This window comes from Salinicola socius, assembly GCF_001937195.1.
In the GTDB taxonomy this organism is placed as follows: domain Bacteria; phylum Pseudomonadota; class Gammaproteobacteria; order Pseudomonadales; family Halomonadaceae; genus Salinicola; species Salinicola socius.
Genome location: NZ_MSDO01000019.1, coordinates 1 through 166,171, shown reverse-complemented (window position 1 = coordinate 166,171; position 166,171 = coordinate 1). Strand labels below are relative to the sequence as shown.

Annotated in this window: 151 protein-coding genes, 2 other RNA genes and 1 pseudogene; 97 read left to right on the top strand and 57 right to left on the bottom strand. The window is 62.0% G+C overall.

From position 1 onward, the window contains the following. The 9 genes from BTW07_RS13150 to BTW07_RS13115 form a co-directional block, all read left to right on the top strand. Positions 1-608: DUF2345 domain-containing protein (locus BTW07_RS13150; protein ID WP_144076905.1), on the top strand; the 608-nt coding region annotated here is incomplete at its 5' end. Positions 609-619: 11 nt separating this feature from the next. Beyond that, positions 620-1,492: a DUF4123 domain-containing protein gene (locus BTW07_RS13145; protein ID WP_158025881.1), complete on the top strand. Its 873-nt coding sequence runs from the start codon at positions 620-622 to the stop codon at positions 1,490-1,492. A gap of 1 nt (position 1,493) precedes the next feature. Then, entirely contained in the window at positions 1,494-5,006 is a 3,513-nt protein-coding gene (locus BTW07_RS13140; protein ID WP_075570621.1) for a T6SS effector BTH_I2691 family protein, read from the top strand. Next, positions 4,999-5,853, top strand: coding sequence for a tetratricopeptide repeat protein (locus tag BTW07_RS13135; RefSeq protein WP_075570620.1), 855 nt, complete (start codon positions 4,999-5,001; stop codon positions 5,851-5,853). Before BTW07_RS13140 ends, BTW07_RS13135 begins: the two co-directional genes overlap by 8 nt. A gap of 326 nt (positions 5,854-6,179) precedes the next feature. Then, positions 6,180-6,317: a hypothetical protein gene (locus tag BTW07_RS19855; protein WP_158025880.1), complete on the top strand. Its 138-nt coding sequence runs from the start codon at positions 6,180-6,182 to the stop codon at positions 6,315-6,317. A gap of 20 nt (positions 6,318-6,337) precedes the next feature. Then, positions 6,338-7,075: a hypothetical protein gene (locus tag BTW07_RS13130; protein ID WP_075570619.1), complete on the top strand. Its 738-nt coding sequence runs from the start codon at positions 6,338-6,340 to the stop codon at positions 7,073-7,075. Positions 7,076-7,091: 16 nt separating this feature from the next. Then, on the top strand, positions 7,092-7,940 hold the full coding sequence (locus tag BTW07_RS13125; protein ID WP_075570618.1) for a tetratricopeptide repeat protein: 849 nt from the start codon (positions 7,092-7,094) through the stop codon (positions 7,938-7,940). Next, positions 7,900-9,300: a hypothetical protein gene (locus BTW07_RS13120; RefSeq protein ID WP_075570617.1), complete on the top strand. Its 1,401-nt coding sequence runs from the start codon at positions 7,900-7,902 to the stop codon at positions 9,298-9,300. Before BTW07_RS13125 ends, BTW07_RS13120 begins: the two co-directional genes overlap by 41 nt. Continuing rightward, positions 9,297-10,148 carry a tetratricopeptide repeat protein gene (locus BTW07_RS13115; protein ID WP_075570616.1) on the top strand — a complete coding sequence of 284 codons (852 nt, stop codon included), beginning with the start codon at positions 9,297-9,299 and terminating at the stop codon, positions 10,146-10,148. The genes BTW07_RS13120 and BTW07_RS13115 overlap by 4 nt, the downstream gene beginning before the upstream one ends. Positions 10,149-10,278: 130 nt before the next feature. On the opposite strand, the gene gatB is transcribed toward BTW07_RS13115, so the two are convergent. The 3 genes from gatB to gatC all read right to left on the bottom strand — a co-directional run bounded on the left by gatB (position 10,279) and on the right by gatC (position 13,672). Then, positions 10,279-11,745, bottom strand: coding sequence for an Asp-tRNA(Asn)/Glu-tRNA(Gln) amidotransferase subunit GatB (gene gatB / locus BTW07_RS13110; RefSeq protein WP_075570615.1), 1,467 nt, complete (start codon positions 11,743-11,745; stop codon positions 10,279-10,281). Beyond that, positions 11,745-13,202, bottom strand: a complete 1,458-nt coding sequence (gene gatA / locus BTW07_RS13105; RefSeq protein ID WP_075570614.1) for an Asp-tRNA(Asn)/Glu-tRNA(Gln) amidotransferase subunit GatA — start codon at positions 13,200-13,202, stop codon at positions 11,745-11,747. Before gatA ends, gatB begins: the two co-directional genes overlap by 1 nt. 179 nt (positions 13,203-13,381) lie before the next feature. Then, complete coding sequence (gatC, locus tag BTW07_RS13100; RefSeq protein WP_075570613.1) at positions 13,382-13,672, bottom strand: Asp-tRNA(Asn)/Glu-tRNA(Gln) amidotransferase subunit GatC; 291 nt, start codon at positions 13,670-13,672, stop codon at positions 13,382-13,384. Positions 13,673-13,948: 276 nt separating this feature from the next. On the opposite strand from gatC, the gene BTW07_RS13095 reads away from it, so the two are divergent. From BTW07_RS13095 to tldD, 7 genes are all read left to right on the top strand, one after another. Further along, complete coding sequence (locus BTW07_RS13095; RefSeq protein WP_075570612.1) at positions 13,949-14,986, top strand: rod shape-determining protein; 1,038 nt, start codon at positions 13,949-13,951, stop codon at positions 14,984-14,986. A 57-nt stretch (positions 14,987-15,043) separates the two neighbouring features. After that, positions 15,044-16,015 carry a rod shape-determining protein MreC gene (gene mreC / locus BTW07_RS13090; RefSeq protein WP_279626536.1) on the top strand — a complete coding sequence of 324 codons (972 nt, stop codon included), beginning with the start codon at positions 15,044-15,046 and terminating at the stop codon, positions 16,013-16,015. A 2-nt stretch (positions 16,016-16,017) separates the two neighbouring features. Next, entirely contained in the window at positions 16,018-16,497 is a 480-nt protein-coding gene (gene mreD / locus BTW07_RS13085) for a rod shape-determining protein MreD (RefSeq protein WP_075570610.1), read from the top strand. Positions 16,498-16,605: 108 nt separating this feature from the next. Further along, positions 16,606-17,241, top strand: a complete 636-nt coding sequence (locus BTW07_RS13080) for a Maf family protein (protein ID WP_075570609.1) — start codon at positions 16,606-16,608, stop codon at positions 17,239-17,241. A gap of 117 nt (positions 17,242-17,358) precedes the next feature. Beyond that, the gene (rng, locus tag BTW07_RS13075) at positions 17,359-18,822 is read left to right on the top strand and encodes a ribonuclease G (protein ID WP_075570608.1); all 1,464 of its coding nucleotides are present in this window, start codon (positions 17,359-17,361) and stop codon (positions 18,820-18,822) included. 4 nt (positions 18,823-18,826) lie between these two features. Further along, entirely contained in the window at positions 18,827-22,801 is a 3,975-nt protein-coding gene (locus BTW07_RS13070) for a YhdP family phospholipid transporter (RefSeq protein ID WP_075570607.1), read from the top strand. A gap of 11 nt (positions 22,802-22,812) precedes the next feature. Next, the gene (gene tldD / locus BTW07_RS13065; protein ID WP_075570639.1) at positions 22,813-24,267 is read left to right on the top strand and encodes a metalloprotease TldD; all 1,455 of its coding nucleotides are present in this window, start codon (positions 22,813-22,815) and stop codon (positions 24,265-24,267) included. Between the two features lie 51 nt (positions 24,268-24,318). On the opposite strand, the gene yjgA is transcribed toward tldD, so the two are convergent. After that, on the bottom strand, positions 24,319-24,810 hold the full coding sequence (gene yjgA / locus BTW07_RS13060) for a ribosome biogenesis factor YjgA (protein ID WP_083941849.1): 492 nt from the start codon (positions 24,808-24,810) through the stop codon (positions 24,319-24,321). Between the two features lie 231 nt (positions 24,811-25,041). Here yjgA and pmbA point away from each other — a divergent pair, with 231 nt between their 5' ends. Next, on the top strand, positions 25,042-26,382 hold the full coding sequence (gene pmbA, locus BTW07_RS13055) for a metalloprotease PmbA (RefSeq protein ID WP_075570606.1): 1,341 nt from the start codon (positions 25,042-25,044) through the stop codon (positions 26,380-26,382). 106 nt (positions 26,383-26,488) lie between these two features. Here pmbA and BTW07_RS13050 read toward each other — a convergent pair whose 3' ends face one another. The 11 genes from BTW07_RS13050 to BTW07_RS13000 all read right to left on the bottom strand — a co-directional run bounded on the left by BTW07_RS13050 (position 26,489) and on the right by BTW07_RS13000 (position 35,384). Beyond that, positions 26,489-26,878 carry an acyl-CoA thioesterase gene (locus BTW07_RS13050; protein ID WP_075570605.1) on the bottom strand — a complete coding sequence of 130 codons (390 nt, stop codon included), beginning with the start codon at positions 26,876-26,878 and terminating at the stop codon, positions 26,489-26,491. A gap of 58 nt (positions 26,879-26,936) precedes the next feature. After that, positions 26,937-28,292 (bottom strand): magnesium transporter, encoded by a 1,356-nt coding sequence (gene mgtE / locus BTW07_RS13045; protein WP_075570604.1) that lies wholly within the window; start codon positions 28,290-28,292, stop codon positions 26,937-26,939. 112 nt (positions 28,293-28,404) lie between these two features. Beyond that, complete coding sequence (locus BTW07_RS13040) at positions 28,405-28,674, bottom strand: HPr family phosphocarrier protein (protein WP_075570603.1); 270 nt, start codon at positions 28,672-28,674, stop codon at positions 28,405-28,407. Further along, positions 28,661-29,617: an RNase adapter RapZ gene (rapZ, locus tag BTW07_RS13035; RefSeq protein ID WP_075570602.1), complete on the bottom strand. Its 957-nt coding sequence runs from the start codon at positions 29,615-29,617 to the stop codon at positions 28,661-28,663. Before rapZ ends, BTW07_RS13040 begins: the two co-directional genes overlap by 14 nt. Before the next feature lie 18 nt (positions 29,618-29,635). Next, the gene (gene ptsN / locus BTW07_RS13030) at positions 29,636-30,115 is read right to left on the bottom strand and encodes a PTS IIA-like nitrogen regulatory protein PtsN (RefSeq protein WP_075570637.1); all 480 of its coding nucleotides are present in this window, start codon (positions 30,113-30,115) and stop codon (positions 29,636-29,638) included. Between the two features lie 9 nt (positions 30,116-30,124). Continuing rightward, complete coding sequence (hpf, locus tag BTW07_RS13025) at positions 30,125-30,433, bottom strand: ribosome hibernation-promoting factor, HPF/YfiA family (RefSeq protein ID WP_075570601.1); 309 nt, start codon at positions 30,431-30,433, stop codon at positions 30,125-30,127. A gap of 140 nt (positions 30,434-30,573) precedes the next feature. Then, positions 30,574-32,007 carry an RNA polymerase factor sigma-54 gene (locus BTW07_RS13020; protein ID WP_075570600.1) on the bottom strand — a complete coding sequence of 478 codons (1,434 nt, stop codon included), beginning with the start codon at positions 32,005-32,007 and terminating at the stop codon, positions 30,574-30,576. Between the two features lie 151 nt (positions 32,008-32,158). Next, positions 32,159-32,884, bottom strand: coding sequence for an LPS export ABC transporter ATP-binding protein (gene lptB / locus BTW07_RS13015; RefSeq protein ID WP_075570599.1), 726 nt, complete (start codon positions 32,882-32,884; stop codon positions 32,159-32,161). A 152-nt stretch (positions 32,885-33,036) separates the two neighbouring features. Then, positions 33,037-33,576 carry a lipopolysaccharide transport periplasmic protein LptA gene (lptA, locus tag BTW07_RS13010; protein ID WP_075570598.1) on the bottom strand — a complete coding sequence of 180 codons (540 nt, stop codon included), beginning with the start codon at positions 33,574-33,576 and terminating at the stop codon, positions 33,037-33,039. Next, complete coding sequence (gene lptC, locus BTW07_RS13005; protein WP_075570597.1) at positions 33,573-34,184, bottom strand: LPS export ABC transporter periplasmic protein LptC; 612 nt, start codon at positions 34,182-34,184, stop codon at positions 33,573-33,575. The genes lptA and lptC overlap by 4 nt, the downstream gene beginning before the upstream one ends. 189 nt (positions 34,185-34,373) lie before the next feature. Beyond that, complete coding sequence (locus BTW07_RS13000) at positions 34,374-35,384, bottom strand: KpsF/GutQ family sugar-phosphate isomerase (protein ID WP_075570596.1); 1,011 nt, start codon at positions 35,382-35,384, stop codon at positions 34,374-34,376. A 200-nt stretch (positions 35,385-35,584) separates the two neighbouring features. Here BTW07_RS13000 and BTW07_RS12995 point away from each other — a divergent pair, with 200 nt between their 5' ends. The 9 genes from BTW07_RS12995 to hisD all read left to right on the top strand — a co-directional run bounded on the left by BTW07_RS12995 (position 35,585) and on the right by hisD (position 42,572). Next, entirely contained in the window at positions 35,585-36,400 is an 816-nt protein-coding gene (locus BTW07_RS12995; protein ID WP_075570595.1) for an ATP-binding cassette domain-containing protein, read from the top strand. After that, positions 36,397-37,179, top strand: coding sequence for a lipid asymmetry maintenance ABC transporter permease subunit MlaE (mlaE, locus tag BTW07_RS12990; RefSeq protein WP_075570594.1), 783 nt, complete (start codon positions 36,397-36,399; stop codon positions 37,177-37,179). The genes BTW07_RS12995 and mlaE overlap by 4 nt, the downstream gene beginning before the upstream one ends. Further along, positions 37,176-37,637: an outer membrane lipid asymmetry maintenance protein MlaD gene (gene mlaD / locus BTW07_RS12985; protein ID WP_075570593.1), complete on the top strand. Its 462-nt coding sequence runs from the start codon at positions 37,176-37,178 to the stop codon at positions 37,635-37,637. Before mlaE ends, mlaD begins: the two co-directional genes overlap by 4 nt. Before the next feature lie 101 nt (positions 37,638-37,738). Further along, a complete protein-coding gene (locus BTW07_RS12980; RefSeq protein WP_075570636.1) occupies positions 37,739-38,383 on the top strand; it encodes an MlaC/ttg2D family ABC transporter substrate-binding protein in 645 nt (214 codons plus the stop codon). Next, on the top strand, positions 38,380-38,754 hold the full coding sequence (locus tag BTW07_RS12975; protein WP_075570592.1) for an STAS domain-containing protein: 375 nt from the start codon (positions 38,380-38,382) through the stop codon (positions 38,752-38,754). Before BTW07_RS12980 ends, BTW07_RS12975 begins: the two co-directional genes overlap by 4 nt. Positions 38,755-38,895: 141 nt before the next feature. Next, positions 38,896-39,150, top strand: a complete 255-nt coding sequence (locus BTW07_RS12970) for a BolA family protein (RefSeq protein ID WP_075570591.1) — start codon at positions 38,896-38,898, stop codon at positions 39,148-39,150. 56 nt (positions 39,151-39,206) lie between these two features. Then, complete coding sequence (gene murA / locus BTW07_RS12965; protein WP_075570590.1) at positions 39,207-40,469, top strand: UDP-N-acetylglucosamine 1-carboxyvinyltransferase; 1,263 nt, start codon at positions 39,207-39,209, stop codon at positions 40,467-40,469. Between the two features lie 15 nt (positions 40,470-40,484). After that, positions 40,485-41,129 carry an ATP phosphoribosyltransferase gene (gene hisG, locus BTW07_RS12960; protein ID WP_075570589.1) on the top strand — a complete coding sequence of 215 codons (645 nt, stop codon included), beginning with the start codon at positions 40,485-40,487 and terminating at the stop codon, positions 41,127-41,129. 132 nt (positions 41,130-41,261) lie between these two features. After that, positions 41,262-42,572: a histidinol dehydrogenase gene (hisD, locus tag BTW07_RS12955; protein ID WP_075570588.1), complete on the top strand. Its 1,311-nt coding sequence runs from the start codon at positions 41,262-41,264 to the stop codon at positions 42,570-42,572. A gap of 71 nt (positions 42,573-42,643) precedes the next feature. Here hisD and BTW07_RS12950 read toward each other — a convergent pair whose 3' ends face one another. After that, positions 42,644-43,954 (bottom strand): Do family serine endopeptidase, encoded by a 1,311-nt coding sequence (locus tag BTW07_RS12950; protein WP_083941847.1) that lies wholly within the window; start codon positions 43,952-43,954, stop codon positions 42,644-42,646. 162 nt (positions 43,955-44,116) lie between these two features. Between BTW07_RS12950 and BTW07_RS12945 the strand changes: the two genes are divergently transcribed. Beyond that, positions 44,117-44,875, top strand: coding sequence for a Nif3-like dinuclear metal center hexameric protein (locus BTW07_RS12945; RefSeq protein WP_075570587.1), 759 nt, complete (start codon positions 44,117-44,119; stop codon positions 44,873-44,875). Between the two features lie 79 nt (positions 44,876-44,954). On the opposite strand, the gene BTW07_RS12940 is transcribed toward BTW07_RS12945, so the two are convergent. After that, the gene (locus tag BTW07_RS12940; protein WP_075570586.1) at positions 44,955-45,407 is read right to left on the bottom strand and encodes a Z-ring associated ZapG family protein; all 453 of its coding nucleotides are present in this window, start codon (positions 45,405-45,407) and stop codon (positions 44,955-44,957) included. 201 nt (positions 45,408-45,608) lie between these two features. Here BTW07_RS12940 and zapE point away from each other — a divergent pair, with 201 nt between their 5' ends. The 5 genes from zapE to BTW07_RS12915 all read left to right on the top strand — a co-directional run bounded on the left by zapE (position 45,609) and on the right by BTW07_RS12915 (position 49,218). Next, a complete protein-coding gene (gene zapE / locus BTW07_RS12935) occupies positions 45,609-46,790 on the top strand; it encodes a cell division protein ZapE (protein ID WP_075570585.1) in 1,182 nt (393 codons plus the stop codon). Between the two features lie 273 nt (positions 46,791-47,063). Continuing rightward, complete coding sequence (rplM, locus tag BTW07_RS12930; protein WP_075570584.1) at positions 47,064-47,492, top strand: 50S ribosomal protein L13; 429 nt, start codon at positions 47,064-47,066, stop codon at positions 47,490-47,492. Between the two features lie 11 nt (positions 47,493-47,503). Beyond that, positions 47,504-47,893 carry a 30S ribosomal protein S9 gene (gene rpsI, locus BTW07_RS12925; RefSeq protein ID WP_075570583.1) on the top strand — a complete coding sequence of 130 codons (390 nt, stop codon included), beginning with the start codon at positions 47,504-47,506 and terminating at the stop codon, positions 47,891-47,893. A gap of 164 nt (positions 47,894-48,057) precedes the next feature. After that, on the top strand, positions 48,058-48,684 hold the full coding sequence (locus BTW07_RS12920; RefSeq protein WP_075570582.1) for a glutathione S-transferase N-terminal domain-containing protein: 627 nt from the start codon (positions 48,058-48,060) through the stop codon (positions 48,682-48,684). A gap of 36 nt (positions 48,685-48,720) precedes the next feature. Continuing rightward, entirely contained in the window at positions 48,721-49,218 is a 498-nt protein-coding gene (locus BTW07_RS12915) for a ClpXP protease specificity-enhancing factor (protein WP_075570581.1), read from the top strand. 165 nt (positions 49,219-49,383) lie between these two features. Here BTW07_RS12915 and BTW07_RS12910 read toward each other — a convergent pair whose 3' ends face one another. The 4 genes from BTW07_RS12910 to BTW07_RS12895 are packed head-to-tail and all read right to left on the bottom strand — an operon-like array spanning position 49,384 to position 52,828. After that, positions 49,384-49,941, bottom strand: a complete 558-nt coding sequence (locus BTW07_RS12910; protein WP_075570580.1) for a BON domain-containing protein — start codon at positions 49,939-49,941, stop codon at positions 49,384-49,386. A gap of 5 nt (positions 49,942-49,946) precedes the next feature. Then, positions 49,947-50,540, bottom strand: coding sequence for a phosphoheptose isomerase (locus BTW07_RS12905; protein ID WP_075570579.1), 594 nt, complete (start codon positions 50,538-50,540; stop codon positions 49,947-49,949). 22 nt (positions 50,541-50,562) lie between these two features. Continuing rightward, complete coding sequence (locus BTW07_RS12900) at positions 50,563-50,967, bottom strand: YraN family protein (RefSeq protein WP_075570578.1); 405 nt, start codon at positions 50,965-50,967, stop codon at positions 50,563-50,565. Continuing rightward, entirely contained in the window at positions 50,951-52,828 is a 1,878-nt protein-coding gene (locus BTW07_RS12895; protein ID WP_075570577.1) for a penicillin-binding protein activator, read from the bottom strand. The genes BTW07_RS12900 and BTW07_RS12895 overlap by 17 nt, the downstream gene beginning before the upstream one ends. Positions 52,829-53,142: 314 nt before the next feature. On the opposite strand from BTW07_RS12895, the gene rsmI reads away from it, so the two are divergent. The 16 genes from rsmI to lpxC all read left to right on the top strand — a co-directional run bounded on the left by rsmI (position 53,143) and on the right by lpxC (position 71,342). Further along, positions 53,143-53,997 carry a 16S rRNA (cytidine(1402)-2'-O)-methyltransferase gene (gene rsmI / locus BTW07_RS12885; protein WP_075570575.1) on the top strand — a complete coding sequence of 285 codons (855 nt, stop codon included), beginning with the start codon at positions 53,143-53,145 and terminating at the stop codon, positions 53,995-53,997. A gap of 164 nt (positions 53,998-54,161) precedes the next feature. Beyond that, positions 54,162-54,512, top strand: an RNA gene (rnpB, locus tag BTW07_RS12880) — RNase P RNA component class A. A 31-nt stretch (positions 54,513-54,543) separates the two neighbouring features. Then, positions 54,544-55,545 (top strand): 16S rRNA (cytosine(1402)-N(4))-methyltransferase RsmH, encoded by a 1,002-nt coding sequence (gene rsmH, locus BTW07_RS12875; protein WP_075570574.1) that lies wholly within the window; start codon positions 54,544-54,546, stop codon positions 55,543-55,545. A gap of 8 nt (positions 55,546-55,553) precedes the next feature. Then, entirely contained in the window at positions 55,554-55,883 is a 330-nt protein-coding gene (ftsL, locus tag BTW07_RS12870) for a cell division protein FtsL (RefSeq protein ID WP_075570573.1), read from the top strand. Beyond that, a complete protein-coding gene (locus BTW07_RS12865) occupies positions 55,880-57,610 on the top strand; it encodes a peptidoglycan D,D-transpeptidase FtsI family protein (protein ID WP_075570572.1) in 1,731 nt (576 codons plus the stop codon). Before ftsL ends, BTW07_RS12865 begins: the two co-directional genes overlap by 4 nt. Beyond that, complete coding sequence (locus tag BTW07_RS12860) at positions 57,607-59,139, top strand: UDP-N-acetylmuramoyl-L-alanyl-D-glutamate--2,6-diaminopimelate ligase (protein ID WP_075570571.1); 1,533 nt, start codon at positions 57,607-57,609, stop codon at positions 59,137-59,139. Before BTW07_RS12865 ends, BTW07_RS12860 begins: the two co-directional genes overlap by 4 nt. Then, complete coding sequence (locus BTW07_RS12855) at positions 59,136-60,491, top strand: UDP-N-acetylmuramoyl-tripeptide--D-alanyl-D-alanine ligase (protein WP_075570570.1); 1,356 nt, start codon at positions 59,136-59,138, stop codon at positions 60,489-60,491. Before BTW07_RS12860 ends, BTW07_RS12855 begins: the two co-directional genes overlap by 4 nt. Before the next feature lie 9 nt (positions 60,492-60,500). Beyond that, a complete protein-coding gene (gene mraY / locus BTW07_RS12850; protein WP_075570569.1) occupies positions 60,501-61,583 on the top strand; it encodes a phospho-N-acetylmuramoyl-pentapeptide-transferase in 1,083 nt (360 codons plus the stop codon). Between the two features lie 4 nt (positions 61,584-61,587). Next, the gene (gene murD, locus BTW07_RS12845) at positions 61,588-63,000 is read left to right on the top strand and encodes a UDP-N-acetylmuramoyl-L-alanine--D-glutamate ligase (protein ID WP_083941843.1); all 1,413 of its coding nucleotides are present in this window, start codon (positions 61,588-61,590) and stop codon (positions 62,998-63,000) included. Further along, on the top strand, positions 62,994-64,211 hold the full coding sequence (ftsW, locus tag BTW07_RS12840; RefSeq protein ID WP_232823869.1) for a putative lipid II flippase FtsW: 1,218 nt from the start codon (positions 62,994-62,996) through the stop codon (positions 64,209-64,211). The genes murD and ftsW overlap by 7 nt, the downstream gene beginning before the upstream one ends. Further along, positions 64,208-65,293: an undecaprenyldiphospho-muramoylpentapeptide beta-N-acetylglucosaminyltransferase gene (gene murG, locus BTW07_RS12835; protein WP_075570568.1), complete on the top strand. Its 1,086-nt coding sequence runs from the start codon at positions 64,208-64,210 to the stop codon at positions 65,291-65,293. Before ftsW ends, murG begins: the two co-directional genes overlap by 4 nt. Positions 65,294-65,327: 34 nt before the next feature. Then, entirely contained in the window at positions 65,328-66,737 is a 1,410-nt protein-coding gene (gene murC, locus BTW07_RS12830; RefSeq protein ID WP_232823877.1) for a UDP-N-acetylmuramate--L-alanine ligase, read from the top strand. Between the two features lie 55 nt (positions 66,738-66,792). After that, positions 66,793-67,512: a cell division protein FtsQ/DivIB gene (locus BTW07_RS12825; protein WP_075570566.1), complete on the top strand. Its 720-nt coding sequence runs from the start codon at positions 66,793-66,795 to the stop codon at positions 67,510-67,512. A gap of 336 nt (positions 67,513-67,848) precedes the next feature. Beyond that, positions 67,849-69,120: a cell division protein FtsA gene (ftsA, locus tag BTW07_RS12820; protein WP_075570565.1), complete on the top strand. Its 1,272-nt coding sequence runs from the start codon at positions 67,849-67,851 to the stop codon at positions 69,118-69,120. A 30-nt stretch (positions 69,121-69,150) separates the two neighbouring features. Then, positions 69,151-70,320: a cell division protein FtsZ gene (gene ftsZ / locus BTW07_RS12815; RefSeq protein ID WP_075570564.1), complete on the top strand. Its 1,170-nt coding sequence runs from the start codon at positions 69,151-69,153 to the stop codon at positions 70,318-70,320. A gap of 110 nt (positions 70,321-70,430) precedes the next feature. After that, entirely contained in the window at positions 70,431-71,342 is a 912-nt protein-coding gene (gene lpxC / locus BTW07_RS12810; RefSeq protein WP_075570563.1) for a UDP-3-O-acyl-N-acetylglucosamine deacetylase, read from the top strand. A 145-nt stretch (positions 71,343-71,487) separates the two neighbouring features. On the opposite strand, the gene BTW07_RS12805 is transcribed toward lpxC, so the two are convergent. Next, positions 71,488-71,973 carry a DUF721 domain-containing protein gene (locus BTW07_RS12805; RefSeq protein ID WP_075570562.1) on the bottom strand — a complete coding sequence of 162 codons (486 nt, stop codon included), beginning with the start codon at positions 71,971-71,973 and terminating at the stop codon, positions 71,488-71,490. Between the two features lie 62 nt (positions 71,974-72,035). Here BTW07_RS12805 and BTW07_RS20180 point away from each other — a divergent pair, with 62 nt between their 5' ends. The 4 genes from BTW07_RS20180 to BTW07_RS12785 all read left to right on the top strand — a co-directional run bounded on the left by BTW07_RS20180 (position 72,036) and on the right by BTW07_RS12785 (position 77,677). Continuing rightward, entirely contained in the window at positions 72,036-72,380 is a 345-nt protein-coding gene (locus BTW07_RS20180) for a hypothetical protein (RefSeq protein ID WP_075570561.1), read from the top strand. 99 nt (positions 72,381-72,479) lie between these two features. Next, positions 72,480-75,227, top strand: a complete 2,748-nt coding sequence (secA, locus tag BTW07_RS12795) for a preprotein translocase subunit SecA (protein WP_075570560.1) — start codon at positions 72,480-72,482, stop codon at positions 75,225-75,227. A gap of 48 nt (positions 75,228-75,275) precedes the next feature. After that, positions 75,276-76,484 carry a bifunctional glutamate N-acetyltransferase/amino-acid acetyltransferase ArgJ gene (gene argJ / locus BTW07_RS12790; RefSeq protein ID WP_075570559.1) on the top strand — a complete coding sequence of 403 codons (1,209 nt, stop codon included), beginning with the start codon at positions 75,276-75,278 and terminating at the stop codon, positions 76,482-76,484. A gap of 236 nt (positions 76,485-76,720) precedes the next feature. Further along, positions 76,721-77,677: a Nudix family hydrolase gene (locus BTW07_RS12785; RefSeq protein ID WP_075570558.1), complete on the top strand. Its 957-nt coding sequence runs from the start codon at positions 76,721-76,723 to the stop codon at positions 77,675-77,677. 119 nt (positions 77,678-77,796) lie between these two features. Here BTW07_RS12785 and yacG read toward each other — a convergent pair whose 3' ends face one another. From yacG to pilB, 5 genes are all read right to left on the bottom strand, one after another. Next, entirely contained in the window at positions 77,797-78,069 is a 273-nt protein-coding gene (gene yacG / locus BTW07_RS12780) for a DNA gyrase inhibitor YacG (RefSeq protein WP_083941841.1), read from the bottom strand. 93 nt (positions 78,070-78,162) lie between these two features. Then, on the bottom strand, positions 78,163-78,816 hold the full coding sequence (coaE, locus tag BTW07_RS12775) for a dephospho-CoA kinase (protein WP_075570557.1): 654 nt from the start codon (positions 78,814-78,816) through the stop codon (positions 78,163-78,165). Further along, entirely contained in the window at positions 78,813-79,691 is an 879-nt protein-coding gene (locus BTW07_RS12770; protein WP_075570632.1) for a prepilin peptidase, read from the bottom strand. The genes coaE and BTW07_RS12770 overlap by 4 nt, the downstream gene beginning before the upstream one ends. A gap of 193 nt (positions 79,692-79,884) precedes the next feature. Beyond that, the gene (locus BTW07_RS12765) at positions 79,885-81,138 is read right to left on the bottom strand and encodes a type II secretion system F family protein (protein WP_075570556.1); all 1,254 of its coding nucleotides are present in this window, start codon (positions 81,136-81,138) and stop codon (positions 79,885-79,887) included. Between the two features lie 65 nt (positions 81,139-81,203). After that, the gene (gene pilB, locus BTW07_RS12760; protein ID WP_075570631.1) at positions 81,204-82,931 is read right to left on the bottom strand and encodes a type IV-A pilus assembly ATPase PilB; all 1,728 of its coding nucleotides are present in this window, start codon (positions 82,929-82,931) and stop codon (positions 81,204-81,206) included. 364 nt (positions 82,932-83,295) lie between these two features. Between pilB and BTW07_RS20330 the strand changes: the two are divergent. Together BTW07_RS20330 and BTW07_RS12755 are read left to right on the top strand one after the other, a co-directional pair. Next, positions 83,296-83,455 (top strand): annotated as a pseudogene (locus BTW07_RS20330) (prepilin-type N-terminal cleavage/methylation domain-containing protein); the annotation flags it as partial. Then, positions 83,452-83,775, top strand: a complete 324-nt coding sequence (locus BTW07_RS12755) for a pilin (protein ID WP_425272035.1) — start codon at positions 83,452-83,454, stop codon at positions 83,773-83,775. The pseudogene BTW07_RS20330 and the gene BTW07_RS12755, both read left to right, overlap by 4 nt. Positions 83,776-83,824: 49 nt before the next feature. Here the strand turns inward: BTW07_RS12755 and BTW07_RS12750 are convergent, their stop codons facing one another. Then, positions 83,825-84,109 carry a hypothetical protein gene (locus BTW07_RS12750; RefSeq protein WP_075570555.1) on the bottom strand — a complete coding sequence of 95 codons (285 nt, stop codon included), beginning with the start codon at positions 84,107-84,109 and terminating at the stop codon, positions 83,825-83,827. A gap of 358 nt (positions 84,110-84,467) precedes the next feature. On the opposite strand from BTW07_RS12750, the gene BTW07_RS12745 reads away from it, so the two are divergent. After that, positions 84,468-85,919: a TrkH family potassium uptake protein gene (locus BTW07_RS12745; protein ID WP_244158364.1), complete on the top strand. Its 1,452-nt coding sequence runs from the start codon at positions 84,468-84,470 to the stop codon at positions 85,917-85,919. A gap of 210 nt (positions 85,920-86,129) precedes the next feature. Here BTW07_RS12745 and BTW07_RS12740 read toward each other — a convergent pair whose 3' ends face one another. After that, entirely contained in the window at positions 86,130-87,371 is a 1,242-nt protein-coding gene (locus tag BTW07_RS12740) for a 1-acyl-sn-glycerol-3-phosphate acyltransferase (protein WP_083941839.1), read from the bottom strand. After that, a complete protein-coding gene (locus BTW07_RS12735; protein ID WP_075570553.1) occupies positions 87,368-88,294 on the bottom strand; it encodes a recombination-associated protein RdgC in 927 nt (308 codons plus the stop codon). The genes BTW07_RS12740 and BTW07_RS12735 overlap by 4 nt, the downstream gene beginning before the upstream one ends. Before the next feature lie 164 nt (positions 88,295-88,458). Here BTW07_RS12735 and BTW07_RS12730 point away from each other — a divergent pair, with 164 nt between their 5' ends. The 7 genes from BTW07_RS12730 (at position 88,459) to rpsA (ending at position 99,000) form a co-directional block, all read left to right on the top strand. Continuing rightward, positions 88,459-88,890: an acyl-CoA thioesterase gene (locus BTW07_RS12730; RefSeq protein ID WP_075570552.1), complete on the top strand. Its 432-nt coding sequence runs from the start codon at positions 88,459-88,461 to the stop codon at positions 88,888-88,890. A 162-nt stretch (positions 88,891-89,052) separates the two neighbouring features. Then, the gene (gyrA, locus tag BTW07_RS12725; RefSeq protein ID WP_075570551.1) at positions 89,053-91,836 is read left to right on the top strand and encodes a DNA gyrase subunit A; all 2,784 of its coding nucleotides are present in this window, start codon (positions 89,053-89,055) and stop codon (positions 91,834-91,836) included. A gap of 93 nt (positions 91,837-91,929) precedes the next feature. Then, complete coding sequence (gene serC / locus BTW07_RS12720) at positions 91,930-93,027, top strand: 3-phosphoserine/phosphohydroxythreonine transaminase (RefSeq protein WP_075570550.1); 1,098 nt, start codon at positions 91,930-91,932, stop codon at positions 93,025-93,027. A gap of 34 nt (positions 93,028-93,061) precedes the next feature. After that, complete coding sequence (gene pheA / locus BTW07_RS12715; RefSeq protein ID WP_075570549.1) at positions 93,062-94,162, top strand: prephenate dehydratase; 1,101 nt, start codon at positions 93,062-93,064, stop codon at positions 94,160-94,162. A 1-nt stretch (position 94,163) separates the two neighbouring features. Next, entirely contained in the window at positions 94,164-96,401 is a 2,238-nt protein-coding gene (locus BTW07_RS12710; protein WP_075570548.1) for a bifunctional prephenate dehydrogenase/3-phosphoshikimate 1-carboxyvinyltransferase, read from the top strand. Further along, entirely contained in the window at positions 96,398-97,078 is a 681-nt protein-coding gene (cmk, locus tag BTW07_RS12705; protein WP_075570547.1) for a (d)CMP kinase, read from the top strand. Before BTW07_RS12710 ends, cmk begins: the two co-directional genes overlap by 4 nt. A gap of 239 nt (positions 97,079-97,317) precedes the next feature. After that, on the top strand, positions 97,318-99,000 hold the full coding sequence (gene rpsA, locus BTW07_RS12700; RefSeq protein WP_075570546.1) for a 30S ribosomal protein S1: 1,683 nt from the start codon (positions 97,318-97,320) through the stop codon (positions 98,998-99,000). Positions 99,001-99,159: 159 nt separating this feature from the next. On the opposite strand, the gene BTW07_RS12695 is transcribed toward rpsA, so the two are convergent. From BTW07_RS12695 to BTW07_RS12670, 6 genes are all read right to left on the bottom strand, one after another. Next, the gene (locus tag BTW07_RS12695; RefSeq protein ID WP_232823872.1) at positions 99,160-99,591 is read right to left on the bottom strand and encodes a hypothetical protein; all 432 of its coding nucleotides are present in this window, start codon (positions 99,589-99,591) and stop codon (positions 99,160-99,162) included. A 43-nt stretch (positions 99,592-99,634) separates the two neighbouring features. After that, complete coding sequence (locus tag BTW07_RS12690; RefSeq protein WP_075570545.1) at positions 99,635-100,363, bottom strand: RNA methyltransferase; 729 nt, start codon at positions 100,361-100,363, stop codon at positions 99,635-99,637. A gap of 164 nt (positions 100,364-100,527) precedes the next feature. Then, positions 100,528-102,171 (bottom strand): chaperonin GroEL, encoded by a 1,644-nt coding sequence (groL, locus tag BTW07_RS12685; RefSeq protein WP_075570544.1) that lies wholly within the window; start codon positions 102,169-102,171, stop codon positions 100,528-100,530. A gap of 59 nt (positions 102,172-102,230) precedes the next feature. Then, positions 102,231-102,524 (bottom strand): co-chaperone GroES, encoded by a 294-nt coding sequence (locus BTW07_RS12680; protein ID WP_071232843.1) that lies wholly within the window; start codon positions 102,522-102,524, stop codon positions 102,231-102,233. A gap of 199 nt (positions 102,525-102,723) precedes the next feature. After that, complete coding sequence (locus tag BTW07_RS12675; RefSeq protein ID WP_075570543.1) at positions 102,724-103,218, bottom strand: FxsA family protein; 495 nt, start codon at positions 103,216-103,218, stop codon at positions 102,724-102,726. Positions 103,219-103,321: 103 nt separating this feature from the next. Further along, positions 103,322-103,585: a ComEA family DNA-binding protein gene (locus BTW07_RS12670; RefSeq protein WP_075570542.1), complete on the bottom strand. Its 264-nt coding sequence runs from the start codon at positions 103,583-103,585 to the stop codon at positions 103,322-103,324. Between the two features lie 232 nt (positions 103,586-103,817). Between BTW07_RS12670 and pyrF the strand changes: the two genes are divergently transcribed. After that, positions 103,818-104,525 (top strand): orotidine-5'-phosphate decarboxylase, encoded by a 708-nt coding sequence (gene pyrF / locus BTW07_RS12665; protein WP_075570541.1) that lies wholly within the window; start codon positions 103,818-103,820, stop codon positions 104,523-104,525. Here pyrF and lapB read toward each other — a convergent pair whose 3' ends face one another. From lapB to BTW07_RS12650, 3 genes are all read right to left on the bottom strand, one after another. Next, complete coding sequence (gene lapB, locus BTW07_RS12660) at positions 104,526-105,713, bottom strand: lipopolysaccharide assembly protein LapB (protein WP_075570540.1); 1,188 nt, start codon at positions 105,711-105,713, stop codon at positions 104,526-104,528. Next, positions 105,714-106,019 carry a LapA family protein gene (locus tag BTW07_RS12655; RefSeq protein WP_075570539.1) on the bottom strand — a complete coding sequence of 102 codons (306 nt, stop codon included), beginning with the start codon at positions 106,017-106,019 and terminating at the stop codon, positions 105,714-105,716. Positions 106,020-106,116: 97 nt separating this feature from the next. Further along, positions 106,117-106,440, bottom strand: coding sequence for an integration host factor subunit beta (locus BTW07_RS12650; RefSeq protein ID WP_279626537.1), 324 nt, complete (start codon positions 106,438-106,440; stop codon positions 106,117-106,119). Positions 106,441-106,621: 181 nt separating this feature from the next. Between BTW07_RS12650 and BTW07_RS12645 the strand changes: the two genes are divergently transcribed. The 3 genes from BTW07_RS12645 to BTW07_RS12635 are packed head-to-tail and all read left to right on the top strand — an operon-like array spanning position 106,622 to position 107,478. Beyond that, positions 106,622-106,906 carry an FAD assembly factor SdhE gene (locus BTW07_RS12645; RefSeq protein WP_075570537.1) on the top strand — a complete coding sequence of 95 codons (285 nt, stop codon included), beginning with the start codon at positions 106,622-106,624 and terminating at the stop codon, positions 106,904-106,906. Continuing rightward, a complete protein-coding gene (locus tag BTW07_RS12640; RefSeq protein WP_075570536.1) occupies positions 106,866-107,282 on the top strand; it encodes a hypothetical protein in 417 nt (138 codons plus the stop codon). Before BTW07_RS12645 ends, BTW07_RS12640 begins: the two co-directional genes overlap by 41 nt. Positions 107,283-107,292: 10 nt before the next feature. Next, positions 107,293-107,478, top strand: coding sequence for a tautomerase family protein (locus BTW07_RS12635; protein ID WP_075570535.1), 186 nt, complete (start codon positions 107,293-107,295; stop codon positions 107,476-107,478). A gap of 157 nt (positions 107,479-107,635) precedes the next feature. Here the strand turns inward: BTW07_RS12635 and BTW07_RS12630 are convergent, their stop codons facing one another. From BTW07_RS12630 to BTW07_RS12615, 4 genes are all read right to left on the bottom strand, one after another. Beyond that, complete coding sequence (locus BTW07_RS12630) at positions 107,636-107,872, bottom strand: ElaB/YgaM/YqjD family protein (RefSeq protein WP_075570534.1); 237 nt, start codon at positions 107,870-107,872, stop codon at positions 107,636-107,638. A 69-nt stretch (positions 107,873-107,941) separates the two neighbouring features. Then, positions 107,942-108,292: a glycine zipper domain-containing protein gene (locus tag BTW07_RS12625; protein WP_075570533.1), complete on the bottom strand. Its 351-nt coding sequence runs from the start codon at positions 108,290-108,292 to the stop codon at positions 107,942-107,944. A 273-nt stretch (positions 108,293-108,565) separates the two neighbouring features. After that, positions 108,566-111,700, bottom strand: coding sequence for an efflux RND transporter permease subunit (locus BTW07_RS12620; RefSeq protein ID WP_075570532.1), 3,135 nt, complete (start codon positions 111,698-111,700; stop codon positions 108,566-108,568). After that, positions 111,700-112,803: an efflux RND transporter periplasmic adaptor subunit gene (locus tag BTW07_RS12615; protein WP_075570531.1), complete on the bottom strand. Its 1,104-nt coding sequence runs from the start codon at positions 112,801-112,803 to the stop codon at positions 111,700-111,702. Before BTW07_RS12615 ends, BTW07_RS12620 begins: the two co-directional genes overlap by 1 nt. Before the next feature lie 324 nt (positions 112,804-113,127). On the opposite strand from BTW07_RS12615, the gene BTW07_RS12610 reads away from it, so the two are divergent. Continuing rightward, positions 113,128-114,309: a BaiN/RdsA family NAD(P)/FAD-dependent oxidoreductase gene (locus BTW07_RS12610; protein ID WP_075570530.1), complete on the top strand. Its 1,182-nt coding sequence runs from the start codon at positions 113,128-113,130 to the stop codon at positions 114,307-114,309. A gap of 61 nt (positions 114,310-114,370) precedes the next feature. Here the strand turns inward: BTW07_RS12610 and BTW07_RS12605 are convergent, their stop codons facing one another. The 4 genes from BTW07_RS12605 to BTW07_RS12590 form a co-directional block, all read right to left on the bottom strand. Then, positions 114,371-114,670, bottom strand: a complete 300-nt coding sequence (locus BTW07_RS12605) for a YqjK-like family protein (protein WP_075570529.1) — start codon at positions 114,668-114,670, stop codon at positions 114,371-114,373. After that, positions 114,663-115,043 carry a phage holin family protein gene (locus BTW07_RS12600; RefSeq protein WP_075570528.1) on the bottom strand — a complete coding sequence of 127 codons (381 nt, stop codon included), beginning with the start codon at positions 115,041-115,043 and terminating at the stop codon, positions 114,663-114,665. The genes BTW07_RS12605 and BTW07_RS12600 overlap by 8 nt, the downstream gene beginning before the upstream one ends. Continuing rightward, complete coding sequence (locus BTW07_RS12595) at positions 115,043-115,384, bottom strand: ElaB/YgaM/YqjD family protein (RefSeq protein ID WP_083941837.1); 342 nt, start codon at positions 115,382-115,384, stop codon at positions 115,043-115,045. Before BTW07_RS12595 ends, BTW07_RS12600 begins: the two co-directional genes overlap by 1 nt. Positions 115,385-115,459: 75 nt before the next feature. Further along, complete coding sequence (locus BTW07_RS12590) at positions 115,460-116,380, bottom strand: phospholipase A (RefSeq protein WP_083941835.1); 921 nt, start codon at positions 116,378-116,380, stop codon at positions 115,460-115,462. A gap of 448 nt (positions 116,381-116,828) precedes the next feature. Between BTW07_RS12590 and mscK the strand changes: the two genes are divergently transcribed. Then, the gene (gene mscK, locus BTW07_RS12585; RefSeq protein WP_232823873.1) at positions 116,829-120,236 is read left to right on the top strand and encodes a mechanosensitive channel MscK; all 3,408 of its coding nucleotides are present in this window, start codon (positions 116,829-116,831) and stop codon (positions 120,234-120,236) included. A 29-nt stretch (positions 120,237-120,265) separates the two neighbouring features. On the opposite strand, the gene BTW07_RS12580 is transcribed toward mscK, so the two are convergent. The 4 genes from BTW07_RS12580 to BTW07_RS12565 are packed head-to-tail and all read right to left on the bottom strand — an operon-like array spanning position 120,266 to position 124,236. Then, positions 120,266-121,015, bottom strand: a complete 750-nt coding sequence (locus BTW07_RS12580) for a TlyA family RNA methyltransferase (protein WP_075570526.1) — start codon at positions 121,013-121,015, stop codon at positions 120,266-120,268. Positions 121,016-121,022: 7 nt separating this feature from the next. Next, positions 121,023-122,174: an ABC transporter substrate-binding protein gene (locus tag BTW07_RS12575; protein WP_075570525.1), complete on the bottom strand. Its 1,152-nt coding sequence runs from the start codon at positions 122,172-122,174 to the stop codon at positions 121,023-121,025. Further along, positions 122,174-123,568, bottom strand: a complete 1,395-nt coding sequence (locus tag BTW07_RS12570) for a sensor histidine kinase (protein WP_232823874.1) — start codon at positions 123,566-123,568, stop codon at positions 122,174-122,176. The genes BTW07_RS12575 and BTW07_RS12570 overlap by 1 nt, the downstream gene beginning before the upstream one ends. After that, entirely contained in the window at positions 123,565-124,236 is a 672-nt protein-coding gene (locus BTW07_RS12565; protein WP_075570524.1) for a response regulator transcription factor, read from the bottom strand. Before BTW07_RS12565 ends, BTW07_RS12570 begins: the two co-directional genes overlap by 4 nt. A 301-nt stretch (positions 124,237-124,537) precedes the next feature. Between BTW07_RS12565 and BTW07_RS12560 the strand changes: the two genes are divergently transcribed. From BTW07_RS12560 to BTW07_RS12515, 10 genes are all read left to right on the top strand, one after another. Then, positions 124,538-125,524 carry a Bug family tripartite tricarboxylate transporter substrate binding protein gene (locus tag BTW07_RS12560; protein ID WP_075570523.1) on the top strand — a complete coding sequence of 329 codons (987 nt, stop codon included), beginning with the start codon at positions 124,538-124,540 and terminating at the stop codon, positions 125,522-125,524. After that, on the top strand, positions 125,521-125,967 hold the full coding sequence (locus BTW07_RS12555) for a tripartite tricarboxylate transporter TctB family protein (RefSeq protein ID WP_075570522.1): 447 nt from the start codon (positions 125,521-125,523) through the stop codon (positions 125,965-125,967). Before BTW07_RS12560 ends, BTW07_RS12555 begins: the two co-directional genes overlap by 4 nt. Beyond that, positions 125,967-127,484: a tripartite tricarboxylate transporter permease gene (locus BTW07_RS12550; RefSeq protein WP_075570521.1), complete on the top strand. Its 1,518-nt coding sequence runs from the start codon at positions 125,967-125,969 to the stop codon at positions 127,482-127,484. The genes BTW07_RS12555 and BTW07_RS12550 overlap by 1 nt, the downstream gene beginning before the upstream one ends. Before the next feature lie 302 nt (positions 127,485-127,786). Beyond that, positions 127,787-127,883, top strand: an RNA gene (gene ffs / locus BTW07_RS12545) — signal recognition particle sRNA small type. A gap of 267 nt (positions 127,884-128,150) precedes the next feature. After that, positions 128,151-130,403, top strand: a complete 2,253-nt coding sequence (gene dnaX, locus BTW07_RS12540; RefSeq protein WP_075570520.1) for a DNA polymerase III subunit gamma/tau — start codon at positions 128,151-128,153, stop codon at positions 130,401-130,403. A gap of 236 nt (positions 130,404-130,639) precedes the next feature. Next, on the top strand, positions 130,640-130,966 hold the full coding sequence (locus tag BTW07_RS12535; RefSeq protein WP_075570519.1) for a YbaB/EbfC family nucleoid-associated protein: 327 nt from the start codon (positions 130,640-130,642) through the stop codon (positions 130,964-130,966). Further along, on the top strand, positions 130,966-131,571 hold the full coding sequence (gene recR / locus BTW07_RS12530; protein WP_075570518.1) for a recombination mediator RecR: 606 nt from the start codon (positions 130,966-130,968) through the stop codon (positions 131,569-131,571). The genes BTW07_RS12535 and recR overlap by 1 nt, the downstream gene beginning before the upstream one ends. A gap of 92 nt (positions 131,572-131,663) precedes the next feature. Then, positions 131,664-132,788, top strand: a complete 1,125-nt coding sequence (locus tag BTW07_RS12525; protein ID WP_075570517.1) for a ribonuclease D — start codon at positions 131,664-131,666, stop codon at positions 132,786-132,788. Further along, a complete protein-coding gene (locus BTW07_RS12520; RefSeq protein ID WP_075570516.1) occupies positions 132,785-133,075 on the top strand; it encodes a YcgL domain-containing protein in 291 nt (96 codons plus the stop codon). The genes BTW07_RS12525 and BTW07_RS12520 overlap by 4 nt, the downstream gene beginning before the upstream one ends. A gap of 77 nt (positions 133,076-133,152) precedes the next feature. Beyond that, positions 133,153-133,608: a YcgN family cysteine cluster protein gene (locus tag BTW07_RS12515; protein ID WP_075570515.1), complete on the top strand. Its 456-nt coding sequence runs from the start codon at positions 133,153-133,155 to the stop codon at positions 133,606-133,608. A gap of 59 nt (positions 133,609-133,667) precedes the next feature. Here the strand turns inward: BTW07_RS12515 and BTW07_RS12510 are convergent, their stop codons facing one another. Then, entirely contained in the window at positions 133,668-135,734 is a 2,067-nt protein-coding gene (locus BTW07_RS12510) for a S9 family peptidase (RefSeq protein ID WP_075570514.1), read from the bottom strand. 218 nt (positions 135,735-135,952) lie between these two features. On the opposite strand from BTW07_RS12510, the gene BTW07_RS12505 reads away from it, so the two are divergent. The 14 genes from BTW07_RS12505 (at position 135,953) to BTW07_RS12440 (ending at position 154,843) form a co-directional block, all read left to right on the top strand. Further along, positions 135,953-136,456, top strand: coding sequence for a hypothetical protein (locus BTW07_RS12505; protein WP_075570513.1), 504 nt, complete (start codon positions 135,953-135,955; stop codon positions 136,454-136,456). 91 nt (positions 136,457-136,547) lie between these two features. Beyond that, a complete protein-coding gene (locus BTW07_RS12500; protein ID WP_075570512.1) occupies positions 136,548-138,344 on the top strand; it encodes a VWA domain-containing protein in 1,797 nt (598 codons plus the stop codon). Positions 138,345-138,473: 129 nt separating this feature from the next. After that, a complete protein-coding gene (locus tag BTW07_RS12495) occupies positions 138,474-140,210 on the top strand; it encodes an AMP-binding protein (RefSeq protein WP_075570511.1) in 1,737 nt (578 codons plus the stop codon). Between the two features lie 98 nt (positions 140,211-140,308). Beyond that, on the top strand, positions 140,309-144,346 hold the full coding sequence (gene hrpA / locus BTW07_RS12490) for an ATP-dependent RNA helicase HrpA (protein WP_075570625.1): 4,038 nt from the start codon (positions 140,309-140,311) through the stop codon (positions 144,344-144,346). Positions 144,347-144,430: 84 nt separating this feature from the next. Continuing rightward, positions 144,431-145,561, top strand: coding sequence for a beta-ketoacyl-ACP synthase III (locus BTW07_RS12485; RefSeq protein WP_075570510.1), 1,131 nt, complete (start codon positions 144,431-144,433; stop codon positions 145,559-145,561). After that, entirely contained in the window at positions 145,561-146,307 is a 747-nt protein-coding gene (locus BTW07_RS12480) for an MlaA family lipoprotein (protein ID WP_075570509.1), read from the top strand. The genes BTW07_RS12485 and BTW07_RS12480 overlap by 1 nt, the downstream gene beginning before the upstream one ends. Before the next feature lie 16 nt (positions 146,308-146,323). Next, positions 146,324-147,463: a PP2C family protein-serine/threonine phosphatase gene (locus tag BTW07_RS12475; RefSeq protein WP_075570624.1), complete on the top strand. Its 1,140-nt coding sequence runs from the start codon at positions 146,324-146,326 to the stop codon at positions 147,461-147,463. Continuing rightward, positions 147,456-147,962, top strand: a complete 507-nt coding sequence (locus BTW07_RS12470) for an STAS domain-containing protein (protein WP_075570508.1) — start codon at positions 147,456-147,458, stop codon at positions 147,960-147,962. The genes BTW07_RS12475 and BTW07_RS12470 overlap by 8 nt, the downstream gene beginning before the upstream one ends. A 255-nt stretch (positions 147,963-148,217) precedes the next feature. Beyond that, positions 148,218-149,432, top strand: a complete 1,215-nt coding sequence (locus BTW07_RS12465) for a Bcr/CflA family multidrug efflux MFS transporter (protein ID WP_075570507.1) — start codon at positions 148,218-148,220, stop codon at positions 149,430-149,432. A gap of 324 nt (positions 149,433-149,756) precedes the next feature. Continuing rightward, the gene (gene pstS, locus BTW07_RS12460) at positions 149,757-150,800 is read left to right on the top strand and encodes a phosphate ABC transporter substrate-binding protein PstS (protein WP_075570506.1); all 1,044 of its coding nucleotides are present in this window, start codon (positions 149,757-149,759) and stop codon (positions 150,798-150,800) included. A 106-nt stretch (positions 150,801-150,906) separates the two neighbouring features. Beyond that, the gene (gene pstC / locus BTW07_RS12455; RefSeq protein ID WP_075570505.1) at positions 150,907-151,845 is read left to right on the top strand and encodes a phosphate ABC transporter permease subunit PstC; all 939 of its coding nucleotides are present in this window, start codon (positions 150,907-150,909) and stop codon (positions 151,843-151,845) included. A gap of 16 nt (positions 151,846-151,861) precedes the next feature. Continuing rightward, positions 151,862-152,713 (top strand): phosphate ABC transporter permease PstA, encoded by an 852-nt coding sequence (gene pstA / locus BTW07_RS12450; protein ID WP_075570504.1) that lies wholly within the window; start codon positions 151,862-151,864, stop codon positions 152,711-152,713. A 20-nt stretch (positions 152,714-152,733) separates the two neighbouring features. Then, positions 152,734-153,558 carry a phosphate ABC transporter ATP-binding protein PstB gene (gene pstB / locus BTW07_RS12445; RefSeq protein ID WP_083941829.1) on the top strand — a complete coding sequence of 275 codons (825 nt, stop codon included), beginning with the start codon at positions 152,734-152,736 and terminating at the stop codon, positions 153,556-153,558. Between the two features lie 178 nt (positions 153,559-153,736). Then, on the top strand, positions 153,737-154,843 hold the full coding sequence (locus BTW07_RS12440; protein WP_075570503.1) for an AI-2E family transporter: 1,107 nt from the start codon (positions 153,737-153,739) through the stop codon (positions 154,841-154,843). Between the two features lie 142 nt (positions 154,844-154,985). Here BTW07_RS12440 and trxA read toward each other — a convergent pair whose 3' ends face one another. Beyond that, complete coding sequence (gene trxA / locus BTW07_RS12435; RefSeq protein ID WP_075570502.1) at positions 154,986-155,309, bottom strand: thioredoxin; 324 nt, start codon at positions 155,307-155,309, stop codon at positions 154,986-154,988. Between the two features lie 239 nt (positions 155,310-155,548). On the opposite strand from trxA, the gene cysB reads away from it, so the two are divergent. Next, complete coding sequence (gene cysB, locus BTW07_RS12430; RefSeq protein ID WP_075570501.1) at positions 155,549-156,517, top strand: HTH-type transcriptional regulator CysB; 969 nt, start codon at positions 155,549-155,551, stop codon at positions 156,515-156,517. A gap of 91 nt (positions 156,518-156,608) precedes the next feature. On the opposite strand, the gene BTW07_RS12425 is transcribed toward cysB, so the two are convergent. The 4 genes from BTW07_RS12425 to pabB all read right to left on the bottom strand — a co-directional run bounded on the left by BTW07_RS12425 (position 156,609) and on the right by pabB (position 160,749). Continuing rightward, on the bottom strand, positions 156,609-157,229 hold the full coding sequence (locus tag BTW07_RS12425) for a phosphoadenosine phosphosulfate reductase domain-containing protein (RefSeq protein WP_075570500.1): 621 nt from the start codon (positions 157,227-157,229) through the stop codon (positions 156,609-156,611). A gap of 181 nt (positions 157,230-157,410) precedes the next feature. After that, positions 157,411-158,193, bottom strand: a complete 783-nt coding sequence (locus tag BTW07_RS12420) for an ABC transporter ATP-binding protein (protein ID WP_075570499.1) — start codon at positions 158,191-158,193, stop codon at positions 157,411-157,413. Next, positions 158,190-159,269: a FecCD family ABC transporter permease gene (locus BTW07_RS12415; RefSeq protein WP_075570498.1), complete on the bottom strand. Its 1,080-nt coding sequence runs from the start codon at positions 159,267-159,269 to the stop codon at positions 158,190-158,192. Before BTW07_RS12415 ends, BTW07_RS12420 begins: the two co-directional genes overlap by 4 nt. A gap of 52 nt (positions 159,270-159,321) precedes the next feature. After that, a complete protein-coding gene (gene pabB / locus BTW07_RS12410; RefSeq protein WP_075570497.1) occupies positions 159,322-160,749 on the bottom strand; it encodes an aminodeoxychorismate synthase component I in 1,428 nt (475 codons plus the stop codon). Between the two features lie 457 nt (positions 160,750-161,206). On the opposite strand from pabB, the gene BTW07_RS12405 reads away from it, so the two are divergent. The 4 genes from BTW07_RS12405 (at position 161,207) to BTW07_RS12390 (ending at position 165,543) form a co-directional block, all read left to right on the top strand. Next, positions 161,207-161,953, top strand: a complete 747-nt coding sequence (locus BTW07_RS12405) for a GntR family transcriptional regulator (RefSeq protein WP_075570496.1) — start codon at positions 161,207-161,209, stop codon at positions 161,951-161,953. After that, the gene (gene prpB / locus BTW07_RS12400; protein WP_075570495.1) at positions 161,950-162,834 is read left to right on the top strand and encodes a methylisocitrate lyase; all 885 of its coding nucleotides are present in this window, start codon (positions 161,950-161,952) and stop codon (positions 162,832-162,834) included. The genes BTW07_RS12405 and prpB overlap by 4 nt, the downstream gene beginning before the upstream one ends. A 37-nt stretch (positions 162,835-162,871) precedes the next feature. Beyond that, positions 162,872-163,993, top strand: coding sequence for a bifunctional 2-methylcitrate synthase/citrate synthase (prpC, locus tag BTW07_RS12395; RefSeq protein WP_075570494.1), 1,122 nt, complete (start codon positions 162,872-162,874; stop codon positions 163,991-163,993). Between the two features lie 65 nt (positions 163,994-164,058). Next, complete coding sequence (locus tag BTW07_RS12390) at positions 164,059-165,543, top strand: bifunctional 2-methylcitrate dehydratase/aconitate hydratase (RefSeq protein ID WP_075570493.1); 1,485 nt, start codon at positions 164,059-164,061, stop codon at positions 165,541-165,543. Positions 165,544-166,171 lie beyond the last annotated feature (628 nt).

The following is a 166,171-nucleotide window of genomic DNA, read 5'->3' as shown; positions in this document are numbered from 1 at the left end:
ATTCACAAGGTCAGGCCAAGCAGGACAGCGCCAGTGGCGCCAGCGACAGTGGCGGCCGGGGCGAAGCGGCGCGGATGAAAGCCCCCTGGCTGCACATGGCCTCGCCGGCCGGCATCACCCTGAGCACGCCGGAATCGACCCACCTGGCCCAGGGCCGGTCGCTGAGTGTCTCCAGCGGTGAAGACGTCAATATCGCCACCGGCAAGCGCCTGGTCGCCTCGATCTCCGAGAAGCTGTCGCTGTTCGTGCAGAAAGCCGGGATCAAGTTGTTCGCGGCCCGGGGCAAGGTGGAGATCCAGGCGCAGTCGGACAATCTGGAAGCCACCGCGCGGCGGGATCTCGGCGTCACCTCAACGGAAGACAAGATCGACTTCGCCGCCGCCGAGGAGATTCTGCTGGTCAGCGGCGGCGCCTACGTGCGTATCAAGGGCGGCAATATCGAGCTGCATGCGCCGGGCAAGGTTACCGTCAAGGGCGCGACGAAGAGTTTTGGGGGCCCGGCGAGTCTGAACGCGTCCATGCCCGAGCTGCCGGAGGGGGAAGACGTGCTCTGTGCCAGCAAGAGTCAGGCTGCGGCAAGCAGCGGCGACGGTAGCGTGGAAAGCTAGCGATGGACAGCATGAGCGACGAGGCATGGATGACCGAAGCCAGCGAGGCCGCCAGGGAAGGGCGTCTGTACCGCCTGGTGGACCCTTCGGAGGCGCCCGATTGGGTGCTGAGCGACGAGGCGCGCCAGCAGGCGACGCTGATTCGTCACCCGTTGCTGGCCCAGACCCCGGCCCAGCGTCTCTATCTCGAACGGATAGGCCAACACCGCGCCGCGGCGCTGGCTTCGCAACTGGAGCGGCAGCGTGCCGAGCGTGGCGCTGGCCTGCTCGGGCCTGTGCCGCTCTGCGGCTGGCTGATCTCGCGCCATGCGAGCACCAGCATCGCCACTTACCTCAGTCGACAGCTCAAGCAGACGCCTGAAGGGAAGCCTGCCCTGCTGCGCTTCTACGATCCTAGGGTGCTGGAACATCTGCCGCGGATCCTCGAGCCCTGGCAGCTCTCGGCGCTTTTGGGTCCCATCGACCGCTGGGCCTATCTCGACACTGAGCTGCATCTGCGCTGTCTCGATCCGCACGGGGAGGTGCGCCGGCTTGGTGGCCTGAAACTAAGCGCCGAGCAGTGGCATGCCATTCAGCGTATCGGCCAGATCAACCGCTGCCGGGAACTCTATCGCACGCTCCCTGGCTCGGCGGGCCTGTCGAAAGCCCCCGCGGAAAGCGTCGACGCCTTGCTCGTCGCCGCGCACCGCGCCGGTCTGCGGGACCGACCCGACGTGGCCACCTTCGTCCTTCACGGGCTGACCACGCGGATCGATTTTCATCGCCACCCGATCATGCAGGCGCTGCTGGGCCGCCTGGGCGGACGGTTGAATTACATTGGATTGTCGAATCAGCTTTCCGACGCTGACTGGGAAGCGATATCGGACATGGGGGAGATGACATAGTATGACGGCACCATCTCAAGTGAGCGCTCACGCAGCGGAAAATGAGACGGCGGGCCAGGAAAGCGGGCGCTGCCAGTTCTGTGAACGCAAGGGACTACCGATCCTTCCCGTGCGCTATGCCGTGTGTCAGCGTAACGGCCGCAACGGCGATATTCCGGAGCTCGATCCCTCGAGAATCCAGGAGTTCACCGACATCCTGCTGGACAAGACTCTGGTCGGCGGCGAAGAGCAGGGTAGAAGCGTGCCCGACGAGGTCAAGGCGGAGATTACCCAGAGCACCGGCGGCCAGGTCAACAAATACATTCTGCGCCAGCTGCGTCAGGGGTATCTCTACTTCTACGATCAGGACAACCCCAACGGCCAGCACTGGTACGCCTACGCGATCACCAGCGACGGTAAGTACTATCAGTTCCCCGTGCTACAGCCGCCCGCGTTGAACGACATCAAGTTCCCCGATCGCTGCAAGACCAATCCCGGCGATGTCCTGGACGCCTCCCTCGTTACCCTGCCGTTTCCCGAGGACTCGGGCACGCTCTACTACGCATTCAGCGAGCACCCCTGGCCCGAAGCCCATATCCGCATGATCGGGAAAAACGCGGATTGGCGTAACGCCCACATGCAGCAGGTGAATATTCCGGGTTGGGTCGGTGGGCAGCAACAGCCGTTCGCCTTCGGTACGGATGAGTTGGAAAAAGTCGCCGAATACAGCGCGGCGGCAGAGAGCCTGGACGAACAGTTCTGGTCCAGCGGCCCAGCGCGACCGCTATATAAACCCCGCGAGCTCAGGGGCGCCATGCAGCGCCGGCTCGACCACGCCGGCAGTGAATACCAGGGCAAGGGGCTCATTCTCGCGGTCAAGGACGAGATCGGCATCATCGATGAGTTGAACGCCTATCGGCATCAGGCGTTGGCCAGCGTCGAAGAGTTCTTCTACAACAAGGAGGAAGAGGACGACGAGGCGCAGATACACAATGTGCGTCGTCGCAAGCTGCTCTGCATGCAGGCCATCGATGCCTTCAAGAAGAACTTCGCGCGTAACTACGTGGCGAGTCAGGAGCAGTCACTGAGTGACAAAATCGATAAGGCGCGTGCCGAGCGGGATGCCTTTCAGGAGGAGGAGTATTCCCGAGAAAACGCCTCTCCTCGAGAGCGCGCCCAGCACCAGCGGCGTCTAGGTCAGTTGAATCGGGCCGTGCGCGAAGCTGAGACGGAAAAGGACGACTTTCTGCGTGATCAGCAGCGCGAAGCTGAGGAGCTGCGTGGAGAGAGACAGCGGCTCACAGAGCGGATAGCGCAACTGGAGCAAGAGCAGGCTGAACTCGATCGCCGGGTGGCTAGCAGTGATCCGGCGATCGCCAGACAAGCCGAAATGCAACGGCAGACTCCTTTTCTAGAAAACGAGCTTCAGCACAAGCGGTTTCTGCTCCAAAATCTTAAATCCGAAGCCCAGCGAGCGGCGGATAGGCACGCCGACCAGCTCGATGAGCTTTACGACTCTGATGCTCTCGACCGCTTCAAAGCCGATTACGAAGAGAATACGGCACATTGTCAGAGTCTGGCCGCCGTATTCGACGATGACTATGCCATCTGGGCAAGGCATGGTTTACCCGCCGTGATTGGCCGTTACAGCCAATCCGACTACTGGACCGGGCTGGGGCTCAGTGGTCTGATAGGCAATGCACTGCGTGGCGGCATCATGTCGCCTTCCAGTGGTGGCTTATGGAAGCTGTTGGCCGACGATCTCGAGTCGAGTGAGTCGCCGCTACTCGCGGCGCTCTTTGCCAATGACGCCGAAATGATCGCGCAGGCCCGGGAGCGTTTAGGTAGCTTGCCCGCTGGGTCACAGCTATCGGCGCAGACGCTAAAGTCCTGGGGGGAGCGCTTTCAGCAGGTACGTGAACGCACGCAAAAGCCTGACGGGCGCGCGCCGACAAGCGATCAGATCATCAACCGCTGGCGCCCGATACAGGATCTACTGGCAACGACGATCGGCAACTCGATTGCCTCGCTGGTACTGTACCGAGCCGCTGGTGTGCCCGCGCCGGACTATAAGCCGGCGCTCTCGCAGTTCGTGCGTTATCACCAGCTGGCCTTCATGGCCGATCCGCAAGCACTGGACGGCGAGCAGCCGGCGCCCACCATGGTCGAGCGGGAGGTCAAGCTCTCCGAGCTTCACCAATGGCTCCAAGCGGTCTCGAAAGCCAGCTCCGACCAGAAAAATCAGGGAGCGGATACCAGCCAGGCGCTGAAGTCCCTGGACGGCATGGTTGGCAACTTCTCCGCCCCGATGGCCGACAGCAGCAGAACGGTACGCATCACCTTGCCTGCCTACGTGGATATCGAGGCGGTGACGCAAGAGCGTGGGGAACAGATCGTGCTGCCGGAAAGCTACACGCCGGAGGATGAGCTGCAGCGCCGTAGTGATCTCGCGCAGAACGCCCGGGATGTCGGGAACACCCTGCTCAGTGCCAAGAAGGGAGGCGGGCAGATCGCCGGTGCCTGTTTGGTCTTGTGGAGCCTTATCGTCTCACTGCAGGAGGGCGCCTTCATCAATGAAGAAGAGGGTGCCGATTGGAGCAAAATCATCGGCTCTGGCGTCAGCGTCGCGAGTGGCGCAATGGCGGGGATCGAGGGCTACCATAAGATTCGAATGGCGAGTCTTGGCCTGTCGACGGAAGGCTCGGCGATCAGCGGTGCCAAATGGGCATTCCTTGGCGACGTGCTGGGGACGGCAGGCGGCTTGATCTCCATCTGGGATGGCATGAAAAAGCTGACGGAAGCCAGCGAGGCCAGCAAGACAGGTCAGAGTCTTAGCGGCCATTATGGAATGATCGTCGGGGGCGTCGGGGCTATGGCCGGTATAGCCTCGATCATCGTGATCGGCGCGAGCATCAGCTTTGGCATGGGGATCGTCGCGGGTCTGTTCATCGGCATCATAACGTTGCTGGTCGGCTACTGGTTCGTGGCCATGGTGTCTCCGGCGGTGCAGATGTGGGTGAACCGCAGCATTCTCGGTAAGCCATCGGAACGAGAAAATATGCAGGTCCTGCCGTTCGACGATATGGCGTCGGAGCAAAGCTCGCTGGAGATGGTGTTTCAGGGGGTATTGGTGCAGCTGTCTTGGAGAGAGGTGAATCATCTTGGGCCAGGGCCTAGTGTAGACAGAGAAGTAGAGTTGAAATTAAGTTTTCCTCGGTTGAATAGGTTCGAGGTTGCGTTTTCTCTTTTTTGTGCTGATGGTAATAGAGAGCTGTATAGTCATAAGCTTGTTAAGCTTGCCGATGCCAGAGCTCCTGTGGTAGATAGAGAGACCGCTGATATTGATTTTGAAGAGGGGGTTGATGGGCGCCCTGTTATTACGTCTAGTGAAAAGGAGTACTCTTTGGAGGTGAACAGGATTTTTGCTAAAGATCTTCTTGCCGATGAAGTTGTTCTGGACGTGAGTTTTAATTCCTCTCGCACTGTCGGGGCGAATGTTCACGATGTTTTCAAAATGGAGTTTGATAGTGTTTAAAAAGCATTTTTTCTTTCTTGTGTTTTTGTTGTTTGTTCCGCTAACTGCTGTTGGTGAGGTTCTGTTTCCCGATCCAACTGGTGATAGCTTGAATGCTGCTTATTCAAAAACTAGTAGGGTCGAGCTTGAAAATCAGGTTGAAGAGGGGGTGCCATCGGCTGAATATATGATGGGGATGATATATCTGAGTGGAGATGCGGCTTGGGGCGTTCAACCTGATTATAAAAAAGCTTTTTCTTTGTTCCATCGTGCCTGGTGCGATGATGTTTTTGATGCTGGCTACGCACTTTCCACGATGTATTACAAAGGGTTGGGTGTAGATAAAGATCTTGCCAAGGTTCGAGATTTTGTCTTGAAGTCCGGAGAAAATGGTTACATAAAATCGCAAAGAACTCTCGGGCTTGCTTACAAAGGGGATGTGTTGCAGAGTGTGTTCGATAAAGATATTGAGAAATCTATTTTTTGGTTTGAAAAGGCTGCGGTAAATGGAGATCAACTTTCAGCTGCTAATCTCTCTATAATTTATGGTGGCGATGGTGTTCCGCGAGATGAAAAAAAGTCTTTCGAGTGGAAGAAGAGGGCCGCTACAGCTAAATATGGCAACTCTCAATTTGTGCAGTTTTTAAAGTTGGCGGAGTTTTATGAAAAAGGTGTTGGTACTGATAAAGACCTAGTGCAAGCCTATAAGTATTACGGCCTTAGCGGATCTGCCGGTGTGGAAGGAAAACAGCGCGTTGCCAAGGAAATGACCCAAGAGCAGATCGACGAAGCTCTTCGTCAGTCCAAGGAATGGCAGAAAGAGAACAATGTTCAGGTGGGCGGTGGTTTTATTCGTCGTGCCAATTGATGTTGTTTTTTAATGGCTTGTAGTGTGTGTCTCTAGTATTAATGCCCATGGCACAGTCCATGGGTTTTTATTGAATATCTTTGCTCTGGTAGAAGAAAACGGTGTTGTTGTGACGACGACTGTCCATGCTTCGGGCTCGGCCCGGCAGTCATTGGGTGCCAGGCTTAGAATGGTGCGACTAGAGGTATCCGACCGATACAAACAGCGGTGCCGACTGGAACCGGTTGTTTAGTTCAGGTGTCGGTTTACCTAGCGCAGGCATGGGCGCTGCCGAGGGGTATCCGGCGATTCGAGTTGCCAGCATGGGCCCCGGTACCGAAGGGGCGTTGAGCAGAATCATTAACGGCGATACCTGGAAACTCGGGAACGGTCTGCTGAGTGTGGCAAGCGGTATGCTCTCGATCTGGGACGGCATGCGCAAGTTGACCGAGTCAGCGCGAGCCAGGCGCTGGGGCAGACGCTGAGTGCCGACAATCAGAAGATCATGGGTGGCTTCGGGGTCGTCAGTGGTATCAGCACCATCCTGGTGATCGGTTTCGGGGTGACGGCGGGCTTGGTCGTGGGGCTCTTCTTCGGGATTCTGACGCTACTGCTGGGTGTCTGGGTGGTAACGCTGGTAGCGCCCTCGGTGCAGATGTGGGTCGACCGCAGCCTGGTTGGATTCCACACCAGCCAGGTGGAAAAATTCGAGGATCTCGTCTCGGAGAAAAGTTCGCTGGAGATGGTGTTTCAGGGCGTGGTGGTGGAGCTATCGTGGGAGCCTGCTGCGCCTGATCCGACGAACTATATTGAATCTGATCCCTCTGGGGTCATGGGGTTTAGTATCGATTCAGAGGCACAACAATTAGAAGAGGAACGTGTTGAAGATTTGGTGCGGATCTACCTAAGGGTTAGGGTGCCGAAGTTGGGAGCTATTGGTCTTGTTCTGAGACTTACGCCACATGATGTGCCCGGAACGATTTTTGATTGGTCCTATCAAAAGACTCGAGAAAGCAATCTGCTAGTGTCTGCTGAGGCCTCGGGAGAAGGGTATGGTACGACTCAAGAGCTTGAAAGCCAACCCAAGTTTTCGCTTAAAAATAAAGCTTATGAGGCAGAGTGGTCCCATGTGTACGAAAAAAGAGTTCTAACTCATATGGCGGATCTTGCGATAGGCTTCAGGTCCACTAATACGCAGTCTATTAAAAGCGATACTTTGACTCTGGATATGGAGAGTCAGTAATTCGACGTGGGGTTTTATGATGAAATTTCTTGTTTTTTTAATGGTGCTTTTTTCCGGTTTTGTCCAAGCGGATATTCTTTTTCAGGATCCGACTGGCAAGAGTTTAAACACCGCGATAAACAGTCTTTCGAAAGAGGAGGTTAAGGGCTGGTCTCGACCTGGCTCCGGGCGCGAGGAGTTTTTTTTGGGGCTTTTTTATATAAGAGGAGCGCCAGAGTTTTCGATCCAAAAAGATTGCAAGAAATCCATCGATTTTTTGCGGTCGGCTTGGGGCGAGGGTGTGGCTGATGCCGGGTATACATTGGCGACCATGTATTATAATGGTATTTGCACAGCCAAAGATGTCAGCAAAGCTAGAGATTTAGCAACGCAGACGGCGCAAGAGGGATATGTTCTTGCGCAGCGCATGTTAGGTATGGCGTATGTGGGGAAGAAATGGCAGAATTTATATTCTTACGACGTTGAAAAAGGTATCTGCTGGTTTGCTAAAGCAGGGAACGCCGGAGATCGAGAGTCCGCTGCACAGCTTGCGCTCATGTATAATAGAGGTGTTGGGGTAGTCAAGGACGACAAGAAATATTTTTTCTGGTTAAAAAAAGCAGTCTTTAATAAGTTTGAGGAAGGTAATAGGCTTGGCTTTCCCGCATTGGCAGAAAGTTATGAGAGTGGGAAAGGTACTGAAAAAAATTTGGTCAAGGCATACAAGTATTTTGATCTGAGTGGTACCGCTGGTGTGAAAGGGAAAAAACGTATCGCCAAGGAGATGACCCAAGAGCAGATCGACGAAGCTCTTCGTCAATCCAAAAAATGGCAGGAAGAACACAATGTTCAGGTTGGTGGTGGTTTTATTCGTCGCGCCAATTGAGATTGTTGTTTTGCCAAGATTGTGGCGTGTGACTTTAGAATTAAGACCCATGGCGTTGGCCATGGGTTTTGTTTATTGGAATCTCTCCGCCCCGATGGCAAGTAGCGACAGAACGGTACGCATTGCCTTGCCGGTCTACGTGGATATCAAAGCGGTGACGGGGGAGAGTGGCGAACCCCTCTCCCTGCCAGACAGCTATACGCCGGAGGATGAACAGCAGCGCCTGGGTGATCTGGCGCAGAATGCCCGGGATATCGGCAATACCCTGCTCAGCGCCCATAAGGGCAGTGGCCAGGTTGCCGGTGCCTGCCTGGTGCTATGGAGCCTGATCGTCTCCTGGCAAGAAGGCGCCTTCGTGGACGATGAGGAGGGCGCCGACTGGAGCAAGATCATTGGCTCTGGCGTCAGCGTGGCGAGCCTGGGCCTGTCCACGGAAGGCTCGATCATCAGCGGTATCAAATGGGCCTTTGTTGGCGATGTACTGGGCGCCGCGGGTGGCATGATCTCGATCTGGGATGGCCTGAAGAAGTTGACGGAAGCCAGCGAGGCCAGCAAGACAGGCCAGAGTGTTACCGGCCACTATGGCATGATCGTCGGCGGGGTTGGGGTTATCGCCGGTATTGCCTCGATCGTCGTGATCAGCGCGAGCACGGGTGTCGGGCTCGTCGTGGGCGTGTTTTTTGGGATTTTGACGCTACTGCTGGGTTATACATTTGTGGCCATGGTATCCCCGGCGGTTCAGATGTGGGTGAACCGCAGTATTCTCGGTAAGCCATCGGAACGAGAAGATATGCAGGTTCTGCCATTCGACGATATGGCGTCGGAGCAAAGCTCGCTGGAGATGGTGTTTCAGGGGCTGGTGGTGGAGCTATCTTGGGAGCCCGCGGCGCCTGATCCGAAGAAGTATCTCGACTCTGATTCTTCTGGGTTTTTGGGATTTAGTGTCGATTCAGATGCACGCGACGCGGAAGAAAAACGTGTTTCGGATTTAGTGAGGATTAACCTTAAGGTTCGGGTGCCGAAGTTGGATAAGATCGAGTTGGCGCTTCAGCTTACACCGCACAATAGCCCAGAAACGATTGTCGGATGGACCTATCAAAAAAACAGGGGTAGGGAGGCGTTAACCGCCGGATCCAGTCGAGGCTCACTTCCCGGCGGTGAATTGGAAAATCGTCCAACATTCGCGCTAAAAGATAATGCCTACGTAGCAGAATGGTCGCAAGTATACGCGAAAAACGTATTGACCCAATTGGTCGACCTCACGATCGACTTCAAATCTTCGGACACCCAGTCGTTCAGCCAGGACCTCTTGGCTATGAGAATTGAAGAACCAGAAAGCGAGCGGGAGACAGCTGAATGAAACGCTTGATTTTTATGATGGTGCTGTATCTATCCAGCAGCGCTGCACAGGCGGGAATACTATTCCAAGACCCAACGGGCAAAGCGCTCAACGCAGCGTTCGACAGCCTTTCGGAGAAGCAAGTCAAAAATGTCACGCCTCCGGATGTCAGCAAGAAGCAATATCTATTAGGGCTTCTTTATTTGAATGGTGACAAGGAATTTGATGTCGAACAGAATTGCCAAAAAGCCGTTGAGTTATTAACGGACGCCTGGGATGCGGACATTGCCGATGCTGGTCATGCTCTGGCCACCATGTATTACCATGGTGTCTGTGCGGACAAGAATATTGACAAGGCGAGAGAGCTAGCGACTCAAGCGGCGGAAGAAGGCTATATCCTTGCGCAACGCATGCTGGGCATGGCCTATGTAGGCGCGAAATGGGAAGAGCTCTATACATATAATATAGGAAAAGGAATATTCTGGCTAAGTAAGGCGGGTAACGCTGGCGATAGGCAGGCTGCAGCACATCTTGCTGGAATGTATGATAGTGGTGACGGTGTGCCCAAAAATGAAAAAAAATACTTTGGATGGTTAAAAAAGGCCGTCTTTACCAAGTTCGAAAAAAGAAATATAGCTGGTTTTCCAGCACTAGCTAATTGCTATGAAAACGGCAACGGTACCGATGTGGATCTTGTCAAAGCATACAAGTATTACGATTTGAGCGGCTCCGCTGGTGTTGAAGGCAAGCAACGCATTGCCAAGGAAATGACCCAAGAGCAGATCGACGAAGCCATTCGCCAATCGCAGGAATGGCAGAAAGAGCACAACGTCCAAGTCGGAGGCGGTTTTATTCGTCGCGCCAACTGATACTGAGCTTCCAGCGGAAAAGTAGAGGCCAATGTCGTTGTCGATTGTTGGCCAGCGATCAAAAACCCATGGCATTGGCCATGGGTTTTTTGTTTCCAATTCATCAATTCCAGTCAGCTCACATGCGGTCTCAAGCCTCGTCCAGCTTCTGCTTGAGCAGGCCATTGACCTGCTGTGGGTTGGCGGTACCGCGAGAGGCTTTCATCACCTGGCCGACGAAGTAGCCGATCATCTTGCCGCGTTTCTCCGGGTCGGCGTCGCGGTACTGGGCGACCTGCACCGGGCTGTCCGCGATGACCTGGTCGATCATCGCTTCGATGGCCCCGGTATCGGTCACCTGCTTGAGGCCGCGGGTGTCGATGATCTCGTCGGCGCTCGCACCTTCGTTGTTCCACAGCGCGGCGAAGACCTGCTTGGCAGCCTTGCCGTTGATGGTGTCGTCGAGTACACGCTGGATCAGGCCGCCAAGTTGCTCTGGCGTCACCGGGCTGTTGGCGATGTCGATGTTCTCGCGATTGAGGTGCGCAGAGAGTTCGCCCTGAACCCAGTTGGCGGCTTGCTTGGCATCGCCGCAGACGGCCAGCACGGCTTCGAAATATTCGGCCGTGGGGCGCGTCGCGGAGAGCACGCCGGCGTCGTAGACGGAGAGGCCGAGGCTGGTCTCGAAGCGGTTGCGCTTCTGGGTGGGCAGCTCCGGCAGCGTCGAACGCTGGTGCTCGATGTAGGCGCTATCGAGCATCACCGGCAGCAGGTCGGGGCAGGGGAAGTAACGGTAGTCGTTGGCTTCTTCCTTGGTCCGCATGCTGCGGGTTTCGTCCTGGTCCGGGTCGTAGAGCCGGGTTTCCTGAACGACCTTGCCACCGTCTTCGATCAGCTCGATCTGGCGTTCGACCTCGAATTCGATCGCCCGTTCGACGAAGCGGAAGGAGTTGACGTTCTTGATCTCGGCGCGGGTGCCCAGCGTCTCCTGGCCCTTGGGGCGCACGGAAACGTTGACGTCGCAGCGCAGAGAGCCTTCCGCCATGTTGCCGTCGGAGATACGCAGATAAGTGACGATGGCGTGAATCGCACGGATATAGGCGACCGCTTCCTTGGCCGAGCGCATGTCGGGTTCGGAGACGATTTCCAGCAGCGGGGTACCGGCACGGTTGAGATCGATACCGCTCATGCCGTGGCCCCTGCTGTTGGAAAAGAGCTCGTGCAGCGACTTGCCGGCATCTTCTTCCAGGTGCGCGTGATGGATGCGCACGCGCTTGCGCACGTCGTCGTCCAGCACGAGCTCGACTTCACCCTTGCCGACGATGGGCTGGGCCATCTGGCTGGTCTGGTAGCCCTTGGGCAGGTCTGGATAGAAGTAGTTCTTGCGCTCGAACAGCGAGGTCTCGGGAATCTCGGCGTCGATGGCCAGGCCGAACTGCACGGCCATCGCCACGGCACCTTCATTGAGTACCGGCAGCACGCCCGGCAGGCCCAGGTCGATGGCGCAGGCCTGAGTGTTGGGCTCGGCGCCGAAGGCGGTAGAGGCACCGGAGAAGATCTTGGACTGGGTCGCGAGCTGGACGTGGACTTCCAACCCGATAACGGTTTCCCACTGCATTAGGTTGTCTCCTGGTCGCTCGGGTGCCGACGATGCCAATCCGTCGCCTGTTGGAACTGGTGCGCCACGTTGAGCAGCTGGCTCTCGGCGAAGTGCTTGCCGAGAATCTGAAGGCCGATCGGGCGTTTGCCAGCAAAGCCGGCGGGGACGCTGATACCGGGAATACCGGCCAGGTTGATGGCGATGGTGTAGATATCCTGCAGGTACATCGAGACCGGGTCTTTCTTGGCGCCGAGATCGAACGCCGGCGTGGGTGCGGCCGGGCCCATCAGCACGTCGACTTCCTCGAAGGCGTCCATGAAGTCCTGACGGATCAGGCGCCGAACCTGCTGTGCCTTGCGGTAGTAGGCGTCGAAGAAGCCTTCCGACAAGGTGTGAGTGCCGATCAGAATGCGGCGCTTGACCTCGTCGCCGAAGCCCTCGGCGCGGCTGCGCTTGTAGAGGTCTTCGAGATCGACTGGGTTCTCACAGCGGTGGCCGAAGCGCACGCCGTCGTAGCGAGAGAGATTCGAGGAGGCTTCCGCCGGGGCGATGACGTAATAGGCCGGTACCGCCAGATGGGTATGCGGCAGGCTGACCTCACAGACTTTGGCTCCGAGCGATTCGTAAACCTTGATGGCGTCGCGAATGGCGCTTTCGACTTCCGCGTCGAGGCCATCACCGAAGTACTCCTTGGGCAGGCCGATCTTGAGGCCGGCCAGCGGCGTATCCAGTTCGGCGAGATAGTCCGGCACTACGCGGGCGACGCTGGTGGAGTCGCGCAGGTCATGCCCGGCGATGGCGCCGAGCAGGTGGGCGCAGTCTTCCGCGCTTCGGGCCATCGGACCGCCCTGATCGAGGCTCGACGCAAATGCGATCATGCCGTAGCGGGAGACCCGGCCGTAGGTCGGCTTGAGCCCGGTGATGCCACAGAAGGCGGCCGGCTGGCGAATCGAGCCGCCGGTGTCGGTGCCAAGCGCCGCAGGGGCGAACCCGGCCGCGACCGCGGCGGCGCTGCCGCCGGAAGAACCGCCGGGGACGGCGGTACGATCCCACGGGTTCTTCACCGGGCCGTAGAAGCTGTTTTCATTCGACGAGCCCATGGCGAACTCGTCCATGTTGGTCTTGCCGAGGCTGATCATGCCGGCAGCTTCCAGCTTCTCGACCACCGTGGCGTTGTAGGGCGCCTGGAAGTTGTCGAGCATCTTCGAGCCACAGCTGGTACGAATGCCCTGGGTGCAGAAGATGTCCTTGATCGCCAGCGGCAGGCCGGCGAGCGGCCGTGACTCGCCCTTCGCACGGGCCTGGTCGGCGGCGTCGGCAGCGCTGAGCGCCCGATCTCGGGTGATGGAAATGAAGCTGTTGATGTCGCCATCCAGGCGCTCGATACGGTCGAGCAGGCTGCTGGTCAGCTCTCGGCTGGAAAAGTCGCCGGCCTTGAGGCCCTTGGCGAGTTCCGTGAGCGTCATATGATGCATGGGGTCGCGGTTCCCTGAGTCAAATCGCTGTGCGCGAGGGCTGCCATCGGTTTGTCGTGGCGCCACATCGCAAAATCGGTACCGAACGGATTCGGCGCTAGTACGCATCAGGCGAATTCATCTGCTGAATTCAGTCATTCATGGGTTCGAACGCACTGTTCTTGCCATCAACATCGAACTTATTCGACGACGCGCGGTACCAGATAGAGGCCTTCGGCCGTTTCCGGCGCGCAGGCCTGGAAGGTTTCACGCTGGTTGGTTTCGGTCACTTCGTCGGCGCGCAGACGCTGAGTGGCGTCGAGCGGATGCGACAGGGGCGCCACGCCGTCGGTGTTCACGGCTTGCAGACGGTCGACCATTTCCAGAATCTGGGTCAGGTCGTCGACATAACCGGCCGCTTCGGCGTCGCTGTTGAGGCCCAGGCGAGCCAGATGCGCTGCGCGCAGTACGTCCGCGTGTTCGATTGCCATGTGTTGAGGGTCCTGTAATGGGGACGTCGCGTCGTGGATTGCCGAGACGTCGCTTCGTTGAGTGTCGAAACGTCGTGTCATAGAAGTTGCGGTTTCTGAAACGCTCGTCGCGCAAACTTCGCGAAGGTTCGTCACTTGAATTCGTCATCCCGATAAATGGAGGAAACATTATCATAATCACGGCTCATCTGGCAGGCTCGAGCTTGCTGCTTTACCCCCACGGTGATACCGTTTGCGTCCGCACAGGGTTCCGGTCTGGACTAGGTAAAAGTTTCCATGTTTAAACGTTTACGGGGGCTGTTCTCGAGCGATCTGTCGATCGATCTGGGAACCGCCAACACACTGATTTACGTCCGCGGTCGCGGTATCGTCCTGGACGAACCCTCCGTAGTGGCGATTCGCCAATCCGGCAACATGCGCAGTGTTGCGGCCGTCGGTCTCGACGCCAAACGGATGCTGGGGCGCACGCCCGGTAACATTACCGCCATCCGTCCGATGAAGGATGGCGTGATTGCTGATTTCACCGTTACCGAGCAGATGCTGCAGCACTTCATTCGCAAAGTTCATCAAAGCACGTTTTTGACGCCCAGCCCGCGTGTGCTGGTCTGCGTTCCCTGCATGTCCACGCAGGTCGAGCGCCGTGCGATCAAGGAATCCGCCGAAGGCGCCGGGGCGCGCGATGTCTACCTGATCGAGGAGCCGATGGCTGCCGCGATCGGGGCTGGCCTTCCGGTCGAGGAAGCGCAGGGGTCGATGGTCGTCGATATCGGTGGTGGTACGACCGAGATCGCGATCATCTCGCTCAACGGGGTGGTCTATTCCGAATCCGTGCGCGTGGGCGGTGACCGCTTCGACGAGGCGATCACTTCTTATGTGCGCCGCCACTACGGCAGCCTCATCGGCGAAGCCACCGCGGAGCGGATCAAGGAAGAGGTCGGGTGTGCCTATCCGGGCGGCGAACTGCGCGAGATCGACGTGCGTGGCCGTAACCTGGCCGAGGGCATCCCGCGCAGCTTTACCCTCAATTCCCACGAGATTCTCGATGCGCTGCAGGAGCCGCTGGCGTCGATCGTCTCCGCGGTCAAGAGCGCGCTGGAGCAGTCTCCGCCGGAGCTCGCTTCCGATATCGCCGAACGTGGCCTGGTGCTGACCGGTGGCGGGGCATTGCTACGGGACATCGACAAGCTGATCGCCGAGGAAACCGGCCTGCCGGTGATCATCGCCGAGGATCCGCTGACCTGCGTGGCACGTGGCGGCGGCAAGGCGCTCGAGATGATCGATCAGCATACCTTCGAGTTGCTCTCCAGCGATTGAGGCCGGCCGTGACGGATAATGCCGCCGCGCGGCGTCTTCCGTCCTCGGTAGGTGGGAGTGAGGCCTATCAAACCGCTGTTTTCCTACGGTCCGATCCCCACGTACCGCATGCTGTTGTGTGCGGTACTGGCGTTCGGGCTGATGTTTGCCGAACACCGCTTCAGCGCGGTGGAGACGGCACGTTCTCATTTGACCTCGGTCGTTGCCCCCATTCAGTGGCTGGTATCGCTGCCGAGTGAAGGTGTGCGCTGGAGTGCCATGGCGATCTCCGATCAGCAGGCGCTGATCGATGAGAATGGCCGCCTGCGTGAGCAACTGCTGACGCTCTCCAATCGCGTGCAGCGGATGGCGAGTCTGACCGCAGAGAACATTCATCTGCGCGAGCTTCTGAACGCGCCCAATCCTGCCGACGTGCCCTATATCACGGCAGAGCTGCTATCGCTGGATTCCGACCCGTTTACCCAACAGATGGTGATCAATCGCGGTCGGCGCGATAGCGTCTATATCGGCCAGCCGGTCATGGATGCGTCGGGTCTGATCGGTCAGGTGGTTTCGGTCTCCGCCTATACCAGCCGGGTGCTGATGGTGGCCGACGCCAACCATGCCGTGCCGGTAGAGATCAATCGCAACGGCTTGCGCTTCATCGCCCAGGGCACGGGTCAACTGGATACGCTCAACATTCCCAGCGTACCGGCCACCGCGGACATTCGTGAAGGCGATCTGCTGGTGACATCCGGGCTGGGTGGACGCTTCCCGCAGGGCTATCCGGTGGCTCGAGTCGACGAGGTCAAACGTGAATCGAGTCAGGCATTCATGGAAGTCTCGGCCGAGCCGATTTCCCAGCCCGAGCGTTCGCGCTATTTCCTGCTGCTGTTTCCCCCCGAGCGTCCCGAGGAAAATCTGAGTGGGCCGGAGCGCATGGCACGGCAGGTGGTATGGCCGGGCGATCCGGCACATCCCGATGCCCATCGCATCAGCGAAGAGGCGTTGACGGCGGCGCTTGAGCTGCAGTCGGCGGAACAGGAGTAGACATGGGTCCGTTCGGTTATCTCTTCGTCTGGTTCACGCTACTGCTGGCGTTCTGTCTGCAGGTGATGCCGCTGCCGGATGCCTGGCTGGTGTGGCGGCCGGACTGGCTGGGCGTACTGCTGGCCTACTGGTGCGTTGCCACGCCGCAGCGCGTGGGGGTGCTTCACGGCTTCGTGCTGGGGCTGATGCTCGACCTGATCGAGGGGGCGCCGCTGGGGCAGAATGCGCTGGTACTCTCGCTGCTGGCCTATCTCTTTCTGCTGCTTTACCAGCGCTTCCGCGTCTACTCGATCTGGCAACAGGCGGTGCTGGTCTTCATTCTGCTGGGCATTGCGCAACTGGTGGAACAGTGGCTTCGCACGATCTACGGGCCGATCTCCCTGAGCCTCGAATTTCTGCTGCCCGCACTGATCGGGTCTCTATTGTGGCCGTGGCTCTTCACCATGATGCAGGCGGTGCGTCGCAGGCTGGGAATCGGCTAAGCCCGGCCTAACGTCCCGTTCGCGCGCGCTTCGACAGGCTCGCTTCTCCTCCGGTCCACGGTTCGATATCGCCGGCCGACAACTCAACATCCGCTCACAGGGTTCACGATGTCTTGCCACGCTCATCCCGATCGCGATTCCAATCCCGTGCTGCGTCTGGCATCGGCCTCGCCGCGCCGGCGTGAGCTGCTCGCGTCGATCGGCGTGGCGGTGGAGGTCGCGCCTGCGGACATCGACGAGTCGCCGCGTAAGGGGGAATCGCCCGAGCAGTTCGTCTCCCGGTTGGCTCGCGAGAAGGCCAAGGCCGGCCACATCGGTAGTGCGTTGCCGACTCTGGGGGCGGATACCGTGGTGGTCTGCGGCGACGTCGTATTCGGCAAGCCCAGGGACGAAACGCATGCCCGCGAGATGCTGACGGCGCTATCCGGACGAGCGCATCGCGTACTCTCGGCCGTGGCGGTGATCGGCGCTGGCGGGATGCGTGAGTGCCTGGTGGCGACTCAGGTTGTCATGCGTCGAATCGAGGAGGCGGAGATGGCCGCCTATTGGGCAACCAAGGAGCCGGTCGACAAGGCCGGCGGTTACGCGATACAGGGCTGCGCCGCCATCTTCATCGAGCGCCTGGAGGGAAGCTACTCCGCGGTGGTCGGCTTGCCGCTGAACGAGACGGCATCGCTGCTACGGGCCCACGGCGTCGCGCTCTGGGATGGCGCGTTGAACGATGTCGCCTCTGACGCCCGCTGAGCCTGCGCCTTAGGAGAGACCGATCGCCTGTGCCATAATTGTTGCGCGGCCAACCCCGCCCGCCCCGGTAAGGGATGTCGCCGGCGTGCTCGACCAATCTGCAACAAGGATGCCCGCATGAGCGGTGAGGTACTGATCAATCTGACGCCGATGGAGACCCGGGTTGCCGTGGTGGAAAACGGTGTGCTGCAGGAAGCCTTCATCGAACGCAGCCGGCGTCGTGGCATCGTCGGCAATATCTACAAGGGCAAGGTGGTACGCGTTTTACCGGGCATGCAGGCCGCGTTCATCGACATCGGGCTCGAGCGAGCGGCGTTCATTCATGTCAACGAAGTGCTGCCTCCCGATTCGCCGCACGAAGAGCCGGCTTCGATCAGTCATCTGCTCCATGCCGGACAGGCACTGGTGGTGCAGGCTACCAAGGACCCCATCGGGTCCAAGGGCGCGCGGTTGACGACCCATCTCTCCATTCCTTCCCGCTATCTCGTCTACATGCCGGACTCGCCTCACGTCGGCGTTTCGCAACGGATCGAGGATGATGCCGAGCGCGAGCGCCTGAAAGCGCTGGTCGAGAGCGGCAGGATTGCCTTGCCGGACAAGGATTGCGGCGGTTTCATCATTCGCACGGCGGCGGAAGGCGTCGGCCAGGAGGAGCTGTTCGCCGACATGGTCTTTCTGCAGCGGCTGTGGCAGAAAATCGCCGAGCGCCGTGTCACCGCGGAGATCGCGACGCCGATCTACGATGATCTCCCGCTGTTCATCCGCACCCTGCGCGACGTGATGCGCGATCAGATCGAGAAGGTGCGCATCGACTCCCGCGAGAACTACTTCAAGCTCAAGGAGTTCGCCCGGGAGTTCATGCCGACGATGGAGTCGCGGATCGAGTATTACCCCGGCGAGCGGCCGATCTTCGATCTCTACAGCGTCGAGGACGAAATCCAGAAGGCGCTGGGGCGCAAGGTGCAACTGAAGTCCGGCGGCTATCTGGTCATCGATCAGACCGAAGCGATGACCACCATCGACGTCAATACCGGTGGTTACGTCGGGCACCGCAACCTCGAAGAGACCATCTTCAAGACCAATCTCGAAGCCGCGACCGCCATCGCACGCCAACTCCGGCTGCGCAATCTCGGTGGCATCATCATCATCGATTTCATCGACATGGAAGAGCTGGAGCATCAGCGTCAGGTGCTGCGCGTGCTCGAGAAATCGCTGGAGCGGGATCACGCCAAGAACAAGCTGACCGGCGTCACCGAACTGGGGCTGGTGCAACTGACGCGCAAGCGCACGCGCGAGAGCCTGGAGCAGACCCTGTGCGAGCCTTGCCCGACCTGCCTTGGACGAGGATCGCTGAAGACGCCGGAGACGGTCTGCTACGAAATCTTCCGCGAGATTCTGCGTGAAGAGCGGGCCTATGCGCCGGAAACCTACATGGTGCTGGCATCGCAGTCCGTGGTCGACCGACTGCTGGACGAAGAGTCCGCCGCCGTGGCCGATCTCGAGTCCTTCATCGGCAAGACCATTCGTTTTCAGGTCGAGGCCCACTATTCCCAGGAACAGTACGACATCGTACTGATGTGAGCCGATGAGTCGTCTGCAAAACTCTCGTTTGCGTGTGACGGGGCGCTGGCTACTGACGCTGGTCGCCCTCGTTGCCATCGTCATCGCCGTTCTCGTCAGCGGCGTCCGGCTGGCTGCATGGCAGATCGACCGGCTGAGTCCGTGGCTTGTCTCGACGCTGGAGAGCCAGCTGGACGCGCAGGCAGGGCTCGGCCATGTGTCGCTCGCGGTTCACCGCTGGAACCCCCACCTGGCGCTGGATGATCTCCGCCTGACGAGTCGCGGCGGACAGCCGCTGCTCAGTGTCGACCACGCCGCTGGGCGCCTCGAGACGCTGGCGAGCTGGCGCCTCGGTGCGCCGGTCATTCGGGGCGGCGACATCGAGGGCATGACCCTTCATCTCTATCAGCGGGACGACGGCCAGTGGGCCTGGCCGGATGGCGCCGGTAGCCGCTGGTTTGGCGGCCCCGAGGATTCGACGTCGTCGCGACAATTGCCCGGTGTCGATGACTGGTTGCAGATGCTGATGCGACAGCAGGCGCAGCTCGAGGATGTCACACTGGTGCTGCATGGCCAGCGCGAGCAGGCGCGGGTTTCGATATCGCAACTGACGTTGGCCAGCCGTGATGGCGAGGCGTCGATTCAGGCAAAGCTGACCGCCGGAAGCCACAACGCCGGCCAGCTGCACGTGACGATCCAGCGTGATGACCCACAGCACGATGCCGCTGGTGATGCCGGTCACCCCGAGGCCCGCTTCGTCGGCGAGCTCGATCTGGCTGCACTGTCACCGTCGCTGGCCGCAGCGAGTTCGGGCTGGCCCAAGGCGCTGGGCGAGATCGAGGGACAGGCTTCGGTGGCAGGAGCGTGGCGTGATGGCGGGTTGCGGCGTGGCCGACTGTCACTGGATATCCCCCGTTTGCAGGTCAATGACACGGCGAACGAGGTTTCCGAGACGCTGACGAACCTGGGGTTCGATGCAGGGCTGGATCGCGACGCCAGCGGTCGCTGGCAGGCCTGGGTGAATGATCTGCGGCTATCTCATGACGGACTGTCGGTCATCGACTGGCCGCAACAGCTGCAGGGGCAGTCCACCGATAGCGGCTGGTGGCTGCGCAGCGCGCCTTTCGATCTGGCCGGCGTGACCGATTATCTCCGCTATCTGCCGCTGCCGTTCGAACTGTCCCAGACGCTGATCCAGCTCGATCCACGCGGTCATGTCGCGGGTCTGGAAGTCGGACGGGATCACGGAGAGTGGTACGCGCAAAGCGCCCTGGAGAACGCTTCGGTGACGGCCTGGAACGAGATTCCCGGCGGCGGTCCTGTCGATGCCTGGGTCTCCTATCGCGGTCGCGGCGGTACGGTGACCTTCTCAGGGGGCGAGGGAACCGAATTCTCGATTCCCACCGTCTACGCCGACCCGCTGGATCTCTCTCACGCCAGTGGTCAGGTCGACTTCGCATTGACGCAGCAGGGCGCGGTGCTCAGTGGCGAGAATCTCGAAGCCGGGTGGCGAGGTGCCAGCGCCGAAGGGCGATTCGGTCTGACGCTCTACGATGCCTCGGACAAACCCGGCACTTTCATGCTCGATCTCGATTTCGCCGATGCCGATGCGCGAAACTCCCGCCTGCTGTCGTGGTTACCCACCCGCGTGATCGATGACGCGCAGCTGCGTGAGTGGTTCGGCGGCGACATCGGCGGCATCGTCAAGCAGGGCAAGCTGGGGCTTTCGGTCACCCTGAGCGACAAGGAGGCGCCCGAGGGCCAGATGTTCGTCAATCCGGACGACTACTTCACGCTGTCGCTGAACGTGGCCGACGGACGTCTTCAGTACGCCCCGGACTGGCCGGCGCTGGAGCGGGTCTATGGCCATCTGCAGATGCAGAACATGGATCTCGATGCCGAGATCGATCATGCCACCAGCCACGATCTCACCACTCGAGACGCCACGGTCAAGCTGGCCGACAAGCAGTTGACCGTCGATGGCGATATCAGCGGCAGCACCGCCGGCGTGCTGGATTTTCTCGCCCACGCCCCGCTGGAGACCATGAGCGAGACCTTCGGGCTGTGGCAGAGCGAGGGAAGCGTCGACGCCAAATTGCACCTCGACATGCCGATGGATGAGGAGAGCGATGCCGAGACCGATATGAAAGTCGATGTTCAGGGCCAGGTCGATGCGAGATCGCTGACCTTCCCCGAGCTGAAGCTGACGCTCGATGACATAGACGGTGGTCTGCATTATCGCCGCGAACGAGGCGAGGACTACGTCAATGGCGACCTCGACGCGCGCGCCTTCGATGGGCAGACGAAGGCACACTTCAACGTCGGTGGCTATCAGCGTGGCGCCAGCGGTATCGCACTGGAGGGGCAGGTGCAGGGAAGCGGTCTACTGGAATGGGCGGGTGTTTCCGGTGTCGACGGTCTCCTCGATGGTTCGTTTCCCTATCAAGCCAGCATGAATTTCGACGATCAGAACAACGTCAGCCTGACCCTGCGCAGCGAACTGCAGGGATTGGGCGTATCGCTGCCACCGCCATTCGGCAAGGCGCCGGATGCCAGGGAGCCGCTGGCGATCGATGCCGATATCGCTGCCGGTACGGGGGCGGTGACATTGGCTGACTGGGGCCATGCGCGCTGGCGCACGATCGAGGATCAGGCCCAGGGGCAGGTGTGGCTGGAAGGCTGGCCGGGTGAGCCGGCCGCCTGGCCCAGCAAGCCGGGTTGGTATGTATTGTGGCGCCCCAACCGGCTGGATACGCAGCGTTGGGTGCAGGCGTTGACCCAGCTCAAGTCTAGCGATTCGACGTCGACGCCTCGAAGCGATGTCGAGACCACGCTGGAAGACGATGTCGTCGACCCGAACGCGCTGCCTGTGAAAGACGGCGGAGGGCTCAAGCGAATCGCGCTGTCGACGCCGTGCATTCTGGTGGATGGCCGCTGTCTCGGTGGCCTGCAGGCCGATGTCGCGCCGCTCTCCAACGGCTGGCGTCTCTCTCTCGACGGTGAGATTGCCGCCGGCCAGGCGAGCTGGCAGCCACAGGACGAGATGCCGATCGACGTCGATCTGACACGACTCAATCTGGATGCGTTGACGCCGGACGAAAAGGACGAGAAAGGACAGGGCGAGGCCGCAAGCCTGATGGAGCAGATCGAAACCGCGCCCCATCCGATTGCACTGCCTTCGGGGCTTGCCAAGGTGCCGGCGGGGCAGCTGCGTGTTGCCGAGTTCGAGCGCAAGGGCGAGCGGTTCGGCCCGCTGGAAGCCACCTGGCACGCTGACGATCGGCATCTCACCGTCGCTCCGTTGACGCTGTCGCTGGGTGAGTTGGATCTCGCGGGGTCCCTCGACTGGGAGGCCTCCGGAAGCGCCAGCCTGAGTCGGGCCCAGATGAAAGTCAGTGGCGGTGATGTCGGTAGTGCGTTTCGTGTGCTGGGCCAGCAGGTCCCGATCACCAGCGACAATGTCACAGCCGATGCGCAGCTCTCCTGGCCGGGTGCGCCGTGGCAGTTTGCCCTGCCGCTATCGACGGGACGGGTTCAGGCGACGCTGGGGAAAGGGCGATTGCGCCAGATTCATTCATCGGGGGCCAAGCTGGTGGGGCTTTTCAATCTCGACAATATCCTGCGCCGCCTGCAGCTGGACTTCTCCGACGTGACCAGCGGCGGGACCTCTTTCAATCGCCTCAACGGCAGCGCTACCCTGTACAACGGGCGGCTGCAGACCGAAGGACCGATCGTGATCGACGGCACCGCGACGCGCTTCACCCTGGCCGGCAGTGTCGATCTCAACCGTCAGACGATGGATCAGCGGCTCGGGATCACCGTTCCCGTCAGTCAGAACCTGCCGTTGGTCGCGATCATGGCCGGGGCGCCCCAGGTCGGCGTGGGTCTATTCGTGTTCGACCAGCTGTTCGGCCGCTGGCTGGATCGTGCCACACAGATTTACTATCGCATCGAGGGCCCCTGGTCCTCGCCGAACATCAACTTGGAAAGTGCCCAATGACTCAGAGCCCGATGAGACAAACGAGTGATGACGCCTTGAAACAGGCGTCGACGCTGTTGCTGGCCCCCGGGGGGCTGGACGTGGATTCGCTGGATGTCGGTCTGGGCCACGCCATGGGCGCCGGCATCGATTACGCCGATCTCTTTTTCCAGCGTACCTGGCACGAGATGTGGGTGCTGGAGGACGGGGAGGTCAAGGACGCCAGTTACAGCATCGATGGCGGTGTCGGGGTGCGCTCGCTCTCCGGCGAGAAGACCGGCTTCGCCTATTCCAGCCAGATCAGCCAGGACGCGCTGCTGGATACCGGCCGCACCGCTTCCGGTATTGCTCGCAGTGGGGAGCGGCGCAAGGCCGCGCCGATCCAGCTCGCGGCGGCGACGTCTCGCTATCAGGGCGTCGATCCGCTGAGCGGACTGAGCGCGGAGGACAAGATCGCCATGCTCAAGCAGGCGGATCGCGTGGCGCGGGCGGCGGATCCTGCCGTGACCCAGGTCAGCGCGTCGTTGACCGGCGTCCATGAGGTGGTGCTGGTGTGTGCCAGTGACGGCACGCTCGCGGCCGACATTCGTCCGCTGGTGCGTTTCAATGTCAATGTGATCGTGGCAAAAGAGGGACGGCGCGAGCGCGGCAGCGCCGGCGGGGGCGGTCGTTATTCCATGGAGCGGCTGCGTGACGAGAACGTGGCCGATGTCTATGCCAAGGAAGCCGTGCGCCAGGCGCTGGTCAATGTAGACGCGGTTGCCGCCCCGGCCGGCCAGATGCCGGTGGTGCTGGCCAATGGCTGGCCGGGCATCCTGCTGCATGAGGCGGTGGGTCATGGCCTCGAGGGTGACTTCAACCGCAAGGGGAGCTCCTCCTTCGCCGGCCGACTGGGTGAAAAGGTCGCCGCCAAGGGGGTCACGGTGGTCGACGACGCGACGCTTGCCGATTGCCGCGGATCGCTCAGTATCGACGACGAGGGAACGCCGGGCCAGTACACGCCGTTGATCGAGGACGGAATCCTGACCGGCTACATGCAGGACAAGCTCAATGCCAGGCTGATGGGCATGAAGCCCACCGGCAACGCGCGCCGTGAATCCTATGCGCACGTCACCATGCCGCGAATGACCAATACCTACATGCTGGCGGGAAGGGACGATCCGGAAGAGATCGTCAAAAGCGTCAAGCGTGGCCTCTATGCGGTCAGTTTCGGTGGCGGCCAGGTGGATATCACGTCCGGCAAGTTCGTATTCTCGGCTTCCGAGGCGTATCTGATCGAGGACGGCCGGATCACGGCGCCGGTCAAGGGGGCCACGCTGATCGGCAATGGTCCCGAGGCGATGTCGCATGTCTCGATGATCGGCAACGACATGGCGCTGGATAGTGGCATCGGGATCTGCGGCAAGGAAGGGCAGGGCGTGCCGGTCGGCGTGGGCCAGCCGACACTGAAGCTGGACGAGATCACGGTCGGTGGTACCGCATCCTGACGCCGACGAGCCTGTCCTTCGGCCGCGCCGCACCCATCCGGTGCGGGCGGCTCAAAGCCCGGCGGTGTCGCGGATCAGCTGGAACAGTTTGCGCGAACTGGCGGGTGGCTTGCCGCGCTGCTTCTCGCTGCGCGCGTTGCGAATCAGCTGGCGCAGGGCTTGGCGATCGACCTGGGGATGCGCATCGATGAACGGCTCCAGCGCGTCGTCATCGTCGATCAGCCGATCGCGTTGCTGTTCGAGGCGGTGGAAAGCGGCATTGCGCTGGACATGTTCCTGGTCGATCTCCTCGAAGGCGGCACGAATCGCCTCGCGATCTTCCTTGCGCATGACCTTGCCGACATACTGCATGTGGCGGCGGCGCCCTTCGTGGGAGCGAACTCGGCCGGTTTCCTCGACAGCCTCGCGCATCTCGTCGGACAGTGGCAGCCGGGCACGGACGGCGGAGTCAAGCGCGATGATACGCTCGCCTAGTGCCTGCAGCTCCTGCATCTCTCGTTTGAGCTGGCTTCTACTGGGAGGCGCGTCGTCCTCGAAAGTCATCTCGTTATCCGATTTTCTACCCATGTTTCTGACCAAAGCGACGAATGAGGGCAGCAGTATATCAGTGCGATTCGTCTCGCCAACGCCTGTTGTCCCTTTGGCGTGCGACCGATGGTCCACGGCATCGATGATCCGCGCTGTCAGTGGGCCGATCTTTGCCATCGAGCCGCACGGCTCAGGTGTTTATATTCCAAGTTCTTATGTTCGAGTTTCATGAATCAGGAGTCTGAGATGAGCCAAGCCTTCAATGCCGAGGCGCAGCAGTCGCGTCTCGAAGAGCGTGCCAGCATGGCGCTGGAACTCGCCAAGAGACTGGGTGCGGACGCCTGCGAGGTCGGCGCCAGCGTCGACCAGGGGTTGGGTGTGAGCGTGAGACTCGGCGAAACCGAGACCGTGGAACTGTCCCGCGATCAGGGCATCGCGGTTACGGTCTACGTGGGCAATCGCAAAGGCAATGCGTCCTCGTCCGACGCCGGCGATGCGTCCATACGCGCAGTGGTCGAGAAGGCGATCTCGATTGCGCGTTATACCGGTGAGGATCAAGCGTCGGGACTCGCCGATGCTGCGCTCATGGCCACCGACCAGCCGGACCTGGATGTCCATCATCCGTGGGCGCTGAGCACCGACGAGGCGATCGAACTGGCACTGCGCTGCGAGAGCGCGGGGCGTGAGCGGTCGGGTATCACCAACTCCGAAGGAGCGAGCCTGTCCTCCTCGGAAGTGGTCACGGTCTATGCCAACAGCCATGGCTTCCTGGGTAGCAAGCGAGGCACGCGCCACTCGCTCTCCTGTCTGCTGATCGGAGGAAGCGGTGATGCCATGCAGCGCGATCATGACTTCACCACCGCTCGCAAGGCCAGTGACCTGGCGAGTCCGGAATCGGTGGGTATCAGCGCCGCGGAACGGACCCTGAGTCGCCTGGGCGGGCAGCGCCCCAAAACCGGGCGGCTGCCGGTCCTGCTGGCGCCGGACATGGCGCGCGGACTGGTCGGCAACCTGCTCAACAGCATTGCCGGGGGGGCGCTCTACCGCGAGTCTTCGTTTCTCTGCGACCAGCTGGGCGAAACGCTGTTCCCCGAGTGGTTCTCGCTCGGCGAGCACCCGCGGGAGATGGGTGGCATGGCGAGTGCTGCGTTCGACAGTGATGGCGTGGCCACGCGTGACAACGTGTTCATCGAGCGGGGCAGGCTGGCGAGTTACATGCTGGCGGCTTACAGTGCCCGCCGGCTGGGACTGCAGACCACCGGCAACGCTGGCGGTGCGCGTAACGTCCGCATCCAGGCACCGACGGTCTCGCTGGAGAGCCTGATGCAGCAGATGGGCACCGGCATCATGGTGACCGAAATGATGGGGCAGGGGCTCAATCCGGTTACCGGTGACTATTCGCGGGGCGCGGCAGGCTTCTGGATCGAGAATGGCCGGATCTCTCATCCGGTAGAGGAGTTCACGGTGGCGGGCAATCTGCGCGAGATGTTCGCCGGTCTGCAGGGCGTGGGCGACGATGTCGACCGTCGCGGAAGTGTTCAGACCGGAAGCTGGCTGCTCGATTCGATGACTATCGCGGGGCAGTAAGCGCGATCAGGAGCGAGAACGAGAGCCAGCGACAGTCGCCAGTCGTCGCTGGCTCTCCCGTTGCCAGTGTCGGCGTGCGGCGCTTCCGGATTCCGCGCCTTCGGCTTCAGCCGTCGAGCCGATCCCTGATATAGGTGATCTCGGTGCGACCATGCGGCGCCGGGGTGCCGTCCTCACCGAGATTCACGAATACCATCCTGTCGATGGTGAGGATGCTCTTGCGCGTGATCTTGTTGCGCACGTGGCACTCCAGCGTGATCGAGGTGTTGCCGAAATGAGTGGCGGTGATGCCGAGTTCGATGATGTCGCCCTGGCGGGCACTGGAGACGAAGTTGATCTCGGAGATGTACTTGGTCACCACCTGGGCGTTGCCCAACTGAATGATGGCGTAGATCGCCGCTTCTTCATCGATCCAGCGCAGCAGACTCCCGCCGAACAGCGAACCGTTGGGATTGAGGTCTTCGGGCTTGATCCATTTGCGGGTGTGGAAGTTCATGTGAGGTTCCTCGCTGACCAGAGCTGCTTGAAGGGGCGCTGAAGGGGGCGATGTCCCGCTACAGATAGAAGACCGTCGCCAGCCCCAGAAAGGCGACGAAACCGACCACGTCGGTAATCGTTGTCAGCAGGACGCCGCCGGACAGCGCCGGATCGATCTTGAATTTCTTGAGCATGACCGGAATCAGGGTGCCGGCCAGCGTCGCCACGGTGAGGTTGATGACCATCGCCATGGCAATGATCTGGCCTAGCCGGATATCGTCGAAGCGGAAGACGGACATGGTGCCGACGACCACCGCCCAGATCAGGCCGTTGGTCATGCCGACGAGCAGCTCGCGGACCAGTAGCCAGCGGACATTGGCGCCGGAAACGTGCCCGAGCGCGATCCCGCGAATCAGCACGGTCAGGGTCTGTGAACCGGCGATGCCGCCCATGCTGGAGACGATCGGCATCAGTACTGCGAGTGCCGCGATCTGCTGAATGGTGTCTTCGAAGAAACCGATGGCGATGGAGACGATGGTAGCCGCGATCAGATTGATGCCGAGCCAGAACGCGCGGCGACGGCTGGTCTTGAGCGCTGGCGCAAAAGTGTCTTCGTCCTCGTCGAGACCCGCCATGCTCATGACCTGGTGCTCGGCGTCCTCGCGAATGACGTCGACTACGTCATCGATAGTGATTCGGCCGAGCAGCTTGCCGTCGATACCGACCACCGGCGCCGATATCAGATCGTGCTTCTGGAACAGTGTCGCGACATCACTATCCGAGGCGGTGGCCTGGATCGCGTGGAAATCGGTCTCCATCACCTCGCGCACCAGCACCGAGATATCCGAGACCAGCAGCCGGTTGAGCGACAGGATGCCGATCAATTCATCGCGTCGAGTGACGACCAGCAGGGTATCGGTAGCATCCGGCAGTCTTTCGTGACGGCGCAGGTAACGCAGGACGACATCCAGCGTGATGTCCGGGCGGATGGTGATCGCGTCCGGGTTCATCAGGCCGCCGGCGGTGTCCTCCGGGTAGGAGAGAACCGCTTCGACCCGCTGACGCTCCTGCGCCTCCATCGACTGGAGGACTTCCTGGATGACCTTGTTGGGTAACTGCTGCAGCAGGTCGGCGAGGTCGTCGACGTCGAGGCCTTCGGTTGCCGCCAGCAGCTGTTCCGCGTCCATGCGGTTGAGGAATTCGATCTGGACGTCGTCACCCAGATACTGCAGCACGTCACCGTGCAGCTCGGGATCCAGCAAGCCCCACAGGATCTCACGCTCTTTGGGTGGCGAGGACTCGAGCAGGTGAGCGACGTCCACCGGTGCCAGACCACGGTTGAGCATGCGCCGCGCTTGATCCAGCGCGCCGCTCTCCAGCGCTTCGTTGAGCTTGGCCAGCCGGGGCTGCAGCTTTTCCGGATTGTTGCTCATCCTGAACGGTCATCCTTGAACGACTGGCGATAGGCCGAACATTCTACCATCGTCGGAGGAAATGACGAGGATGGAAAACGCTGTTCACGAACGATGCCGATGGCTGTGAGCGTCACTCGTCCTCGTGGAAACGCGCTTCGAACAGGCCGACGATCGCATCCATGGCAGCGTCGGCATCGTCGCCTTCGGTCACCACGGTCAACTCGGTGCCGCAAGGCGCGGCGAGCATCAGAAGGGACATGACATTGGCGGCATCGGCCTGGCGTTCGCGATGGTGGACGGCAACGCGAACGGCGAAGGGTTGGCAGCATTGAACCAACTTGGTGGCCGCGCGGGCATGTAGCCCGCGGCGATTGGTCAGGCGAAGTTCACGTGTCGGCATCGCGCTTGGGGGATCCTGCGTTTTGTAGTGGTGCATCCTGCAACGCTGTCTCTCGCGGCCTCGATGCTGGCGAGAGGGCGGTCTGGATACCGAGTTCGCGATGACGAAGTCGGATGTCCGCGGATTCGTGATGAAAGTGGCGAGCCAGGCGCTCGATCAGGTAGACCGAACGATGCTGACCGCCGGTGCAACCGATGGCCACCGTCAGATAGCTGCGGTGGCTGGCCAGATAGGCCGGCAACCAGCGATCCAGCCAGGCATGGATATCACCGGCCATGGCGTGGACGTCGGAATAGGACTCGAGGAATTCGACGATCTGGGGATCGCGGCCATCGAAGGCGCGCAAGCCCGGGTCCCAGAACGGATTGGGCAGGCAGCGGGCGTCGAACACCATGTCGGCGTCCAGCGGAACGCCTCGCTTGAAGCCGAAGGATTCGAAGGTCAATGTCAGACGACCGCCGGTATGCCGCGCGACCTGCTCGCCGATTCGCGCACGCAGGTCATGCACCGAGAGTCCTTGAGTGTCGATCACCAGGTCGGCCATGCGGCGAATCGGTGCCAGGTACTCCTGTTCGTGATCGATCGCTTCGGCCAGCGTCATGTCGTTGCCGCGAGTCAGCGGATGACGACGGCGGGTGGCCGAGTAGCGCTCCAGCAGGATCTTGGCATCGGCGGTGAGATAGACGACCTGAGTGTCGATTCCGCGTTCCCGTACCGCGTCCAGCAATACGGGGAAGCGCTCGAGCGCTTCCGGCAGGTTCCGTGCATCGATGCTGACTGCCACGTTAGGGCGCGTTGGCGGCGCGCTGCGAAGTTCATCGATCAGTGGCGCCAGCAGGTTGGCGGGAAGATTGTCGATGGCGTAGTAGCCAAGATCCTCCAGTGCCTGCAGGGCGATCGACTTGCCCGAGCCGGAGCGACCGCTGATGATGACCAGTTGCATGCGTAATGTGTCCCGATGTCAGCCGTCGTCGCTGGGCTGGTGATGACGAATGGCCTCGCGCAGGGCCTCGTGCAGCGCCTGCTGTGATTCGGCGTGGCGCAGCTGCTGCCTGACGCTGCTCTGATTCATGATGCCGGCGACCTCTGCCAGCAATGAAAGATGCGTGTCGTCCGCTTCTTCCGGGACCAGCAGCACGAATACCAGATCCACCGGTTCGCCATCGATCGCATCGAAGTCGATGGCATCTTCCAGGCGCATGAATCCCGCGATCGGCACCTTGCAGTGCGGGCTGCGGGCATGGGGAATGGCAACGCCGTTGCCGATCCCCGTGCTGCCCAGTCGCTCGCGACCGATCAGGCGGCTGAAGACTTCCTGGCTATCCAGGCTGGGTGTGTTTTGGGCGACGAAGGTGCTGAAGAATTCCAGCAGACGTTTTTTGCTGCCCCCCGTGACCCCGTAAAGGGTGCGTTCGGGGGGCAGGATCTTTTCCAGTGTCATCATCAGGCGTTAACGGGCGCCGGCGCCTTGGGCGCGGGCTTGTGCCTTCTCTTTGTGTTTGACCAGTTGGCGGTCGAGTTTGTCGGCGAGCGAATCGATGGCGGCATACATGTCGGTATCGCTGGCGTCGGCGTGTAGATCGGCGCCGGCGGCATGCAAGGTCCCGGCGGCCTGTTGGCGCTCCTTCTCCACACTCAGGGTAACCTGGACATTGGTGATGTTGTCGTAGTGACGCTCCAAACGAACGAGTTTTTCTCCGACGTAGTCTCGGAGGGCATCGGTCAGGTCGACATGGTGGCCGGTAACGTTCACTTGCATGACACACTCCTGTTGCGGCAGATGGCACTTCTGATTGTAACCCTTTTCAGGGCACTGCAAAGGCATCGTGATGGATCGGGATCGGATTGGCGAGTGCCAATCGATGCGTCTCGCCGAATCGGCGTGACGATAGTATGACGTCAGGACAGGCGTTTGCGTTCACTCGACGAGGGAATGCCCATCGCTTCCCGGTATTTGGCCACGGTGCGCCGGGCGACGCAGATATCGGACTGGGCGAGCAGTTCCACCAGCTTGCTGTCGGATAGTGGTTTCCTGGGGGGCTCTTCGCCGATGAACTTCTTGATCCGGGCGCGGATCGCGGTACTCGAATGGCTGTCGCCGTCACCGCGCTGGCCGCCAACCTGGCTCGAGAAGAAATACTTGAGCTCGAATACGCCGCGCGGGGTGTGGATATACTTTTGCGTCGTGACACGGGAGATCGTCGACTCGTGCATGTCGACGCTGCCGGCGATGTCGGCCAGAATCAGCGGTCTCATCGCTTCTTCTCCGCGATCGAGAAAGTCGATCTGGCGCGCCATGATCTCCCTGCCGACACGCAGCAGCGTATCGTTGCGGCTGGACAGGCTCTTGAGCAACCAGCGGGCCTCCTGCAGATGCTGGCGCAGGAAGGTGTTGTCGTCGCTCTTGTCGGCCCGTTTGATCAGCGCAGCGTAGTCGGGCTGGATACGCAGCCGGGGCAAGGCTTCGGCGTTGAGCTCGATCCGCCAGCCTGCCGGAGAGGGCGTGGCGACGAGATCGGGAATCACGTAATCGTCGCGACGGATATCGAAGCCCTGACCGGGCCGAGGGTCCAGCGTGCGAATCAGTTTGATGACACGGTCGAGCTCGTCGTCCTCGAGTCGCAGGCGTCGTTTGAGCAGCCGCCGATCATCGCCGGCCAGCGCTTCGAGGAATTGTCGCACCAGGCGTTTGGCTTGCGGTAGCAGCGGGGTGTCGCCATCCAGCGTGCCCAGCTGTAGCAGCAGACATTCACGCAGATCGCGGGCACCGACACCGGTGGGGTCGAACTGCTGCAGTCGCATCAGCATGTGTTCGAGATCGGCCGTGCTGATGCTGTCGCTGCGCTGGGCGCGGAGACTGATCGTCAGCTCGTCGAGCGAACCGATGAAGTAGCCGTCGTCATTGATCGCGTCGATCAGGCACTCACCCAGCTCCCGCTCGCGGTCATCGAAATCGCCCATCGCCAGTTGCCACAGCAGATGGTCGTGGAGCCCGACGGCGGCGGCGTTGCGATCGAAATCTGGTGCGTCTTCGCTGCCGCTACCGTTGCCCAGCGCGCCGGCGGTAGCGTCCTGGTAGGTGTCGCTCCAGTCGCTGTCGAGCGTCAATTCGTCGGGGATATCGGTGGCCCACTCGTCCTCCTGGGTCTCCGAACTCTCGAGTTCCTCATACGGCTCCTCCAGCTCCAGCATCGGATTGGACTCGAGCGCTTGCTGAATCTCCTGGCATAGATCGAGCGTCGACAGCTGAAGCAGTTGAATCGCCTGCTGAAGCTGAGGCGTCATGGTCAACTGGGTGCCGACTCTAAGTTGCAGCGAGGGCTTCATGGACATGGGAGAAGGGGCGTCACGATCAACGAGAGAAACGTTACGTTACTGGTTGATTTAACGACATGCAACGTTTTATGCAATATACATGCCACCCATGGCGGGGTGGATGACTCCAGCCACCGGTGGCATGCCGTACGAGAGCAAGGATGGCGGACTATAAGCGGAATTCGTGACCCAGGTAGACGTCGCGAACGCGCTGGTTGTCGAGGATCGCTTCCGGGCGGCCCTCGGCGATGATCTGGCCGTCGCCGACGATATAGGCGTTGTCGCAGATGTCCAGCGTCTCCCGCACGTTGTGATCGGTGATCAGAACGCCGATTTCGCGGTCACGGAGTTGGCGAATGATGCTCTTGATATCGCCGACCGAGATCGGGTCGACACCCGCGAAGGGTTCATCGAGCAGCACGAAGGCCGGCTCCGTGGCCAGCGCGCGCGCGATCTCGACGCGTCGACGCTCGCCACCGGATAGGCTCATCCCGAGATTGTCACGAATATGCTCGATGTGAAAGTCGCCGAGAAGCCGCTCGAGCTGGGCGCGTCGTCCGGCACGATCCAGGTCCTTGCGGGTCTCGAGGATCGCCATGATGTTATCGGCGACGCTCAGTTTGCGGAAGATCGAGGCTTCCTGCGGCAGATAACCGATCCCGGCCTGAGCGCGGTCGTGCATCGGGGCGCGGCTGAGGTCCCGCTCGTCGATATGGACGCTGCCGGCATCGGCCTTGACCAGGCCGACGATCATGTAGAACGACGTTGTCTTGCCCGCGCCATTGGGGCCGAGGAGCCCAACGATGCTGCCCTGGCGAAGAGTCAGGCTGAAATCATGGACGACGCGACGTCCCTTGTAGCTCTTGGCCAGATTGGTGGCCGTTAGCGTTTTCATGGTTACGATCCTTGTGGCAGCGCGACGCAACGTGATCCGGGGCCGGTAGTCATCACCGGCGTCGGTCCCGAATCGGCGCTCAATTCATGGCTGGAACGGTGACTTGGCCGATGGCTCGAGAAGATTGCGCGAACGATTGACTGTCAGGGCGGCTATTGAGACGACGGAGAGGCGTCACGTGGCGTCAACGTCATGCGGACGCGACCGTCACTGTTGCCATCGCTATCCTGGCTGGCCCGGGCCTGGATGCGGCGCGAATCGAGATAGTATTCGACGTAGGCGCCGTCGAACGTGTCCCCGGCCTGGTGCAGCTCGGCATTGCCGATCAGCTCCACGCGACGCTCCGCGGCATGATAGACGACGGTGTCGCCCCAACCCTTGACCAGATCCTCGTCGGGCGCCGGCTTCTGCTCGAGGTAGGCGCGTTCTCCGCCACCGCCCTTGGCGGTGACCTGGCTGACCTGGCCGTTGGCGCCCCGCTGGATGTCGACGCGGGCGGCTTTCAGGTTCATGCTGCCTTGCCGCATGTCGACGTCGCCGGTATAGACAGCGGTGCCCTGACGGTCGTCGATCTCGAGCTGATCGGCGGCGATCTCGATCGCCGCACTGGCATCGCTTTCCAGAGCGACGGCCGGAAGGCTGGAGAAGCCCAGTGCGGTCAGCACCAGAATTTGCCCGAGTTCTCGCCTCATGATCCTTGATCCTTGGGTTGCTGTGACTGAGGTTGCTGTGGCAGGTGACCCTGCACGTTGTCGGTCAGACGCATACGGTCTTCGTTGATCCAGGCGTCGAAGCGATCGCCGCGCATGCTCTGGCTATGCTGACGTAACACGGAGGTGGTGTCACTCCAGGCATGGGCTTCACGATTATCGTAATGCAGCGTCCGGGTTTCCAGGCTCCAGGCCTGCTCCGGCTGTACGAGGCGCGCATTGCCTTGCAGCGTCAACTGCTCGCCGCTTCGACTCATCCGCCCGGTGTCGCTGGTGACCTGCCATTGGCGCTGCTGGTCGTCGGTCAGATAGCCGTGGGGCTTTTCGGTGCGAATGATGTCGTCGGATGGCGTATGCACCAGTCGCGGAGTTTCCAGACGTTGATAGGCGCGACCCTGCTGGTCGAAGCGGGTCATGCTGGCGTCTTCGAGGTAGTAGTCCGGCTCGCCGGTCGTGTTGCCGATCGTGGGCTGTTTCTGGTCTTCCCCGCGTTGATCCAGATAGGTCAGGCCACCGCCCAGCGTCAGCAGCAACGCCAGCAGACCGAGGCGCCGCCACCAGGGAGACTGAAATCTGGCTGTCTTGGCCACGGTTGCTCCTTGTCTTGGTAAAAAACTTGATCGAAGAGCTCCGGTTGGAACCTTCTGATCAAAATAACGAATGGATTTCCGGGACGAACCGGCTGACTCCGACTCGGTCGGGCCATTCTCCTCTCGATTTTCCGAACGACGATGCGGTCCGTCGCGTCGATCGCGCCAGGCCACCGCGCTGTCGGATTGTCAGATGACGCCACTTCTCAGCAGGTCGTGCATGTGTAGCGCGCCAACGGGAATGCCGTTCTCGACCACCGCCAGCGCGGTGATGCGGTTATCCTCCATGATCCGGACTGCTTCAGCGGCCAGCATGTCCGGTGCCGCCGTCTTGCCGCCGCGCGTCATGACGTCATCGACGCGAAGCAGGGTGAAATCGCCACGCTGGTCGAGCGTGCGCCGCAGGTCTCCGTCGGTATAGACCCCGGCCAGCATTCCGCGTTCATCGACCACGCAGGTGAATCCCATGCCCTTGAGCGTCATCTCGAGCAGTGCCTCTCGCAACGGGCTTCCGGTGGCCACGCTGGGGAGCCGGCTGCCGTCGTGCATGAGGTCGGCAACACGCAACAGCAAGCGTTTGCCGAGCGTGCCGCCCGGATGGGACAGCGCGAAGTCCTCGGCGCTGAAGCCGCGCGCCTCGAGCAGAGCCAGCGCCAAGGCGTCGCTCATGGCGAGGGCGGCGGTGGTGGAAGAGGTTGGCGCCAGATCGTGAGGGCAGGCTTCCCGGGAAACGCCGACATCGATATGCACGTCGCTATAACGTGCCAGCGTCGACCCCGGCCGGCCGGTCAGGCTGACCAGTGGGGCGCCGAGACGCTTGAACAGCGGGAGCAGGCCTGTGATCTCCTGGGTTTCCCCGGAGTTCGACAGGGCGATCACCACATCGTCGCCGGTGATCATGCCGAGATCGCCGTGGCTGGCCTCGCCGGGATGTACATAGAACGCCGGCGAGCCGGTGCTGGCCAGGGTCGCGGCCATCTTGCGGGCGATGTGGCCCGACTTGCCCATGCCCGTCACGATGAGGCGCCCTCGGCAAGCGAGCAGCAGCCGACAGGCGGCATCGAAACGCGCGTCGAGTTTGGTGACGAGTTCGCCGATAGCCTGCTGTTCCAGCGTCAGCGTACGCCTGGCGCTGGCACGAAAGTCCAGCGTGGCGGGTTCGCTCAGGGTCTCGGCGGTGGCGGTTCGGGGATCGGTCATGGCATGAACGTCAGTCGTGAAATTGAGGGCGCCAGGCGATCTCGGGTTGGCGCAATACGTGAGAGTATACCTTTGATCGTTTCCCGATTCGTCCCTTGTGCGGCAGCGAGCGTGGTCGTCCGGTGGCGACTGCTGGTCGCTACCGCCAAGGTTAGGATACAATGTTCGATAATTGATCTCACAAGGTTGGTGGATGCTGCATGGATGACCCGATTATGGTCGAGGTCAAGGATCTGCACTTTTCCCGCGGCAATACCGATATTTTTCGCGGTGTCGACCTGCAGATTCCGCTCGGCAAGATTACTGCCATCATGGGGCCTAGCGGGACCGGCAAGACGACGCTGCTGAAGTTGATCGGTGGTCAGCTGATACCGGACCGTGGCCAGGTGCTGATCGATGGTCAGGACGTACACCAGCTGTCGCGGCGCTCGCTTTTCAAGCTGCGTCGTCGCATGGGCATGCTGTTCCAGAGTGGCGCCCTGTTCTCGGACCTGGACGTGTTCGAGAACGTCGCGTTCCCGCTCCGCGTGCATACCGAATTGCCGAACGCCATGGTGCGCGACATCGTGCTGATGAAGCTTCAGGCGGTCGGGTTGCGCGGTGCGCGACATCTGATGCCATCGGAGCTCTCAGGCGGCATGGCCCGACGCGTGGCGCTTGCGCGCGCGGTGGCGCTGGATCCGGAACTGGTGCTCTACGATGAGCCCTTCGTCGGCCAGGACCCGATTTCGATGGGCGTGCTGGTGCAGTTGATCAAGAAGGTCAATCAGGCGCTCGGGCTGACCGCGGTGATGGTGTCCCACGACATCAAGGAGACATTGTCGATCGCAGACTATGTCTACATCATCGCCGACGGCCAGGTCATGGCCCACGGCACGCCGCGTACGCTCGACGTGAACGACGATGCGCACGTCAGGCAGTTCGTGCATGGCGAGCCCGACGGGCCGGTGCCATTTCACTATCCCGCGCCGGACTTCTACGATGACATTCTGGCGCCGGCGGGGCAGTTTTCATGATGCGACATATCGCGACGCTAGGGCGCGCAACGCTCGATATCGTGAGCTCGATCGGCAGGGCGGGGCTGTTCCTGTTTCAGTCGATCTTCTGCCTGCCGTCCCGCGAGGGGTTCCATCTGTGGATTCGCCAGATGCATTTCGTCGGGGTGATGTCGGGGGCGATCGTACTGGTGTCGGGGCTATTCATCGGCATGGTGCTGGCGTTGCAGGGCTTCACCATTCTGGTGAGTTTTGGTGCCGACGAGGCGTTGGGACAGATGGTGGCGTTGTCGCTGGTTCGCGAGCTCGCCCCGGTGGTCGCCGCATTGCTGTTCGCCGGGCGCGCAGGCTCGGCGCTGACCGCCGAAATCGGTCTGATGAAAGCGACCGAACAGCTCACCAGCATGGAAATGATCGGCGTCGACCCGTTGCGGCGCATCGTCGCCCCCCGGCTGTGGGCGGGCTTCGTCTCGTTGCCCATCCTGACGGTGATGTTCGGCGTGGTCGGTATCTGGGGCGGGTACCTGGTGGGCGTCGACTGGCTTGGCGTCTACCAGGGTTCCTACTGGAGCAATATGCAGGATAGCGTCGACTTCGTCGGCGATGTGCTCAATGGCATGATCAAGAGCCTGGTGTTCGGTCTGGTCGTGACCTGGATCGCGGTGTTTCAGGGCTATGATCTGATTCCCACCTCGGAAGGTATTTCGCGCGCGACCACCCGGACGGTGGTATACGCCTCGCTGGCGGTATTGGGCCTCGATTTCGTGCTCACCGCGTTGATGTTTGGAGACCTCGGATGAAGCGCAACAACTGGTTGGAACTGGGCGTCGGCATGTTCATGCTGGCAGGTATTCTGGGGCTGGTGTTCCTGGGTCTGCGCGTCAGTGGCCTGGGCGTGGGTGTACCCAACGACACTTTCACGTTGACTGCCAACTTCGCCAATATCGGCGGGCTGCGACCCCAGGCCAAGGTAACCATGTCCGGCGTGCGCATCGGCAAGGTGACCGATATCGAGCTCGATCCGAAGTGGTTCGACGCCAAGGTCACCATGCAACTGGACTCGGCATACGACGGCAAGCTTTCCAACGACAGTACGGCGGCGATACTCACCGCCGGGCTGCTGGGCGAGCAGTACATCGGGCTGACCGTGGGCGGTGCGCCGGATATGCTGCATGACGGCGACGTCATCCACGACACCCAGCAGGCGCTGGTGCTGGAGGAGCTCATCCAGCAGTTCGTGTCGAATATGGCCAAGTGAGCCCGGCCGGCTCAGCTCAAGGCAAGTTGATCACAGACAAGGAGTCGATGATGAAAATGACTTTCGCGCGGCATGCCCGCACTGCCAAACGTGATACCGGAATGCGGGGCGCCTGGATGGCGGCCCTGGCGCTCGTCGCGATGTGTCTGGCGAGCGTGGCTCCTGTGGCCCAGGCGCAGCAGTCTCCGACCCAGGTCATCCAGCAGAGCGTGGATTCGCTGATGTCCGAGCTGGAAGGCAAGAAGGGCTACTACGCCCAGCACGAGGGCGAGCTTGCCAAGCTGGTGGATACCAACATGGCGGAAGTTGCCGACTTCCGCTACATCGGTGCCAGCGTGATGGGCCGTTACTTCCGTGGTGCCACGCCGGAGCAGCGTTCCAAGTTCGTCAATGTGTTCCGCAAGACCCTGATCGATACCTATGCCAGAGGCCTGGTGACGTTCGACTATCAGACGCTTCGCGTGAAGGAGAACGAAAACGCGGGACGCTATGACGATCAGGCGTCGGTGCCCATGGAGGTCGTCTCCACCAATGGGAAAACCTACCCGGTCGATTTTACGCTGCGTCAGAGTGACGGGCAGTGGAAGGTCATCAACGTCATCGTCAACGGTATCAACCTGGGGCTGACGTTCCGCAATCAGTTCGATCAGTCGATGCGCGACAACAATCGTGACATCGATGCCGTGATCGACAACTGGGCGCCGGAAGTCGGCACCGATGAACTCGAGAAGGGCAGCGACGCGTGACGCTACTGCTCGAACGCGATGATGCCACGCTGGAAATCGTCGATGGTCATGTGCTGACGATTCGCGGCGAGGCAGACTTCGACAGTGCCGGCCCGCTTGCCCAGGCGGGTCGACACTGGCTGGCGGAGCAGCCGCCGCAGACCGAGGTCTCCTTCGATCTGACCGGCATTCAGGTTGCCAGCAGTGCAGTGCTGAGCGTGTTGCTGGTGTGGGTGCGCAGCGTGCAGCACCACTCGCTGAGCCTGCAGCGTGTATCGCTGTCGCTGGCGCTGAAGCGGCTGATGGATATCACCGAACTGGCGCCGCTGCTGCCGGCCGTCGAGACGACCTGCGTCGAATCTGAGTCGGCCACGGCGTCGATCGAGCGCTAGTTCCCCGTCGTCGGCCTCGTCCGATCGACAGCTTGCGACGTTTTTGCATGCCGCCAAGATCGCCAAGACGGGGCGCTTTCCGCTACCATGTGGCGCTTTCCCTGCGCATTCTGCGCAGTCGTCACAAGGGAGCCTGATTCCATGCAACCCAGCGATGTCAAAAGCCGCCTCGAAAGCCAGCTCGACGGCTGTGAATTCCATATTCAGGGTGAAGGCTGCAACTTCCAGGTGATCGCCGTGGGAGAGGTCTTCGGCGGCATGAGCCCGGTCAAGCGCCAGCAGCTGATTTACGGCGCGCTGTCGGGTGAAATCGCCTCGGGCGCACTGCACGCCATCACCATCAAGACTTATACCCCCTCACAGTGGGAAACGGCGCCGGAGAATGTCAGCGCCTGATCCTCGTCCTGCGCCTTTCAGGCCGGTCATCTTTCTCGATTCTATAGCGAACCTTCATGGACAAGCTGATCATCACCGGTAACGGGCCGCTCGACGGCGAGGTCTGGGCCAGCGGCGCGAAGAATTCCGCCCTGCCGATCCTGGCGGCGACGCTGCTCGCCGACGAGCCCGTCACCATCGGCAATCTGCCACATCTTCAGGACATCACCACGACGCTGGAACTGCTCGGCCGGATGGGCATCGAGCCGGTCATGGGCGAGAAAATGAGCATCCAGATCGACGGCTCGCAGGTGCGTGACTGTCATGCGCCCTACGAACTGGTCAAGAAGATGCGGGCCTCGATTCTGGTGCTCGGCCCGCTGCTGGCGCACTTCGGTACCGCCGACGTGTCGCTGCCGGGCGGTTGCGCCATCGGCTCCCGGCCGGTCGATCTGCATATCCGCGGACTCGAGGCGATGGGTGCCGAAATCACCGTCGAGGGCGGCTACATTCGCGCCCGCGTCGATGGTCGACTCAAGGGCGCCACGATCTTTTTCGACACCGTCACCGTCACCGGTACCGAGAATCTGCTGATGGCCGCCACGCTGGCCGACGGTACGACGGTACTGGAAAATGCCGCCCGCGAGCCGGAAGTGGTCGACCTGGCCGAATGCCTGATCGCCATGGGCGCCGATATCCGCGGACAGGGCACCGATACCATCACCATCGAGGGTGTCGAGCGTCTTCACGGTTGCCACTATGACGTAATGCCGGATCGTATCGAAACCGGCACCTTTCTCGTCGCCGCCGCCGCGACCGGTGGGCGGGTCCGGGTGCGCAAGACGCGTGCCGACATTCTCGAGGCGGTGCTCGCCAAGCTCGAGGAAGCCGGGGGGACCATTACTACCGGTGAGGATTGGATCGAGCTCGACATGGGCGGGCGCCGGCCCAAGGCCGTCAACCTGCGTACGGCTCCGTATCCGGCGTTTCCCACCGACATGCAGGCGCAGTTCGTGGCGTTGAATGCGGTCGCCGAGGGCACCGGTACGGTCGTCGAGACCATCTTCGAAAACCGTTTCATGCATGTGCAGGAGCTCAACCGCATGGGTGCCCACATTGCGCTCGAGGGCAACACGGCAGTGGTGACCGGCGTCGAGAAGCTGTCGGGTGCGCCGGTGATGGCGACGGATCTGCGAGCGTCGGCGAGCCTGGTCATTGCCGCGATGCTGGCGCAGGGGGAGACGATGGTCGACAGGATCTATCACATCGACCGCGGTTACGAGTGCATCGAAGAGAAATTGCAGCTACTGGGTGCGCGCATTCGTCGCGTGCCGGGTTAAGTGACGGCTGATGACATGAGCAATCAACTGATCCTGGCCCTGTCAAAGGGCCGTATCCTCGAAGAGACCCTGCCGTTACTGGCGGATGCCGGTATCACGCCGGCAGACGATTTCGGCAGGAGTCGCAAGCTGCTGTTCGATACCAACCTGCCCGATGTCAAACTGGTCGTCATTCGCGCGGTGGACGTGCCGACCTACGTCCAGCTGGGTGCAGCCGATCTGGGCGTTGCGGGCAAGGACGTCCTGCTGGAGCATGGCGCCGAAGGGCTCTATGAACCGCTCGATCTCGGCATCTCTCGCTGTCGTCTGATGACGGCCGGTATCGTGGGCGCACAGCCAGCGCATGCCAAGCGACGAGTCGCGACGAAGTTCGTCAACGTGGCACGCCGTTACTATGCAGAGCAGGGCATCCAGGCCGAGGTGATCAAGCTGTACGGGGCGATGGAGCTGGCGCCGTTGATGAACCTGGCAGATGAGATCGTCGATATCGTGGATACCGGCAATACCCTGCGGGCCAATGGCATGGAGCCTCGCGAATTGATCGAGAACATCAGTACCCGCCTGGTGGTCAACAAGGCATCGATGACGATGAAGCACGAGCGGCTGAGGCCGCTGATCGAACGCCTGCGCCAGGCCGTGACGGCGCGTCTTCCGGCCTGAGTGATGCCGACATCGAGGCGTGTGGAGTGCACGCCTCCGGTTTCGGTCAGGTGCTGGAGTAGCGTTCATGACGGAAAGGCGTTTCTATTGCCTGCCGATGGCCGGGGTCGGTCGAACCTGGAGAATGCTTGAATGAGTCAAATGACTACCATTGCCCGCCTCGCCACGCGGGACACTGATTTCGACACCCGTCTCGCGTCACTGCTGGCCTGGGAAGGGGTTTCCGATCACGAGATCGGTTCCCGGGTGGCGGAGATCATTGCCGCCGTTCGTCAGCGCGGCGATGACGCCGTGATCGAGTACACCAATCGCTTCGATCGTCTCTCCGCGACCGCCATGTCGGAGTTGACGATCGGGGCCGAGCGGCTCGAAGCGGCGTTCGCGAACGTGCCGACGGAACAGCGCGAGGCGCTGCAGCACGCTGCCGAGCGCATCCGGCTCTATCACGAGCGCCAGAAGCCGGAGTCCTGGCAGTACAGCGAACCCGACGGGACCGTGCTGGGGCAGAAGGTGACGGCGCTCGACCGGGTCGGTATCTACGTGCCCGGTGGCAAGGCTGCTTATCCGTCTTCCGTATTGATGAACGCCGTGCCGGCCCACGTGGCCGGTGTCCGCGAGATCGTGATGGTGGTGCCGACCCCGGATGGCATCGTCAATGAGCTGGTGCTGGCCGCGGCGCACCTTGCCGGTGTCGATCGGGTTTTCGCGCTGGGCGGCGCTCAGGCCGTGGCCGCGTTGGCCTACGGGACCCAGAGCGTGCCCCGGGTCGACAAGATCGTCGGTCCGGGCAATATCTATGTCGCCACGGCCAAGCGAGCGGTGTTCGGGCAGGTCGGTATCGACATGATTGCGGGGCCCTCCGAGATCCTGGTCGTTTCCGACGGCGGCACCGATCCGGACTGGCTGGCGATGGATCTGTTTTCCCAGGCCGAGCACGATGAAGACGCCCAGGCCATTCTCGTCAGTTGGGACGCGGAACATCTGGCGGCGGTTGAGGCATCCATCGAGCGGCTGCTGCCGACTCTGGAGCGCGAGGCGATCGTTCGCGAATCGCTGGCGCGGCGCGGCGCGCTGATCCTCTGTGAAGGGCCCGAGCAGGCGGTCGAGCTGATCAACCGCATCGCCCCGGAGCACCTGGAGCTTTCCGTGGAAGCACCGCAGGCGATGGCGGAGGGCGTACGTCACGCCGGCGCCATTTTCATGGGGCGCTATACCGCCGAGGTGCTGGGCGACTACTGTGCCGGTCCCAATCACGTGCTGCCGACCTCGGGCACTGCGCGTTTCTCGTCGCCGCTGGGCGTCTACGATTTCCAGAAGCGCTCTTCGCTGATCCAGTGCTCGCCGGAAGGCGCCGACACGCTGGGGCGGACCGCCTCGGTGCTGGCGCGAGGGGAGTCGCTGACCGCCCATGCCCGCTCGGCCGAGAACCGCCTGAAACGTTGATCATCCAGCACGAAGCGAGATTGCCGCCTCCTCTTTGGGGCGGCGATTTCGTTTATGGCTGGTGGTCGCCGCTACGGATCGGTGCCGGCGCTGGTGGCACCATCATCGCCATCGCCATCGCCATCGCCATCGCCATCGGCCTCTGCGTCAGGCGCTGGTGCGCCCGGATCGTCGGCTCCCGGCGCGGTTCCCGCTTCCGGTGCGGGGTCCGTTTGTTGGGGCGAGCTATCGGCGGCTTCGGCTGGCTGCGGGCGCTCGCCGACATTCAGCGTCACCTCGCGTTTTTCGCCGCCTCGCACGATCGTCAGCGGCAGCTGGGTACCGGGCGGTATCTCGGCGATGTCGACCTGGGTTTCCCGCGGATCGAGGATCGGTTTGCCGTCGATCGCCAGCAGGATGTCGCCGGGGCGCAGCCCTGCTTCGTCACCGGGCCCGTCGGGGACGACGTTGGCGACAATCACCCCGCTCAGTGTCTTGAGACCGAACGACGATGCCAGATCCGGGGTCATCTGCTGCGCGTCGATGCCCAGCCAGCCACGGATGACCCGTCCCTGTGTCACGATGTCTTCCAGGATGTCGCGCGCCAGGTTGGCGGGAATCGCGAACCCGATGCCTTGGGAACCGCCGGAGCGGGAGAAGATCGCGGTGTTGATGCCGATCAGCGAGCCGTTGGCATCCACCAGGGCGCCGCCCGAGTTGCCCGGATTGATGGCAGCATCGGTCTGGATGAAATCTTCATACCGGCTCAAGCCGAGATGGTCTCGCCCGGTGGCGCTGATGATGCCCATGGTCACGGTCTGGCCGACGCCGAACGGATTGCCGATCGCCAGCGTGACGTCGCCGATGGCGATATCTTCCGAGTCGCTCAACTTGATGACCGGCAGATTGTCCATATCGATCTTGAGCACTGCCAGATCACTGTCGGGGTCGGTGCCGATCACCCGAGCGATGGCTTCGCGGCCATCCCGCAGCGCGACCTGAATCTGATCGGCGTCGCTGATGACGTGGTTGTTGGTCAGGATATAACCCTCTTCGCTGACCACCACCCCGGATCCGAGGCTCGACAGCATGCGCTGGCGCTGTGGCATGTTCTTGCCGTAGAACTGCCGAAAGAAGGGGTCCGACATCAAGGGGTGCTGGCTGGTGTCGACGACGCGAGAAGAGTAGACGTTGACTACCGCAGGGGCGGCACGATTGACCGCTTGGGAGTAGCTGACCGGCCCTTCGTGACGATTCAGCGCCGGCGCGTCGATCACCTCGGGTGCGGTCTCTCTGCCGGATGGCTCGCGACCCAGCAGTGACGGGAACGTGTAGAGCAACACGACCGCGAGCAGAATGCCGCAGAGGGCGGGCCACAGGTAGGCGGCTAGGTGGCGACGCATGGGCTGGGTCCTTAGACTGGAATTCGGACGATTTCGCGACATTCGATGACGCTACATATTCAGGGGTCGCATGCCCATTCCGATCGTCCGATGAGGAGGTGGCGTGATGGCGATACGTGGCCTAAGTGTAACATTCAGCAATGCTTTTGGCTGGGAGCCAACATGATTTCGCGGCAGACGCTACAAGAGGCGATCGATACGGAGCTGCGTATCGACGCGTTCAAGGATTACACGATCAATGGACTGCAGGTCGAGGGGCGGGAGTCGATCGGTCGGGTCATGACCGGGGTCACGGCTTGCCAGGCATTGCTCGACGAAGCGGTGGCCTGGGAAGCCGATGCGGTGCTGGTGCACCACGGCTATTTCTGGAAGAACGAGCCGGTCAGCGTGACGGGGATGAAGCGGCGCCGGTTTGCCACCCTGTTGCACCACGATCTCAATCTGCTCGCCTATCACTTGCCGCTGGACGCGCACATCTCGCTGGGCAACAACGCCTTGCTGGGCCGGCGCCTGGGGTTCAGTGCGGAGCGCTGTCTCGACGGTGAGCTCGGGCAGGGCTTGCTGTGGATGGGGCAGCCGGATACCTCGCTCGATAGCCAGGCGCTGGCTGCACGCGTCGAACGGGCGCTGGGTCGCGTGCCGACGTTGATCGAGGGACATGCCGGCGTCGTCCATAGCGTCGCCTGGTGTACCGGTGGCGCTCAGGACATGTTGCCGATGGCGGCCGAGGCGGGCGCCGATGCGTTCATCTCCGGCGAGATTTCCGAGCGCACCACGCACATGGCACGCGAGATGGGCATCACCTATCTGGCAGCGGGACATCACGCCACCGAGCGTGACGGTATTGAGGCCTTGGGCGAATGGCTGAAAGCGCGTTTTGGCATCGAGCATCGCTTCGTGGATATCGACAACCCGGCATGAGGCGTTTCCCGCAGACCCGTCGTTAGCCCGGTTCGGCCGGGGACGGGTCGTGAGGAACTGAACGGCGAGACAGTCGTTGTCAGTAGCGGGGGGGTTGCAGCGTGCCGTCCTGTTGTTCGGCCGTCTTGCGTTGGCGAATGCCGTAATCCTCGGCCAGCGTGCCGCCCGTACCATCGGCGTAGTCACGCGGGACCTGTGGCGCGTCGACCTCTTCGCTCTCGTCCTGGTTGCCGTGCAGTCGGCGTTTGAGCTTGAGATCGTCGACCAGCTTGTCGGCACCGTGGATGAGATGCTGCTCGAGATCATGGCTCTGGCGCTGAATGCTGGAGGCCAGATCGGCGACCTTGGCGAAATGATCGTTGAGGGCATCCTTGACCTGATTGAGCTCCAGCTCGGTCTCTGCCAGGCGCTGGCGCACTTTCTGATTGCGGGCCACATTGGCGTTCAGCAGGTGATAACAAAGGGCGCCGATACCGATGCCCGCCAGAAAGCAGGCGATTGCCAGAATCCAGTCGATATTGCTTTCGTTCACATTGCGCTCCTTGTTGTCGTGACTGGCACGACCTGTCTCTTTGCCCGGTGCACAAGATCGCTACGTAAGATCAGTGCGGGGCCATTATATCGACCCGTTCGGTTACCGGGTCAAACCTTCCTTGTCTGGTTGCCGCTGTCAAGACTTTCGTCGGAGGGTATAATGCCGCCACCTGTTTCGACATGAGGTCACGATACCGCCATGAGTTCTCCCCAGTCCGCGACGTCACATCCGCATGCCATGACGCCGATGTCACGCTACCGCGCCGATCTCGAGCGCGATGACTTCAGTCACGACGCCGCGCAGGAGAACGCCGTCAAACATCTGCAGCGCCTGTACGACGATCTTCAGCGAACGCCCGCACCCAAGCCGTCCGCCACCGTCTCCGGCGAGTCTGCGCTCTCGAAAGTTGCGGGTCTTTTCGGCAAGCGCAAGGCCGCGGAGCCCGAGGCGCCCGGCAAACCGCAGGTCATGGGGCTCTATTTCTGGGGCGGCGTGGGGCGCGGCAAGACCTACCTGGTCGACGTGTTCTACGAGTCGTTGCCGTTCGATCGCAAGATGCGCACGCATTTCAACCGTTTCATGCAACGTGTGCATCGTGAACTCGAGGCGCACAAGGGTGAGAAGAATCCGTTGACGCAGATCGCGGCCACGTTCGCCGCCGAGGCGCGGGTCATCTGCTTCGACGAGTTCTACGTCAAGGACATCACCGATGCGATGATCCTGGGCAACCTCATGGAGGCACTTTTCGCCCAGGGCGTGGTGCTGGTGGCGACTTCCAATATCGTTCCCGACGATCTCTACAAGGATGGCCTGCAGCGGACCCGGTTCCTGCCGGCGATCGATCTGCTCAAGCGCCACTGCGAGGTGGTCAACGTCGATTCCGGCGTGGATTATCGCCTGCGGGCTCTCGAGCAGGTCGAGATATTTCACTCGCCGCTCGATGCCGAGGCCGAGCAGCTGCTGGCGAAAAGCTTTCGCTCGGTGGCCGGCAACGAGGGAAAAGAGAATGCACCTTTGACGATCAACCATCGTGAGCTGAAAGCCCGTCGGCTGCATGAAGGCGTCGTCTGGTTCGACTTCAAGATGCTCTGTGACGGGCCGCGCAGTCAGAACGACTACATCGAGCTGTCGCGGGAATTTCACACGGTGTTGGTGTCCAGTGTGCCAAGGATGGGCGCAGGCACCGACGATCAGGCCCGGCGCTTCATCAGCATGGTCGATGAATTCTACGACCGTGCGGTCAAGTTGCTGCTCTCCGCGGAGACCGAGGTCGAGTCGCTTTACACGGGCGGGAACCTCGGTTTCGAATTCGAGCGGACGTTGTCTCGTCTGCAGGAGATGCAGTCCCGCGATTACCTGGCGCTGGCGCACAAGCCCTGAAGTCCGGGGTGCGTTCCGCAATGCTTGAGAATGAAAGAGGGAGCGACAACAGCAGGTGGCGAGAAGCGGGGCCGGCGCGAAGATCGTCTCTACAGATCGCAAGTCGATCTTTCGCCGTCCCAAAGGCTCGTGTACAATGCGCGCTCTTCGCACCGTTACCGACCGAACGGCAGCTGCCCCGCAGCTCGCTCCGGACGAGTAACCCAAGAAAAATAGGGATGGCCGAGAAGCGTTCGCTTCGACGCCCAAATACGTTTATTTGGTGAAACACTCATGAAGACGTTCAGTGCCAAGCCGCATACCGTGCAGCGCGATTGGTATGTCGTTGATGCATCGGGCAAGACGCTCGGTCGTCTGGCGACAGAAATCGCACGCCGCTTGCGCGGCAAACACAAGCCGGAATACACCCCGCACGTCGACACCGGCGACTACATCGTCGTGGTCAACGCCGAGAAGGTGCACGTGACCGGTAACAAGGCGCAAGCCAAGACTTATTACCGTCACACCGGTTACCCGGGTGGTCTGCGCACCATGTCGTTCGAGAAGTTGATCGACCACGCGCCGGAGCGAGTCATCGAAGGCGCCGTCAAGGGCATGCTGCCTAAAGGTCCGCTGGGTCGTGCCATGCACGCCAAGCTCAAGGTGTATGCCGGTACCGAGCATCCGCACGCCGCGCAGCAGCCGCAAGAACTGAACATCTGAGGGTAACCGTCATGGCACAACAGTATTACGGCACCGGGCGTCGCAAGACTTCTACCGCTCGCGTGTTTCTCAAGCCGGGCTCCGGCAAGATCACCGTCAACGATCGTGAACTGGGTGAGTTCTTCGGCCGCGTTACCGCACAGATGGTCGTGCGCCAGCCGCTGGAACTGACCGAAACGACTGGCCAGTTCGACGTCGTCGTCACGGTCAAGGGTGGCGGCGGCTCCTCTCAGGCCGGCGCGATTCGTCACGGTATCACCCGCGCGCTGATGGTTTACAACGAAGACCTGCGTCGTCCGCTGCGTGCAGCCGGCTACGTGACCCGCGATGCTCGTGAAGTCGAGCGTAAGAAAGTGGGTCTGCGCAAAGCTCGTCGTCGTCCGCAGTTCTCCAAGCGCTGATCTTTCGGGATCACCTCTGCGCTCAACGCCCGACTTATCAGTCGGGCGTTTTGTCGTTGGGATATGGCGGGTGAGCCATCGAGCTCTCCATGGTCATGGTGAGGCCCCGGTCGGGTTGCCCGCCGTGTTACCATTGGTCGTTGAATTAATTCGAGGAAAGTTTCATGGGTGTAGTGGCCAAGCGATCGTCGATGATCTTTTACTCAGGCAGTGAGGATCATTTCAGCCATCGCGTCAGAATCGTGTTGGCGGAAAAGGGCGTGGCCGTCGATATCCTGGACGTCTCGGCCGACGAGCACAACGCTGAGCTGGCGGATCTGAATCCCTACAACAGCGTTCCCACGCTGCTGGATCGCGACCTGGTACTTTACGAGTCCAAGGTCATGATGGAATATCTCGATGAGCGTTTCCCGCATCCGCCGTTGTTGCCGGTCTATCCGGTGGCGCGTGCGCAGAGTCGGCTGTGGATGCATCGCATCGAGCGAGAGTGGTGCCCTTTGGTCGAGCAGATCCAGCAGGGCTCCAAGAAGGACGCCGAGAAGGCGCGCAAGGAATTGCGCGAGAGTCTGGCCGGTATCTCGCCGATCTTCGAAGACATGCCGTTCTTCATGAGTGAAGAGTTCACGCTGGTGGATTGCTGCATCGCGCCGATCCTGTGGCGGTTGCCGGCGCTGGGCGTCGAGCTGCCGGAAAAGCAGGTCGCTCCGTTGATGGACTACATGGAGCGGGTCTTCGCGCGTGACGCTTTCAAGGTGGCGCTATCCGAATCCGAACGTGAGATGCGTAGCTGAGCGGCACTTGTCGTAAGCTGCCTGAAAGGAGATGACATGCTGACTAGCCGTCCCTATCTGGCAAGAGCTCTTTATGAGTGGTTGCTGGATAACGAGCAAACGCCGTATATCGTGGTCGATGCCGGGAAGCCCGACGTCAAGGTGCCACAGCAGTTCGTGCAGAATGGTCAGATCGTGCTGAATATCGCACCGGCCGCCGTGCGCGATTTGGCGATCGACAATGCGGCGGTCACCTTCGGGGCGCGTTTCAGCGGTCAGCCGATGCAGGTCGTGGTACCGATGGATGCCTTGATCGCTATCTATGCGCGTGAAAACGGCGTGGGTATGGTCTTCGGTCAGGAGCCGGTCATGCCTAACTTCTCCGGCGAAGAAGAGGCGGCGCTGGAAGACGAGGGTCGCCCGACACTGGAAAGTGTCGAGAACCGCGCGGAAAGCCGTTCTCCCGAGTCGACCGAATCTGTCGATGATGAGCGGGATGACGAGGCGCCGACTCGTCCCGAAAAAGGCAAGCCGTCGCTGCGTATCGTCAAATAGGTTTTCGCTGTCCAGCTTTACCCTTGCCCGGCGTGGCGCTAGCCGGAGCGAGGGTATCCCAAAAGCAAAAAGCCGCTGCCGAATTCGATTCGGCAGCGGCTTTTCCATTCCGGGCCCTTTTCCATTCCGGGCCTTTTTGCAGCCACGGGTCTCGAGTTCAGAGGCTCAGTTGAGGTATTCGAATACCTTGACGATGCGCTGGACACCGCCCACGCCGGAGGCGGCGGCAGTGGCTTCGCTGGCCTGCTGCTGTGTGACCAGGCCCATCAGGTAGACCGTACCGTTCTCGGTGATCACGCGAATCAGATTGGCGTCCAGGTCCTCGTTGGCAACGATGTTGGCCTTGATGCGACCGGTAATCCAGGTGTCCGTCATGCGCTGACTGACCGGCGTGTTGGCCGAGACCATCAGTTCGTTATGCACCTGACGCACGCTGCGGACGTCGCGGGCGATCTCGGTGGCACGCTGCTTGAGATCATCGCTGGGCACCTGCCCGGTCAGCAGCACATTGCTGTTGTAGCTATCGACGTTGACGTGGGCATCGCCGTAGCGGGCGTCCGCGGCATTGAGCGCATCGAAGATCTTGCTCTGAATATTGCTGTCTTCGACTTTGGCGCCGGGCGTGCGTTCGGCGTAGTTCTCATCCTGGTTGCCGCTGGTGGCGCATCCGCCAAGGGTCAGCAGGCCGATCAGGCATGAGGAAACGATCAGGGTCTTCTTCATAAGTCTCACTCGTTGCTGCCAAAAAGCTGTTGGTCGATCAGATCACACAAACAGTGAATGACCAAGAGGTGAACTTCCTGAATTCGTGCGGTGGAGGTGGCGGGGACGCGAATCTCGCAGTCCTCCTGGCCAAGCAGAGAGGCCATGTCTCCGCCGTCGCGTCCGGTCAATGCGACGACACACATTTCCCGATCGTGGGCGGCCTGGATCGCCTGAACCACATTGGCCGAGTTGCCGCTGGTGGAGATCGCCAGCAGGATATCGCCGGGCTGGCCAAGGGCGCGGATCTGCTTCGAAAAGACGTCGTTGTAACTGTAATCGTTGGCAATCGATGTCAGGGTCGAGGTGTCGGTCGTCAGCGCCAATGCCGGCAAGCTGGGGCGCTCGCGCTCGAAGCGATTGAGCAGCTCGGAAGAAAAATGCTGACTATCGCCGGCGCTTCCGCCATTGCCGCAGGCAAGTATCTTGCCCTCGCTGACCAGACATTGAACCATCATCTGGCTGGCGACTTCGATGAACGGCGGCAATACCTCGCTGGCGTAGGTCTTGGTGTCGATGCTGGCGTTGAACAGGTCGAGTATGCGTGTCTGAAAATCCATGGGCTGCCTATTAGGGCCTGGGTCAATATGCGTCGAAGGCGGCGCGAATCCAGTCGAATTCGAGCTTGGGAAGGCTTCCGGTTACGCCGACGACGTCGAAGCGGCAGGGGCATGATAGCCGCTGCGCATGAAGATAAAAACGCGCGGCCTTGATGATGCGGCGCTGTTTGGCGAGGGTGATCGTCTCCAGCGGGTCGCCATAGTCCGTGCGTTGTCGGTGGCGCACCTCGACGAATACCAGATTATCGCCATCCCGCATCACCAGATCGATCTCGCCACCCTTGGCATGCTGGTTGCTGGCAATCAGCGTCAATCCCTGCGTCTCGAGCCAGCGGGCAGCGGCCTGTTCGACCTGCTGACCGAGTTGCCGTCGATGGGGCGCGGGTGCCCGGTTGGCTGGATTCGGGCGATCAGTTGGCGTTGTCATCGTCGGCATCCATCGCGAATCCGTTCAGATCGCTATTGGACGAGTTCCGAGTGCTTTGCGGTGTCGCGTTGGCAGCGCCGTCTTCAGGCTTCGGCAGCGAGTCGGTCGATGTCGAGGGAGATGTCGTCAGTAGTGGTTGCGGCGATCCGGACTGGAACAGTGCCCATGGCAGCTTGCGCTGGATACGGCCATCGTCGCGAGCCTGCAGCGTGCCGGTCGCGCCGAAGATCTGGGTGTTTGGCAACGCCTGGATCAGCGGCAGGCGGCGGGCCAGTTCGTAAGCGTCGACGCCCATGGCATTGAGCTTGAGCAGGCCGGGGTCACCTTCCCCCACGAGCTGTTGGTAGGTGGAGGCGAAAGGCAAGGCGTCGGTGCCGCCAACGGCCGCATCCGGGATCATCCAGGGGATGTCGAGGAACTGTACGCCGTTCAGGTCATGGTCGGCCCGAGGTTGTGGCGTACCCTCGTAGAGATGGGAAGTGGCGTAGATGGGCAGGTTGCTGGCGTAGTAGAAATCCAGCGTCGGCGGCACCTGGCGGGCGTAGCTGGGCAGTGCCAGCAGGAACAGCATGTCCATGCTGGAGGGATCGCTGTTGAGCAGATTGCGCACTGCCGTGGCGACCGAGCCGGAAGGGTCGTAACTGACGACCGAGGCGACGCTGCCGCCATCGCTCTCCCACGTCTGGCGGAACGCCGCCAGAATGCGCGATCCCCACTCGTTGTCGGGCACCATGATGCCGGCCCGATGGTGACCGTCGAGATAGGCGCGCTGGGCGACCTGGCGCGCTTCGTCCTCCGCCGATAGGCCGTACTGGAACAGGTTGGTCGCCTGGTTGCGCGGATGCTCGCCGTAGTTGAGAGCGAGCGTGGGCAGGGGGACGTCGCTGCGGGTCTCGAGCTCGCTGACCTTGTCCTTGTCGAGGGGGCCGATCACTGCCTGGGCGCCGCTCATCGTCGCCTGGGCATAGAGGGCGTCGATGTTCTGCTGGCTGGAATCGATGAAGGTCAGTCCGGGGGTGCGCTCCCCCTGATTTCTCGCGTCGCTGGCACGGGTCTCCAGGCCCTGTCGGATCGCCGAGGCGATGTTGGCCAGCGGACCGCTGCTTGGCAGAAACACCGCGATCCGATCGATCTCATTGCCTTCGAGCTGACGCAACGCCGACAGATCCTTGGGAAGCCGACGATTGGCCGGATGATCCGGATAGCGGCTGCGCCACTGATCCAGGCGATCGAACAGGTTGGAAATATCGCCACCGCTGGTGCGGTAGAGTCGAGCCAGATCCACCCAGCCCTGGGTGATCGGATCGTTACCCGTTGCGGCCAGGGCGTTCAGCGCGGGCGGACTCAAGCTGGATAGCGGTGTCCAGATATCATCGTTCAGCTCGTAGGGCGCGTTGTTCCGCTGCAGATCGATCAGCAGCCTAGCCGCGGCTTCCGGTTCGCCGATCATGCTCAGCGCCATGCCTCGACGATAGCGCAGCGTCTGCCGGTCATCGGTGGACAGCTCGGTCGTGCTGTCGAGGATATCGGTGGCACGGATGACGCTCTGGCCATCTTTCTCCGCCAGTGCGCTATCCGATAGCACCATGGCCCAGCGGACCCGTTGGCCGCTGTCGAGCTGGCTGCTGTCGATCTGGCCGGCGATCTGGAGCGCCTGCGCCGTGTCGCCCTGGCGTGCTAGGATATCTGCCGCTTCGAGGCGGGAAGCCGCAGCCTGCTGGCCGCTCTGACCCTGGGCCTGTTCGAGCAGCTCCTGGGCGCTCGGGCCGCTGCTGCCCTGCATCATGTTCTGACCGGCACAGCCTGCCAGCACCAGGGTGGCCGCCAGAGGCAGGAGAAGTCGCCGCAGCGCGTAACGCATAATGTCTTTCCCTTTACTTGTTGAGAGGTCTGGCGCTGTCGGCACCGCTCATCGATAAGTCGATCATCGCTGGCCTGATCATCGCTGGCCTGATCGTCGGTGGCCGTTCCGCTCGGTCATCGATGATTCGATTGTCGAAGAGACGATTCTCGCGAGCGTTGCCCGCAGCGCCGGCCCGTTCCTGTTCCGCTGAAGTCTTGCAGCCCATGACGAACGGCCCTCGCCGCCCCGCGGAGGCTTCCTTGCCGAACTGAACATCGAGTCTGCCAGCGGCGGTCATCGATGTGAATGCATGTCAATCCGGATGGTACCGAATGAACGAGACAAAGGAAGGCGTATTGTACGTGGTCGCTACGCCGATTGGGAATCTTGAAGACTTGAGCGCCAGGGCTGGCCGGATTCTTTCCGAGGTCGATGCGATCGCTGCTGAAGACACGCGCCACACGCAGCGTCTGCTTCGGCATCTGGGCATCGAGCGTCCGCTGATTTCGCTGCACGAACACAATGAGGCGGCACGTGTCGACCAACTGAGAAAGCGTCTGGCCGACGGCGCGCAGCTGGCGCTGGTCAGCGACGCCGGAACCCCCTTGATCTCCGACCCGGGCTTCGTCCTGGTTCGCGAGCTTCGTCGAGCGGGCTGTCGCGTAGTGCCGATTCCTGGCCCTTGCGCGCTGGTCGCGGGGTTGAGTGCGGCCGGCCTGCCGACGGATCGGTTTACTTTCGAAGGCTTTCTGGCGGCCAAGTCCGGCGCGCGTCGAAAACAGCTGGAGGCGGGTGCGTCACGGGAAGAAACGCGAGTCTTTTATGAGTCGCCTCATCGGATTCGCGATCTGCTCGAGGATATCGCTGCGGTGGTCGGCGAGCGTCAGGTGGTGCTGGCACGCGAGCTGACCAAGACTTTCGAGACATTGCTCGATGGCTCTGCCACCGAGCTGCTGAGAATCATGGACGAAGATCCCGATCAGGCGCGGGGTGAGTTCGTGGTCATGCTGGCTGGCGCGCCCCGTCGTGAGGAGGCGGCCGACGACGTCGAGGGCACGGCCCTGATTCAGGCGATGCTGGCGGAGGGCGTTGCCGTGAAGAGTGCGGCAGCGGTCGTGGTGCGAGTGCTCGGTGGACGACGCAAGCATTGGTATCAGCTGGCACTGGCGCTGAAGTCCGACCCGTAGGTCGATAGCTGATGTTTTCGAGGTGACAGGGGGGCGTATCTCCGCTTCCTGGCCCGCGGGTGTCGGCGTTGGGCGACGGTTCGGCTCGATCGGTGAACGCATTTGCCCCGCACGGCAATGCTGTCTTGAGAGGGTTACGGGGTGCTGTTATTCTTGCGCGCTTGGGAGTCGGCCAGACAGTCGCCGCCGGCATTGCCGGGGGAGGAAAGTCCGGGCTCCATAGGGCAAGGTGCCAGGTAACGCCTGGGCGGCGCAAGCCGACGGCTAGTGCAGCAGAGAGTAGACCGCCTAAGCAGCGATTCGCTGCCGGTAAGGGTGAAAGGGTGCGGTAAGAGCGCACCGCGCGCCTGGCAACAGTGCGTGGCAAGGTAAACCCCACCTGGAGCAAGACCAAATAGGGATCCGTTGGCGCGGCCCGCGCTGGATCCGGGTAGGTTGCTCGAGAAACGTGGCGACGCGTTTCCTAGATGAATGACTGTCTTAGACAGAACCCGGCTTATCGGCCGGCTCCCTCTCCGATTTCCGCCGTTCGACACCGAGATCTGCATGCAGCACCGCGACAACGCTTCACAGGCATCCCCAGGCGGTGCGGCGAATGGTTCCGATTTTCGCCACACCAGCGTGCTGCTCGACGGGGCCGTGGAGGCGTTGATTCAATCCCCCTCCGGCGCCTATCTCGACGGCACCTTTGGTCGCGGGGGGCACTCCCGCGCCATTCTCTCGCGGCTCGACGCCCAGGGTCGGCTGATCGCGATCGATCGCGATCCCGCCGCGCTGCAGGTCGCTGCAGAGATCGACGATTCACGCTTGACGGTGTGTCGTGGCGTGTTTGCAGAACTGGACCGTCACGCCGAAGCGTGCGGCGTCCACGGCAGTCTGAGCGGTATTCTTCTCGATGTCGGCGTCTCCTCTCCTCAGTTGGACGATCCCGAGCGCGGGTTCAGCTTCCTGCGTGATGGTCCGCTGGACATGCGCATGGACCCGACCTCGGGCATGGGCGCTGCCGAGTGGGTCGCGCGCACCGACGATCAGGAAATGGCGCGGGTCTTCAAGACCTATGGCGAAGAGCGTTTCGCCAAGCGCATCGCGCGCGCCATCGTCGCGGCGCGACGGGAGGCGCCGATCGAGCGGACCCATCGGCTCGCCGAGATCGTCAAGGCAGCGCACCCTGCCTGGGAGAAGGGTAAGCATCCCGCGACGCGGGTCTTCCAGGCCATTCGCATTCATCTCAACGACGAGCTGGGCCAGCTGGAGCGGGCGCTGGCAGTTGGCCTGGATGCGTTGGAAACCGGGGGGCGTCTGGTCGTCATCAGTTTTCACTCGCTGGAGGACCGGCTGGTCAAGCGTTTCATCCGTGATCAGTCACGCGGGGATACGCATCTGCCACGTGGCATGCCGATCCGCGAAGACCAGCTCAACAAGCGGCTAAAGCCGGTAGGCAAGGCAATGCGTGCCAGCGAGAGCGAGGTCGAAGCGAACCCGCGCGCGCGCAGTGCGGTCATGCGCATCGCCGAGAAGCTGGGACCTGTCGCCGAGACGTCGAAATAAGGAGCAACATGGCCGTTCAAGGACGACGCAGTCTGCTGGAGGCCGGTGACTGGCCCTTTGCGCGACGCCTGGGAGTGCGCGCTTCATTGCTGGGTATCGTGATCATCGCGTTGCTGATAACGGCGCTGGCCATCATCAGCACGTCGCATCTGACCCGGGTGCAGTACGCCCGACTGCAGAAGCTGGAGAATCAGCGGGATTCGCTGCAGACGGAGTGGGGGCGCCTGCTCCTCGAGGAAAGCACCTGGTCCTCGCCGGCCCGCATCGAATCGTTGGCCAGCAAGCGTCTGAACATGCGCGTACCGAGTGTCGATGAAGTGAAGGTGATTCATCCATGAGTGCGGCAAGACGCGCCGCCACCGACAGGAAGCGCCGACCGGACGCACCGCTGGGAGCGGGGCGCTACTGGTTCATGCTGCTCGTGATTCTGGTGGCGCTGTCCGCGCTGGTGGGGCGTGTCGTCTATCTCCAGGTGATCGATCGCAGCTTCCTGCAGAATCAGGGCGATGCGCGCACCCTGCGAGTCGAGACCATCGGCGCTCATCGCGGGATGATCAGTGACCGCAACGGTGATCCGCTGGCCATCTCGACGCCCGTCGTCACGCTGTGGGCCAATCCGCAGGAACTGCCCAAGGATCCCATCCAGCAGACCCTGCTGGCGCAGGCGCTGAAGGTCGATCCCCGCCAGCTCGAAGACCGCATCGCGCGCTACGCCGATCATGAGTTCATGTATCTGCGTCGCCAGCTCACGCCCGCCGCGGCCAAACCGGTTCTCGATCTGCAGATGCCCGGCGTCTACTCCCGCGACGAATACAAGCGCTACTATCCGGCAGGGGAAGTGGCGGCGCAGCTCGTCGGCGTGACCAACGTCGACGACAAGGGGCAGGAGGGGCTGGAGCTTGCCTACAATCGCTATCTCACCGGTCAGCCCGGCAAGCGGCGCGTGCTCAAGGATCGCAAGGGGCATCTGGTCCGCGATCTGCACCTGATCGAAGAGGCCAAGCCCGGCGGCGATCTGACCCTGTCGATCGATCTGCGGCTGCAGTACATGGCTTATCGGGAGTTGGCAGCGGGGATCCGTCAGAACGATGCCGACGGCGGTTCGCTGGTGATGCTGGATGCGCGTTCCGGCGAGGTGCTGGCGATGGCCAACCTGCCATCCTACAACCCCAACAATCGCAGCGATGTCGATGTTCGCGGGCTGCGCAACCAGGCGATCACCGATGCCATCGAGCCCGGCTCGGTGATGAAGCCGCTGGCGATGTCGGCAGCCCTCGCTTCCGATCAGTTCACGCCGGAAAGCATCATCGATACCTCGCCTGGCTGGATGGTGGTGGATGGCTACACCATTCGCGATTTTCGCAACTACGGCAAACTCACGCCGGCGGGAAGCCTGCTGCACTCCTCCAATATCGGCATGTCGCACATTGCCCTGACGCTACCCAAGGATGCGATCTGGAATCGCTATCGCGAGCTGGGGCTGGGCCAGTCTCCCGGCACCGGTTTCCCGGGGGAGAACAGCGGCAGTCTGCCATCGCAGGTCAACCTTCCGCGCAGCGCCCAGGCGGCGATGGCCTACGGCTACGGTGTTGCCGTGACGCCGTTGCAGCTGGCGAGCGCCTATACCGCGATTGCCAACGATGGCAAACGGCTGTCGCCGTCGCTGCTCAAGCTCAATGGGGATCCGGACGGCGAGCAGGTGATTTCGCCGCGTATCGCCCACGAACTGCTGGCGATGATGGAAGAGATCGTTCAACCCAATGCGGGCGGGCATCTGGCGATGGTGCCCGGCTACCAGATCGCCGGCAAGACCGGCACGGTGCGCAAGGTGACCAGCACGGGGTATCAGGAAGTCGAATACCGCGGGCTGTTCGCCGGTATTGCCCCGGCATCCAATCCGCGTATCGTCACCGTGGTGATGATCGACAACCCCAAGAAGGGTGACTACTACGTTGGTCTGGTCGCCGCTCCGGTGTTCAGTCGCGTCGTCGGCAGCGCCTTGCGGTTGCTCGATGTCCCTCCCGATGCACCGTCCGACGGGGCGGAACAGGAGTCCAAGCCATGAGAATCGACACCGCGACGCTCGCGACCGCGTTGACCTCGCTCTGGCCTGAAGTCGCGAGACCTGAGCGACTGGCGTCCTGGCTACCGGAATCGTCTGACGCGACGCTGGTCCTGGATAGCCGACAGCTAAAGGCCGGCGAGCTGTTCGTGGCGGTGCCGGGAGTCGGAACCGACGGGCGGCAGTTCATCGGGGAAGCACTGCAGGCGGGCGCTGCGGGCGTGCTATGCGAGGCCGACGGGCTCGATCCCAAATGGCGGGCGGATGCGCGGGTGCTCGCCATGCCCGGGCTGACGCAGCAGCAGGCAGCGCTGGGTCGTCGGCTGTTCGACGTGCCGGAGTCACTGACGCTGATCGGAGTGACCGGCACCAACGGCAAGAGTTCGGTGACCCACTATATCGCCGCGCTGCTGGAAAGACTCGGTACCCCGGCCGGCGTGATCGGTACGCTAGGGTATGGTCGGCCCGGCGCGGTGCGCCCCGCAGTGCAGACCACGCCGGGTGCGCTGGCGCTGCAGCAGATGCTGGGTGAAATGGCGATGGATGGGGTCGGCGTCGTGGCGATGGAGATTTCGTCTCATGCGTTGGCACAGGAGCGACTGGGCGATACCCGAATCGACGCCGCCGTCTTCACCAACCTGAGTCGCGATCATCTCGACTATCACGGCAGCATGGCGGCTTACGCGGCGGCGAAGGCGCGACTGTTCAGGCGCGAGACGCTAAAGCTGGCGGTCGTCAACGGCGACGATCCGCTGGCGCGGCTGATGTTGGCGGGTCTGCGGCAAGGGGTCAGGGTGTTGGCGACCGGTAGCAGCGACGCCACGACGCTGCGTGTCGTCGACTGTGAAAGCTTGCCCAATGGCCTGCGCGCTATCGTCGCGACACCCGACAACGAGGGCGTTCTCGAACTGCCGTTGATGGGGCGTTTCAACCTCGACAATACGTTATCGGCGATGACGACACTCTACGGGCTGGGATACTCGCTGGAATCGCTCTGGCAGGCCGCCGCACAGCTGCAGCCGGTGCCGGGGCGCATGCAGCGATTGCCGTGCGGGGCCGATGCCACCGCGCCCATCGTGGTGGTGGACTATGCGCACACTCCGGATGCGCTGGAGAACGCGCTGTCCGCCTTGCGCGCGCATCTGCCGAGCCAGGACGGTGGCGAGCTCTGGTGCGTGTTCGGTTGCGGCGGTGATCGAGATAGCGGCAAGCGTCCGCTGATGGCCGGCGTGGCCGAGAGGCTGGCAGACCGCATCGTGGTCACCGATGACAATCCGCGCAGCGAGGATCCGGCATTCATCCGTGACCAGATCGTCGCTGGCTTGTCGCCAGCGGCGCAGGCGCTCGTCTGGTCCGTCGATGGCCGACGTCGGGCGCTCGAGCGCGTCATCGAAGCGGCCAGACCCAACGATATCGTGCTGATCGCCGGCAAAGGCCACGAAGACTATCAGGAGATCGCCGGCGTGCGGCATCCGTTCAGCGATGTCGATGTCGCGACCTCGCTATGTCAGGTGCGGGAGACAACCGCATGAGCGACAAGCTCAGCGCTGTTGCCGCGCGTCTCGGCGCCTCGCTCAAGGGGGCAGACGCCGCGGTGATGCGGATCGTCACCGATACCCGAGCGCTTCTGCCCGGTGACCTGTTGGTGGCGCTGCAGGGCGAGCGTTTCGATGCCCACGATTTTCTGGCCCAGGCGCGTGAAAAAGGCGCGATCGGCGCCGTTGTGTCATATCCGGTGGATGACCCGTTGGCGCAGATCCAGGTGCCGGATACGCGTCTGGCGCTGGGGCTGCTGGCGCGGGCGCACCGGCTCGCCTGGGACGGCAAGTTGATCGCGGTGACCGGTAACAGTGGCAAGACCACGGTCAAGGAGATGCTCGCCTCGATACTGAGCCGGCGCTCGCCGACGCTGGCGACGCGGGGCAATCTGAACAATGACATCGGTGCGCCGCTCACGCTGCTCGAGCTCACCGCCGAACATCGTTATGCGGCGATCGAGCTGGGTGCCAATCACCTGGGCGAAATCGCCTGGACCACGGCGCAGGCGAGGCCGCAGGTGGCCGTCATTACCAATGTCACCGGCGCGCATGTCGGTGAGTTCGGCGGCATGGGGCAGATCGCGCAGGCCAAGGGCGAAATTCTGGCCGGGCTGTCGATCGACGGTTGCGCCGTTCTCGATCGTGACGAGACCTATTTTCCGGTCTGGCGGACGCTGTCGGGGCGGGCTCGAGTCATCGACTTTGCCATCGACGCTGATGCCAGCGTCATGGCCCGCGATCTGGCTTGTGACTCTGGCGGGCGTTATGCTTTCACGCTTTGTTTGCCGGGCGAAGCGTCGGTCCGTATCGCGCTTTCGTTGATGGGCCGGCACAACGTGCGCAACGCCCTGGCCGCCGCGGCCGCCACCTATGCGCTCGGCTTCGGCGCCGCGGAAATCGCGACCGGCCTCGAAGCTTGCCGCAGCATGTCCGGGCGAATGCAGGTGGTCAAAGGTCTACGCGGCGGGGTCGTCATCGACGATAGCTATAACGCCAACCCCGGTGCGATGCGAGCGGCACTTGAAACGCTCGCGTCGCTCCCCGCCCCGCGCTGGTGCTTCCTCGGCGCGATGGGTGAGATGGGACGCGATTCCGAACGGTTACATGCCGAGATCGGGCGATGCGCGCTCGATCTCGGTATCGATTTTCTGGGCACGTACGGGGAACCGGCACGTGCCGCAACCGAGGCCTTCGGTCACGAAGGCCATCATTTCGATGACTGGGCAACGCTCGAGCGTTTTGCACAGGATCAGCTTCCTTCCCGGGCCAGCGTGCTGGTCAAGGGTTCGCGCAGTGCCGGCATGGAAAGACTCGTCGCCGCGCTGCGTGATGATGCCTCAAGGTGAATCTGACTCATGCTGCTTTTTCTGGCTGAACTGCTGACCCATTTTCAAAGTGCTTTCAATGTTTTCGGATACCTGACGCTGCGCGTGATTCTGGGCACGCTGACGGCGCTTTTCTTGAGTCTGTGGATGGGTCCGCAGATGATCAAGCGTCTGGTCGAGCGCCAGATCGGCCAGGCGGTGCGTGACGATGGCCCGCAGTCGCATCTGTCCAAGGCAGGAACGCCGACCATGGGCGGCGCGTTGATCCTGGTCTCCATCGCGGTCAGTACACTGCTGTGGGGCGATCTGACCAACCATTACGTGTGGCTGGTGCTGGCGGTGACGTTGGGTTTCGGCGCCATCGGCTGGGTCGACGACTTCCGCAAGGTGGTAGAGAAAAATCCTCGCGGGCTACCGGCACGCTGGAAGTATTTCTGGCAGTCGGTGATCGGCCTCGGCGCTTCGCTGATTCTCTATTTCACCGCGGCAAGTCCGGTCGAGACCAGCTTGATCGTGCCGCTGTTCAAGGATGTGGTGATTCCGCTGGGTGTGTTCTACATCGTGCTGAGTTACCTCGTCATCGTGGGGAGTTCCAATGCGGTCAACCTGACCGATGGTCTCGATGGCCTGGCGATCATGCCGACGGTGCTGGTCTCGATGGGGCTGGCGGTATTCGCCTATGCCAGCGGCAACGCCGTCTTCGCCAATTACCTGCATATTCCGGAAGTGCCCGGTGCCGGTGAGCTGGCCGTGTTCTGTGGCACCATCGCCGGCGCGGGGCTTGGATTCCTGTGGTTCAACACTTATCCCGCCCAGGTGTTCATGGGCGATGTCGGTGCGCTGGCACTGGGCGCGGCGCTGGGTATCGTCGCGGTGATCGTGCGCCAGGAGATCGTGCTGTTCATCATGGGCGGCGTCTTCGTGATGGAGACGGTCTCGGTCATCCTTCAGGTCGGTTCCTACAAGCTGACCGGGCGGCGTATCTTCCGCATGGCACCGTTGCATCACCACTTCGAGCTCCAGGGCTGGCCGGAGCCGCGAGTGATCGTGCGGTTCTGGATCGTCACCGTCATGCTGGTCCTGCTGGGACTGGCGACGCTGAAACTGCGTTGATGTCATGACCGAACAGGTGCCTGCCAAGTCGGCCTCGACGTCTCTGAAAGTCTCTGCTCACCCGCCCGCGACGCCTTGGCTGGTGGTCGGGCTGGGCATATCCGGCCGCGCCATCGCCCGTTTTCTGACGCATCGGGGCGAGCGATTCATGCTCGCCGACACCCGAGTCTCGCCGCCCGGCATCGAGGCGTTCCGGGCGTCGTTCCCGGATGTCGAGATCCATCTCGGCAGCCTTGACGCCCTGGACCTGCGCACGTTCGACGACATCGTCGTCAGCCCCGGCGTCGATCTCGAGGCGTCCGGCTTGAACAGGGTGCGGGAGCGCGTCCTCGGCGAGATCGCGCTGTTCGCTCGCCACTGCAGGGCGCCGATCGTGGCCATCACCGGGTCGAATGCCAAATCCACCGTGACCACGCTGGTCGGCGAGATGGCGCGGCGGGCCGGTAAGCGTGTGGCCGTGGGCGGCAACCTGGGAGACGCCGCGCTGGATCTGCTGATCGATCAGCCCGACACCGAGCTTTTCGTGCTGGAGCTCTCGAGCTTTCAGCTGGAAACGCTCGAGGGACTGGGGGCGATCTGCGCCGCTTTCCTGAATTTGTCCGCCGATCATCTCGATCGACATGGAGACATGGCCGGCTATCGTCAGGCGAAGGCGCGTGTTTTCGAGGGCGCGGCGCACGTCGTCGTCAATGCCGACGATGCGGCCACCTGGCCCGACGACACCTCGATCCCTTGCGAGCGGTTCACCACACGAACGCCGGCAGGCGGAGCTTGGGGCATCTCGGACCTCGAAGGCGACGAGTGGCTGTGCCATGGCCGGAAACCGCTGATGCCGGTTAGCGAACTGCGTCTGGCTGGGCGTCACAATCAGGCCAACGCGCTGGCGGCCCTGGCGATCGGGCATGTCATCGGGATACCGCAGGCGCTCATGCGTGATGTACTGGACCGTTTCGCCGGCTTGCCGCACCGTGGCGAGATCGTGGCCGAGCGCGGCGGGGTGCGCTGGATCAACGATTCCAAAGGCACCAACGTTGGCGCAACGCTGGCGGCGATTGCCGGCCTTGGCGAGACCCTGACCGGCCAATTGATCTGGATCGGCGGCGGTGTCGGCAAGGGGGCGGACTTCACGCCGCTGGCGGCGCCGCTCGCGCAACACGCCCGCGAAGCGATCGTTTTCGGGCAGGACGCGCCTCAGCTGGTGGCGGCGCTGCAGGATCGGGTGGCAACGCATCGCGTCGATACGCTGGCACAGGCCGTGCAGCGGGCGGCATCGATCGCCGAGGCCGGAGATTGCGTGCTGCTGTCGCCGGCCTGTGCGAGTCTCGATCAGTTTCCCAACTACATGGCGCGCGGCGAGGCGTTTCGCGCGCTTCTTGACCAAGGGCAGCTCGAACAAGGGCAGGAAGCCGAATGTTGAAAGCCATGGTGAAGACGTCGCAGGCGCGGCTGACCACGCGACATCAGTCATTCGACGGCTGGCTTTTGCTGTCGACGCTGTCGTTGATGCTGATCGGCTGGGTGATGGTGACCTCCGCCTCTACCGAAATCGCCGCCAGTCTTACCGGCAACCCATACTACTTCAGCATTCGTCACGGCATTTTCGTGCTGGCGTCGATCGGCGTCGGGCTGGTGGCGGTACGCCTGCCGCTGGACTGGTGGCGTCAGAAAGGGCCGCTGATGCTGATCGTGGCGCTGTTGCTGTTGTTCACGGTGCTGATCGTCGGCCGCGAGATCAACGGCAGCCGGCGCTGGATTTCGCTCGGCATCATCAACGTTCAGGCGTCGGAAGTCGCCAAGCTGTGTCTGATCGTTTACGTCGCCGGCTATCTCGAACGTTTCCTGCCGGAGGTGCGTCGGAGCTGGGGCGCGTTCATGCGACCGCTGGCGGTCATGGCGCTGATCGGTTTTCTGCTGATTCTCGAGCCGGACTATGGTGCGGTCGTGGTATTGACCGGCTGCGTCATGGGCATGCTGCTGCTTTCGGGGGCGCCGCTGTGGCGGTTCCTGCTGATCCTGGCCATCGTCGGCTCCGGCGCGGTCATGCTGGCGGTGGCGGAGCCCTATCGTCTGCAACGCATCACCAGCTTCGCCAATCCGTGGGCGGACCAATACAACACCGGCTATCAGCTAACCCAGGCGCTGATCGCCTTCGGTCGTGGTCACTGGTTCGGGCTGGGGCTTGGCAATAGCGTCCAGAAACTCTTCTATCTGCCCGAGGCGCATACCGATTTCGTGTTTGCCGTGCTTGCCGAGGAACTGGGATTGTTCGGCGCCGTGGGAGTCATCCTGCTGTTCGCACTGCTGGTGTTTCGCGCTTTCCGGATCGGGCGCAAGGCCGAATTGGCCGGTATCCCGTTTGCGGCGTATCTCTGTTACGGGATCGCTCTGGTGATCGGGGCCCAGGCATTCATCAACATCTCGGTGAGTTCCGGCATGCTGCCGACCAAGGGCTTGACGCTACCGCTTTTGAGTTATGGTGGCTCGAGTCTCATCATTAGCGGGATCATGATGGCGATACTGTTTCGCGTCGACGTCGAGGTCAGACGGCTGCAGCGGCGGCCGAAACCCTCGGCCGGAAGCGAAGATGACACCCGGCCCCCGGGCGAGGCGGTGGAGCCGACCCTATGAGCGAACTGAAACGGGTACTGATCATGGCTGGCGGGACGGGAGGGCACGTGGTCCCGGCGCTGTCGCTTGCCAAGGCCCTGAGCGATCGCGGCGTGGCTATCGAGTGGCTGGGCAGCCCGCGGGGAATCGAGAATCGTCTCGTTCCCGCCGCCGGCATCCCGCTCAATCGGATCGAGATCGCTGGCTTGCGCGGCAATGGCCTGGCTGGATGGCTGGCGATTCCGTGGCGTTTGACGCGCGCCGTCTGGCAGTCGCGCCAGGTGATTCGTCGTTTCGACCCCCAGTTGGTCGTCGGTCTGGGGGGATTCGCCAGCGGCCCCGGCGGTCTGGCCGCACGCTTGAGCGGCAAGCCGTTGGTCGTGCACGAGCAGAACGCCGTCGCCGGATTGACCAACCGCTCGCTCGCCCGTCTGGCCACGCGCGTCTATGCGGCGTTTCCCGGGGCCTTTCCCGGCGACAGGGCCGAGGTGGTGGGGAATCCGGTGCGCGAGGATATCGCCGCGTTGGGCGAGCGGCCCAGGACCGCGGCGCAGATGAGTGGTCGCGCCCTGCGGTTGCTGGTGCTGGGCGGCTCGCTGGGCGCGCAGTCGCTCAACCAGAAATTGCCGGTGGCGCTGGCGTCGCTGGAGCCGGCAGCACGTCCGCAAGTGCGGCATCAGGCCGGGCGGGACAAGGACGAGGTCACCCTTGAAGCCTACCGTTCTGCGGGTGTCGAGGCGGAGGTCAGCGCCTTCATCGACGAGATGGCCGAGGCCTATGACTGGGCGGATATCATCGTCTGTCGCGCCGGCGCGCTGACCATTGCCGAACTGACGGCGGCAGCCAAGCCGTCGTTGCTGGTGCCATTTCCGCACGCGGTCGATGATCATCAGACCCACAATGCGAGCCATCTGGTCGATGCCGGTGGCGCGGAGCTGATACAGCAATCCGAGCTCACCCCCGAGCGTTTGCAGGCGGCGCTCGAGTCACTTTTACAGCCCGACGTGCTGGCGCGGATGGCCGTCCAGGCACGCCGGGTAGCCCACCTCGATGCCGTCGAACGCCTGGTCGACGGCTGCATGGAGATTGGTTTTGAGCGATAGCATTCAGACACGCCCGGCGCGCTCGCATCTCGGCATGCGGCGCATTCGTGGCATTCATTTCGTGGGGATCGGTGGCGCCGGCATGTGCGGTATCGCCGAAGTCCTGGTCAACGAAGGCTACGCGGTCAGCGGCAGTGACCTGCGCGAGTCGGCGGTCACCCACCACCTGCGAGAGTGCGGGATCCGAGTGGCCATCGGACACGCGGCGGTCAATGCCGAGGGCGCCGACGTCATCGTGGTGTCGACCGCGGTCGATCCGACCAATCCGGAGATCCAGTGGGCCCGCGAGCATCGTATTCCGGTCGTGCGTCGCGCCGAGATGCTGGCCGAGCTGATGCGGTTTCGTCACGGTATCGCGGTTGCCGGCACGCATGGCAAGACCACCACCACGAGCCTGCTTTCGACGTTGTTCGCCGAAGCGGGGCTCGATCCCACTTTCGTGATCGGCGGCAAGCTGACCAGCGCGGGCACCAACGCGCGACTGGGATCCGGCGACTTTCTGGTCGCAGAGGCCGATGAATCGGACGCTTCCTTTCTGCATCTTCAGCCGATGACGGCCATCGTCACCAATATCGACGCCGATCACATGGCGACCTATGACGGCGATTTCTCGCGGCTGAAGACGACCTTCATCGAATTTCTGCACAACCTGCCGTTCTATGGGCGTGCCGTGCTGTGTCTCGACGATGACAATGTGCGTGAATTGCTGCCCCAGGTTCAGCGCCAATTCGTGACTTACGGCTTCAGCGAAGACGCCGATTATCGAGTGCGGGATTTCCACCAGACGGCCGACACCATTCGATTCGTCGCCGAACGCCCTGACGGCTTCGCCTCGTTGAAGATCACGCTGGCCATGCCGGGCACCCACAATGCATTGAACGCGCTGGCTGCGATCGCCGTGGCGACCGATGCCGGCGTCGGCGACGACGACATCGTCAAGGGGCTTGCGTCGTTCGGGGGCGTCGGTCGACGCTTCCAGGTGCATGGGCATTACCCGCTTCCCGAAGGGGGCGAGGTGATGCTGGTGGACGACTATGGCCATCATCCGCGCGAGGTGGAAATGGTCATTCGGGCGGTGCGTGCCGGCTGGCCGGAGCGTCGTCTGGTGATGATCTATCAGCCTCATCGCTATACCCGTACCCGGGATCTGTACGAGGATTTCGTCAGGGTTCTCTCCGGTGTCGACACGCTATTGCTGCTGGACGTCTACAGTGCCGGCGAAGTCCCGATTCCGGGAGCAGAGGGCAAGATGCTGGCAGGGTCCATTCGCCAACGAGGCCAGGTCGATCCGCTGTTCATCGAGAAGAAATCGGCGTTGCCGGATATTCTCGCGCGAGTGCTACGACCGGGCGACATCCTGATCACGCAGGGTGCCGGTGATATCGGCGGCATCGCGCAAGGGCTCGCTCACGCCGCGCTGAAGCTCGACGAGGTGCTCCTTTGAGTCTGTCGAGACGTCGCTGGTCCTGTCTCGCCATCGTCAAGACAGGACAAACGTCATGAATTCCAGCGCCCGGGGTACTCTGCTCGGCGTACTCATGATCGTGGTGCTCATCGGCGCCGGCGGCAGAGCACTATGGTTGTGGTTGGACAAGCCCATTGCTCGCGTGTCGATCAGCGGCGATTTGAATTACGTGAGTGCGAGTTATCTGCAGAAAGAGCTGGCGCCCCTGGTGCGCGGGCATACCTGGCTCTCCCTGTCATTGACCGATCTGCGCAACGAGGCACGCCAGATCGGCTGGCTGCGAGAGGTCACCGTGTCGCGCGAGTGGCCCAACACGCTGCGCTTTGTGCTCTACGAACAGGATCCAGTAGCCCGTTGGAATGATGAACAGCTATTGAACACCCGCGGTCAGCCTTTCGCGCCCGGACCGGTAAGTGATTTCGGCCGCCGCCTGCCGGATCTTGGCGGGCCCGCCGGATCGGGGAGAGAAGTGCTCGGCTACTACGACTCCCTACGTCGCGCACTGGCGGAGCTGGGCCTTTCGATCACCCAACTGAGGCTGGAGCCACGTGGCGCCTGGCGCTTTCAGGTCAATGATGGTGTCTGGGTCATTCTCGGACGTACGGACTTGGATGCACGACTGGCACGTTTTATTGCTGCATGGAAGCGACAGTTGGGGCAAGAGGCGTCGCAGATACGCTACATCGATCTTCGTTATCCCAATGGTGTTTCGGTGGCCAAGCATGGCGAAACGACGACTGTCTCCAATGATTAGTCTGCACCCCGCCGTCAGTTAAGCTTGCCCCGAGCCCGCAGTTGGCGCCGTCTCGGCGCCTCCTATCCCGCAAGAAGTGCGCCCGGTGGAAGTCGATATCCTGCTCGTCGTCGCACGCTTAACCTTCACGATCGGCGCGTTCCGCCATGTCGAGGGGGCTTAATTAGCCCTCAGACTCTTTCCCTATTTCCCTTTTAAAGAAAAAGCGCTTAATGTGGCTTTTGTTTCACCAATGGGCTGGTGAAAAAGGTCGTCTTGTTCCTATAATAAGCGCGAATCTTTATTGGCCCATTTTTATTCGGTTTATCGGTCAAGTTTGAGGAGCGACCCCGACCTATGGCAGGACAATCCAACGCTTCCAATATGGTGGTCGGGCTGGATATCGGAACATCCAAGGTGGTCGCCATCGTGGGTCAGCCCACTGATGATGGCGGGTTGGAAATTGCCGGGATTGGCTCGCATCCTTCGCGAGGTATGAAGAAGGGTGTGGTGATCAATATCGAATCAACCGTTCAGTCGATTCAGCGCGCCGTCGAAGAAGCCGAACTGATGGCTGGCTGCGACATCCATTCCGTCTACGTCGGCATTGCCGGCAGTCACATCAGTTCCATGAACTCCGATGGCGTCGTGGCGATCAAGGAGCGTGAAGTCGCGCCCGCGGATATCGATCGTGTCATCGATTCCGCCCGTGCCCGTGCCATTTCCGAAGGCCAGCGTGTACTCCACGTCATCCCGCAGGAGTTCGCGATCGATACCCAGGAGGGCATCCGCGAGCCTCTGGGCATGTCCGGCGTGCGGCTGGAAGCGCGCGTGCATCTGGTGACGGCGGCGATGAATGCCGTCCAGAACATCGAGAAGTGTGTGCGGCGTTGCGGTCTGGAAGTCGACGACATCATTCTCGAGCAGTTGGCCTCCAGTCATGCGGTATTGACCGAGGACGAGCGCGAACTCGGCGTCTGCATGGTCGATATCGGAGGCGGCACGACCGACATTGCGGTGTTCACCGAAGGCGCCATTCGTCACACCGCGGTCATTCCGATCGCCGGCGACCAGGTGACCAACGACATCGCCATGGCGCTGCGTACGCCAACCCAGTATGCCGAAGACATCAAGGTCAAATATGCCTGCGCGCTGACACAGCTGGCGAGCAGCGACGAAATGATCAAGGTTCCCAGTGTCGGCGATCGTCCGGCGCGGGATCTCTCCCGCCAGGCTCTGGCGGAAGTGGTCGAACCCCGTTATGAGGAACTCTTCACTCTGGTGCGCGAAGAACTGCGTCGCAGCGGTTACGAGGATCTGGTGGCGGCCGGGATCGTGTTGACGGGGGGGACTTCCCGAATGGAAGGGGTCGTGGAGCTGGCGGAGGAGATATTCCACATGCCGGTTCGTATCGCTTGCCCGTACAATGTCCGCGGCTTGGCGGACGTGGTGCGCAACCCGATTTATTCGACAGGGGTAGGTTTGCTACTCTACGGAATGAAAGACGCCAAGCACTCTCGCGCAGTATCAGCCCAGCCTCAACGGGAAGTTTCACTTCCCCGGCGCGCAACCAGGGATGAGGTTTCGACGCTGGAGCGACTCAAAGGCTGGTTTAAAGGAAATTTCTGACAGGCCGCAAGCGGTCTTGGAGACGGGGCAATGTTCGAACTAGTAGATAACGCACCTTCTAGTAGTGCAGTCATCAAAGTCATCGGTGTCGGCGGCGGCGGCGGTAATGCCGTCAACCACATGGTCGAGAGTAACATCGAAGGCGTCGAGTTCATCTGCGCCAACACCGATGCCCAGGCGCTCAAGCGCGTGGCGGCCAAGACCGTGCTTCAGCTGGGTAGCGAGATCACCAAAGGGCTGGGCGCGGGCGCGAATCCGGATGTCGGTCGCCAGGCGGCGATGGAAGATCGCGATCGCATCGCGGACATGCTGCAGGGTGCGGACATGATCTTCATCACGGCCGGCATGGGTGGCGGTACCGGTACCGGCGGCGCGCCCGTCGTTGCTCAGGTCGCCAAGGAGCTCGGTATTCTGACTGTCGCGGTCGTGACGCGCCCGTTCCCGTTCGAGGGACCGAAGCGCATGCGTGCGGCGGAAGAGGGAATGAAAGAGCTTTCCGAATATGTCGACTCGCTGATCACCATTCCCAACGAAAAGCTGCTGTCGGTATTGGGCAAGAATGCCAGTCTGTTGACTGCATTCAGCGCCGCCAACGACGTGCTGCTGGGCGCCGTTCAGGGCATTGCCGAACTGATCACCAGCCCCGGTATCATCAACGTCGACTTTGCCGACGTGCGAACGGTGATGTCCGAAATGGGCATGGCGATGATGGGGACCGGTGCCGCGACTGGCGAGAATCGCGCTCGCGAAGCTGCCGAGAAGGCCATTCGCAGCCCGCTGCTGGAAGATATCGATCTGCACGGCGCGCGCGGCATTCTGGTCAATATCACGGCCGGCCCGGATCTCTCCATTGGTGAATTCAATGATGTCGGTGCGACGGTTCAGGAGTTCGCTTCTCAGGACGCTACCATTGTCGTAGGCACGGCCATCGACATGGAAATGTCGGACGAGCTGCGCGTGACCGTGGTCGCCGCTGGCCTGGATGCCCAGAAAGAAAAAGCGGTGCCGCGCGAGACTGTCGCTTCACGTCCCGAAACGACCGACTACCGCAAGCTTCAGCAGCCTGCCGTGATGCGCCAGCAAGCCGCGCGTGCCGAGCAGGAAGCTGCTGCCAAGAAGTCGCCTCAGGATAAGCGCAAGACCTCCGATATGGACGACTATCTGGACATTCCGGCCTTCTTGCGTCGTCAGGCTGATTGATCGGTTAACCGCCGATCATCATTCTGTAACGTCGATATGGTTGGTGAAGCGGTGGGTTGGTGTTATAGTGAACACCGTTTCCAAACTATTTGACTGGCAGGTCGATGCCCATGATCAAACAACGAACGTTGCAGAACACGATCCGCGCCACAGGCGTGGGACTCCATTCCGGAGAGAAAGTGTATCTGACGCTGCGGCCCGCAACGCCCAATACGGGCATCGTGTTCGTACGTACTGATCTCGACCCGGTGGTGCATATCCCGGCGCATGCCGAGAGCGTTACCGACACCAATCTGTGTACCGCGCTATCCAAGGATGGCGTCAAGGTTGCCACAGTCGAACATTTGATGTCGGCGTTTGCCGGCTTGGGTATCGACAACGCCTACGTCGAGTTGAGCGCCCCCGAGGTGCCGATCATGGACGGCAGTGCGGGTCCGTTCGTGTTCCTGATTCAGTCAGCGGGTATCGCCGAGCAGGCCGCGCCGAAGCAGTTCATTCGCATCAAGCAGGAAGTCACTGTCAGCGACGACGGCAAGCAGGCGACCTTCTTGCCTCACAACGGTTTCAAGGTCAGCTTCGCGATCGATTTCGATCATCCGGTCTTCGAGCAGCAGAAGCAGACGGCCAGCGTCGATTTTTCCACCACTTCCTTCGTCAAGGAGGTCTCTCGCGCACGCACCTTCGGCTTCATGCGCGACCTGGAGTTCCTGCGCTCCCAAAACCTGGCGCTGGGCGGCAGCCTGGACAATGCCATCGTTCTCGATGACTACCGCATCGTTAATCAGGACGGACTGCGCTATGACGACGAGTTCGTAAAGCACAAGATGCTGGATGCGATCGGTGACCTGTACCAGTTGGGCCACAGCCTGATTGGGGAATTCAAGGGCTACAAGTCCGGGCATGGTCTCAACAACCAGCTTTGCCGCGAACTGCTTGCGCACCCTGAGGCTTACGAAATCGTGACCTTCGAAGAAGCGACTCAGGCTGCACCGATCTCCTACGCAGCGCCTGCCATGGCTTGATGAGCCTCCGGTCATCGCCAACGGGACGATGCCGTTCTGCCGTAGAATTCGACGCCGATCCCTGGATCGGCGTTTTCGCGTTTGAACGGTGAGCGGCAGGCGCGGCCAGTTGCCACCCTGGTGTGAGAGAAGGATGAGGCCGGTGTCACGAGCTCGAGTCGCTGCCGGTTTCCGGCGGCGCATGGGCGTGGGATGCCAACCGATTCAATGACCGCTTGAGCGGTGACTCTTCCAGACCTTCCGCGCAATCGGACAGCGCTTCGGCCCCGGCTTGAGACAGCCGCCGCGTCTGTCTCGGGATCGCCTTGACCGGCCGGATCGGGCGCACCTTCAGCGAGAATTTCATCACCGCCTCGAACCCCGGCAGTTGATGCAGCAGCTTGAGCAAGCGCGGCTGCTCGTAGCGCAGCCAGGTCAGCCAGGCTGCGCGATCGGTGATCAGCGTCAAAACGCCGTCATGGTAGCCGCCGACGTAGATATGCTCGGCCACATCCGGCGGCAGCTGATGTCTCAAGTGGCTCTGGGCACGTTCGATCAGCGTTGCCATGCGCATCACGTCGCCCAACCCCCCCGGTTGGGTCAGGAGTCGGGAAACGGGCTGGGCTCGCAAACGCTTAGCCTTTATACTCATCGGCTTGCACGCGGTGGGGATAGACCCGCTAAACCTATCACGACGCGGAGTTCGTCGACAGCATGAGTTCGGCCAAAGCGCAGTCCGGTCAGCGTGGTTCCGTATGGCGCCCCCGGCAGCGAGCCCATTGGTGGCTGGCGAGTGTGCTGGTCGGCTGTCTGTTGCCCGCGGGTTTGATGCACGCGGAAGCCATGCGGCTGGCAGAGCGTCTGACCCAGGTTTATCTGATGGCCCCGGAGGCCATTCGTGCCGAGTCTCGACGCGTCGCTCGCGTTGCCGCCAAGCGTCCCACGCATCCTCAGGCCACAGCTTCTCTTGCGCCGCTACCCGGATATTCCGAACCCGTCGTGATCGCCAGCGCTGCGCTGGACGTCATCTCTCGGCGTGGCCCGCCTGTACCCGCCTGATCATCGTCATACGATTCATATCATCGCGGGTCGATGCAGCTGTCATGGCATCGCCTTCTCAGAGTTATGCAGGAAACCGAGTCAGGCAGGAAATAGATCATGTTGAACGGATTGCTACATAAATTGGTCGGTTCCAAGAACGACCGCGACGTCAAGCGCATGCGCAAGCAGGTGGTGGCGATCAACGACCTGGAAGCCCAGTTCGAGGCGCTCGATGACGCGTCACTCCAGGCCAAGACGACCGAGTTCCGTCAGCGGCTCGCCGATGGCGAGAAGCTCGATGCACTGCTGCCGGAGGCATTCGCCACGGTTCGCGAGGCGAGCAAGCGGGTTCTGGGCATGCGCCATTTCGACGTCCAGATGGTGGGGGGCATGGCGCTTCACGATGGGCGTATCGCGGAGATGAAGACCGGCGAGGGTAAAACCCTAGTCGGTACCCTGGCGGTCTACTTCAATGCGCTACCCGGCAAGGGTGTGCACGTGGTCACGGTCAATGACTACCTGGCCAGCCGTGACGCCAACTGGATGCGCCCGTTGTACGAATTTCTTGGCCTGAGTGTCGGTGTCATCGCTTCGGGGCAGCCCAACGAAGAGAAGCGTCAGGCCTATGCCTGCGATATCACCTACGGCACCAACAACGAGTACGGTTTCGATTACCTGCGCGACAACATGGCGTTCTCGTTGCAGGACAAGGTCCAGCGACCGTTGCACTACGCGATCATCGATGAGGTCGACTCGATCCTGATCGACGAAGCGCGTACGCCGCTGATCATCTCCGGTCCGGTCGAAGAAAACGTCGAGCTCTATCGCACGATCCATACGCTCTCCAAGCAGCTCAAGCAGTGCACCGACGAGGAAGACCCGACCACCGGCGATTTCCTGATCGACGAGAAGCAGAAGCAGGTCGAGCTGACCGAAGAAGGTCACCAGCAGGTCGAGACACTGATGCGGGAAGCGGGTCTGCTGAAAGCCGAAGATTCGCTCTACGCGGTACAGAATCTGGGGCTGCTGCAGCACATCCACTCGGCGCTTCGCGCACGCTGTCTCTACCACCGCGACGTCGACTATATCGTCGCCGACGGCAACGTCGTCATCGTCGATGAGCACACCGGCCGTACCATGCCGGGGCGGCGCTGGTCGGAAGGCCTGCATCAGGCAGTCGAGGCGAAGGAAGGGGTGCCGATCCAGCGCGAGAGCCAGACGCTGGCCTCCACCACCTTCCAGAACTACTTCCGCCTCTACGACAAGCTGGCGGGGATGACCGGTACCGCCGATACCGAAGCCTTCGAGTTCAATCACATCTACGGTCTCGACGTGCTGGTCATTCCCACCAACCGGCCGTTGGCTCGGCAGGATCTGAATGACCTGGTCTACCTGAGCGCCGAAGAGAAGTACGCCGCGATCATCGAGGACGTCAATACCCAGCGCGAGGCCAATCGTCCGGTGCTGGTGGGTACCGCCTCGATCGAGACGTCGGAGTATCTCTCCAAGCTGATGCAGGCAAAGAACATTCCCCACAACGTGCTCAACGCCAAGCAGCACGACAGCGAGGCCGAGATCATCGCTCAGGCTGGCCGTCCGGGCGCGATCACGCTGGCGACCAACATGGCCGGTCGTGGTACCGATATCGTGCTGGGCGGCAACTGGGAAGCCGAGGTCGCCAAGCTCGACAATCCGAGCGAAGAGCAGATCGCGGCAATCAAGGCCGACTGGCAGCAGCGCCATGCGGCGGTTCTCGAGTCCGGCGGCCTGCACGTGATCGGCTCCGAGCGCCACGAATCCCGACGAATCGACAACCAGCTGCGCGGCCGTGCCGGTCGTCAGGGCGATCCCGGCTCGACACGCTTCTTCCTGTCGCTGGAAGACAGCCTGATGCGTCTGTTCGGGTCGGATCGCGTGCAACGCCTGATGGGCGCGCTGGGGCTGGAAGAAGGCGAGGCCATCGAGCACAAGATGGTCTCCAATGCGGTCGAGCGGGCGCAGAAGAAGGTCGAGGGGCGCAACTTCGATATTCGTAAGCAGCTGCTGGAGTACGACGACGTCTCCAACGACCAGCGTCGGGTCATCTACGAACAGCGCGACGATATCCTCGCCGCCGACGAGATCTCCGACAACATCGCCAGCATCCGCGACGAAGTGCTCGAGCAGACGGTCTCCGACTACGTGCCGCCGCAGAGCCTGCCGGAACAGTGGGAACTGGCCGGGCTCCAGGATCAGATAAAGCAGGAATTCAATCTCGACCTGCCGCTGGTGCAGTGGGCGGAAGAGGATGACAACTTCAACGAGGAAGTGCTGCGTCAGCGTCTGCTGGACCAGCATCGCGGCCAGTACGTCGCCAAGGTCGAGGCGATCGGCGCCGACATGATGCGGCGCTTCGAGAAACAGGTGATGTTGCAGGTGCTCGATACTCGCTGGAAGGAGCACTTGCAGTCGATGGATCATCTGCGTCGCGGCATTCATCTGCGTGGCTATGCGCAGAAGAATCCGAAGCAGGAGTACAAGCGCGAGGCCTTCGAGCTGTTCCAGTCGCTGCTCTACAACATCAAGCACGACGTGACGCGTATTCTCAGCCACGTTCAGGTTCGTCGTCAGGAAGAGGTCGAGGATCTGGAGCGTCAGCGCCGTGAAGCACTGGAGCGCGAGAAGGCTTCCAGCCAATCGGTACATGAGGACGCGGTCGCCGCCGCCCAGCAGACCGCTGAGGGCGCGGGGCCCGAGTCCGAGGTCGAAACCGACGACGCCAACGCCCAGCCGGTGCGCCGCGAGGGCCCCAAGGTCGGTCGTAACGACCCGTGCCCGTGCGGTTCCGGCAAGAAATACAAGCAGTGCCACGGCACGCTGAGTTGAGTGGGTTCCGGACTCGGGCCCGGCCCGAGTCCGCCAAGGAGAATCGACATGGCGGTAGGTAAGTCAGTGTTTCCGCAGATGCCCGCCATCGACGGCGTGCGGCTGGGCACGGCGATGGCGGAGATCAAGAAGCCGAATCGGCGTGATCTGGTGGTGATCGAGGTGCCGGAAGGGGCAACGGTGGCAGCAACGTTCACGCGCAACGCCTTCTGCGCTGCCCCGGTGCACGTCGCTCGGGACCATCTGCAGTCAGCGGCGCCGCGTTATCTGTTGATCAATACCGGCAACGCCAATGCCGGCACCGGGGTGCGCGGGCGTCAGGATGCCGAGAGTTGCTGTGCCTCGCTGTCGGATCTCGCCGGTGTCGATGCCCATCAGGTACTGCCGTTCTCGACCGGCGTGATCGGCGAGCCTCTGCCGGTGGCGCGCATTGTCGCCGGCCTGCCCGCAGCGCTGGCCTCCTTGAGCGAGGAGGGATGGGCACTGGCCGCCGAAGGCATCATGACCACCGACACCCGCATCAAGGGCTCATCGGCCCAGCTCGAACTCAGCGGTGGTACGGTCACGATCAACGGCATCAGCAAGGGCTCGGGCATGATTCAGCCCAATATGGCGACCATGCTCGGCTTCGTCGCCTGCGATGCCAAGATCGATCCGGTCAGGCTCCAGCAGTGGCTGCGCGACGCGGTTCAGGTGTCGTTCAATGCCATCACGGTGGACTCCGATACCTCCACCAATGACGCCTGTACCTTGATCGCCACCGGGCGCGGTCCCGAGGTCGAGTCGGCCGAGGACGAGCGGCGTTTCCGTGAGGCGCTGACCTCGGTGCTGACTGAGCTGGCCCAGGCGATTATTCGCGATGGCGAGGGGGCGACCAAGTTCGTCACGCTTCAGGTCGAACAGGCCTCGAGCGTCGACGAGGCGAGGGCGGTAGCTTTCACGGTAGCGCATTCGCCGCTGGTCAAGACCGCTCTCTATGCGAGCGATGCCAACTGGGGGCGTATTCTCGCGGCGGTGGGCCGGGCGCCGGTAAAAGACCTGGACGTCGATCGCATCGTCATCGATCTCGGCGACGAGCGACTGGTCGAACACGGGGGGCGTGCCGACAGTTATACGGAGCAGGCCGGCGCCCGAGTGATGGCTCGGGAAGAGATCGTCATCCGCATTCGGCTCGGCCGTGGTGATTCCCATGCCACGGTCTGGACATCGGATCTGTCCCACGATTACGTATCGATCAACGCGGATTATCGGAGTTGATCGATCTTTAGACGTTGCGCGCCATGACGACCTCGCGCGTCAGGGTCAAGCCTGTCTGAAAAATCGACGAGCGGTGGCCAGACAAGGCAGAAGTCGGCGAAAACGGACCGGGCTGGCGCACCAGTTTACGAGAGTGTAAATGAGTATTTCGAGCCGATTTTCAACGCCGTAAGGGCGAGCGCAGGCATTTTTCAGACAAAGCGTAAACACAGCAGTGGTACGAGAGACTGAGCAAAATGATCAAAAGACGGGTCCATGTAGCGGCAGCAGCCGTCATTCGCGGCGACGGACGAGTGCTGATCGCCAGACGCCCTGCGACAGTCGACCAGGGCGGTCTGTGGGAATTTCCGGGGGGCAAGCTGGCGCCCTACGAAACCGGGCTCGAGGCGCTCAAGCGGGAACTGAGCGAGGAGCTCGGCATTCAGATCGTACGTGCTCAGCCGCTGATCCGCGTGAACCACGAATATGCCGACAAGCATATTCTGCTGGATGTCTGGCAGGTGAGGGAATACGACGGCGATCCATATGGCCGGGAAGGCCAGCCGGTACGCTGGGTCGAAGTCGACGATCTGCCCAACTATCCGTTCCCGGCGGCCAATCTGCCGATTCTCCGGGCGGTAGCGCTGCCTCAGGAGTACCTGATCACTGCCGAGGCCGCGGACGACGACGCCTTTCTGGCCAGGCTCGAGCGGGCGCTGAAGGAAGACAGCATCCGTCTGGTGCAGCTCCGCGCCAAGGGGCTGGACGACGCTGCCTATCAGGCTCGCGCCGAGAAGACGCTCGCGCTGTGCCGCGAACATGGCGCCAAGTTGCTGCTCAACGCGGACCCTGAGTGGCTGCAGCGTGTCGATGCCGATGGCATCCACTTGACCAGCGCGCGACTGATGGAGCTCAAGCACCGTCCCATCCCCAGCGACAAGTGGCTGGGCGCATCGACCCACGGCGACGAGCAGCTCGCCCAGGCGGGGCTGATCGACTGCGATTTCGTCACCCTGTCGCCGCTGGCGCCGACACCGTCGCATCCGGACGCGACGACCATTGGCTGGCACGATTTCCAGCAGATGGTCGAGACGGCCGCGATGCCGGTCTTTGCGCTGGGCGGCATGACGCGCCACCACGCCAATCAGGCCCGGGCCGTCGGTGCCCAGGGTATCGCCTCGATTCGGGATTTCTGGCGTAACGATAGCGACTGACGCCGACAGACTATCGAGAGGCATGACGACAGACGCCGCGCAATTCGCGCGGCGTCTGTCGTTCGAGTCGGGGCTGGCGGGATCTGGATCGCGTTATCGCGGGACGGGATCCCGCAGCGTCATTCCTGACCGCGTTCGAGTCGGTCGATGAGCTCGTCGAGTTCGGTTTCGTCCATGTGAGGTTCGCCTGCGATGCGGTGCGAACCGTCCGCCCAGGCGCCCAGGTCGAGCAGCTTGCAGCGCTTCGAACAGAACGGGCGATAGGGGTTCTCGGACGTCCACTCGACCGATTTCTGGCATTGCGGGCAGGCAACGGTCAGCGTTTTGGTCGCGCCTGACCCCGTCCCTGAATCGTGACTGGCATCGTTGCTTGGGTCGTTACGTCGAGTCATGGGGAAAATGTCGTGTCGATGGCTGTTGTGTAAGGGCGGTCGCACAAGCGCTGTCGTATAAGCGCTGTCACGCGAAGACAACTGTGTCGCCAGTCACTGGATCGCTTGAGCGAACAGCTGACGATACCTGGCATCCAGACGGGCAACCTGCTCCTGCAGGTTGTGTCGGTCGCCACCATTGTCGATGACGTCGTCGGCCGCTGCAAGGCGGCGTTCCCGAGGGCTCTGGGCCGCCAGTATGGATTCCACCTGGCGCTGGTCGACACCGTCTCGCGCCAGGGTACGCTGAATCTGAATGTCCCGGGGGGCATCGACGACCAGAATCCGGTCGACCAACTGATGTTGCCCGGATTCGATCAGCAGCGGCGATACCAGCAGGCAGTAGGGCGCGCCGGTGTCGCGTAGCCGCTCCAGGTGCGTCAGCAGCCGCTGGCGGATACGCGGATGCGTTTCCCGTTCCAGCCATTGACGTTCGTTCTCGTCGTCGAAGATCCGGGCTCGCAGCGCGCGGCGGTCGAGGGTGCCGTTCGCGTCGAGGATCGTCGGACCGTAGCGCTGCGCAATGGCGACCAGGGCGGGCTCGCCGGGCATGACGACTTCACGGGCCACGTGGTCCGCGTCGACCCAACCGATGCCGAGGGCGCCGAAGGCCTCCGCCACCGCGCTCTTGCCGGAACCGATCCCGCCGGTGACACCGACGACCCGGGTACCGCTTTTACCCTCGGTCTTCGTGACGTGGATGCTCATCCCCAGCCTCCCAGTAGCAGCGCCTGATAGCTTGCCAGCAGGGGAGCGCCGACCAGCAGCACGATCCATCCGGCCAGCGCGATGTAGGGGCCGAAGGGCATCGTCTGATCTCGATCCTGTTGGCGAGACGCGATAAGTATCAGACCGGCGATCGCCCCCACGCCTGCGGAAAGCAATAGCAGTAGCGGCAGGCTCTGCCAGCCGAGCCAGGCACCGAGTGCCGCCATCAGTTTGAAATCACCATAGCCCATGGCCTCCTTGCCGGTGACCAGCTTGAACAGCCAGTAGACCGACCACAGCGACAGATACCCGGCGACAGCGCCCAGCACGGCGCTCTCCAGCATCAGCGGTGCGAACAGCCATTGGTAAAGCAGCCCGGCCCAGAGTAGCGGCAGGGTCAACGCATCCGGCAACAGCTGGGTCCGCCAGTCGATCACCGCCAGGGCCAGGAGACTCAGGCAGGCGCCGATCAACCACAGACTTTGCCAATCCACCCCGTGAAGTGCGATGACCGCCACTGACAGCAGTGCCGCTGCCAGCTCGACCAGCGGATACTGGACGCTGATCGACGTACCACACGCCGCGCAACGGCCGCGCCGCTTGAGCCAGCCGACCAGCGGCAAGTTGTCATGCCAGGCAATGAAATGCCCACAGCTGGGACAGTGAGAGCGCGGCGTCGCCAGATTGTAGCGGGAATCGGCTTCTGCCGGCTGCTCCAGCGCTTCCAGCGCCTCGGCACGCCAGCGCCGCATTAGCATCACCGGCAGACGCACGATGACCACGTTCAGGAAACTGCCCAGCGCCGCGCCGAGCAGGAACGCCAGCGGCCAAGTAAGCAAAGGGGGAAGATCGGACAACGGAAGCTCCACGAACATCGAATAAATAGTCAGCGCTAAGGGTAACGCATATGAAAGCTGGCTTTTGAGTGCGCTGAGGTCGAGATTCATTGTCGAGCGCTTTTGCCGCTAGGCGCCCGACGCCGAGAACCCGGAGCGGACGCGGTTGTCCGTGAGGATTTCGAGGTGGCGGGCAACAACGCGGCGGATGCGCGCAGTCATGAATAACAACCTAAATGGCTGAGCCCATCTGGAAAATGGGCAGATACATCGACACCACCAGGCCACCCACCATCGTGCCCAGCACCACCAGAATGAACGGCTCGAGCAGCGAGGTCAGCGCGTCGACCTGATTGTCGACCTCTTCTTCGTAGAACTCCGCCACCTTGTCGAGCATCGTGTCCAGTTCGCCGGCCTCCTCGCCGATGCTGACCATCTGCACCGCCATGACCGGAAAGATCCGCGTGCGGCGCATGGCGAAGTTGAGCTGCTGCCCCGAGCCGACGTCCTCGCGAATGCTGGCGATGGCGCGCTGATGCACCCGGTTGCCGGTGGCGCCGGCGGCGGTGTCGAGCGCCTCGACCAGCGGAATGCCGGCGTTGAAGGTGGTGGCCAGCGTGCGTGAAAAGCGTGCGATCGAACCCTTGTCGACGATATTGCCGAGCACCGGCAGTTTGAGCATCAGCTGATGAGCGCGATAGGCAAACGCGGGCGAGCGCTTGATCGCCTGACGCAGACCGAAAATGGCGGCCGCGATGACCAGAATCGCCTCCCACCAGTAAGCCTGGGTCAACTGGGACAGGTGCACGGTGAACTGAGTGAAGGCGGGTAGCTCGGCGCCGAATCCCTGGAACAGACTCTCGAACTGAGGCACGACCTTGACCAGCAGCAGCGCGGTGACCGCAATGCCGACCAGAACCACCGCTGTCGGGTAGTAGAGCGCTTTCTTGACCCGCCCCTTCAGGGTCTCGATCTTCTCGCGGTAGCTGGCGACGCGCTCGAGCATCTTGTCCAGCGCACCGGCCTGTTCACCGGCGGCAACCATGTTGATGAACATTCGATCGAACCGCGAGGGGTGCTTGGCCAGCGCTTCGGAAAAGCTGGAGCCAGCGCTGATATCGTTGGCCAGCGTTTCGACCAGATTGCGCATGGCCGGGTTCTTGAGCGTCTCGGCGACGACCTTGCAGCCCTGCAGCAGCGGCACGCCGGCCCGGATCATGGTCGCCAGCTGGCGGGAGAATAGCGTGATGTCCCGCGCCTTGACCCGGCCCAGGCCGAACATGCCGGTCTTGCGCGTGATCCGCTTGACGATGATCTTCTGACGCGTCAGCTCCTTGCGCACGTCACCGATATGGCCGGCGATGAGCTCTCCGGAGACCACTTCGCCACGCAGATTCTTGCCACGCCACTGCCAGCGGTGCATCACGACCCGTCTGGGGGGCTTGGCAGGCTTCACCGATTTGGCTGACTTGAGCGTGATCGCCATGAGTGCGTTCCTGACGGTGAATCGATGAAAAGAGGGCTGCAAGGCCGCCGGTAGTCGCGACCTGGCTAGTCGGTGGTCACGCGATTGATCTCCTCGAGGCTGGTCACGCCTTGAAGCACCTTGTCGATGCCGCTCTGGCGGAGCCCGGGGAATCCGGCATCGCGCGCCTTGCGTGCCAGATCGAGTGCGTGACTGTCGGCCATGATCAACTGGCTCATGGCATCGTCCACCGGCACCACCTCGTAGATCCCGATGCGGCCCTTGTAGCCCAGCGTGCAGTGGTCACAACCCGTTGCGCGGTAGAGCGTGGCGCCTGCCAGCTTCTCCGGTGAGACCCCTTCCCGGCGCAGCGCCTCCAGAGGAATCTCCGCCGGCGCCTTGCAGCGCGGGCAGAGCAGGCGGGCCAGGCGCTGGGCGATGATCAGCGACACCGAACTGGCGATATTGAAGCTCGCGACGCCCATGTTGCGAAGTCGCGTCAGGGTTTCGGCCGCCGAGTTGGTGTGCAGCGTCGACAGCACCAGGTGGCCGGTTTGCGCTGCCTTGACCGCGATCTCCGCGGTTTCCAGATCGCGGATCTCGCCGACCATCACCACGTCCGGATCCTGGCGCAGAAAGGCGCGCAGGGCGCTGGCGAAGTCGAGGCCGATGCGCGGCTGGACGTTGACCTGATTGACCCCTGGCATCTTGAGCTCCACCGGGTCTTCGGCGGTCGAGATATTGCGCTCTTCGGTATTGAGCAGATGGATGCCGGTGTAGAGCGTGACCGTCTTGCCGCTGCCGGTGGGGCCGGTCACCAGAATCATGCCCTGGGGTTCGACCAGCGCGACTTCGAACAGCCGGCGCTGATCCGGGGCAAAGCCCAGCGCATCGATGCCGAAGCTGGCGGTCCGTGCATCCAGCAGGCGCAGCACGATCTTCTCGCCGAAGACGGTAGGGAGCGTGTTGACGCGAAAGTCGATGGCCCGATTGGCGTCCAGGCGAATCTTCATGGCGCCGTCCTGGGGCAGGCGGCGTTCGGAAATATCCAGCCGTGCCATGACCTTGAGCCGCGCGGCCAGGCGGGTGCGCAGGTTGAGCGGCGGCCGGGCGATCTCGATCAACATGCCGTCGACGCGAAAGCGAATCCGGTAGCTGGATTCGTAGGGCTCGAAGTGGATGTCGGACGCGCCGCGATGAATGGCGTCGCGCAGGATCTTGTTGACGAAGCGCACCACCGGCTCGTCTTCCTCGCCGCCCTTGTCGAAAGCCGCGGCTTCGCTCGCCAGATCCGCATCGCTGGTATCCAGTGTCAGCGAATCGCTGGCTTCCCCCAGCGCTTCCAGCATGCCGGAGGTCTCCTGGTGCTGGTAACGCTTGGCCAGCGCCCGTTCCAGCTGATCGAACGGCACCAGCACGCCCTCGATCGCGAGTCCGGTGGTGAACTGCAGCTCGTCCAGGTTCGCCAGCGTGGCGGGGAAGGCGATCGCCACGGTGAGGCGGCGGTCGTCGCGCGCCAGCGGCAGCACCGGAAAACGACGGATGACCCTGTCCGCCACCGGCTCGATGACCGGCAGCTTGTCCCAGTCGACTTGCGTCAGGTCCATGAACGGCAGGCCATACTCGCGAGCCGCCAGAATGCCGGCCTCGCGGGCATCGATGCGACCTGCCCGAACCAGAAACTCCAGCAGCGTCAGCTGCTTGTCAGCCGCTTCACGGAACGCCTGCTTGCACTCCGCCGCGCCGATCAGACGATGTTCGATAAAGCGCTGAGCGAGACTGCTCTGTGCACGCGATGTGATGACGTCCGGCATGGAAGTAGGCGCCCCGGCTGACTGGCTGACGAACGGGCAGGCGATCGATCGAAACCTGAAAAGCCGATCTTCACCGTCTCTGATGAGTCTGCTATCGGCGAACGTCATTTTTTCTTTAAGTATTCTTCGCAACCGGCCGATAAGGCGAGTGGAGTGTCACCGAAGGTAACCTTGCGTATCTTTGCGTATGAGAAATCGTGAGCGAATCGAGGCGGTTCGGGATTGCTCGACCCCCTCGATGGCGCTCGGAAAGGCGGGGAGCGCAAGGGTCGGGGCGTTCGATGGGCACGACGTCGGGCGCCGCGCCCATCGGTCAATTATCGGCTTAACGATCAAGTCAATAACGGCAAGGCAGGGAATCACGATGCAGAACCTGAAACGACAGACCCGCCGGCAGGGCGGCTTCACCCTGATCGAACTCATGATCGTCGTCGCGATCATCGGCATCCTTGCCGCCATCGCGATTCCGCAATATCAGAATTACGTGGCGAGATCTGAGGCAGCTTCTGGATTAGCTACTTTGCGTAGCATTCAAACCAGCGCTGAAGAAACAATTTTGCGGGGGGAGCCGTTGAGCCTAAATACAGCAGCAGAAGGTCAAAACGCCGCAGGGCAAGGTACTCTCGGGATTGCAGCTGAGGCTAATGAACTAGGTACTATCAGCTATACCCCGAAGACAGTGGTTAAATCGAGTGACTCAGCGACGCTTGTCTTCACCTACGACGATACTGGCGTGAGTCCTAACCTCCAGGGGAAGAAGATCACCTATACGCGTGATACAGCTGGTAACTGGTCGTGCTCAACTGATATTGATGATGATTTCACTCCCAAGGGGTGCCTGTAATTACAGGCCGGCATCCGCCGGCCTTTTCTTTCTCTTCATTCCTACCATTTCAATACAACGCCTTCTCTTCCCCGACGACTTCCCGCAACACGTCCAGAAACAGCCGGTCCGCTTCCGAATGCTCGGCCGGGTCTTCCGGAATATGCACGCTGGTGGTATCCGAAATCTCGTTGGCGATGGTCGCCCAGGCCTGGGTGTCGTTGCTGCCGTCGGAGTGGCGCTTGGCGATGGCCAGCGAATTCTCGAGAATGCCGGGCTCCTGCAGCAGTTTCTTGATGAAGGCGCGAAGTTCCTGGATGACGCGGGTATTCTGCATTTCCGAGGCGGAACTCATGGGGGCTTTCCTCTAGTGACTGGCTTGTAAATTGGAGCTTTGATGGCGCCACCATAGCATATCTCGCCGTGCGGCCAGAGCGGATCAGAGAGGTGGCCGCGAGTCCTGGGCAAACGGTGGAGCGCATCCACAAGAAATGCAGGCGGGGTCGTGTCTTGCGCGCCGGGATGGCCTATCATCGCACCGGTTTGCTCGGTGTGTAATGGGTTCGCAGCCACGCAGAAAAGCCAGGCTCGTTAACGTCAGGGCGAACGTCAGAACGAACGACAACGCGGTTCAACGCGACAGGGCGAGCCAGGCGGTCCGAGGCCAGTAGACCTCGACGTCGTGGAGCTCGGAAGGGGATCGGGAGGAAATCTTGCAAGACGCCAAGCCAATTTTAAAGATTCTGGCGCTGCTGTTGGTCGTGCTGTCGCTGTTCATGGTGCCACCGGTGATTCTGCTGGGGCTCGAGAACGACCCGGATCTGTGGGCGTTTCTCAAGTCGATGGGGCTGGTGGCGGTCGTATCGATAACGCTGCTGGCATGGACATGGCGCACGCCGGTGGAATTGAAGACCCGGCATATGTTCATCCTGACCACCTCGAGCTGGGCGGTGATCAGTGCCTTCGCCAGCCTGCCGATGGTGCTGGGCGCGCCGCAGCTGTCGTTCACCGATGCGGTATTCGAGTCGGTCTCGGCCATCACCACCACCGGCTCCACCGTGCTTTCGGGCATCGAAAACCTGTCGGATGGCCTCAAGCTATGGCGCGGGCTGATGCAGTGGCTGGGCGGCATCGGGATCATCGTGATGGCGATCGCGATCCTGCCGTTCCTCAAGGTCGGTGGCATGCGCCTGTTCCAGACCGAATCCTCCGATTGGTCGGACAAGGTACTGCCCCGCGCCGGCGGCATCGCCAAGGCGTCGACCCTCATCTATCTCGGGGTGACCCTGGCCGCGATTCTGAGCTATCGGCTGGCCGGCATGGGCACGCTGGACGCCATCGTGCACGCCATGAGCTCGGTCTCCACCGGAGGATTCGCCAACTACGACGCTTCGTTCGGCATCTATCACGATCGACCGCTGATCCTGTGGCTGGGTTGTCTTTTCATGCTCGGCGGCGCGTTGCCATTCGTGCTCTATATTCGGCTATTGCGCGATAGCCGCGGCGCGCTGTGGCAGGACCAGCAGGTGCGCGGCCTTGTGACCCTGTTGACCCTGGTGATCGCAACGTTGACGCTTTACCGGATCCTGGCGTTCTCCGATGCGCCTTTTCCGGCGCTGACGAATGTGGCGTTCAACGTCATTTCGGTCGTGACGACCACCGGTTACGCCAGCGCCGACTACACCCAGTGGGGCCCGCTGGCGGTCACCACCTTCTTTTTCATCACCTTCATCGGCGGTTGCAGCGGCTCGACCAGCGGCGGCATGAAGATCTTCCGCTTCCAGATCGGTGGGCTGCTGCTGGCCAATCAGCTGCGCTATCTGGTGCATCCCAGTGGCATCTTCGCCCAGCGCTACAACGGCCGCCCGCTCAATGACGAGGTGGTGCGCGCCGTCATCGCGTTCTCGTTCTTCTTCTTTCTGGCCGTGGCGGTGTTGTCGCTGGCGCTGGCGGCGCTGGGGCTCGACATGGTCACCGCCGTCTCCGGTGCGGCGACTGCGCTGGCCAACGTTGGCCCGGGGCTGGGCGATACGATCGGGCCCGCCGGCAACTTCGCCTCGCTGCCGGACGCCGCCAAATGGCTGCTCTCCATCGGCATGCTGATGGGTCGCCTCGAGATTCTCACCGTGCTGGTGCTGTTGATGCCGTTCTTCTGGCGCAAGTAACGTTTTCCAGGCCAGGAACGTTGTTCCGGGACAGCTGTTTCAGGGCAGCTGTTTCAGGGAGATAACGCTGTTTCAGGGCAGGTAACGTTTCTCCTGCAATAGCGCTTATCCAGGCAGGTGAACGCGTGGCCATTAAAAAACCGCCATCGCGGGGCGATGGCGGCAGAGATTCGATGGCAGTATGGATTCGATGGTGAGCGGGGTGCGAATTTACGCGTCTCGTCTGTGCGCTTTTCCGGCTCGGTTCAGAATCGGATTGGCGTACTGCAGCAGCCACCAGTGACGCAGCGTATCGGGAACCGTGGCGAGCTGCGCCTGAAAGCGTTCGCGATCTTCCGCGGTCACCCCGGATAGATCGACCAGTTCCGGGGCCAGTCCGGTTTCGGCCAGCGCCAGCTGATGGCTGGGATAGGTCGGATAGTTCGCCAGTACCTGGCGGTCGATCTCGGCGGCGACTTCATCGGCAGTCTCGAAATCGCTGGTGAGCGGCGTGCCGAACCTGAGTTTGACGCGCCCCTTGTCGCCGGTGATGCCGGCGACGATGGAGAAAATGTCTTCGAACTCGACCTTCTGGTAGGCGCCGTCGGTTTCCTTGGCATGCAGCTCGCGGGCCTTGTTGATGGCGCAGGGGTCGTACTCGTAGCTGATCGATACCGGGACGATCTTGAGCTCGTGCACGGCATTGCCGATATCGCTGTCGCCTTCTTCCAGGCGTCGGGCCATGCACAGCATCTTGACGATAGCGCTGTCTGTACGGTCGACGCCGTCCTTGGCCCGGCCCTCGCGCTGCGCCATCCAGACCGAGTGGTTGTCGTCGGTGATCGAGTGGCGGATGTAGCCCGACAGTGACTGATAGGCGGCCAGCATCGCGCGTTTGCCCTTGATCGAGCGCGGCACGATGAAGCTCTTGTTGAGCCGCATCAGATCGGTGACGTACGGCTTCTGCAGCAGGTTGTCGCCGATGGCGATGCGCACGGTGTCATGGCCTGCACGGTAGAGCGCGTAATTGACGAAAGCCGGGTCCATGGCGATATCGCGATGATTGCCGATGAACAGATAGGCCTGATCCGGTGACAGCCGATCCAGCCCCTCGACTTCGAAGCCGCGGGTGGAGCTGTTGATCATGTGCGCCATGTAGTCGGCGATGCGCAGCTGAAGATCGCGCACGGTCTTGACGCCGCGCATCTCACGCTGCAGCCGAAAGCTCGCCAGCGCTCGTGCCAGCGGCGGGGCGAAACGCGCCAGGCGCGGCAGCCGGAAGCGAGTGATCGCGTCAAGCAGTTCGCTGTCATGCGCCAGTCGGGCCAGTACGGCCTCGACCTCTTCGTCATGATAGGGGCGAATGTCGGCGAAGCGATCGAGATCGATCGCCGCCTCGGCGCTGTGCGAATCGCCGGCCGTGGTGTTCTTGTCGGCTGCGGCGCCGTTGTCGGTATCGGTGCGGGTCGTCATGGCGTCGGGGTTGCCGGGTCGGCTTCGCCACCCAGCCATTCGATCAGTTGGGCGACGAAGGTAGCCAGGGTCTGCGACATCAGGGCAAAGTCCGTCTCGAGACTGACGATCGGGTCCTCTCCGCTATCGCTCTGGCTGGCTTCATCCAGTAGCGCGTCATCGAACTGCAGCGATTTGAGCGCCAGGTCGTCGTGCAGCATCACCCGAAGCTGACCTTCGCTGCCCAGGCTGAGCTGGCTCGCCTGACGTCCGTTCTCGAGCAGCGACTGGATCTCTTCGCTGTCGAGATCCACCTGACGCGCGCGCAGCACGCCGTCGTCCTCGGCGGCGCGCAGTTCGACCTGATCGCCGAGCAGCAGGCTGGCAGGGCGGCTGCCGGGATCGCTCAGCCACTGAGTCATGCCGCGCGACGGCGGGGTTTTCGTTGCCAGCGGGGTCACTTTCAGCGAGCCGAGCGTCTGGCGCAGCAGATCCAGCACCTCTTCCGCCCGCTTGCGGCTGGACGCGTTGATGCCGATCAGCCGCGTGCGGGTGTCCCACCACAGTTCGACCCGCTGCGTGCGAGTGAAGGCTTGCGGCAGCAGCTCCTCCATCACCTGTTCCTTGAGCAGCTGACGTTCACGGCGCGACAGCGGTTGGCCCTCGGACAGCTCGCGCGCCTCGCTACGCTCATTGACCTCGTCATTGACCACGGCTGCCGGCAGCAGGCGCTCCTGGCGCAGCATCGACAGCAGCCGGTGGCCCTGAATTTCATGTACGCGTTGTTCGCTGCGACGACCGGCCGGTGCGCTCCAGCCAACCCGGCGTGCTTCACGCGGGGAGACGGGGCGAAACGCAAATTCTGCCAGCGCGGTTTCCAGATCCTCCAGCGAGAGAACCTCGGTGTCATGGCAGCGATACAGATGACAGTGCTTGAACCACATGCGCCCGTTCCGTTTGAAAGGAGGCATATTATGTCGAAACGACCCATCCGTTACCACCAAGGTGACACGTCGAAATTTGCGTGAGTGTTTCAAACGGGCGTATGTTTTTGACTGCGAACCACGAGCTACGACAAAACCCTTGCGCCCAACCAGGAGAGGCTTCCATGGATTCACGCACCACCGTGACCGCTGTCCGCGTTCGCGGCTTCCATCTCGATGGCTACGGCCACGTCAATCATGCCCGGTATCTGGAATTTCTCGAGGAGGGGCGCTGGGCCTACGTCGATGCCCATCCCGAGTTCGCTGACGGGCTGGCAAAAGGCGTGGCGCTGGTCGCGGTCAATCTCAACATCGATTACCGCCGCGCGGCGGTCATGAACGACGATCTCGAGGTCGAGACCTGTCTGACCCGCGTCGGCGGTCGCAGCGGGGTGGTCGGGCATAGAATCACCCACGTCGGCAGCGGCGAACTGGTGGCGGCAGCGACACTGACCTTCGTGCTGCTGGATCAAAAAAGCGCTCAGGTGATCGCGATGGATGGGGAATGGGCACAGCGATTGGGACCGCTGGTGGTCGATACACTCGAAACGAAGTAGAAAACCTGGTCAAAGCGCGTCAACGCCTGCCTTTGAAGGCCCTGAAATGGTATGATCCCGTGATTGTGTGGCTGAGCCACTTGGCCGCCTTGCCAGGGCTTTAATAACGCTGCCACGGCCGGACCTCCGGTCGTGGCAGCGGTGCAAAGGATTTGACGACCCATGGGTGATATCGCCAGAGAAATTCTGCCAGTCAACATCGAGGATGAGCTCAAGCAGTCCTACCTGGACTACGCGATGAGCGTCATCATCGGGCGTGCGCTACCTGACGTCCGCGATGGTTTGAAGCCGGTTCACCGTCGTGTGCTTTACGCGATGCATGAACTCGGCAACGACTGGAACAAGCCATATAAGAAGTCGGCGCGCGTGGTCGGCGATGTCATCGGTAAATATCACCCTCACGGCGATAGCGCGGTCTACGACACCATCGTACGGATGGCGCAGCACTTCTCGATGCGCCACGTGCTGGTCGACGGCCAGGGCAACTTCGGTTCCATCGATGGCGATAACGCCGCGGCGATGCGTTATACCGAAGTGCGCATGACGCGCCTCTCCCATGAGTTGCTCGCCGATCTCGAGAAGGACACCGTCGACTGGGTCGACAACTACGACGGCACCGAGCGGATTCCCGAAGTGCTGCCGACCAAGGTGCCGAACCTGCTGATCAACGGTGCCTCCGGTATCGCGGTGGGCATGGCGACCAACATTCCGCCGCACAACATGGTGGAAGTGATCAACGGCTGTCTGGCGCTGATCGAGGATTACACGCTGACGGTCGATGACCTGATGGAGTACATCCCCGGCCCCGATTTCCCCACTGCGGGGATCATCAACGGCCGTGCCGGCATCATCGAGGCCTATCGCACCGGCCGCGGCCGCATTTACGTGCGCGCCAAGCACACCGTCGAGTTCGACAAGAAGAGCGGCCGTGACCATATCGTCATTACCGAGCTTCCCTACCAGGTCAACAAGGCGCGACTGATCGAGAAGATCGCCGAGCTGGTCAAGGAGCGCCGGGTCGAGGGTATCGCCGAACTGCGTGACGAGTCCGACAAGGACGGGCTGCGCGTGGTGATCGAGATCAAGCGCGGCGAGTCCGGCGACGTCGTCGTCAACAACCTGTTTGCGCACACTCAGCTCGAGAACGTGTTCGGGATCAACATCGTCGCCCTCGACGATGGTCAGCCCAAGACGCTCAATCTCAAGCAGCTGCTGGAAGCCTTCGTGCGTCACCGCCGCGAGGTGGTGACCCGGCGTACGCTGTTCGAACTCAAGAAGGCCCGCGAGCGAGGACATCTTCTCGAGGGCCTGACGGTCGCGATCTCCAACATCGATGAAGTGATCGAGTTGATCAAGGGCTCGCCGAACGCGGCCGAAGCGAAGGAAAAGCTGCTCGCCCGTGACTGGCCGCCGGGGCAGGTGACCGGCATGCTCGAGCGCGCCGGTGCGACTTCCTGCAAGCCGGAAGATCTCGAGGAAGGCTACGGACTGACCGACGACAGCAAGATGTACCGGCTCTCTCCGGCGCAGGCCCAGGCGATTCTGGAATTGCGCCTGCATCGCCTGACGGGTCTCGAGACCGAAAAGCTGCTCGACGAGTACCTCAGCATTCTCGAACGGATCGCCGAACTCAATCTCATCCTGGCATCACCGGATCGGCTGCTGGAGGTCATCCGCGAGGAGCTGGAAGCGATTCGCGATCAGTACGGCAACGAGCGCCGGAGCGAAATCCACACCAGTCGTCTCGACCTGTCGATGGAAGACCTGATCGCCGAGGAGGACATGGTGGTCACGCTCTCCCGGGGCGGCTATGCCAAGACCCAGCCGATCTCCGATTACCAGGCGCAGAAGCGCGGCGGACGTGGCAAGTCGGCCACCAGCATGAAGGACGAGGACGTCATCGAGCATCTGGTGGTGGCTTCGACGCACGACACCATGCTGCTGTTCTCCAGTCGCGGCAAGGTGTACTGGCTCAAGACCTACGAAATGCCCAATGCCAGCCGCGGCTCGCGTGGCAAGCCCCTGGTCAACCTGCTGCCATTGGATGCCGGCGAGTCGATCAGCGCGGTGCTGCCGGTGCGCGAGTATCGCGAGGATAGCTACATTTTCTTCGCCACCGCTGGCGGTACGGTCAAGCGGACGTCGCTGGACCAGTTCTCCCGCCCGCGCAGTGTCGGACTGATCGCCATCGATATCGACGAAGGGGATCGCCTGATCGGTGCCGCGATCACCTCCGGCTCGGATCACGTGATGATGCTCTCTTCCAACGGCAAGGCGATCCGGTTCGAAGAGGGCAACGTGCGGGCGATGGGGCGTACCGCCCGTGGCGTGCGCGGGATGCGCCTGCTCGATGGCGCCGAGGTGATCAGTCTGATCATCCCCCAGAGCCAGACCATCGATGCCGATGCGGACGCTGAAGCCGACGATCAGGTCGATACCGGCAGTGACGGCAGCCATGGCAATGACGAGCAGATCTACATTCTGACGGCATCGGAAAATGGCTACGGCAAGCGCACCCGGCTCGAGGAGTTCCCGATTCGCGGTCGTGGCGGCCAGGGTGTGATCGCGATGCAGACCACCTCCCGCAACGGCTCGCTGGTCGCGGCGATGCAGGTACGCTCGAGCGACGAGATGATGCTGATCACCGACCGCGGCACACTGGTGCGTACTCGTGTTGCCGAAGTCTCGATCAGCTCGCGTAACACCCAGGGTGTCACCCTGATCCGCACCGGCGAAGACGAGCACCTGGTCAAGACCGTGCGCGTCGACGAGCCGCAGGAAGAAGAGTGGGTCGAGGGTGACGCGGTGGACGGCGAGATCGTCGAAGGCGATCAGGCGGATGTCGAGGGCGAACCGTCGCCAACGGGCGAAGACTCAGTCGATAGTGAGGGTTCGGCCGATAGCGATGATTCGGCCGACAGCGACGACGAGCCGCGCAACGAGTGAGATGGGGAGGGCGCCCCGGTGGCTCCGGGGTGCCTGGATTGTCGCGCTGTTCAGCCGTTGACGAGTTTCGGACACAATCTAGGGATCCAGGCAATGACACGTCTGCACAACTTCTGTGCTGGTCCGGCGGCAATGCCGACCGCCGTTTTGGAACGCGCTCGCGAGGAGTTGCTCGACTATCGCGGGCAGGGGGCGTCGGTGATGGAGATGAGTCATCGCAGTCCGACGTTCGAGGCGATCGCCGCTCAGGCAGAGCAGGATCTCCGCGATCTGCTGGCGATTCCCGACAACTACCGCGTGCTGTTCATGCAGGGCGGCGCCACCATGCAGTTCGCCTGCGTGCCGCTCAATCTGCTAGGCCAGGGTGGTACTCCCAACTATCTGGATACCGGCATCTGGTCGGCCAAGGCGATCAAGGAGGCGGAGCATCTGGCCGGTGCCCATGTCGCGGGCTCGACGCGGGGCAATGGTTATATTCACGTGCCGCGTCAGGACGAGATATCGCTGTCGGGAGACGCCGCCTACCTGCATTACTGTCATAACGAGACCATCGGGGGGCTTGCCTTCGACTATGTTCCCGCTACCGGTGGGGCGGATGTCGAGGTGCCGCTGGTCTGCGACATGTCGTCGTCGATCCTGTCGGCGCCGCTGGATGTGAGCCGATATGGCGTCATCTACGCTGGCGCCCAGAAGAATATCGGCCCTGCCGGCATCACCGTGGTCATCGTTCGCGACGACCTGCTCGAGCGTGCTCTGCCGCAGACGCCGTCGCTGTTGGGCTGGAAGGTCTACGCCGACAACGATTCGATGATCAATACGCCGCCGACTTACGCCTGGTATCTGGCCGGTCTGGTGTTTCAGTGGCTCAAGCACGATATCGGTGGTCTGGTCGAGATGGAGACGATCAACCGACGCAAGTGCGAGGCGCTCTACACGGCGATCGACACCAGCGATTTCTATGCCAACCCGATCGATCCGGTCAACCGCTCGATCATGAACGTGCCATTCACGCTGGCGGATGAATCGCTGAACTCGGTGTTTCTGAGCGAGGCCGAGGCGGAAGGGCTGCTGAATCTCAAGGGGCACCGCAGCGTCGGCGGGATGCGCGCGAGTCTCTACAACGCGGTCAGCGAAGCCGACGTTCAGGCGCTGATCACCTTCATGCAGGATTTCGAGCGCCGCCGCGGTTGAGCGGGGCGTCACCCACCTCCTTCAGGATACGGTCATGAGTGACTCCTCGAATGCGCCGCTGGATCTCGCTGCCCTGCGGCAACGCATCGACACCATCGACAGCGAACTGATGCGGCTGATCAGCGAACGCGCCGATTGCGCCCAGCAGGTTGCCCACGTCAAGACGGCCGACGATCCGGATGCCGTGTTCTATCGCCCGGAGCGAGAGGCGCAGGTGCTGCGCCGGGTGATGGAGAATAACCCCGGGCCGCTGCATGGCGAAGAAATGGCGCGGTTGTTCCGCGAGATCATGTCGGCCTGCCTGGCGCTGGAAAAACCGATCAAGGTTGCCTATCTGGGGCCGGAGGGCACCTTTACCCAGCAGGCGGCACTCAAGCATTTCGGGCATAGCGCGATCAGCCTGCCGATGGCCGCCATCGACGAGGTCTTCCGCGAGGTCGAGGCGGGAGCGGTCAATTACGGGGTGGTGCCGGTCGAGAACTCCACCGAGGGCGTGGTCAACAACACCCTGGACTCGTTCATGGATTCCGGGCTGCACATCAGTGGAGAAGTGGTGCTGCGCATTCACCATCATCTGCTGATGTCGAGCGTCACCCGTCAGGACAAGATCTCTCGCATCTACTCGCATCCGCAATCCTTCGCCCAGTGCCGCAAGTGGCTGGACGCGCATTATCCGCACGCCGAGCGTGTCGCGGTATCGTCGAACGCCGAAGCGGCGCGGCTGGTCAAGACCGAATGGCACAGCGCGGCGATCGCGGGTGACATGGCGGCCCAGCTCTACGGTCTCGACCACGTCGCCGAGAAGATCGAGGATCGGCCGGACAACTCCACGCGCTTCTTGATCATCGGCAACGAGCTGGTGCCGCCCTCCGGCACCGACAAGACCTCGGTGGTGGTCGCCATGCGCAACGAGCCCGGCGTGCTGCACGATCTGCTCGAGCCGTTCCACCGCCATCGCGTCGACATGACGCGGCTGGAGACTCGGCCTTCTCGAACCGGGGCCTGGAATTACGTGTTCTTCATCGACTTCAAGGGGCATATCGACCAGCCCGATATCGCCAGCGTGCTGGCCGAAGTCCGTGGTCGCGCGCAGGACATGAAAGTGCTCGGTTCCTATCCGGTGGGTGTGCTCTAGGATGCGGGCAGGCGATGTATCCGGTACCGATCCGACGCTGCTGATCGTGGGGCTGGGCATGATCGGCGGCTCGCTGGCCGCCGCGCTCAAGGCCAACGGTTACGCAGGGCGCATTCTGGCGTGTGACCGCGATGGCGGCGAGATCGCCATCGGCCTCGGGACGGGGGTGATCGACGAGGGCGGTGGCGATCTCGCACCGCTGGTCGCCAAGAGCGATATCATCGTGCTGGCGGTACCGGTACTGGCGATGCGTCAGGTCTTCGCCCAGCTGGTGCCGCTGGTCGGTGATCGTGTCATGACCGATGTCGGGAGTACCAAGCGTTGCGTCTGCGAGGCCGCGCGGGAAGCCTTTGGTCATCTACCGACCCACTTCGTCCCCGGGCATCCAATCGCCGGTTCCGAAAAGAGCGGTGTGGCCGCCGCCAATCCGGCGCTCTACCGTCATCACAAGGTCATTCTGACCCCGGAAGCTGACACGGCCTCGGACGCCGTCGCGGCGGTGCGCTCGCTGTGGCAGCGCTGCGGCGCCGAAGTGCTCGAGATGCCGGTGGACCGGCATGATCAGGTGCTGGCGCGGACCAGTCATCTGCCGCACCTGCTGGCATTTTCGCTGGTCGACACGCTGGCCCGCCAGGACGAGCGGCTGGAGATCTTTCGCTACGCCGCCGGCGGGTTTCGCGACTTCACCCGGATTGCTGGCAGCGATCCGGTCATGTGGCGCGATATCTTCACCGCCAATCGCGGCGCGTTGCTGGCGGCGCTGGATGACTTCGAAGCCGGCCTGGCCCGGCTGCGGACGGCAGTGGAGCAGGGCGATAGCGACGCCATGCTGGGCACGTTCGACCGTGCCAGCCACGCCAGACACTATTTTGAAACGCTGTTGAATCAGACGAGTTATCAGACCATGGAAGCACGACAGGTTCAGTATCGGGTATCGCCCGGCGGTTCGGTCAGCGGCCGAATTCGCGTCCCCGGCGACAAGTCCAATTCTCATCGCTCGATCATGCTCGGTGCGCTTGCCAACGGTGTGACCGAGGTCAAGGGCTTTCTCGAGGGCGAGGATAGTCTGGCGACGCTGCAGGCCTTTCGCGATATGGGTGTCGTCATCGAGGGTCCGCATCAGGGCCGAGTGACGGTGCATGGAGTGGGCCTGCATGGTCTGAAAAAGCCGGCGGGGCCGATCTACGTCGGCAATTCCGGCACTGCCATGCGCCTGTTTGCCGGTCTGCTGGCCGGGCAGGCTTTTGATACCGAACTGACCGGCGATGCCTCGCTGACCAAGCGTCCGATGGCGCGGGTGGCCGATCCGCTGCGTCTGATGGGGGCGAAGATCGATACCGCCGAAGGCGGACGTCCGCCGCTGAAGATTCATGGCGGCCAGCCGCTGAAAGGCCTCGACTACGACATGCCGATGGCGAGCGCCCAGGTCAAGTCGTGCCTGTTGCTGGCGGGGCTCTACGCCGAGGGCGAAACCCGCGTCCGCGAGCCGGCCCCCACCCGGGACCATACCGAGCGCATGCTCAACGGTTTCGGTTACCCGGTCGAGCGCGATGGCGACCTGGCGATATTGCAGGGTGGCGGCGAGCTCACCAGCGCGCCCATCGACGTGCCGTCGGATATTTCCTCTGCCACCTTCTTTCTGGTCGCCGCGGCCATCACGCCGGGCTCGGATCTGGTGCTCGAACATGTCGGCGTCAATCCGACGCGTATCGGCGTGATCAACATCCTCAAGGCGATGGGTGCCGATCTGCGGCTCGAGAATCCGCGTGAAGTCGGCGGCGAGCCGGTCGCCGATCTGCACATCCGTTATGCACCGCTCAAGGGCATCGACATTCCCGTCGACCAGGTACCGCTGGCGATCGACGAGTTCCCGGCGCTCTTCGTCGCCGCGGCCAACGCCGAGGGCACTACCCGCCTGCGCGGTGCCGAGGAGCTTCGCGTCAAGGAGTCCGATCGGATCCAGGCGATGGCCGACGGTCTCACCATTCTGGGCATCGACACCACTGTCCACGACGACGGCATCGATGTCGTCGGGAAGGACGGCGAACGGCCCAACTACTTGGGTGGCAAGGTCGATAGCCTGGGCGATCACCGCATCGCGATGGCCTTCACCATTGCCGCCTTGCGAGCCAGTGAGCCGGTGGTGATCGACGATTGTGCCAACGTCGCCACATCCTTCCCGGGCTTCGTCACGCTGGCGAACAAGGTGGGGCTCGAGCTGACGGAGACTTCGACATGACCCACGCAGCGCCTATTCTCACCATCGACGGGCCGGGCGGTGCCGGTAAAGGCACCATCAGCCGGATGATTGCCGAGCGCATGGGCTGGCACCTGCTGGACTCCGGCGCCCTCTACCGGCTCACGGCGTTGTCGGCGCTGCGCAATGGCGTGGCGGTCGATGACGTACAGGCGCTCTCCGACCAGGCCCACGGGCTGGACGTGGTGTTCGCGGTCGAGAACGGTAAGATGCAGATCCTGCTGGAGGGCGATGACGTGACGACCGAAATTCGCAGCGAGCGGGTTGGCGGTGCGGCCTCCCAGGTGGCGGCGCTGCCGCCGGTGCGGGATGCCTTGCTTCAGCGCCAGCGCGACTTCCGTCAGGCGCCCGGGCTGGTGGCAGACGGTCGCGACATGGGGACGGTGGTGTTCCCGGACGCATCGCTCAAGATCTACCTGACGGCCTCGGCCGAGGAACGCGCCAGACGCCGCCAGCTACAATTGCAGCAGGCGGGTGAAGATGCTAGACTCTCGACCCTTTTAGAAGAAATCCAAGCGCGCGACGCGCGTGATATGCAGCGCTCCGTGGCTCCGCTCAAGCCCGCTGAAGATGCGGTGGAGCTGGACACGACGCAGCTGGATATACCGGAAGTCGTGGAGCGTATCGAGACGCTGATCGCCGAACGGAACCTGGTATAGAGCCTTCGTGGCTCGATTCGGGGTTCCACGGCATGAGCCGACGACGCACTTCCGCTACCGGGGCCCCTGGCAAGATGTCATGACGTGCAATGATCCGACTGACAAGTCGTTGCAGGTCGAACCAGCGCCAACATCCCCAGGGATATGTCGATAAGGCCCGTGCTTGCTGGTGGTACGGAGGAAGACGGTACAACCCTCATTGGTACAACCGTCATTAACGTTGATCACGTAGGAATCACATGAGCGAAAGCTTTGCTGAGTTGTTTGAACAGTCTCTCCAGGACATCAACATGGAACCCGGTGCCATCGTCATGGCAACCGTGGTTGACATCGAAGGCGACTGGATCACCGTCAACGCGGGTCTGAAGTCCGAAGGTCAGATCCCCGTCGCGCAGTTCCGCGACGACAATGGTGAAATGACCATTGCGATCGGTGATGAAGTCAAGGTCGCACTGGAAGCCGTGGAAGATGGCTTCGGTGAGACTCGCCTGTCACGCGAGAAGGCCAAGCGCGCCGAGGCGTGGAAAGAGCTGGAAGCGGCCTTCGAGAAGGACGAGATCGTCAAGGGCGTGATCAACGGTAAGGTCAAGGGCGGTTTCACCGTCGACGTGGCTTCCATCCGTGCCTTCCTGCCGGGTTCGCTGGTAGACGTGCGTCCGGTTCGCGACACTGCGCACCTGGAACACAAAGAGCTGGACTTCAAGGTCATCAAGCTCGATCCGAAGCGCAACAACGTTGTCGTTTCCCGTCGTGCCGTTCTCGAAGCCGAGAACAGTGCCGAGCGTGAAGCGCTGCTTGCTACCCTTCAGGAAGGCCAGCAGATCAACGGTATCGTCAAGAACCTCACCGACTACGGCGCTTTCGTCGACCTCGGTGGTGTCGATGGCCTGCTGCACATCACCGACATGGCTTGGAAGCGTATCAAGCATCCGAGCGAAATCGTTGCCGTTGGCGACGAGATCAATGTCAAGGTGCTCAAGTTCGATCGCGAACGTAATCGCGTTTCGCTGGGCCTGAAGCAGCTGGGCGAAGATCCGTGGGTCAACATCGTCGACCGTTATCCGGAAGGCATGAAGGTCAACGCCCGCGTGACCAACCTGACCGACTACGGCTGCTTTGCCGAGCTGGAAGAGGGTGTCGAAGGCCTGGTCCACGTTTCCGAAATGGACTGGACCAACAAGAACATCCATCCGTCCAAGGTCGTTCAGGTCGGTGACGAAGTCGAAGTCATGGTTCTCGACATCGACGAAGAGCGCCGTCGTATTTCCCTGGGCATCAAGCAGTGCACCACCAACCCGTGGGAAGACTTCAGCGGCCGTTACAACAAGGGCGACCGCGTTGCCGGTACCATCAAGTCGATCACCGACTTCGGTATCTTCATCGGTCTGGAAGGCGGTATCGACGGTCTGGTTCACCTTTCCGACATCTCCTGGAGCGAAACTGGCGAAGAAGCGGTCCGTCAGTTCAAGAAAGGCGATGAAGCGGAAGCGGTCATCCTGTCTATCGATCCCGAGCGTGAGCGCATCTCGTTGGGCATCAAGCAGCTCGAGTCCGATCCGGTCTCCGAGTACCTGGCTGTCAATGACAAGGGTGCCGTCGTTACCGGTCGTATCGTCGAAGTCGATGCCAAGGAAGCCCACGTCGAGCTGGCGACTGACGTCGTTGCCGTGCTCAAGGCTTCCGAGATCAGCGCTGACCGTGTCGAAGACGCGCGCAACGTGCTTAACGAAGGCGACAGCGTCGAAGCCCGGATCGTCAACGTCGATCGCAAGAGCCGTGTCATCAACCTTTCCATCAAGGCGAAGGATCAGGTTGAGCCGCGTCGCGGCACCACAGGCGGCGGCAAGCGCGATCAGGATGCCGAGCCGAACGGTCCGACCACCATCGGTGATCTGATCAAGCAACAGATGGGTCAGGACTGATTCGCTGAATGAGTTCTCCCACAGAAAACAGCGCCTCCGGGCGCTGTTTTTTTATGGGCGGTATTCACCAATCCGGCTTAAAGATCAAATTCATCGGGTCTCGGGATCGACGCTGACCTCAAACTGACCCGCTGCCGACCCTCTAGACTTCAGCAGACTTCAATGCCCAAACCAGTGGCGGAACCCCCGGGCAGAGGAAGATGTCCGGTTCGATTGTGCTGAAGCGGTGGCGAGAGACCGGACGGCCTGTCCGAGCGGTGCGCTGATGGCCTCGAGATGATGCCGGCAAAGATGTCGATCGAGCGCGCCCGGGCATTGAGCCATCAACAACCCGCAATGATAAGTTGCCTGATCCAGCGATGAATGGACCTCCCGAAAGGGGGAGGCATTCTGACGGCAACGTTTGAGTTCATCCAGCAGCATTTCGAGCGTCCGCGCATCGAGCCAGCAGCGGCTGGTCTGCTCGGTATTGGCCAGAACCGAATGGGTAATGGCCTGGAAGGAGACCTGTAGAAAGACGCAGGTGTAGTAGAGCTGAGAGCGTTCGGAGGACATCGCTTTCATCGCCTTCTGGATGATATCGATTCCCATTCTCTATTCCGATGGCTTCGCTGTCAAAGACCTTTGGCGACGATCATTCGGATCGGTTGCTCCCCTCCAGAGCGTTGAGCACGCCGCGAAGAATCGACAGCTCCTTGCGGCTGGGTTCGGCGCGGGTGAACAGAGCGCGCAAGTGGGCTTCGGTCCTGGCATGGGGCTGCGTCAGAAACCCGGCACTGTCCAGCGCACGATGCAGATGATCGTAGAAGTACTCCAGCTGTTCGACCGTCGGATAGGGGCCGTTGGCTCGGGGCGCCTGGGCCAGCCCGCCCTCGGCTCGGGACTGCCGGAACGCTTCGTACGCGACGATCTGCACGGCCTGGGAAAGATTGAGTACGCCATAGTCCGGATTGGCGGGAATGTTCAGCTGATGGGTGCAGTGCCCGATCTCGTCATTGGTCAATCCATAGCGCTCCCTGCCGAAGACGATGGCGACCGGGCCTTCCGGCAAGCGCTGCCAGAGCTCGGCGGCCATCCGATCCGGGGCATGGTAGCAGGGCAGCGGCAGACTGCGCAGACGGGCGCTGGCGCCGATCACCTGGACACAGTCGCCAATGGCCTCGGACAATGAATCCACGACACGACAGTGTTCCACGAGATCGGTGGCGCCAGCGGCAAGGCGAGTGGCTTCCTCGTCCGGGAACTGACGCGGTGCCACCAGCACCAGATCGCTCAGGCCCATGGTCTTCATGGCGCGCGCGCTGGCACCGATGTTACCCGGGTGGAACGTCTGAACGAGAACGATGCGAATGCGATCGAGCATGCGCGATAAGCTCCTGCAAGAAAAAAGGTCATGGCGATATCGTCGGCACGGCTCCCGTGCGACAGCACGATTCGAAAACAAAAAAAGCCCCGCCAATGGCGGGGCTTTCCATGATACCTGAATCTTTCGACAGTCCGAAAAACCAGGGGATGGCAGGGTGATGATTACATCATGCCGCCCATGCCACCCATACCGCCCATGTCAGGCGCGCCGCCACCTGCCGGTGCGTCGTCCGGATCTTCGGCGACCATGGCTTCGGTGGTGATCATCAGGCCGGCGACGGAAGCTGCGGACTGCAGAGCCGTACGAGTCACCTTGGCCGGGTCGAGAACACCCATTTCGAACAGATCGCCGTATTCGCCGGTCTGCGCGTTGTAACCGAAGTTGCCTTCACCGTCCTTGACGCGATTGACGATGACGGAAGCTTCTTCGCCAGCGTTGGTCACGATCTGACGCAGCGGTGACTCCATGGCGCGAAGCGCAATGGCGATACCGTGAGTCTGGTCTTCGTTGTCACCGGTCAGGCCCTGAATCAGGGTCAGGACGCGAACCATGGCAGTACCGCCGCCAGGTACGACGCCTTCTTCGACGGCGGCGCGAGTCGAATGCAGCGCGTCTTCGACACGAGCCTTCTTCTCTTTCATCTCGAACTCGGTAGCCGCACCGACACGGATGACGGCAACGCCGCCGGCCAGCTTGGCGACACGCTCCTGGAGCTTCTCGCGATCGTAATCGGAAGAGGTCTCTTCGATCTGGGCGCGGATCTGTGCAACGCGCGCTTCGATGTCGGACTCGACGCCAGCACCATCGATGATGGTGGTGTTTTCCTTGGACATGGTAATGCGCTTGGCGCTGCCCAGGTGATCGAGGTTGGCCTGCTCGAGGCTCAGACCGACTTCTTCGGAGATCACGGTGCCGCCGGTCAGGATAGCGATATCCTGCAGCATGGCCTTGCGACGGTCGCCGAAGCCGGGCGCCTTGGCTGCCGCGACCTTGACGATGCCGCGCATGTTGTTGACGACCAGGGTCGCCAGCGCTTCGCCTTCGATGTCTTCAGCGATGATCGCCAGCGGCTTGCCCGCTTTCGCGACAGCTTCGAGAACCGGCAACAGTTCGCGAATGTTGGAGACTTTCTTGTCGACCAGCAGCATGTACGGATCTTCGAGCTCGACCGCCATGGTGTCCTGGTTGGTCACGAAGTAGGGCGACAGGTAACCGCGATCGAACTGCATGCCTTCGACCACTTCCAGCTCGTCTTCGAAGCCGCGGCCTTCATCGACAGTGATGACGCCTTCCTTGCCAACCTTTTCCATCGCCTCGGCAATGATCTCGCCAATGCGCGCGTCGCCATTCGCGGAAATCGTGCCGACCTGGGCGATGGCCTTGGAGTCGGTGCACGGAACAGACAGCGCCTGGATGTGCTTGACAGCCTCGATGACGGCCTTGTCGATGCCGCGCTTGAGGTCCATCGGGTTCATGCCCGCAGCGACGCCCTTGAGGCCTTCGTTGACGATGGACTGTGCCAGAACGGTAGCGGTGGTCGTGCCGTCACCGGCGGCATCGGAAGTCTTGGAAGCGACTTCCTTGACCATCTGTGCGCCCATGTTCTCGAACCGGTCTTTCAGTTCGATTTCCTTGGCAACGGAGACGCCATCTTTGGTGACGGTCGGTGAACCGAAGGATTTTTCCAGGACGACGTTGCGGCCTTTCGGGCCGAGGGTCGCTTTGACCGCGTCGGCGAGAACATTGACGCCGCGCGCCATGCGCTTGCGAGCATCATCGGAGAACTTGACTTGTTTAGCTGCCATTGTTCGATCTTCCTAATGTAATGCGTGAAATCGTGATGAATCGTCGAGCGTCGAGCCAATCAGCCTTCGACGACGGCCAGAATGTCGCTTTCGCTCATGATCAGGACCTCTTCACCGTCGACTTTCTGTTTCTCGACGCCGAAGCCTTCCTTGAAAATCACGGTGTCGCCGACTTTGACGTCCAGCGCGCGCACTTCGCCGCTTTCGAGGATGCGGCCATTGCCCACGGCCAGCACTTCACCACGGGTCGGCTTTTCCTGGGCGCTGCCCGGAAGCACGATGCCGCCGGCAGTTTTCTGCTCTTCTTCTTTGCGACGTACGATGACACGATCGTGCAAGGGACGGATTTTCATTGCTCACGTTCTCCTGATGGTTGCATGTTGCAAATGCACATACCCATATGAGCGAGGCTCAAGGGGCGAAGGCTTAGCCTTCCGGTTAATCGGCCTGATGGCCTAAAGCTATCGCTGCTGCCTTGATTGGGTCTGGATAGCCGGTTTCAAGGGGCAGGCTGAAAATTTTCTCGTTCGGCCGGGGCTTCATCCCGCGCGATCACCTGTCTTTTCCCAGATATTCGCCTTCCACGGGTTTGGCGCCATCGTGAGTTCGTTCCCCTGTGGTCGATTGGCCGGCGTCTTGCTGGTGGAGGTTCCAGTCATCGGAAGCCTCCCTGCCTCTCCGCTGGCCCATGGCGTCAGCGCTGCGAGCGGTGCGCCCCGACCACCGACGCAGTAGTCGGCTGCTGCCGGGGATCAGGCATAGTAGACCCACGATATCCGAAAGAAAACCGGGTGCTATCAACAGGATGCCGGCGAACAGAAACGAGGCGCCCGCCAGCAGCTCGTCGGAGGGGATTTGGCCAGCGGCCATGCGCTCACGGGCTCGCTGCAGCGTGATCAGGCTTTCTCGTCGAATCAGATGAATCCCGAAAGCGGCGCTGACAACGATCCAGATCAGGCTCGCCAGCAGGCCGATCTTGGCGCCAATGGTGAACAGTAAAGCGAAGTCCGCGATCGCGAAGATCGTCAGCAGGAATAGCAGGGGCATGATGTCTCCGTCGTTGACGCTGCCTAGCTAGCCAAGATGGAGGCGATCGGGAGGAATACAAGCGTCGACGCGCCGGGACCATTGCTGGCCCCGGCGCTGGGCGTTACAGCGTTGCTTTCTCGGACAGGTTGCTGACAGTGGTTTCACCGATGCCGTCGACGCGAGTGAGGTCTTCCAGGCTGGCGTAGTCACCATTGGCTTCACGGTCATCGACAATGGCTTGCGCCTTGACCGCACCGATACCGGGAAGTGTGGCCAATGTCTCGACCGAAGCTTCGTTGATGTTGACCGGAGCGTCCTGAGCGAATACGGGAAGTGCGGTGAAGCTGAACAGGGAGAACAGTGCGGCATGGATCAGAGTCTTCATGGTGATCTCTCTTTTGATGTCGGTGAGTGAAGGCCGGTGTCGTTTCACACCGCCCGTCATTACCTTGTATCGACGCTGCGCCACGATTTTTTATCGGAAAAAAACGATCATTCCTGTCAGTCAATTTCTACTCAATCTGGCTAAAGTAGCTGGCGTGGATATGACAGGAGCGACCTATCCCATTGCGGCATTCGGTATACTCCCGCACGAACTCGACTGCCGGAGACCTGACATGGCTGCCACCGAATCGCCGCTCATCATTGCCCTCGACTACCCCGATCTCTCTCAGGCGCTGGCATTGGCCGATGCGCTCGACCCCGCCCGTTGCCGGGTCAAGATCGGCAAGGAGCTGTTCACCCGGACCGGGCCGGCGGCCATCGATGCCATGCATCAACGGGGGTTCGAGGTTTTCCTCGATCTGAAATTTCACGATATCCCCAACACGGTGGCAGGCGCTGTCGAAGCGGCCGCGGATCGGGGGGTATGGATGGTCAACGTGCACGCCTCCGGTGGCCGTCGAATGATGGAAGCCAGTGCCGAGCGATTGGTGAAACGAGGTTTGAAGACGCACCTCATTGCCGTCACCGTGCTGACCAGCATGTCTGACGACGAGCTTCACGAGACGGGCGTTTCTGGGAATGCGCTAGCTCAGGTCGAGCGACTGGCCAGACTGACGCAGCAGAGTGGACTGGATGGCGTCGTCTGTTCGGCACGGGAAAGCGCGAGCATCCGCGAACTGTGTGGCGGAGCGTTCCTCAAGGTGACGCCGGGAATTCGTCCCCCGATGGCCGACCAGGGGGACCAGCGACGCGTGATGACGCCTGAAGCCGCGATGTCGGCGGGCAGCACTCACCTGGTCATCGGTCGAGCGATCACCCGGGCGGCTGACCCGATGGCAGCCCTGGCCGACATCGAGCGCTCCCTGTCCGACAGGGCCTGACTATTCGCCTTCGAGCCCGGTGACCGGCTTTGTGGTGCCCCAGCTGCGGCAGCGCGGACACTGCCAATGGAGTTGCTCGGCTCCAAAGCCGCAGCGCTGGCAGCGATGGCGGGGACGGATGCTCAGCAACTGATGGGTATGCTGTTTGAGCAGCTCCAGGCGGTCGCGCTCTGCGGGGTCGCTATCGTCGAGGTAGAGATCCATCAGATAGTCGACCCCACGCAGGCTGGGATGTTCGCGCAGCTGTTCGCTGACGAAGGCGCAGGCGATGTCGGTACCCTGTCGCTGTCTCAACGTGTCCGCCGCCATCATCACCACGGTGGTTTGCGGATTGTGCTGCAGCTGCTTCTCCAGAAACTGCCACCAGCCGGTGTCATCGTCGAGCAGGCGGTAAGCGTCTCGTAGCGGTTGCAGAACGATGGTGGTGAAGCTGCAATCCTGCTCGGGCACACGTTGCCAGAGCCGAGCCGCATCTCGATACTGGCCGATATCCCATTCGAGCTGGCCCAGCATCCAGTTGGCGCGCACGCAGCGAGCGTCGATATTGAGCGCCTGTTTCAGCGCCTTGCGAGCCAATGATGGGCTACTGTTGCTGCGATGCTGGCTCGCCAGTTCGCAATGCCAGTGTGCGGCGGCACGTCGGATGTCGGCATCCTGGCGCACCAGTTGGGGCAGGGCGGTTTCCAGGGCCTGCGCCCACTCCTTTTCCCGCTCGAAAAGATCCACCAGCAAGCGCTTCGCGGCAAGCTTCTGCGAGTCGTCGGCATGGCTTTTCTGAAGTGACAGTAACAGCCGTTCCGCCCTATCCAGAAGACCCAGGTTGAGAAAGTCGCGGGAGAGTTCCAGCTGCACCTGCCCGCTTTGGGCGGGGGTCAAGGTGGGTCGGGCAAGCAGATTCTGATGGATGCGTACCGCACGATCCGCCTCGCCGCGGGAACGATAGAGGTTGCCCAGCGCGATATGGGTTTCGATCGTGTCGCTATTGACTTCGAGGGCTTGCGTGAAAGTCTCTATGGCGCGATCAGGCTGTTCGTTGAGCAGGTAGTTGAGACCGACGAAATAGTCTCTCGGCAAGGAGCCGCGAGGCGGTTGCGGACGATCCCGGAATCGTCCCGACTCCCAGCGCCCCAGCATCCAGCCGATGGCAATGGCTGCCACCAGCAACGCCAGCAGCAGAACATCGCTCATTCAGGCGCTTTCCTTGAACTCCTGCGTCCGTAGACGATCGAGTTCCTTGCGTTGTTGCTGATTGTGCCGTTGTGCGCGGGTCAGCAGCGTTCGCAGGCGCAGGTACATGCCAGTCATGGCCAGCATGCCCAGAATCACGCCGCAGGCAAGTGCCACCAGGAGCCACAGCGACAGTGATGCCTGGGGCAGCTGCACCCATATCAGGTCCAGGGGTAGCGGCTGCTGATTGTTGACCGCGAACAGAATGCCCAGCAGCAACACGACGATCAAGATGATGGCGAGGATGACGCCTTTGAGCCAGCGCATAAGTTTTCCTGGTGACACACCGCCAACGGCTCTCGCCGTCGATTCGTTCCGCGGTGGCAGCCGTCGACTCGGGCGCCGGCTGCAGTGACTGGTGAGATCAATAGCCTAGCGCGCGGCTGGCATTGACCTGTTCGCGTAGTTCCTTGCCCGGCTTGAAGTGCGGGACATATTTTCCGTCGAGATCGACCGGGTCGCCGGTCTTCGGGTTGCGCCCGGTGCGAGGTTCGCGAAAATGCAGGGAAAAACTGCCGAATCCGCGAATTTCCACGCGCCCGCCGTCAGCCAGCGCGTTGGTGATGTCGTCGAGGATGACACGTACTGCGGACTCGACTTCTTTCGCCGATAGCTCGGCTCGGCGGGCAGCAATCTGCTCGATCAGTTCAGACTTGGTCATCGACATTCTCCGTGAAGCCTCGGCCAGGCGGCGAGAGACCGCGCAATGGGCGTCCGACGTCTGTTATTGTCGTCTCAGCATACTTCGCAACTTTCGAGAAAACAACGCATTAGCCGGTCACCCGGCGCGCCTGAATAGTGGCCGGTGGGTACCTTGGGTATAATGCGGATCAATGCAGTCATTCAGTTCACCGGATCGAGGATAGTCCATGTCAGACAACGAAGATGTCACGCGTAGACGACTGTACTGGCATTCCCGCCGCGGTATGTGGGAGCTGGACCTGCTGCTGATGCCTTTTCTCGAGGCCTGTTACGACGAACTTTCGCCGGACGACAAGGAGCGCTATCGAGAGCTGCTGGCCAATGAGGATCAGGATCTATTCACCTGGCTGATGCGCCGGGAATGGCCGCAGGACCCGGAAATGCGCCGTCTTGTCCAGATGATCGTCGAACATGCCGAAACCACTGATCGCAGTCGCCATCAGGCGCTCTAGGCTGTCGCTGGCCTTCCAGCTCCTGGTGGGGCTTGGTTTGGCTTTGTATGCAGGCTGGTGGATCGATTATCGGTACGCCGCCATCGCGGCCTTCATCGCCGTCGCGATGGCAGCCAGACAATATCTCGCCTCGCCAAAGCAGCGTGACTTGCGCTGCATGCACGAAAACGAACAGCCGGTCTGGGAAAGTTCCGAAGATGCCCAGGCCTGGCAAAAGCAGACGTGCCGTCTGATTCGACTTGGCCCGCTGCTTTTGGCAATCGAGCTGTCGGGCCATCGATCATGGCTATGGCCCGACAGCAGCGATGCACAATCGCTGCGCCAGCTGCGTGAAACCTTGTCCGAGCAGGGTGATCACACCGGCTTATCACCTTGAGGAGGCCAGCATGCCTATCGTGACCATTCAGCAGTTTCCCCGTGACGTCGAACAGAAGCGCGAACTGGCCGAGCGGGTCACCGACGCTTTCGTGCAGGCGTATGGAATATCAGCGGAGTCGGTACAGATATTCTTCCACGAAACCGACAAGGAAGACTGGGCAAGGGGCGGGCGACTGGGGATCGACGAGGGCTGAAAGGGGAGTTGGCTGTCGGTCGGATGTCGATCTTGCATCGACACGATACGGCCCCGTGGCGCAGATATTGCGTCACGGGGCCGTATCATCAGGGTGGCGCCTTACCCGACAGGCGCGGACCTTCGCTGCCGGCCTGTCAGGCCGTCGGCAACGCTCTCTAGCGGCGACCGACGAAGAAGCCGATGGCGAAGCTGGCGAGTGCCACGACACCCATGCTGCTCCAGGCGTTGCGGTGGATGTAGTCGTCGGTCTCACGCCATGCTTCTTCCGCATGCTCCGCGAGTTCGTGGCTGACGTCGTCCGCCCGATGGCGAGCGCGGTCGAGGCTTTTCCGACCGCGGCGTTTGGCGTCTTGATAATAATGGCGCGTGTCTTCGCGATAATTACGGCTCATGGATCGTCCTTAATCATTCATCAATGGCGATCGGCGCTTGGCAACCGATCAGTGGTGGAAAACAGGGTGTCAACGGCGGCTCAGCAGCAGGGTCATCAACGCCCCGCCCAGTGCAGCGATGCCGACACTCTGCCAGGGATTGCGCTGCACGAAGTCGTCGCAGCTTTCCCGGGTATCGCTGATCTGATCGTCCAGCCGTCGACGCGAACGGTCGGCCCAGCTGTCGTGGGGCAGATAGGCGGCAGCGTAGGGTGAGGGCTCGTCGATACTCTCTTCCAGCGGCTCTCCCTCTGGCATCAGTGCGGGCTCCTCACGTATCGGATCATCCCCCAAATGAGGCGCGCGCTCGGCCGCGGCTGCCATGTCTTCATCGATACGGCTGGCCCCGGCTTCCTTGTCGTCACGGTGGAACAGACTCATTTTCAGCTCTCCGGTTCGAGGGAACGACCACCCTACGGGTTATCTGGCAAGGTACCTTACGGGGCATCTGGCAAAGTCCCCCGCGCTGACGGACCCGACCTGTGATCGACCACACCATGACGGGGCAGGCGATGACAGAATCGATAACAGATCGTTGTGGCGTGTCACTGTCATCGCGTCGTCATCATGATGTCATCGCTAAAGCATCGCTGTCGTAGCGCCAGGATCATGGTGTCGTCGTCGCGGTGTCGTCAACATAGTGTAGTCGCAATTTTACTCCCCGCTAGCGCGGGGTGGTGTCGAAGCGTGATCCTGCATGTCGCGCTCCAGACGTCGGCTGATGTCGCCGGGCGAACCGGTTCGTCGTGCCAGCATATCGTAGGCTACCGGCACGATGAACAGGGTCAGCAGCGTCGAGGCGGCAACGCCGCAGAAAATCACGGTGCCGATGACAATGCGCGATTCGGCGCCGGGACCGAAAGCCAGAATCAGCGGTATGGCGCCGGCCATGGTGGTGACCGTCGTCATCAGGATCGGCCTCAGTCGCGTCACGGCGGCCTCGACCAGCGCATCGAAGAAGGCCTCTCCTTCGTCCCGCAGCTGGTTGGCAAATTCGACGATCAGGATGCCGTTCTTGGCGGCCAGGCCGACCAGCATGACCAGACCCACCTGGCTGTAGATGTTGAGGGATTGTCCGCTGGCCCAGAGACCCAGCAGGGCGCCGCTGATCGCCAATGGAACCGTGAACATGATGACCAGCGGGTGAATGAAGCTCTCGAACTGTGCAGCCAGCACCAGAAATACGACGACGACGCCCAGCAGCAGAAGAAAGGTGGTCGCGCCGCTGGCTTCCCGGTAATCGCGAGAAGGCCCCTTGTAGTCGATGACCGCCTCGGTGGGCAGCTCTTCGTCGGCGATGCGTTGCAGGTAGTCCAGGGCGTCGCCGATGGCGACGCCGCTCTGCAGGTTGGCTTCCAGCGTGATCGCGCGCATCCGATTGAAGCGATTGAGTTCACTGGCGCCGGCGAACTCCGACACCGTCACCAGGCTCGCGAGCGGGATCAGCTCGCCGCTGGCCGCCGAGCGGACCTGGACGTTGTCCAGCGTGCTGGGGGCGCGCTGGCTATTCCGCTCGCCCTCGAGGATGACGTCGTACTCCTCGCCGCCGTCGACATAGGTCGTGACGTTGCGGCCCCCGAACAACGTTTCCAGCGTACTGCCGATGGTGCTGACGGTAACGCCCAGGGCGGCCGCGCGGTTATAGTCGATCCGGATGCGTAGCTGCGGCTGAGTCTCCTTGTAGTCGCTGTCCACCGCTTCGAGGCCGCTGTTGCCATCACGGCGAATGCGGGTCAGCAGCCGGTCGCGCCAGTCCGCCAACTGGTCGTAAGTGCTGCCGCCGATGACGAACTGGATCGGCTTTTCGACCCTGCCGCCGAACCCTTGACGCATGACCGGGGTGGCAGTCACGCCGGGCAGGTCGGAGAGCTGGTACCTGACATCGGCGATGATGTCCCAGGCCGATCGGCGATCGCCCCAGTCCTTGAGCGAGACGATGGCCATGCCGTCATTGAAGTTCTCGACGTTACCGAATCCGCGTGGCCCGCGAATCGATACCTGATTGATGTCACCGGCATCGACCAGCGTCATCAAGCGCGCTTCTATCTCGTCGTAGTAATCCTGCATGTAGTGGAACGTCGCGCCGGGCGGCCCTTCGATCAGCACGAAAAAGGCGCCGCGATCTTCCTGTGGGGTGTACTCGTTGGGCAACTGCTGGAACAGCCAGGCGGTGAGTGCCAGCACCAGGGTGAACAGGCCGACCACGATCCAGCGCCAGCGCAGAGACCATAGCAGGCAGCGGCGGTAGATCGTCTGCGAGCGGTCCAGCAGCCAGTGCACGCCAAGGCTGACGCGGCTTTCATGCATCCGCGGGCTGAGCAGCTTCGAACACAGCATCGGCGCCAGCGACAGCGCAACCAGGCAGGAAAGTCCGACGGCGGCGGCGAGGGTCAGCGCGAATTCCGAGAACAGACGGCCGATATCGCCCTGGAGCAGACTCAGCGGAATGAACACGGTGATCAGTACCAGGGTGGTAGCGATGACCGCGAAGCCGATCTGCCGGGTACCCCGATAAGCGGCGACCAGTGGCGTCTCGCCGTAAACCACCATGCGGCGATGGACGTTCTCGATAACCACGATCGCATCGTCGACGACCAGCCCGATCGCCAGGACCAGCGCCAGCAGCGTCAGCAGGTTCAGGGTGAAACCGAACATCGTCAGGAAGATGAAAGTGCCGATCAACGAGATGGGTACCGTCACTGCGGGCACCAGCGTGGTACGCACATTGCCCAGAAACAGGAAGATCACCACCACCACCAGCGCCATGGCGATGAACAGGGTCGATACGACTTCCTGTAGCGCGCCGGAGACGAATACCGACGAATCGAAGTTGAGCGAGAGCTGCATACCGTCGGGTAGCGTCGGTTGGAGCCGCGCCATTTCGGCCTTGGCGCCGTTGGCGACTTCCAGCACGCTGGCGGTCGACTGCTTGATCATGCCCAGACCGACCATCGGAACCTCGTTGCCCCGATACAGCGAGCGCTCTTCAACCGAGCCGACTTCGACGCGAGCGACGTCCGACAATCGGACCAGATGACCATCGCCACCTCGAGCGATGACCAGGTTCTGAAAGTCCGCAGCGGTGGTAAAACTGCGTGGAATTCTGAGGGTGAACTGGCGATCTCGGGATTCGAGGAAGCCGGCAGGTAGCTCGACGTTCTCGTCCTCGAGCGCGCTGGCGACGTCGTCGACGGTCAATCGACGCGCCGCCAGAGCGTTTCGATCGAGCCACACCCGCATCGCATATTCCTTGCCACCGCTGAGGCGTACTCGTGCCACGCCGTCCCGGGTCGAGAACCGGTCGACGAGATAGCGGTTGGCGTAGTCGGTCAGCTCCGGAATGGTATAACCCTCCCCGGAGAGCGATAGCCAGATGATGACATCGTCGCTGCTGTCGCTTTTTTCGATCTCCGGGGGCTCGGCCTCGTCGGGCAGGTTATCGGCAACTGACGAAATACGGTCGCGAATGTCGTTGGCGGCCCCGTCGATATCGCGATCCAGCGAGAACTCGACGTCGATCTCCGACTCGCCGTCGGCGCTGCTGGACTCGATCGAGACGATGCCCTCGATACCGGCAATGCGATCCTCGAGCAGTTGGGTGATGCGTGTCTCGACGACATTGGCGGAAGCGCCGGGGTAGTTGGTCTCGATGCTGACGATGGGCGGATCGATGGCCGGATATTCCTGCAGCGGCAGGCGCTCCATGGCCAGCAGGCCAAAAGCGATCAGCAGCAGCGAGACGACCGTCGCGAAGACCGGACGGCGAATCGAGAGGTCGGAAATTCGCATCAGTCCCTGTCTCGCGATTCAGTCGCCTGTGATTCGGTGGCGCGGCGTTGACGTTCGAGGACATCCTTGATGTCGCCTTCGCCGACGTTTTCGGCGATCAGTTCGACCGCATCGCCTTCACGCACCTTGAGAGTGCCGTGAGTGACGATACGCTGGCCGTCGTCGAGACCCGCGGTGACCTCCACTTCGCCTTCCCGACGCTCGCCGGTGGTGACTTCTCGGCGTGTCACGTGGGGCGGCTGGCCCGGTTCGATCAGCCATACCGTCTGGCGCTCCCCATCCGGGACCAGCGCACTCTCCGGAATCGTCAACGCCTGACGGGGAGGCTGGTTCAACTGGACTTCCATCAACATGCCCGGGAGCAGTCGACCCTGGGGGTTGGCCAGGTTGGCGCGCACCACCAGGCTGCGGGAAACGGGATCGATCCGCGTCCCGAGCGTGGCGACCTGGGCACGAAAGATCCGTTGCGGATAGCTTGGCGTCGTGGCACTGAGGGTGAGGCCGGGATGCAGTACCGACAGCAGCGTGGCCGGTACGGTGAAGTCGAGTTTCATGGTGTCGAGCTTGTCCAGCGTGACCAGTTCCGTGCCGGGCGTGACCAGAGCGCCGATGCTGATTTCGCGCAGACCGACCGTGCCGGCGAACGGCGCCTGCAAGCGATGATCGGCCAGTCGCGCCCGAATGGCATCGATCTCCGCTTCGCTCTGCTTGACCAGCGCGGCGTTGTCCTCGAGCGTGGCCCGCACGCCCAGATTGCGGTCCTGGAGCTGCTGGGCGCGATCGACGGCGCTCTGACGCTGACCGAGCAGCGCCTGGGCAGCGCGGAGTTCGGCCTGGGCCTGGTCGTCGTCGAGCTGAACCAACCATTGGCCGGCCGCGACGCTATCGCCATCCTCGAAGTTGATGGCGCTGACGGTACCGGTCAGCGTCGAGGAGAGCGTGACGCTTTCGTCTGCCTTCAGGGTGCCCAGCGCCTCGACCGGATCCTGCCAGGTGGAAGCGCTAGCGGTGGCACCGATCACCGCGATCGGGGCGTCGGTCTGCGCCTCCGATGTCAACGAGCCGAGCAACAGGGCGGCTGCGGCTGCCAGTCTCAGCAGCATGGGCGATGGCAGAAAGCGCTTCCGCGAGAGGGCTGATGTCGACGGGGGCGGATTCGACAGGGGTGGCCTCGACAGGGGTGGCCTCGACAGGGGTGGCTTCGAAAAGGGCGACATCGAGGGAAGTGAGGTCAAGAGGGTCGCCGGTATCATTGTCATAATGGGCTGATGTCTTCGCTGCGTTGCCAGAAGTAGGAGGGACGCTACCGATGTCCTGTGAGCTATCGAACCCCGTTAGTACCTCAACCCCTGGCGAATGAAAAGGCCGTGCTGGAAATAGGCTCTGTTAGAATGCCCGCCCAATCAGCAAGGCAGGGTCGTGTGGACATGAAAACCTACGACGTCGTCGTTATCGGCGCAGGCGCGGCCGGCTTGATGTGCGCGCTGACGGCGGGCTACCGTGGCCTTCGCGTACGCGTCGTCGATCACGCCAATAAAGCCGGCAAGAAAATTCTGATGTCCGGCGGCGGGCGCTGCAATTTCACCAACCTCGCGACCACGTCGGCCAATTTCTTCTCGCGTAATCCACACTTCTCGATTTCGGCCTTGAAGCGATATACGCCGCAGCACTTCGTCGAACTGATCGAGCGGCACGGCATCGAGTATGTCGAAAAGACGCCTGGACAGCTGTTCTGCGCTCACTCGGCCAAGGATGTCGTCTCGATGCTGTTGACCGAGTGCGAGTGGGCCGGCGTGGAAGTCTCTCTCTCCACGACGGTGGACAATGTCGAACGCCTCGGTGATGGCATGCGTCTACGGATCGACGGCCGCACCGTGGACACGGGCTCTCTGGTCGTCGCCACCGGCGGGCTCTCGATCCCGACGCTCGGTGCCAGCGGGTTCGGCTACGATCTGGCCCGCCAGTTCGGCCTCGCCGTGACCGAAACGCGGGCGGCCCTGGTACCGTTCACGGTGACATCGCAATGGAAGAGCTCGCTGGCATCGCTGTCCGGGCTGTCCTGCCCGGTAGTGGCTCGTTGCGGTGATGGCCAGTACCGCGAGCCGATGCTGTTTACCCATCGGGGCCTGTCGGGTCCGGCCATGCTTCAGGCGTCGAGCCATTGGCAGCCAGGAATGGCAGTCGAGATAGACTGGTTGCCATCCGTGCCGGTCGAGGAGTCCCTGCGGGAGCTGCGACAGAGCGCGCCCCGGCGTCAGTTGGGAACCTGGTTGGGCGAGGTGCTGCCCAGGCGACTTTCCCAGGCGCTGATGCAGTGGCAGTCGTGGAAGGATCGACCGATGGCCGAACTCTCCAACGCCGACATCGACACAGTGGCGCAGGGGCTCAAGACCTGGCACTTCAAGCCGGCCGGCACGGAAGGGTGGCGGACGGCGGAGGTCACCCTGGGCGGCGTCGATACCGAGACGATCTCGTCGAAGACGTTCGCCGTCAACGGCATTCCCCAGCTCCATTTCATCGGGGAGGTGCTGGATGTTACCGGTCAACTGGGAGGCTACAATTTTCAGTGGGCGTGGGCGTCAGGGGTAGCCAGCGGCCAGTCTGTCTAGAATGAAAAACGGCCACTGAGAATAGTGGCCGTTTCAGGCAATACCGACGATAGCGCACGGGTCAGCGATTGCGTCCGCGTGTTGCCCGGTATAGCGCCTTGCCGCGGTTGTACATCATGAACCCGGTCAGGGCTCGTCTGAACAACCGTCCGGTCGAGCGAGGTTTGCGCGCGCTGCGCATCGCCACCATCCCACCGACAGCCATCAGCGGAACCCGCCAGCTCATCATCTTCTCCCAGGCATGATCGATCGGCGCGGTCGCGTCGCGCCACTCGCGCATCGCCGAGGTCATGTCGAGACGTTGCTGTAGAATCTCGTCTTCGAGCTCGTCGATCTGCTGTTGCCGGGTACGTTCAGTCATGGGACGGTCCCAGCGCCTGGCGGTCGCGCTCGAGATGATGCAAGGTCGCGGCCATCAGCTTGCGCTGCTTGGCCACTCGCTTGGCCGCCAGAATCAATCCGCCCGCGATGACGAAGAGAACTGCCGAGCAGATACCGATCGCCTGCAGGCGATTGTCTTCCCAGTACACCACGACCACCAGCAGCAGCAGCATACCGATTGCGAACGAGAGTACGATCAGCCCTGCCCCTGCCAGCAGCAGCAGGGTCAACATGCGATCGCGCTCTGCCTCCCACTCGACGACGGCGAGACGCAGACGCGTCTCGCCCGTGGAGATGAGATTGGCGATCAGCCGCCGAGCGGCGGATATGACATTCTCGGCTGGACCCGCCATCAACGACGCCCCAGTAGCAGCCCCAGGACGACGCCCGTCGCAGCGCCGATACCGATGCTCGTCCACGGGTTCTCGTGCACATACTGATCAGTGGCGTCCATCTGATCCTTGGCGTTGGCGTAGATCTTCTCGCCGCGCGCTTCGAGACGTGCGCGAGTTTCCTGCAGGCGCTGCTGAGCGCGCTCGCGCAGCTCAGAGATGTTGCTGCGCGAGTCGTCGGCCGTGGCGTGGATCAGCTCTTCGACGGTGTGCGACAGATTGCGTAGATCTTCCTTGAGCTGCTCGGTAGAGGCTTCGCGTTCACGTTCGGGGCCATTGCCGCCGATGGATTGCATGGTCATGGTTGTCATCCTTTGACAGTCGAGTGGCATGGTTGATACAGACAGGCTTCAGCATAGACATGCTATCTGCTGTCATCAACGCGTGCCGGGAATACCGGCTAAAAAGGTATTGATGCTGAAGCCAAGACCGAAGCGCTGCACGTCATGGTCATAGTCGATCAGGCTCTCGCCGTAGCCCTTGTAATATTGCAGATAACCGCGAACCTTGCCGAACAGCGGGAATGAATAGTCGAGCTGTCCGCCATAGTGGGCTTTGCCCGGATTGCCGCGAACCATCAGCGAGACTTCCTGATCGCCGAAGGCGCGCACGACGGTCAGATCACCGTAGCCGAGGTAATCTTCCAGGTCGGGATTGTCGTCCTCTTCGTCATTTTCCGGGATACGCCAATGAGGGGCGACACTGAAGGCCCAGTCGCCACGCTGGAATATCGACTCGGCATAGAGGCGATTCCAGCTGCGCGACAGCGGATCCGACCGACCATTGGACTGGTGGGCAAAACCTACCCGGTTGATGGTGTTGGTCCATCCCAGTACCGTCCAGCGGTTGTCGAAGCTCAAGAAGCCCTCGGGCTCGTAGTTCGTCTCGCGAAAGGGCGCGGACGCCTCGGAGTTATAGGCCTGCCACCAACTGCGCTGGGTATAGGCGAAGTATAGATCACCGTTCTCGCCGAACATGTCGTCGAGCAGTTTGATCTTGAAGCTCAGCTGAAACTTGATTTCCGAATTGTCGACGTCGCCCTCGGAGGTGATTTCGCGGAAATCGGACTTGTCAGGATTGGTGTTGTAAGTCCAGGGCAGGATGTAGTTGCGGCGATAAGTCGTGATCGCCAGCGGGTTCTCGGCAGTTTCGGCTTCGAGATTGCGGCGCACTTCCGCCTGCTCGTTCGCCTGCTGGACCGGATCGCTGGCGGCCGTATCCTGTGCGGCTGCCAATGGTGTGGTCAGCATCCCCATCAATAGAAGACTGGTATGGCGCAGCGAACGAATGGGCGTCATAAGACTGTCCTGTCAAGATGATCCAATAGGGAGAAGCACGATCCGGTCGATGCCAATCAGGCTTCTTTTAAAGTAGTGACGATTTCTAGCATGTCGTCGGGTCAAGTCCAAACTCGTCCAGCGAGGTAACGAACGCCTCGGAATCCGTTCGCGCTGGCGGTAAACTCCGAATTCGACCGGAGATCGTACCTTGCGAGAGCGACGGTAGCCGCATGAACGAAGTTGACGAGGAGAGGGCATGTCGGATTCCCCGGCCGAGCGCGAGTCAGTCAGGCAATCGGGCTCTCTTGCCCGCGGATCATCTGAATCCGGGAGAATAGCCAACCCGACGGCGATCACGTCGGCGACGATGCTGGAAGGGAGGCCCGCGATCCCGACGCGAGCCCCTGCCATCCTCAAAAAAGTGGCTCAGCGTACCACGTTCTTCGCCCTCGTATTGTGCATACTGGTGACAAGCGCTGTCGCCCTGGCGCAACAGCCGGGAAGCCTGCCGACACGCGACAGGCTCAAGGCGGAACAGCAGAAGCTCGAGCAGATCGAGACACCCAGCGAGCAGCAGAAGGCCGATCGCGAAGATCTGCGTGCCGCGCTGCAGACGCTGGACTCACTGGAGGCGCTGCGCAAGGATCTGAAGGCGCTCGAGAACGCGGCGCAGCAGGCGCCGCAGCGTATTCGCGAGCTCGAGCGCCAGCTCTCTGCACTGAGTGACGACAAGGCGCCTTCGGGCGAGTCGCTCGATCAGCTCTCGGTGGAAACGCTGGGTCAGAGGACGTCCGACTCTCTCGATCAACTGGAGGCGCTGCAGAGCCAGTTGGCCACGGTCAACGCCCGCCTGATCAGTGCCGAGACGCTGCCTGAGCGGGCTCAGGCGGCCATCGCCAGCGCGATGTCCGATGCAGAGCAGGCGCGAACGGAGCTGGAGACGCCCGAGGATGGCGAGACCCGAAGCTTCGATCCGGCCCAGGCACGCTATCAACTGGCGCTCGCCCTGGCCGAGCTGCAGGCCGAATATCATCGTCGCGAACTGACCAACAACACTCAGCTTCGCGAGCTCGATGCACAGCGCCGCGAACTGCTGCAGCGCCAGGTCGCCATCGAAGAAGCCCGCCTGAATGCGCTGCGCGCGGCTCTCGATCGCCAGCGCCGCGCTGAATCGGAGAAAGCGGTCGCCGACATCGGCGAAGAGGATAGCGCGGCGATCTCCGCACATCCGGTATTGCGTGATATCCAGAAGACCAACCGCGAGCTCAGCGATCGCCTCCTCGGGATCACCGATCGCACCAATGAGCTGATCCGACAGGCAATCGATACCCGCTCGCAGCTCGATCGGGTGCGCCAGGTCAAGCGGACGCTCAACGAGCAGATCGAGGCGATCCGCGGCAGTCCTTTGTTGTCGCGTATTCTCAACGAGCAGCGCCGAGCGTTGCCCGACATCGACGAACTGGGCGGCTTGCAGGAAGAGATCGCCAAGACGCGATTGAGCCAGTTCGACCTGGTCGAACAGCGCGACGCACTTCGCCAGCCGCGCGAACTGGCCCAGAAGAGCTTGGCCGACACCGATATCGATGTCACCCCTTCGCTGATCGATTCGTTGACGAAGCTGTTTCAGTCCCGCAGCGAGATCCTGGAGCAGCTCGATCAGGAGTACGGCAACCTGCTGACGGTGGCGATCGATCTGCAGCTCAACCAGGAACAGCTGGCGAGTCTCACGACGTCGCTTCGCGGCGTCATCGAAGAGCAGCTTTTCTGGGTCGCGAGTGCGCGTCCGCTGACATTGAGCTGGTGGCGGGATGCGCCCGATCTGCTTGCCGACCAGGTGCGAAGTGGCGCATGGAAGCAGGCGTTGGCGAGCTTCTGGCAAGTGCCGGATATCCGGGCGCTGGCGGTCATCCCTGTGTTGTTGCTGACGGCTACGCTGCTGGTGTTGAGACGCCGAATCAAGGTGCGGTTACTCAACCTGCACGAGCAGATCGGCCGGCTCAAGCGGGATACCCAGATGCATACGCCGCGGGCGATTTTCTACAACGCGCTGCTGGCGGCGCACGGGCCGCTGATCATGGCGGTAATAGGCGGTTTGCTGCGACTCGGCAGCGATGATTTCGCCGAACGCGTGGGAGAATCGCTGCTGCAGCTGGCACTGGCGTGGGGCGTCTTGGGGTGGGCGCGACGGCTGCTGGTGTCGGATGGCGTGGCGACGCGCCATTTCCACTGGTCGACCGGCTACGTGGCACGTCTGCGTCGGCTGCTGTTCTGGCTGGGAATTTCGCTGATCCCGGTCATCCTCATCAGCGGCACCTCGCCTGGCAGTCAGGCCGAACTATCCACGCGCCCTCTGTTCCTGCTGCTGTTGCTGGCGGGGCTGCTGGCGATGAGCGGGATTCTGGTCCGACTGATCCTGGCCCACGTGCCGTATTTCGGTCTCAAGCTGTTTCGGCTGCTGCTGGGGCTTGGGCTGGCACTGGTACCGCTGGTGTTGGGCGGGCTGATTGCAATGGGCTATGAATACGCCGCATTGCGGTTGATCGGGCGATTCATCAATTCGCTCTATATTTTCGGGCTGTGGATTCTGGTCGAGGCCACGGTGGTTCGCGGGTTGGCCGTCGCCCAGCGGCGCCTGGCCTATCGCCGGGCGGTAGCGCGTCGCCGGGCGCAGATCCAGGAAGGCGCCGAGGGCGGACTCGAGGTGGTCGAAGAGCCGCCGCTGGACATGGAGCAGGTCAACCAGCAGTCGCTGAGACTCTCCAAGCTGATCCTGTTCATCGGCTTCACCTTTGCGTTCTACCTGATCTGGTCGGATCTGCTCGAAGTCTTCTCCTATCTCGATAACGTGAGCGTGTGGGAAATCGAGCGTGGGCAAGGCGAGGCGATGACCCTGGACCCGATCACGGTTGCCGATATCGTGATCGCCCTCATGACGGTGGCATTGACCATGATGCTGGCACGCAACCTGCCGGGGCTGCTGGAGGTCATGGTGCTGTCACGCCTGACGCTCAAGCAGGGTAGCGCCTACGCCATTTCATCGCTGCTGTCCTACACCATCGTCGGTACCGGGGTGGTGGTCTCCCTCGGTACGCTCGGGGTTTCCTGGGACAAGCTGCAGTGGCTGGTAGCGGCATTGGGCGTGGGTCTCGGTTTCGGTCTGCAGGAGATCTTCGCCAACTTCATTTCCGGCCTGATCATCCTGTTCGAACGTCCGATGCGGATCGGCGACACCATCACGCTCGGTCAGCTCCACGGTTCGGTCAGCCGGATTCGTATCCGGGCGACGACGGTGACCGATTTCGACCGCAAGGAGATCATCATTCCCAACAAGACCTTCGTGACCGATCAGTTGATCAACTGGTCGCTGTCGGACAACGTGACTCGGGTCGTGCTGACCTACGGCGTGGCGCACGGCTCCGATCTCGACGAGGTGCACCGCCTGCTGCGGCAGGCCGCGGACGAAAACCGGCGAGTATTACGGGACCCCGAGCCTCAGGTGTTCTGTATCAGTTACGGGCCGACGGCGTTCAACTTCGAACTGCGCATCTTCGTCAACGATCTGCTGGATCGGCTCTACGCCAGCGACGAAATCAACCGGCGGCTGGATCAGATGTTCAAGGAGCACGGGATTCGCGTGGCTTTCAACCAGATGGACGTATGGCTGCACGGCGATAACGGCCAGATGGCGAAGATCCAGAGCGCCAGCGGGAACGACGTGTCACTGGGTTCGGAGCCTGAGTCGACATCTCGCTCGCCGTCGGCATCCCGGGTTGCACGCCAGTCTCGCAGCGGCGACGACGGTCACCTGGGTGATGCCGACGTCGGCGGCGCCGGCCACGATGGCGGCGATGGAGGAGCAGACGGCGGGCGTTGATCGCACCGCCTCGAAAAGAGGGACGTCGCTCAGCGGCGCAGGGCGTGAAGCAGGAATTCGTGGTTGCCGTCGCCGCCCTGGATCGGGCTTTCCTGCCAATGATCGATGTCGAGTCCGAGGGAGTCGCAGGCCTGATGCAGCGTGTCGGCGACTCCCCGATAAAGGCCGGCATCGCGGACGATGCCCCGCGAGTCGACCTTGCCGGGACCGACCTCGAACTGCGGTTTGACCAGCGAGTAGAGCTCGCCGCCTGCGCGCAGCACGCGGGCGATTTCGGGCAGAATCAATGTCTGGGAGATAAACGAGACGTCCATCACCACCGCGTCGAAGCCCTCGGGCGCCAGCGTTTCCAGCCGGGTGGAAGGTAGCTGGCGCGCATTGACGCCCTCCAGGCAGGTGACTCTATCGTCATCGCGCAGCGAAACATCGAGCTGATCGTGGCCCACCTCGATACCGACGATCCGTTTCGCCCCGTAGCGCAGCGCGCAGTCGCTGAATCCGCCGGTGGATTGGCCGATGTCGAGTACGGTAAAGCCGTCGAGGCGCCGGCCCATCGTTTCCAGCAGCGCTTCCAGCTTGAGGCCGGCTCGTGATACGTAGCGCTCTTCCGGTGCCTCGGCGATGCGCAGTTCCGTCGTCTCCGGCAGTTTCTCGCCCGGTTTGGTCACGACTCGCCACCCACCACCGGCGTCGATGCTGACATGGCCTTGGCGAATCAGGCGCTGCGCCCGGGTGCGCGATCGCACGTGCACGGTGACCAGCTGGTCGAGGCGTTTCATCGGGTGTTCACTCCTGCGGTGTCTGGGGGAGCGGAGAGGGGTCTGCCAGCGGCCCGTCGGCATATGTCGAATGGTTCTTGAAGGCTTGCTGCCACTGCTCCAGTAGTGTCTGGCGCTTGAGGGTATCCAGCGTCGCCAGCAGGCCGGGGCCGATCTGGACCGGTCGGATGGCTTCCCCCAACCGCTCGCGCAGGTCGGCAGCGGTGCCGATGCCGTCGATCGAGGGGTGCACGGCACCCAGCGTGGTCTGCGTGGCGAGAAGGCGTTGCGCCGGTGCGCTCAACAGATATTCGACGAAACGCCGTGCCGTGGCGGGGTGGGGCGCGTCGCGGGAGATCATGACCAGGCGTTGCAGCACCAGGGCATAATCCTTGGGCACGACCATGACCAGTTCGGGATGCTTGGCGACGTAATCCTGCACGTAGGAACCGATCAGGTTATAGCCGATCCAGTAGCGACCGTCACTGAGCCCTTCGAGCATCGCCGCCGTCGTGGTCTCCAGCGCGCTATGGGTCTTGCCGAGCGCTTCGACCAGATCCCAGTATCGAGCCGAGATTCGGGCGTCCTCGATGGCGTAGGTATAACCGGCGCCACTGCGTCGCGGATCGTAGGTGACCACGCGATGGCTCAAGGCCTCGGGCTGTTGCTGTAGCAGCTTCAGAAGCTCGGCGTGACTCTGCGGCGGCGGCATGTGCCTGACCAGGTCCCGTCGGTAGACCATGACGATGGGTTCGAACGTGAAGCCGAACAACTCCTGACGCCAACGCGCCCAGCTTGGCCATGCCGCTGCGGCGGGGGAGTCGACCGGGGTCGAGAGCCCTTCGTTGGCCAGCTGATACTGCCACGGCATCGCGGGCGACATCACCACGTCGGCACGTGGTGCGCCGCGCTCCTGCAGTACCCGTGCGTGTAGCGCCAGCGTCTCCAGGTTGTGGTAGGCGATCGCGATATCCGGATTCCGGCGGTGAAAGTCCGCGAGCAGCGGACGCACCTGTGGCGGATCGACGACGCCATAGATGGTCAGCGGTTGCGGTGACTCGGTGTCTGCGGCGAAGTGCAGTGTCCTTGCCTGCACCGAGGCTGGCAGCAGCACGGTCAGCAGCAGCACAAGAGCCCGCAGGGCGGCATCGAGCTGCAAGATTCCAGGTGTCGCGATCATCAGGCGTTCACCGGAAAGGTCAAGGCGATGGACAGGCCGGGGCGCTCGGGATCGCCGGGCCGGGCCGCTTGCAGGCTCAGTCGAATGTCATGGGCACGGGCGATGCTGTCGACGATCGCCAGACCGAGCCCGCTGCCATCGCCGGTCTGCTGGCCGCGATGAAAAGGGCGCAGCATCAGCAGGCGCTGGGGCTCGGGAATCCCCGGGCCATCATCTCTGACCACCAGGCGTGGCGGTGCATCGGTGACCTGAACGGTGATCTGGCTGGCGCCGTAGAGCGAGGCGTTGTCGATCAGGTTGTTCAGCGCCTCCTCCAGTTGCCAGTCGTTGCCGAGCACCACCACGGCCTGTTCGGGGATTTCGACGCCGAGATCGATGCCTTGGCGGTGATGGCGGGAAAATGCCGCTCTCACGCAGCGCTGAGCCAGGGCGGCAAGGTCGACCGCCTGCTTGGCCGGCGTCGCCTCCGGGTTGTTGAGTCGGGTCAGCGACAGCAGTTGACCGGCCAGTCGCGCGGTATGGGTCGCGGTGCCGTGCATGGTCGCCAGTGCTTCGCGCCAGGCGTCAGGGTCCGACTGCCGCATGGCCAGTTCCGCGCGAGCCGAAAGACCGGCCAGCGGCGTTCTCAATTGGTGAGAGGCGTCGCCGATGAACCGTTCCTGATTGGCGCGCACGCGGCGCATGCGCGCCAGCAATTCGTTCAGCGCCTGGCGCAGCTCGGCCAGCTCGCGGGGGAGTGCCAGTTCGAGCGGTGCGAGGGTGCGCGGGTTGCGCTGGCGGATCGCGCGGCGCAGCCGGGTCAGCGGTTCCAGCGCGAAGCGGGCCGAGAGCAGGACGACCACCATGGCAAGCCCGGCGATGATCACGATATTGATCAGGCTTGCCAGGAACAGTTGATTGGCCAGGGCCTCGCGGCCTTCGCGGGTCTGCGCGACCCTGACTTCGAAGCGATCGCTTCGATCCCAGCCCTCGAGGCGCGCGCGCAGCACGCCGAGCCGCACGGGCATGTCACCGGAGATCACGTCGCCGTAGCTCATCCGATTGCCATCCCTGGCGGGCAACGAGGGTAGCGAACGGTTGCCGGTGACGAAACGGCCCTGGGCATCGTAGAGCGCATAGAAGACCCGTTCCTCGGCGTCGGTGGCGAGCATCTCCAGCGCCGAAGGCGGCAGATCCATCCAGAGTCGGCTCTGCTGCCAGCGGACCTGCTCGGCAATCGAAAGCGAGGCGGCATCCAGCAATCGATCGAAGGCGCGATCGGCCGCTTCACGCGAAGCAAACCAGGCCTGCAGCAGCATGATGGCGACCAGCAGCACCAGCGGAAAGAGCAGCCAGATCGTCAGCCGCCGATAGAGACTCAGATGGGACAGCCGCCATCGCCTTGACGAGCTCACTCGGCCTCCAGCAGATAACCGATACCGCGAACCGTACGCAGCCTGACGTCGGACGCGGCCAACCGGCGCCGCAACCGGTGCACGTAGACCTCGATGGCGTTGTCGCCAACCGGTTCCCCGGCAAAGGCGTCTTCGAGCAGTCGCGCCTTGTCCACCGGCTCGCCACCGTAGTGGATCAGGCACGCCAGCAGGCGATGTTCTCGCGGCGGCAAGGAGAGCACGGTGCCGTTGAGGGTGAAGTGCTGACGTTGACGGTCGAGCCGCAGCGAGCCGAGCGCCAACGGCTCGCTCGGATCATTCTGGCGGCGCCGCAATAGCGCGCGAACCCGCGCTTCCAGTTCGTCGAGTGCGAACGGTTTGGCGAGATAGTCATCCGCGCCGAGATCCAGGCCCCTGACGCGGTCCTCGATCGCCGCCCGAGCCGTCAAGATCAGCACCGGCGTATGACGGTCGCGCGCGCGCAGGGTAGCCAGCACCTCGAGACCGCTGCGGGTCGGCAGGTTGAGATCGAGCAGGATCAGATCGTAGTCGTGATCGAGCGAAAGGCGCGCGAGGGCTTCACCGCCGTCACCGAACCATTCGACGCGCTGGTTCTCGACCGCCAGCGTTTCCGTCAGGGTACTGGCGAGCAGAGGGTCGTCCTCGATCAACAGCAACTTCGGGGACATGGAAAACTCCTGAAGACGAAGGCGAGAGGATGGCCCTCGACCCGCAGCCGAGATATTCCCGCTCTCTCACGCTTTGCGGGCGGTGAGCCAGCGATGGCTTCGCCCATCGCGCATTGACAGGCAATTGTAAACGAATCGATCGAGATGACATTGAACTTTAGTCGGCTTTTGTACTCGCGGCGTTGACCCTTGCATGGCTTCACCCTAATTTCCGCCCATGGGAACAAAGTTCTACCTTACGAAACTGTAAGGTTGGCGTCAGCCACGAATAACTCCGCTTCATCAGCAAGGAGAAGCAACCATGTTTGCAGTCAAGACAATCAAATGGGTGGCGGCGGCAGCACTAGCCCTCACGGCCAGCAGCGCCATGGCATTCGAACCTGCCGGCAAGGTCGAATGTATTGCCCCGTCGGATCCGGGCGGCGGCTGGGATTTTACCTGCCGCAGCGTCGGTAACGTGCTTGAAGAGCTCAAGCTGGTGCCCGCCAGCGTTCAGACCATCAACATGGCCGGCGCCGGCGGCGGCGTCGCTTTTGCCCACACCGTCAGCAAGCGAGACGGCGACAATCAACTGCTGGTAGCTGCCTCCACGGCGACGACGACGCGTCTGGCGCAAGGCCAGTTTCCGGGCATGAATGCCGACATGGTCAACTGGATCGGTGCCGTGGGTGCGGACTACGGTGTCATCGCGGTATCCAAGGATTCACCGTATCACGACCTCAATGAGCTGATGGAGGTGATGAAGAAGGATCCGCGTGCGGTCAAGTTCGCCGGCGGCAGCGCCAACGGCGGCTGGGACCACCTCAAGGTGCTGATCGCTGCCAAGGCAGCGGGGGTCGAGAACCTGCCGCGCATCCCGTACCTCTCCTACAACAATGGTGGCGAGGCGATGACGCAGGTCATCGGCGGTCACGTCGATGCCTTCACCGGTGACATCACCGAAACCCAGGGCTTCCTCAAGTCAGGCGACCTTCGCGTACTGGCGGTGCTCTCCGATGAGCGTTTGCCGGGCGATCTGGCCGATATCCCCACGGCGAAAGAGCAGGGTATCGATGCGGTTGGGCCCAACTGGCGGGGCTTTTACGTCCCGGCCAACATCGATGACGACGCCAAGCAGTACTGGGTCGATGCCGTCGACAAGCTCTACGCCAGCGATCAGTGGAAGAAGGTCATGAAGAGCAACGGTCTGATGCCGTTCCACCCGGATTCCAGCGAATTCCAGGCCTTCGTCAAGCAGCAGATCCAGGATATCCAGTCGCTGTCCAAGGAAATCGGGCTGATTCAATGAGCAAGTTCAATGACCGCGTCTTCGGTTTGGTCATGCTGGTGATCGCCGTTGCCTACTACTACGGCGCCACCCAGTTTCCGGTCCCCTTCGGGGGATCGGAAGCCGTTGGGCCGGAGACGTTTCCCAAGCTGTTGGCCGTCATTCTCGCGATCTGCAGCCTGTACATGATCGTCAAGCCCGATCCGGACAACCATTGGCCGGTCGCCAAGACGTTCGTCGAGCTGGGCATTGCCGTCGTCGTGCTGATCGCCTACGCGCTGCTGCTCGAGCCGCTGGGCTTCATCCTCTCGACCATGCTGGCCGTCGGCACGCTCTGCTGGCGGATGGGCGCGCGTCCGAAGAAAGCGTATCTCACGGGGCTGATCAGCGGTGCGGTGGTATTCGTGCTGTTCACCTATGGGTTGGAATTGCCGCTGCCGCTCGGCCTGCTGGAGATGAACTGATGGAGACGTTGCACTATCTTTCGCTCGGCTTCGGCGTGGCGCTGCAGCCCGAGAACCTGATGTTCGCCCTGATGGGCTGTTTCATCGGTACGCTGATCGGCGCGCTGCCCGGTCTGGGTCCGGCCAACGGTGTGGCGATTCTGATTCCGCTGGCATTCACCCTGGGCCTCAAGCCGGAAACCGCGCTGATCATGCTCACGGCGGTCTACGCCGGGGCGATGTATGGCGGGCGAATCTCGTCGATCCTGTTGAATATTCCCGGTGACGAGCCGGCGATGATGACCTGTCTCGACGGTTATCCCATGGCGCGCCAGGGCAAGGCGGCGGAGGCGCTGGCGATCTCGGCGATCGCTTCCTTCATGGGCAGCCTGATCGCGACGATCGGTCTGATCCTGCTGGCGCCATTGCTCGCTCGCTTCGCGTTGACGTTCGGTCCGGCCGAATACTTCGCGCTGTTCGTGCTGGCCTTTGCCACGCTGGGCGGTATCACCGGCAAGAACCCGATGAAGACGCTGATGGCCGCGGCGATCGGGTTGATCATCGCCACCGTGGGGATCGATCTTTCCACCGGCACGCAGCGCTACACCTTCGGGGTGCTGGAGCTCTACGAGGGTGTCGATTTCATCATCGCCATCGTCGGTCTGTTTGCGGTATCGGAGCTTCTGTTCTTCATCGAAGAGAAAGCCGGTGCCGGCCGCGAGATGATCAAGGTCAATCCGCTGAAGCTCAAATGGCGGGAGATTGCGTCGATCTTCCCGACGACGGTGAGAGGGGGTGTGCTCGGCTTCATCGCCGGGGTGCTGCCGGGTGCCGGCGCCTCGCTGGGTAGCTTCATCTCCTATACCCTGGAAAAGAAGATCCTCGGCAAGAAGGGCTATTTCGGCGAAGGCGACCCGCGTGGGGTTGCCGCACCCGAAGCCGGCAACAATGGCGCCTCCAGCGGCGCACTGGTGCCGATGCTGACATTGGGTGTGCCGGGTAGCGGCACCACGGCCGTGCTGCTGGCGATGCTGGTGTCGCTCAACATCACGCCGGGCCCGCTGATGTTCACCCAGAACGCCGATCTGGTATGGGGGGTCATCGCGGCACTGCTGGTGGGCAACTTCATGCTGCTGCTGCTCAACATTCCGCTGGTCGGCGTGTTCGTGAAGATCCTGTCGGTGCCGCCGATGTATCTGCTGCCGATCGTGACCATGGTCGCGGTGGTGGGGATCTACTCGATCAGCCATTCGACCTTCGATCTCTACTTCATGATCGCCTTCGGCGTCGGCGGCTATATTCTGCGCAAGCTGGAAATTCCGCTGGTGCCGGTGATCCTCGGGCTGCTGTTGGGGCCGGAGATGGAGAAGAACCTGCGCCACGCGATGCAGATCTCCGACGGCGACTGGTCGATCCTGTGGAGCAGCGGTCTCTCCATCGGCCTGTGGGCGGTGGCGATCATCGGCCTGCTGTTGCCGGTCGTCGTGGGGCCGATCCTGCGTCGCCGGATGCAGGCGGCCAAGGCGAAAGTCGGCTGAATCACTGAAGTGACTGGGTCCATGCCCCGTACGGTCATCCCGGCGGGGCATTTTTGTTCGCCGCCATCCCGCTTGCCTTCGCCGCGATGGAGTGAGGTGCAACACAAATGAGTCACGAGGCCAAAAGCCGGGCGTGGGGGCGGACTCATGGATAACTTTTCGAGACAAGCCAGCTGCGCTGCGGTTGCCGGAAGGCGATGGCGCTGTTATAGTGCGCCTCGCTCGGCAACGCCTTGATGGAACAGGCTTTGTCGGCCTTCGGTCTCATCGATGTGGTTGATGAATCGAACTATGGTGGCCCTTACCGGTCCTCCCGCAACGCTAAACCGCAAACCCCGCCAGGCCCGGAAGGGAGCAACGGTAGTGGTGGTCGCGTGTGCCGGGATGTGGCTGGTCGGGGCCGCCTCCATTTCGGGTCCCCCATCCGAATGGCCTCCACCATGGCCTGGCGCTTCGAAAGCCGGTCTGGCTCGACATTCGCTCCCGTTCGAAAGTCGCTCTCTCCTGCCTCGTCACGTTTCTGCCGACCCTGCTAGAATGGCCCGATCACTTCAGGCTCACCCAGGCTGACAACGATGTTTCGATCGTCGCGTTTCGATCGTGGTCACCGCGGTCCCTGGCGATCACGTTCAGCCGCGAGCCTATCTGCGAGGAGTATCGCGCCGCATGAGTTATCAGGTTCTGGCCCGTAAGTGGCGCCCACGTACCTTCCACGAGCTGGTCGGTCAGGAACATGTCAGTCGTGCGTTGATCAATGCGCTCGATCAGAGCCGCTTGCACCATGCCTATCTGTTCACCGGGACTCGGGGCGTTGGCAAGACCACGCTGGCGCGGATTCTCGCCAAGTGTCTCAACTGCGAGCAGGGAGTAACGTCACAACCTTGCGGCCAGTGCGAGACCTGTCTCGATATCGATAACGGGCGCTTCGTCGATCTGATCGAAGTCGACGCGGCATCGCGTACCAAGGTGGAAGATACCCGCGAGCTGCTGGACAACGTGCAGTACGCGCCGACCCAGGGGCGTTACAAGGTGTACCTCATCGATGAGGTTCACATGCTGTCGACGCACAGCTTCAATGCGTTATTGAAGACGCTCGAAGAACCCCCGCCGCACGTCAAGTTCCTGCTGGCGACAACGGACCCCCAGAAGCTGCCGGTAACGGTACTGTCGCGTTGTCTGCAGTTCACGCTCAAGAACATGCCTCCGGAGCGGGTCGTCGAGCATCTGACTCGCGTTCTCGAGGCCGAGCAGATCGACTTCGATCCCCAGGCGCTGTGGTTGCTTGGCAAAGCGGCCGACGGCTCGATGCGCGACGCCATGAGCCTGACCGACCAGGCCATCGCTTTCGGCCAGGGCGAGGTGCGCCGGGAAGACGTAGCCGCCATGCTCGGTACGCTGGATCACGCGCACCTGATCGCACTGGCCCAGGCGCTGGCGGATGTCGATGCGGAACGGCTGCTGTCCGAAGTGGCGGCATTGGCCGAGCAGGGGCCGGACTTTGCCGGCGTGCTCGATGAACTGTCCGGATTGATGCACCGGCTGGCGATCGCTCAGATGGTGCCTGGCGCGCTGGATAACGGTCATGGCGACCGTGACGAGCTGTTGGCCCTGGCCGGACGGTTCAGCGCGGAAGACGTCCAGCTCTATTATCAGATTGCGCTGCAGGGGCGGGGCGACATCGTCAACGCGCCGGATACGCGTTCGGCGGTAGAGATGACGTTGCTGCGAATGCTGGCGTTTCGACCCCAGGGCGTACCCACGCCGCCGCAGACGGACTTGCCCTTGCGCAATACGCAGCAGGGGGACGGGTCGCAAGGCGCTGCCTCGTCGAGTGGCGATCGGCATGACCGGAGTGTGCCAACAGCTTCCGTGGCGCCGTCGAAAGTCAGCGCCGCGTCAGCGACGGCCGAGCCGTCCGCCGGTACTGAAGGCACCGTGGCCGCCGAGCAGGATGCGCCGTCTCCCGGTCCTCTGGAAAATGTTGCATCGCCAGCGACCGAGCCGTCGGCCTCACCAGCGCCGAGCCATGCTGACGAATCGCCGGACGACCGTCCGCCGTGGTCGACAGAGGCTTTCTCGACAGAGGCTTTCTCGACCGAAGCTGGCTCGACCGAAGCTGGCTCGAAACCAGCCTCATCGGGGCAGCCGGCCGAGCGAGATCAGCGTGACGTGGCCGCGCCCGCTTCGGACGAGGAGGTCGGCTTCGATCACGGGGCGGGATTCAGCGCAGGGAACGGACTCGATGATGTCGCCGATTTCAATGACGAGGCTTACGCCTGGGCGACCGATTCGGCGGTGGTAGACGCTGCGTCGGAGGGGATCGGCGACGGCGCGCTGACTGCCGATGCGTCACCCGGCACCGATCAGGCCGCTGCCGCGCAGGTGGCGCGAGTTCACGATACGGACCGAGCGCCGATCGAGACGGCGGCTCCGGTGGAGTCGACCGAGGAGGTTACCGAGACGTCGATGTCCCGGGCTGCCGACGATGTTGCGACGTCCTCACGGGAAGTTCCGGCAACCGCCGGAAAATTGACGCACGCGCTGTGGCTGGAGCGCTTCGATCAGTTGGGTATCGGGGGTCTGACCCGTAACCTGGCGGCGCACTGCGTCATCGAGAGCGATGACGGCAGCGTGCTGAAAATGACGCTGGACCCTGGACAGTCGGCGATGCTGTCGGATCTGCACACCGATCGTATCACCAAGGCATTGGTGGAGATCGGCTACGCTCGGCGTCTCGAGATCGACGTCGCCGAACTCGATGGGACTCGCGAAACGGCGAAGGCGAAGCGTGACCGTGAAGCGCGCGAACGCCATGCGCGTGCCGTTGAAGCCTTGCGTATCGACCCGCATATCCAAGAGTTGCAGGCGCGTTTTGGTGCCCGGCTGATGGAAGAGAGTGTGACCGCCGATCGTGTTTGACGCTGGTCAGGTGGCGTTGGTTTTCGAAGGGGGCGTTGGTGTTCGAAGGGAGCGCCCCGAACTGGCTTTCGAATTTTGCTGCGCTACGAGTTCAACAGCACCACGACTTTCGGCAGCGCCACGACTTTCGACAGTGCCACGACGTTCGGCAGTGCTAAAAGGCTCTCGACAGTACTTCCATTTTTCAACAGTACTTCCATTTTTCAAAAGTATTCCCAATCTCGAAGGAGTTCGTCATGTTCAAGGGTGGCATGGGCAATCTGATGAAGCAGGCTCAGGAAATGCAGGAGAAGATGCAGGAGGTTCAGGAAGAGATCGCGCAGATGGAGGTGTCGGGCGAAGCCGGCGCCGGGATGATCAAGGTCACCATGAACGGTCGCCATGATGTCAGTCGCGTCGAGATCGACCCTTCCCTGATGCAGGAAGACAAGGAGCTGCTCGAGGACCTGCTGGCAGCCGCGGTCAACGATGCCTCACGCAAGATCGAGACCCAGTCCAAGGCACGGATGGAAGAAGTCTCCTCCGGGCTCAATCTGCCAGCCGGGATGAAGATGCCGTTCTGATGAGCTTTTCACCCCTGGTCGAGCAGTTGCTGGAAAGCCTGCGCGTGTTGCCGGGCGTCGGGCCCAAGACGGCACAACGGATGGCGTTGCATTTGCTGGAGCGAGATCGCGACGGCGGCCGGCGGCTATCGCAGGCGCTGACCCAGGCGATCGAGCAGGTCGGCTATTGCGAGCGATGTCGAACGCTGACCGAAGAGGCGCTGTGCGGGGTCTGCCAGGATCCGCGGCGGGACTCGGCGCTGCTGTGCGTGGTCGAGTCGCCGGCTGACATGCTGGCGATCGAGCAGGCCGGAGGCTATCGCGGTCAGTACTTCGTGCTCCACGGGCATCTCTCACCGCTCGACGGGATCGGTCCGGACGATATCGGTCTGGATCAGCTGGAAGCGCGGCTCGCCGCCGAGGCGGTCAACGAGATCATTCTGGCAACCAATCCCACCGTCGAGGGCGAAGCGACCGCGCATTACATCGCCGAACATCTGGTCGGGCGAGAGGCCAAGCTCTCACGTCTGGCCTACGGCGTGCCCATGGGCGGTGAACTGGAGTATGTCGATGGCGGCACGCTCAGCCGCGCGTTTCAGGGGCGGCAACCGTTCTCCTACGATTAAGACGTGGGGCGCGAGGTTCGGGACGAATCTCGCCATTGCCCCGACTGATTTCCCGTACTGCCGGGCCTCGTCCATGGCCGCAAGGAATCTGAATGAGTTCTGACTATTCGCTATGTTGGGTCGACACCCCGGAAGGATTGCAGGTCGCCTGCGAGGCGCTGACCACGGCGGATATCGTCGCGCTGGATACCGAGTTCTTCCGGGAGTCGAGCTTCTATCCCGTGCCGGCGCTGATCCAGCTGACGGCGGGTGATGTCGTCTACCTGGTCGACCCCAAGGCGGTGGCGGTGAGCGACGGTCTCCAGCAGCTGTTGAGTAGCGGGCCGCCGAAATTGATCCACGCCTGCAGCGAAGATCTCGAGGTGCTGTCACTGTGGGCCGGCGTCAAGGTAGCGCCGCTGATCGACACGCAGGTTGCCGAATCTTTCCTGGGCTCGGATCCGGCCATGGGCTATCGGCGTCTGGTCGCGCAACGCTGCGGGGTGGACCTGCCCAAGGAAGAGACCCGCTCCAATTGGCTCGAACGGCCGCTGACACCGGCCCAGCTGGATTACGCTGCTCTCGATGTGGTGTTTCTGCCGGCGATCTGGGATCAGCAGCGCCAGGCGCTGACGGAGCTGGGGCGCGAGAGCTGGTTCGAGGAGGAGTGCGTCGCGTTGAGTCAGGGGCGCGATGGGGCTTCGGGGGATCAGTGGTACGCCCGCCACCGGCAGCTGTGGCGTTTGAAGCCGCGCCAGATCGAGGCGTATCGGGAGCTGACCGTCTGGCGCGAGGCCGAAGTTCGTCGTCGGGACGTGCCGCGGGGATGGCTGGCCAAGGATAGTCTGCTGTTCGCGATCGCCGATGCCATGCCGCAGAACCGTTACGAGCTCGCGGCAATCGATGGCATGACGCCCACGCTGGTCAAGCGTGAAGGGGACGCCCTGCTGGCGCTGGTCAAGGCCGCGCACCATCGGGACGAGGCCGAGCTCTGCGAGCCGCTGCCGATACCCACATCCCCTGCGTTCAAGCGTCGGCTCAAGGCGTTGAAGCAGGTCGTCCAGGCACGCGCCGAAGCGCTGGGTGTGGCGCCCGAACGACTCTCCAACCGGACGGAGATGGAAGCCGTGGTGGCTGCCCACCTCAGGCAGACGGCGTTACCGTTGCCGAGCGGGTGGCGGGGTCGGCAGCTGGCGGCCGGCTGGGAACAGGCACTGGCCGAGCAGGCCGCGGCGTGACGGATGCTTCCCGCCTGATCTGCGAGGTCTTCAAGAGTCCGCGCCGAGACGAGATGTACCTGTATCTCGACAAGGCGCGCGGGATGGCGGCAGTTCCGCAATCGCTGCGTGACCAGTTTGGCCCACCGATGTCGGTCATGACGCTATTGCTGCGGCCCGAGCGGCCGCTGGCGCGTGTCGATGTGATCAAGGTCATGGCCGCGATTCGGGCCCAGGGGTTCTACCTGCAGATGCCGCCGCCAAAGGATCCCGAGGTGCTGGACCTGTTCTCCCCACGTGACGAATGATGGCGTGGCAATGACGATGATGACGGGCCGCGCTGCGTGTCCGTTGCGTGCCACGGATAGCAGGCGAGGAGAGTCCTATGCGTGAACGATTCTGGGAGCAGTTTCCCCTCGAGGAGCTGACTCGGCAGGAGTGGGAGGCGCTCTGCGATGGCTGTGGCAAATGTTGTCTGGTCAAGATGGAAGATGCGGAGACGGGAGATGTCGCCACGCTCAACGTGGCATGTCATCTGCTGGATATCGGCAGCTGCCGCTGCAGCGATTATACGCATCGATTCGAGCGGGTGCCGGAGTGCACCCAGTTGAGCCTGCAGAACCTGGACCAGTTTCACTGGTTGCCTCATAGCTGCGCGTACCGACGGCTTGCCGAGGGTCGCAAACTGGCCAGTTGGCATCCGCTACGCAGCGGCAGCGATCGTCGCATGCACGAGCGCAAGATGAGCGTTCGCCATTTTGGCGTCAGCGAGGCCGATGTCGACGAGGCCGATTATGAAGAGCACATCATCGAGATCATTCCCCTCGACGAACGGCCCTGAGCTTGACCTCAGTCGACTGCCTCGCATTCATTCGATGATGGCCTGATTCGCCACCCCCGTCAGAGAGCGTCGAGTCCCAGCGCCCACAGGATGAAAGCGTCCTGACGGGCGTTGTCCCGCCACGCCTTGAATCGACCCGATGCGCCCCCGTGTCCGGACGCCATGTCGGTTCGTAACAGCACCGGCCCTCGCGCGCTGCCAAGTTCGGTCATGCGGGCATAGAGCTTGGCAGGCTCCCAATAAGGCACTCGAGAGTCGTGCCAACTGCCTTGCAACAGCATCGTGGGGTAGGGTTGGGCGGTCAGATTGTCGAGCGGGGAGTAATCGCGGATGCGCCGACGGACGGCGGGCTCGTCCGGGTTCCCCCATTCGGTATATTCCGCCGTGGTCAGCGGCAGATCAGGATTTTCCATGGTTCGCAGCACATCGACGAAAGGGACATCGAGCACGGCCGCGCAGAACGCTTCCGGCGCGAGGTTGAGGCTGGCGCCGACCAGCAGGCCGCCGGCGCTCGCCCCGTAGGCGGCGATCCGATCGGGATCGGAAATGCCCTCGGCCACCAGTGCCTGACGTGCGGCGATGAAGTCCCTGAAGCTGTTCTCCTTGTGCTCGAGCTTGCCCGCCAGATACCAGGGCTCGCCGCGATCGCCGCCGCCGCGTACGTGGGCGCCCGCGAACGCCACGCCGCGGGTCAGCAGTTCCAGCCGGGCAATCGAGAACCAGGGGTCCAGGACTTCACCGTAGGCGCCGTAGCCATAGAGCAGTGTCGGCATCGGCGACTGGCCGTTGCTGTCGGCTCTGGTCACCACCGAAACGGGAATGCGCTCACCGTCGTGCCCTTCGGCCCAGAGTCGTCGGCAGGTCAGATCGTCAGGCTGCAGATCGCCATAGAGCGGCTGGGTCTTGAGAACGCGCTGCTTGCCGCTGTCGAGATCGTGCTCGATCCAGCGCACCGGCAAGGTGAACGACTCCTCGCGCAGGTGCAGCTGACGCGTGTGGAAATCCGGGGTGTCGCCGAGCGCCAGGCTGCAGGGGGCCTCGGGGAGGGGAAGCCGAGCCCCTGGCACGCCGTCGGTTAGCTGGACATCGCTGCCGAGTTCGTCGCCCGTCAGTTCGATCACGCGCAGGTAGACCTGGGCTTCGTGATGATCCCGTTCGGTGACGACCAGCCCCCAGCCGAAGGCGTCGACGCCCTCGAGGGTGACGTCGTCGCGATGTGGCACCAGTGGCGTCCAGTTCGCCGGCTGCGATACCGGCGCCGTATCCAGGCGGAAGTGCGAGCCGTCGCGGTTGTGCAGCACATAGAAGAGGTCGCCGCGATGCTCAAGGGCGTATTCGATGCCGGTTTCCCGCGGCCGTACGCAGACAGGCGGGGTCTTTGGCGTACGCGCCGGAATCAGGTGGCACTCCGCGGTATCCTTCGAGGCGGTTTCCAGCACCAGCCATTGGCGCGAGCGTGTCTTGCCCAGTCCGACCCAGAATTCGACATCGATCTCCTCGAAAATCTTCTCGCAGTGATCATCCTCGGGGCGCAGCAGCCATACGCTGGCGGGCCGTTGCGTGGCGTCGTAACGGGTGAAAAGCAGCGTACGGTTATCCTCCGCCCACACCAGGTCCGGGCCGATACGGCGGCGTAAACGCTGCGGTTCGCCGTCCGGCAACCGTTTCAGATAGAGATCGAAATACTCGTTGCCGCTGGCGTCTTCGGTCCACGCCAGCCACTCCTCGTCCGACGAGATCGCCATATCACCGAGTTCGAGAAAATCGTGCGCTTTCGAGCGAGCCTCGAGGTCCAGCAGCAGCTCGGGAGCGGCGTCGCTCTGCACCGCTTGTCGCCACCATAGCGGGTAGTCGGCATCGCCGGCCGTTTCGCTCCAGTACCGGAATCGATCGAGCGCCGTGGGCAAACCGGTCACCTTGAGCTCCCGGCGCGCCAGATGGCCCTCATAGAGTGCATTTTCCAGTGCCGTCAACGGGGCGAAGAAGGCATCGCTTTCGCGATTGGCCGCGCGTAGGAAAGCCTTGACCTGAGGGTCGTCGCGCGATTCCAGCCAGTGCCAGTCGGGGTCGTCATCACGGCGGAAGTGAATGGCGGGGAGCGCTTGGGTCGTCTGCGAACGGGACATGGGTCGGGGGAGAATCCTTGCGGGCAGGATGTTTCAAAAGCGCCTCGATGAGGTTTCCAAGGCGCTTCGGTAGAAGCGCGTCTGGAAATGCGCTTCGAGAAAGATGGCTTGCGGCAGTCGCGCCCGGGCTCCGCGTTTCCACGGCTGCTAGCGGCGGCTGTGCTTTCTCGATTGGGAGTGTACCATGGCACAAATCGTATGAATCGAGAGTCATTACCATGCTGTTTTCCGATTCCCTGCCGCAACTCTGGCTGAGTTATGGCGTGCTTTCCTTGATCGTTCTGGTCACCGGTTATCTGGGTGTGCGTTGGTTGCCGCTGTTGCCGCGGCTGATAGTGCTAGGGGTCGTCGCCGGTGGACTGTGGATGGTGGCACCGTTCTCGCTGCCGCTGCTGCAACCGGGGGAAACCTACTCCGGTCTGGCCCCGGCGATCGTGGTGATGGCCGTTGGCGTGGTTCAGCACGATGGCGGGCAGGTCGCCGGGGCGTTGCCGCTGCTGTTGGTGGGCGCCGTGATCGGGGCGGCGCTGGGCCTGATGGCCTGGCGACTGCTGGTTCGCCGCCGCGGCGATGAGAATGACGACGCGGGCAACGGATCGGGCCGCTCCAGGCGCCCGTCACGTGAACGCTCTGCGTCGCAGACCAGGCCCCGGCGTCCTGCCCGTAAACCCGAAGAGGGTCGGGGCAAGCCTGGAGAGCGGCGAGAGCCGGTAGTCAACTGATTCCGGCAGGACAGCGGCTGAAAGGCGTCGATGCTTCGGGCGAGATGCCCGCCGCCAACGCCTGAGGTGTGTTTCGACAAGGAAGCGAGAGATGCGAGCGTTGTGGTTGATTGGGGTACTGGTAGCGGCGCTTTTTCCCGCCTGGACGCTGGCGCAGCCCGCTCCGGACGTGAGAATGGTGATCGATGTTTCCGGTAGCATGAAGCAGAACGACCCCCAGAACCTGCGCGCCAACGCGCTGGAGTTCGCCGCCACGCTGCTGCCGCCCAGCGCGCGAGGGTCCATCTGGACTTTCGGCACCACCGTCGCCAATCCGTTGCCGAGTGGCGAGGTCGTCGAGACATGGCGTGATCGGGCCGGGCGCATGGGCGCCCAGTTGACCGACTATCAGCAATTCACCGACATCGAGCGTGCGCTGCGCCAGACGTCGAGTGCGGCGCCGGATAGCGCCAATCGACACCTGATCCTGCTGACCGATGGCATGGTCGACCTGCCGGCTTCCGGCAGTGACAAGACCTCGCGTGACAGCGCTTCACGCCAGCGCATCATCAACGAGCTGGCGCCGGAGCTGGCGTCGCGCGGCGTCGTCGTGCATCCCATTGCGCTCTCCAACAACGTCGACCTGCCCCTGCTGGAGCAGGTGGCGCAGACCACCGGTGGGCTGGCGGCCGTGGCCAACACGCCGGAAGAGCTGCTACGGGCCTTTCTGGATGTTCTCGATCGTATCCTGCCCGGCGACCAGGTACCCATCGATGACCAGCAGCGCTTTCGCGTCGATGATGATATCGACGAATTCAACGCCTTGCTGTTTCACGCGCCGGATGCCGATTCGCCGGTGCTGATCGGTCCGGACGGGCAGCGCTACTCGCGCGACGATCATCCCGGCTCGGTGGAGTGGCAGAGCAGTGACCGCTACGACCTGATTACCGTGCCCGACCCCACGCCGGGCGAATGGCAGATCGACGGTGATATCGGCGCCGATAGCCGTGTCGGTATCCATGCCGATACGGTCCTGCGCAGCGCGCCGCTCCCGGCGACGCTCTATCGAGGTTTTTCGACGCCATTGGACGTGTGGCTGGCGTCGGATGGCGGAGCGCTGGGCACCGACGAGCGTCCCGAGGATTTCACCGTGCGTGCCGAACTGCGCGATCTCGACGGTGCGGTGCTCGCCGACACCGAACTGGCCCCTGCTCAGGATCATTTCCAAGGCGAGCTGCCGGGCGCGGATCAACTGGGCAACGCCCGCCTGACGATCACGGCGCGCAGTGATCGGATGATTCGCCAGCAAGTGCAGACAGTGAATGTGGTCGCTGCCCTGAGTGCCGTGCTGAGCGAGGATGGTACCCGGATCGTGGTGCGTGCGAATCATCCGGATCTCGACGTCAACAACACCAAGCTCAGTGCCAGTCTCACCGGTAGAGCGCTCGATATTCGCCAGAGCGGCGACCGGGAGTGGACGATTGCGATACCTCAGACCGATCCCGGACAGTCACTGCCGGTCGAGATCGCCGCCGAGGCCCAGCTTGGCGGGCGTACGCTGCACTTCGATCTGCCCGTGGTGCGTCTGCATCCGGAGGCTGCGGTGGGCTTGAACGGCGCGGATCTCGACCACGGCATTACCAGCGATTCTCGCCAGCAGAACGATAGCCTGGATGCCGACGACAGCGACACTTTCACCGACGGACTCACCGCCTCGCAGATGGCCGATATCGCGGTCGATAAAGCCCGGCAGAGCTGGCGATTTGCCAAACCCTACGTGGAAACCTACGCCCAGCGTCCGGTGACCTGGATCGTCATCGCGGTCATCGTGCTGCTATGGATGCTGCTTCGCTGGCGGCGGGCGGTGAGCCGTCGTCGGCTGGCCCGGCGCGAGGAGCCGTCGATCTAGGCAGTCGCGGCCCGGAGTCATGGCGGCGTATCGCAGCGTCCCGACGATCGCTTTACAACCTTGGTGGCAACGCCTTGCTGGCACGATCCTGTTATAAGATCGATAACCGTCACGAATCAAGGAGATCCTATGAGCGATAGCGTCAGCCCGTGCATCGAGACGGGGCCGCCGTTGGAGGGCATGGAGGCGTTCGCGTCGATTAACGACATCATCGCCGAGGCGTGTGAGCGATTCGCCGACAAGCCGGCCTTCAGCTGCCTGGGCCATACCTTGAGTTATCGGGACGTCGACCGGCTTTCCGGCGACTTCGCTGCCTGGCTGCAGCACGAAACCGATCTGGAACCCGGCGATAGAATCGCGATTCAGCTGCCCAACGTGCTGCAGTTTCCCGTCGCCGTGTTCGGCGCGCTGCGTGCCGGGCTGGTGGTCGTCAACACCAACCCTCTCTACACCGAGCGCGAGATGCGTCATCAGTTTCGCGATGCCGGCGTCAAGGCGATACTGGTGCTGGCCAACATGGCCCACAAGCTGGAAAAGGTGCTCGACCAGACCGATATCCGGCATGTCTATGTCACCGAGATGGCGGACCTTCATCCCTGGCCGAAAAGATCGTTGATCAACGGGGTGGTGCGATACGTCAAGAAGCTGGTGCCGCGCTATTCGTTACCCGACTCGATCGGCTTCCGGCACGCGCTGACCGTGGGTAGCCGGCATAAGGCCGATGTGGTTGTCAGTCACGGCGGCGACGTGGCGGCGCTGCAGTACACCGGCGGCACCACCGGGGTCGCCAAGGGCGCCATGCTGACCCACCACAACCTGATCGCCAACATGCTGCAGACCAAGCAAGTGGTCGGCAGAGCGCTGGTCGAGGGTGAGGAGACGATCATCGCGCCGCTACCGTGCTATCACATCTATACCTTTACGGTGAATTGCCTGTTCGCCATGGTGACCGGCCAGCACAATATTCTGATTCCCAATCCCCGCGATATCGCGGGTTTCGTCAAGACGTTGTCGAAGACCCCTTTCACGGTATTCGTGGGGCTCAATACCCTGTTCAATGCGCTGTGTCAGCGCGACGATTTCAAGGCGCTCGATTTCTCCCGGCTCAAGATGACGATTTCCGGCGGCATGGCGCTGACCCAGACCGGGGCACAGCGCTGGCAGCAGGCGACGGGGATCGGCATCGTCGAAGGTTACGGCCTGACCGAAACCTCGCCCATCGCCTTGGTCAATCCGCCGGAGGCGCCGCAGATCGGCACTATTGGCAAGCCGGTGCCGGGAACGTCGGTTCAGGTCGTCGACGACGATGGCCGAGCCCTGCCGCGGGGCGAGCGCGGCGAGCTGTGCGTCAAGGGCCCCCAGGTCATGAAGGGATACTGGAACCGCCCGGACGACACCGCCAGAGCACTCGATGCCGATGGCTGGCTGCGCACCGGCGACATGGCGGTGATTCTGGACGACGGCTACGTCAAGATCGTCGATCGCAAGAAAGACATGATTCTGGTCTCGGGCTTCAACGTCTATCCCAACGAGATCGAGGAAGTCGTCGCGGGCCATCCCGATGTCGTCGAAGCGGCGGCCGTCGGTGTCCCCGATGAAGAGACCGGAGAAGCCGTCAAGCTGTTCGTGGTCGCGCGCAACGATCGTCTCGATCCCCAGGCGCTGCGTCAGTGGTGCAAGAAGGAGCTGACCGGCTACAAGGTGCCGAAGTTCGTGGAACTGCGTGACGAGCTGCCCAAGAGCAATGTCGGCAAGGTACTGCGGCGTGAGCTTCGCGACGAGGCATCCAGCGCTGAATCCGCATCCTCCGGCAAGGCTGGCGATACGACGTCGACGGAACGGCGATCTTCCTCGGACGTGAGTTGATCCGCCGACGGCGCTACAATGACAGGTTCGCCACCGCCATGGATGGCGAACCTGTGGTTGCCGTTATCTCGCCGACGTAGAGGATCTCTTTGAGCGCTATCGCTTCCCCCTCACTGCAAGCCCTGAATGACCTGGAAACGCGCCTGGACGGCTGTCTGCTGCGTGACGCTCATGAGCAGCGTCAGCGGCTCCAGCGCCTGGCGCGGCGAGCCCGTGACGGCAAGCCGATCGATCGGTCGCTGGGCGAGATCGACGCGCGGCTGACGGCGTCCAGCGAAGCGCTGGCGCGCCGGCAACGTCAGCCGGTCACGCTGAACTATCCCGAGTCGCTGCCGGTCGCCGCCAGGCGCGAGACCATCCTCGATGCCCTGCGCGATCATCAGGTCCTGGTCGTCGCCGGCGAAACCGGCTCCGGCAAGACCACGCAGCTCCCCAAGCTTTGCCTGGAGCTGGGGCTTGGGCGGCGTGGCATGATCGGGCATACCCAGCCCCGCCGGCTGGCGGCGCGCTCGGTAGCATCGCGCCTGGCCGAAGAACTCCAGGTGCCGCTGGGCGAGCAGGTCGGTTATCAGGTTCGCTTTACCGATCGGAGCAGTGACAACACCCTGGTCAAGCTGATGACCGACGGTATCCTGCTGGCCGAAACGCAGCATGATCCGGATCTCATGCGCTACGAGGCGATCATCATCGATGAAGCCCACGAGCGCAGCCTCAATATCGACTTCCTGCTCGGCTATCTCAAGCGGCTGACGGCACGTCGTCCCGATCTCAAGGTGATCATCACCTCGGCAACCATCGACGTCGAACGACTCTCCCGACATTTTGCCGTCGAGCGCGATGGCAAGATCCAGCCGGCCCCCGTTGTCGAGGTTTCCGGACGCGCCTATCCGGTCGAAGTGCATTACCGGCCGCTGGTTCGCGAATCGCGGGAAGAGGAGGATCTGACGCTGCAGGAAGGGATCCTGGCAGCGGTCGACGAGGTGGAGCGCATCGAACGCGAGAAGCGCTGGTACAGCGGTCCGCGCGATATCCTGATCTTTCTGCCCGGCGAACGGGATATCCGCGAGACCGCGGACGTGTTGCGTCGCGCCGAGCTCAAGAGCACCGAGATCCTGCCGCTGTACGCGCGGCTCTCCAACGCCGAGCAGAATCGGGTATTCCAGTCCCATGCCGGCCGACGCATCGTGCTCTCCACCAACGTCGCCGAGACCTCGCTGACCGTCCCCGGGATACGCTACGTGATCGACCCCGGCCTGGTTCGGATGAGTCGATACAGCGCACGCGCCAAGGTCCAGCGGCTGCCGATCGAGCCGGTCAGTCAGGCCAGTGCCGATCAGCGCAAGGGACGCTGCGGGCGCGTCGCCGAAGGGGTCTGCATCCGGCTCTACAGCGAAGAGGATTTTCTGTCGCGGCCCGAATTCACCGAACCCGAAATCCAGCGCACCAACCTCGCCTCGGTGATCCTGTCGATGCTGTCGCTCAGGCTGGGCGACGTGTTCGACTTCCCGTTTGTCGACGCGCCGGACGCTCGCTTCGTCAAGGACGGTTACCGGCTGCTGTTCGAGCTGGGCGCGGTGGACGATGGCGAGTGTATCACCGACCTCGGACGCCAGCTGGCGCGGCTGCCGATCGACCCGCGATTGGCCCGGATGGTGCTGGCGGGCGAGCGCTTTCAGTGTCTGCGCGAGGTGCTGATCGTGGTCAGTGCGCTGGCGACCCAGGATCCCCGCGAGCGGCCCGCGGAGAAACGCCAGGCCGCCGATCAACGCCACAAGCAGTGGGAAGACCCCAACTCCGATTTCGTCGCCTGGCTCAACCTGTGGCACGGCTTCGACGCCATGCGCGAGACGCTCTCGAGCAGTCAACTGCGGCGCTGGTGTCGCGATCAGTACCTGAACTATCTGCGCCTGCGGGAGTGGCACGATACCTATCGCCAACTGCGCCAGCTGACCCGCGAGATGAAACTCGAGCTGTCGTCTGCCATGCAGCCTGGCGACAGCGAAGCGCGCCAGTCAGCCGTCGGCTCCGCCGAGGGGGCGTCCGCATTGGCGCAAGAGCCCGCCAGACTGCCTCAGGTCGATACTCAGCGGTTACATCAGGCGCTGTTATCCGGGCTGCTCTCCAATCTGGGGCAGCTGCAACCGGAGAGTCGCGAGTTTCTCGGTGCCAGAAATCGCCGCTTCCTGGTTCATCCGGCGTCGGGTCTCTCGCGCAAGCCGCCCAAATGGGTGATGGCCGGAGAGATGGTGGAAACCAGCCGTCTCTACGCGCGGGACGTGGCGAGGATCAAGCCGGAGTGGATCGAGCCGCAGGCGGCCCATTTGATCAAGCGTACCTACAGCGAGCCGCACTGGGAGCGCAAACGGGCCCAGGTGGTGGCGCTGGAGCAGGTGACGCTCTTTGGACTGCCGATCGTCACCGGCCGCCGCGTCGACTACGCCAAGGTGGCGCTCCAGGAGGCGCGTGAGCTCTTTCTGCGACGGGCGCTGGTGGAAGGCGATTACCAGACCAAGGCCGCTTTTTTCGAGCACAACCGGGCGATGGTCGCCGAGGTCGAGGACCTCGAGGATCGGGCGCGCAAACGCGACATTCTCATCGACGAAGAAACCCTGTTCGCCTTCTACGACGAGCGGATTCCGGCGGAGGTGGCTGGCGGGCGCAGTTTCGAGAACTGGCGCAAACAGGCCGAGCGTGACACGCCGAACATCCTCAAGCTCGATAAAGCGGTGCTGATGGCGCGGGATGCCGATGACGTGAACGTCGATCAGTATCCGGACGAGCTGGTATTCAACGGCGTTCGCTATCCGCTGAGTTACCACTTCGCGCCCGGTGCCAGTGATGATGGTGTCACCGTGACCGTGCCGGCAGTGATGCTGGCGCAATTGCCACAAGGACGTCTGAGCTGGCTGGTACCGGGGCTTCTGCGCGAGAAATGCATCGCGCTGCTCAAGGCTTTGCCCAAGACGATGCGTCGACAGGTCGTGCCGATTCCCGACTGGGTCGACGCTGCTCTGGTCTCGTTGACTCCGGACGAGTGCTCGGTCGAGGAAGCGCTAGGGGAGTTTCTGCGGATCAGGACCGGGACCCGGCTCGACGCATCGGCCTGGCGACACGATCAGCTCGATCCGCATCTGGTGATGAACCTGCGTGTGGTCGATCACCACGGCAAGGTGCTGGGGGAGGGGCGCGACCTGCGCGCGCTGCAGACACGCTTCGGCGAGGCCGCCGCGGCAGGCGCCAAGGCGCTGGCGGCGACGCCGCAAGAGACCGCCGAACGACTCGAGGATCTGCCCGAGACAGCGCTGCCGGATTCTCGCACGACCAGCCAGGCCGGCATTCAGGTCGAAGTCTATCCGGCCATGGTGGCAGAGGGAGACGATTTTCATATCGCCTGGTTCGATCACGCCGAACGTGCGGCGTCGGCGCATCGCGAAGGTGTCGTGCGGCTGGCCCGCCGTCGGCTGCCCGATACGGTGCGCTACATTCAGCGCGAGTTGCCCAAGCTCAAGCAGTGTGCGCTGCTGTTCGCCAAGGTGGGCAGTAAGCAGCAACTGGCCCGCGATGTGGTCGATGCCTGTCTGGCCCAGACCGTGGCCGCCGATCCGCTGCCGAGATCACGGGAGGAATTCGACACTCGTCTCGAGCAGTGGCGTGGCGAACTGGTCGCCTACACCGAGACGCTGCTGGATCACCTGCACAAGGCGTTGCAAGGCCACCTGGCGGTCACCAAGGCACTCAAGGGCAATGTCACGCTGGCAATGGCGCTGACCTACAGCGATCTGAAGGCGCAGATGCAGCGACTGGTCTATCCCGGATTCGTGCGCGACGCGGGCCCGTGGTTGACACACTATCCGCGCTATCTGCAGGCGGCGGAGATTCGTCTCGAAAAGGCGCCCCGCGATCTGCGTCGGGATCAGCTGGCCATGCAGCAGGTGCAGGCGTGGGAGCAGCGTGTCGATGCGCGGCGCCAGAAAACGCATCGCGACGGTATCGTCGATGCCGATCTCGTCGAGTTCGGCTGGTGGCTGCAGGAGTGGCGAGTCTCGCTATTCGCTCAGCAGTTGGGCACGCTGGAGAGCGTATCGGAAAAGCGTCTGACGCGACGCTGGCAGGAAATAACCGGGCAGTCCGTGTGATGGCAGGGCTCGCCATATTGCATCCACCGCTGGCGGATGCGCGTAATGCTTACAAGCGGCCGATGCCGCAGGAGGTAACAGCCGATGACGCAAGCCGTGATTACCGCGACGGGCCTGTTCACGCCACCGGATTCGATCGATAACGCCGAGCTGGTCGCCAGCTTCAATAGCTGGGTCGATGCGGAAAATTCTCGTCACGCGGACGCGATCATGAAAGGTGAACGCGACCCGCTGGCGTACTCCAGTGAGGCCTTCATTGCCAAGGCCTCTGGCATCGAAAGCCGCTACGTGATGGAAGCTAACGGCATTCTGGACCCCGAGCGTATGCGGCCACGAATTCCCGAGCGCGCCAATGAGGCGCTGTCGGTACAAGCCGAGATGGGCGTGGCTGCCGCCCGCCAAGCGCTGGATAACGCTGGCATTCGTGCCGATCAGCTCGATCTGATCATCGTCGCCTGTTCCAACCTCCAGCGACCTTATCCGGCGGTCTCGGTCGAGTTGCAGGCAGCGCTGGGCGCGGGTGGCTATGCCTTCGACATGAACGTGGCCTGTTCCAGCGCGACGTTCGCCATCGATATGGCGACCAATGCGATCCGTGCCGGCAGTCTGGAGCGGGTATTGGTGGTCAGCCCTGAAATCTGCTCGGCGCACCTCAACTTTCGCGATCGCGACAGCCACTTCATTTTCGGCGATGCCTGCACGGCCATCGTGCTGGAGGCCGATCATCTGGCGAAGGACCGGGAGCATTTCACGGTGCTTGGCACGCGTCTGGTGACCCGGTTTTCCAACGCCATCCGCAACAATTTCGGATTTCTCAACCGTCTTGCCGACGATGAACCGGACGCCATGGACAAGCTTTTCGTCCAGGAAGGGCGCAAAGTGTTCAAGGAGGTCTGTCCGATGGTCGCAGCGCTGATTCTCGATCATCTGGAAAGCCAGTCGCTAACCGGGGATTCGGTCAAGAAGCTGTGGTTGCACCAGGCCAACCGTCATATGAACGACATGATTGCTCAGCGAGTGCTGGGGCGTGAAGCATCGATCGCGGAAGCCCCCATCATTCTCGACCGCTATGCCAATACCAGTTCGGCAGGCTCGATCATTGCCTTCCACCTGCACCGGGACGAGTTGCAGGAGGGCGACGTAGGGGTGGTGTGTTCCTTCGGTGCGGGCTACAGTGCGGGCAGTGTGATACTGCGTAAAGGAAATGCGTGTTGATGAAATCGATCCATTGGCTGGGCGGTATCTGTATCGCCACAGCGTTGAGCGGCTGCGCCTCCACGGGTGAGGATTCCAATCCTCAGGATCCGTGGGAAGGCTTCAACCGCGGTGTCTATCAGTTCAACGACACGCTTGATCGCTATGCGCTGAAGCCGGTCGCGCAGGGTTATGACACCGTCACCCCGGACCCGGTTCAGGATGGCGTCGGCAACTTTTTCTCCAATCTGGGTGAGATCCGTACGGTCTTCAACAGCATCCTCCAGTGGCAGTGGGGCAATGCTGGCGTGGCGTCCGGACGTTTCGTGGTCAACACCATTCTGGGTGTCGGCGGCGTGCTCGATCCGGCTACGCGAATGGGGCTGAACGAAAACGAGGAAGATTTCGGTCAGACACTGGGTGCCTGGGGTGTCGATTCCGGGCCCTACCTGGTGCTGCCGATCTTCGGTCCAAGCACGGTTCGCGATGCCAGTGGTTTACCGGTCGATGCCTACACCTACCCGGTCACCTATGTGGAGGATGACAAATGGCGATACGGTTTGACCTTCCTGCGATTCGTGGATCTGCGGGCCGGTCTGCTTGACCAGGAGGCGCTGATTCAAGGCGATCGCTACAGTTTCATTCGTGATGCCTATCTGCAGCGTCGCCAGTTCGAGGTCACCAATGGCGCAGCGGGCAAGGATCCGTTTGCCAGTGGCGGTTTCGGTGACGATTTCGAATACAGTGAAGACGACTTCGCCGAGTAGACCTGTGGCCAATACGCTGTCGGACGCGCTGCCTGTGATCGGTTTGATCGACCTGCCCGGGCCGGATCGTGAACGGCTGGTCGAGGAGCTCTCTCGCCTCGACGCCGAGATCCGCGTCGCGATTTCGGTCTCGACCCTGCCGGCGCGCTGTGATCTGGTCGTTGCCCACGTGCGTGCCGTTTCCCACCAGGGCTGGGAGCAGCTGGCGGTGGGACGGCCGACGATCGTGATCAGCGAAAACCGTCTCGATGGCGATCTGCACAAGGCGATCGACGCAGGGCTGATCGACTATCTGGTGGAGCCGCTGAAGCATGCCGATATTCTGCGTCGTCTGATCGAGCGGGCGCTGGAGCTGGATCGGCTATCGAGCGAGCACCGCCAGAGTCGAGCGGAACTCGAAGCATTGAATGATCGCCTCGAAAGACATCTCGAGATGCTTCGCGACGATCAGCGAGCCGGTGGGCATGTGCAGCGCAAGTTGCTACCGTCTCCCGGGGTCACTCACCTCGGCGTGCGCTGCGATTACTGGTTCGCGCCATCGCTCTACCTTTCCGGTGATTTTCTGGATTTCCAGCGCTGTGACGATCGCTACAGCTTCTTCTATTTCGCTGACGTGGCTGGACACGGCGCGTCGTCGGCTTTCGTCACCGTGCTGTTGAAGTATCTCTGCAACCGCTGGCTGGCCCAGTGGCGAACGTTGCTGCCGGAAGCGTTTCCGTCACGGTGGCTGGGCGAGCTCAATCGCGAGTTGCTGGAGACGGGGATTGGCAAGCACGCCACGGTTTTCGCCGGCGTGCTGGACCATGAGCGCCATTTTCTGCACTATGCGCTCGGCGCTCAGCTGCCGATGCCGATTCTCCAGACAGAAGGGCGTAGCGCTTATCTGGGAGGCTCGGGGCCGCCCGTGGGGTTGTTTCCAGATGTCGAGTACCCCATCTACGGCTGTTCTCTGCCCGAGTCGTTCCGGCTCTGGTTCTGCTCCGACGGCGTTCTGGAATGCCTGCCGGAGAATTCACTGGACGCGCGGCTCAAGGAACTCGAGCTCCGCACGACACACTGCACCGGCGTCGACGATCTGAGGGAAGGATTGGCGTTGGGGGATCCTCTACCGGATGATCTCAGCATGATGACATTGAGTGGTTTCGACCATGATTGACGGGCGCATCAAGGCGGCCTTCGAGTCGGGCGTGTTCGTGCTCAAACTGTGCGGCGACGTACGGTTGACGCTTTGCGCCACGCTGGACGCCGAGGCGCAGCGCCTCGCTGACCTGCCTGGCCTGCGAGCGGTGATGGTCGACCTGCGTGCGGCGACCAACGTCGATTCGACGGCGCTGGGGTTTCTGGCCAAGGTGGCGATGGCCGTGCAGGGGCGGCTCGAGGATCCTCCCACGATCATCGCCCAGCATCCGGACGTGCGACGTATGCTGGACGTCATGGGGTTCGCCCGCTATTTCACGTTGCTGGAGGCGCCGCTGACCGAACCGTCGGAGCTGGATGAGCTGCCGCAGGTCGAAACTGACGAGAGTGCCATTCAGCAGCGGATCCTCGAAGCGCATCGCATCCTGATGCGGATGAGCGAGCACAATCGACACGAGTTCCAGCCGTTCGTCGACCTGCTCGAGTCACAGCGCGCCAACGCTTCCTCGCACCATTGAAGCAGTTGCCGGGGCGGCAGTCATGATGTCTCGGCAGTCATGATGTCTTGGCCAGCGTGGATGCGCCGCTTTGATATAGACGTCTGATGTCAGCGGTCGCCACATCGGTCGCTCGATTGTCACCGCGTCGGAATTGAACCCCTCTCGTCTTGCCGTTCCGGTGAGACGTTTTTATTTCGTTCTCATTGGCTCCGGTTCGTTGCGGATGTCGGACTCTCGAGCTGGTGAGGATCGTGGCCTGTCCAAGGAGTGTATGTGACGACGTTGAGCGCACGCCGTCTGGCGTTTCTGGTCGCTGCCAACACGGCGCTGGCACCACTGGCGATCGATGCCTATCTGCCGGCCATGCCGTCGCTGGCCGCGTCGATTGGTGCCAGCGTGCACCATACGGAACTGTCTCTCAGTGTTTTCCTGCTCGGGTTCGCGCTCGGCCAATTGGTCTGTGGGCCGCTATCCGATCGGTTTGGCCGCAAGCCGGTGCTGATGCTCGGCCTGGGAGTCTTCTTCATCGCCAGCCTGGCACTGACCCAGGTGGGTTCACTGGCGACGCTGTGGGGATGGCGCTTCGTGCAGGCGTTGGGCGGTGGCGCTTGCGTGGTGAATTCCGCGGCGATCGTGCGTGACCGGTTCAGCGGGCGAGAGGCAGCCAAGGTGATGTCCACCATGGTGATGATCCTGATGATGGCACCTCTGGTGGCTCCCGCTATCGGCAGTGCGTTGCTGCACCTGGCGGACTGGTGGCTGATTTTTCTGTTCCTCGCCCTCTACGCCGCATTCGTGCTGTGGCTGCTCGGTCGCTATCTTCCCGAAACCCACGGTCGCGATCCGCAAGCCCCCTCTGCACGTCAAATTCTGGGTAATTATGCCAGCGTGCTGAAGCACCGCGAGGCGATGGGCTATATCGGTGCCGTGTCGATGTCGTTTGCCGGCATGTTCGCCTTCATTACAGGGTCTCCTTATCTTTACATGGAGCACTACGGGCTTTCGACCACGCTCTATCCGTTCGTGTTCGGTGCCAACATTCTGATCATGGCGTCATCCAGCCGGCTCAATATCCGACTGCTGAAGATTCGCACCCCGCAGCAGAATCTACTCCTGGGTCTGGGAATCCAGTTGGTGGCGGGGATCTCGCTTGTCGCCATGGTCGCGACGGGGCTGGACTCCATATTCACCATCGCGCCGCTGATGGTGGTGTTCGTGGGGATGCAGGGTCTGATCAGTCCCAACGCGATGTCGTCGATGCTGGATCACTTCCCGCGCATGAGCGCCACGGCAACGGCCTTGCAGGGCTGTCTGCAGTTCACCTGCGGTGCCGTCACCGGCGCGCTGGTGGGCGCTTTCGAACTGGCCAGTGCGTGGCCCACGGTGCTGACGATGCTGGGCGCCACGCTGCTGGGCAATATCGCTGTCCGCGTGCTGGCCGGTCGAGCGCTCAAGGGCCAAGCCAATACCGACAAGGCGACGTCATGAGTCGTTACCGGAAGCGGCGCTATCGTTACTCTGCTTGACGATTGTCATCCTGCTGTCATCAAAACTTGTCATCGTGAAGACGCGAAGGTTGTGACGCTCACGCGCCAAGCTACATCGAAAAGCCATTGACGACCCTGAGGATTCAGGCAATCGCGCGATGGTTTTTTCGTCAATGGCGGGCATGATCCCGCAGCCTCCGCTAACGTTGCTGCATGGGTGTCATAAAACTGTCACGACACTGACGTACGGTGAGCGCTGAGAGTGTTGGCAACCTTCGCAACGTCGTTATCGCTCACGCATTCAAGGTGGAAACAGGATATCGCTATGCTTAAACATGTCTTCGCAGCGCTCATCTCCGGCTCGATGGTTCTGGGCGCCGCCGGTGTCCAGGCCCAGGACACCATTACCGGTGCCGGTGCAACCTTCCCGTATCCGGTCTACTCGCAGTGGGCAGATGCCTATCAGGATGAGTCGGGGATCGGTCTCAACTACCAGGCGATCGGTTCCGGCGGTGGCATCCAGCAGATCGTCGCCAAGACCGTCACCTTCGGTGCCAGTGACGCGCCGATGACCAAGGAAGAGCTCGACAAGAATGGCCTGATGCAGTGGCCGATGGTCATGGGTGGCGTGGTCGCCGCGTTCCACGTCGAAGGCATTGAAGGGGACTCGCTCAATCTGGACGGCCCGACGCTGGCTGACATCTATCAGGGCAAGATTACCAACTGGGACGACGAGGCCATCGCCAAATTGAACCCGGGTCTGGATCTGCCGGATACCCAGATCACGCCGGTCTATCGTGCCGACGGCTCTGGCACCAACTTCCTGTTTACCCATTATCTGGCGCAGGTCAGCGAAGATTTCGCCAACACCGTGGGTGAAGGCAAGTCCGTCGCCTGGCCTGCCGGTGTGGGCGCCAAGGCGAACGCCGGTGTGGCTAGCCAGGTTTCCAACACCAATGGCGCGATCGGCTATGTCGAGTACGCCTATGCCGAACAGAACGATCTGAGTCTGGTGCACCTGAAGAACCAGGCCGGCAACGTCGTCGCGCCGAACATGGAAGCCTTCATGGCTGCCGCCGCCAATGCCGACTGGAAAAAGGCGCCGGGCATGTACCTGGTGCTGACCAATCAGCCGGGCGACGAGAGCTGGCCGATCACCGGTGCCTCGTTCATCCTGATGCACAAGGAAGTTCAGGACGCCGACGCTGCTCGTCAGGCGCTCGAGTTCTTCGATTGGGCTTACAGCAATGGCGGCGACATGGCCAAGGAGCTGGACTACGTGCCGATGCCGGAGAACGTTGCCGAGATGGTTCGTGACAGCTGGAGCGAGATCAAGGGATCGGACGGTAGTGCTGTCTGGAACCCGTGATCACTGCATGACATGCCGCGACGGCGGGCGGGCGACCGCCTCCGTCGCGGCGCTGTATCGAATGCCGCCGGTTGGCGGCATGTTGGCAAGTCGATGAGGAATGAAGATGTCCACCTCCAACGCGATTCAAGCCAGCGGTCTGGGGCATCTCAGCGATGCCACCCGCAAGCGGCTCCAACGCAAGGCCCGCTTCGATGTGTGGTTCGAGCGCACGTTGTTCGCCTTCGCTTTTGCCGTACTGCTGCTGCTAGGGGCGATTATCGCGTCACTGATGGTGTCCAGCTGGCCGGCGATCCAACGCTATGGTCTGGACTTCTTTACGGAAAATCGCTGGGCAGCCAATGTCGAAGTCTTCGGCGCGCTGCCGGCAATCTACGGTACGCTGCTGACGTCATTCATCGCGATCGTCATTGCCGTGCCCATCTCTTTTGGCATTGCCATCTTTCTGACCGAGCAATGCCCCGGATTTCTGCGCCAGCCGCTGAGTACCCTGATCGAGCTGCTGGCAGGCATTCCCTCCATCATCTACGGCATGTGGGGCATGGAAGTGCTGGCGCCGTTGCTGCGCACGTGGTTCCCCACGGTCTTTCCCGCCGGCACCGGTTTGACGACGGCGGGTATCATTCTGGCGGTGATGATCATTCCTTTCATTACCGCCGTGAGCCGGGACGTGATCAATACCGTACCCGCGGTCATGCGTGAGTCCGCCTATGGTCTGGGCTGCACCACCTGGGAAGTTACCCGTAGCGTCATCCTGCCGTCAGTGAAGACTGGCCTGGTCGGTGGCGTCGTACTGGGGCTCGGGCGTGCGCTGGGTGAAACCATGGCCGTGACGTTCGTCATTGGTAATAACCTGTTCCTCAACACCACCTTGACCGGGCAGGGCACATCGATCGCGGCCTTGATCGCCAATCAGTTTTCCGAATCCGACGGCTCTCAGCGCTCGGCACTGCTGGCATTGGGCCTGATTCTGTTCCTGATCACTTTCGCGGTACTGGCTTTCGCGCGCTATCTGCTGCGCAACAGTACCGGTCGCCACGCCTGAGCGGCAGGAGAGAACCATGAATATCAGTCAAACGCCGCGTTATCGCCGTCGCAAACGGCTCAGCCAGTTGGTGATGGTGCTGTGTCAGGTGGCAACCCTGATCGGGTTTGCCTTTCTGTTCGCCATTCTCTTTACGCTAGTGACCAAAGGGTTGGGGGCGATCTCGCCCTCGACCTTTGTCGAGCGCACGCGCATGACCGGCGGCGGCCTGGGCAATGCGATCTGGGGGACTTTCATCATGACCTGCGCGGCGACAGTGATCGGGACGGTCATCGGCGTCGCCGCGGGCACCTGGCTGGCGGAGTACAGTGGCAAGGGGATGATGGCCAAGGTGATCCGTTTCATCAACGACATTCTACTGTCGGCGCCGTCGATCATCATTGGCCTTTTCATCTATGCCATGGTGGTGGTGCCGATGGGCAACTTCTCCGGTTGGGCGGGCGTGCTGGCACTGACGGTGATCATCGTGCCGGTCGTGATTCGCTCCACCGAGGACATGCTGCGCCTGATCCCCAACTCGTTACGGGAGGCCGCAGCAGCGCTCGGCGCCCACCGCTACTGGATCATCATACGAGTGTGTTACAGCGGTGCGCGCGCGGGCATCCTGACCGGCATTCTGCTCGGTTTCGCGCGGATCAGTGGCGAGACGGCCCCGCTACTGTTCACCTCGCTTAACTCCAACCAGTGGAACTTCTTCGACCTGGGTAGCGAGATGGCCAACCTGCCGATGACCATCTACCAGAACATGACGATCAACGCCTTCATTCCCGACCTGGTTGCGCTGGCTTGGGGCGGGGCATTGATCCTGACCGCTGCCATTCTGATTCTGAACATTGCGGCGCGCTATTTCTCGCGCCAGCGTTCCTGATTTCCAGCTGCGAGACTGCCATGACAGCCGAACTTCAACTCAAGCAGAAACGCGACGCCAGCGGCCCCGATGCCAAGCCAGCGCCGCAGGTCGCCACCAAATTGCGTGTCGACGATCTGAACCTCTACTACGGCAAATTCCAGGCGATCAAGAACGTCTCCATGGAAATTCCCGAGCGCCAGGTGACGGCGTTCATCGGGCCGTCGGGTTGCGGCAAGTCGACGCTCATTCGCTGCTTCAACCGGATTCACGATCTCTACGAGGGGATCCGGACCGAGGGGCAGATCCTGCTCGATGATTACGACATCTATCAGTCGGGGGTCGACCTCAACCTGCTGCGCTCCCGCGTGGGTATGGTGTTCCAGAAGCCGACACCGTTTCCAATGTCGGTCTTCGATAACGTCGCCTTCGGGATTCGGCTGTACGAGAAGCTGTCGGCCCGGGAACTGGAGGAGCGTGTCGAGTGGGCGCTGCGCAAGGCCGCACTCTGGAACGAGGTCAAGGACAAGCTCAAGCAGAACGGGCAGGCGCTTTCCGGTGGACAGCAGCAACGCCTGTGTATCGCCCGTACCATTGCGGTGAAGCCGGAGGTGATCCTGCTCGACGATCCGACCTCGGCGCTTGACCCCATCTCGACCGGCTATATCGAAGATCTGATCAACGAACTCAAGAAGGACTACACGATCGTCATCGTGACCCACAACATGCAGCAGGCGGCCCGTATTTCGGATATCACGGCCTTCATGTATCTGGGAAGCCTGATCGAGTGTGATGACACGACCAAGATATTCACCCAGCCGAAGGAGTCACGCACCGAAGACTACATCACGGGGCGTTACGGCTGATCAGTCAGCACCTGGTCTGGGTCGGTATCATCGGACGCCCCCGAGCGATGGCTCGGGGGCGTTTACGTTGGCGCATCGTCAATGAGGAGTTTTCCGGTACTTTGCACTACGTCAACGAACCCGCTCGGGGTTCGTGCTACTGTCTCGATTCACAGGATGTGCCATTAGGATTACCGCTATGTCGCCCGGGCAGGAACCCACGTTTCGGAACGTTCCCTTCAATCTGATGCTGACGTTGGCGTCGCTGACGATCATCATCGCCGGGATGCGTGCCGCTGAAAGTCTCATTATTCCGATACTGTTGTCGCTGTTCGTCGCCGTGATCTGTACCTCGCCGGTTCACTGGCTTTATCGCCGTGGCGTCAATTCCCTTGCGGCGGTGCTGATCACGCTGTTGATCCTGGGCGGACTGCTGGCCCTGTTCGGCACGCTGTTAGCCAACAGTTTCGCGATGTTCATGGAAAACTGGCCGGAGATGCAAAAGCAGTTGGAAGGGCATTATCTGACTCTGCTGCAATGGCTGGCGAACCAGGGGCTGTCGGTGTCGCCGCAGCGGCTGTCCGACATGGTGGATGGTACCGGTGATCAAGACTGGATTTCCGGATTCCTGAGCGGTATTGGCCTGGTCTTGTCGCAGAGCCTGGTCATTCTGCTGATGGTCAACTTCATGTTGTTTGAAACGCTGGATTTTCGTCAGAAAGTCGCTCGTGCGCTGACCAATCCCGGGCCGAGTCTGGAGCGATTTACCGAGTTCAGTTACAACCTCAAGCGTTATATGGCGGTCAAAACCGTCATCAGCCTGATCACGGGGGTGCTGGTGACCATCTCGGCTTGGCTGGTGGGGGTGCAGTTTGCACTGCTCTGGGGTGCACTGGCGTTCATTCTGAATTACATCCCCAACATTGGTTCGGTGCTGGCCGCGGTACCGCCGGTGTTGCTGACGCTTGCGATGCCGGATGGTGGGGTCGTGAAAGCGATGACGTTGGCGGGCGCTTATCTCAGTATCAACTTCGTGCTGGGTAATATCGTCGAGCCACGCGTCATGGGCCGAACGATGGGGTTGTCGACGCTGGTCGCGTTTCTATCCCTGGTGGTCTGGGGCTGGATTCTGGGGCCAGTGGGCATGCTGCTCTCGGTACCGCTGACGATGACGCTCAAGATCGCGCTGGATAGCCACCCGGAGACACGCTGGATTGCCAAGATGTTGAGTCCGTCCGAGCGCAGACGGCGACGTCAACGCAGGGCGCAGAACGCGCTGGACGAGTTGGAAGAAGAGATCGAGTGATGGGCGAGAGCCGGCCATCTCGACGAGCAGTGCTCTCGGGAAGAGTTGACGCCCAAATATGACGAAAAAAGCCGCACTCCGAGAGGGCGGCTTGGCTGGCAGGTCCTGATTGAAAGGGCGTGGCTGACGGCCCCAGCGGGTATCAGCCGTTCTGTTCGAGGAACTGGGTCAGCTGGGATTTTGACTGGGCACCGACCAGCGAGGCGACCTTGGCGCCGGACTTGAACAGCATCACCGTGGGGACGCCGCGCACCCCATGCTCGGAGGCGATTTCCGGTGCGTCGTCAACGTTGACGCTGACCACCTTGATGTCTGCGGCTTTCTCATCGGCGACTTCGTCGACGACGGGAGCCATCATCTTGCAGGGACCACACCACGGTGCCCAGAACTTGAGCAGAACGGGCTTGTCCGCGTTCAGCACTTCCTGCTCGAAGTTGGCAGTGGTGACATCGACGTTGTTGGACATGACGTTAACTCCTGTAGATATTGCGCTCTGACCGAGCTCATGGCATCGATGTTAGCCCTTGCATAGGGTGCTGGCAAATACCCTGCCGTATCGGAACGATAGCGCCAGGTTATTAAAGACCCTTTTTTCATACCGGGAATCGCGATTTCTGGCCTTCACCCGTCGCCACATATTGCGTAAAGTAATCCTCATACAGTTTCTTATGCCATTTTGGCGAGTCGGAAGCCACGAGGTCGCTTATGAAGCTTCAGCAGTTGCGCTATGTGTGGGAAGTGACAAGGCACCAGCTCAATGTATCGGCGACGGCGCAAAGTCTGTTCACGTCGCAACCCGGCATCTCCAAGCAGATTCGATTGCTGGAAGACGAGCTCGGCGTCGAGATATTCGCACGCAGCGGCAAGCATCTGACTCGCGTCACGCCGGCAGGCGAGGCGATCGTCGAACTGGCTGGCAAGGTGCTGCGAACCGTCGACGATATCAAGCACGTCGCCCAGGAACACAGTGACGAGCGTCGAGGCAATCTGTCCATCGCCACGACGCACACCCAGGCGCGTTACGTGTTGCCCGGCGTGATCAGTGAATTTCGACAGAAATATCCGGAAGTCGCGCTCCATATGCAGCAGGGGACGCCCAAGCAGATCGCACAGATGGTGAGCGAAGGTTCCGCGGATTTCGCAATCTGTACCGAATCGCTGGAGCTGTTCAACGATCTGGTGTTGCTGCCGTGCTATCGCTGGAATCGCTGCGTTCTCGTCCCCAAGGGCCATCCGCTGGCAACCGGTGAATTGACGCTGGAGCGCGTCGCGGAACATCCGCTGGTGACCTACGTTTTTGGTTTCACCGGTCGCTCGCAGCTCGACGACGCGTTCAAATCTCGTGATCTGAAGCCCAATGTCGTCCTCACCGCGGCGGACTCCGACGTGATCAAGACCTATGTGAGGCTGGGTCTCGGTATCGGCATCGTTGCCCACATGGCAGTCGATCCCGTCGCCGACAGCGATCTCATCGCGGTGGATGCCTCGCATCTGTTCGAAAGTTCCACCACCAAGATCGGTATTCGCCGCGGCACGTTCATGCGCACTTACATGTATGATTTCGTCAAACGCATGGCGCCGCATCTCGATCGAGATACCGTCGAAGCCGCGCTGGCGGCCGGGCCCAGGCATGAGGCCGATCTGTTCAAGGACCTTCAGCTGCCGGTGTTATGACAAGGCCGTTGTCGTGCCGCCGACAATGCCGACCCGATAACGCATGAGCCCCGCCATTGGCGGGGCTCATGCGTCAGGTGTCAGCGCTGAATCAATGTTGCAGGTGAAGGCCGCATTCCCGCTTGTCCTCGACCTTGGTCGGATCGAAGTAGTCGAAGTTGTTGGGCAGGTCGTGCTGCTGAAGATACTGATACATCTGCTTGGCCGTCCAGTTCAGTACCGGCGCGACTTTCAAGAGCCCATCGGCGTTGCGCGATAGCGGCTGCATGCGGGAACGTTCCGCGGTGTCTTCGGCTCGTAGCGCGGTAAACCAGACATCCGGTGCCGTTTCGGCCAGGGCGCGGCGGAAGGGCTCGAGCTTGACCTCTTCGGTGAATGCGGCATGACGCGGGTCATCGATCTGCGGCGTCGATCCCTCCACCGATTCCCGATGTGCTCGAGATCGGCGAGGGTGATAAATGGTGAGGTTGAGATCGAGCCGCTTCGTCAGTTCTTCGGCGAAACGATAAGTCGCGGGGGTGTTGTAGCCACTGTCCATCCACACGACGGGAATATCCGGGCGAACACGCGTGACCAGATGCAGGATCACGGCCTCGAACGGACGAAAGTTGGTCGTGCAGATTGCCTTGTTATCCAGACTGAGTGCGAATTCGGTAATGGCCACCGGATCGTGGCCAATGTCACGGTTGAGCGCATCGAGATCGAACGCCATGGTTGACTCCTTCGAAGGTGGTCACACCGCGCTGAGGGCTTGGTTCAGCGTAACGAGGGAACGCTGCCACTAGGGGTATGGAATATCGGCACTCTACCAATCCTGTCCCGGTATCGACCAATACCGTTTGGTTAGTTTGATAGATAACCGAATTATCACACCGGGGATTGGCTCCCGGCGATCAACCACCCAGTTGGCGTAGTGCCGATAGCGGAGTCACGCGGGGTGGGGCATCGGACGGCCATTCGACATGAGCCTCGATGGCGTAGACCTCCCGAAGGCGCTCTTGGGTCAGAACCTGGCCTGGGGTGCCGCTGGCCACATGAAGGCCTTGCTTGACCACCCATAGATGGTCGGCGAAGCGTGCGGCCAGATTGAGGTCGTGAATGGCCAGCAGGATCACGACGCGTTCTCGGCGTGCCAGACGCTGCAGATAATCGAGCACCTGTAGCTGATGATGCAGATCCAGCGCGCTGGTCGGCTCGTCGAGCATCAGCAGTTTCGGGCGACGTACGATGGCCTGAGCGATGGCGACCCGCTGCCGTTGGCCGCCGGACAGTACCGTCAGCTCGCGTTCGGCCAGCGGCTCGAGCTCCAGCGATTTCAGCGCCCGTTCGACCGCCGACAGCGCGCTGTCGACAGGCTCGGCTATCTGCGTTCGACGGGCCAGCAGCACGGCCTCGAAGACACTCAACGCGGCCTGGGTGCTGGTGTCCTGAGGCAGATAGTAGAGCAGTCGGCTGCGGCGCTCGAGGGACAGCGCATCGAGCGTCTGTTCGCCCAGGGTGATGCGCCCGCTGGCGGTTTCGATGCCGGCGATAGCTTTCAGCAGTGTCGATTTCCCCGCGCCGTTGGGCCCGATCAACGCCGTGATTTCTCCCGGTCTTGCCTCCAGCCCCGACAGGTCCCGCAGGATCCTGCGTTTGCCCAGGGTGCAGTCGAGACGGTCGATGCGTAGCGTCATCGCCAGATCTCCTTGCGCGAGCGCAGCACCAGCGAAACGAAAAACGGCAATCCGATCAGCGCGGTGAGAATGCCGATGGGGAGCAGAATCCCGGGAATCAGCGTCTTCGAGAGAATCGAGGTCAACGACAGAATCAGCGCGCCGGTCAGCGCCGACATCGGTAGGAATGTGCGCTGATCCTCGCCGACCAGAAGTCGGGCAATATGCGGGCCGACCAGCCCGACGAAACCGATCGTGCCGACGAAAGCCACTGCCGTTGCGGATAGCAGCGCGCAGCACAGCAGCATGCGTAGCCGAAGTCGGCCGACGTCGATTCCCATTGCCTTGGCCTGAATGTCTCCCAGCCGCAGCGCGGTGAGATGCCATCGCGCGAGGACGAAGATCGGCGTCGTCACCACCAGTGCCAGCCCCGCCAGCCCGACCTTGCCCCAGCTCGCCTTGTTCAGGCTGCCCAGAGACCAGAACACCAGTTGCTGCAGCGACTCGGCGGAGGCGACGTACTGCAGAATTCCCAGCAGGGCATTGAAGAAGAACATGATCGCGATGCCCATCAGCACCATCGTCTGCACGCTGACACCGCGTAGCCTGCTCAATCCCCAGATCATCAGCGAGGCGAGCATGGCCAGCACGAAAGCGTTGCCGGTCAACAGCAGTGTCCCGGCGACGGGCAGAACGCCGAAACCCAGCACGATCGCCAGTGCCGCGCCGAAACTGGCGGCGGAAGAGATGCCGAGCGTGAACGGATCGGCGAGTGGATTGTTGAGCAGCGTCTGCATTTGTGCGCCGGCGACGGCGAGACTGGCGCCGACGACGATGGCCATCAGTGCCACCGGCAGTCGTATCTCCCAGACCACGACGTGAAGAATGTGGGGCACTCCTGCGGGCGTCACCAGAGCCTTCATCACGTCAACGAGCGGATAGGCGCCAGGCCCGGTGGCGACGTCGACCAACAGCGAGATCAATGTTGCCAGGGCGGTCACAGCGATGAGCCACAGCTGACGTCGGCGGCGAGCCAGATAGCGGCTGATGGTGGAGTTCGGCGCTGTAGCGTGAGGCGAGATCGTGTGGGTTCTCAAGGCAGTGTTCGTTGTTTGACGATGGCGACAGGCAGCGTAAACCAATGAAATACTATTGGGAATCGTTCTCGTCGTGGACCTGGCTGGTCAGCGCTTGCATCAGGCGTTCGATCTTGGCGAGCGTCTCCTGATACTCCGCTTCTTCATCCGAATCCGCGACGAGTCCGCCGCCACCCCAGATATGCAGAGTGTCGCCATCGGCAATCACAGTGCGAATGGCGATCGAACTGTCCAGTCGGCCACGCCGGTCGACGTAGCCGAGGCTGCCGCAGTAGACGCTGCGCTGACAGGGTTCCAGCTCATCGATGATCTGCATGGCGCGATGTTTGGGGGCGCCGGTAATCGAGCCGCCGGGAAATGCAGCGGCCAGAAGGTCCAGTGGCGTTGCGCCTGCCGCCAGTTCGCCACGTACGATGCTGACCAGGTGATGAACGTTGGCATAGCTCTCCAACCCGCATAGCTGCGGGACCGCGACGCTGCCGGGACGACAGACGCGGCCGAGATCGTTGCGCAGGAGATCGACGATCATGATGTTCTCGGCACGATCCTTGGCGCTCTGCTGGAGTTCGGTTGCCAGGCATAGGTCTTCATCGGCCGTCCGCCCGCGGGGGCGGGTGCCCTTGATCGGGCGCGTTGCGACCTGACCGTCGGCAACGCCGATGAAGCGCTCCGGTGATAGCGACAGAATGGCCTGGTCTGCCCACGCGAGATAACCGCCGTAGGGCGTCGGGGTGGCGAGGCGTAGACGCCGATACGCCTGCCAGGTACTTCCCTGAAACTTTGCGGTAAAACGCTGTGCCAGGTTGATCTGGTAGCAATCGCCCGCGTGAATGTAGTCGATGACCCGTTGAAAGCGTCTTCCGTAGCTGGCGCGGTCGATATCGCCCACGAATTCACTGGTCAATGTGAAGTAGGCCGAGTCCGGCTTCGCGGGTTCTTTCAGCCAATCGATCACCTGCTCTCGGCGCGCAGCCGTCGCGACGAGCAGCGTGCGTTGCGTGTCGTGATTCTGGATCAGCGCCCAGTCGTAAAGTCCCAGCCGGGCTGCTGGCAGGCTGGGTCCCGGGCGCTGGTCGCTTTGTCCTGTTGTCGAATGAGTCGGCTCGTGGGAGTTCATCAGTGAATAGCCCCAATAGCCGAGCAGGCCACCGAGAAACGGGAGCGCCTTCGCCTCGGCCGCTACGGCCTTTGTCAGTAGAGGCAGCAGCTCGGTCTCGGCGTGATCCAGGAGAGCCTGCTGAGCCTCGAAGGGCTCGGCGGGCAGCGGCATCGGCGGTTCGCACCGCGTCAGGCCATCATCGACGCTCAGCATCGCCAGCGGATCGCTGCTGATAATGTCGAAGAGGCCGCCCGGCGCGTTCGGGCGCCCACTATCCAGTAATACGGCACCCGGACGTCGCTGCAATCGTTCGAAGAGCGAGGCCGGATCGGGCGTATAGGGAAAGTCGGTTATCTCGAGCCGGGGTCTCGTATCGGCCATTAATACTATTCCTGAGGAATGAAAGACGCCTGAGGAATGAAAGACGCCTGAGGAATGAAAGACGCCTGAGAAATGAAAGACGCCCGGGGAGCGCACGACGCCTGACGCCTGGACGACGACGGGCCGTCGGGACCCTGCCGTGCTGCGCGATACCGGACAAGAAAGTCTGGGCGATGCGTGTCAGGCAGTGAGTATCGGGCGCCAAGTCTATCGGGAGTGATGCCGACGAGCGAGGCCCACGGATCTCCGTTCGGGGCGTTGTGGTACGGCCTGATTCGCCTCGAGGCAGAATGACTGGCAGCACTGGCTCGTCTTGCCCAGCCTAATTGTTGACAATGTCGCATGGGAAGGCGTTGGTATTCCGACTAAAGTGTAGTCATTGCGAGCTTTTTTCCATTGATCAACAAAAACGGGCCGCCTATCATGGGGACTTCGCCCTCCAATTGTTAACAATTCAATGCCTCAGCCAATTTCCGATATGCATGACGCCGATACCGAGCTCCCCGTGGTTCGCACGCTTGCCGAGCGCGTTTTTCATCAGTTGCAGCGTGCCATCGTCCGAGGCGAGCTCCCCCCCGGCACTCGTATCACGGAACCGGAGCTCTCGACCCACTACGGTATCTCGCGCGGTCCGTTGCGGGAAGCCATGCGACGGCTGGAGACCTATCGGCTGATCGAGCGGGTGCCACATGTGGGTGCTCGTGTCGTCAAGCTGTCGATGGACGAGCTGTTGGAGCTGTTCGACGTTCGAGAGGCTCTGGAAAGCATGGCCGCGAGATTGGCCGCCAAGTCGATGACGGCCGAGGAAATCGCCGGCCTGCGCGAAGTGCTGGCTTTCCACGAGCGCCAGGAAGACCTTTCCAGTGGCGAGGCCTACTACCAGCGCGAGGGCGATCTCGACTTCCATTACCGCATCGTGCAGGGCAGTCACAATCGCATGCTGATGACGCTGCTATGCGACGACCTCTATTACCTGGTGCGGCTCTACCGTACTCAATTCAGCGCCAACGGCTCCCGGCCGCAACGCGCATTCGTCGAGCACCACCGTATCGTCGATGCGATCGAAGCGGGCGACGCCGAACTGGCCGAACTGTTGATGCGTCGCCATGTCAGCGCTTCTCGAGAAAACGTCGCGGCGCACTATGCCCGCACACTAGGCGACGAAGCGGTGCATTCACCCGAAACCCCAAGGATCGAATCATGACCCATCCGAGCCCCGGTGGCCGCTTTCGTGAAGCGCTCGACACTCATCGCCCGTTGCCCATCGTCGGCGCCATCAACGCTTACAGCGCGATGATGGCTAAGGCTGTCGGGCATCATGCGCTCTATCTTTCCGGCGGTGGCGTGGCCAACGCGTCCTACGGGTTGCCGGATCTTGGCATGACCACGCTCAACGATGTCGTGGAAGACGCCCGTCGAATCACTGGTGCCTGCGATCTCCCGCTGCTGGTGGATATCGATACCGGCTGGGGCGGAGCGTTCAACATCGCCCGCACGGTCAAGGAGATGGAGCGTGCCGGTGTCGCCGCGGTCCATCTCGAGGATCAGGTAGCCCAGAAACGCTGCGGTCATCGCCCCAACAAGGAGATCGTTTCCCAATCGGAGATGGTGGATCGCATCAAGGCTGCCTCCGACGCCCGGCGCGATCCGGATTTCTATCTCATCGCACGTACCGATGCCTTCCAGAAGGAGGGGCTTGCGGCCGCTGTCGAACGTGCCAACGCCTGCGTCGAAGCGGGGGCGGATGCGATCTTCGCCGAAGCGGTTCACACCCTGGATGACTATCGGGCGTTCTGCGAGGGCGTCGAGGCACCGATTCTCGCCAATATCACCGAGTTTGGCGCGACGCCGCTATTTACCCAGCAGGAGCTGGCGGAAGTCGGCTGTCGAATGGTGCTCTATCCGCTGTCGGCGTTTCGGGCGATGAACGCTGCGGCACTCAAGGTGTATCAGGATATTCATGCCAAAGGGCATCAGCGAGATGTCGTCGATTCGATGCAGACGCGAGAGGAGCTTTATGAATTCCTCGACTATCACGCTTTCGAACGCAAGCTCGATTCGCTGTTCGAGAGAGGGAGCGACTGAGCGCAGGCATTTTTCAGGCTAAGTCCAGGAGAGCATCATGGTGAACCAACCCCAAAGCACCGGGCTGAGAGGGCAAAGTGCAGGGTCGACCGAGATCTGCACGGTCGGCAAGAGCGGCTCCGGCCTCACCTATCGCGGTTATGACATCCAGACGCTGGCCGAGAACGCCCGCTTCGAAGAAGTTGCCTACCTGTTGCTGAAGGGGGCGCTTCCCACTCAGCAGCAGCTGGAGGATTACATTGCACAACTTCAACGTTCACGCTCGCTCCCGTCACCCTTGAAGAAGGTATTGGAACAGATCCCGTCCGATGCCCACCCGATGGATGTCCTGCGCACGGGCACATCCATGCTGGGAAACCTGGAAACCGAGCAGCGCTTGGAAGAGCAGCAGCGTCATGCAGATCGTTTGTTGGCCGTGACGCCGTCGATTCTCAACTACTGGTACCGATATTCACTCTACGGTGAACGTATCGAGACCGAGACTGACGATATCTCCGTGGGGGGGCACTTCCTGCATCTACTGCACGGCAAGCCCGCGTCGGACCTGCATGCGCGAGTGATGAACGTTTCGCTGATCCTCTATGCCGAACACGAGTTCAATGCTTCGACCTTCACGGCGCGAGTCTGCGCGTCGACGCTATCGGATCTGCACAGCTGCATCACAGGGGCGATCGGTTCGTTGCGGGGCCCTCTGCATGGTGGCGCCAACGAGGCGGCGATGGAGATGATCAGTCGCTGGTCGACGCCGGACGAAGCGGAGCGGCGCATTCTCGAAATGCTCGAGCGCAAGGACAAGATCATGGGCTTCGGACATGCCATCTATCGCGAGTCAGATCCCCGTAGCGCGATCATCAAGGAGTGGGCCCGGAAGCTGGCGGACGACGTGGGCGACAATCACCTCTATGCCGTATCGGAACGTGTCGACGAAGTCATGTGGCGAGAGAAGACGCTCTTTCCCAACGCGGACTTCTATCACGCCAGTGCCTATCACTTCATGGGTATCCCCACCAAGCTGTTCACGCCGATCTTCGTCTGCTCCCGCCTGACGGGATGGTGCGCTCACGTCTTCGAGCAGCGCGGCAACAATCGCATTATCCGTCCCAGCGCGGACTACGCAGGCCCGGAAAGACGCGAGTGGGTGCCGATCGAGCAGCGATAGTGTGAAACGGGAGCGTGTGGCGAGACACGGGCTTCTTACACCGACATAACCAAGGACGCCATTTCATGAGTGCCAACGTCGACCTCAATCAGCGCCCCGATTACGATCCGGAGCTTCAGGCCATTGCGGATTACGTTCTCGATTATCGTATCGAGAGTCAGGAGGCGTTGGACACGGCGCGGCACTGCTTGATGGACACGCTGGGTTGCGGGCTGCTGGCGCTGCGTTTTCCGGAATGCACCAAGCATCTGGGCCCGCTGGTCGAAGGTACGTTCGTTCCCAATGGCGCGCGTGTTCCGGGAACCCAGCTTCGTCTCGATCCGGTCAAGGCCGCCTGGGATATCGGCTGTATCATTCGCTGGCTGGATTACAACGACACCTGGCTGGCAGCGGAATGGGGGCATCCGTCTGACAATCTCGGCGCGATTCTGGCGGTGGCCGATCACGCATCTCAGCAGCGTCCGGCAAAGGGGCACCCCCCGCTGTTCATGCGCGACGTGCTCGAGGCGATGATCATGGCCCATGAGATTCAGGGGGTACTGGCGCTCGAAAACTCGTTCAATCGGGTGGGCCTGGATCATGTGGTGCTGGTCAAGGTGGCATCGACCGCCGTGGTTGCGAAGTTGATGGGTGCCAGCCGAGAGCAGCTGCTTTCGGCGCTGTCGCATGCCTTCGTCGATGGACAGAGTCTTCGAACCTATCGCCACGCGCCCAATGCCGGATCGCGCAAGAGTTGGGCCGCGGGAGATGCCACTTCCCGGGCGGTGAGGCTCGTGGATATTGCCATGCGAGGGGAGATGGGGATTCCTGGTGTGCTCTCGGCACCGCAATGGGGCTTTTATGATGTCCTGTTCAGCAAGACCAACAAGGATCAGGCGATCAAGCCCGAAGCCGAGCGCCGCTTCCGGGTCGAGCAGGACTACGGTAGTTATGTCATGGAAAATGTGCTGTTCAAGATCAGTTTCCCGGCTGAATTCCATGCCCAGACGGCGGCAGAAGCAGCCGTCACTCTTCACCCTCAAGTGTGTGATCGCCTGAACGAGATCGAGCGTATCGTGGTGACCACTCACGAGTCGGCCATCCGCATCATTTCCAAGGCGGGAGAGCTCGCCAACCCGGCCGATCGGGATCACTGTCTTCAGTACATGATTGCCGTGCCCCTGGCGTTCGGAGATTTGACCGCAGAGCATTACGAAGATGATTTCCATCTTGCCAATCCGATCATCGATCGTCTGCGCGACAAGATGGAAGTGATCGAAGACGAGCGCTACAGCCGTGACTATCATCAGGCCGACAAACGCTCCATCGCCAACGCGGTTCAGGTTTTCTTCAGCGACGGCACGCACACAGAAAAAGTGGCGGTAGAGTATCCGCTAGGCCATCGCCGGCGACGTGAAGAAGGGATTCCGCTGCTGAAGAAGAAGTTTCGGCACAACCTGGCGACGCGCTTTCCCGCGCAGCGCTGTGAACAGATCCTCGCACTGTATGAAGACGAAGCGCGACTCGCGTCGATGCCGGTCGATGCTTTCGTGGGACTTTGGGCTATCTAGGCGGGCAGTGACATCGGCTAGATGACAACTTGATGACCCGCGGTAGAGATCATCAGATTTTTGTCTGCTCGGGGGTTGCCAAGTGCCGGCGAGAGTCGTAAAGTACGCATCCGCTGTCGCCGAGACAGGTTCTCGGAGGCGGTGAAGGAGAAAGCCAAGCGTTTGATTTGATTGAAGAAATCGGTTGACGCAAGGCGGTGAGGCAGGCACAATCGCTTCCCAGTTCTTCGCAGGATCGGCACCACTGAGCAGCAACGGCGCCCGGCAGGATTCGACAGAAAAACGTTGACATCTTCGCCCAGATCCTTAAAATACGCCACTCCTTACGGCGAGCAAGAAAACAAGCGCTGACAAGCACTTGAAACCTTTCAGGCTCGTGGCGGAAGTCGCAAGACTCCCAAGTGGGAACGCTCTTTAACAATCGATCAGGTAATTGATGTGGGTGCTTGCTCTCGCGTGACGTCAGTCACGACATATCGAGGCAAGCGACTCGTCAAAGATTCGTTTGACCTTGAACCAAGTTTGGTCCGCTTTTTTCCTTTGTCTTCGGGCCTGGGAAAAGTAAGGACTATCAGACTTTAAACTGAAGAGTTTGATCATGGCTCAGATTGAACGCTGGCGGCAGGCC

What these genes read in the sequence shown, in the direction of transcription:
- gatA (WP_075570614.1), bottom strand. Translation starts at nt 13,202, where the DNA reads ATGCATCATATGACGCTCACGGAACTCGCCAAGGGCCTCAAGGCCGGC.
- BTW07_RS12690 (WP_075570545.1), bottom strand. Translation starts at nt 100,363, where the DNA reads ATGCTCGATCGCATTCGCATCGTTCTCGTTCAGACGTTCCACCCGGGT.
- yjgA (WP_083941849.1), bottom strand. Translation starts at nt 24,810, where the DNA reads ATGACTTTCGAGGACGACGCGCCTCCCAGTAGAAGCCAGCTCAAACGA.
- BTW07_RS13095 (WP_075570612.1), top strand. Translation starts at nt 13,949, where the DNA reads ATGTTTAAACGTTTACGGGGGCTGTTCTCGAGCGATCTGTCGATCGAT.
- hpf (WP_075570601.1), bottom strand. Translation starts at nt 30,433, where the DNA reads ATGCAAGTGAACGTTACCGGCCACCATGTCGACCTGACCGATGCCCTC.
- BTW07_RS13050 (WP_075570605.1), bottom strand. Translation starts at nt 26,878, where the DNA reads ATGAACTTCCACACCCGCAAATGGATCAAGCCCGAAGACCTCAATCCC.
- pstA (WP_075570504.1), top strand. Translation starts at nt 151,862, where the DNA reads ATGAATATCAGTCAAACGCCGCGTTATCGCCGTCGCAAACGGCTCAGC.
- BTW07_RS12625 (WP_075570533.1), bottom strand. Translation starts at nt 108,292, where the DNA reads ATGAGTCTGTTCCACCGTGACGACAAGGAAGCCGGGGCCAGCCGTATC.
- BTW07_RS12500 (WP_075570512.1), top strand. Translation starts at nt 136,548, where the DNA reads ATGCGAGCGTTGTGGTTGATTGGGGTACTGGTAGCGGCGCTTTTTCCC.
- gatB (WP_075570615.1), bottom strand. Translation starts at nt 11,745, where the DNA reads ATGCAGTGGGAAACCGTTATCGGGTTGGAAGTCCACGTCCAGCTCGCG.
- BTW07_RS12675 (WP_075570543.1), bottom strand. Translation starts at nt 103,218, where the DNA reads ATGCCCCTGCTATTCCTGCTGACGATCTTCGCGATCGCGGACTTCGCT.
- hisG (WP_075570589.1), top strand. Translation starts at nt 40,485, where the DNA reads ATGAGCAATCAACTGATCCTGGCCCTGTCAAAGGGCCGTATCCTCGAA.
- BTW07_RS12695 (WP_232823872.1), bottom strand. Translation starts at nt 99,591, where the DNA reads ATGGGAATCGATATCATCCAGAAGGCGATGAAAGCGATGTCCTCCGAA.
- mreD (WP_075570610.1), top strand. Translation starts at nt 16,018, where the DNA reads ATGGGTCCGTTCGGTTATCTCTTCGTCTGGTTCACGCTACTGCTGGCG.
- BTW07_RS12735 (WP_075570553.1), bottom strand. Translation starts at nt 88,294, where the DNA reads ATGTGGTTCAAGCACTGTCATCTGTATCGCTGCCATGACACCGAGGTT.
- mgtE (WP_075570604.1), bottom strand. Translation starts at nt 28,292, where the DNA reads ATGAGCAACAATCCGGAAAAGCTGCAGCCCCGGCTGGCCAAGCTCAAC.
- zapE (WP_075570585.1), top strand. Translation starts at nt 45,609, where the DNA reads ATGAGTTCTCCCCAGTCCGCGACGTCACATCCGCATGCCATGACGCCG.
- mlaE (WP_075570594.1), top strand. Translation starts at nt 36,397, where the DNA reads ATGATGCGACATATCGCGACGCTAGGGCGCGCAACGCTCGATATCGTG.
- BTW07_RS12865 (WP_075570572.1), top strand. Translation starts at nt 55,880, where the DNA reads ATGAGTGCGGCAAGACGCGCCGCCACCGACAGGAAGCGCCGACCGGAC.
- recR (WP_075570518.1), top strand. Translation starts at nt 130,966, where the DNA reads ATGAGCTTTTCACCCCTGGTCGAGCAGTTGCTGGAAAGCCTGCGCGTG.
- BTW07_RS12915 (WP_075570581.1), top strand. Translation starts at nt 48,721, where the DNA reads ATGCTGACTAGCCGTCCCTATCTGGCAAGAGCTCTTTATGAGTGGTTG.
- pstC (WP_075570505.1), top strand. Translation starts at nt 150,907, where the DNA reads ATGTCCACCTCCAACGCGATTCAAGCCAGCGGTCTGGGGCATCTCAGC.
- rapZ (WP_075570602.1), bottom strand. Translation starts at nt 29,617, where the DNA reads ATGCAACTGGTCATCATCAGCGGTCGCTCCGGCTCGGGCAAGTCGATC.
- BTW07_RS13000 (WP_075570596.1), bottom strand. Translation starts at nt 35,384, where the DNA reads ATGACCGATCCCCGAACCGCCACCGCCGAGACCCTGAGCGAACCCGCC.
- pilB (WP_075570631.1), bottom strand. Translation starts at nt 82,931, where the DNA reads ATGCCGGACGTCATCACATCGCGTGCACAGAGCAGTCTCGCTCAGCGC.
- BTW07_RS12390 (WP_075570493.1), top strand. Translation starts at nt 164,059, where the DNA reads ATGAGTGCCAACGTCGACCTCAATCAGCGCCCCGATTACGATCCGGAG.
- dnaX (WP_075570520.1), top strand. Translation starts at nt 128,151, where the DNA reads ATGAGTTATCAGGTTCTGGCCCGTAAGTGGCGCCCACGTACCTTCCAC.
- rsmI (WP_075570575.1), top strand. Translation starts at nt 53,143, where the DNA reads ATGAACGAGACAAAGGAAGGCGTATTGTACGTGGTCGCTACGCCGATT.
- pstB (WP_083941829.1), top strand. Translation starts at nt 152,734, where the DNA reads ATGACAGCCGAACTTCAACTCAAGCAGAAACGCGACGCCAGCGGCCCC.
- prpC (WP_075570494.1), top strand. Translation starts at nt 162,872, where the DNA reads ATGGTGAACCAACCCCAAAGCACCGGGCTGAGAGGGCAAAGTGCAGGG.
- BTW07_RS12505 (WP_075570513.1), top strand. Translation starts at nt 135,953, where the DNA reads ATGCTGTTTTCCGATTCCCTGCCGCAACTCTGGCTGAGTTATGGCGTG.
- BTW07_RS12860 (WP_075570571.1), top strand. Translation starts at nt 57,607, where the DNA reads ATGAGAATCGACACCGCGACGCTCGCGACCGCGTTGACCTCGCTCTGG.
- lapB (WP_075570540.1), bottom strand. Translation starts at nt 105,713, where the DNA reads ATGAGCGATGTTCTGCTGCTGGCGTTGCTGGTGGCAGCCATTGCCATC.
- BTW07_RS12785 (WP_075570558.1), top strand. Translation starts at nt 76,721, where the DNA reads ATGATCAAAAGACGGGTCCATGTAGCGGCAGCAGCCGTCATTCGCGGC.
- BTW07_RS13115 (WP_075570616.1), top strand. Translation starts at nt 9,297, where the DNA reads ATGAAACGCTTGATTTTTATGATGGTGCTGTATCTATCCAGCAGCGCT.
- groL (WP_075570544.1), bottom strand. Translation starts at nt 102,171, where the DNA reads ATGGCAGCTAAACAAGTCAAGTTCTCCGATGATGCTCGCAAGCGCATG.
- hisD (WP_075570588.1), top strand. Translation starts at nt 41,262, where the DNA reads ATGAGTCAAATGACTACCATTGCCCGCCTCGCCACGCGGGACACTGAT.
- BTW07_RS12630 (WP_075570534.1), bottom strand. Translation starts at nt 107,872, where the DNA reads ATGAGCCGTAATTATCGCGAAGACACGCGCCATTATTATCAAGACGCC.
- BTW07_RS12635 (WP_075570535.1), top strand. Translation starts at nt 107,293, where the DNA reads ATGCCTATCGTGACCATTCAGCAGTTTCCCCGTGACGTCGAACAGAAG.
- pheA (WP_075570549.1), top strand. Translation starts at nt 93,062, where the DNA reads ATGAGTGACTCCTCGAATGCGCCGCTGGATCTCGCTGCCCTGCGGCAA.
- BTW07_RS12440 (WP_075570503.1), top strand. Translation starts at nt 153,737, where the DNA reads ATGTCGCCCGGGCAGGAACCCACGTTTCGGAACGTTCCCTTCAATCTG.
- BTW07_RS12895 (WP_075570577.1), bottom strand. Translation starts at nt 52,828, where the DNA reads ATGCGTTACGCGCTGCGGCGACTTCTCCTGCCTCTGGCGGCCACCCTG.
- gatC (WP_075570613.1), bottom strand. Translation starts at nt 13,672, where the DNA reads ATGGCAATCGAACACGCGGACGTACTGCGCGCAGCGCATCTGGCTCGC.
- BTW07_RS12575 (WP_075570525.1), bottom strand. Translation starts at nt 122,174, where the DNA reads ATGATCGCGACACCTGGAATCTTGCAGCTCGATGCCGCCCTGCGGGCT.
- murD (WP_083941843.1), top strand. Translation starts at nt 61,588, where the DNA reads ATGACCGAACAGGTGCCTGCCAAGTCGGCCTCGACGTCTCTGAAAGTC.
- BTW07_RS12900 (WP_075570578.1), bottom strand. Translation starts at nt 50,967, where the DNA reads ATGACAACGCCAACTGATCGCCCGAATCCAGCCAACCGGGCACCCGCG.
- murA (WP_075570590.1), top strand. Translation starts at nt 39,207, where the DNA reads ATGGACAAGCTGATCATCACCGGTAACGGGCCGCTCGACGGCGAGGTC.
- BTW07_RS12565 (WP_075570524.1), bottom strand. Translation starts at nt 124,236, where the DNA reads ATGTCCCCGAAGTTGCTGTTGATCGAGGACGACCCTCTGCTCGCCAGT.
- BTW07_RS13120 (WP_075570617.1), top strand. Translation starts at nt 7,900, where the DNA reads ATGTTCAGGTTGGTGGTGGTTTTATTCGTCGCGCCAATTGAGATTGTT.
- BTW07_RS12770 (WP_075570632.1), bottom strand. Translation starts at nt 79,691, where the DNA reads ATGTTCGTGGAGCTTCCGTTGTCCGATCTTCCCCCTTTGCTTACTTGG.
- BTW07_RS13145 (WP_158025881.1), top strand. Translation starts at nt 620, where the DNA reads ATGAGCGACGAGGCATGGATGACCGAAGCCAGCGAGGCCGCCAGGGAA.
- ftsA (WP_075570565.1), top strand. Translation starts at nt 67,849, where the DNA reads ATGGCAGGACAATCCAACGCTTCCAATATGGTGGTCGGGCTGGATATC.
- BTW07_RS13020 (WP_075570600.1), bottom strand. Translation starts at nt 32,007, where the DNA reads ATGTCCATGAAGCCCTCGCTGCAACTTAGAGTCGGCACCCAGTTGACC.
- pyrF (WP_075570541.1), top strand. Translation starts at nt 103,818, where the DNA reads ATGGCTGCCACCGAATCGCCGCTCATCATTGCCCTCGACTACCCCGAT.
- BTW07_RS12495 (WP_075570511.1), top strand. Translation starts at nt 138,474, where the DNA reads ATGAGCGATAGCGTCAGCCCGTGCATCGAGACGGGGCCGCCGTTGGAG.
- BTW07_RS12600 (WP_075570528.1), bottom strand. Translation starts at nt 115,043, where the DNA reads ATGGCGGGTCCAGCCGAGAATGTCATATCCGCCGCTCGGCGGCTGATC.
- BTW07_RS12910 (WP_075570580.1), bottom strand. Translation starts at nt 49,941, where the DNA reads ATGAAGAAGACCCTGATCGTTTCCTCATGCCTGATCGGCCTGCTGACC.
- rpsA (WP_075570546.1), top strand. Translation starts at nt 97,318, where the DNA reads ATGAGCGAAAGCTTTGCTGAGTTGTTTGAACAGTCTCTCCAGGACATC.
- BTW07_RS12970 (WP_075570591.1), top strand. Translation starts at nt 38,896, where the DNA reads ATGCAACCCAGCGATGTCAAAAGCCGCCTCGAAAGCCAGCTCGACGGC.
- BTW07_RS20180 (WP_075570561.1), top strand. Translation starts at nt 72,036, where the DNA reads ATGAGTTCGGCCAAAGCGCAGTCCGGTCAGCGTGGTTCCGTATGGCGC.
- rsmH (WP_075570574.1), top strand. Translation starts at nt 54,544, where the DNA reads ATGCAGCACCGCGACAACGCTTCACAGGCATCCCCAGGCGGTGCGGCG.
- BTW07_RS12805 (WP_075570562.1), bottom strand. Translation starts at nt 71,973, where the DNA reads ATGAGTATAAAGGCTAAGCGTTTGCGAGCCCAGCCCGTTTCCCGACTC.
- lptB (WP_075570599.1), bottom strand. Translation starts at nt 32,884, where the DNA reads ATGAAAACGCTAACGGCCACCAATCTGGCCAAGAGCTACAAGGGACGT.
- BTW07_RS12595 (WP_083941837.1), bottom strand. Translation starts at nt 115,384, where the DNA reads ATGACCATGCAATCCATCGGCGGCAATGGCCCCGAACGTGAACGCGAA.
- pstS (WP_075570506.1), top strand. Translation starts at nt 149,757, where the DNA reads ATGCTTAAACATGTCTTCGCAGCGCTCATCTCCGGCTCGATGGTTCTG.
- BTW07_RS13080 (WP_075570609.1), top strand. Translation starts at nt 16,606, where the DNA reads ATGTCTTGCCACGCTCATCCCGATCGCGATTCCAATCCCGTGCTGCGT.
- BTW07_RS12480 (WP_075570509.1), top strand. Translation starts at nt 145,561, where the DNA reads ATGAAATCGATCCATTGGCTGGGCGGTATCTGTATCGCCACAGCGTTG.
- BTW07_RS12645 (WP_075570537.1), top strand. Translation starts at nt 106,622, where the DNA reads ATGTCAGACAACGAAGATGTCACGCGTAGACGACTGTACTGGCATTCC.
- BTW07_RS12620 (WP_075570532.1), bottom strand. Translation starts at nt 111,700, where the DNA reads ATGCGAATTTCCGACCTCTCGATTCGCCGTCCGGTCTTCGCGACGGTC.
- BTW07_RS12405 (WP_075570496.1), top strand. Translation starts at nt 161,207, where the DNA reads ATGCCTCAGCCAATTTCCGATATGCATGACGCCGATACCGAGCTCCCC.
- BTW07_RS12470 (WP_075570508.1), top strand. Translation starts at nt 147,456, where the DNA reads ATGATTGACGGGCGCATCAAGGCGGCCTTCGAGTCGGGCGTGTTCGTG.
- BTW07_RS13070 (WP_075570607.1), top strand. Translation starts at nt 18,827, where the DNA reads ATGAGTCGTCTGCAAAACTCTCGTTTGCGTGTGACGGGGCGCTGGCTA.
- mraY (WP_075570569.1), top strand. Translation starts at nt 60,501, where the DNA reads ATGCTGCTTTTTCTGGCTGAACTGCTGACCCATTTTCAAAGTGCTTTC.
- BTW07_RS12525 (WP_075570517.1), top strand. Translation starts at nt 131,664, where the DNA reads ATGAGTTCTGACTATTCGCTATGTTGGGTCGACACCCCGGAAGGATTG.
- BTW07_RS12485 (WP_075570510.1), top strand. Translation starts at nt 144,431, where the DNA reads ATGACGCAAGCCGTGATTACCGCGACGGGCCTGTTCACGCCACCGGAT.
- rng (WP_075570608.1), top strand. Translation starts at nt 17,359, where the DNA reads ATGAGCGGTGAGGTACTGATCAATCTGACGCCGATGGAGACCCGGGTT.
- BTW07_RS12920 (WP_075570582.1), top strand. Translation starts at nt 48,058, where the DNA reads ATGGGTGTAGTGGCCAAGCGATCGTCGATGATCTTTTACTCAGGCAGT.
- lpxC (WP_075570563.1), top strand. Translation starts at nt 70,431, where the DNA reads ATGATCAAACAACGAACGTTGCAGAACACGATCCGCGCCACAGGCGTG.
- BTW07_RS12655 (WP_075570539.1), bottom strand. Translation starts at nt 106,019, where the DNA reads ATGCGCTGGCTCAAAGGCGTCATCCTCGCCATCATCTTGATCGTCGTG.
- BTW07_RS13125 (WP_075570618.1), top strand. Translation starts at nt 7,092, where the DNA reads ATGATGAAATTTCTTGTTTTTTTAATGGTGCTTTTTTCCGGTTTTGTC.
- BTW07_RS12510 (WP_075570514.1), bottom strand. Translation starts at nt 135,734, where the DNA reads ATGTCCCGTTCGCAGACGACCCAAGCGCTCCCCGCCATTCACTTCCGC.
- BTW07_RS12980 (WP_075570636.1), top strand. Translation starts at nt 37,739, where the DNA reads ATGCGGGGCGCCTGGATGGCGGCCCTGGCGCTCGTCGCGATGTGTCTG.
- BTW07_RS12425 (WP_075570500.1), bottom strand. Translation starts at nt 157,229, where the DNA reads ATGGCGTTCGATCTCGATGCGCTCAACCGTGACATTGGCCACGATCCG.
- pabB (WP_075570497.1), bottom strand. Translation starts at nt 160,749, where the DNA reads ATGGCCGATACGAGACCCCGGCTCGAGATAACCGACTTTCCCTATACG.
- BTW07_RS12610 (WP_075570530.1), top strand. Translation starts at nt 113,128, where the DNA reads ATGAAAACCTACGACGTCGTCGTTATCGGCGCAGGCGCGGCCGGCTTG.
- ftsW (WP_232823869.1), top strand. Translation starts at nt 62,994, where the DNA reads ATGTTGAAAGCCATGGTGAAGACGTCGCAGGCGCGGCTGACCACGCGA.
- murG (WP_075570568.1), top strand. Translation starts at nt 64,208, where the DNA reads ATGAGCGAACTGAAACGGGTACTGATCATGGCTGGCGGGACGGGAGGG.
- BTW07_RS12750 (WP_075570555.1), bottom strand. Translation starts at nt 84,109, where the DNA reads ATGAGTTCCGCCTCGGAAATGCAGAATACCCGCGTCATCCAGGAACTT.
- ptsN (WP_075570637.1), bottom strand. Translation starts at nt 30,115, where the DNA reads ATGACACTGGAAAAGATCCTGCCCCCCGAACGCACCCTTTACGGGGTC.
- BTW07_RS12420 (WP_075570499.1), bottom strand. Translation starts at nt 158,193, where the DNA reads ATGACGCTACGCATCGACCGTCTCGACTGCACCCTGGGCAAACGCAGG.
- ftsZ (WP_075570564.1), top strand. Translation starts at nt 69,151, where the DNA reads ATGTTCGAACTAGTAGATAACGCACCTTCTAGTAGTGCAGTCATCAAA.
- coaE (WP_075570557.1), bottom strand. Translation starts at nt 78,816, where the DNA reads ATGAGCATCCACGTCACGAAGACCGAGGGTAAAAGCGGTACCCGGGTC.
- serC (WP_075570550.1), top strand. Translation starts at nt 91,930, where the DNA reads ATGACACGTCTGCACAACTTCTGTGCTGGTCCGGCGGCAATGCCGACC.
- ftsL (WP_075570573.1), top strand. Translation starts at nt 55,554, where the DNA reads ATGGCCGTTCAAGGACGACGCAGTCTGCTGGAGGCCGGTGACTGGCCC.
- tldD (WP_075570639.1), top strand. Translation starts at nt 22,813, where the DNA reads ATGAGACAAACGAGTGATGACGCCTTGAAACAGGCGTCGACGCTGTTG.
- BTW07_RS12740 (WP_083941839.1), bottom strand. Translation starts at nt 87,371, where the DNA reads ATGACGACCCGCACCGATACCGACAACGGCGCCGCAGCCGACAAGAAC.
- BTW07_RS12905 (WP_075570579.1), bottom strand. Translation starts at nt 50,540, where the DNA reads ATGGATTTTCAGACACGCATACTCGACCTGTTCAACGCCAGCATCGAC.
- BTW07_RS12710 (WP_075570548.1), top strand. Translation starts at nt 94,164, where the DNA reads ATGCGGGCAGGCGATGTATCCGGTACCGATCCGACGCTGCTGATCGTG.
- BTW07_RS12580 (WP_075570526.1), bottom strand. Translation starts at nt 121,015, where the DNA reads ATGAAACGCCTCGACCAGCTGGTCACCGTGCACGTGCGATCGCGCACC.
- BTW07_RS12615 (WP_075570531.1), bottom strand. Translation starts at nt 112,803, where the DNA reads ATGCTGCTGAGACTGGCAGCCGCAGCCGCCCTGTTGCTCGGCTCGTTG.
- BTW07_RS12765 (WP_075570556.1), bottom strand. Translation starts at nt 81,138, where the DNA reads ATGGCGATCACGCTCAAGTCAGCCAAATCGGTGAAGCCTGCCAAGCCC.
- gyrA (WP_075570551.1), top strand. Translation starts at nt 89,053, where the DNA reads ATGGGTGATATCGCCAGAGAAATTCTGCCAGTCAACATCGAGGATGAG.
- mlaD (WP_075570593.1), top strand. Translation starts at nt 37,176, where the DNA reads ATGAAGCGCAACAACTGGTTGGAACTGGGCGTCGGCATGTTCATGCTG.
- BTW07_RS12950 (WP_083941847.1), bottom strand. Translation starts at nt 43,954, where the DNA reads ATGCGTCGCCACCTAGCCGCCTACCTGTGGCCCGCCCTCTGCGGCATT.
- BTW07_RS12515 (WP_075570515.1), top strand. Translation starts at nt 133,153, where the DNA reads ATGCGTGAACGATTCTGGGAGCAGTTTCCCCTCGAGGAGCTGACTCGG.
- BTW07_RS12825 (WP_075570566.1), top strand. Translation starts at nt 66,793, where the DNA reads ATGAATTCCAGCGCCCGGGGTACTCTGCTCGGCGTACTCATGATCGTG.
- lptA (WP_075570598.1), bottom strand. Translation starts at nt 33,576, where the DNA reads ATGAGGCGAGAACTCGGGCAAATTCTGGTGCTGACCGCACTGGGCTTC.
- BTW07_RS12995 (WP_075570595.1), top strand. Translation starts at nt 35,585, where the DNA reads ATGGATGACCCGATTATGGTCGAGGTCAAGGATCTGCACTTTTCCCGC.
- BTW07_RS12535 (WP_075570519.1), top strand. Translation starts at nt 130,640, where the DNA reads ATGTTCAAGGGTGGCATGGGCAATCTGATGAAGCAGGCTCAGGAAATG.
- BTW07_RS12670 (WP_075570542.1), bottom strand. Translation starts at nt 103,585, where the DNA reads ATGAAGACTCTGATCCATGCCGCACTGTTCTCCCTGTTCAGCTTCACC.
- BTW07_RS12855 (WP_075570570.1), top strand. Translation starts at nt 59,136, where the DNA reads ATGAGCGACAAGCTCAGCGCTGTTGCCGCGCGTCTCGGCGCCTCGCTC.
- trxA (WP_075570502.1), bottom strand. Translation starts at nt 155,309, where the DNA reads ATGTCCAACAACGTCGATGTCACCACTGCCAACTTCGAGCAGGAAGTG.
- BTW07_RS12680 (WP_071232843.1), bottom strand. Translation starts at nt 102,524, where the DNA reads ATGAAAATCCGTCCCTTGCACGATCGTGTCATCGTACGTCGCAAAGAA.
- BTW07_RS12640 (WP_075570536.1), top strand. Translation starts at nt 106,866, where the DNA reads ATGCCGAAACCACTGATCGCAGTCGCCATCAGGCGCTCTAGGCTGTCG.
- secA (WP_075570560.1), top strand. Translation starts at nt 72,480, where the DNA reads ATGTTGAACGGATTGCTACATAAATTGGTCGGTTCCAAGAACGACCGC.
- rplM (WP_075570584.1), top strand. Translation starts at nt 47,064, where the DNA reads ATGAAGACGTTCAGTGCCAAGCCGCATACCGTGCAGCGCGATTGGTAT.
- BTW07_RS12730 (WP_075570552.1), top strand. Translation starts at nt 88,459, where the DNA reads ATGGATTCACGCACCACCGTGACCGCTGTCCGCGTTCGCGGCTTCCAT.
- BTW07_RS12605 (WP_075570529.1), bottom strand. Translation starts at nt 114,670, where the DNA reads ATGACTGAACGTACCCGGCAACAGCAGATCGACGAGCTCGAAGACGAG.
- rpsI (WP_075570583.1), top strand. Translation starts at nt 47,504, where the DNA reads ATGGCACAACAGTATTACGGCACCGGGCGTCGCAAGACTTCTACCGCT.
- cmk (WP_075570547.1), top strand. Translation starts at nt 96,398, where the DNA reads ATGACCCACGCAGCGCCTATTCTCACCATCGACGGGCCGGGCGGTGCC.
- murC (WP_232823877.1), top strand. Translation starts at nt 65,328, where the DNA reads ATGCGGCGCATTCGTGGCATTCATTTCGTGGGGATCGGTGGCGCCGGC.
- BTW07_RS12945 (WP_075570587.1), top strand. Translation starts at nt 44,117, where the DNA reads ATGATTTCGCGGCAGACGCTACAAGAGGCGATCGATACGGAGCTGCGT.
- BTW07_RS12590 (WP_083941835.1), bottom strand. Translation starts at nt 116,380, where the DNA reads ATGACGCCCATTCGTTCGCTGCGCCATACCAGTCTTCTATTGATGGGG.
- cysB (WP_075570501.1), top strand. Translation starts at nt 155,549, where the DNA reads ATGAAGCTTCAGCAGTTGCGCTATGTGTGGGAAGTGACAAGGCACCAG.
- BTW07_RS13130 (WP_075570619.1), top strand. Translation starts at nt 6,338, where the DNA reads ATGGGTGGCTTCGGGGTCGTCAGTGGTATCAGCACCATCCTGGTGATC.
- BTW07_RS13040 (WP_075570603.1), bottom strand. Translation starts at nt 28,674, where the DNA reads ATGCCGACACGTGAACTTCGCCTGACCAATCGCCGCGGGCTACATGCC.
- yacG (WP_083941841.1), bottom strand. Translation starts at nt 78,069, where the DNA reads ATGACTCGACGTAACGACCCAAGCAACGATGCCAGTCACGATTCAGGG.
- prpB (WP_075570495.1), top strand. Translation starts at nt 161,950, where the DNA reads ATGACCCATCCGAGCCCCGGTGGCCGCTTTCGTGAAGCGCTCGACACT.
- BTW07_RS13140 (WP_075570621.1), top strand. Translation starts at nt 1,494, where the DNA reads ATGACGGCACCATCTCAAGTGAGCGCTCACGCAGCGGAAAATGAGACG.
- pmbA (WP_075570606.1), top strand. Translation starts at nt 25,042, where the DNA reads ATGAGCCAAGCCTTCAATGCCGAGGCGCAGCAGTCGCGTCTCGAAGAG.
- BTW07_RS12555 (WP_075570522.1), top strand. Translation starts at nt 125,521, where the DNA reads ATGAGCAAGTTCAATGACCGCGTCTTCGGTTTGGTCATGCTGGTGATC.
- argJ (WP_075570559.1), top strand. Translation starts at nt 75,276, where the DNA reads ATGGCGGTAGGTAAGTCAGTGTTTCCGCAGATGCCCGCCATCGACGGC.
- BTW07_RS12550 (WP_075570521.1), top strand. Translation starts at nt 125,967, where the DNA reads ATGGAGACGTTGCACTATCTTTCGCTCGGCTTCGGCGTGGCGCTGCAG.
- BTW07_RS12560 (WP_075570523.1), top strand. Translation starts at nt 124,538, where the DNA reads ATGTTTGCAGTCAAGACAATCAAATGGGTGGCGGCGGCAGCACTAGCC.